A 230,686-nucleotide genomic window follows, 5' to 3' on the forward strand; every position below is an offset into this window, starting at 1 on the left:
TTATTATATACCTTGACGCTGTTTAGTCCACTTTCGAAACTCGGGTCTCGATAAATCATTCGACCTGTACTCTTACTGTCGACCTGAGCTTTAACAGTGAAGTTAATTGCATCAGGTGTAATCTTTTGCTCCGCAGTACTTACTCGATTTCCAAGAGCATTAACTTCTGTGCGTTCTGCTTTTTGTGAAATAGATTGTGTATTTGCATCTACTGTAATAGCTAGATTAGTGACAGAAGATTGAACGGCGTTGATACTATCCTTAATATCGTGAACACTAGGCTTCCATTCTGTGCCTTTATTACCTTTTTCAAGCTGAAAATCTGCAAAATGAGTTCCTAAATCAATTCCGTATATATGAGGTAAATCACTTGTATATCCACTCCTAACTTTAAATGTTACATAATAACGAGTAGGAGTTGTAGTTATATCTATAGAGTTACTTGTGTAGTTAGAACCCCCAGCATAATTTCTAAAATTAATATTGTCAATTCCACTTTCTGTAAAAGCATCAAAAGACCATGTATAATATTCGTCAGATATTAAGCCAAGAGTTTGTTGAATACGCAAAGTCTGACCTTCTATATTTTTACGTTTCCAAATTTTACCCCCAATAGTAACATTTGTCAACATGTTGTAATCTGTACTGTAAAAAAATGAATTCTTCCAGTTATTTCCTCCACCACCTGAGTTAGCAATGTTTTGCCCCCCAATCTGAATAGCATCTATCTTATTAGTTACCTGTAGGTTAATACGCCCCTCAGCGTTGCTAATTTCTGCTTGTGTTTCGGATTTGTTATAGACATTACTACCCGATGTTGCTATAAGAGTACCGTGTACATGCGCTTCTTCTAAGTATGCTCGTTTTCCATAAAAACCGAAATCTGCTAGTGTACCGAAAATAGGGCTTACAATCCCTGCAAGATTACCCATACGGGTGCGTACGCTGTTCGCTCTGTCCGTCCACATGCCATAAACTGTATCGATAAAAGGCGCACCTGAATCACTGGCAGTAATGTATACTATCCCTTTACGATTATTATCTGTAAAGTTGTCGATTCGGACAATATGATCTCCTTCAGAAGGAATAGACGAACCTTGTAGTATCGATAACGTAAAACTTGACGATGTAGTCGACAAAACGCGACCAACAAAAAGCTTCGCCCCCTGACCATTCCAAACCTGACATTTCACTACATCATCAAACCTGAAAGGATTACCGACAGCACCATCATCAGTATCAAATGAGCATACATAGTTGCTACCTGTCTTTGTCACTCCTGTAATCTCAATACCATCAGATACGATGATAGCTCCATTGGTTGACTTCAGCTCATTTACAACAAGAGAATAAAAGTTTGCTTCGCCTCTTACAAAAAGATCATCAACCTCTAATACATATTTACCATTTGCGTCTTTTACGATTCTATAGCCATTGCCTGACCAACCACTTTGGAAAGCAGGAGAAGAAACTCCTTCAAATTTTGGGCTATCCCCTGGGCGAACAGGCTGCGTTAAATAATTAGGTTGCGCTAACCCGTTCCACAAAATAGAATTATCCGCTAGATCTGCTCTTAAAGCACGTTTCGCTAAGTCAGAAGTATTTGCGTGATTTGCTGTAAGGGAGTGAGTAGCTAAGTCTGCAGTATTCGCATGTCCAGCCGTATCAGCTGTTGCAGCATGAGTAGCGATATCAGCACGGCCGGCTCTTTCGGCATAACCTGCTTTTTCTGCGTAAATAGAAGTGCCGCCCGAAGAACCACCTCCACCACTAGAAGAACCAGAGCTGTTAGAACTAGAATTGATTTTTGTCAAACTATTAGGCCCAAAATCAAAACCTCCATTAGGTAAGTTAACAGATTGCAACTGTACAAATGTGCCATTGAAAGAATGGTCTTTTAAGGAGACATCACCACTTTTAAGCCCCCATTTTAACCCTGCATAATCTTCAAAATCATATATATTATGTAGACTTAAAGGATAAGCAGAAATTTCACCATCCAACATTCTTTTTGGAGTAAAATACCGCCTTTGAATAGATCTTGCTAACGTAAGACCCAAAGCGCCTAGTTGCATTCCACCGCTTCTAGTTAGCCATTTATCACAAACAACTCCTTCAACTTTAACAACAGATAGATGATCTTCATTATCCTCATCTCCTACTACAATAGTAATATCATCTAACGTATCGAAATAATCTTCTATTTGTCTATACTCGTATAATCTACCAATACCCTTTGTTTGTCCAGAAATTCTAGATAATTTGATGTCAGCAATAGCAATACTAGGGTAAAAATTCAAATCAGGATTACCGCCTGAATCTGCAAATTGATTCTCAAACGAGGTGTATTTTTGTAACCTAATATCAGGATTCGGCAACTCCTCATTAAAAACTACGTTAGCCTCCGAGTTCCATATATCAACGTCTAATGCATAAAAATTGTAATCGCTCGCTCGCCCCTCTTTTTTTGAATACCACGTTGTCTCAGTTGCGCTACCTATTACCGTAAATACTAAAAAACCGTCTACAGGAACATTGTCTGATTTAATATTTATTTCAGACCAACCAACCCACGATCCATACTCGCTAGATATAGGTTTTTTTATCGTATTAGACTTGTAGTAATAGGCGATATTGCTATCAAGTGGCTTTTTAACCCATTGCCCTGTTTGATCGCTTGGTAAATGCATAACGCCGCCATTAAAGGATATATCTCCTTCAACACCTTTGTTTACTAAATAATAGACCTCGCTAGAGTTATTCTTATTAATAAGCTTTATTTCAAAAGCTACATATTGCGCTGCATTTGCATATGTTGCAGCATCATACCAATGCTGAGTAAAATCATGCCATAGATTTATATAAAGGGTGTCATCTTTTTCAAGATTCATTCCTTTTTGCATAAGTCCGTTATTCCACTTAAACTTCTGATTACTCCCCCCTGTCATTATAAGTTGATCGGCCAAAGGTGGATAAGGAGGCAGAACCTTTTTTGCAATAGTTAGAGCGGATGCTGCCTTTCTCTCCCAGAAGTCAGGAGTGTATGTGTTGGGGTTATTTACAAGTGTGGGAAATAAAAAATTTCCATTCTGTAAAAAGTTCGCTAAATCATCACCTTCAGCTTTAAATCTGTACTCATACCCTACCGATACACTTTTTAATGTTTTATCAATATACCTTGTGTTGCCGTCTTTGCGATTAAAAATTTTATCAATTTCGCAAGGTATCACAACAACATTTGATTGAGGGACTCGGTCTATAAAGCTGCCATTATAATCATATCTAAAGAAGTCGTCTTCTATTCTATGTATATCTACAGCACTTATAATCCATTGTCCATAGTTTTGACTAACTATAAAATCAAAAGATAACGCTAAGTCGTTTAAGACATCCCACGCACTCCTAGTGCCTTTAGTAAAATCCCAATAATTGTACTTTTTCTTTGTTTCTTCATCTGGCTTACCTGTAGGATCTACCCAGATTCTAGCATCTATTTTAGATACAGATAAAACGTCTTGGTTTCGATTAGAAGTTGCCTCAAAAAACAAGTATGATATTTCCCTGTTTAAATCTCCCACGTCGGATGTTAAAGGAGCAGGAGAAAGTCTAATGCCTACACCGCCACCCGCATCTACGTCACTCCTGTCGACTTCTAGTATTTCGGATGTAAAAACAGATCCTTTTGCATCATCCTCAAAGGTCCAAGTGAAATAATTACCTACTTTAACCAAGCTAGTACTTAAAGAATTGAAAGATTGGCTATAAATCCATTCGTCACCTATTGGTATAACAGCCATCGCATCTTTAAACTCACCTGTCGGAACTACAGGAAGCCTATCTACAAGCGTGACAATATCAAGTTCAAGACCTGTCTTTTTGAGACATTCTTTTATATAAAATAGAAGGCTTTTTTCAAATGAACCATCGGTCGCTCCAAAGTTTTGATTTGCGGAATCAACAAACTTTAAATCTTTTAGACGTGTTAAACCATCGAAAGCATTAATATCTAAGTATCGTAGATTGTTTGTATCTACCTCCCCAAAGCTCTCAGGAGTTAAAAAGCCTATCCAGTCTACCTCTCCATTTACTAAATGCACTACTTGGTAATCTGAATCGTTAGCTGTGATCAGATCGTCCATCCCAAAAGTATTAGTACCTATAAGCTGTATTTCTCCCATTGTAGGATAAATGCCACCTATCAAGTTCTCTTCGCTATTTAGAATAGACTTTTTGAAAGGAATAGGGCCCGCATCAACACTTGTTGATGCGCCACCGTAGTTTTTCTTCCTTATAGATAATCTAGCATTATCGCCTGTATCATTTATGCAATAATCATGAAAATAAATTTCCCTATACATCACTTACCCTCTCCCAAACTTCTTTTCAAACCTCACAGCACGACTAACAGCAAACTTTGTAGTTGTATTACGCTGCTCACCCTTAACATTAACATCTAAAGACAACCTACTTTGCCCGCTTGTAGATGATGGCTTAAAGTTACTATTATTTTTAGCAATTCGAGGCGTAAAATCAGAAACAGAAGGAACATTTCCATTATGCAACTCCTTTAGATTATCTACACCTATTCTTTTGGTAGCTGCCGCACTAAATACAAACTCCTGACCGTGCACAACACCTGCTACCTTTTCTTTTCCAACATTACCAGTATAACCTCCCGAAGAGAATCCTAGAACTCCACCCAATAGATTTAAACCTCCACCAGTAAAAATACTTCCGAATATTTTAACCGCAGCCAATCTCATCAACTCACTTATAATAGAGGTCACCATGTTTTTAAAAACCTGAGTCATTCCTTCTCCAAAAGACTTGCCTTCAACTAACATTGTGGCAAAAGAATCACCAATGCCCTTTGTTAAGTTTTCAAAAGCGCCATGAAGTGCAATAACCTTATCTTTGCTGTCTAGTAAAACACCTTGTGTTGACTTGTATTGTTCTAATGTAATAGCTCCTGATAAATACTTTCTTTCATTCTCTTCTAAAAGAATATTTGTTTGCTCCAGTGATCTGTTAAATAAATTTCGGGTATCGACCATTTCTAAGCGAGTCTTTTGCTCTCTTTTATACAGATCTTCCATTTTATCGAAGTATTCCTCCTGAAGTTTATCTCTTCGATTGTCGCCATCAACATTTACAACACCAATAGCAACTTGAGATCTTAAACTTTTTTCTAAATCATTAGCAAGCTTCTTATACTCTGCATTAAGGAGTCTTAAATTTCTTTGAGCTGATGTTTCGTCAAACTTTCTAGCAAAAACTAAATCTATGTTTATAGAGTCAGATAATATTTTCCGATTAGAGTCAGCTATTTTTGTCGCCATCTTTTTAGCGTCTTCTTCTCTCTTTTTTATAGACTTCTTAATCATAGCATCTACAGCTATAATAGTTTCAGCCTGCTTGTTTATTTCAAGCTTCTTTATTGTTTCTGTCGATGTGCCAACATTTTCAACTGCTTCAATAGCCTGTCTTTTCCAGTTATCATATTTTTGATTGATTGCCTCTAGTGTTTTTTGTATTCCTGTGAGCTCCTGTTTATTTAAGCTATTATTAGAGTCAATTAATATTTTCGCTAGTTTCTCCCTAGAAATTTTTAACTTTTTTACATCGTTTTCTGAACTTCCGATACCAAGTGATTTTTGAGAAAGAGAATAAGCATCAAGGTTCTTCTTAGCTACTTTAATAGATTCCGTTATTTTATTCCATTCTTCACTTCCTTTTTTATCTAATGTCAAGCTATCTCTGCTTTTTTGAAGACTTTTTATCTGACTCTCCCAATATTCTTTGTTTTTAACAATACTCTTGTTAGCTTTTTCCGAAGCTTCGTTTACACCTTCATAAAATGTCAATACCCTTTTTTGTTCCTTAGATAAGTCTACTATACCAGTTCCTCTTAATTCTACTGCAATATCATAAGACCTACCTCCTGCCTCTGTCGCCAATCTTCTGTAAAAATCTATCTGGTCAGATATATATTTTTTTTCTTTAGGATCATTGGTAACATGCGAGGTGTATCTATCTAAAATACTTTGATATGCTTTTGATTTTTCGTCCAGTTTCTTAAATTCCGATTGTAAACTGTTTAGAGTAGTTTCATTCTGCATACGCCTCCATTCCAAGAGATCTTTAGTCATCCCCTGTAGCTTTTCCCTATTTATTGATATTGCGTCGCCATATCTACCCCACTCTAATACAGCCTCAGGCATTAACTCACCTATTTCTCTAACCTTATTATTTAATTCATTCTGCTCTTCTTTAGTAAGGTTTGCTTTACTTTTTAAATTGTCGTATTCCTGGGTTAGCAATACAACATTTCTATATGTTTTATGAAACTGATCTTCTGTTCTTGCGTACTCTCCCCTAAGTGAAAATGTAGAGTCTTCATTACTATTTATAATTTTTAACAATGAAGCTAAGCCCCCAGTAACCTCTTTAAAGAATCCTGTGGCAACATCTGACTTAAACAACATATCCCATTCTGTTTTAAGTCTAGCTACAGAAGCTTGGAGAGATTCTACCCTCTCTACCTTATCATTTGAAAACGCTATGTCTAATTGTTTAGCAAATTTTGGCAAAAACTCCTCAGACATAAGTTGCCCAGAAGAAACGAGTTTATTTAGCTCCATTTCACTCATGTTCATAGCTTTTGCAGCTAAAGAAAAAGCTCCTGGCAATCTATCACCCAACTGCCTACGCAATTCTTCCATAGATACTGTGCCCTTAGATATCATTTGAGATAGAGCCAAGAAAGTACCTTTAACCTCATCGGTTGACAGCTTCATTTTTGCACCGGCATTAGCTACAGATTCAAATATATCCCTAGATTGTTCTGAAGTAATATTTGAGTATTGCACCGCTCCTTGCCACATCTTAAAGGACTCAGCCATTGATATAAACTCAATACCTAATCGATCAGATGACAAACGGAGGAAAGCCAAGTTGTTGCCAAACTCTTTTGTACTTCCACTTATTCGCTGTATGGCATATTCAAGAGCGTCCAGTTTTAGGTTTGTACTAAATGATTTTTGAACTCCTTGTTGAGCCGCTGCAGCCAGACCTATAACAGTTGTAAATTGTCCTATAACAGGAATAACACCAAGTAAACCACTCCTGTAGTGACCTACATTTCTTTGATGATTCCCTAGTGTGGCATCGAACTCTTTAAGCTTTTGATTTAATTTTGAATATTCAACTATTTGCGCTTTTATAGCTGGATTTGTCGAATCAAAACCACCTTTAGCCTCCCTAATAGCTCTACCTAGTGCAGTAAGTCGTTGTTGCGCCTCTCTGTACGATCCTGTTGCCGCCTTTGTTTCTTGAGCATTTTTCCTTTTATCAAGAGTTATTTGAGCTATCTCTTTCCTAAGAGCTGCAGCCGCTGTCTTTTCTGCCTCTGTTGCTTTTCTTTGATTTTCTGTAGCTGTTTTTGCATCTTGTGTTGCGACCTTAGAGTCATTTAAGGCTTTGGTTTTTTCCCTAATTTGATTTGTTAAGTCTTGACCAACTTTTTTAAGCCTCTCAATTTCTTCTTTGTACTTCTGTACCTCTACTCTTGATCGTTCTATGATAGCTTTATTATCACCAAAGCTTTTCATATACTCGTCTAGCGATATGCCCCCTAAAGCGCTTTTGATATTACTAGCTATATCCTTAGTTGTCTTTCCTAAACTCGCAAATTTGGCTTCTATCTTAGAAAGATCACGATTACCAACTGTTACAAAGTCTTCTATGCTCTTCTCACCCTGCTTTAAGCCTGATGATAGCTTTTCTAACCTCGCCCTTACCTCTACACTTAAAACTGCATCTGCCGCCATATCCTACCCTCCTATTGTGTCATTAATCAAGGATAAAGCAATATTCCGCTTTTCCTCGCTCCATGATTTAACGTCTACTGTATTTGTTTTTATCTCCTCTTCTCCTATAGGCCACCAAGATTCCATTGTCTGCCCCTTCATGTCGCATTGGCTGCTCACTATAAACCAAGAAAGGAGTCTAAGCTTCTTTTTCTGCTCAGTCTCCTTTCTTAAAAATCCAGAATACATTAATCCAAATTCAACAGGAGTGAGCCTATAGTATTCACTAGGCCTCAATCCCATTTGGCCAAAAGCTATTTCTTTAATTTCTGTGTACGACGTGTTTTCGTCTCCTTTTTTTTTACCTTTTCGAGATCTTCCGAAACTCCTTCGACTATATCTACAGCTTTATCTATTACCTCAAAAAGCTTAGACCCTGCTTTACTTTTGTCAAACGAATCTAGCACGTCTTTGATATTTGAATCAACACTATCAGGACTAAAGAAATGATCTTCTAATTTTCGCATAACATCGGAGTAGCTTAAAATTGGAGAAATACAATCAATAGCACATTGATTTAAATACCCTGCCCACACAACGTCAGCAGCATACTTGTTTGTCCCCATATAATCAGCCACAAGCTTCTGCATTTCCTCAAAAGCTACCATTCCGAAATAAAGGGGGATTATCTCACCCCCTATTTTTAAATCAATTCTCATACCTTATCTAAGATTATGGTGTAGGCTCTTCATCCATTGGCTCCCCTACTCCTTGAAGTGTTACGCTGAACGTAAAGGCTTCATTGTTACCCTGAGTTTCGTTATAGGAAGAAATCCATGCTTCACCATAACGAACATAACTACCTCCTACCTTAGCGATTTTAACAGGAAATGTTTTGCCGGACTTGAATAACTCAAATAGCTTATCAAAGCTCGCCTCCGAAGCTTGCAACTGACTATCTATAGCCATACCATCACCGCTCATAGTCCAAGAAGCATTGCCCGCTATTGATGCACCCCATGCGCCTGAGCACTTACTTGATGTATCAATAGAATCACGTGACCCCTCAAAACCATTAGTTGTAAGACACGCCAGTGTCAACCATTCAGGAGTTGGAGTCCCGTCCTTAATAAATAATAGGTAATCTTTCCCATTCTCAAATCTCTCTGCCATCTCTACCTTATTTTATTGTTAAAACTAAATCTGATTTATTTCATGTCTGAACGTTAATATTTTTGTTATTATACGCTCCGTTGTTTCGTCTACTACTGTTTTTGCCATCGTTAATTTTGTATTCCATATATGGAAATTGGGAGTAACAATAAGAGTGTCTCCCGACTCAGGAATAAGCCTTGCTAGAACTAAGTTTGAAATGTCTTCGCTCTTCTTTTTTGTTCCATAGCCAAGCTTAAACTTTGTGACTATATTTAAGCTTATAGCATGGTCTGTAGCAAAACCACACTTAGCGCTAGTGTCCGTAAACGTCTGTCCAGACACTACGATATAAGTCATTGAATCATCGTCGAACGGCTTTATTTCGTCATGAGAAATAATAAGCTCATTGTCCAACTTCAACCCTTCTAAAGCCATTATGTAACCAACTCTTATTTCGTAACTAGCGTCTTTCATTACCCCTTTCTCAAAACCTCTCTAACTCTGTAAACAAAAGGGCTAGTGTTCTTTACCCAAGCAGGATTTAGAAAACTATGAACCTTTGTTGTTCCTTTACCATTTATAAAATACTTCCTAGCTGCATCTTGCCACTCCTTAGGAAGTGTAGGTACGTATGATGCTGCATAAAGACCAGTACCGAACTCCAAATAAACAGGCATGTTTCGCATCATGCCCGACCCCGGCATTGCGTTTACTTTAACACTATAACCATAGCCGTTTTTATCTGATACTATCTCACCGTTAATAAGGCCATCGATCATTGGCGGAGCATTCATTTTTGCATCAAACTCAACACCTCTACCAGTATCTCGAACAACATCCCTAACGCCATTGCGGTAAGTCTTAACCTTATCCCGAAGCATCTTTTGAACGTTTGCCAAGCCTGTTATCGCCATTACTGCACCTTTACGATTATTTCAATGTACTTACCTTGTAACTCTACGTTGTCTATATTCTCAATAGTGGTCTTTTTACCCCTAATTTCAACCTGCATAGCGTTGTTTAACTCTTTATCATCACGATAGCGAATAAGAACCGAGTAAACCTTTTTTAAACTATCTTGGAAGGTTTCCGCTACCCTTGTGCCTTTTATTTCTTTAACCCAAGCCCAAGTGTCCCAATACAGCGTTTCTTTGGTTGTTGTTCCACCTCCTAGATCTCGCACTACTTCGTTTTTGTATATTGAAATTCTTTCTCGCCTTCTCCCTGCTCCTACATTTAAAGCCATAGATTTTTATTATATGGTTTAACAAGGTTCTTTGTCGCATTGGATAATGTAGTAGAACTAAGCACTTGATTATTTCCGTTTATAACTAGGTTCTCTCTATTATCGTAATCGGTTAACACTTGCTTAAGTACTGCTATCTTTAAATCCTTTGGCAAAGGCTCAAATCCTGCTTTATAAGTGACGAAGTAGCCTCCATAATGGCTTAACTTTATTTTGAAAGTAACAGCACTGTTATACGGTATAGCGTTGCCTTCTTCGTCTGTTACCGACTCTATCTCCCTGACAGGCGAACGAGGTAACCAAAGAGTGTCTTTTGTATCAGAATATACCTTGATACGCTTTTCAATCAAAGAGATATTAGCCCACATTTCAATATGGGTGCGAGCGGATGTGATAAGCTCATTTAATAAGTCGTCATCACCCGTATAATCAGCATCAATACGACAATAAACCTTAGCTTCCTCTAGGCTTACTGGCTCTGGTCCTATTTCCTCTAATATCTCTATGTTTAGCATTCTACTTTGTTTTTGTAGCTGTCTTTAACTCTTTTGTCTTAACAGGCGCTTTAGCTTCTTTAACATCTGTAGGTTCCGACAAAACCTCAACCCATCCTTTAGCAATGTATCGCTTTGCCTTTTGTTCGTTTGATTCCTCAAACACTTCACCTGGATGATAAAAACCACCGCAATTGCATGTGGGCTTTTTGCTGATCAGCACTTTTGCTTTTAATTTATACGCCATACCGATCGCCTCCTCTTTCTTTACACAGTTTTTCCATTCGTTTCTCAAAAGATGATTTTTCAACTTTAACATCTGTAACTTTGTCACTATTGATAAGCTTCATAAAATCATCATAACAAACAGTTATAGGTGTAGACTCAATCATTTGATTTTTATCTCCTACAGAAAGCTCACTTACAATAGTAATATTCACTGATACAGGCTTAATTGATACCTCGATAGTGGATGCTTTGATTATACTGTCTTTTAATCCCATAATTCAATATTTTGTAGCAGTTGGATGAATCGAACATCCAACTTGTACCATACTGCTAATGCTATTTAATGAAGCCTTTTGCTTTAAGGTTATCAACCTGCAATACGCCTACCTTTATCTTTACACCCTCTTTAACATAAGGATGATCTTTTGTAGCCGTAACCTCTACTCTTTTAGTAGTATCAACTACTTTACTTTCTTTTTTATCAGACATTTTATGTAATATTAAATTTCTTACTCAATTAACTTTTATAAAGTGTAGGGTTTTACCCCTATACTTTATGGTGTTGCTACAATAGCAGCTTTAACGTTGGCAAACGTATCCTGAACGAAAGCGTTTCTATCGTGACGCTTTACGTACGAGTGTAAGAATCGCTCTAATACAACAGTTCTTAAGTTTCTACGCAAATCGTCGTTTTCAGTTCCGATTTCCATAGTGTAGTCGTCAACAGGACGAACGATAAACTTCGTAAAGTCACCTACAATAGCTTCTCCTGGGGATAGCTCATCACTAATGACAAGTCTAACGTTGCCGATCAAAGTGCCGTCTTTGGTGTTAAACAAAGGCAAGATGTAATGCCCGTCAGATCCTTTTTCTAGAGTCATGTTTAAGTGATCAATAGAAGGGACTAACGCAATGTTAGGGTGATGGCCCGTCTGTGACACTTGCAATGCCATAGCTGCTAACGCATCGTAGTTATTAGGGTCTTTCACCGATAATCCAGTCACGTTAAACGCCGCTGTAAACTTTGATAGCCCATCAATCTCTTTTGGAGTTGTAGCAGAGTCTCCGCTGATAAGCTTTTTGTCTACTTCATCTTCAATTGCTTGAATACCATCAGTACGCAATTCTGCTTCAAACTGTTCAACGAACTTTAGGGTCTCAGTAGTAACTTTAAAAACTACTGTTACTTTTTTTACCTTTGATTCATCATCTACAAACTCGAATGATCTAACAGGCTTTAACGCTCCCTCTGCTGTAAATTCAGCCGTACCCTCTTCGTTTACCTTAGACACGTAAGTAATCAACCCCGCGTTTGTAGCCTGAGTGTTTACCAACTCGGATATTCTAGGGTTTACGCGAGGTGCACGGTTAATTGTCTTGTCTACCTCCGTACGGTATAAACTGGGCGCATTACCAGATACAGTTGCTGTTGTCATTGGAGACGAAACAGCTTTGATCTTGAATTTTTGACCTTTGGTAGAAGTTGACGATTCGGCAATAGCTTTGAATGCCTCTTCGTTTTCCTTTAACTCGTCAGACAATGACTTTTCCTTAACCGTAACGCCTCCGCCTTGCTCAACTTTAACAGTAAGCTGATCCAAATGCTTTTGCATTTCTTTTGCATCTTCCTCAGACTGCTTAAGCTTACCTTCTAACTCTGTCGCTTTCTGCTCCGCTGCTTCGGCTTTTTCTTTAGCAAGCTTTACAGCTGCTTCGTTCGCATCCAATTTGGTCCCGAACCCTTTTACTTTTTCTGCTACTTCGTTTTCTTCCATCTCACTTATCCTTTTCTCTTGTGAAAATTCTGTTATAAAAAGTTCAATACTGCTTTAGTGTAGACAGCCGGCTTTTCTTTCTCCGAAGTGTCATCTGACGGCTTAAGAGAGTCATAAAGTGACTTGATACGTTCGCTTAATTGAATAAATGTTTCGTCTGTGTATTTACCATTACGCATTGCTTTTTCAAGCATGGCAACAGTAGCAAAGATGTCCTCTGCTGACTTAATTCCTGTTACAGGAGTATTGGAGTTTGCGCCCCAAAATTGAAGACTAGAGCCTTCTAATAATATGTTTTCATAAATGTAGTTAGCATCAGATTTGTGCTGCTCGTTTAAAGTGATGTAGCCGTGTGAATGCTCTGTGATAATACCATCCTCAACCATTAATAAGAAGTCACGCCCCGCATTGTGTCTGCCTGCCTTAGATTCATAGTACAACCCAAAGTCATCCTCTTTCAAATCAAGTATGACCGCTATAGCGTTTTTCTTGTTGTGGTCTAATAAATGTTTAATTCTTGGCCTAGCTGATTTTGGGCCATTCTCACGAATAGATTTAGCAAATGCCCCTTTAACAATAATATCGCCATCACTATCTTTTGAGCCAAAATGAGCGAAGTAGCCCGTAACAATCCCTTGTTTTACGTCTACATCCTTAAATCCTTGACTAATTCCTTTGGTTAACATACCCTGCATAATCCACCTCACTTAATAGAAAATGGGCGAAATAGAAACCTCAACACATGATCAACAGCACTTTTCTATTTCGCCCAATCTCTTTTTGTCATAACCCTGACCACAAATCGTCCTACAATCTACCGCTAAGATAATTAGCTAAAATTACATTTGCAAACTTTTGCTAAAATATTTAGCTTTTATTTATTTCATCTTCTATTTTTGGCTTATTGTCCACTCTCATAGATTGTTGACTTTGCTTTAACAACTCAGCACTCACAATCTTAATATTAGTAGGGTGCAGCATCATGTCAGCTATAGGATCTTTAAACACATCCCAACCTATAACACTTCTAAATTCATTTGTAGAGAAGTGTCCAGAGCCATAAACCTCACGCATCAATTTAACATCAGGCTGCAGCTCTGGATAAAAAGCATTATCCGCCTCAAGCATGTATTTTCTTCCATCTCCTTTAGTAAACATAGGGATTAACCAATGGTTCAGTCCTTCTGTTATATCGTTATGTTGTGGCATCACAACCTGAGTAACTAAGGCCTTGTATGCCCCTTCTTGGTTATCATACTTAGCACCATCTTTAATACCTAATAAAATAGGATCTACGTTGAATAACGAACATGTCTTTTTTAAATCCTCTTGATCTGCTTCGATTAACTTCATATCCGCAACGCTATCACCTATGTTATGCACTTTAACAGATGCGCTTGTAGCTTGGATGTTCATGTAGTTTTCTGGACCCTGCAGCTTTTCTTTGATACGATCGTTTAACGTATCGAGTTGCTCTTGTGTCATTACCTCTTCGTCCCCCGTTGGTTGCTCAGCACTAACAAGGTATGCACGCCCACCATTGATGTAAGCACGTGTTTGCGCCTTTTGATTTGCCTTTTCTCTATTTAGGATATTCCTACCAACCTCTATTGGCGCAATAGCATGAAGTCCGGCACCTGCATAATTATATAATGGATTCCATTTTTTGATGTGCAAAACACGATGTGGTTCAATCTCCAATGGCTTGCCGTCAAAATAGAAAATGTAATGTTTTATAGGATTACGAAAATCATTTGAGTATATCGGCTCTACCAAATGAGGGGGCAAAGAATACAATGCGACTGGCTTACCAGCATTCTTTCCAATGCTTGGAATATCCGCATAAATCATACACTCCCCTAGTGTATTATAAAAGCCTCCTATATCCTCTAAGAACTGCATTCTTGTCTGATAGCTGTTAGGCCTATTGAGTAAATCCAACAAAGGGTGCGTCTCCACCTCTTGAAGAGCCTTTACTTTGTATTCATTGGCCTGCTTGATAAATTCAGCCTTTTGCCTGTAGTTTAGGTAATATGCTGCCTTTTGTTCATTTGTGACCTCATATAGTAGCCAAGGGCAAGGTTTAAACTTATCAATAATTATACGAACGATAGGAAAGACATAAGTAGAGCTGAACATTGCCTCCTCTAATAATCCACCTTTACCGCCTTTAAGCAAATCAACAATATCCTTACCTATACTCACAACAGGAGTAAACACACCATATCCGCTAGGTGTATAGCTTTTCTTTTTAAATAATCTTCCCCACATTCCCATACTGCACTTATTATTTTAGTTGTTATATATTTCTCTCTTCTTCTTAGCGTACTGGGGGTAAACAGCGTATCTAATAGCGTCAATAGCGTGATTAAATGCATCGACAGGTATTTTACTTTTCTTGTCATGCCACACGTAATTATTGAACTCCTTCCCTAACTCCACGCTAGAAGGATCTACAATTATTTCGTTAAAATCCTGCAATACCGCTATTCCTGCTGTAATACTACCTTGTCCTTTAATAGTAGCTTTAATGTTGTTACCCAACCCTTTTAATTCTGATATCAATCTAGGTTCTGCGCTATCAGCGTATATAAGACCACTCCTTGCAGCGTCGCTATTAGCCTCGTATATCTCGCTTGTCTTAAGTTTAGGCTTGTATAGATGTAATTTAACATACAACCTCTTCCGCTTCTTATCTATTGATGTTTGAACCAAAGTTGTAGGATCAGTACTGAATCCAAAGTCTTGCCCCCATACAGATGGAGCAACCTCTTCAAACTCTCCATATCTCCAGTTGGTGAATATCACCCCCTCAGCCTTATCAAGCCAACCGCCTAAAACAACGTGTTTGTAATAGCGATAAAGTTTTACCTTTCGAGGATGGGTTACTTCAAGTTTTAATATTTCATCTTCTGTTTTATCTTTTAGATCCTCATAACATAACCTTGACTCTTCAAAGTCTGCAAGTAGGTTTTCGGCTATATGCTCCTTTTGCATATCCAGGTAGCTAGAGTGAATATAAAGCACGTTACCAACTATGCCGTTAAACCCCTCGGGCACCCCTCTTTCTTCGAAAAACTCTTTGTATATCCAATGCTCCTTTGTTGTAGGGTTTAGGATTATTACGTTTAGGTTTCGCTTTTCAGCCCTAATTGATTTCTTTATTTTATCCCAACCGCTATAGTCAGGCATTTCCTCTGCTTCATCTAGTACGAAAACAGAAAACCCCTTCAATGATTTTAAAGAGGCTGTTTGATTGCCAGAACTAGTTTTAATACCCTTGAATGCTATCTTAGCCTTTTCGTTACCTTCATCATCTAACGCAATAACCCTGTCTTTTAACACATCGAAAGAAGACTCACAGTTAAGCAAATCAATTTTTTCCTTAAACTCTGGTACAATCGAATCTTGGGTAGCGGTTAACGTGTATCTAGTGTAAAGAACAGACCTAGCCCAATCTTTGGCCATAACACACGTAGCGGTACCAACAGCAAAAGACTTTTGACTATTTCTACCGCCTGTAACAATAGCTGTATCGACTACATAGAGAGGGTCATCTTCATCCGTAACCTCAGGCCATCTAAATAGCGATTCGTACTTATCACTTATCGTTAGTTCTTCCTCCGCTACTTCCATCCCCTACACTCCCTTTACTAAACTTGATTGTTGTTGTTCTTGGCGACATTGTGCCATCCGTTGACTTATGGTCCACCTCTTGTTTATCTTTCCAATTCTCAGGGCTACGGTTCTTTGTCCAATATTGTTGGTTTCGGAAATCACCAGGCAAGAACTCTTCTAGCGTAACAACTTGGACTGTCTCTCTTTCGACTCTTTGCCCTTTCTCATTGTAAGAAACCTCTTTAACCTTGAAAGCTTGCTGCTTTGGAACTATCCTGTCTCTAGCTCCATTAAACAAGGATTCAGCAACTTCCATATCAGCTACACGCTTGCCCGCACGTATGGACTCTAAAAACCCCTCTTTACTTTTCTTCCAATTGTTTATTGTTGCTTCACAAACAAGAAAAAAATCTGCTAAATCCTTATCAGTAGCACCAAGCAAACATAGCTTATAAGCCTGTTCTGTAAACTCTTCTTTAAAATCAGAAGGCCTACCTCCTACATCTATTTCTTTATCCTCTTCACTCATTGTAAACCTCCTGACTTAAACTGAAACTCTCTTACAACACAAATGGAGCAGGCTGGATAACATACTCCTTAAGCACTAAGCCTTCATCACTTCCATTACTCAAGCCTTCAATAGCTTTTCTGACATCCTTATAGTTACCAACAACAAGGATATTGTAGTCAGATGCATATCTTATAATAGTATGCTCTCCATCTTCTTTAGCATGAGGGTCCAGACCTTTACAAATCGACACAATACTATTAGTGCCATAAAAACTAGTTGTAGAATCAGATTCATGTTCTACGGTGAAAAATTTAATCATGTGTTATGTATTTAAATCAAACTAACATTTTTATCAAAAATAAGCTAAAACATTTTATCAACAAAACAAAGACTAAAATATATAGCAAAAGAAAGCCCCAACATCGGGCGACGTGGGGCTAACTAACTAACCAATTATAAACCTAAATTATGAAAAGACTATTTTAAATAAATGTATTAATTTCTACTCTAACTGTAATGTTGTCGTGTAAGATATTTTCTCCATCATACTCAAACACTTTCATCGTAAAATCTTTTTCATCACGCCCTATCAAGTGAGGAGCTTTTTTGCATATCTCGTCAATACAATTCTGCTTTATTATTCTTAAAGCACCATCATCATCCGCAAGGCACCTTGGAACAACTGACCTTGCAGCGTAATATCCTAATGTTATTATGTTGCTCACACACAAATATACTAACTTATTTAGCTAAAACAAGTCTTCATTTAATTTATCAATTACATCTCTCTGCACTTGGTCTATTATGGACCAATCAGGCCTTATGTATGTGTCAGTAATTCGATTATCTGCGCTTACATGATTAAGAGCCAACCCTACATCATCTTTGCTCGCTCTACAGTCGTTTCGGGCTATTGTAGCAAAGCTATGACGAGCGTAGTACGATGAAATACTTTCTTTCATTTCCATTTTTTGAGATATCCTCCTTAGCCCCCTGTTACAGGCCTCTACTAGAATAGCAGAACTAGACCACCTACTTCTAACGGAAATAAACCAACGAACGTACGGAATTGCTTCTTTGGGTATAGATACACTTATAAAGCCATTATCCATCCTTATATCCTCAACCTTCGATCTATTATATTCAAGCCTCTCGACTTCCTCGTGTAAATTGTTGTATAGGTCAACTATATTTATGCCACACAAGTAGAATGATAACATGAAAATATTTTTCCCGACAATCTCTCCAAAAATAGTAGGTTGATAGTCTCTAATAAATCTCACATCCTCAATACTAAGGCTTCTTTTTTTTGTGATCTGCATTTTTGGGACCGGCACATTTGAAAAAGGATTTCCTGGAATACGGATTACCCCAAGTTCTTCATCGTTGTACTTTTCCTTACATAAATCGTAAAGTTTTTTAAATCTAAAATAAACAGTATGGATGGAGTTATTTGATGCCACTCCTCCAGACATCACCGCTTCTTGCGCTGTACTTCGCCCCATGCTTCTTGTAATTGAACGAGGCTTCTTTACATACTCTAAAAACGCACGAATGTACTTAGACGTTATCTCAGGCACATATAAGGGCTTTCCGTTTTGAAAATCTTTCAAATGGTTGATGGTTGTGCGATAGGTTCCCATCGTATTTTTTTTAAGATTTTTAGACATTTCCACAAAACATTCATCCATAAATTCAATGAAATCTATGTCCCTTCCGTCTGATATAAGTAGCTCTCTGATTTGTGAAGCGGTCATACTCTCAGCCCTAATACCAAGTCTAGATATTTTATCCTGCAACAACAAAATATCAGAATAAAGATAATCAAGGATAAACTTCTGTTTTATAGTCCTATCTTTGTTTAAGCTACTTTCTGATATTACATGAGATGTTTTTATGTACACAGAAGACCGCCGATGAGATAGTCTGTAAACGACAAGCCAGGTGCCGTCTTTTCGACGATTGTTTTGTAAAATAGTAGGTGTTATTGATGCCATAGGTTTTCATAAAACATTCATAAAACATTTGCTCATAAACATACGAAAAAAGCTCGTATATTTGCTAATATATTTAGTTTTCATTTTTTCAAACACGCTCACAATGCATTTAAACGCTATTAACAAGGATTTTAACAACTTTGCTGTAATTTTTGATATGGACGGAGTAATCTGCCATACAAATCCACATCATGCCATAGCCTTTGCACAGTTTTTCGATCGCTACCAAATTACATACAATGATAGAGAATTTGAACAGCACATGTACGGTAAACATAATAGTTATATTATGTCACACTTCTTTAAAAGACCTATTCAAGGTGAAGAACTAAAGAAACTTGAAGAAGAAAAAGAAGCACTATTTCGAGAAACATATAAGGATAAGGTAGAAACGATTCCGGGGTATTTAAGTTTTCTCCAACAACTCAAAGAATTGAATTTCAAGACCGCTGTTGCTACATCTGCACCGGCAGCAAATATGCACTTGATTGTAAACGCCTTAAATATCGCAGACAAAATGGAATCACTATTAGCTAGTGAAGATGTAAATTTACATAAACCTCATGCAGAAGTTTATTTAAAATCAGCACAGAACATAATGGTTCCCCCAAGCCAATGTCTAGTTTTTGAGGATTCTTTTTCAGGAATAACAGCCGGACTTAATGCAGGTATGAAGGTTGTTGGAGTATTAAGTTCACATACAAAAAAACAACTTCCCCCATGCTCTTTTTATATCGAAGACTATAGGCAAATAGACACTGAAAAAGTAATAGCATTGCTAAAAAGTTAAATTGCAGGAAGCCTTTCAACTAATAAATTCACCACTAGGATTTCTTATATATATCCTTTGTGCTATCTTAATTGGCATGTCAAAAGGAGGAATACAAAATATAGGCGTACTTGCATTGCCTTTATTTGCATTCCTATTTGGCACAAAACATTCAACAGGTGTCATTCTAATCTTGCTCTGTTTTGCGGATATCGTAGCAATCATCTATTTTAGAAAAGTATTTCTATGGAAAGAGGTAAAAAAGCTTCTACCAACTGCTTTCATAGGAATTATTGGAGGTGTTCTACTGGGGAGATATATTAATGATAGCATTTTCAAAACTATTATCGGAACATCAATACTACTAGGTATATTTTCTATGTTCTGGCTCCAAAACACGACTGAAAAGATACATAACAAAATAATAGAAAACAGGTGGTATTCTCCCCTCTTTGGGGTTATACTAGGCTTTACAACAATGATAGGCAATGCAGCTGGTCCAACATTATCGGTCTATATGCTGTCAAAAAAACTCAATAAAATAACTTTTGCCGCTACATCAGCGTGGTTTATCATGATTTTAAACCTTAGTAAAGTCCCTCTACAAGCTTTCCTTTGGAAAAACCTAAGTTTAGCGGGTCTATACCTTAACTTACTGGCTCTTCCCTTTGTTGTTCTAGGCGTATACATAGGGATTCGTCTTTTAAAAATCTTAAGTGAATCTAAATTTCATACAGCTATTACTTGGCTAGTTATATTCTCAGCACTCTTATTAATTGTAGTATAGAAAAAAGACTAAAACAGAATAAAAAAACGGAGTGCAATTTAAATTATATATTAATATAGTTAAAAAAAGTTAAAAAAATTCATCCACATACTATTACAGCACTAACCTACGTTCTAAAGATATAATTTCATAATTTAGGTTAATAATTGGTTTGGTAAAATCCTGAAGCACCCCGCTTCAGGATTTTTTTAATCGACTTATTCAACGGTACGTCTTAGCTTACAAACATGTAATAAAAAATAAAAAAACAGTTTATCTTTACGTATTCATATTTACAATAGACAAAGTCCTTAATAATATTTCATTTTTATGAAAAGAACATTTTTTTATGTAATGACATCTTTTCTTTGCTTAAATAAAATAGTGTCCGCTCAAGAATACTTATCACCTGAAGAAGAGCCTGCCGCATTTGCTCTCTCATAAGTGCATAACCTATGGAACCTAGAAATCGAAGATACCGCCTTGTGATCTTTACTAACAATGCCTATATACGCTCTAACCCCTGACTTAGCTATCAAATAGTCGATTCCTTACCTATTGGCTCTATTGTTAATATACGAAGTGAAGCGTATAACGGCGATATCATAAAAGGTTTTTTAGCCCCCTGGAGACAAATCAACCACGAAAAAGATGGTCAACTTAAAAAAGGATTTATTTGGGAAGGGTTATTAGCTCTCGGTATACAAAAGGACAAAGAATAAAATCAATATATTTATGGTTTTGAACGTTTTGTGACTGCAAAAAACAATCACGACCAAGATAAACATATTGAAGCAATCAAACTGCTAGATAAAAAATGGAAAGCTAATCAGCCTCAATACTTTTGACCATATAGACTACGGACAAACTTACCAAACAAGCGAATTCCTATCAAACATGGGCTTAAATAAGCTAAAAAACATCATGCAGATAGAATTTCAGAGCTAAGCGTGCGGCGTGCCTAACTATTATTACTATACCGTCTGGAACGACACAGTGCTGATTGATATTCCAAATCGCTATAAAGTTGGAGACGCAGGCATATTTTATTACATAGAATCTTTTTTATTCCCATCTGAACATAAAGAAAACCAAATATATTGTATAAATTTTTTTTTATCCATTAACACATTTTTTTGTGCTATAAATCGCAAAATGAAGAATATTCTCTATAGACATATTCACTTATTATTTTTTTTTGTATTTTAGCAACTTAAAGGAAATGATGCCTTCCTAAATAAACCGCTCTAAAAAGCTGATGGCGTCTACAATTTTAAATAGGTTGGAAAAATAAATATTCCAACAATTATTTTATTTGTAGACAAAACAACATGATATATTCCAATATTAAAGCGATACAGCAAAATCACCTTAAGCTTTTAAAACCGTTTTACATATCAATTTCTTCAGGCAGAAAAAACACTACATATCCAACTTACGATCAAGAACAAATCAAGGTTAGCGCACTCACGAACTAAGTAAGGGATATTCATGCTGTTTATTAGAAAAATAACTCGAATAATTATTCACTTATAAAACATCAATAAAAAAACAAACACCAACAACTTCAAAATAATATATACAATAACAGAAATTAACCTTTACATAATACAAGATAAATATTCCATACAACGACTAAAGATTAAATAGAGACTGCGAGCTCACTAAAGAGTTTCATAAAATGAATACATTAATGACAAAAAAAAGAATAAAAATATTCATTTCCGAATTACCGCGCTTATCGATCGCTCTAACACTCATAGCTATAACAGTGGGTTTAATCATTGCTTTCTTTCTATGGTGCTTAGATTTTGTAATTCACCAGAGATTTTTACACCCCTATTTATTATATCTTCTTCCGTTGGCAGGTGTATTTATTTACTTCCTATACCAACAAGCAGGAAAGTCGATCGAAAAAGGAAACGACTTAATTATTGCTGAAATATACAAGCCAAATCAAGGCATCCCTAAGCGCATGGGCTTACTCGTGTTAGTTACTACACTAATCACACATCTTTTCGGCGGATCGGCAGGGCGTGAAGGTACAGCCGTCCAAATAGGTTCCAGTATTGCGTATTTTTTTGGACAATGGTTCAAGATAGATAGTAGAACAACGCTTATTTCGGGCGTGGCTGCCGGATTTGGAGCCGTATTCGGCACACCTTTCGCTGGTGCAGTATTTGCAGTAGAAATACTCCAAATAAGAAGGACTAATTACAAAACATTTTTACCGGCAATTATCGCTGCTTTAGTTGCGGATAAAACAGTAAAAACTTTACAAATTCCACACACATCTTATTCAATCGACTATCATAAACCCTACGCTATTAATTTTATTCAGAAGTATTTCTATGTAGAACCAAGCTTAGTTTTTAAGATAATTATAGCATCTATTTTCTTTGGCCTTGCTGCCTTTTTCTTTTCCTTCTTAACAAAACATATTAAATCATTAGCACAAAAAATCATCAAAAAAAAGTGGTTAATACCAGCGATTGGAGGCGTGATTATTATAGTTTTGACAATTGTAAATGGTAAACCGGACTACTTAAGTCTTGGAGTTGACCCTGAGTACCAAGGAGCTACTACAGTGCAATCCGCCTTCCAAGAAAACGGCGCCAACACATGGAGTTGGTTCTGGAAAACACTATATACAGGAGTTACAATCGGAACAGGCTTTAAGGGAGGAGAAGTAACGCCTCTATTTTACATCGGAGCCACCCTCGGTAATACGCTATCTTTTTTCCTTAATGCACCAGTAAGCTTATTTGCAGCCTTAGGCTTTATTGCTGTATTTTCAGGAGCTACTAATACACCATTAGCGTCCTCAATAATGGGAGCTGAAATATTTGGAACAGAACACATTACACTCTACCTCATAGCCTGTTACATAGCTTACCTATTCAGTGGTCATCAAAGTATTTATGGTGCTCAGCTTATATATAAGAAGAAAAGAATTTACTTACTATGCAATCAAATATGGAATACAATAAAAAAAATATTTTGAAAAACCACTTATACGTTATAACAGGCGGACCCTCAGTCGGAAAAACAAGCCTCATAGAAGAATTAAAAAAACGTTCATTTAATACTGTTGAAGAAGACGCCAGAAGACTCATAAAAGAGGAAATTCAAACAATGGGAGATGCAATATCTTGGAAAAATAAAGAGAGCTATGCGAGGAAAATGTTGACCAGATCAATAAATACCTATCAAACGATTCAAAAAAGTAAAACCAATGAACTCATCTTTTTCGATCGGGGCATTTTAGATAGTCTATGTTATATCGAAATGGAAAACCTAAATATTACCTGCCCTATAAATGAAGAGCAGATAGGAATACTCTACCATAAAGAAGTATTTATTTTACCACCATGAAAACACATATACACAACTGATAATGAGCAAAAACAAGACTGGGACACCTATCTATTTACCTATAAGAAAATGGTAAAAACCTATAAAAAGTACGGTTATAAATTAATCCATGTGCCTACGGAATCTATTACAGTAAGAGTAGATTTTATACTTCAGAACCTCGGTCTGAAGGTATAATCTTATTCAAACTTCTTTCATTACAAAAGTACTCTTCACAGTAGTTAAAGGAACGATATCTAGTAAATTATCAACCATAAACTCTTGATAGCATTTTATATCTTCAGAAGCTATTTTTAATATAAAATCAAAATCACCAGAAACCTGATAACACTCCAATACCTCTTCAAAAGAAATTGCTTTATCAATAAACTTCTGTAAATCCTCCTTATTATGATCCTTAAGCTGCACATGTGTAAAAGCTAATAAGCCCCTTCCTATCTTATTATAATCTATAACAGCCACGTAACCTTTTATAAAGCCATGTTCTTCTAATTTTTTAATTCTTTTAAATATGGGCGTTGCTGTTTTATTCAACAACACACCAATCTCCTTATTAGTTAAGCGTGCATTTTTGCGCAAAAGATTTAATATTGCTAAGTCCACCTCATCTAGAACCATATGTAAATATTTATATTTCTACAATACTTGTAAAACCAAAAAAAAGAAAAAACAATCTACAAATCGACCTTTACTTAAAAAAAAGATTCATTTTTACTTTAATTTGATAAGTATTTTTATTTTGCAGACATTTGCCTTTTAATTATAGTCCATTAGTGTTTTGAGTTTATGATAATGTTGCTACATACTGTCTTGGATAAATCGGTGATCATCGGTATATCTGTATCACAAAAATATATGGTATTTTTAAGGTAGAACAATTATCCTCTCCCCTAACATATAAACAAAAAATTACTTGATGATAAAGTTGTAATAAAATAGCACATCGCTCACGCAACAAATTAATAAAGAATATTTTCACACAATAAAAAAGCAAGACCAACAATCAATAAAAGAGACAACAGAACTAAATACACACGATTTGTCTCTGGGATTACCACTATTTTACACATATGCAAACAATTACAACTTTTAAACAATACGCTTCAATAACTGCTGTTGGTGGTTATGTTCCGGAAGGTCGCAGAACAAATTCGGATTTAGAAAAAGTCTGTGAAACCTCTGATGAATGGATCGTAAAGCGTACTGGCATAAAAGAACGTCGAATTCTAGGAGAAGATTTAGCTACCTCAGATATGGCTGTAATGGCTATCCTAAATTTAGTAGATACTTATAATAAAAAATTAGAAGATATAGATGCGCTAATCGTCGCGACCTCTACCCCCGATATGTTAATGCCCGCTACAGCAAATATAATTACGAAAAAATTAGGCCTTAAAAATGTATGGGCATTTGATATGAATGCGGCATGTTCTGGTTTTTTATATGCGCTCGACATGGGAGCTTCACTTGTTGAAACCAATAGATACAAAAACGTTTTGGTCGTCGGAGCAGATAATATCAGTGCCTTTGTCAATATGGAAGACCGATCCACAAATATTCTATTTGGTGATGGAGCAGGTGTAGTATGGCTAGAACCATCTGAAGAAGTAGGTATTGTAGATGCCTTCATGCAAAGCAACGGAGAAGGTCAACAGTTTCTAAATATTGAGGCAGGAGGCTCCCTATACCCGACGCATCATAGCGATGTTGACAATCCTCAAAAATTCATCAAACAAGATGGCAAAATTGTTTTCAAACAAGCAGTTCAATCGATGAGTGATGCTTGCATCCAATTATTAAAAAACAACAATTTAACTATAAATGATGTAAACTGGCTTGTTCCACATCAAGCAAATAAAAGAATTATTGATGCTGTGGGTAAGGCTATTCATATAGCCGAAGAAAAAACATTAAGCAACATCGAATACCTAGGAAACACGATCGCTGCAACCATTCCACTTTGTATATGGGAAAATATCAAACGTCTTAACAAAGGTGACATAGTAATGCTTACAGCTTTTGGTGCTGGCTTTTCCTGGGGAGCAAGCTTATTGCGTTGGGCCATCTAAAAAAGTAAAAAAGCCTTTTCTTTTAAAAAAGAAGAGGCTTTTTTAAAACATAATAAACATCTGTAAACATACTCAATACAGATATGGTGTCATATACTTAACAATAAACTACTCCTATCCGCAATTACACCTCCCCTTAAAATCTCACACCAGCAGCCCTCCACTTTTAACATAACTTAATCAAATAACAACTATTATAACATTACAAACAATAGGATTCTCAAAATATACATTACTATTCAGCATACTTTTCGACACTTTTAGACAGCAACAAATAACATACAGAAATAACCAATATAAGAACCAGTTTTATAAAATTTATCAAGACTTTCAATAATAATTATTTGTATACCTGATCTTAATAAATTACAAAAAAGTCAGGCTACTGAAAAAATTAAAATAAGATCTTTTAAATAAAAAAAACAGCTTGATTCAAAGTAATAAAACATAATAATTATTGTAAAAAATCAGGCAAAAAAAAGCCAGTCAACAAAGAACAACTCCCGTATTAGTTAACAAATTTGCTTTTAACAGCAGAAATTAGTATCTTTGCCTTGTTGAAGGAAAAAACCGGGTATATTTCATACCTGTATAATCATCATTCAAATAAGCATTTTATTAGTCTTTTTTCCTTTCTTTTAGAGCATTAAAAACGCTCCCTTTTAGAGATTTTATTCTCTTCTAATTTCTCTTTTATTGAGAATATCTACGAATCAACAGATTCGAATTAAAACAAAATTACGAACGCCCACTTTCAATAATATGTGGGTATAAATAAGTATTATATGACAACATTTAAAATTGGTATTATTGGGGCAGGTCCTAGTGGACTAGCTATGTTAAGAGCTTTCGAATCAGAACAAAAAAAAGGCAACCCAATCCCAGAAATAAAGTGTTATGAAAAACAGGCCAATTGGGGCGGGATGTGGAACTACACATGGAGAACAGGAGTTGGTAAATACGGAGAACCTATACACGGAAGTATGTACAAATACCTATGGTCTAACGGACCAAAAGAATGTCTTGAATTTGCAGACTATACTTTCACAGAACATTTTGGACAGCCTATATCCTCATACCCACCAAGAGAAGTACTTTTCGATTATATACAGGGCCGCATTAAACAAAGTAATGCAAGAGATTACATACAATTCAATACAGTAGCACGCTGGGTTGACTACATCCCTGAAACTCAACAATTCCGTGTTGTATTCGACAACCTAGTTGAGAATGAAACCTTTGAGGAAATATTCGATTATCTAGTTGTTGGAACAGGACATTTTTCGACGCCCAACATGCCGTATTTCAAAGGAATATCAGATTTCCCTGGAGCGGTAATGCATGCACATGACTTTAGAGGGGCAGATCAATTCGTCAATCAGCGATTACTTTTAATCGGTAGTAGCTATTCTGCTGAGGATATTGCGGTGCAGTGTTACAAACATGGCGCATCTGAAATTACTATTTCATATAGATCTAACCCTATTGGCTCAAAATGGCCTAAAGGAATTAAAGAAAAACCATTGATTACACATTTTGAAGGAAATATCGCTCATTTTAAAGATGGTACTTCCGAAGAATATGATGCCGTAGTTATGTGTACCGGCTATCAACATAAATTTCCTTTTCTACCTGACGAACTACGTTTAAAAACAAAAAACTGTCTATATCCTGACAACCTCTACAAAGGTGTTGTATATCAGGAAAATGAAAAACTGATATTCTTAGGTATGCAAGACCAGTATTATACGTTTAATATGTTCGACGCCCAAGCTTGGTTTGCCAGGGATTATATGTTGGGACGAATAGAATTACCAAACAAAGAGGAGCGTCGTAAAGATATAAACAAATGGTTAAAAGGAGAGGCAAATACCACATCCGGTGAAGACCATGTTGATTTCCAGACAGACTACATTAAAGATTTAATGTCTTATACTGATTACCCTCCATTTGACCTAGATAAAGTAGCATCCATGTTTAAAAGCTGGCTAAATGATAAAGAAGAAAACATTCTAGGTTATCGTGATAAAGTTTATACTTCTGTAATGGACAATACTAAAGCTGAAAAGCATCATACAAAGTGGATGGAAGAACTCGATGATAGCTTAGAACGCTACTTAGAGGATGAAGTCATAGATGAAGAGCAACTAAGCAAAGTAAACTATTACTAAAACATTCAAATGACACTACAAAAACTCTTTAGGACAACACTAAAGAGTTTTTTTTTTTGCCACAGATTAAGATAGGGATAAAAAACACTATGCATGAAGTTACGATAGGACGCAGCTGCTGCCTGACCTGTCAAACGATCTGTAAGCTCATTATTAGACAACCAAAAATCAGATACAATAAAAATCTGCCTAGCTAAGCCCCTCCATACAAAATCAGGCAGATCATCCCGAAAAATACCCTTATCTATAAATGCCATAAAAATCTCCAAAAGCTGTATTTTTTGTCTTTCAACAAGCTCAGTATAAAGAGTTAAAATAGCAGGTACCCAATTACTTAATTCCACAAAATGAAGAAACACAAATTTATACTTAGTTATCAATCCAAAAGAAGAGTTAAATACTTCATTCATACTTGACAAGTCATGTAATGTCATCTGCCTCATGTACGAAAGCAATTCATCATACTCTTTAGCCATCTTTTCAAACAAAGCTATAATGATATCTTCTGTATGCTTGAAATGATAATGCAGATTTCCTACACTTATTCCCAAACGGTTTGCGATTGTGCGTGTGGTCACCACACGTAGCCCCTCCTCATTATAACAATCCAAAGCAGCCTGTAAAATTTTGTCTTTTGTTTGCATAATCAAAATTAGAACAATTGCTCTAATTAAAGAATAAATTGTTTAATTTTGTTTTTAATAGAAAAAGATAAATAAGATATGTCTACAAAAAAACAGAGTTGGTTGATAAGAAATTTCAAAGAAATAAAAGATACAATAGCCCCTATCTATCCAAATGACTCTAAATTCACAAAATTTCGTAAAGAAGCAGGTTTTGCCATGTTTCTAGTTTTATTATCATGCGCTACAATAGGAATTTTAATCGCCGTTTCTTTTGCTCATTAGCAAAAGACTTCTTCGATCCTTTTACTATATTCTATATATACAGTTGGTTTCTTATTCGTAGTTTTCGTCAAGCAGAGATACCGATACCAATTTTAAACAACTGGCTTACAGACTTTGTTTTTGTACCACTACTTGCACACTTTTCCCTTACTCTTTCTTATTACCTAGGATTGAATCCTAAAAAAATATCCTACCCCCTCTACCAATTGGTTATTATATCTATTTATACCTCAATTGTTTTTGAATGGCTTGCCCCTATGTATTCAAATTATAATACTGCCGATTGGATAGATGTTATTATGTACTTTGCTGGTGGGCTTTTTTATTTTCACATACATCAACCATATAGCCTGAGAAGACTTGGTCACTATCTACAATAATACAAATACATAAAGTCATCACCCTTTTATCTATCTTTAACCCATCATTTATTTCAATAAATCTACGAATGAAAAAAAATATATTTTCTTTATTATTCTTCGCTTTTATAATAATTGCTCCTTTTAATGCAAGCGCACAATTGATGATTGCTAAAGAATTATTCTCGAAAGCTGATTCTTTAAGAGGCACGCTTAATCCTTACCGTACATGCTATGATATTAAATATTATCATTTAGATGTTGAAGTAGATATTGATAATCGCTTTATTAAAGGAAGTAACCTTTTCAAATTTAAAGCTGTCGAAGATTTTAACACCTTACAATTTGATCTATTTGAAAATCTTGCTATTGAACGAGTTGTTTATCAAAATCAAGACCTAGAATTTAAACGCGAATACAATGCTGTATTTGTAGAATTTCCAGACATCATAGAGAAAAGTAAAATAGATTCATTTATTGTATATTATTCAGGAAACCCTATTTCTGCTACCAGAGCTCCTTGGGACGGTGGATTTGATTGGAAAACCGATAGCAAGGGAAAACCATGGGTAGCAACAGCCTGCCAAGGATTAGGAGCAAGTGTATGGTGGCCTAACAAAGATCACCAATCGGATGAGGTAGATAGTATGCTCATATCAATCACTGTCCCCCAAGACTTAATGAATGTTTCTAATGGACGCCTTATAAAAACAGAAAAGCTAGCAAATAATAAAGTGAAATATCATTGGAAAGTAGTCAATCCAATTAACAACTATAATGTAGCAATAAATATTGGCGATTATGCTCATCAACAAGAGGTTTATCATGGAGAAAATGGACCTTTAACAATTGATTATTATGTATTAAAAGAAAACATAAACAAAGTAGAACATCTTCGCAAAAATGCGAAAGAGACACTCGCCGCTTTCGAACATTGGTTTGGTCCTTACCCTTTTTACGAAGATGGTTACAAATTAATTGAAACAGCACATCTCGGAATGGAACACCAAAGCGCAGTCGCATATGGAAATAAATTTCAAAACGGGTATCTTGGACGAGATGGTTCAAATACTGGCTGGGGACTTAAATGGGATTTTATAATTGTTCATGAGTCCGGGCATGAGTGGTTTGGAAATAACATAACTTCTAAAGATTTAGCAGACATGTGGATACATGAAAGTTTCACCAATTACTCCGAATCATTATTTATTGACTATCACTATGGAAAATCAGCAGGCCAAGAGTATATATATGGAAATCGAAAAGGTATTCTTAATAACAGCCCCTTACAGGGACCATTTGGCGTAAACAAAGAAGGATCCTCTGACATGTATCTAAAAGGTGGGGTTTTCTTAAATATGTTACGAACTATCATCAATGATGATGAAAAATGGCGTTATATTCTAAGAAAAATGAACGCAACCTTCTACCATAAAACTGTTGATTATAATGATATTATTCAATTCATAAATCAAGAAAGTGATACTGACCTTAGTTCCGTTTTCGAACAATATGTAAAACATAAAAGTCTTCCAATGCTTGAGGTCAAAAAAACAAAAAATGGAGCTATTCAAGCTCGCTGGATTGCCGAAGCTGAAAACTTCATCATGCCTATACATTTAGGTGTAAAAGGTCAACCTCTAAAGCGCTATACAATCAACAATAAAATGCAAACACTCCCCCTAAAAATAGAAGATTTTGAAGAAATAGACATAGATTTATTTAATTATTACATAGGAGTTCTGAAGTAATAAATAACCTACAGAGACACGTGAACGTGAACACAGTAAGCTTGCACCAAACAAAGAAAAATAACCTGTTTTTTTCATCACTAACTGATGGATAAAACCATTTATTTTACTTAGGTTTGTATTTCATTTAAAAACAAGACAACACATCACCAAATGGGGTTATTCAACTGGTTTACGCAAGAAATTGCTATTGATTTGGGTACTGCTAACACCCTAATTATTCATAATGATAAAGTAGTAGTTGACGAACCTTCTATTGTTGCTTTTGACCGCACGACAAATAAAGTAATTGCTATCGGACGTCAGGCAATGCAGATGGAAGGTAAGACACATGACAATATAAGAACGGTAAGACCACTGCGCGATGGTGTAATAGCTGATTTTACTGCAGCCGAACATCTAATTCGTGGAATGGTTAGACTAGTAAACAAAGGAAAATCTTGGTTTTTCCCATCTTTACGCATGGTTGTTTGTATACCATCTGGCATTACAGAGGTAGAAAAACGTGCCGTTAGAGATTCTGCAGAAATTGCTGGGGCTAAAGAAGTCTATCTTATACATGAACCTATGGCTGCTGCTGTAGGAATAGGTATAGATGTAGAAGAACCAGTTGGTAACATGATTATAGATATCGGTGGTGGAACAACTGAAATTGCTGTAATAGCATTATCAGGTATAGTCTGTGATCAATCCATTCGTGTTGCTGGAGATAATTTTGACTCCGATATTATTCAATATATCCGCCGCCAACATAATATTATGATCGGCGAACGAACAGCTGAAAAAATTAAAATAGAGGTAGGGGCTGCACTCCCTGAATTGCATGATGCTCCCGAAGACTTTGCTGTACAGGGACGAGATTTAATGACAGGCATTCCTAAACAAATTACAGTATCCTACACAGAAATTGCACACTGTTTAGATAAATCAATTTCTAAAATCGAGGAGGCTATACTGAAAGCTTTAGAAATTACGCCTCCTGAGCTATCTGCTGATATCTACCAAACAGGAATTTACCTCACAGGGGGAGGCGCACTACTACGTGGCCTAGATAAACGTATTCAAGCAAAAACAAAACTACCCGTACACATCGCAGAAGACCCGCTTCGTGCCGTGGTAAGAGGTACTGGAATTGCTTTAAAAAATACAGGTAGATTTAAATTTTTAATGCAATAAACTTAATAAAGAAATGTTGCGCGATATAAATCCGATTTTTTTCAACATTATATCGCGCATCCACTTATAAAGATTACGGACAAAAAACATGAAAAACCTTTGGCTCTTTCTTATAAGATATAATGCGATCTTTTGGTTTATCTTGTTTTTTAGCATTTCTATCTTTTTAGTCATCCGTAATAACAACTATCAAAAGTCCTCATTCGTCAACTCATCGAACATTATTGTAGGCTCTTTCTACGAAAAAACCAACTCTTGGAAAAGCTACCTAATGCTAAATGAAACTAATGAAGCACTAGCACAAGAAAATGTGTTGCTACGCCAAAGAATTCAAGCTTTGGTTGAAAAGAACAACTTACTAGATAGTATCAATATCAAAGATAGTATAGACTATACACGGTATAGCTTTATTATAGCGAAGGTCGCAAACAATAGTATCCACAGAAAAAACAATTACCTAACTTTAGATAAGGGAGCGCTGGATGGTGTAGAAAGTGGTATGGGCGTAATTACATCCAACGGTATTGTAGGCATTGTGCTTAATACTTCAGATCATTTTAGCTCTGTACAGTCTCTTTTGCATCCTGACAGCAAAATATCCGTAACGCTCGACAGCTCATTAGTCTTTGGTTCTTTGGTTTGGGGCAATAATATAGACTCCCGCTTTGCTATGGTCCGAGACATCCCCAATCATGTACATGTACAAAAAGGCGAAAAAGTTTTTACCTCTGGCTATTCTCTTTTTCCTTCTGGCATCTATGTTGGAGAAGTTATAGAAACAGGAATTACATCAGGTGAAAGTTTTCTAGACTTAAAGATCAAATTATCTACAGACTTCAATAACTTGCACCACGTTTATATTGTAAAAGACCTATTTGTGGAAGAAAAAGAAGATCTTGAGCAACTAAATTTCGGCAATGGGTAGAGTATTCATTAATAATGTTATTCGTTTCATAATAGTATTACTAATACAAATAATACTATTTAAAAACATAGGCTACTACAATATTGCAGCTGCATTTCCTTACATTTTTTTCATCCTCTTTTTACCAATTGGGCTCCCTAATTTCCTGCTATTCCTGATCGCATTCTTAACAGGATTGTCAATAGATGCTTTTTACGATAGTATAGGAGTACACGCTTGTGCATGTATTGCTCTTGCACTTTTTAGAATACTATACCACAAAATAACATTAGAAATGGATATAAAAGACTCCTATAATACCCCTTCATTATCAGAAATGGGGTTTAAGTGGTTTCTTCCCTATGTTCTTTTAGGTACACTGACCCATCATTTCACCCTTTTTTTAGTAGAGTCTTTTTCTTTTACAAACATTTTACACGTCTTATTCAGTATCGTAATAAGTAGTATCTTTACATCATTAGTAATTTTATTAATGGCTTTACTCGTTTATCGGAAAAAGTCACGCATTGGGAACATTTAAAACAGGAACTTAACGTTCATGAATAGTTTTTTCGCACGTAAATATGTAATACAGGGGATTTTCATCGCTGTGACCTTAATAATCATAGCGAGACTTTTTTATATTCAAATTATAGACGATTCTTACCTACTTTCAGCGAATAACAATGTTCTTCGCAAAGTTGTTGTCTACCCTGCCCGTGGTGTAGTATTTGACAGAAATGGAGAAGTATTAGTTCAAAATGAACCCGTATACGACTTACTTGTTACCCCTATAGAAGCAAAAGATATAGATACGGTATTATTATGCAATCTTATTGATATTGATGTAAAGGGATATGAGTCAAGGATGAAGAAAGCCCGTTCACACTCCCCTTATCGCGCTTCTATTTTCGAAAAACAACTATCTGCAACAACTTACGCAAAGCTACAAGAACATCTATATAAGCTGAGAGGCTTTTATGTACAAAATCGAACCGTCAGAAGTTATCCAGACAGTATTGCTCCTCAACTTCTAGGCTATATTCAGGAGGTAAATGATAAAAACATTGAGGATTCTAAAGGTTTTTATAGACCAGGTGATTATATCGGGGCAAGTGGTATAGAACGCTCTTATGAACATTTGCTCAGAGGTCAACGTGGAGTTAAAAATCAAATGGTTGATGCTCTTAACAGACCCCAAGGCATATTTATGGAAGGAAAGTACGACACCCTGGCCATCTCGGGAGAGGGTCTTATAGCTACATTAGATTTAAAGCTCCAACGGCTTGGAGAAGAATTAATGAAAGGTAAAATGGGTTCGATTGTAGCGATAGAACCATCAACTGGTGAAATATTAAGCTTCGTAAGTGCTCCTTCCTATGATCCCAACATGATGGTAGGTCGCCAGCGAGGTAATAATTACATGAAATTACTAGATGATCAGACCAAACCCATGTTTATACGTCCTATTCAGGCATCTTACCCCCCAGGATCAATATTTAAAGTCGTAGCTGCACTTACTGCGCAACAAGCCGGAGTCATTGATGAGCATACAGTCTTCAATTGCCCAGGCGGTTATAGTTATGGTGGGGGACGTGGGTTTATGCGCTGTGCAGGAGGTGTCCATGGCTCAATGAGTCTCATTAGGTCTATTCAAACGTCCTGCAATACTTATTATGGTCATGCTTACGCTAGAATGATCGATTCACGTGGAATGCCTAGACCACAAGCTTATGATTTATGGCGTGATGCAATGTTAAAATTTGGTTTAGGCATAAAGTTAGGAATTGATCTTCCAGGAGAGCAACCTGGATTAATAGCAACATCCGAATATCATACAAAAAGATACGGAAATGACAAATGGACATCTAGCTTCAACATATCGCAATCTATCGGTCAGGGCGCTTTAGGGATCACTCCTTTACAAATGGCCAATATAGTTGCAATTGTTGCTAATAGAGGCTTTTATTACAGACCACATCTAGTAAAAGGCATAGGAGAAGATCGCAAAGTCAAACCTGAGTTTACTGAAAAAATAAGTGCTGGAGTTGATGCGAAATATTATGAGCCAGTAATTGAAGGAATGAGCCGTGCAGTATCACAAGGAACCGCACGTAGCGTAAGGATTCCAGATGTAGAAATGTGCGCAAAAACTGGAACAGTACAAAACCCACATGGTGAAAACCATGCAGTATTTTTCGCCTTTGCACCAAGAGAAAACCCTAAAATAGCAATAGCAGTTTTTGTTGAAAATGCTGGCTATGGAGGTACATGGGCTGGGCCAATTGCTAGCATGATGATTGAAAAATATCTTAAAGATACTATTACACTTCCTAAATATATACAAGATCGTATTTATAATGCGAATTTCTTACCAAAACCCAAACCTACAGAAGTAAAACAGGAAGACACTAAAAACAAGCAACAAGATAAAAAAGTAAACACACAAGCTCATGTGGCTACAAATGAAAAAAAAGAGTATTATGTACACCACAGTCAAATAAGAAAATATTATGAATAAGCTTGGTGAAAACTCATTCTTCGGTCGTATAGACTGGTTAATGGTCTTTGTATGGCTTGCCTTATGCATTATCGGTTGGTTTAATATTCATGCAGCAGTATACGACGCTGCACAACCTGGATTATTTAATCTGGCGACAAATTATGGCAAACAATCTCTGTATATATTCACGGCTCTAATTATTGGTTTTTCTATTTTAATTATTGATGAAAAATTTTTTATTTCTTCAGCTCCTATTATATATTTTATTGTTATCCTACTTCTAATAGCTGTACTAATTGTCGGAAGAAATGTTGGAGGAAATCAAGCCTGGATACCTATCGGTAGCTTTCGTTTACAACCCTCTGAATTTGGAAAACTAGCGACTTGCCTTTTATTAGCTTTTTATCTAAGTAGTCAAACCAATAAGAATCCCGATTTAAAAACGTTAGCTATAGCATCTTTAATAATTCTTTTTCCTGTCGCCTTAGTGATGCTACAACCAGACACAGGTTCAGCATTAGCATTTTTCGCTCTTATTTTTGTACTTTATAGAGAAGGTTATGTTGGCACAAATCTACTCTTACTTGGAGGTTTAGCAATCATTCTCTTTGTCTTATCTTTACTTTTTAATCAATGGGCTATTATAGGGACAATAGCTATAATAAGTATACTCTTCGGCTATTTACTGCGAAAAAAAAGAAAATATTTGATCAATATTGGAATCGTATTTATAGCCTCGTCAATTTATGTCCTTTGTGTAGATTTTGCATACGAACATATCTTACAATCGCACCAGAGAAACCGTATTGATATTATCCTGGGTAAGATGGATGACCCAAGAGGACAAGGCTATAATTTAAATCAATCAAAAATCGCTATCGGATCAGGTCAGCTCTTTGGTAAAGGCTACTTGCAAGGAACGCAAACAAAATACAACTTCGTACCTGAACAAAGTACAGACTTTATTTTCTGCACTATAGGTGAAGAGTGGGGCTTTATCGGTAGTGTAATCCTTGTTGGGCTCTATTTATTATTATTATTACGACTTCTACACATCGCCGAACGTCAACGAACAGCCTTTGCAAGAATATATGCCTATGGTGTAGCATCCATACTATTTTTTCATTTTTTTATAAATATCGGCATGACCATAGGTATTGTCCCGGTCATTGGTATTCCACTTCCCTTTATCAGCTACGGAGGTTCATCTTTATGGAGTTTCACTATATTACTTTTCATATTATTACGATTCGATTCTCGACGAAAAGGTCTTAATGGCTAAATTCAAGCAAACAATAACGTGCACACCTCTTTTAAATTCTATTCAACACATAACGGATCGCATTATCCATTACCTCTTGTGGATTTTCACAAAACGTATCATGAATTCTACTGGCTAAAATTACATTTATAGAGATGGCTCTATGTCCCAACATATTTGCCATCGCATAGATACCCGCAGTTTCCATTTCTAAATTAGTTATACTACGTTTACCGACTTTTAAACTGTTAGCTTTAGCAATCAATTCGGGATATTGATTAATTGATCGTAAAGTTCGTCCCTGTGGACCATAAAAGCCTGGCGCTGTCATCGTAATACCTTTTGGTAAATCAACAGCAAATTGACGCAAAAGATTTTTCGAAGCTTTCCCGACATATGGGGCAAATGTTAATCCCTCAAAATGACGCTTAACAGCTCTTTTAATTTTTTTTTCTTTAAGATTATAGTCCTTAACATAAAACTGCATTAATGCATCAAATCCTACCGCATATTCACTAGCCAACATCGTCCCAATTTTTATATCACCTTGAATTGATCCTGACGTTCCGATCCGAATAATATCAAGTCGAGTTAAATCTTCTTTAAGCATGCGGGTAGAGAAATCAATATTTACCAAGGCATCGATTTCGTTAAAAACAATATCAATATTATCTGTTCCTATACCGGTAGATATAACAGACACACGCTTACCTCGTAAAATCCCAGTATGCGTAACAAACTCTCTCCTTCCCTTTTTCACCTCAATATTATCAAAATATTTCGATATAGCGGGAACTCTATCCGGATCACCAACAAAAATAATAGTCGTTGCTAAATCTTCCGGCAACAGGTTTAAATGGTAAACACTACCATCACCATTAAGAATAAGCTCTGCATCTGAAATCATAATGTAGTTAAATAAGTATACCTGATCTCCTCCATCTTATCAAGCCGCCCAATTACTTGGTTAACTTGCATTTTTCGAACCTCGACATCAATAAAACAAGTATTATCAAATTGTTGTTTTAAAATAGATAAGTTTTCTTCTTTTATCAAGCGCATCACATCATTCATCTGTACATAATCAAATTCAATCCGATAAACGTCATTAACAGTCTTCTCTACAATTTCAGCATTATCTAATGCTTCTTGTGTAGCTATTTTGTATGCATTAATAAGACCTGGAACACCTAATAGCGTCCCACCAAAATATCGCACAACAATCACAATAACATTCGTAATATCACGTGACAACAGTACATTTAAAATTGGTCTACCTGCTGTTCCTGACGGTTCTCCATCATCATTAACTCTAAATATTGTCCGATCAGGAGTCAATCTATAAGCCCAACAATAATGCCTGGCCTTTGGGTGTAATGCTTTTAAATCTGCTATTTGATCTTTTAAGTAGCTTTCATCTTTAAAAGGATAAGCATAAGCTATGAACTTGCTCCCTTTATCTCTAAACAAGCCTTCAGACGGTTTTTCTATTGTTAAAAATGTATCTTCAAATAAACTCACAAATATGTAATTAAGAAAATGGCTATAATAGCCAAAATTAACCCAAATTGATTGATTTTACTAAGCTTTTCTTTAAACAGAAATATCCCTATGAGACCACCCAACACAATTACACCAATATTCATACTCAGAAAAACAATTGATGGATTATCTGGCAGTGAGCGGTGAGCCTTCATGTAAAGAAAAATATTTCCGAAATTAAATACCCCCATTAGTAAACCCCAAATTATTGTCTTTATCATTATCCTATTTTTTAAAACAAAAAACTGATACAACAAAATCACAAACGATACAAGCATGGCCAAAAGAAACACAATAAACATAGAGGTAATATAGGGTACTGCTTCATACTGCGCAATCTGTTTGAACAAAACATCTATTATGCCCATTCCACCAAACACCATTAACGGATACAAACCAACATACTTAGTCCGTCCTGTCCTTTTTTGTTTCCAATCAATTGAACAGAAAACTGCTGTTAAGCCTACTAAGAGCCCTAAAAGCTTACTGCTCTGTAAATTTTCCTGAAATAAAAAATAAGATGCTAATAATGGTATAAAAATAGACATACGCTGTGCAACATCAGTTTTCACAATACCACTATGCCGAATTGATAAAGCAATCAATAGAAAAAGAGTAGGTAATAAAATAGCTAAAGGAGCATACAAATAGTATGGATAATCATTTATATTAATAAAATAAAAATCTGATCCCCAAAAATAATATGTTAGAAGAACCGTTATTGGATAATTCAATAATACCATTTGCTGCACATCTATTTGCCTTTTCTGAGCCAGCTTTATGATTACACTAACAATAACACTACAACACACACTAAAAAAAACGTACAACATATATAACCTCATTATTTTGAACAATAGTACAAAAAGCTCCTGTTATAACAAGGTTTAAGCTATTTATTTTCCATCTCATTTGAATAAAACGACTAAAAATGACGTAATAATCAGTAAAAAAACAAGGAAAAACCATGATGAAATCAACAATAAAAACACAACAAAATCAACGTAAAAACAACAACAAAAACGACAAATAACTACACTTAAAAATACAAAAACCTAAAAACAAGGTAATTAACAAACTAAATAAAAGAAAAACAAAACGAAATAAGCCCCAAAAAACAACCAAAAAAAACACACAAAATCACATGATATTTAATATTTTTTTAAAAACATTTTGCATATATAAATAATACTCTTACTTTTGGAGTGTAGAAAATACGACATGATAAAACAAACAATATATTTTTTCTTTGGTTACTTTTATTTTAGCAATAAAAGCAGGGATTAATATGTTTGTAATTAGATAAACAAAAAAGGTCCCAACTATAAATTGGGACCTTTTTTGTTAAACGGCATTTTAAAAGGACAAATCAAAGAAATGAAAACAAAAATCGCTATTCAAGGCGTTAGAGCCTCCTTCCACGAAGAAGCTGCTTTAAAGTATTTCGGAGAAGATATTGAAACTATTGAGTGTGACTCTTTCAAAAAAACATGCGAAATATTAAAACAAGGCAAAGCAGACTATGTAGTTATGGCTATTGAAAACTCTATTGCAGGAAGTATTTTGCCAAACTATAATTTATTACGTGACTATCGTTTTCATATCGTAGGTGAGGTACATTTAAATATACAACAAAACCTTCTAGTTCTTCCTGGCGTTAAACTTTCCGATATAAAATTTGTGGAGTCACATCCTATTGCTATCCGCCAATGTGACGAATTCCTAAGTGATTACCCCGAATGGATAGTAAAAGAAGGTATGGACACCGCAGCCTGTGCAAAAGGAATTGCAGAGAATAAACTAACCAATACAGCTGCTGTAGCAAGCTTATTAGCAGCAAAGCTATATGGATTAGAAGTATTAGAAAGACGCATAGAAACCAATAAAAAGAATGCAACACGTTTTCTGATACTAGCCAATGAGGTTATTGAAGTTAAAAATGCAAACAAAGCTTCTCTATCATTTCAGACAGGAAATACTGTCGGTGCACTTGCAACTATACTACAATGCTTTGCTGAGCAAAATGTCAACCTCAGTAAAATACAATCTATGCCAGTTGTTGGCAGAAGAAATGAATATGACTTCTATGTAGATGTAGAGTGGAAAAAACAAAGCGATTATGACGCTGCTATCCGTAAAGTACTTAAACACTCTGTAAACTTCAACATTATGGGAGAGTATATAAAAAACGAAAGAGTGTAAAATTAAAAAAACTCAAGTTGAATATAGTCACAAAAGAATTATAATTGATAACAAGAAATAATAAAATAAAATGAAAAACATCCTAAACATCACTCCTTTAAGCTCCTGGATCAATACAGGAGATCAACCTTTAATTATCTCTGGTCCTTGTAGTGCAGAAACAGAAGAACAAGTTCTATCTACCGCACATTTATTAGCAAATACAGGTAAAGTACATGTTTTACGTGCAGGTATTTGGAAACCACGGACACGTCCTGGAGAATTTGAAGGAATAGGAAGCATTGGATTAGAATGGCTTAAAAAAGCTAAACAAGAAACAGGTCTATTAACAGCTACAGAGGTCGCAACAGCTAAACATGTTGAAGAAGCATTAACGGCAGGAATTGATATCTTATGGATTGGTGCACGTTCTACGGCAAACCCCTTTACTGTACAAGAAATTGCGGATGCTTTAGTTGGTGTTGATATCCCTGTATTTGTTAAAAACCCAATCAACCCAGACTTTGCTCTATGGCTAGGAGCATTAGAGCGTATCAATCGTGCGGGAATTACTAAATTAGGTGCTATACACCGAGGATTCTCCTCTTTTGAAAAAACAGCTTTCAGAAATGAGCCGATGTGGGATATAGCTATTCAGTTAAAATCAGCTTGTCCAGATCTACCGATTATCAATGATCCAAGCCATATTTGTGGTAATAGAGAACTTATCCCTTATATTTCACAAAAAGCAATGGATATGGATCTACAAGGCTTGATTATTGAATCTCACATTGACCCGTCTGTTGCGTGGACAGATGCAAAGCAACAAATTACACCGGCCGCACTTGCAGAAATGTTAGACAACCTTGCTGTGCGTCGCCCTGCTTCGGATAACCCTATATTTGAAGACCAATTAGCAGATCTTCGTAAACAAATTGATAAATTAGACGATACCATTATCCAGCAAATTGGAGAACGTATGAAAATAGCCGAAAAAATAGGCGAATACAAAAGAGACAACAACGTTACAATACTACAAGTAAACCGTTGGGATGAAATTGTTGAAAAAAGATTACAACTTGCTAGAGCTCTTCGTTTAAGCGATGACTTTGCGTCAAAATACTTAGAACTTTTACATAACGAATCTATTAGAAAACAAAACGAAATAATGAATACTAAACCTGTTGCGGAGGCGTAATGAAGATAGAACACATCAAGCTATCTCATGCAACAAAAAAGATAAATGGTACGGTTCAACTTACTGGTTCTAAATCAGAAAGTAACCGTGCTCTTATCATTCAAGCTTTAAGTCATGGAATAGTTAATATTGAAAACCTTTCAGACGCTGCTGATACAGAAATAATGACAGCATCCTTGCAACTAGCACAGCAGAACCCTAAAGACACTATAAAAACTATAGATATAGGTCCAGCTGGAACTGCCATGCGCTTCCTAACATCCTTTCTTACTTTGGCTGAGGGAAAGTTCATACTAACAGGTACTGAACGTATGCAACAACGCCCCATAGGTATCTTGGTAGAAGCCTTATCTAGTTTAGGAGCAAATATTAGTTACCAGAATAAAGAAGGCTATCCACCAATAAAAGTGGAGGGAGGATTCCAACAAATTAAATCAGAAGTTTTAGTACAAGGAAATATTAGTAGTCAATATATTTCTTCCCTGCTTCTTATCGCATCCTCTTTAGAAAAAGGTTTAAAGATAAACATTCAAGGAGAATTAACTTCTCGTCCTTATGTCACGATGACATTGGACATGCTTAAAGAAGCTGGAGTAACACACAAATGGTCAGAAAACGCAATACAAATAGACGCACAAAATTTTAAGCATACTACTATTTTTGTAGAACCTGATTGGAGCGCGGCTTCTTATTGGTACTCAATCGTAGCACTTTCTGACAAGGGCGAGATTTTACTACCTGGTTTAAAAGAAAAAAGCTTACAAGGAGACAGCGCTATCATAGAAATAATGAGTCACTTCGGTGTAAAGAGTCATTTCTCTAAAGAAGGTTTACATATCAAAAAAACAGAGGCCATTTCTGATAAAACCCTTTTCGATTTTAAAGAATGTCCTGATTTAGCGCAAACAATCGTAGCCTTAACTGCAGCTCTCAAACGTGATATTTCTATAACAGGTGTAGAAACACTAAAGATTAAAGAAACAGATCGACTAAATGCTTTAAAAATCGAAATAGCAAAGTTCGGTGCTGAATTAATAACTGAAGGAGACATCTACCATGTAAAAACGGATAAAGTATACAAGCCAGATACATTGACATTCGACACTTACGAAGATCATAGAATGGCTATGGCCTTCGCTCCTCTCGCTTTAATTTTTAATGAAGTTAATATTAATGAACCTGAAGTAGTTAATAAATCATACCCAGCGTTTTGGGATCATTTACAACAACACGGTTTTCAGATCGAGAAGTAAAAGAACGATAAATCCAGCATTAATATAAATGAGAACATATTTAATGCTGGACTTTTATTAACAACAATAAAGCGTACATCTTACTAGAAAAACATAAATCTTGAAACCACTTTCTATTCAGGAACAATTCAAGGAAACGACAAAAAGTAATGCATAAATCACTATAAAGACGCTATGTCTTACTTTCAATTCGGTATATTTACAATATTTTTATAGAACTATGGCTGGAAATACATTTGGCAAACTTTTTACAATAACGACATTCGGTGAGTCACACGGTAAAGCTATTGGCGTTATTATTGACGGCTGCCCTCCAAATATTGAAATAAACGAAGAGTTTATCCAAAGCGAATTAGACAAGCGCCGACCGGGACAATCAAAAATTACAACGCAACGAAAAGAAAGTGATACTGCACAAATCCTCTCAGGAGTTTTTGAAGGAAAATCTACAGGCACGCCTATTTCTATTCTAATCCCAAATGAAGACCAACGCTCAAAAGACTATTCACATATAGCTGATAAGTACCGCCCCTCACACGCGGACTATACTTATCAACAAAAATATGGTATTAGAGATTATAGAGGAGGAGGACGCTCATCTGCCCGAGAAACAGCTGCCCGGGTAGCTGCAGGTGCAGTCGCTAAACTATTTTTAAAACAAAAAGGAATAGATATTTTCGCTCACGTTTCATCAGTTGGAACTATTAACTCGCCTAATTTAGACACTACTGATCTTAATCGGCTAACTGAAGTAAGAGAATCAAACATTGCCCGTTGTGCCGACCCGGCTACTGCTAATGAAATGATCACGCTTATTGATAATGTTAGAAAGGCAGGAGATACAATAGGTGGGAAAATTTCTACCATCGTTCGAAACGTACCTGTCGGACTTGGCGAACCGGTTTTCGATAAGCTACATGCCGATTTAGCTAAGGCAATGCTTAGCATAAATGCCGTACATGGTTTTGAATATGGTTCAGGATTCAGTGGCTCAGAAATGAGAGGATCAGAACATAACGATATCTTTCTGAAAGTAAATAATGAAGTAAGAACAGTCACAAATTATTCAGGAGGTATACAAGGTGGCATCTCCAACGGTATGGATATTATGTTTCGCACAGCTTTTAAACCTGTTGCTACCATCATGCGTGATCAACAAACGCTCAATCAAGAAGGAGAAGAAACAACAATATCTGGCAAAGGCCGTCACGATCCCTGTGTAGTGTCGAGAGCGGTTATCATTGTAGAAGCTATGACAGCCTTAGTATTGGCAGACCAAATGCTACGTTTTCAGGCCTATACAAAAGCTAATACGCAATAAAATTCAACTGCCAATAGATAATATAAATGAATACCCTAAGCTCAAAAGAGTTTAGGGTATTCATTTACATTATAATCACTCATCATCGCATAAACGGTCTCAACAACATCATCAGCCGATGGTTTAGCAAAGTAATCTCCATCCGAACCATAAGGAGGTCTATGTGCTTGAGCAGACAAGGTTCGCGGCTCACTATCTAACAAATAATAACCTCTCTGTTTTTCCAATACCTCACGCATTATAAATGCACTTGCACCTCCGGGAAAATCTTCATCAACAACAAGTAATTTATTTGTCTTACCTAATGAGTCTACGCAAAGTTGCTTTTTATCAAAAGGTTGTAGACACTGTATATCTATAATTTCTATAGATATACCCATACGTTCCAACTCAATAGCAGCTTCTTGCACAACTCGTAAAGTTGAACCGTAAGACACAACAGTCATATCTTGTCCTTGACGGATTAATTCAGCTTCACCAATAGGAACTGTAAATTCTCCCACATTATCAGGCATTCTTTCCTTCAACCTATAACCGTTCAAACATTCAACAACCACTGCCGGCTCATCACTTCGAAGAAGAGTATTATACATACCCGCAGCTTGAGTCATATTTCTAGGAACACAAATATGCAAACCACGTAGTGATCCCAACAAAACAGTCATTGGCGAACCAGAGTGCCAAACTCCTTCTAGTCTATGTCCACGAGTCCTTATAATTACGGGGGCCTTCTGAGTTCCTTTCGTTCGGTAACTCAAACTTGCTAAATCATCACTAATAACCGGCAAAGCGTAGATAAGATAATCTAAATACTGAATTTCAGCAATTGGTTTCAACCCTCGCAATGCTAATCCTATTCCTTTCCCCACAATAACCGACTCCCTAATGCCGGTATCAAAAATACGCTCTTTTCCAAATTTATCCTGCAAACCCGCAAATCCCTGATTAACATCTCCTATTTTGCCCACATCTTCACCAAACGCAAAAATACGTTCATCCCTAATAAAATTAGCTTCAAAACAAGCATTTAAAATCTCTCGACCATCTACCTGTTTTGCTTGTTCAGTATAAATTACATCGACCATTTGGGCACTGCCAGCACTATCTAACGATGATGTAAAAAGCTTATCATTATAACGCTCTTCGTTCTTTTGTATCTTAGTCTTATACCAAGACAATAAATTATCTTTTTCTACGGATTGTACTCCCCTAAGCTCCCTGATAGCTCTCCGTACATTTCCATAAATTTCCTTTAGAGAAGGTTCCGCTAAAGATTGCAATGTTTTCAACGGCAAATCAATTGCTACATGTTCAATCCTAGACAATACAGCTATAGCTTCTTTAAGATCTACATTCAAAGTACTATTATAGTCACTCCATGCCCTCCTTTGTTCTTTACGAACAAACTCTTGTGCATCTTTTTCAATGATAGCTAGCTGTTCTGCAGAAGCAATACCTGATGAAAGAATCCACTCTTTCATTTTTAAGTTACAATCATGTGTACTTTCCCACTCTAAACGCTCTTTAGACTTATAACGTTCATGAGATCCAGAAGTAGAGTGTCCCTGAGGCTGAGTCATTTCAGTCACGTGTATCAGGCAAGTAATGTGATCCTCTCGAGCGTACTTTACTGCAAGTTCATAAACCTCACACAAAGCTGGATAGTCCCAGCCCTTTACTTTAAAAATTTCTATTCCATTCCCTCCATTCTCACGCTGAAACCCCTTCATTGCTTCCGAGATATCTCCCTTAGCAGTTTGCACTTCATTGGGTACAGATATTCCATAACCATCATCCCATATAGACAATACAACGGGCACTTGCTTAACAGCCATGGCATTTACTGACTCCCAAAATACGCCTTCTGAAGTAGCAGCATTCCCTATCGTACAAAAGACAACTTCATCTCCATTATTAGAAAAATAATTCAAATAAGCTAAATCCGAATTATTTCTGTATATTTTAGAAGCCAATCCTAGCCCCACTGTTCTAGCCATCTGCCCACCTGTAGTCGAAATATCAGAAGCCGAGTTTTTTTGTAACATTTGGTTTAACCACTGTCCTTTCTCATCAACTAAATGCGTAGAAAAGTGACAAGGCATTTGTCGCCCAGCAGATGATACATCCGCTTTTATATCAGGATTTGCGTACAACTGTGAAAAAAAACTATAAACATCAGATATACCTGTAGCAAACGCTAGAGTTTGATCACGGTAATATCCCGAACGCCAATCACCGTCTTTAAAAACTTTTGATAGTGCAATTTGAGCCAACTCTTTCCCGTCACCAAAAATCCCAAACTTTCCTTTACCCGTTAAGACCTCCCTTCTCCCCAACAGACTTACAGCACGGCTTTCTACAGCTTGTTTATAATCGTTTAAAATGATCTCTCGAAAGTCGTCAAAGCTTATTTTTGACGTGTCAAAATCATTGTTTGTTTTCATGGTAATAGTAGACATATCTAACCTATGGTTTCAGCAAAAGTACTAAAATATACGTTTTAATCCCAATTCCTAGAATTATTGTTGCCCCCCTACGTTATTCTCAAAAGAAATTTTTCTTTACAGCAATTATAGTTACTTTTAGAGTCTTTTAATACAGCAAACGATTCTTTATTTTTCTATTGCCTTGCATAAAATTAATTAGATTGTTACTGTTTTTAATGAATGACTTAATAAATAAGAGATAAAATAGTCTTATGAAGGCAAATGAGTTTTTAGGCGATTTAGAAAACACCGTTATTATCAACAAATTAATGGAAACCCCTTTCCATGAACGCACCGAAATTTGGCGTGACAATTTTTTAGCATCTATAGCCACATGCAATTTAAAATTAGCTAAAAATGAAGTTGTCATGAGTGATGACGGCTTTCCATATATACAGTTGCAAACTGTTCAAACTGAGGAAAAGTTTCGATCATACGCTATCATACACCAACTAGACACCCTTTTAAATCAAGGTTTCGGTATTGTTATCAACCCCCAAAATGACAAACCAGATTGGGTCTTTTCCTATGGCGACCTAGTAAACCTAAAATTAAACGGCGAGTTTTATACATACAAAAGTGTATTTTCAAACATCAATGAATATTCTAGTATAGGAAAAGATGAAGAAATATTAGTAGGACAACCATCGGAAACCATATTTCCCTCTTACTTACGTCATCAAATACGCGATTTTTTACACTACTCAGGTCTTCGAAATGCTAAGATCATGCTCATCGCCCGCAACTATACGGACGAGGAAAAAGCCAGTCAAGACCTGGTTTTTAATATTATGCCTACTCAATTTGCAACAGAACATGAGTTCAACACAATTATGAACACCCTACAATGGATGCTGCCAAAACATTATTCTTTTTTTGGCGTAGACGAATTAAGTATAGAAAATGGATTTCAACTTATATAAAAAATGAAAATTTTCAACCTTACCACCCTATTAATAGCATTCCTACTTATCTTCAATGCCTGCCAGCCGAAAGAAAATCAAGAAGAAGAATGGAAACCTTTATTTAATGGAACTGACATTAACGACTGGATAGTAAAAATAAACGGTCACGAAGTTGGCGATAACTACGCCTCAACTTTTCGGGTTAAGGATAGCATCATACAAGTTAATTACGACAGTTATGACAATTTTAACGAGCGGTTTGGACACTTATATTACCAAACCCCATACTCCTATTATCATCTCAAATTAGAATATAGATTTATAGGCGAATTACATCCTGGGGCACCATCCTATACACTACGTAACAGCGGTGTTATGTTTCACTCTCAAGATCCAAACAAAATGCTAATTAATCAAGATTGGCCAATATCAGTCGAGATGCAATTTCTTGGTGGCTTAAGTGATGGTAAGCCTCGCCCTACTGGTAATATGTGTTCACCAGGCACACATATCGTCTATCAAGGTCAACTTTTAGAAACACACTGTATTAACTCAACCTCCAAGACATACGACGGTGACCAGTGGGTTAAAGCAGAACTTATAGTATTGGGAGATTCGTTAATTACGCATATCATAGAAGGTGACACTGTTTTACAATACAACAAACCACAAATCGGAGGGAACGTTGTTAACAACTATGCAGTTGAAGAAAAAATAGATGGAAAACCTTTAAAAGAAGGTTATATCGCTCTTCAAAGTGAGGGACAACCTGTTGAGTTTAGAAATATATATCTAAAAGACTTATCAAAACACTACAAAAAAGACTAATTTTTATATTTTATATTTCATTATAACAATCAATGTATTTATTCAACATCCGTGTATACGGTATTTTAATAAACGAAAAAAAAGAAGTCTTAATCAGTGATGAAAAAACACTCAATGTCTCATTCACTAAATTTCCCGGCGGAGGCTTAGAATATGGAGAAGGACTTATAGACGCATTAAAAAGAGAGTTCATGGAAGAGTGTCAACTCGATATTCAAATCGAAAAACATATTTATACAACAGACTTCTACGAAAAATCAAGCTTCAATGAAAGTCAAATAATATCAATTTACTACCAAGTAAGCTCATCCGAACCATTAATTTTCGAAAGAAAATCCGAACCGTTTTCTTTTGCTGAAATAACACCAAATGAAAAAATTGAAGCCTTTAGATTTGTACATCTAGACGAATTACAAGAACAAGATCTAACATTCAAAACAGATAAAGTAGCGTGGGCAACTTTTAAAAAGAATTTAAAATGATTTTTGATGCGTTTAAAAACGCATCAAAAATTTTTTAACACATAAGTTAAAACTACTATAAAAACAATACAGCCTATAATAAGCCATTTATTCCTTCTTCCATCCGTATGAGATTCATAGCTTTTAAACTTATAATCTCGCTTAAACTTATTCATATCCATACGCTATATTTTTTAAAATAAGTAATTTTCACTTTTATAACCCAACCTTTTAATAAAAAGATGCATGCTAACATCAATTTACATAAATACATTTAATAAAAAAACTACTCATGATGATAAGGCTCTCCTCGCATGATTGTAAAAGCTCGATAAACCTGTTCAACTATAAACAATCGGATCATTTGATGTGAAAATGTCATCTTCGACAATGACAACAGACCGGCAGCCCGTTTATATACAGACTCAGCGAAACCATAAGGTCCACCTACCACAAACACCAACCTATTTGTAGATTGCAACATCTTTTGCTCTATAAATTCAGAAAAACCTACAGAAGAGTAAGCCGTTCCACGCTCATCAAGCAAGATCAAAGTATCCGTGTTTAGCACTTGCTTCAAAAGCAGCTCTCCTTCCTTTAACTTTTGCTGTTCCTGTGTTAAGTTTTTATTATTTTTTAAATCAGAAATAATTTTAATTTCAAAATTAATATAATGTTTTAAACGTTTGGCATAGTTATCGATAGCATCTACCATTAACTTATCATCTGTTTTACCTATGCACACTAAAATAATCTTCATATTTAATATTAAACAAAAAATTAGCTCTAAAAATATATTTACAAGATAAATATCTATATTTATAGAATTATTTTCACTCAAATTTACATTAATAAAATCACAAAGAAAATGAAGTTACTTAAAAATGTAATCTGCGCAGGCTTGCTACTTGCAAGCACCTCAATTTTCGCACAGGAAGAAAATGGGAAAACTTGGACAATTAAAGGTGAAAACACATTTCTCATCAACCAAAGCTCCTTCTCTAACTGGTCGGCAGGAGGTGTCAACTCCTTTGCGGGAAACCTGATACTAAATTACGATTTTAACTACAAAAAAGACAAATGGAGCTGGGATAATAAAGTTTTAGCTGCTTATGGTCAAACATTCCAAAAAGAAACCGATTGGAGAAAAAATGATGACAGAATCGTTTTAAACAGCTTATTGGGCTATCAAGCCAAAGAACACTGGCTCTACACCTTCTACACAAACTTTAATTCACAGTTTGCCAATGGTTATAATTATGCAGATGGAGGAAAAAAGAAAACCTCTGGTGCATTTGCTCCTGCATACTTAAGTTTTGGCCCCGGTATGGCGTATAAAAAATCAGACAATTTCCGGGTAAACATCTCCCCGGCAGCAGCACGTTTTGTTTTTGTATCTGATGAAGACTTACGTCAAGGCTTTGGTGTAGATTTAGACAAAAGCTCGCGTTTCGAATTCGGTGCATCTCTAGATGCTTATTACAAAGTAGATATTATGGAGAATATATCTTTTGAAAACATCTTAAAGTTATACTCAAACTACAAAGACAAACCCAAAAATGTAGACATAGATTATACCGCAAATATATTTATGAAAGTCAATAAATTTGTCAATGTAAATGCTGGAGTACAACTAATCTATGATGACGACACATTAATACCAACAATGAATAACGGTGTTGCCGGAAATAAAAAAGCACTACAAGTTAGACAAATACTAGGTGCAGGGGTTACTTATAAATTTTAAACGCCCTCATTCTAACTAAAAACTGGAAACTAGGCTGGGATAAACCCAGTCTAGTTTATTTTCTCTATATCTTACATTCCCGCCCCACCTTCCCTTTCTTCCACAACAATTTTTTGAAACACAAGAAAAACAACACGTTTTGTCTAGTCACAAAAATCAAACTAAAAAACAGTTTAAGTAAAGTTATTTACCCTATAAAACAATCAATAGAAAAAAACAAAAGACAAAACGAACGTACTTAAGCAAATTAAATAGAATGTAACAATATCATTGTTATATATAAGTTTAGCACAAAAAAAACAAGAATAAACGTATAAAATAAAAGCCTGGAATAATCGGGCGACCTTCCAGGCTTTAAAATATAACCTCTTTTAAGAGGTAATCAACCTAAACCTGAAACAAATGTAATGCATTTATTCCACATAAGGCAAGTATTTAACCACTTTTTAATTAAAAAAAACAAAAAAAAAGGACAACCACCTGATTATCAGAAAGAAAAATAAAATATTTTACAAACCCAGAAGATAAGATAATCCGTGTCTAACAGAGAAAACTAATAATAAACAAACATAGTGTATATTTAACACTATTCCAAAATTATTTATGATTTTCACTAACAAACAAAAATAAAAGACAAGAAAAGCTAACAACCAGCTAAAATAAGACGGTCTTTTATTCAGAATTTTTATTAATTAATAGAATTTATTTTTTTACAAAAATGCTAACGTCATCGTTAGAGTACTAAATACATAATAATTACCAAACACATAATCTCACCTTTCTTCGTTTTGGATTTTGACATATACTTTATACTTTTATAATATGTTTACAGGAATCATAGAAACTTTAGGAGAAATACAACATATAGAATCAGATGGAGGTAATATTCATTATTACATCAAATCATCTATATCAAAAGATTTAAAAATTGACCAGAGTGTGTCCCACGATGGTGTATGTCTCACTGTCGTTGGAATCAATGAAGATATACATCAAGTTACTGCCATACAGGAAACATTGATCAAATCAAATCTCGGGAATTTAAAAAAAGGGGATATTGTTAATTTAGAACGATGTACCCCAGCTAATGGGCGTTTTGACGGACATATTGTACAAGGCCATGTTGATCAAACCGCTACATGTGTTAACATAAAGGATCAAGAAGGTAGCTACGTATTTACTTTTGAATACACTCCTAAACACAACAATATTACAGTAGAAAAAGGCTCTATAACTGTAAATGGGATAAGCTTAACAGTTATTGATTCGGAGCCAAACAGATTTTCCGTTGCCATTATACCATATACACTAGAACACACAAACTTATCAAAAATCCGAATAAAAGATATCGTAAATATTGAATTCGATATCGTGGGGAAATATGTCGCAAAAATAATGTCTATGCGTGATTAAAATAGCCATTATTTATAACAATCTTTTTTACTCTAAATATTGTCCTTGTCGAATAAGCAATGCACGATATTTGTTAAAAACGCTAGATTTAGACACAAATCCCAAATATTTATTCTCATCATCAACAACAGGTAAGATCCAAACATCATCTCTATTCATCTTAGCCATTACAATCTCCATATTCTCGCCTTCATTAATAATATCATTGGGCTTCTGAGCTAACTGGTCAAATGTTTTATCAGCACCTTCCTCCTCCCCTAATAAAATAGAAAATAGACGCTCACTATGTATTATTCCTAACAGCTCTCCTTTAGAGTCTACAATAGGAAAAATATTACGTTTAGATTGTATAATATCTTTTTTTCTATCAACAGGAGTCTCATTTGGGCGTAAAACAATGAAATTTGTCTCCAAGACATACCGAAGCTTCATCATGCTTAAAACAGTACGATCTTTATCCTCATAAGACAATAAGTCACCACTTTCAGCTAACACTCTCGTATATATAGAATGTTTCAAAACCGTACGGTTAATTAAATATGAAATAGAGGTAACTAACATTAACGGAACAATTAATGTATAACCACCTGTTATTTCTGCAATTAAAAATAGTCCTGTCAATGGTGCGTGCATAATTCCCGCAAGCGCTCCTGCCATTCCTGCCATTACAAAGTTTGGAACATTAAGCTGAATAAAACCAACCTGATTCATTCCATATGCAAAAGCAAAACCAATAAGCCCCCCCATTACCAAACTTGGACCAAAAACCCCACCATTACCACCTCCGTTTAAAGTAAATAAAGCAGCCAAAGACTTGGCAAACAATGTCAAAACAGTATAACAAACAACAACTCCCGCCATATGCCTATAATCAGAAAAAAGACTATTCTTTACTATAGAGTCAAAGCGACCATCTAATATTTGTTGTATTGTTAAATATCCCTCACCATATAAGGCTGGAAATATAAAAATCATCAATCCTAATGCGCCGCCACTAAGCCAAACCCGATTATAAGGATTATTAATTTTACTGAACCACACCTTTACAACACGACTGACACTAGCAAAATAAATCGTATAGACTCCAACGACAACAGCCAATAACAGATAATAAAATAGAGCTTCCATTTCCCAGCCGGTCGTAGCAGTATGAAAAAGAGGTTCACTGTAAAATACTTTCGATACTATTGATGCTAAAGCTGCAGAAATCAGCAAAGGAATAAATGCCGGGATAGAAAATTCAGTTAGTAAAATTTCGACAGCAAAAACAACTCCACCTATCGGACTATTAAATGCACCTGCAATACCGGCCGCCGCACCGCACGCCAATAATAAAGTAATCTCTTTATATTGCAATCCAAAAAATCGACCGATATTTGAGCCTATTGCTGATCCACTATAAGCAATAGGAGCTTCTAAACCGCTTGACCCCCCAAAACCTACTGTCACAGCACTTGTTATTATCTGCGAATAAACATTATGTACTGGTATACGACTTGACTTTCGAGAGATAGCATAAATAATCGGTGTAATACCATGCTCAAATCTTTTTCCTTTTAAAAATTTACGAACATATAAAACACTTAATAAAATACCTATCAAAGGAAAAAAAAGATAGATTGAATATTTATATTGCCAATCAACATCATTTTGAATAGCAGATGCTATAAAATGTGTTAATAACTTCAAAAAAGCTGCCGCTATACCACCTATTACCCCGACAATTACCGCTAAAAAAACAATGAAATTTTTATTAGAAATTTTCTGCATACGCCAGCGATGCAATCGATCCAGTTTTTTGCGAAAAGAAAACATTCCTATTCTTATATATTATCTATTGTTACACTTCAAAACCCATAACCTCTTTCTTGCGCTTCGTCTTGAAACGCTCAGGAACAACATTTAGGATCTCTTCTTTAAACGCCGTGACAGCTTGCTTTTTAACGAAATTTTGTGTGGTTATAAGACTTATCTCTCTCACAGGCTCTGGTGACCGAAAATAACGCACATGATTCAATTGGTCTTCATCAAACCCTAACACACACATTTCTGGAAGAATCGTCACCCCCGTATTAACATCAACCATACGTCTTAAGGTTTCTAAGCTTCCTGTATAATATTCAAATCCTCCCTCTGCTGCCTGATTGTGTTTAAAATGACATAAATTTAACACCTGCCCACGCATACAGTGTCCTTCATTTAAAAGCCACAATTTCTCATTTGCTATATCTTCTACCGAAACCATTCTTTTTTGATACAGAGGTATTTTATCAGAAATATAAGCAACAAAAGTCTCATAATAAAGAACTTGATCACTAATACCTGTCTCTTGTAGCGGTGTAGATAATATACCACAATCTAAATGCCCCATCTTTAATTCCTTCAGAATACGCTCTGTTGTATATTCCCATATCTGAAGTCTAAGCTTTGGATATTTACGCATCATTTCTATCAAAAGGTTTGGCAACAAATAAGGTGCCACAGTGGGTATTACTCCTACTTTAAGCTCGCCGGACACCTCTCCTTTTTCTTCTAACAGCAATTCCCCAATTTTTCTACTTTCTGTAAGTATCGTCCGTGCCTGTCTTATTATCTTTTCCCCAATTTCTGTCGGCACTACAGGCTGCCTGCTTCTATCAAAAATCTTTGTCCCTATCGCTTCTTCTAACTTCTGAATCTGCATACTTAATGTAGGTTGTGTTACACAACAATGTTCCGCAGCAGCCACAAAACTACGATAAGTATCCACGGCTATCACATATTCTAATTGAACAAGAGTCATTTTATAAATTTTAACTATACAAAAGTACAAAAATTATCATTGAAACCATTTTAAATGGTCCACCAGTCATATGAAAGGAAATATCACCTACCCCACTCGATGGACTAAAGTCCAAAAAACACCTTAAACAATAATATGCAAAGAAAAGTCTGTCACACTCTATTTATACAAAAAAATAAACGGTTTTTCTTCGCTTTGCTTAGCAAAGCAAAATGTTTTACTAACTTTGAGTATAGTAAAAAGAATGATTATGATAAAACCAGCAATTAGAAAAGCTTTATTATGTAGTATTCTACTTGGCTTTAGTGTATTTAATTTTTCAGCAGCCATACCTGATGAAGGTATGTTTCCACTTAGTGAATTAAATAGAGCAGGGCTAAAAAAAGCAGGACTAAAAATATCTGAAAAGGATATATATAATCCGGGACACATCGGACTAGTGGATGCTTTGGTCCGAGTTGGAGGTTGCTCAGGATCATTTGTTTCCTCATCAGGCTTATTAATCACCAATCATCATTGCGCTTTTAGTGCTGTACAACTAGCTAGTTCTCCTGAATTCAACTATTTAAAAAATGGTTTTGTCGCCAACTCTACAGAACAGGAAATTGAAGCACAAGGGCTCACTATACGCATAACAGAATCCTATAAAGATGTATCCGAAGAGATACTAAAGGCGGTCACCTCTATTACAGACCCTATTGAGCGTATAAATATCATCAATCAAAAAAGAGTAGAAATAGCACGACAAGCTGAATTGGATAACCCCAATATAAAAGCCGAAGTCTCCGAGATGTTTATTGGTAAAAGCTATGTACTATTTCGCTATAAAACAATCGAAGACGTACGATTAGTGTACGTACCACGTCAGGATATTGGCGAGTTTGGAGGAGAAACAGATAATTGGGTGTGGCCACGTCACACGGGAGACTTCTCCTTTCTACGTGCCTACGTAGCGCCAGATGGTAGCTCCGCAAAATATGCAAAAGAAAACGTACCATACACACCTAAAAAACACCTAACTGTTAACCCTAAAGGTGTAGAAGAAAATGATTTTGTCTTTATCCTAGGCTATCCTGGTCGAACATTTAGACATCGCCCAGCTCAATATATGGATTACCAACAAAGGTTCCTTTTACCCTACACATCTGATTTATATGATTTCCAGAACCAACAGATGTCAATAGCCAGTAAAGACAATGTTGCAACTGAACTAGCATTAGCAACACGCATCAAACGAAATGCCAATGTTATGAAAAATTATAGAGGTAAATTAAAAGGACTTCATAACTTAAGCCTAGTAGAAGCTAAAGAAAATGAAGATAGAGCTCTTACTCAGTTTATAAACAGTAAAAGTCATCTTAAAGAAAAATATGGCACCCTAATGAATGACATAGATGAACATTATAAACAAGTTTTTGAAGTCGCTAATAAAGAACTGTGGTTTAACAATTTCTATAGTTCAGTATCTTTAATGCGTGTTGCACATACGATAAACAGTTTCAAAGACGCTCTTTTAAAGCAAAATGGTGAAAAAATACAACAAGAATTCTTCGCCATGAATGTCGAACAAGTCAAAAGGCAACTTGATGAAATATACGCTAGCTATAACCTTCAAGTCGACATAAATATCGGACAGCGTATGTATGAGGATGCCTTAAATTTTACGGGGGCCAATAAACTAAACTATTTCAATAATAAAATAGTAGCTACCCCACAAAATGCTGAAAACTTTGTAGCGACAGCCTACGAAAAATCAAAATTAAGTAATCAAAACACACTATATACACAAGTCTTAAAAGATTTTCAATCACTAAAATCATACAATGACGAAATTCTCATCGCACAGAAAGAAATTGATGAAGAAATGCAACTTTTCAATAAAGAGCAAAAGCGTAGAGAAGGTGTACTAAACAGATTAATGGGCGATTACGTAGCGGTAAAAGAACTATATCAAGATAAAAACTTTGTTCCTGACGCAAACTCCACTCTTCGTCTAACATTCGGAAACATCAAAGGATACAATCCTGTTGATGCTACTTACATGAAACCTTTTACCACAGTAAAAGGTATTCTTGAAAAAGGAAATTCTGACAACGAAGAGTTTTCTTACCCTGAAAGCATAAAAAATGCTTGGTTAGCTAAAAACTTCGGGGCATATGCGAAAAAAGACTTAAATGATGTCCCTGTTAATATCTTGTATAACATGGATACGACAGGAGGCAATTCAGGCTCTCCAATAATGAACGCACATGGTGAACTTATCGGAGTAAATTTCGACCGGTCCTACGATGCTACAATAAATGACTTTGCATGGAATGAAGATTATAGCCGTTCTATTGGTGTCGATATCCGATACGTATTATGGATTGCAGATAAGATTGATGACGCACAGTTTATTTTAAAAGAAATGGGCATAAAAAAATAAAACTAAAGCTGTTTTTAAGATAAAGGGATTGCATTAAATAGCAATCCCTTTTATATTCGTTACCCTACTATCTCACAGGTGAATAAACCAAAACCTACTTAATAAGTTCCCCATGCTGGCGGTTCTACCTTTAACAGATGCTTTACAAAGAAATCTCGTCTTTTTTTCTCTCCAAAATCTCCTCCGGATGAATGTCCCATCCCCGGCACCATAATCATCTCATGGTCCTTATTATTTTTTATCAATGCATCTACTAGTTGATAAGTCGAAGCAGGATCGACATTATCATCGAGTTCCCCCACAATCAGCAATAACTTTCCTTCCAAGTTGCCTGCATGCTCGACATTTGAACAGGCAGCATATTGAGGCCCTATTGGCCAGCCCATCCATTGCTCGTTCCACCATATCTTATCCATTCTATTGTCATGGCATCCACAAGAAGAAACCGCAACCTTATAAAATTCGGGGTGAAACAGAAGTGCTCCTGTCGACGACTGTCCACCTGCAGAAGTCCCATATATACCCACTCTACTCACATCCATATAATTATATATCTCTGCAGCTTTTTTTATCCAAGCTATACGATCCGGAAATCCCGCATCTTTCAAATTTTTCCAAGCTACATCGTGAAATGCTTTCGAGCGATTTGAAGTTCCCATTCCATCAATCTGCACAACTATAAACCCTAGTTCTGCAAGCTCATACATACCTGAAGGGTTCGCATAAAAACTTTTGGGCACAAACGAATCATGTGGTCCTGCATAAATGTATTCAACAACAGGATAAACCTTTCTTTCATCAAAATTACGAGGTCGAATAATGATTCCCCAAATATCTGTTTCCCCATCACGCCCCTTTGCTGAAAACACTTCAGGCGCTCGCCAACCTTCAGCAATTAACTCTTCAATATTTCCTTGCTCCAGTTCCATCCTTACCTGTCCAGTTAATCCATCTCTAAGAACAGCCCTAGGAGGCGCATTCACAGTAGAATATACGTCAACAAAATAACGATAGTCTTTACTAAAATAGCCCCGATGGTTAGCGGGTTCAGGAGTCAGTTCTTTTAATCCCTGACCATCAAACCCAATACGATAATAACGTATCAGGTAAGGGTCTTCGTCAGGCTTCATTCCACTTGCTGTAAATAAAATCATTTTAGCATCTTCATCCACATGCAATACACTTCTTACAGGCCAATCTCCTTTAGTAATCTGTTGCTTCACCTCTCCATTATCTTTATTTATTAAGTACAGATGATTCCAACCGTCACGTTCAGATGCCCAAACTATACTTTTATTATCGTTCAAATCTTTTCTAAAACGCTTACCGCTATAATGTATAAATGTTGAACTTTCTTCTTGAACAATAACTCTTGTCTGCCCGCTCTCAGCATGCAGCTCCATAATACTATAGACTTGGTGCCCACGTTTATTAAATTCGAAGGTAATAGCATCTGGGTTTGCATTCCAAGCTATCCTTGTTAATGCAAACTGATTATCAACGAGCTCTTTATTTACAGGATGTACGACACCAGCTTCAACATGGATTATAGCAGGATAATACTGTGGTAAAGCATCTCCAGGCTTAACATAATCACGGTGGATTAACCTGGGCTGTAGCTGATCTTTTGGTGAAGATTCTAAAAGTGTCAACTGCCTTACTTCTGCTTTACGAACTTTCATTACGGCCAGTTTCTTAGAGTCATTGGACCACTCCATAAAAGCAGCATAATACTCTCCTGGACTGCCATCAAAAGTAAGTTGCTTTTCAGAAGCTGCATTGTCCACTTCATTGACATAAATATTATTATTCTTTAAAAATGCACGATATTTATTATTGGGAGACAAAACAGCCTCACCTTTACTATCATCTGCACGGCTTCCCCAATAACGTCCACCTTTCTCGGCCTCTACATTTTTCACTTCGTATTCGCGAAGCGCTAAGTTTTCATTATTCCATCTATATACGCTCTCTTTATATGTAAGTTCAAATTCATTGAAATTCAAAACCTCCCATTTGGAATTTTGAAGATTGATCGAGACCTCTTCCTTCATGAAAGTTGACAACTGACTTTCTATAGCCCTCAAAGCGATTTTTACTTTTTGTTTTGTCACCACATTCACAACAAAAAAATCCACATCTCCATTACGCTTCCTTATCCCATAAAACAATATGCTTCCATCCTCCGACCATAGAATTTGCTCTGGCACTTCATAAACTTTTCCGCTCCATTGTTTAATTTCAGCAGCCCGTTTATAATCTTCAACTTTTCCTTGAGCATACATTAGGAATGAATAACAAAAAAGTAAAAAGATAAATGCTAATCTTTTCATACCTCTAATTTTTATAAACTATATCCGATTGTAAATTAATAAATTCTAAAATAAGCATATTATGTAGAATACAACCAAAAAGCCAATAAAATCACAGTACTATATATGTATAAAAAAGAATAGAAACACTCGAACTTCCTAATGAAATATTATAAACACACTAAATAACTTTTTACGTCACAAAATATTTACTATAAAAAACAAACTAAAAATTAACTATCACACCTTATTTTTAAACTATAGAATGTATACTTGCAGACATTTTAATACAAAAACTAGTTTATGAAAAAAATCACATTGTTTTTAATCGCATTGGGAATGACAAGTCTAACCCAAGCACAGGATAACACTGGTCTACAATTAGGTGCACATGTAGGTATCCCTGTTGGGGACGCTTCTAATGCGGTAACTTTTAACTTTGGTGCCGACGTCTCTTACTTGTTTAATGTGGCTCCAACCCTCCAAGCAGGTATAACTTCAGGATATAGTCATTATCTTGGAAAAAATCTGGATATAGGAGGCGGATTAGGTTCTTTAAAAGCACCGGACGCAGGTATTGTACCTATTGCTGCAACAGGTAAATATAGTTTCGACCCTCGATTTTTCTTTGCTGCAGATTTAGGTTATGCCGTATTTGTCAATAAAGATTCAGATGGTGGAGGTTTTTACTACCAGCCCAAAATAGGTTATACAGCCACAAAGTTTGATTTATATGCAGGCTATAAGGGTATTTCAAATGGAGGAACGCTTAGTACTATTAATTTAGGTATTAATTTTAAATTCTAACAAACAGAAAGGTCTTTCTTAAATGAGAGACCTTTCGATTTTAGGTACCAGATAATACTACACTACTTATCCATTATTTCATCAAATAAAACGCTCGGCAGAGTATTACGCGACAATACCTGGATGGAATTATATATCAAACGCTTGTAAAAACAGATTAAACCAATCCGATCTCTTTACAATAAGCTACTAACTGCTCATTTTTTGTAAAAGCCAGAACCTCCTTCATCAGATTCAGACGTTTTTCAATGCTGCTTAAACTGGATGGTTTTATATCATTTTGCTGCAAGTAAAATGGCATCTCCTTTTGAGATATTCCTTCACAAAGTAATTTCACAACATGCAAATCAAACACAGTAAACTCATGTGAATTTCTTTCCTGAACTGTATTTCTGATATCAGGCGATTTATATATCTTATTATTATAAGCTGCCCGTAAAGCCTCTTTAAGATATTGACCATCGCGTCGAGCCTTGCGCACATACCCATTAAGCATATTGTTCTGGAACAAATCGTCGATCTCTTTAGAACCACCACGCGCAGACAAAATAACCACCTTAATTTGTGGTTGTATTGTTTTTACTGCCTTCACAAGTTCTAGACCATTTTTTATGGTTTGCACTGTATCGTCATCCTCAAATTCAATATCCGTAATCAACAGATCATAAGGATCTTCATCCCGCATAGAGTTTTTAACCCATTTAAAGGCATCATCACAGTAATAAACATATTCCGCAGTCTGCACACCCAGTTCTTGTAATGTCTTCTGTACAGAGATATTCGCTATCTCATGATCTTCGGCAATGAGTACTTTTTTAAACATAAAAATATTATTTTATAAAAGTGGAACATGCACTTCTATCTTCAATCCTTTCCTATCTAACTCCTCCACAAAAATAATTCTACCACCAATGTTTTCGATACGGGAAACCGTATTCATAAGACCGTTTCCATGTGCCACCTTATCTGTCATTCCCACACCATTATCGCTATAATACACCTTCAAATAGTTTTGATCTTCCTCAAAACGCACAACAACATGAGTAGCCCTACTGTGTTTTACCATATTCACCATCAACTCTTGCAATACCTTTAAAAGCTCTTCCTTTGAGGCAATAGCAACCCTATCCCATAGGTTTTTCTCATTACCCGCAATAAGTACAAGTCGATAGTCATTCGCAAAAGACCTTAGTAAAGAAGCTATTTGCTCGTTATAAGGTAATTCAACTTTAGACACAAAATCTTCATACGAGATATCTCTAGACTTATTGTACATATCTTCCAATTGATCTAAAATTTGATTTCGCTCAAAAATAGTATCGGGTCTATGTTCAATTTCAATCATCAAACGATAAATGCCGTTGGCAACCACATCATGAACCTTTTGAGATATTTTCAGTTGGTTAGCTTTAATCTGATTTTGTGCCTGAAGTTCAAAACGTTGCTTACGACGCCTATAGAAAATAAACACAAAAACAATAAGCATAACCCCAACAATAGCTATACCTGCAGTCCAAAACTTTTGTAATGTAAGCCTGTAGGTCTTTTCTGCATTCTCACTCTTGAGCTGAATATTATGACTTTTGTTCTTTTCAACCTCATAACGAATGACAGCAAATTGATTCTTGGCAGCGGCTCTCACATTTTGCAAGCTATCTGATAATGTCTTATATAATCCAAAGTAATATTTACTTTCAATTGCCGGACTTAGTTCCACGAGCTTATTTAAAGCATAAACTTGATCATCATCGCTTTTTAACTTTTTCGAAGTTTCATACATTTTATCCGCATACCACAAGGCTGAATCGGGCTTGTTCTCAGAATAATAGTCCATTAAATGCCCATAGCTAGCATTCATCCCCCATAAATCATTCATATCTTTTCGAATTTCAAGAGCTTGCAAAAGCTCATTACTAGCTACATAAGTAGAATCTTTCAACCATTTTGCCCTCGCTAAGTTTGAAACAACACGAGCATATTCTAAATCATTGTCTTTAACTTGTTCATAAATGTCCTCGTATATATCAATAGCTTTATCGTATTCTTTTCGGTTTTGATAAACAATTGCTGTATTATTCTGGTAAATGTTTTTATACAAAGAATCTGTAGAAAATTGCAGTGCAAGCTTAAAGAACTTTAAAGCATTCTCATAATCATTGAGATTTAGCGTAGCAACCCCCAAATTATTATAATTACTGCTTAAATAGCTGTAATGTCCTTGTTCATTTTCATTCAAATAATCTATAGCTTCTAAAGCAGTCTCCTGCGCTCCAAAAAGATCACCAGCATCTTTTTGTATAATAGCCATATTGATCAAACAGTTGGCAATATTCAAACTATCATTATTTTCAAAAAACAAATCTTTAGCCTTACTAAAAGAATAAAAAGCACTATCATTTACTTTCCGACTAAAAAAATCGTAAGCCTCATGATAATGTGAATTACCTAAGTTAATAGCTTTTTTCTCTTCTTGTTCCCTACATGCAATAAAAAGAAAAAGTAAAAAAAGTAAATTTAATCGCACCAATTTTTTTTCTAAACATAATAATTTTCGTTTAGTCAATCAATACGAAAATGCAAAGAAAAGTAGCTTTTACTACTTTTCCTTGCTGTACTAGTTACTTTTTAGGAGGAATAGGAGGGATCGGCGGAGGTGGCGGAGGAGTACTCGTTTCACCACCTATAGCACCTCTACTCTGAACCACTGGAGGATTTTTATCATTTTGTGTAGCCTTATCAGCACTACCAAACAAAAGGGCTAAAATTAAATACCACATACTTAAAAAAATTAAAAGTCAAAAACCAAATAGCTCAGCATGCTCCGTGCACACTATGCCAGCATTGTTTTTCAGAAGGCCTTCTGATTTTTTGGGAAGTATTGAACCCCTGTTATTGTATTTAATTATTGCTTCCCATACCAAAAATCAAATACAACAACTCAGCTCTTTTGTGAAATAACCGTATAACTAATCGATCATCTGCTTATAGTTATAGCGGAAATGTCAAGACAAACATAAATCGCATTCAAAACAAAAAAGTACATGTTTCCAATTTTTCCATTTTTTCCAACAAAAAACATTTTAATTCAAAATATATAGAATGTTTATTCTCATTATTTAAAATAAAATTCCGAATAACATATTTTAAATTACGGTTTCCCGTAAAACCACCGCATAGAAGTAATTTATTTTTGTTTAATGTTTGACAATTTTCAAGAAGCAGTAAGACAAGCCTATATTTTTTTAAAATCAAATAATAAGCTTCATTTTGACAGTGAAATTCCTTCAACAGGTATCTTAAAAAAATGGTGTATATCAATATATAAAAAAGGATTATCACGAGAGGATGAACAGGTATTTGATCTTTTTTTTGATCGATTAGACAAAAATGAATGTCTTGAACGACTTATAAAAAAAACAGACCCTGATAAATTCCGGCCTTTACGAAATTTTATTTCAGGCGCCACAAAATCTAACCCAGACGAAAAGCTAGTAAAGCTTCTGTCTGTACTTATTGATTTCAAGCCTAGACCCTATCACCCCTCCCAATGGAAAAACACAGAGAAGCCTATGTATATCTCTACTTCTCCACCAGTAGTTACAAATAATAAGTTTTCAGCTACAAAAACTGAACTACCTAAAAGAAATAAGTTCAATTGGCTTAGTGTTTTTAGATTTATAACCATTAATCTATTAATCGGTTTAGCTTTTTATCCCAAAATAAAAAACTGCAGTTGTTTTATAGAACAATACTACATCGCTATAGAATGCAATGAAAACACAAAATCTTCTTTAGTAATAGATCCCGAGAAATCCCAAATAACAACTCTTTATCCATCAACAACAGACTCCACAACCAAGCACGAAAAGAAAAAAAAATGGTATTGGAAAGCAAATACGGAAGAAAATAAAACACCAAACTTCAAACCTCTCTATTTCACATTATCTATCAAAATAGAAATATAGAACCATTTGATAAACTAAAACGTTATGACATCCAAACTTACAGTTCACCGGAATACTACCCTTGATAAAATAACCAAGTTCTTTTTGTCCTCCGATAAAAAGAACGTAGTCTGCCCATACAAAGAAAAAAGTTAATATTGCCAATATATACACTTAAAAAAAGACAATTTACAAGGCTTAGTTGTAGCTTAAGTAGAAACCTTATTTCGGATGTGTCTTTTCAAAATACAATCAAACGAGCTGTAAAAAACAAAACTATTATAATGTGTTTCTTTGACATAAATACTAGAGAAGATTATTAAAATAATATAACATGGAAGTCCTAATTCATCCGCGCTAACAAATGCCATAAAAAAGTCGAAAGTTTTCACTTTCGACTAAAATAAACGATTAATATACCATTGTTATACTTAGAGCGTACTAACTATAACAACATATTCTGAAGCAATTAAAATTAAATCAGCTTTTATAAATATTCATAACGTCCTGAAAAACGACTTCGTTGGGCAGCTTCCATAAATTTAAAAATCTCTAGAGTTTCCTCAGGCTGAACGGGCACCACTCCGGTATCGAAAAAGTCAAGAATCTCCTTAACTAAAGGGCCATAACCATCAAAAGGCCCAATAGGTACTATACCCGTTTCGCCAAAGACAGTGCCCGCAATATTATTGGCACCTGTCCGAATACCACGCACAGAGCCAATACGACCATCTTTCCAATACCCCGTAACAAGCTCTTGCCCTTCAGAAAACGTTCTTATTACTTTCTCACAACCGGTTCCCATCACCGTATAAAGCATTTCTACTCCATGAATCATGTACCAGGCCAAGTCAATATGATGAGGTTCAAGCTCAGCATAAGTATAGACGTCTGCTCCCAAAACTTTCCCAACAGATCCTTCCTTTACTTGTAAAACATGAGCATCATAACGCAAAGAAGAACTGGAAAACAAAGGTACTTTATTATCCGCTGCCAATTTAAAAATAGCCTCTACATTTTTCAGATCCTGCCCCATAGGTTTATCAATAAACAAAGGCTTTTTCGCTTTAATGACCTCCTTGGCCTGCTCTAAATGCACACGACCATCATTAGACTCCAATAGCACATAATCAACCTCTTTTAGCAGAACAGTTATACTATCTACAATCCTAACTCCCATACCTTCCATTGCTTTGATGATATTAGGCTTCATCTGTAGTGCGGATGGAATATCTTTACTACCATGAGGATAAGCTGCGACTACACGATAACCACGGTCAGACAACTTGCCTTCATTAATATCCTTAGTAAACATCTCGCTATGCGAGGTATCCAAACCAATAACACCTATTTTCTTGACCTTACCTTTGATGCCCTGAGCTGTAATTTCATTGTGTAAGAGCAACCCTCCCCCAACAAGAGAGAGTTGCGTAATAAATTTTCTTCTACTATTCATTTTTACTTTCTTTTAGGCATAGCAGGTAGTGTAAAACCATTATGATAAGTATGATTAATCCATTCCTTGGCCACACCCTGTGCGTTTACCTTCTGAAACTGCCTATTAAATCGAGGATCACCATCCACTACTTCAAACTCATCAACAGATACAATCTGGATTTCATCATTTGCTGTAATATTTGTAAATTCCATCTTTTCTCCATCCCACAGTAAATCTCTATGCAACGCCTGCAAACGCACGGCTAAAACCCCCATCACAACCATTTCATTAAACGGACCGGAAAAACTAAAATTAGAGCTAGCTTCTGTACGATTTGTTTTCGACTCCTTTGCCGCACGTATCCAATCCTGTTCATGGGCATTAGTGTTCCAAATGTCACCATTACCACCAGGTACACGAGGTATCCATGGTTTAGGCTTCTCAAAATGATTCATATTTTCAACCGGCAATAAAGTCGGATTCATTCCATAACATCCCGTCATGATCTTGCCTTTTTTACCAACAAAAATGATCCCACCGTTCTCGTCACCCATCATCATACCTGGAGCTAGCTCTGCCGGACGGTCAGGAAGCAAACCACCATCATACCAATGAACAGTAACTTCTGGCATATTAACATTTCTGACTTTTGGACGGGCCGGAAATGTATATTTTACCACCTCTGCATGTGGCGGCGAGTAGAGATTGCTCAAAGTAGAACTACCGTTGACCTTAGTCGGATATTTTAAATTTAAAGCCCAATACACAGGATCCATAATATGGCAAGCCATATCGCCTAAAGCACCTGTACCAAAATCCCACCAACCACGCCAGTTCCAAGGCGTATAAACTGGATTATAATCACGTCTTTCGGCAGGACCTAAAAACAGATCCCAGTCTAAGGTATCAGGAATAGGAACACCTTGCTTTGGTTTCATTAAACCTTGCGGCCAAATAGGTCGGTCGGTCCAACAATGTACTTCATATACCTCCCCGATAGCATCCGATTGTATCCATTCTGCAATCTCTCGACACCAGTCAAAAGAATTTCCTTGATTACCCATCTGTGTAGCAACACCATAATCTTTAGCAAGCTCTGTCAATAAACGCGATTCATAAACAGAATGTGACAATGGCTTCTGGGTATAACAGTGCTTTCCTAAAGTAATAGCATGAGCCGTAACACCTGCATGCGTATGATCAGGCGTTGCAACCATAACCGCATCAATACTATCTTTCATCTCATCAAACATAACGCGCCAATCTTTAAACTTCTCAGCCCGAGGATAATCATTAAATGTTTTTTGAGCATAACGCCAATCAACGTCACAAAGCGCTACAATATTTTCAGTATTCATATTAGCCAAATTTCTTCTACCCATCCCACCTACACCAATACCGGCAATATTTAATTTGTCACTTGGCGCAACATGGCCAAACTTCTTGCCTAAAACTGTATTCGACACAATCGAAAAACCAGTAATCAGAGCCGTGTTTTTTATAAAATCTCTTCTTGAATTCTTCATTTCTATAAATAATTATCATGTTGTATTAATATGCCATTAGAGCGGTCGATCTCCACCTGAGGGATAGGAAAGGGCCAGCTTTTATCACTAACGTCACGACCTTTATCAGCAAAACCGTAAGTTGAATAGAAAGCTTTCATTGTACTGACGTATATTCCCCAACGTACTAAATCATACAACCTAAAACCTTCTAACGCCAACTCATATCGACGTTCCTTTTTTATAGCTAATAAAACGTCATCAACAGCTTTTACTGCATATTTATTAATAAACTCGTTTTCACTAACCTCGGATAGATCACTCGCAAACTTCCGAAAAACAGCAGGTTCATCTTTCTTTTTAGTAGTCACAAAAGCGCGCCTACGTACTTGGTTAAGTCGATCTAAAGCTATACTAATATTTCCTCCTGTTTTAACAGTGGCTTCGGCATTAATTAATAAAACCTCAGCGTATCTTATCCAGTAAGGTTGCCAATTACTCCGCTGCAAATCATTATTCTGACGATATTGTTGAGGTACAAAAGCTTTCCGACTATGTTGCAAATTAAAATCATTAAAATAACCTTTATAATTATGCACCTCATTAGTACCATTAGACGCAAGAAAGATATCCTCATGACTGATTATTGTCAACATTTTGCGAGGATCAGCCTTATCAAAACTAGCAGCTAAATCACGGGTTGGGGTATTGCCCCCCCATCCACCAACATTATTACGTCCAACATTCATAATTGCAAAAGCGTCCCCTCCCATTCCAAATGCAGGGTCATAATTACGAAGAACACCAAAAATAGACTCTTTAGAAAAAGGCCCCACTTTATAATCACCTCGAAACAAGTCATTAAAATCAGGCAAAAGACTCAAGTTACTATTCATAATAATATCCTCTGTTGCTACTCTTGCTAATTCATAATCAACTTTTGAATCGCCTTTCATCTGCATCTGCTCCATTAATCCTGCAAAAAATAAGGCAGCACGAGCTTTTATAGTCAAAGCAGCATCTTTAGACGCTCGCCCAGCCTCAGACGCAGTCGACATGCTTGACAACCTAGGCAAATGTGGCGAAGAGATAGCAGCATCCAAATCAGCATAAATCTGTATTCGTAGCTCTTCAATTGTAGCTTTCGCTTTACGGACAGAAGGATCTTCAACATTCGTAATTAAAGGCACTTCCTTAAATACAGTCACTAAATCCAAATAATACCAAGCACGTAAAAACTTAACCTCAGCAATATAGCGCGCTAAAGTTTCGGATGATACCTTAACACCATTCTCTACTAAATTAGCACCTTCTTTCTCATACCCCGCTAAAGCCTGATTACATTTACCTATACCCCTATAACGATTAGACCAAGTTTCATTAATAAGTGCATTGGAACTAAGCGGACGTCCCCTCCCAACTTCAGTAGTTTGCGGTCTATCACCAGGATCGGAGCCTCCTGCATCTGCATTATCTACACTTTCGTCCATAATAGCGACCTTATTTACAGTATAACCCCAGCCGTCAGCCATCGGTTGATAACAAGATGTTAGCATCTTTAAACCTGCACCATCCGTTTTAAAAAACTCTTCCTCATTTAATATCCCATAGGGATCTCTATTTAGATAATCCTCTTTACAGGAGAGTACCCCTAATACCACACCTGCAAAAACGATAATTAATTTACTGAACCTCATGATTAAAAACTTAAATTAACACCAAACATCCATGATTTTGCTACAGGGTAATAACCTTGATCTACTCCCATACTAAGGGGCGAACTACTCCCTATTTCAGGGTCAAGACCTTTATATTTCGTAAATGTAAAAAGGTTGTAGCCGCTGATCCAAAAGCGTAAATTCTGAACCTCACGCAATAAACTATTAGGAAGAGTATACCCCAATTGTATCGACTTAATGCGTAAGTACGAACCATCCTCTACCAGCCAGTCTGAAATCTGTAAATTCCCTTCATTAGATGAACTAATTTTAAACTGACTATTACTAGGGTTAGTAGGTGACCAAGCCTCTGACATTAACTCTTTAGGTGCATTATACCAACCAACCCCAGACTTCATATCAATTTTAGCGATATTCATAATATCATTACCAATAGTACCCTGCCCCAAAATTCTCAAATCAAAATTTTTATATGTAGCACCTATGTTTAAACCATAAGTCAGATCAGGAAAAGGATCGCCAATATTTGTGCGGTCATTACTATTAATAACACCATCTTTATTAACATCAACAAAACGTAAGTCCCCAGGAACGGCTCCAGATTGTATGTAGGTATCTACTTCACTTTGACTCTGAAAAACACCATTGGTCTTAAAACCGTAATAATAACCTATCGGCATGCCCTCTTCGGTTAAAGTCGTTGTATAACTGATCCACCCCCCACCAGGTATGGGCTCGCCCCCGCCCAAAGAGAGAACTTTATTCTTGAGTGTAGCCGCATTAGCGGCAATAGAGTAACCAAAATCACCTATTTTATCGCTATATCTTAAGGCAAATTCAAATCCCTGGTTTTCTACCTTCCCAGCATTACTCCAAGGACTATTATTGTATCCTAAATAAGTCGGCAAAGGCACATTCAATAACATACCATCTGTAGTCTTCCTATAATAATCAAGGGTAAAGTCAAGCTTCCTTTCAAAAAAAGATAAATCTAATCCCACATCCATCTGCTCAGTCCGCTCCCACTTAATCATTGAGTTACCTATACTATTACTACCTCCTCCCAATTGAGGAACATATTGACCGAAATAATAATAACCTTGATTACCTGAATAAGTTGTTAAATAAGCTCCACGACCTATATTCTGGTTGCCTATACTACCCCAGCTCATTCTCAACTTACCACTAGAAAGCCAATTAAAGCTCTCCATAAAATCTTCTTCACTGAAGTTCCAGCCCGCCGAAATAGAAGGAAAAGCCCCCCACTTCTTATCTTTACCAAAATTAGAGGAACCATCATAACGGAAATTAGCAGTAATCATATATCTATCCTTATAGGAATAAAAAACTCGGGAAAAATAAGAATTCAACGCACTTTCCCATTTGGATCCCGAAGCTTGCGGATTAATTGTAGCTGCATCAATGATCCATTGGCTGGGTGAATTCGAAACAAGTCCTTGTTTAGAAGCTCCTGATGCTTCACTCTTCCATTCTTCTGCCGATGTACCCACCAAAGCTGTTACATAATGATCATACCATTTTTTATCAAAATTCAACACATTTTCCCATACATAATAGTCGGTCTTAGAATTAGATACACCGACAGTTGCATCAGAATTAAATTGATTTCCATTCAAATAATATTTTGGCATAAACGAATTGGAAATACCTGTCGCTAAATCAACACCTATATTACTTCGAAAACGTAACCAATCGGTGAACTTAACATCAACACTTCCCCCTCCTTTAATAGCTTTTCCCTTCCAACGGTTATTTTTATAAATCTCAGTCTGAGCAACAGGATTCTCTTTATTTGTCATCAAAATAGGACTATAAAAAGACCATGGATTATTAACATCTACCCTATCTAAGAAAAGACCATCTCTTAAAAAATCAGGTATGTCCACCAAATTATTACGAAAAACAGGTGAAATAGGATCTGCAGCAAAAGCGATAAAAGCAGTATTGAAACCTGGGCTGCCTTCCAAGACATTACCACGACCTTCTGACACAACCCCAATATTAGCAGAAAACTTTAACCACGAACGCAAATTATGTTCAATATTTGTGCGAAACGAGATACGATCATAATCAGATCCTTGGATAATACCCTCTTGGTCAAGATAACTTAAGCTCGTACGGTACGAAAGATTACGCATGCCACCGGATATCGCGATATCATAATTCTGAATAACAGCATCTTTTTGATTGATTTCCTTCCACCAGTTTGTACCTTCGATAGAACCGGTATTCGACTGTAAAAACTTGAGAACTTCTTGCTTATTCGCCTCCGTAAAAAAAGCAGGTAATCCAGCATTAGTATTTGCTAAATTTTTATAATCCATAAACTCGGATGCATTCATCATATCATAAGTTTTAACAGGGTTTTGCAAACCTACATAAGTATCAAAACTAATTAGATTACTCAGTTCATCCCCCGACTGTGGCCCTTTTTGAGTCGTAACCATAATAACACCATTAGCAGCTCTTGAACCATAGATAGCTGTAGCAGATGCATCTTTTAAAACCTCCATGGAAAGAATATCATTAGGATTAAGCCAGCCAATATCACTTTGCGGCAAACCATCAACCACATACAATGGATTATTATCATTAACAGTTCCGATCCCTCTGATACGTACTGCTGGCGGTGTACCTGGGCTACCTCCCGTCGAAGTAATCTGCACACCAGCAGCTTGCCCCTGCAAAGCTTCCGTAGCATTGCGCACTGGCATACTTTTTAATGCCTTTCCACTAATTTGCTCAACTGAACCGGTTAAATCACGCTTACGCTGTGTGCCATACCCAACAACTACCACCTCATCTAAACCTTTAACAGATTCATCTAAAACTATAGTATGAGCATCATACGTTTCCACCTTGTACTGAAGCGGCAAATAACCTATAATAGAAAAATTCAAAATTTGATTTATCGACACATTAGCAAGAGTAAAAAAGCCATTTTCATCCGTAGAAGTTGCTATGGAAGACCCCTCCAAAACAATTGTAACTCCCGATAAGGGTTCTCCTTGCGAATTTATAACCGTACCCTTAACATTTTGCTGCTGCAGCTGCTCTTGATGTTGCTTTTCTCCATTATGAATAGTAGAAGATGGCTTTTTATCTTTTATAAAAATTGTCTTATCCCGAATCTCAAAAGTAAGTCCTAAAGGATCAAAACATTTTGTTAATACAAATTGCATATCCTTATTATCAACTTCGATGTTAATCGCATCAATACTGTTTAATAATTTCTGATTAACTAAGTAGTCGTAACCAGTTTGTTTCTGAATGTGAGTCATTAACTCTTTTAGGTTTGCATTTTTAAGCCTTAAAGATATCTTTTGGCCATAGCCTAAGGCATACGCATGCATAAAGCCTAAGGTTAGTATCAACATCAATGCGATACTGATTCTTTTTTTATACATAGTATTAGTTTATATTTAGTCATGTTATTTACAAATGGTTTATTAAAAAAGTAAGCTTAGTCCATAATAATTACCCTCCCTTCTTTAATACTAAAGTTATTATTGGATATAATTTCAAGCTGTTTTAATATATCTGATAGTTTTTTAGCCCTCGACAGCACACCGGTATACCGATCTTTATTTAAACTCCTATTATCAATACCATCTACGGCATACCATCGGCTTAATTCATTTAGAATTTCCATAATAGTTAGATCGGAAAATCGATACACATCAGAACGCCAAGAAATAACATCCTGAAGATTAACCGTTGCAACGGTCAAATCTCCATCAGCATTTCCAATTGCCTGTTCACCTGGCACTATTTTAAGGTCATTAATATTAGTTTTTAAGCGTACACTGCCTGAAAATAACGTTGTCTCTGAAAAATCAAATTCGGGATATGATCTTAAATTAAATGTTGTCCCTAAAACCTCTACTTCATTATGTTTGGTCTTTACAATGAATGGCTGATCGGGATTATGGTTAACGTCGAAAAAAGCTTCACCAACAACCTCCACAACTCGTCTATCTGCATCAAATCGAGAGGGAAAAATCAAAGACGAAGAACTACTTAGCCAAACAGAAGTGCCATCTTCTAACACAACATAAGCTTTATCTCCCTTATTGGTCCAAAACTTATGTTGAGAACCAATAGAGGCGAATGATGCTAACGACTCCAACCGAACACCTCCATCTCCTAAAAATTGATACCGAATACTATCGCGCTCGAGAAAACCATTCCCATGTTCTTTAATTGCAATAGTTTCTCCATCTGCAAAACTCAGATACCCTCCTTTACTCTCTAAAATGGCTATATCACTTGTATCAAAATTTTGACTTATCGGTTCATTTAAAACCGTATCTAGGCTAATTGTATCTTTAAAACCCTCTGGTTTAAACAAAAGAAATAATAATATTATAGCACTGGCCACCATAGCATAATACCACTTTCGAATATGCACGACCTTCTTCCCTTGGCCTCTAATACGTTCTTTAATCTGTGATAATACCGCGTCTTCGTCAAAGCTTACATGTTCAAAATCCCATCTTTCTTCATTTGCAGTAAACACTTCTAACAAATCGTCAATACTTTCATAATCAGACTCAACAATCCAGTTAGATAACTCTTCGTATTCTGTCTGAGAAATAGATTTCGCTAAATATTGTTGAAAAAGATAATAAATTCTATTTTTACTATACATTCTTTGGTTCTACTATTATGGTTATTTATAGTAAGAACGCCGCTGCCTAGGGGATAGGACTAGATCAAATCAAAAATAAATTCGCAACCCAAAAATATCACAATTCCTAAGAACTGATTTTCTTGTAAATAAACGCGTAAACTCTTTAAAGCTGCAACCATATGGTTTTTAACTGTGTTAGGTGAAATAGAAAGCTTAGCAGCTATCTCTTGATGTGAAAGTCCCTCGAAACGACTCAAATTAAAGACCTCTTTCTGGGTAGGCGTTAATTTATTCAATGCTTTCTCTAAATTGCTTTTCAGATCATTAAACGCAATCTCTTCTTCTACCGAACTACATGATTCATTAATTAAATTCCAGTGATGTTGCTTATGGATCTCATAACGCATCATTGAGCGGAGCTTAGTTAGTGACTTTTGTTTGGTAATAATATATAATAAAAGCCAGATATCTTTTTCTTCATTAATACTCTCCCGATTATCCCAAAGATGTAGAAAAATTTCTTGTACAACATCCTCACTCCAAGCTTTATCTTTTAATATATAAATAGCAAGAGAAAAAACTCTTCTACTATATTTTTCATATAAAATCGTGAGGGATTTCTCATCAGATTTCTTAAGTTTGAGAATAATATCTTTTTCAGAAGGCTTGACACTGATCATTTCACATAGCTTAGGAAACCAAATTTAACAATTATTTCTATTTACACATAGAACCCAATAAAAACTATATAAACTGAACAAACGGTAATCAACAATTTACAACTACCCGCCCCACAAACTTACGTCAAATATGAGCGTAACCAACCTATTCTCTCCTTAATGATAACCTGGATCAGTGAAAATATTGATAACTTAAATATAAAACTTGTCCTATGCACAGGAGACCTTGGTGAACAGAATGAAAAGATCAACCCAGATGATAAGACAAGCAGCCAATCGAGTCGAGAACAATCGGCAACTAAGGTAACTCACAAAAAAGTATAAGGATCATACAGCAATACTATTAACACATTCGTACCTTAATTCGCAAAATGAACAAATTGTTCAAGATGGCTATAAACTACAAGGCCCCAACTACGGGGCTAGCATATTTCAAAAACTTGTACAACCTTCTAACAACAAAGAGATTGTTTTTTCAGGTCACATTGGTGTGCCTTACTTTATAACCTTTCCCATTCCTCTAGATTCTGGCCATACAGAACTAAATCCATATTGCTCGTAAAGTCGATAAGCTTCACCATCAGCAATTAGATTCACATAACAAGAGGCCGGTAGATTATCCACTATAAACTCTTCTATCTTCCCCATAATAAGTTTACCTAAACCTTGCCCCTGATGATCTGGCAATACACATATATCAACAACCTGACAATGGCAAGCTCCATCACCTACTAATCTTCCCATCCCAACAACATCATTTTCACTTAAGACCAATACACAGCAAAGTGAGTTTCTTATACCAATTTCCGCTGCTTCTGCTGATTTCGGAGACAAACCACATGCTACGCGAAGATGCCTATACACATCTGGCTCAATTAACTGATAAACAACCCTATAATTCATCATCAACAATTATAAAAAATATGAAGTATTATTCTGCCAACTGATTTTTTCTTGATTTCCGCATTTTTATGAACAATAATAACACAGAAAAAAATAAACAAACAGCACAAATAATAGAAAGAATAATTAAAGGCCGGTAAGTATGATATAAGTCAGCTTGCTGCACAAATAACATTCTATAAATTCGTAAATAATGAGTAGTAGGAATTGCATCAGCAATCCATTGCACCCAACTAGGCATCAAACTAGATGGCCACGTGAAACCACTCAAAATAAAAGCTGGAGTTGCAACAACCATCAATATTTCTGTGGCTTTAAGTTGAGAAGGAATAGCAATGCTCACTAAAATACCGATCAAAGAAGCTGCCAAAATAAATACAAAAGTACACAGTATAAACCACCAAAAATCGGTATGTAAAGGCACTTTATAATAAAAACTCATAAGCCAATAAAACACCAAAATACCAACGGACATCAATAAGTAAGGTAATACTTTAACTAAAATAAGACCAAACGGATTGGACATTCGGCTTACTAATTCTCCAAATGTATTTTTCTCAAATTCAGTAGAAAATGACAGGGCCAAACCCAATAACAATACTTGCTGCAAAACAGTAATCAGCACACCCGGTAACATAAAGTAGAGATAATTGCCACTTCGAATATTCTGTCTAACAATTGTCGTCTTAAACGGTTCAAATTGCTGCGAAGCAATATATTCAGGCACTCCTTTTTTCATTTGTGATTGTATAAGCACACCCGCCTTCATAGTTGTTGCTACGATATTAACAGCCATCATAGCTGTATTTGAAGTTAAAGTATTCGCACCATCAACAAATATCGTAATTTCAGGTAAACGGCTCTGCTGAACATCAGCTGAAAAGTTACGAGGGATATGTACAATTGTCGTAGCCTCATGATCAATAGCGACATCTTTAGAGTTAAATAAAGAAGGTAATATACGGGCAATATGCACACTTTCATTGTCATTCAACATATCAATGAAAGTTTCGCTCATGGGGCCGCTATCCTCATTTACAACAACGATAGGCATCTCCACAACTTTGCCTTTCTGATAAACACTACCAATTAATACGGCATAAAGCACTGGAGCTCCCAAAAAAAGCATCATCAATACTTTATTGTCGAAAAAAAGCTTAAACTCTCGCCCTAATAATCCTAAAAATTTTCTCACTGTATAAAGTTTGAAATCATTATAATACTTTCACTCTTAACCTCATTACTATTAAGGTCAATCAATTTTTAAAATAGCCAGAGTTTTTGTCAACAAGCTATTCGCATTTTCATTATCTTTTGGTATAATTTTAACCTCAAAAACGGCTAACTGATTTTCATAGTCTGGATAAGCTGTAGCTATATTAGCGTAAGAGTTAAGTGCTTTAATAGCTACCACCCTTCCCTGTACTTGTCTATTATCTAAATAAGGTAAACTTACAGTAACTTCATCTCCTTTTTTTAATCTACCAACTTTATCCTCTGGCAAAGTAAAGCGAAAAAAAGTCGAATTTTGTACTGATCCATTAATAATCGGATACCCCGCCATAGCCAGTTCTCCAATTTTTAAATTTATACTCTCGACCTCCATCAATTGAGGAGCAATCAAATATTTCTCCTGTGCTGCGATTTGCACTTCAGAGACAGCCCCTTGCGCACGTTCCTTCTGCCCCAATGCCATAACCTGCTGTTCATAACGCGCACCATTACTCACCTCTTCTATTTCAGCCTTTGCAGCTAAGTACTGATTTTTTGCTCCTTGGTATTTAGCATAGGTCTCGTCAAAATTTTGCTGCGAAATCAAACTATCTTTCAACAAATTCTCTAATCGGTCAATCGATTTTTTAGCAAACTCATACTGTTCTTTTAATCCGGCGACTTTAGCCTGAAGCTGTACTAATTGCCCAGCTGTTGCTCCTTTTAAAGCCATATTATACTGTGCATCTGCAGACTGTAATGCGCCTAATGCTTGTTCTTTTTTTGCATCTAACTCCGGGATATCTAACACAGCTAACGTATCTCCCGCTTGTACAATATCTCCCTCTTGCACAAGAATACGCTCTATCTTTCCAGGAACTTTAGTAACCACTGTGATTTGATCACGCTCCACCTTACCTTCAAAAGTAGTGTTTACCACTTCTTGTCCACAAGAAACAAACAACAAAACAACTCCTAATATATAAATACCTTTCATCTTAATTATTTATCGTATATAACAACCTACCCGATGTATGTAGCAATTCTATAGCAGCCGAACGCTGCTGAATAACATTACTATAATATGCTAAATTAACCTTATACCAATCATTTTCAGAAGCTAAAAACTCAGTAATATCAATTAATCCTGCTGCATATTGACGTGACGCAATATCCAAATTATTCTCTGCAACCTTTAATTGCTGATCACCGACCTTAATTTTTTGATTATTTGTATCATATTGTATCTTATTCTTACTCAACAGCAAACTCAATTTCTCCTCAGCTTCATTTTTTTTAGTATCGTTTATTAATTGCTCGATTCTAACCTGTTGAATTTTATTTTTCCTCTCCCCTCCTGTGAAGATATCCCATTTAACTCCAACACCTAACAGCAGATTTGGCCTCAATTTCAACGAGTTTGACTTCATATCTATATCTCCCACTAATGGCTTGTCTTTCAATGTCAAATTACTATTAAACATATTAAAATAACTTGCTGAGCCAAAGGCAAAAACAGTAGGCAAATAGCTTCCCTGTTCTTTCTTGTAAAGGTACTCATAAGCTTTGCCTGAAGCGTCCAAAGCCTTAAGTTCTGCGCGTTCCGATACATCTAACGGCATATCATCAATCAGAATAGGCAAAAGCTCATAAACTATCTGTTCTAATTCAGCTAAAGAAACACCCGTATCTTGTCGAATCTTTTCAAGTAACAAAATACGATTCCCCTGTAATTCAATCTTTTTTTCCTCAAGCTCCAAAATAGCCAACTTCAATTTATCACGGTCATAAGGTATTGCCAACCCATTATCTATTGCTTTATTAACTTTTAGTTGTTCTTTAAGCAATCTTTTTTCCGAATCAACAATTAACTTATCAACCTGACCTAATAACATCACTTGATCGAAGCTTGTTATTACCTCTTTCGCAATAGTCTCTTTACTCGCATCCACTAATAAGCGCTGGGCGTTCGTTTTTTCCTGTAAAGCCTTTTCACCATTCGGTATTTGTAAGCCAGTAAAAATAGCCTGACGTACAGAAACCCCAGCCCGAAGAAATTGTGAACTCATCTTAAAATCAGACACCCCCTCAAACAAAGCCATATTTAAAATAGGAATATCTAATGTTGGCAAATCTAAACCTCCAGTAGCATTCATATAACCATAAACACCAGTAGCAGATACATGTGGAAGTTTATTTGAACGAACTCCTTCCGCCTCTAACACACTTTTATCGACATCAAGAGATTTAAGCTTTAATGTATTATTATTATGAAAAGATTGCTGAATAACCCCTTTTATCTGGGGATCAATAATCTCTTGCGCCAAAACACTATCCCCAAATAAAACAACAGCTAAAGCCAGAAAAAACCAACTCCTATTTTTACTCACCATTATTACCTTTTTATTAAGCAAACAAATATCGCCTTAATTAGATTTACTTTTTTTCAGATATCTTAAAAAAATAAGTAATATACATTTCATGCGATTATACGACAAAAAAACTATTTTTTAGCATACAAAACAATTGTACAAGTTAAAAATAGCAAAACTAAAGTTTCATAAAGAAAAATATATGACTTTTAATGAAGGATTAATGCCATTCATTTTGATTGAATATTCTAAAGCGATAAAAAATTTCAATATTTATTATTTTCGCTGACTGCGAATGACACTCAAAGTCTGTTGCGACACGCCCAAATAAGAAGCGATATCACCTAAAGGAGCGCGAAGTAGAATATCAGGGTTACTTCTCAATAATTGATGATAACGCTCCTGAGCACTTTCAAATTGCAAAGCGTGCAAACGAGAAGAAAAAGCAACTAAAGACTCCAATAAGATAGACTGTATAAGTTTATTAACTGCAATCGAATCTGCAGCAAGTTCTTCAATTAGAGAATAGGGAATAATTCTAATAATAGAATCCTCTACAGCTTCTATCCCATAAATTGAAGCGTTATTATAAAACACACTTTCTGAGGTTGCTAAAAAACGTTTTTCTCCGAAAAAGAAATGTGTTATATCTCTTCCTCCCTTATAATAAAACAAACGTACCAACCCACTTTCAACAAAAAAAACATTTTTCGAATAATGACCTGTCTCCAGTACGATCTGCTTACGAGTAAATTTCTTAGTACTAGTCGCCATGTCAAACTGTTGCAGAACAGTATCATCTAAGCCAAAATTTGCTTTTAGATAGGGTATCAGTTGCATACAGCTAAATTAACTTATTTTCAGCAATTATTTCTCCTCAACCAACAAAACCATGGAAAGAGATCTTACCATCATTCATAATGTTTTTGTATTTTTGATGAGCATTAACTCATTACAAACAATAAAACACAATGCCATATCCCATCCCAGCAATTCAAAAAACAGCTCCCAAAGCCTTTGACCGATTAATTACTATTCTAGACACCCTGCGCATAGCCTGTCCCTGGGATCGAAAACAAACGATGGAATCCTTGAGACACTTAACTATCGAAGAAATGTACGAGTTAACTGATGCTATTCTAGAAAAAGACTATAAGGAAATAAAAAATGAACTCGGCGATGTAATGATGCATCTTCTGTTTTATGCAAAAATAGCAGATGAGGAACAACAATTTAACATAGTCGACGTACTTAATGCAGTATGTGACAAACTGATCACCAGGCACCCACATATTTATGCCGAAGCGCAAGCTCAAACTGATGAACAGGTCAAAACCAACTGGGAAACTATAAAGTTAAAAGAAGGCAAAAAATCGGTGCTGGAAGGTGTTCCCAAAGGTCTACCTGCTTTAGTAAAAGCTTATCGTATACAGGATAAAGTTAGAGGCGTAGGTTTTGACTGGAAGGACAAGGGGGAAGTATGGAAAAAAGTAGAAGAAGAACTAAATGAGTTTAAAAACGAGTTTAATCTGGAAGATAGAGACCAAATTGATCATAACAATGCGGAGGCCGAATTTGGAGATTTACTATTTTCGTTAATTAACTATGCCCGACATTTAGGCATCAATCCTGAAAATGCATTAGAACGCACAAACAAGAAATTCATCAAACGCTTTTCATATATAGAACAAAGAGCAGCTGAAAAAAACGTAACATTACAGGATATGACTTTAGAGGAGATGGATCGTTATTGGAACGATGCAAAAAAACATAACTTATAACTAAGTTATATATAAAATTATAATTGATTATAACAGATAAACAAAGGGTTTTATACTTCTTTATTTAGCCCAACTAAAATCCAACCTGTATATTTATTTAGCAATAAAATTGTAATTTAGCACCATGAAGGAAACTGTTGTGAGCGGTATTAGAAGTACCGGGAAATTACACTTAGGAAATTACTACGGAGCACTGAGCAACTTTGTTAAAATGCAAAACGACTACAATTGCTTCTTTTTTATAGCTGATTTGCATTCCCTAACCACCCACCCTACTCCTGGCGATTTAAGCCGTACGGTAAGACAAGTAGTTATGGAATACTTAGCAGCAGGAATAGATCCTGAAAAATCTACAATTTATATTCAATCAGATGTACCTGAGGTAGCCGAGCTTTACCTGTACATGAATATGAATGCCTATCTCGGAGAGCTAGAGCGTGCTGCAGCATTCAAGGACAAAGTCAGAGACAACCCCGACAACGTGAATGCTGGTTTAGTTACCTATCCCGTATTAATGGCCTGTGATATCTTAATACACCATGCTACTAAAGTGCCCGTAGGTAAAGACCAGGAACAACACCTCGAAATGACACGTACATTTGGAAATCGCTTTAATAGGCTATATAATGTTGACTATTTTAAAGAAGCATTTGCTTTTTCATATAGTGATAAATTAGTCAAAATTCCCGGATTAGATGGGAATGGAAAAATGGGTAAATCAAATGGTGACGCAAGCTGTATATATTTGAGTGACACGCCGGAGGTTATCCGCAAAAAAGTGATGCGTGCTGTTTCTGACTCCGGTCCGACAGAAATGAATCAACCAAAACCCGAATCTATTCAAAATCTATTTGATTTGATGTCTATCGTATCAACACCTGATACAGTAGAGCATTTCAATGAATTATATAATAAATGTGAAATTAGATACGGTGATTTTAAAAAACAATTAGCCGAAGATATGGTACTAGCAACAGAACCAGTGCGCTCTCGTATTGAAGCAATCTCTGCTGATGAAGAATATGTTCAAAAAGTTATACGCATAGGGGCTGAAAAAGCAGGAGAAAGTGCCAGAAAAACACTAAAGGAAGTACGCGAAATTATTGGAATAAAAAAGCTATATTAAGAAAGCAGACTTAAAACAAAAACATTTTACTTATCTATTTAAATTTTCGCACAAATGCATATAGCCATTGTAGGTAATATTGGAGCAGGAAAAACCACTTTAACAGAGCTCTTGGCACGTCATTTAAACTTTGAACCACAGTATGAAGCGGTAGAAAACAATCCCTACCTAGAAGACTTCTACGCGGACATGAAGCGCTGGGCATTTAACTTACAGATATTCTTCCTAAACAGTAGATTTAGACATATTGTGGATCTACAGAGTAGAGATATCAATATGATTCAAGATAGAACTATCTATGAGGATGCTTATATTTTTGCTGAAAATCTATACGACATGGGGCTAATGAGCGCTCGTGATTTCGAGAACTACAGCAATATTTTCCAAAGTATAGTGCATTATATAAAGCCTCCTGATCTATTAATCTATCTTAAAGCTTCTGTTCCTACTTTAGTCAATAACATACAAAAAAGAGGGCGTGACTACGAGTCGGCAATACGTTTAGACTACCTTTCAAAATTAAACGATAAATACGATAAGTGGATAAATAATTATACGGAAGGCAAACTTCTCGTTCTAGACAAGGATAACTTAGATTTCACAAACAACCCAGAAGATCTTGGCCATATTATTGAAAAAGTAGAAGCTAAAATGTTTGGGCTATTTTAAATTATTACATTTTCTATCGTTGTATTTTAAATATAACGATAGAAAATGTTGTAACCTTACAAACAACCTCTTCGTCCTTTTATTTTATTGATCTAACCTTTACCCTTCTTTCAAGCACGAAATAATACTACACGACTTTTCGTTTACAGGATTCATTATAAACACCCTTCAACTAAAAGACAAATAAAATCGAGATTAACGATTAAAAAGTAAACGATGCCCGGTTCCAACCTCACAGATTTCCCCATCTTCATAAGCAATATTACCTGACACAATAGTAAATATTATACTGGAAGAAAATGTATGCCCTTCAAATGGCGACCAGCCACATTTCGATAGTATATTCTCTTTGGTCACTGTATATGGTTTGTTCAGATCAACCAAAACCAAATCGGCCCAATATCCTTCGCGTACAAAGCCCCTATTCTCTATCTGAAACAATATCGACGTATTATGAGCCGTTTTCTCCACCAGTTGTTCCAAAGTTAGCTTCCCCTGCTTATATAGATCGAGTAATGCTTGAAGCGCATGCTGGACTAAAGGGCCCCCAGATGGAGCTTTCGAATAGACTTGTTCCTTTTCAGCTAATGTATGTGGCGCATGATCCGTCGCTATTACATCAATATGTCCATCAAGAACAGCGTCTAAAATAGCATCTCTATCTGCACTTGTTTTTACTGCCGGATTCCATTTTATAAAATTCCCCTTAGTTTCGTAATCCTCGTCTGAAAACCACATATGATGTACACAAGCCTCTGCAGTAATTTTCTTGTCAGACAACGGAATAGAGTTGTCAAAAAGTGTAGTTTCTTTAGCACTGGAAATATGTAATATATGCAAACGGGCTCCATGCTTTTTAGCCAGCTTAACCGCCTTAGAGGAGGAAAGAAAACAAGCCTCTGTGGAACGTATAATTGGGTGCATTGCAATATTTAAATTTTCCTCTCCAAATTCAGCAATTGCTTTTTGCGTGTTGTTACGAATCGTTTCTTCATCCTCACAATGAACAGCAATGAGAGTAGGCGCATGTTCAAAAATCTGTTCTAAAGTCTGTTCATTATCAACCAACATATTACCTGTAGAAGACCCCATAAAAACTTTGATTCCACAAACATCTCTAGGATTAGTTTTTAAGACCTCTTTCAGATTATCATTACCTGCCCCCATATAAAAAGAGTAGTTAGCCAAAGATCTATCTGCAGCAATATCGTATTTATCTTGTAAAAGACCTTGAGTCAGGGTATTGGGAACTGTATTAGGCATTTCCATAAAAGAAGTAGTTCCTCCTGCAACTGCCGCCCTACTCTCATGCCAAATATCTGCCTTATAGGTGAGTCCCGGCTCTCTAAAATGCACCTGATCATCAATTAAGCCTGGAAACAAGTGTAAACCCTCAGCATTAATTATTCGGTCAGCGGGCATCCTGATATCTCTTGCTATTTTTTCAATACGGCCCTGACTAATATACACATCCGTAATTATTGTTTGACCTTCATTAACAAGTGTAGCTGATTTTATAAGAATAGATGACATGGTATGATGATTATTTACTTAACAAAGATAAAAAACTAAATCTTTAATAATATGAAACAACACTATTTAAAACCTTCAAAAATTAAGACCAATTTTAACAAGACTTTTAAAACACTTAAATAGTAATCTGTGCAAGGTGTTTAAAAAGTAAGTATACTAACTTTTTAAATAGAAAAAGCCCGCTATCGGGAGATAACGAGCTTCTCTATTAACCAATTATAAACTTAAATTATGAGAACACAAATCTAATAATTTTATAACAATAACGCAATATAGTTTTGTCAATCATTTACTATCTATCCACCTCTCCTAGCACAATATCTATCGATCCCAGAATAGAAATGAGATCTGAAATAAGCTGTCCCTTGCCTATTTCAGGAAGAACAGAAAGATTATTAAAACTTGGCCCTCTGGATTTTACACGCCTTGGAATATCAGATCGTTCCTGCGTAACGAAGTGAAAGCCTAACTCCCCTTTGGGGTTTTCTGCCCTAATGTAATATTCTTGTGGCTTAATATTAATTCTTTTAGGAACCAAAGCGCGAGGGTCAAAATCAGGCATTCTTTTAAAATCCGACAGTAATCTATCTAAACATTGCTCAATGATATGTACCGATTCTTTGACTTCATCCACCCGCACCTTATACCGGTCCCAACAATCACCTACAGCCCCCATCTCTCCCTTCCCAATTGGAATATCAAATTCTATTTCAGGATAAACCGAGTAGGCATCAATACGTCTCAAGTCCCATTTAATACCAGACGCACGCAACATTGGACCGCTACAGCCATAATTAATTGCCACATCGGCTGGTAACACACCTATATTAGCAGTTCGAGATATAAAAATCTGATTTGTTGACAATAAATCATCTAACTCGACAAGCTTTGGTTTAAAATAACTTATAAAGTCACGGCAACGATCCTCAAAACCTACAGGTAAATCATAAAACAATCCACCTATCCAAATATAATTATACAACATCCGTGAACCAGAAGCCCATTCCAGCATATTCATAATATGCTCCCGATCTCTAAAACACCACATAAATGGTGTGAACGCTCCAATATCAATACCATACGTACCTATAGCTATTAAGTGTGAAGCAATCCGATTTAACTCACAAACCAAAACACGAATGTATTCAATACGCTTAGGTATTTCTTTGTCTATACCAAGCATGCGCTCTACACCCATTACGAAAGCATGGCTATTATTCATGGAAGACAAGTAGTCTAGACGATCTGTAAAAGGTATTGTTTTCGTATAACTCATAGACTCTGCATGTTTATCAAAACAACGATGCAAATAGCCTAAGTGAGGAATAATATCCTTTACCAGCTCTCCATCAGTAATCAATTCTAGACGAAGAACCCCATGCGTAGAGGGATGCTGAGGTCCCATATTAATTACCATTTCTTGCGGACTTACAGCAGCAATTCTTTTCTTGTAATTTTCGTACCCTTGATTATACGTTAACATTTTTTTTATTTAATAGCTATCCCATGATAAGACTCTGGATCCTTATAATCTTTACGTAAAGGATATCCCTGCCAATCGTCTGGTAATAATATTCTTCGCAAATCAGGGTGATTACTAAAAAACACACCCATTAAATCAAATGCTTCACGTTCATGCCAATCAGCTGTACGCCACACCTGAGCAACTGATGGAACCTGAGGCAGTCCATCCGGATTACGGTCGTTAAACAACTCTACTTTGAGCACTAGTTGCCTCTGATAAGGGATTGAAGTAAGATGATAAACAATTTCGAATTTCGCTTCCGGATAATAATCTACAGCAGATATATTCGAAAGAAAGTCAAAATACAACCCTTCAGTATCACGAAGGTGCAAACATAAATCCAAAAGAAAATCAGCTTTAACAATTAAGATAGGCTGTAAATGCTGGGTTTCTATTCGCTCAACAACTCCCTCTCCAAATTTTTCATGGATTTTCTCAACAATATCATTCAACATATTACCTAAGGTGCTATTCTGTTAATAATCCAGTCTTCATTCTCTAAAGTATAAACCAAGCGATCGTGTAAACGGCTACTTCTCCCTTGCCAGAACTCTACACGAACAGGTTTTACCTGATATCCGCCCCAATAAGAAGGCCGGGGAATTTCTTCTACCCCCTCATATTCTTTAGTCACCTGAGCAACACGATTTTCTAAAACTTCTCTGCTAACAAGCTTTGAACTTTGAGATGAAGCAATTGCACCTATTCTACTGCCCCTGGGTCGGCTTCCAAAATACTCATCTGACTCCTCCGCAGGGAGCTTTTCCACCATTCCTTCTAATCGCACTTGTCGCTGTAACTCTGCCCAGAAAAAAAGTAAGCTCACTTTATTATTAACCAAGAGCTCCTTCCCCTTGTTACTTTCATAATTTGTAAAAAAACTAAAACCACTGGGTTTAATGTCTTTTAATAACACAATCCGAGATACAGGAAAACCATCATTATTAATAGTAGATAATGCCATGGCATTGGGTTCTAGCACCTCCGCCATTAGGGCTTGTTTAAACCAGTCGTGAAACTGTACTATAGGATCAGCCACTACGTCAGCTTCAGTTAAGCTAAATCTCGAGTACTCATCACGAATCGAAGCGATCTCTTTATGGGTTATAGACATAATAAAACATTAATTAAGACAAAAATAGACAAAAAATAACCGTTTAATATTCACAGATAACAAAACTTGTTATATTGTCTTCAATATAGTATATTAAAAGTAACTTTATATTTTAACACGAACAACAGCATGTTTAATACTTTCAAACCTCGCAAAGGAAGTCTTCTTTTATCTGAGCCCTTCATGCTCGATCATAATTTTGAACGCTCAGTTATTCTTCTGTGTGAGCATGACAAAAACAATGAAACATTTGGCTTAGTCTTAAACAATAAATCCAACATCAATGTTTGTGACGTTTTACCAAACTTTGAACGTAAAGACTTCCCTATATATATAGGAGGACCGGTAAGTGTAGATAGTCTCTTTTTTTTACATAATAAAGGAGATCAAATTGAGGATAGTAAAGAACTAATAGAAAATATATACTTTGGCGGAAACTTAGACCAAACGCTATTTCTTATCAAAGAAAACATCTTACAGCCACAGGATATTAAATTTTTTATAGGCTATGCTGGCTGGGCAGCAGGACAGCTAGAAGTAGAGTTAGAGCAAAATAGTTGGGCAGTCCACAACAAATTTCCGACAGATATATTACTGCTTAATGACGGAGAAGATCTTTGGAAACAAGCACTGATAAGCCTAGGGCCTAAATATGCGCATGTAGCCAATTTCCCGAGAAGCCCACATCTCAACTAAGAAAAAAAACACTATAAACAAAAATTCCATAAATGCTATTAGAGAACAAAATCGTGTCATAATTAAAAGATTTTTTGCAATAAACTCTCTACTTACCAATGTTTATAATTATTTTAGCATAAACTTGTAAAAGTTAACAGCTGAACTCAATTCGCTAAAATTTTAAATGGATTAGGAGGTCCCACCATGTTTATCAACGAAATCTTAGTAAAAGGCCATTATGATTTAAAATCAAGTGACACAATTACTTACGCACTTGATAAAATGTCCGAATTACATACCGCACAACTTCCAGTTGTAGATGAGAAGGATTTTTTAGGAATTATTACAGAAAATCACTTATTATCAGCACACGAGCCTGAAAAAACAGTCGGCTCGCTCATGATTTCTTTACAATTTCTATATTTGAAAGCTGAACAACATATTTACGAAGCACTTCAATATATCAGCGCCTATCAATTAGAGATACTTCCTATAGTAGACAAAAACAATTATTACCTGGGAATAATTACCCTTAATGATCTTGTTAACCAACTGAATATAACCTTAGGGAATAATGTTTCGGGGGCAATCATTATACTTGAACTTGAACAAAAAGACATTTCTTTTGCTCAAATTGCCCACATAATAGAGTCCGAAGATATTAAAATACTTAACATGTCTGCGAATGACATCCCTGATAGCACAAAGACATTGCTTACTATTAAAGTAAACAAACAAAACATAGCCTCACTGATTGCCTCATTATGGAGATATAATTATATAGTCAAAGCTACATTTGACGATGTAAAACAAGATTCTGAAATACAAGAACGCTATGACATACTGATGAATTACCTCAACATATAAGGAATCGGCTAATTTTTTAGCATCTTTGTCTATGTTATTGTAAACAAAATTAACGCATGAAAAAAAGAACCATAGCGATATATGGACGTGAGTTTAACCCATCAGTAATCCCTTATGTACAACAGTTGTTTAGCTATTTGAAAGACAAAGAAGTTGCTATATATATACATGCTGATTTCTATAAGTTTCTCCAAACAAAAATTAAGTGTGCAGACGATTTATTACTGTATTACAATTATCGCGACCTTCCAGAAAACACTCTTTTTTTTTTAAGTTTAGGTGGTGATGGCACAATGCTTTCCGCAGTCTCACAAGTTAGGGATTCCAACATCCCTATAGCAGGGATTAACTTTGGACGCTTAGGCTTTTTAGCATCCATCCATAAAACAGAAATTGCCACTGCACTCGATGCCATATTCGACAATAATTACAAACTACAAACAAGAGAGCTACTTCAAGTAACAGGTCACGATCAACATATTTTTGGCGAAGAAAATTTCGCACTCAATGATATAACAATATTTAGACACGGCTCTTCCCCGATGATTACGATTAATGTAACCCTAGATGGAGAACTACTTAACTCATATTGGGCCGATGGCATTATTATAGCCACACCAACCGGATCCACGGCATATTCATTAAGCTGTGGAGGTCCCATCATTATGCCCGGAAGTGGAAATTTTGTGATCACCCCAATTGCACCCCACAACTTAAATGTACGTCCTATTATTATTTCCGCTGACAGTAGATTGGAGTTAGAAATTGAAAGTCGCGAAGAACAATATATAGTAAGCTGCGATTCAAAAACAGAAACCTTATCTACAAACACAAAACTTAAAATTGAAAGAGCACCTTTTAACATCAACCTGATACGATTAGAAACAGTCAGCTATTTCAGTACATTGAGGGAAAAATTACTATGGGGTTTAGATGTACGCAACTACTAACAACCGTTATTTAACAACAATTAATACTTTTATATTACCGTAAACAACTATCTTTACAACAAAAAATCTGAAATTGAAACATTTCATTTGCATTATTATTTGTACAGCTTTTTTTTTCAATAAAACTGTTCTTGCACAGCAATGGGAAGTAGGTGCCCATGCCGGCATAACTGGTTTTATGGGAGATATTAACCCAAGCAATCCTTTGTATTTCAAAAGTGGAACTGGTGGTATAAACACCACTTACAACCTAAACCCAACATGGGGCTTTCAACTTTCTTACAATTACATACACCTACACGCCTCTGATTTTGACGATAAAAACGCCTATAGAAACGCACGCGGTCAAAGCTTTAGCAACAAAGTAAATGAAGTATCCTTACGGGCAAATTTCAACTTTTTCAGGTTCATTGCAGGCCGAGAATTAAATAGGTATACGCCTTATATTTTTGCTGGCTTAGCAGGGATCACACATAACCCCTATGTCAAATTTAAAGATGGTGAAACAATAAAACTCGCAGACTTACAACTACAACAAAATAACAACATAAGTAAAACAGCTTTAGCTATCCCTTTCGGGATCGGCTTTAAGTATAATATAAAAGGTCCATGGTCACTTGGGGCAGAATTAGGTTATAGAACAGCATTCAACAATGATCTTGATAATATATCAAGTAATTACCCCAATAAAGATCAAGCAGAGGGAGTTAGAGGAAATCTAGAAACTAATACTCCCCCGAATCCTCCTCCAGGTTTAACCTCTCAAGAATGGTTCGCTATTGCTTTTCCCACTGGTGAAAACCCAGCTGATTATTATGGGAAACCAAGAGGTGACGGAGGCAAAAGGGACGGTTATATGACAGCTGGCATAACATTGACTTTTACATTTATCAGCCCACGCTGCTATTGGTGGAATTAAATCCATTTTTAAGTATTTGAAAAATGAATTTCAAGGAAAAATTAAATAAAGAAAACTTACCCAGTCACATCGCTATTATTATGGATGGCAATGGTCGATGGGCAAAAGGAATAGGTAAATTAAGAATATTCGGTCATAAAAATGGGGTATCTGCAGTCCGTGAAGCTATGGAAGGATGCGTAGAAATAGGTGTAAAACATCTTACGCTTTATGCCTTCTCATCAGAAAATTGGAATCGCCCTAAACTGGAAGTAAAAGCCCTCATGGAACTACTGGTTAATACACTAACCAAAGAGACTGCCACATTCATGAAAAATGGTATTCGCTTAAATACCATAGGGAAAATTACAGATCTCCCCACACATTGCCAGGCTAAACTGAAAGACACCATAGCGCTCACCGCTAATAATAGCAAATGCGTACTTACCCTAGCATTAAGCTATGGATCAAGAACGGAAATAGTAGACGCCACAAAATCAATAATACAACAAGTACAAGATGGAACATTAAAAATCGAAGATATAAGCGAGCAAACGATTAGTAATAATTTGTCTACGGCCGATTTACCCGACCCTGATCTCATGATAAGAACCAGCGGGGAGCAAAGAATAAGCAACTATTTACTCTACCAAATGGCATATACAGAGTTTTGCTTTCTAGACATTATGTGGCCCGAATTCAAACGAGAGCATCTTTTTGAAGCAATTTATAACTATCAACATCGAGAAAGAAGATTTGGCAAAACAAGCGAACAATTGTAATATTTATTTTACCTTTGCTCAATCAGTTAAAGACCTAGCAATTAGGTTCTGTCGCAAGAATTTTCTTTTAACAAAAATTAACAAGAGATTGGTGTACTTTAGCACCGAGAAAACAGAATAAATGAAGCATATAATAAAGCTATTAACACTAACTATACTTTTGGGAGCGCAGCAACTGTCTGCTCAGGTTAGAGGAAATAATCCTATTAATTTAAACGACCCAAACGAAATAAGCTACTTAGACCCCAAGAATTATATCATTGGTGACGTCCGCGTTTCAGGAACTCAGTACTTAGATAATGACGTGTTAATTACGATTTCAAAATTAGTCGTGGGTCAATATATTGAGGTGCCAAGTGAAGTCACTGCTAATGTTATTAAAACATTAATGGCACAAAATTTATTTGATGATGTCCAATTATATGCTACCCGCATAGAGGATGAAAAAATCTATCTCGAAATACGCGTTCAAGAACGCCCCCGTTTAACACGTATTGATATTAACGGTCTTAAAAAGGGAGAAACAGAGGAGATTCGTAAAAGATTAAACACAAGTACGGGAAAAATTGTCAACGATAATCTTATTAAAACGACAGAAGCAACGGTTCAAAAGTTTTTGCGCGAAAAATCTTTTCTTTACCCTGATATAAAAATAAAAACAGAAAAAGATAGCGCTCAGGCTAATAATGAAATTGTATTAGTTGATGTAAACAAAAACAAAAAAATCAAAGTTCACAAAGTACATTTTGATGGAAATGAAAAATTTTCAGAGAAAAAACTTACGAAATACATGAAAGGTATAAAACCTCAGAAATGGACCCGTATTTTTGGCCCTGGAAAATTTAAAGACGACAAATATAAAGAAGCTAAAGAAAACCTAATCGCTAAATTACAAGACCAAGGCTATCGTGATGCTGAAATACTCTCAGATAGTGTAGTAAAGTACAGCGATAAACGTGTCGATATATATGTCAATATTTACGAAGGCCCACGCTATTATCTTGGTAATATAGAGTGGTCAGGAAACTCTAAATATACAGACTCTGTTTTAAACATTATCCTAGGCATGGAAAAGGGAGATGTTTATAGTGAAGAAAAACTAAACACCAAACTATCTGGTCCAACAAGAGCAAGTGATGAACTAAGTGCTGTATATCAAAACGATGGTTATTTAACTTTCACTGTTCAGCCCATCATTAAAAGAATTTATAATGACACAATTGATGTTGAAATTGTATTAAATGAAGGTAAACAATTCACGATTAATAATGTGATTATTAAAGGAAATGATGTTACTAACGACCGTGTCTTATTAAGATCCATATACACGAAACCTGGTCAAAAGTTCTCCCGGGAGCTATTAATGCGAAGTGTGCGTGAAATATCCCAACTTGGGATGTTTGATGAACAAAAAATAAACCCAAGCCCAACAAACCTGAATTATGAAGAAGGAACAACAGATTTAGAGTACACCGTTGCAGAAAAACCTTCTGATCAGGTAGAGCTTTCAGGAGGTTATGGAGCTGGACAGGTTATCGGAACTTTAGGGCTAACATTCAACAACTTTTCGACAAGTAACTTCTTCAAAAAAGATGCATGGAAGCCCCTACCACGTGGTGATGGTCAAAAACTAAGTATACGGGGACAAACATCAGGAAAACGCTATCAATCTTATAGTTTCTCCTTTTCTGAACCATGGCTAGGTGGTAAAAAACCAATCTACTTTGGCTTAAGCGCTTATACATCAAGTTCATCATACGGTGGTTTCAACTACTATACAGGCCAACAAATGGTGAAAGATTCCGAGCTAAACCGTATTTGGATGACGGGGGTTACTGCAACTTTAGGTAAACGCTTACAATGGCCTGACAACTATTTTCAGGTGAATACATCGTTATCGTTCCAGCGTTATAAATTACAGAATTATGCTGGTTATTTCTCTTTTGACAACGGAACAGCTTATAATATTAATATAACACAGGAAATAAGTAGAAACTCAGTTGATGCTCCTATATACCCAACATCCGGTTCTCACCTGCGCTTTTCGGTTCAATTAACTCCACCATACTCATCTTGGAATAATATCAACTATGAGACAGATCCTGAACATGTAAAACAAAAATGGACTGAATATCACAAATGGAAATTTGATAGTCAATGGTATACTAAAATTGCGGGCAAGTTAGTCTTAAAAACACAAGCACAGTTTGGGTATTTAGGCAACTATACACAGCGCACACCTACTTCAACGTTTGAACGTTTTAAATTAGGTGGGGACGGTATGCAAGGTTTCGATTATTTACAAGGTTCAGAGATTATTGCTATGCGTGGTTATTATAGCGGTGCAATTATTCCAGAATCGACGCCAAATGGCTATGAAATGCGGGCAACAAGATCAGGTAGCCCTATCTATGCTAAATATCAAGTAGAATTACGTCACCCTGTTATGCTAAACGAACAAGCAACCCTATTCGTCATGGCTTTTGCTGAAGCTGGTAATACTTGGAATAAATTTGATGAAGTAAACCCATTCAAAATGCGTCGTTCGGCCGGTTTTGGAGCACGTATATTCCTGCCAATTTTTGGAATGCTAGGAATAGACTACGGTCACGCATTTGACCCAATCCCTGGATTACGTTCTAGCGACTGGAAACAGAGCTTCACATTCAGTATTATGCAAAATATGGGTGGTTTTTAAACTTAATGGAATAATAATTGTCATAATAAAAAGAATAAAATAATTAAACCGTTCCGTCTTACTTAATATAAGATAGAACCTAATAAGTAGTAGAGATCATGAAAAAAATAGTATTTATCTTCGCTTTTGTAGCCTTTTCCGTTACCGCAGCTTTTTCACAACGCTTCGCTTATGTAGACTCTGATTACATCTTAAAACATATTCCTGAATATGTTTCTGCTCAAAAGCACTTGGATGATTTAGCAACAAACTGGCAAGAAGAAGTGGATAAACAATACGGTGAAATTGAAAAACTGTATAAAGCTTATCAAAATGATCAAGTTTTATTAAATGATGATATGAGACGTCGTCGTGAAGATGAGATTGTTAATAAAGAAAAACAAGTCAAAGAATTTCAAAGACAGAAATTTGGATATGAAGGCGACCTATACAAAGAACGTATCCGTTTAGTAAAACCAGTGCAGGATCGTGTTGCTAAAGCAATTCAAGATATTGCTAATAATCAAGGATTAGATCTTATATTGGATAAAACAAGTGAAGTAACATTTCTATTCGCTAACCCGAAATTAGATAAAAGTAATGATATCATTACAAAACTTGGTTTTAAACCCGATCCGGAATTGGGTAAATAATTCTAATTATACTAAATTTGCAAATTAATTATTAACATTATATTATTACAAAACAGTGTACACTAGCAGAAGATGTGTGCAAAAAGTTTAAAATTAGAAGGATGAGAAATTTATTTAGAAATGTAGCTGTAGCGGCAGTTGTTTTTTTAAGCGCTCAATATGCTAGTGCTCAGCAAAAAATCGGACATGTTAATGCCGATGATGTTTTCCAGCTGACAGCAGAGTTCAAAGCAGCAAATGAGCAATTGAAAACATTAAATGATACGAAGACAAAAGAACTTCAGGATATGTTTCAAATGTTTCAACAAAAACAGAATGAAGCAAATGAGAAATTGAGAAATCGTAGTGAGGCAAACAGAGAGGCAGTAGATGCAGAATTACAAACTTTAGGTCAAGAACTTCAAGATATGGAGCAGCGCATGCAAGAAAATCAGCGTATAGCTCAAGAAGAAGTTGGCAAAAAACAACAAGAACTATTAAGCCCTATTCAAACAAAAGTAATGACAGCAATTAATGCCGTTGCTAAAGAAAAAGGATTTGCTTATGTATTAGATACATCAAACGGAAACGTTTTATACTTTGATGGTGGTGAAGATATTACAGCAGACGTTAAAACAAAGCTGAATATTAAAGAATAATATCTTTTTTACATAAAATAAAAGAGCCGTAATATATAATATACTACGGCTCTTTTATTTTATGTAAAATTCTTCTTCATTATACTATTAATGAAGGCCTCTTAATCTACTCTTTTATGATAGCGTTGAGCAATAATCGTAACAATAAGTATTTGAAAGGCATGAAATATCATTAGTGGAAGAAAAAGTAGACCAGCATTAGGCGAATTAACAAAAAGAAATTTACCAAAAACAGAACCATGGGTTAACGACTTTTTAGAGCCACAAAACAAAACAGTAATCTGATCTTCTATATCAAATCTAAAAACATATTTAACCAAAAGAAATAAGAGACCATAGATCACAAAAAATAAAACAATCGAACCTATCAGCACTAAAATTAAATAATTAGCATCTACCGTATTAAATACTCCACTCACAAAAGACTCGGCAAAGCTTCCGTAGACAATCAATAAAATAACAACTTTATCAAATAAGCTGATATTTTTCGAGTTACGCAGAGCCCAACTACCATAGAATTTCTGTAAAATCATCCCTAAAAACACAGGAATAATGATCTCACGGATTAAACCCCAATACACATCTTTAAAAACATTTAATTCACCAAACTCCAAAAAGAACTGCATCCACAAAGGTGTAATAACAATACCTATTAGCCCCGATATACTAGCATTGAAAATAGCAGACGGAATATTCCCCCGGGCTATAGAAACCATGACAACGGAAGATGAGACCGTAGATGGTAATGCTGCCAAAAACAAAAAGGAAAGCCAAAAGCTATGCTGTATATCACTCTGAACGAGTGGGTAAAAAGGAAGAACTAGCAAAGGGAATAAGACAAAGGTTGCAAACTGTATTAATACATGCACCTTCCAGTTTTTTAAGCTTTGTTTAATTTGGCCAAAACTTAATTTTAGACCATAGAAGAAAAAAATAAGCGAGACCCCAATTGTAGTAATCCAAGAAAAATAAATTCCTTCTCCGGCGGTATACAATTCAGGGAAAAAATACCCTATAGCGATCGACACACATAAGGCAATAATAAAACCATCCAATTTAATTTTCATAGAGAATTAATTTTCAAACAAAGGACAAACCTACACATTTGTTATTCCCCCACAAACTCACCACCCCTCTTAAATTTTAAACTATCATGAATATTACAGTTCGTTCCAGTAAACAATTCTTGAAAAAACGTAAATTCGATATATTTTCAATTTTTCGACATTTTTTTTCATTTATTATTAATTTATAAGAGTAATAAATGAAGAGTATATAATATATTTGTACTATCATGAGTAAGACATCGTATTTATCAAACAGGATTAATAATTTATCCGAGTCGGCAACGTTAAAAATGACTCAACTTGGTCGCGAATTAGCCGCAAAAGGCGTAAATGTAATCAGCTTAAGTGTTGGCGAGCCAGACTTCAATACACCTGACAATGTAAAAGAAGCAGCAAAAATAGCGTTAGATGAAAATTTTACGCGATATTCTCCTGTATCTGGCTATCCAGAGTTACGTAAAGCTATAGTAGATAAGTTAAAAAGAGAGAATGGTCTTGATTACGAACCTTCACAAATAGTTGTATCGACAGGTGCTAAACAATCCCTTTCCAATATTATATTAACATTAATTAATCCTGGAGACGAGGTCATCATACCAACACCTTATTGGGTATCGTACTCAGAGATGGTTACATTAGCAGAAGGAAAGTCAGTGTTTATCAATACAGACTTGAGTACAAATTTTAAAATAACCCCAGAACAATTAGAAGCTGCGATCACACCGCGAACAAAACTGTTCATGTTTTCTTCCCCCTGTAACCCGACTGGCTCTGTATATAGCAAAGAGGAATTAGAAGGGCTTGCAAAAGTATTCGAAAAATATCCGGACATTTTCATCCTCTCCGATGAAATATATGAACATATTAACTTTGTTGATCAACATGAATCAATAGCACAATTTGCCAGCATTAAAGATCAAGTCATTATTATTAATGGCTTTTCAAAAGCTTATGCTATGACAGGTTGGCGACTAGGTTATATTGCCGCAAACAAAGAAATTGCAGCGGCTAATGACAAGCTACAGGGACAAACTACATCAGGTACATGCTCGATTTCTCAACGCGCAGGTATAGTAGCCTATCAAGATGGTTTGGAAAGTGTCACGAAGATGAAAGAAGCATTTTTACGTCGTCGTCAGCTTGTTTATGACCTCTTGAACGATATTCCAGGTATCAAAACGAACTTACCTGAAGGTGCTTTCTACTTCTTCCCCGAAATCAGCTCTTTCTTTGGGAAAAAAGACCAAAATGGTAATACAATTACAAACTCTTCTGATTTAGCATTGTATCTTTTAAATGTGGGTCATATAGCAACTGTAGGTGGAGATTCATTTGGTAATGACAATTATATACGACTTTCATACGCTGCCTCAGATGAGAACTTAAAAGAAGCATTAAGACGCATGAAAGAAGCACTAGCTAAACTTTCTTAAGAAGTATAATTTCAACCTCATATAAAAATGGCTTTTCGATTAAATCGAAAAGCCATTTTTATAATTTTCACATTACAATAAATCAAAAAAAACTCTACAATTAGCTTCTTATAGCCTCAACTGGATCCATTTTAGCGGCATTTAATGCAGGAACAATACCTGCAATTAAACCGATAGCCGTAGATAGGATAGTCGTTATAACGACCATTTTTACACTTACTATAATAGTCATGTCTGCCAGCATTTGAACAAGTTGTGCCAAACCAAAGACTACACCTAGCCCAACAGCACCACCTATAAGACACAGCAATACACTTTCAATCAAAAACTGGCTTAAAATAAAAAATTGTTTTGCTCCGAGGGCCTTTTGTATCCCGATTAACGCAGTACGCTCTTTTACACTAACAAACATAATATTAGCTATACCGAAACCACCTACCAAAATGGAAAAAATACCTATACAAAACCCTGCCAAATTAACAACTACAAATAATTGATCCAACTGCGCCGTTATTAAGGTCGTTTTATTAATAGAAAAATCAGCCTCTCTTTGTGGAGACAGCCTTCTAACCGAACGCATAATACCAGTCAATTCACTCTCAGCCTCTTCCAAAGAATAACCAGACTTAACATCAACAAGGATGCTTGGTCCATAATTTTCATAATTAACAATATTACGCGCTAAAGTAAAGGGAATAAAAGCCATATCATCGTTAGAAGTATTTATGAGCATACCAGCCCCCTCCTTCTTCAACACACCTACCACCAATACTTTTCGTCCTAACAAAGAAATATACTTCCCCACAGGACTCTCCTTAGGGAACAATCCTTCGGCCACCGTAGCGCCTAATATTGTCACTGGCCCTGCCGAACGCGATTCCTGCTCAGAAAAATAACGACCATCGACAATTTCCAAATTTAAAACTTGGGCAATATTATGGGTATTTGCAGAAACAGTAACATTTGAAGCTGAATTGTTCCCATATTTAGCAGTAGAATTAGAAATATCAATTTGAAAGGCGACCTCCGAAGCAGTGGTCATGCGTTTATTGACAGCTTCATAGTCTTCATATTTTGGTTCAGGTCTGTTAACATATTTCCACCAAGGAAAGTCTGGTCCACCGTCCCAAGGCCATTTTTGAATAAACAATGTCCGACTACCAATTTTACGTACAGATTCTTCTAAGTTGTTTCTCAAGGTATCAACAGCCGAAAAAACACTAATAATGGTCATAATACCAATACTAACACCTAAAAGCGACAAAAAAGTACGTGTACGATTATCTCTTAGTGCAGATAACGCAAACAAACAACTTTCCTTAATCAGTGAAAAAAGTAAAAACATAAATTACTGTTAAAAATAGGCAAAAACCAAATAGCATACAATAATAATAGTTCATTATTTCTAAGCCCTATAAAAAACAAATACAACACTATTGACCAAGCTGTTGAGCATAAATATATTCTTTCTACCATATACTTAAATAAGGTAAATGAATGTCTACGTGTCTTCTTACTGAAGATGAATTATTTCAGACGAATAGTATGTTATATTTTAAAATTATAACATACTACTTAATCAAAATAAGACTCTATTATATAAAAAGTAGTCTATTAATATATAATAGTAAAAGATAATTAACAGTTATAAAACACTATTGATTAAAGAGTAAGGCATTTTTTCAGATAAGTGTTTTATTCTTTTTAAAAAGCATTTACTCAATAAACTACATAATGTACTATTCCAAAAAAATCCATTTCTATTTATTCTATATCATTCTCTTTTATAAAGCAATACATTACTTTATTTAAGAAAGTATAGGACTTAGCTTTCCATACAATGACAAAATCTTGTGTCTATATTATGTTCATCAATTTATCATAAACTTTATTACGGTTATGTAATATGTCCAAGTCAGCATATCAAGTATGTTGAGCAGCTTCTATATTCGGATAGTATCCGAAAGAAGTTACGTGACAAAATTTGTATTTTCAGGGTAAAAAGACATTTTTGTTTCACAATCAAAACAATAACTTAGGTTAGCGAGCAGTTTTCACTTTTGCGAACCAATTAAAACACCTATACTATAAAAAGATTAAAAGCCTATATGCTTGAGAATTATTCTATTTGTGAACGTCAGATAGTGTTCTAAAAAAACCATTTTGATATTTATTATTCGTATCTTTGTAATCCTTTTTACTGCCCTTATAGAGCAAATTTTTAATTAGGGGAAATAGAACGAAAACATAGCGAAGAATAAAATGAAATTATCACAGTTTAAATTCAATTTACCAGAATCATTGTTGGCATCTGAACCATCTGAACAAAGAGATGAGTCCCGCCTTATGGTTTTACATCGTGATTCAGGAAAAATAGAACATAAAATCTTCAAAGATGTCTTAGATTATTTTGATGATCAAGACGTCATGATATTAAACAACACTAAAGTATTTCCTGCACGCATGTATGGAAATAAGGAAAAAACAGGTGCTACAATTGAAGTGTTTCTACTAAGAGAATTAAACAAAGAATTACGTTTATGGGATGTACTTGTTGACCCTGCCCGTAAAATTCGTGTTGGTAATAAACTTTACTTTGGTGATGACGATTTGCTAGTTGCAGAAGTAGTAGATAACACAACTTCACGTGGTCGTACAATTCGTTTCTTATTTGATGGTACAGATGAAGAGTTTCGTCGTAATATCGAAATCCTTGGTGAAACTCCTCTTCCTAAATACATTAAACGTAAAGCTACTCCAGAAGATAAATTCCGTTACCAAACAATTTATGCTAAAAATGAAGGAGCTGTCGCTGCACCAACTGCAGGTCTACACTTTTCTCGTGAATTAATGAAGCGGTTAGAACTTAAAGGCATTGACTTTGCAGAAGTTACATTACATGTAGGGTTAGGTACATTCCGAACAGTAGAAGTAGAAGACTTGACTAAACATAAAATGGACTCAGAACAATTTATTATTGGTCAAGATGCTGCAAATAGAGTAAACAAAGCCATTGATGATAAGAAACGTGTTTGTGCTGTAGGTACAACATCTATGCGCGCAATAGAGTCTGCTGTTTCAGCAGACAAGCATTTAAAAGCTGCTAATGACTGGACAAGTAAATTTATTTACCCTCCTTATGAATTTAGTATTGCAAACTCGATGATAACTAACTTCCACACACCGGAATCAACACTTCTTGTGATGATCGCAGCTTTTGCAGGCTACGAAAATGTAATGAATGCATATGAGGTTGCAGTAAAAGAAAAATATAGATTTTATTCGTATGGAGATGCCATGTTAATTATATAACTGCTGAACAAATAGTAAATAAAAAAGCAGGCCATAAAGTCTGCTTTTTTATTTACTATTTGTTTATAAAATATCGATCGATTTACTAGTTCTGACAATTATCTATTAATATTAACACTGTAAAAGAACACACAAAATAAGTCCAAAAAAAATAGAATAGCCATGAGCTATTAAAATTATTATGATACTAAATCAATTTTCGAAACATAGCAATATCCTTCCTCTCCTTCTTCAGTACGCAATAACCACCAGTCAGCATTTGCTTTACACAGTACATTAACAACCTGGTCTACTCCTATTGTAGTTACTATTGGCAAATTGACTCCAGGCCCTTTATAAAGTCTCAAATTTTTCTCTTCTGTATTAAGCATTGCCTTTCTTCCTAATTCATTTGGATTGACCCGTACATTTAATAACAAATCATCTGCTAAAAAATTAGGTTCAAGCTGACTGTACAAATCCCATAATTTGGTTTTATCTTCTCCAGATTTTGCTATACCTTCTATTAAAAGTTTTCCATCCACTTCTTCAACAATTAACTTATCAATTGATAAAGCAACAGCTGTCTCTTGTAATATCTTATATTTTGTATAAAGTGTCATCTTGTGATATTTCTCCCTGTTCAGAATTCGTATAAATATTCTCTATTTAAAAATACGCAGTATGCATATGATCCGAATATTAATAACAAATAATCCTAACATTTGTTTCAGACCGGCTACTTTACCCTTATATGTCAAATTATCTCTAGAACAACCTGGTCTTTTCCATTAAAGTTAATAAGTGCATTTACTGAGGCCCCAAGCAATAACCGACCAATTGGTGAAAATGAAGAGATTACCATGACAGATTTATCTTCGATAAGTGTACGTCCTAAACTAACCGCAATAAAATAAGAAGCCATATCAGTTCTTACTAAAGACCCTAACTGTACAGTATCACTAATAGAATTAACATCTAAACGCTGTAATATACTTAAATCACGTTTAGCTTTATCCAATTGTTCATGATAGCGATTAAGGTCTTGCTGTATCATTTCTCGAGATGTTTCGAACTTATCACCAGCACTACTTTTCGTATCACTTTCAATAGATTCCTGCGCTTGGTTTATACCTTTAAAAACCTCCTCAATCTTCTGTTCGACATCTGCTATACATTGGTTTAATAGTACCAATTTAAAATTTTCACTCATAAATATATAACGAGGGACATTAAAAATCTTCTCCATATAAAAAGCGTCAAACACATGTTTGACGCTTTTTATATGGAGAAGAAATATTCTTCTATTTTTTCAAAGACTCTTTTAGATCTTTCGCTTTATTACCAATATCATCGGCAAGGTCTTTTGCCTTATCTCCGGTTTTATCAATCGCTTTATCTATAGCTTCCCCTGTAGATTTTGCTGCATTCTCAGTTGATTCTTTAGCCTTCTCTGCTCCATCTTCGATTTTATCGCCAATATTTTTCGCTTCTCCTTTTACCTTGTCCCAAGCGTTATTAGCTTCATCTAAAGCTTTACGTGCATCTTCTTCAGCTTTTTTATCCCCATCCTTTATAGCTTTATCTAAATCAGCCTGTGCTTTTTCAATTTTTGCCTTAGCCTCACTTAATTTCTTATCAGCCTCGGCCTTAAAATCATTAGCATTTTCTTCAATTGAACCTATAGCATCATCCAAGTGCTCTCCCGCAGTTTTCTCAGTCTGTCCATCATTTTTTTCAGAAGCACCATTATTACACGCTGCGAACAAAAAAACACCCGCAGTAACAGCTATTAATACTTTTTTTCTCATGTTTTCTAAGTTTTGTTAACTATTAAATGAACTTTAACACGTATATTAACAATTACTATACCAAAAAACAACAATACATTAACTGTAAATAGTTCCTTTAGCAGCCTCTAAGGTATTTTTTAACAAACCTACAATAGTCATTAATCCTACACCTCCTGGGACAGGTGTAATCCAAGATGCTTTCGCAGCTACATTCTCGAAGTCAACATCGCCATACAGTTTAAATCCAGATTTTGTTTCTGTTGATGTCTCTCTATTAATCCCGACATCAATAACTATTGCGCCTTCCTTCACCATATCTTCCGTCACAAAATTCTTTTTACCGATAGCTGCAACTATAATATCTGCTTCCAATACTTCCGCCGGTAAATTTTCTGTACGACTATGTGTTAATGTTACCGTACAGTTACCCGGATTACTATTTCGTGCAAGAAGAATACTCATCGGAGAGCCTACGATATTGCTACGACCAATAACCACAGCTTTCTTTCCCGCTGTATCAATCTTATAATGTTCCAGCATCAACATTATACCATACGGAGTAGCAGGTATAAAACAGGGCAAATTACGCTGCATACGCCCTAAATTGATGGGGTGAAAACCATCCACATCCTTTTTGTAATCTATAGCTTCCGTAACTTTATCGGGATCTATGTGTTTAGGTAAAGGTAATTGAACAATTAAACCATCAACCGTAGCATCTTCATTGATTTCCTTAATCTTAGCAATCAGCTCAATCTCAGATACACTCTCATCATAACGGATATTTGTAGATTCAAACCCTACTAATTCACAATTACGCATTTTACTTGCTACATACGTTTCACTACCACCATCATTACCAACCAATATAGCTACCAAATGAGGTTTACGTCCTGATTTTGCAGCGAACTCAGCTGCTTCAAGTTTAATGTCTTCTTTTATTTTCGCGGAAACTAACTTTCCATCCAATAGATTCATAAATAAATTGTTTTTCAATTGTAATATGTATATCCAGATTGCTTTCTTTTACTGTATGTCCCCACGGCCTTAAAATCTGTATATGCTTATTTTTTAGTCAAAGCACCTATATAGTCAGTCACCACTCCTAGATTCCCAATCGGATCTTGGTTCACACATCTATTAATCTAACTTTAATACTGCCATAAATGCAGATTGAGGAATCTCAACGTTACCTACTGAACGCATACGTTTCTTTCCTTTTTTCTGTTTTTCTAGAAGCTTTCTCTTACGGGATATATCACCTCCATAACACTTTGCCGTAACATCTTTCCGCAAAGCTGATATTGTTTCTCTAGCTATAATTTTAGCTCCAATAGATGCTTGTATACGTATTTCAAATTGCTGTCTTGGTAAAAGCTCTTTCAATTTTTCACATATTTTTTTACCAAACTCATAAGCATTACTACGGTGAATTAATGAAGACAAAGCATCAACCATTTCATCATTTAGTCTAATATCCAATTTAACTAAATCTGATTGTCTATAACCTATTTGTTGATAATCAAATGAAGCATATCCTTTAGAAATTGTTTTTAACTTATCATAGAAATCAAAAACAATTTCTCCCATTGGCATTTCAAAGATTAACTCTACTCGATCAGATGTTAGATAAGACTGATTAATAATAGTTCCCCTCTTTTGAATACACAAAGACATAACCGGTCCTACAAAATCCGACTTCGTTATGATATTAGCTTTTATATATGGTTCTTCAATAAACTCCAGCTTGCTCGGATCCGGCAAATCGGATGGGTTATGTACAATAACTTCTTCAGTATTTTTACTCAAATAAGCTTTATAAGAAACGTTAGGAACTGTTGTAATTACGGTCATATTAAATTCCCGTTCTAAACGTTCCTGAATGATTTCCATATGGAGCATTCCTAAAAATCCACAACGAAAACCAAAGCCTAAAGCAGCGGAAGATTCTGGTTCAAAGACCAAAGATGCATCATTTAGTTGCAAGCGATGCATAGATTCACGTAACTCTTCATAATCTTCTGTGTCCACTGGATAAATACCTGCAAACACCATAGGCTTCACCTCTTCAAACCCTTTGATAGCTTCTGTACAAGCACGCTCTCTATGCGTAATTGTATCTCCAACTTTTACTTCTCTAGCCTCTTTAATACCCGAAATAATATACCCTACATCCCCTGTCTTAATCACATCCTTTGGGGCTTGATTAAGCTTTAGTGTACCAATCTCATCCGCAAAGTATTCTTTTCCCGTATGTACAAATTTAACTCGATCACCCTTTCTTATCTCTCCGTTTTCAACTTTAAAATAAGCCATAATACCACGGAATGAATTAAAAACAGAATCAAAAATAAGAGCTTGTAATGGTGCATCCGGGTCTCCGACAGGAGCTGGTACTCGATCGATAATCGCACTTAAAATATCCAATACTCCCATTCCTGTTTTTCCAGATGCAGGAATAATATCTTCTCGTTTACCGCCAATTAACTCAATAATCTGATCCTTAACCTCCTCAGGCATAGCGCCAGGAAGATCCATCTTATTTAGAATAGGAATAATTTCAAGATCATGCTCTAATGCTAGGTACAAATTAGAGATTGTCTGAGCTTGAATCCCCTGCGATGCATCAACAATCAAAAGCGCTCCCTCACAGGCAGCAATAGATCGAGAAACCTCATAAGAAAAGTCAACGTGCCCTGGAGTATCGATTAGGTTCAGAATATAATTCTGTCCATCTCTCACATACTCCATTTGAATGGCGTGTGACTTAATAGTAATACCACGTTCTCTCTCCAAATCCATACTATCCAACAACTGAGCTTGCGCTTCACGCTGAGTTATAGTGTTCGTATATTCCAGCAATCTATCCGCCAACGTGCTTTTACCGTGGTCAATATGCGCTATAATACAAAAATTACGTATATGCTTCATACAGGTTTTTATCCAATAAATACAAAGGGCAAATATAATTTTTTTAGAGCAGATAACAGCAGGGAAATTGTCATTGCTACGAAATTACAACAGAAATTGACAGGTTACAGTCAAATGTCTTTAAAAAAGGGCACGAAACAACAAATACATACAACAAAAAAATCCCTTCGTTTTTTACAAACAAAGGGATTTCATATAAAACTATTTAAAAAAAAACTATTTTTTCGCCACTAGGGAAATATTAAAGTTAATTTCTTTAGAGATTAAATCGTCTTCTTTTCCAGCATAATTAACACCCCAATCACCACGAACAATATTAAAATTAGCTGTAATATTTGCTTTGCTATCTGTCAATTCAACAGCTTTAGCATCAAAAGAAATATTTTTTGTTATTCCCTTAATAGTTAAGTTTCCAGACACTTTAGCGTCTCCTTCTTCTGCACCTTTTTCTACGCCTGTAATTTCAAACTTCGCTTCTGGATTATTTGCAACATCAAAAAAGTCCTCACTTTTCAAATGTCCATCTAACTTTTCTTTCCACTCTCCCTCCAAGTCGGTAGAACTAATTGAGTTCATATCCAAGACAAAAGTACCTCCTGTAACCTTTCCTCCATCTACAACAAGAGCTCCCTCTTTAATTGTAATCGTTCCTTCATGAGCTCCAGTTACTTTAGTTCCTTTCCATTGTACCGTTGACTCAGCAGCATCAACAACAAAAGTCTCTCCTACTGCTTCTACAACATGCTCAACTATTTCATTTGTTTCAGCCTTTTTTCCTTCCGGATTACCTGCACAAGACGCTAACAAAAAAGCAGCTGTCACCGCTATTAAGAATTGTTTTTTCATATGTTTTTATTTTGTTTGTTTATTATTATGTTCGGTATTAAAGCCAATACGACTACACTTTTGCTAAAAGTCTATCCCTTAAGCATAAATACATGTTACAACACATTTCAAACAAAAATAATGCAATAAACCAGTTAAAAAGATTAACAATTAAAATTTAACAATTTAAAGACACAAATTTAATGTGAAGGCTGACTATCAATACGTTTTATATTGGCACCTAGTGCTTTTAAACGTTCTTCTATATGTTGATAGCCTCGTTCAATTTGTTCGATATTATAGATAACAGACTTCCCTTGTGCTGACAAAGCTGCTATTAGCAATGAAACGCCTGCTCTAATATCCGGAGAAGTCATTTCTATACCTCTCAATTTTGTTGTTTTATTCAAACCTATAACCGTAGCACGATGCGGATCACAAAGAATAATCTGAGCACCCATATCGATTAATTTGTCAACAAAGAACAAGCGGCTTTCAAACATTTTCTGATGAATAAGAACATTCCCTTTTGCTTGAATTGCAGTCACTAATACAATACTCAACAAATCTGGTGTGAAGCCAGGCCACGGAGCGTCTGATACAGTAAGAATCGACCCATCAATAAATGTTTCAATCTCATATGATTCCTGTGATGGGATAAAAATATCGTCTCCTTTTAATTCAAATTTAATTCCAAGCTTTGAAAACACTGTAGGAATGATACCCAACTCTTCAAAACAAACATTCTTGATAGTAATTTCTGAACCCGTCATTGCTGCCAAACCAATAAACGACCCAATCTCAATCATATCCGGCAACATGCGATGGGATGTTCCTCCTAACTTATCAACTCCTTCAATAGATAATAGGTTTGACCCAATGCCTGATATTTTAGCCCCCATCCGATTCAACATTTTACAAAGTTGTTGTAAATAAGGTTCACATGCGGCATTGTATATAGTTGTAACTCCTTTTGCCAAAACCGCTGCCATAACAATATTAGCAGTTCCGGTCACGGATGCTTCATCCATTAATATATAAGCCCCCGTTAAAGCAGTAGCGTCTACATTAAAAAAATTATTCTCTGCATCATAGATAAATTTAGCTCCTAACTTCTCAAAGCCTAGAAAATGAGTATCTAATCTTCTACGTCCGATTTTATCTCCTCCAGGTTTAGGAATTGCAGCTGTTCCAAAACGAGCCAATAAAGGACCTACAATCATGATCGAACCACGTAATCCTCCACCTTTAACCTTGAATTCATCTGATTTAAAATAATCAATATTTACATTTTTTGCTTCAAACTCATAAGTGTCTCCATCTAATCTATTAACAGTCACACCTAAAGCTTTTAACAAATCGATCAATCTATTAACATCTTTAATATCCGGAATATTAGAAATCGTCATTTTCTGATCTGTTAACAAAACAGCTGACAATATTTGTAGTGCTTCATTTTTAGCCCCTTGCGGTACAATTTCACCCTTTAACTTCTTTCCTCCAATAATTTCAAATGCGTTCATATCTTCTTATGAAATGTAATTAACATATTAAAACAAAAGAGCAACTATAAACTTTTACAGCTATACAGTTGCCCTTCTTCAATTCTACCTAAGCAAAATAATTCTATCTTTTAAAGCTTCCTTTTTTCTGTGTAAAAGTTTTTCTTCCAGAATTCTGCTTTCTATTATTATTCGTATTATTATTATTTTTTTGATGCGCTGGAGCTGCAGTCCCTTTACTTCGATTTCCAGGAGGCGGTGTTTTAAAGTCTAATTTAGTCAATACAGTATCTGCTGGCAACAATAAAACGTTTCCGGACAGTTCTGCCAAATCCTGAATAATATGATCATCCTGTACAAAATCTTTATTCCAAGTTACATAAGCCATCTTCATAAAATTAGCAATCGATATAGCCATTTTATGTCTATTATCAGCACTTGGCATAGCTACTGCTTTTTCTATCATACGCTCTACTGTATACCCGTAGTGTTTAAACCTTATCCTATGTTGAGGATAAGACAATAATTGCGGCTTATGATGAATTTCTGCGCGATCAGGTATCGGATAAGGAGAGTCAACGTCAATCTTAAAGTCAGAAATAATGTGGAGATGATCCCATAATTTATGTTTAAAGTCGGCAACATCACGTAAATGTGGGTTAAGTACCCCCATCATATCGATTACCACTTGTGCATATTTGTTGCGTTCTTCTTTCGTTGGAAGAGAGCATATATAGTCAACCATATTTTGCACATTTCTGCCGTATTCTGCCAAAATCAACTTTGGTCTTGTACTATTATAATCAAACGTCATCATTTTCAAAGTTATATATATAAGGCACTTATAGCACCAACTTTTTTCTTGATCAAAACCTCAACCTATTTAAGCTGATCTTCACTATTTAAATCAACTATACTATTCTGAGTTTTGCAAATTTAAGCAACAATTGTTTCTGTCCCAACTCTTTGAAGAAAATAGTTGCTTTTATATCTCCTTTTCCTCCTTCTAGACTAACAACCTTACCAAAACCAAAGCGTTCGTGCTCTACCTCCATCCCTACTTGTAAGCTCGAAGTATCTGATGGCGCAAACCCTTCTGTAGGCACGTGTGCCTTAGGTAAAATAGAAGTCGTTTTCATCACCCGTGGTTTTGGCTTCGAGAAGGTATCAGCTTCTTTTTGCTTCCAAGCTACACGTTCTCCCTGAAAACTCCCAGCAGCTGAGGCACGACGTTCTTGAAAATCGAGCGCTAAATAAGAAGGGTCTAGCTCATCCAAAAAACGACTTGGCTCACAATTATTCAATGTTCCCCAACGGTAACGAGAAGTCGCATAAGATAAATGTAACTTTTTCTCTGCTCTTGTAACAGCAACATAAAAAAGTCGACGTTCTTCTTCTAACTCCGACCTTGAATTTAGTGCCAATTGTGATGGAAAAAGATTTTCCTCTAATCCAACTATAAAAACATTTCTAAACTCCAATCCTTTCGATGAATGAATTGTCATCAAAGAAACAGTATCCGCATTAGGATCCTTGTCATTATCATCATTCGTCAATAAAGCAATATCCTGCATAAAAACATCTAGCCCTTTCTCTTCAATATCTTCTCGTTCAGAAAACTCTTTGATACCATTCAAAAGTTCTTGTATATTTTCATAACGTGCCAACCCCTCTACAGATTTATCTTCATACAGATCTTTTAATATACCTGAATGCTGTGCTATATGCATTGCGGTGTCAAAAGCTGAACTGCTTTTAGCCATTGCTTGAAAACTTTGAATCATTAGTCCAAAATTTCCAACAGCTCCAGAACTACGTCCATCAAGAAACATCTGCGCATTAACCACTACATCCCACAGACGATATTGATGCTGATCGGCTGTTACCATTATTTTATCTAATGTAGTGTCCCCAATCCCCCTCCTAGGGTAATTAATAACACGTTTTAATGCTTCTTCATCATTTGGGTTAAACGTAAGTCGAAAATAGGCTATTAAATCTTTAATCTCCTTTCGTTGATAAAAAGAAGTTCCTCCATATATTTTATAAGGTACATTCATTTTTCTCAACGCCTCTTCCATTGCCCTCGATTGTGCATTTGTCCGATACAGAATTGCAAAATCTTTATACTTTAAAGCGTGCAACATCTGATCTTCGACAATTGTTTCAGCTACTATTTTACCCTCTTCATTATCTGAAAAAGCTCGTTTCACCTTAATTTTATCACCATCTTCATTTTCAGAAAACACATTCTTCTCCAATTGATTTTTATTCTTTTCAATTACAGAGTTTGCAGCATTTACAATCGTTTTAGTGGATCTATAATTTTGTTCTAACTTGAACACCTTTACATCGGGATAATCTTTTTGAAAATTCAATATATTTTGAATATTCGCACCCCTGAATGCATAAATACTCTGCGCATCGTCGCCGACAACACAGATATTCTCATTAACCGCTGCTAAACGCTTAACAATAAGGTATTGTGAGAAGTTTGTATCCTGATACTCATCAACCATCAAATACTTAAACTGATGTTGATATTTATGTAGAATATCAGGGAATTTATTTAGCAATACATTTGTTTTAAACAGAAGATCATCAAAATCCATAGCGCCTGCTCTATAACAACGCTGTGCATATGTCAAATAAATTTGACCAAGCTGCCCCCTGCCATTAGAAATATCCTCCGCCATCAATGCTTCATTTTTATTATACTCTTGCGGCGATATTAAGTTATTCTTAGCAGAAGAGATACGTCCATATACATGATTTACGTTATAAAGTTTATCATCAAGATTCATCTCCTTTAATATTGCACGTAACAAGCTTTTCGTATCGTCCGTATCATAAATGGTGAAGTTCTTAGGGTATCCAATAAGTTCTGCTTCTACCCGTAGGATACGCGCAAAAACAGAGTGAAATGTACCCATCCATATATTTTTCGCTTCTTGGCCAACCACACTCATAATACGCTCACGCATTTCTTTGGCTGCCTTGTTTGTAAACGTAAGCACCAAAATATTAAAAGGATCGACTCCTTTTTGTATAAGATGTGCCACACGATAGGTAATTACTCTTGTCTTTCCAGAACCGGCTCCTGCAACAATCATGACCGGACCTTTTATTTGCTCGACAGCCGAGCGTTGAGAGGGATTTAATCCTGCTAAATAATCCAATTTTTTCTCCTAAATTTTATGTATTTCAACTACAAAACTATCGTAAAAGTAGTCAAAAAAAACGACTGTGTAAATCGTAAATATGTAAGGTTAACTAACTTCTAAAGCTAAGACCTTGAGAGTGCTCAACTTAACTTTAACACCGATAAACTTATACTAAAAAGGTGCATCATCAGGCATATCGTTCATGCGTGATGGCATAGTTATCCCCCCGCCTCCATCAAAACCGCCAAAACTATCCGAAGGCCCCATGGCTGAAGTAAAACTATCAGGTGCTCCAAATGGATCTCCCCCCATACCTCCAAAGTCTTCTTCCAAATCAACGAACTTCACATACTTACCAATGAAACGCAATGGTACAATGCCTGTTTCGCCATTACGATGCTTCGCAATAATAACCTCTCCTACACCAGCTGTAGGTCTTCCTTCCTCATCCTCCGTCAACCCGTAATATTCCGGGCGATATAAGAAAAGTACCATATCAGCATCCTGTTCAATAGAACCTGATTCACGCAAATCGGACAACATAGGCCGTTTACTATTGCCTGGACGGGATTCAACAGCACGACTTAACTGCGATAAGGCTAATACAGGTATATTTAACTCTTTTGCGACTGACTTTAGTGCTCGAGAAATACTACCGATTTCCTGCTCTCTATTCCCTCCTTTACCGTCTGCTTTACCGTGCATTAACTGCAGATAATCCACAATAACCATCTGTATATCATGCTGTGCTTTCAGACGCCTACATTTTGCCCGGAACTCAAAAACGTTTAAAGCAGGCGTATCATCAATGATCAAAGGGGCTTCTGTAAGCCTTCCTATTCGTGAGTGCAACTGTTGCCATTCATGATCAGCCAAATTTCCTTTTTTCAGTTTTTCTTGTTCTATTTCTGTTTCTCCGGCTATCAAACGATTAACTAATTGAACCGACGACATCTCTAAAGAGAAGACAACAACAGCTCGTTGATGATCGACTGCTGCATTACGAGCGACTGATAATACAAAAGCAGTTTTTCCCATCGCAGGACGAGCTGCAATAATAACCAAGTCTGAAGGTTGCCATCCTGAGGTCATCCGATCGAGCGAAGTTAAACCTGATGGAATACCGGTCAATCCATCAGTTTTATCACGCAACATTTCTAAATTACTAATCGCCTCACGCATAATATCATCCATTTTACGCGAATCACGGCGTAAGTTATTTTGGGCAATATCAAATAAAGATTTTTCAGCATGATCAAGTAACTCGAAAATATCGCTTGTCTCGTCATATGAACTGTTTATAATTTCTGTAGATACTTTTATTAATTCGCGCTGAATATATTTCTGCGAAATAATACGCGAATGATATTCAATATTTGCAGCAGAAACTACACGATCGGTCAACTGTGTTATATAATAAGCCCCTCCCACTACTTCTAAAGCCCCCATCTTTCGTAACTCTGCTGTAACTGTTAATAAATCTATAGGCGAGGTTTGTTGGAATAGATTAAATATTGCCTGATAAATTTTCTGATGCGATTCTTTGTAAAACGAATCGGGCTTTAATATATCAATAACCTCACTTAACGCATTTTTTTCTAGCATTAGAGCTCCTAAAACAGCCTCCTCCAAATCCACAGCCTGGGGAGGTAGTTTCCCCAACCCGCTCACTAAGTTATTGAGACTAGTCCTTTTTTTAGAAAAGTTCGCCCTGTTTGTAGAGCTATTTGAATATTCGTTATCTCCCGCCATTATGAGTAAGGTTCTCCGTTTTTTTTAATTACGCTAATAATACTACCCCGTCAAATTAAAGACGGGTAACAAAAATATAAAAAAAATACCTGAACATTTCAACATTTTGTGAACATATATTTTTCGTATGCAAAACAACAACCGACCGCCCACTACCTTAACGCAATAAACATTCCACGTTATCAACATGAAATGTTGATAACATGTTAACACCCAAAAAACCGCGCTAATTATCAAGTATTTACTAAATTGTGAATAACTCTTAGCTATGTTAACAAACTAATACACGCATAAAAAAATCAACAAAAAAGGCCGCAATAAGACTTCTCTCTCATATACAATCACTTACAAAAACAACACTAAAAATGAATACTATTAGATTCATTTTTAGTATTGTTTTCCAATATTGTATCTTTGCTTTATGGCAAACGAGAGTTCGACACTAAAACCTTATAAATCCGACGACGGAGGCAAAAAGGAACAAGTTGCAGATATGTTTAATAACATATCCAAAACATACGATGTACTTAATCGAATGATGACCTTGGGTATTGACACAATATGGCGTAAAAAAGCCATTCGTTCTTTAAAAGACCTTCATCCTGAACTTATACTTGATGTCGCTACTGGAACAGGTGATTTCGCACTAGAAACCATGCGAATCTTACAACCAAAAAAAATAATCGGTATAGACATATCCGCAGGGATGCTCGAAGTAGCACGTGAAAAAATATTAAAAAAAGAATTAGAGAATCGTATTAGCGTCGAACTCGGAGACTCAGAAAGTCTTCAATTCGCTGACAATACATTTGACGCCGTAACTGTTGCCTTTGGTGTAAGAAACTTTGAAAATTTAGAAAAAGGTTTAGCTGATATACGACGGGTTTTAAAACCAGGTGGTCGCGCTGTTATCTTAGAGCTATCAAACCCTACTATGTTTCCTATAAAACAATTTTATCATTTCTGGTTCCACAAAATGACCCCAGCTATGGGAAAGTTAATTTCTAAAGACTCTAGTGCTTATTCATATCTTCCCGAATCTGTAGCGAAATTTCCTGATGGAGAACGTTTCGCTTTCATTACGAAAAAGGTTGGGTTCGAAAAAACAAAGGTACGCCCACAAACATTTGGCTTCTGCACTATTTATGAATGTACTAAATGAAAAAGATATACCTAAGTATTCTTCTAATCATTGCCTTATCCTTTAATGTCAAGGGACAACGAGGTTTATCACTACCGTTCTCCTCTTTCTATGATGAAAATGCTTGGTTGTCCTTAGGGCTACAGTACAACTATGTAAACTCAACCTTTAAAGTTGGTTTAAAGGAAGGATGGGGAAATATGGGGACCACTAATCTTCCAAATACAAATCAACTATACATTAGAGAATTCAACTCAATCACTTCTGCATCCAGTCACGGCATGTCTGTAGGCTTACCTATTGAAATACGGTTTACAGATAATCTTTCAAGCACATTTCAACCCACCTTCACTTTTATAAATAGTGTTGCTATAAACTACGAAGGCGATCTTAACGCAGCTAATATCACTAATAACCCCGAGCAAATTCAATTACGTACATTAACCAGAAGAATGCGCCATGTGGAGGGAGATGAAAATGGAACCAACTTCAACTCTTTTGAATTCCCTTTAAATATCCGCTTCCGTTCGGATGAAAAAATATTAAAAAACAAATTCAATCGATATAGAGGTTATATCACCGCAGGGGCTCGCTACATAAGATGGGCTGGTATAGTTGGTGAATATAATGGTTGGTTAGAAAGTGGAAATCCAGCAGATTTTCCGCAAGCTTTAGTTTTTAAACCAGGGTATTTCGCTTGGGACGCCGGTATAGGGGTAGAAATATTCTTCCCTTATTTTCGAATGTCTCCTGAGATCAAATTCAGTCAAAGTTTTGGCGACGTGCTTGACCATAAACATCAGCTCGCGCAAAATAATGATTTTATGGCCCCTTTAGAAAAAACATTCATTAGAAATATACAATTCAGTTTAATTTTTCAATAATGAGAACAGTACTTATAACAGGCGCAAGTTCAGGCATAGGAGAAGCATGTGCTGAATTATTAGCTTCAGAAAATAAATATAGATTACTTCTCTGTGCAAGACGCACCTCGAAACTTTTAGAGTTAAAAGAGAAGATAATTAAGAATTATCCTGATTGCGATATACATGTATTCACATTAGATGTTCGTGACCAAATAAAAGTAAAAGAAGCCTTTCAAGAGCTCCCCCACACTTGGCAGCATATCGATGTACTCATTAATAACGCAGGTCTAAGTCAAGGTTTAGATCTCATACAAGAAGCGTCAATTGACGACTGGGATAGAATGATTGACACCAACCTCAAAGGGCTTCTTTATGTAACAAAACATTGCTTACCTTATATGGAAAATAGCAAAAATGCCCATATCATAAACTTAGGCTCTATAGCAGGAAAAGAAGTATATCTACGCGGAAATGTTTATTGCGCAACTAAACATGCTGTGGATGCTTTAAATAAAGCAATGCGTATAGATCTATTAGAAAAAGGAATAAAAGTTAGTTCAGTAAACCCTGGTATGGTTGAAACAGAATTTTCAGAAGTCAGATTCAAAGGAGATAAAAACCGAGCTAAAGAGGTATACAAAGACCTTGTTCCCCTATCCGCTATCGACATTGCTGAAATCATAGCTTTTATACTCTCCCGGCCAGCACATGTAAACATTAATGATTTGTTGGTTATGCCAACAGCTCAAGCAACTGGGACAATTGTTAAAAGAGAGAAAGAATAGACTTTCACCATATATAAAAGGGATTAAAGACCCCTAAATAATAATACAACATTATATAATTAAAATAACATGTCACTAGAACAGCGCATAAACGAAGATATTAAGGCAGCTATGATTGCCAAAGACACGACTCGCTTACGAGGCTTACGTGCTATAAAAGCAGCTATTTTATTAGCAAACACCGAAAAAGGACAATCGGAGGGAGTTTCTCCAGATACAGAAATAAAAGTTTTACAAAAGCTGGTTAAACAGCGAAAAGAGTCTGCAGAAATTTACAAAAATCAAAACCGAGAAGACTTGTATCAAATTGAGGTAGATGAACAAAATATTATTGAGGAATATCTCCCTAAACAACTTGATAGATCCGCTGTGGAAGACATAATAAAAGAAATTATAAATAATACAGGTGCTTCTTCCATAAAAGACATGGGGAAAGTCATGTCTGCAGCAAATCAAAAACTTGCAGGTCAAGCCGATGGCCGAACAATCTCAGAACTTGTTAAAACTTTATTGGGTTAATACAAATAATAAAGGAGGCTTTTAGCCTCCTTTATTATTTCACTAAACGCCCAATTTTATGCTTGTCGCGTTCATATGTTATCATATGTCTTTCCTTCTTCGCAGGATATATATCGTCTATAACAATCATTATACCCGTTTCTTCCACTTCACCAAACTCATCATTCATAGCAGTCCCAAACGTATACATTGTTGGTGAAAGGTTCATATAAGTATTAATTAATGGAGGGATATTCTCACCTAACTCACGAATTTTCTTGTTCAATTCTTTATATCCCTCTTTATATTCTAAACCATCAAACATACCTCTAAAAGAAGATATATCGGTTTTATATCCTATTTTCAAGCTCTTAAGAGGCACAGCTAAACCTTCTCTGTCAGGGAAATAATGCTCCATAAAATACATCAACAGATCTCTTGCCACGGCATTATAATGCGGGTACATCGTAACTTTACCAAAAAGATATTTAATCTCAGGATTTAACATTACCAATGCACCTAAACCATCCCATAAATTATCTAATGAAAATAAACCTTTTCTGTTATCAATAGCTGGTTGAAAGCGGGGTTGTACCCACGACCTCCCAAGCTCTAATGTATAAGGCATATACTCATCCTTAAATTTATCAGAGAACTCAAAATAATGCGCTGTTGATAAATGTACTTCGCCATTTTGACCAAGAGCATCAGAACATTTAATAACACGATACCCTGCGATAATCTCTTCTTCCTCGGGATTCCATGCGATAAGCTGACTATAATTGAACTCACATGTATCATTTTCGTCAATATCTAAAGGCAGCCCTGTACCACCTCCCGCTCCTCGAAAAGTCAGCTCTCTTAATCGGCCAATTTCTCGCATGATATTCGGTGCCGAATGGTAATTAATAAGGTAAACCTCATTTTTCCCATTATTTGTATAACGTACAAAAGCCTCTTCAGTTAACTCGGCTTTGATTAAGTCTCTATCCACTGGTGCAATTATCTCTTGCATATATTATATTTTATCCCCCATGCTGTATACTGTACTTTTCACCTCATTCGCCCATTCGTATTCAGTTTTTGAACTATCAAAATGATGATAAGGTATTCGTTCTCCTATACTAATAACTACACGTTGATTCCTCTGTGAAAACATTTCATCTGGCAAGTACAACATCTCAATATTAGCCTTCAAACCTAATTTAGCTCTGATTTTAGCTAAATTATAGAAAAAATTGGAATTTTCACCATCGATATAAACAGGAATAATATCACGTTTATACTTTTTTGACTTATTAATGAAACTTTTTTTCCACTCTAAATCCGCGACCTTTCCTTTAATTTTTCGTGACACCAAACCTGCCGGAAAAATCAATAAAGCATTATCACTAGCATAGGCTTTATCAATAGCCATTATCGCACTTTTAGCTTGACTTCCTACTTTATTTACAGGAACAAAAAGAGGTTCCAGATTACGAATACTTAATAAAATATCATTAACCAAAAACTTTACATCTCTTCTGTAACGTCCAATTGCATGCATTATTGCAATCCCATCCAAGCCTCCTAAAGGATGATTAGATGCAAATATCACATTATCAGTATATGGTATACGGTCTTCCCCCTTTACAACGACTTCAATTCCTAATTCATCAATAAGAGCATCAACAAAATCCAGTCCGTATAACTCTCTAAATTTGGTCATGATATAATTAATCTCTTCCTCGTGAATGATACGTTTTAGATAATTAATTAAAAATCCTGGAATCCATTTAGCCAACTTGGGGCTTTTTGCATGTATGATGTTTCTAACTTGAATAAACTTGAAGTTATCTTCTTCAGTCATCTTATTTCTAGTATAGCGCTAAATTAAATTTAAATCAGTTGCAAAAGTACGGAAAATAAACAGTAAAACACTGGAAGTTGTCCATCAGCTCATGAAGCTTCAATAATACACTCAAAAATAATATGTAATACACATATCAATTTCAAATAAGGTGTTCTTTCGAATTCCCTAGATAATGCCAACTCACCTCTTTAACTCCTTTAGTTTTCGTCAGCTCTGTCAAAACACTTTCCAATAACTTCTCTTGCTTGCCTACTATTGACAGTTTCACTTTGACTAAAACTTTACCTGCTTCATCGGGGGAAACTTGCCTACCTATAGAACGTAATAATAATTGATCAGACTTATCTAAATAATCGACTAAAAAAGAGCGTACACCCAACTCATGCTTTTCAGTACATACAATATCTAAAATATAGAAAGACTCTTCGGATTTTACAACTTTGTATGATTTGATACGCCCCATCCAATCTCCTAAAGGGCGCATCACTAGATGTACAGAAACAATAGCCCCACTAACAATAAGAGCTTCAGGAAACAATCCTAAACCACACAATGATCCAACCGCCGCGGAACACCAGATAGTAGCAGCAGTATTTAACCCTTGTATATTAAAACCGTCTTTCATAATAACTCCCGCCCCCAAAAATCCTATACCTGTTACTATTTGAGCAGCAATCCTACTAGGGTCACCTCCATCATTTCCATAAATATAAACCGCAAGTAACATATATGCTGTCGCTCCTACAGAAACTAGTGTATTGGTTCTTAAGCCTGCACTTTTCTGTCTCCATTGTCTCTCAGCACCAATAACGGCTCCCAACAAAAAAGAAACAATGATTCTCATTACAAAATCAGATGTTTCTAAAAAAGTAGTTTCTATATCTATTATTTTATCCATTTATCGTTATAATTCAGCGAAATGTAATCAAATTATGCTTTATTATAAAATCAAAACAGCTTATTTAAATAACTAAATGAACAACAATTAAAATACAATTACAAAAACTGCATTTTTCTAAAAAAAGACTGTCTATAAATTTAGTACTATTGATGTCTAACTACTTTTTTCGGCTTGCCTATCTCCTACCGACTTATCTTCAGCTACCCCCGCCTTCCAATAAGAATAAGCGTAAAAATCATCCTTATTCCAGCCTAACTCTGTTCTGAAATAGGCTCTAATTTCTCGCACCGCTCTGTACTCACAAGCTACATAAGCAAAATGTGTGTTGTTTTCTGGCAACACCACCTTTCGAACCGTAGCAGCTAACTCGCTGCCCTCTTCGGGCTGTGGGTTGAATAACCACTGTATTTTAAAGCCTTCGTGCTTTACTTCGGGATGCACATCTTCCAGGGTAGCGACCTCGATAATACAATATCCTTTCGCAGTTTTCGGCAGCCCTTCTAAGATACTCACCAAAACAGGGATGGCAGTAGCATCGCCTACTAAAAGATACTGATCAACAGCAGGACAAAGTTCCGAGGTTCCAAGCTTCATAGCTACGCCTAGTTGATCGCCTGTTACAGCGTTTCGTGCCCAGCTTGAAGCCGGTCCCACATCGCCATGATCGACAAAATCAATGGTTATTTCATTGCGCGCTACATCAATCGCTCGGTGTGTGTACGTACGGACGATTGGCTTCACCGACTCGTCTGGTGCCACCCATTCGCCCAACGCCTCATCATACTTAGCAAAGGCCACGTCCTTCACCCCTGCTGGCGGAATAAAAATCTTATTATTAACACCAATCGTACAATTCGCAAAATCTTGTGTTCCCTCACCATGTAAACGCACACGAACATAATGTGGCGTTATGTATTCTTTATCGACAAGCGTAAAAACATGCTGTCCTACTTTCATTTTTGACATATAAAATTCTTTTTAAACATTAAAACAAAGCGACCACATCATCTAACATCAGATCGACTGATAGCAAGCCACCGCCCGAAATAAACCACACATTAGGATCTAAATAGAATATTTTACCATTCTTAAACGCTTTCGTCTGTTGCAACAAAGGATTTTCGATTTCAGCCTTATTGGACACCTTATCTAATACAACGGCGTTACGATCAATAATAAAAAGGTAGTCGGGGTTTGCTTCAGCGAGCAACTCGTTGGAAATACGCTGCCCATGTACCGATTCATCATTAAACTCCATAACAGGCTTCATACCGAGCACATCGTGAATAAAGCCAAAGCGTGAGCCTTTACCAAAGGCACTAAAACGGCCATTATTATAAATCAGAAACAGTGCTTTGTTCTCATCCTTACTGAATCGTGCTTGTGCATCGGTCATCTTTTTCTCCAGTACCTTCAACTTTTCTACTGCTTCATCCTCCCGATCGACAATCTGCGCGACGATCATCGTATTTCGCTTGAACGAAGGTATATAGTCTTTACTATCTGTACCTACAAAAATAGTAGGTGCAATCTCAGTCAACTCCTCATAAAATCGTTCTTGCCGGGTCGATATCAAAATGACTTCAGGATTTAGTGCTGATATAGCTTCAAAGTCGGGTTTGATAACCGAACCTACGTCGGCAATATTGTCATCATCTTTCAATTCTGATAAATATTCAGGCATATATTTCTTCGGAATACCCACCGGTTTCACACCTAATATATGCATGGTTTCTAATGCACCAATATCCAGCACCACGATGCGAGACGGTTTTTCAGCCACTTCTGTCGATCCGAGCTTATGCTCAATTGTCATTGTTTCACCTGTTATCTCTTTGTTTTCTGCCCCCGTTTGGCAACCTTGCATCAGCAAGAGTAACACAACAAACGACAGCGCCAACTTATTTTTAATACTCATTTTTTATAAATTGAAATAATTACATATTTTCTTACAATTCTTCTCCACTATATCAAACTCAATCTCAAACACATCACGCAGTACACCAGCTTGTATCACTTCGTCGACGTGTCCGCTGTGTTTCAATTCGCCATCCTTTAAGACCATGATATGATCGGAATATTGCGCTGCGAAATTGATCTCATGGATAACAATAATCACCGTTTTCCCCATTTCATCAACCAAGCGTCTCAACATCTTCATCACTTGTACTGAATGTTTCATATCCAAGTTATTCAAGGGTTCATCCAATAGGATATACTCGGTGTCTTGCGCAATAATCATCGCTATAAAGGCACGTTGTTTTTGTCCTCCGCTCAGCTCGTCGATATAGGCGTCCTGCATATCTTCCATATTTGCAAAAGCGATGGCTTCGTCCACCTTCTGCCAATCGGCAGCTTGCAATCGCCCTTTGGCGTAAGGGAAACGCCCCATTGCAACTAAATCTCTCACCTTCAAGCGCAGCTCGGTGTGGTTGGATTGTTTTAGGATAGAGAGTTGTTTAGCTAGATCGGCAGTCTTATACTTTTTCACCTCCATATCACGAAACAGCATTTCGCCACTATCTTCCTGCAACAACCGGCTCATAATAGAAAGCAAGGTACTTTTGCCTGCTCCATTAGGGCCTATCAAGGATGTGATGCGCCCATGTGGAACAGCTCCCGACACTTGCTTCAAAACCTGCTTATTGCCGTAGGTTTTTGTTATATTTCTAAATATTAACTGATACTCTTCCTTGTTTTCCATAATAAAAACATAAAATAAACCCCACCAATAAAGTTGATGATGATGCTAACGGTTGTCGAGAACCCAAATATATGTTCGACAAAGAACTGCCCCAGCAGCAAGGATAAACAAGCAATTAAACTGCTTGCTAGGACCATAAAACGATGTTTGCGCGAGCTAAACAATTCGTAGGTGAGGTTGGCTACCAATATACCGAGAAAGGTAATAGGACCCACCAAAGCCGTAGATATCGAAACTAACAAGGAGATGACCAACATAAAACGGCGGATCAAGCCCCGATAGTTTACCCCAAGATTGATCGCATGATCGCGCCCCAAAGCAATGACGTCAAGGTATTTCAGATACGGAATCACATAAATCAAAGTCAACAGTAGCGTAATACTGGCTATAGCCAATAATTTGGTATTCATCTTAGCAAAAGACACGAACATAAAATTCTGCACAATGGAGAATTCGTTGGGGTCAATCAGTACGTGCAAAAACTGGCTCATGGTCTGAAACAATGCGCCCATGACCATACCTGTCAATAACAGGTAGAACATATTCTTCTGATTCTTACCAAACATCAACATGTACATGAATAAGGAGAAGCCCAACATCAGCACGATGGAGTAAAGGAAATTTTGCTGTTGCGAAATAACCTTAAAAGTCTGGTCGCCATATACGAAAACCAAAAGTGTTTGGAAGAGGATATAGATCGATTCGTACCCCATGATAGAGGGGGTTAGGATACGATTGTTGGTGATAGTTTGGAAAATGACGGACGAAATCGCCACGCTCATCCCTACCACCAACATGGTCGAAAGCCTTATGGCTCTTTTGCTCAACACATAGTCTATATTACCGCTGACATTATAGCCCATAAACAGCACTATAACGACAAGGAGCAACCCCACGAGGATTAAAAACTTTGTCTGCTCTCTCATCGACTACGTTTCATTATGAATAACAAAAACAACAAACCACCAACAACGCCTACAGTCATACCGATAGGTATCTCGTAGGGATGCACCAACAGGCGTCCAAAGATATCGCATATCAACAGGAAGACAGCACCTGCCAAGGCTGTCCAAGGCAGTGCTCGGCGCAAATTATCGCCGACCCATATACTGACCATATTGGGTATAATAAGTCCTAAAAAAGGAATAGCTCCCACCGTAACGACTGAGGCACTTACAATAAGCGCTATGCAGAGCAGACCTAAGCTCACAATTGTCGCATATGAAACGCCTAGGCTTTTTGCAAAGCTTTCGCCCATTCCTGCTATGGTGAACCGATCGGCGTAAAAATACATTAACAATACAGCTGGAAGAATGATGTAGATTGCTTCGTATTGCCCCTGCATAACGGATGAAAAATCGCCCAATAACCATTCCTGTGTGTTTTGCACAATATTATTCTTATAAGCAAAAAAGGTAGAAACAGCGCTCAGTATACTACCGAACATGATACCGACTAAGGGCACAAAAACGGTGTTCCGTAGTTTTATCTTGCTTATAAAAAGTATAAAAACAGAACTCATCACGAAGGTAAATAACAATGCAAACAGCATTTTCACCAGCATTGATGCATGCGGAAATAGCAGTAATGCAAATAGGATACCCATCTTAGCTGCTTCCAAAGCACCCGAAGTAGTGGGCGACACAAATTTATTTTGCGACAGTTGCTGCATCACAAAGCCCGCCACACTTAATCCTGCACCTATTAGGAGTAAGGCTAGTGTGCGTGGCAAACGGCTGATGAGAAATACCAACAACTTATCGCCATCGGTAAATAACTCGCCAAATCGTATATCCTTAACCCCTGTAAACAAAGAAACCCACACGAGCAGTAGGATCACAATAAAGCTAAGTATAGCTACAATAAAATTCTTCTCTCTATCTATCAAAACAATCTCTTCTCTCCTGTAAATATGTTTTTTAGACCTGAACAAAATAGAGCTGCCAGCCGAAGGAAGGCAGTAATACCTCCTTCGAATGACAACTCCCTTGACTAAATAAATGCAAAATAATCACTAATTAATACGGGTCACCGTATCGCCGTTTGTATCCACCACAACAGGCTGTCCCTCTACCGGGCGCCCTCCTTTTGCTTTGTTTATGACATAAGCCTCGCCATTCTTATTGACTTTGACATGGTTCGGATGCGATCCCGTTGGCAAATCAGCTAAAACTTCATAGCTTGTGGCGTCAATAACTGTCGTTGTGCCGGTTTGACGATTGGCCGAATACAAACGATTTTTAACCGCATCATAAGCCACACCAATAGCACCTGCACCTGTAGCAATACTTTTGATCAATTTACCCTCTTTATCCAACACGGTTAAAGTACCTGACTTCTGGTTTGTCACGAAGAGACGATCGCCATCACTAACAATATTAATCGGCGACTCGCCCCCCGATGGGAAGCTTTTCTCTACTTTTTTCGTATTTACATCAATCACCGCTACTGCATTCTCGCCCATATTGGTCACGTAGATCTTGTCTGTGGATCCTGCGAATGTCATTCCTGTGGTTGTTTTTCCTGTATTCGGAATCAGGTGTGAGAATGTATGTGTTTTCCCATCAATCACCCAAATCGAGCTCGGTTCTCCCACATCGCTAATATAAACCAAGTTTTTATCTTCATCAACAATCACCTCACGTGTGTGTGATTTTTCGCCACCATGTGTAATCGTTGCTAAAAGCTTACCTGTCTTTAAATCAACCGCACTAACTGAGTTTGTACGCGTATTCGTTGTATAAACTACCTGCGTTTTATTGTTGATACCAATACCGTAAGGTGGGTTTTTGGTCAAACTGATGCTATCCAAAACAGCTAAACTTTGTGGATCTATCTTATATAAAGCGCCTCCCGGATTTGTTCTTGAGCCAGCACCAGTGACATATAAATGTCCATCTTGGCTAAAAACAGCCTCGTAAACACCACGACCTGCGGCGGACGAGCCGACCACTTCTTGAGCCGAAGCTCCTGTATATCCTAATACAGCCAAGCCTAACAATGCGAAAGCAAGTTTGCTCTTTTTTTTACTGTTTGAATACAATTTCTCAACCATCATATAAGTAAATGTTTAATTAAAACTATTACGCTTCAACCCACCACGGGTAAAAGCGAGAAAAAGCCTTCTGCCAATAGAGTGCTCCGTGCTTCCCTACTGGGTCAATATCTATTTTTAGTTCCGCAACAGTATGCTTACGGAACTGTTCTGTAAAATCAAGCATATCTTGCACCATATTATTTCCTTGCAGTCCGACGTTTTTTCTGATCTCTTTTCCACCTGCATAAAAATAATAGCGTTGTAGGTCGATAAACTGTTTCTTCTGTGAACCCACTCCGGTTAGAGTAGCGAACAACTGCTCTCTACCCGTCCAAATAGATGGCGAAAATACAGCCAGTGTACCAAAAACATCAGGGTATAATAATCCTGCGTATAAACTCAACAGGCCCCCCAACGAACTACCGCCCATTGCTGTAAATGCAGTATCGCTTAAAGTCCTATATTTACGATCAACATAAGGCTTTAATTCGACTACAATATCAGCCAAATAATCCCTTCCTTTTGGTTCGGCGACGCCATCTTTCGGAAATAGCAAATATTCGTTCTCCCGATCGGCATAGGTATCAGGATGTGCCACAGCAACAACAATAGCCTCTGCGGTTGCTTCGTCAATGGTTTCATCAACACGCCACTCAATCGGCCCTGAGCGCCCCACAGCAGTCAGTTCGTCAAACAGATTCTGTCCGTCGTGCATATATATAACCGGATAACGTTTGTCCGAATTTTTATAATCAGCAGGTAGATAAACCCACACCCTACGATGCTGGTTTAAACGAGGAAAGAAAAAAGCCTCGTCCATAAGTTGCACTTGCGAGCTAGCCGTGCTCTCGGGAAATTCATCCCGCCATGCTTCGACCAACAAAGTAACTTCCATATCCCGATCGACATGAACTTCAAAAGGGACAGACAAATCACCATTACGATCCGCTTGCACTGTTTTCCAATCGCCTCGCGTTAGCTTTAATTCCAAGTCACCTTCACAAACATTTTCTAACTCAATATGGAGTTTTTCGCCAGTAACCGGCAGCAGCCCAACAAAATCACGGTTAGGAGACCAAGCGTTAAAGTTGCCAGCCAAGAAACACGGACTACCTACAAAACTTAAGCAGTTATTTACAACCTGAACCTTAACCTTATGTTTTTTACTATGCTCCATATCATATACTAACTATCCTACTCACAAGAATTCTGTTCTAACGAACCGCTAATTTAGATAGATTATAAATAACCTGCAAGAATTATCTGTAATTAATCTAAATAACCATATATTTGCAGCAGAATACGTAGAGAAGAGCAAAACGATGACATTAACAAGACACATTTGCATATATATCCTCACACTTATAAGCACACAGATTGCCTTTGCGCAACAATATAGTGCTATAAGAGGAAGCGTACGCAGCACCGATAACCAACCGATAAGGGACGCCAGCATTCGCTTAGATAATCAAACCACGAAAACTTTACCCGATGGTAGTTTCTTATTTGAAAATGTACCTACTGGACACTACACTATCAGCGTCAGTAGTTTAGGCTATGCAAACCTAGAGCAGAAAATAAGTAAAAATGCAGGCGAGACACTTTTTATCCCCATAACTCTTCTAACGGAGGCGCATTATCTCGAGAGCATCGAGGTGACGGGAAAAACCGAACTACAACTCGCCAAAGAGCAACCTATACGCCCTATTATCATTGATACACGTGCGGCAGTAACACAAGCCACCAACTTGAGTGAGCTGATGAACCGGAGTGCAGGTGTACGCATCCGCCAGAGTGGTGCCGTGGGAGGCAACCCCGAAACCTCTATCAACGGATTTCAAGGCAAGGCTGTGAAATATTTTAAAGATGGTATACCACTGGATTATTTGGGCGATGGTTACAATCTTTCGTCTATGCCGCTAGAAATTTTAAACCGCATTGAAGTATATAAAGGTGTTTTGCCTGTATTCTTAGGTGCCGATGCCCTGGGAGGCGCAGTGAACCTCGTAACTGAAAAAAGAAACTCGCCGCAGCTTCATCTGAATTACGAGATCGGATCTTTCAACACACATCGCGTGGGCTTGATCGGCTCGAACCAATCAGCCGACCAAAAATGGGCTTACGGGGCTGAACTTTTCTTCAACCACTCGGATAATGACTACAAGGCTTTGGTCGGCATCCCCGATCCAGAGACAAAAAACTTAGTCAAGCAGCGAGTGCCCTTATTTCATAACGCTTTTCGTAGTTATTTTGGAGAAGGATATATCAGCATGCAAAATCGCAGTTGGGCCGACGAACTACGCTTTGCGGTAACAGCATTTTCTATTAATAAAGAGCAACAGCACCCTGCCCTGATGACAGAAGCATACGGCGCTGTACGCGCCACGCAAAACACGATAGCACCGAGCCTCCGCTATAAAAAGACAATTATGGACGGCCGATTGGCTTTTGACCAATTTATATCTTACAACAACTTAGAATCACAGCGTATTGACACTTTGATGGGGTCGTATGATTGGTACGGTAATTTTACTCCAAAATCTAGTCGGGGCGAATCACGTCTACCTTCACAATCAAAGGTAAATGAAAAACAAATTGTAGCCCGAAGCGGTATCAATTACCAACTTAATGGCTCGACAAAACTTAACTTAAATTATGTTTTTACCGATGCCAAACGCAAAGGAGAAGATCCTTATGGCGCACGGTTTGACGGCACGGATATAGATGTGTTGAGTATAGAGTCATCCTATCAAAAACACGTATTGGGTTTAGGCTTTGATAAGTATTTCTTAAAGGAGCGTTTACACAACCAAACGATAGCCAAGTTTTATCACTATCGTGCGGCAGGGTTGAATAATACGTGGTTTTCGACAACAGTCACCGACAAAGACAAGCGTAAAGAGTCGGGCAGTTATTGGGGTATAGCCGAAGCTTTAAAATATAAGCTTGACCACAATTCAAGCCTACGCCTATCGGCAGAATACACGTATAGAATGCCCGAACGCGAAGAGCTTTTCGGAAATAACGTATTTGTTGTACCCAACTTTGAGCTCAGCCCTGAAAAGAGCACCAACTTGTCGCTAGGCTATCAAAGCAGGTATTTCGACAAGTTAGCCGTTGAAGTAAACGGATTCTACAGGCACACAAAAGGATTAATTTTGCTCGTGCCTATTCAGGCACCTAATGCCCAATATCAAAACCAAGAAAACGTCAGAGGTTTTGGTTTTGACCTTGACCTGAGTTATCAGCTAGCACGAAACTACCGCATCAACGCCAACGCTACTTGGCAAGATTTACGTATATTCGGCATAACAGCAGCCCAGGATGCTTGGAAAAACGATGCGCGGCTGCGAAACACACCTTATTTCTTCGCTAATGCGGGTTTGCAAGCCGACTATCATTTGTTTTCTAAAAACGATCTGTTGAACGTTTTTATAAACTATAACTTTCTTCGTGAGTTTTATTTAGAAACGATTCCGAAAGCTGCCGAAGCAGGTGGCTTCTTAGGTCTATCGGGTAGCGCCAATCTGAACTCTGATTTGGTTATTCCCGATCAACATATGCTACACGCTGGCTTTACTTACAAACTGCCTTCTGGACGGGTTAATATTGGTGCAGAGGTGCGCAACCTACTCGATAAAGATTTATTCGACTACTACCGCATACAGCGTCCAGGTCGCAGCTTTCACCTTAAATTAAGTTATAACATACTATAAAATAACGATCATGAATATTTCAAAATTAAAAACAGGACTCTTTGCTCTGGGTTTAGGTTTAACGTTTACTGCCTGTAGCAACAAGGATACTCCACAACCTGAACCAACAGAAACAACAAAAGACAAGTATGTGTTAATCACAATGTCGGATAACAACTTAAACAAACCAGGATTTGCAACTGCATTTGATGAACTACCCAATGGCAATATCGTCAATAATTCTTCCGAAAGTACTCAAGGTCTGGGCTTTGGCGGCTGGAGACCGTATGGCAACTGGCTATTTAAAATGTTCAAGACAAGTGACAATTCATTAGGAATAGAAAGATTAGACGTTGCTCTAAACGGTAAAATTAGTTCTGGCGGCTTTATTTCCACAGACAAGACAAACGGGTCAGGCAACTTTGTTATCGTAGATGACAATAAGGGCTTTTATTGGGATGGAAGCAAACCGACAGAAATACAAATATTTAATCCAACTAAACTAGAAAGATCAAGTAGCATAGATTTTACAGATGTAATCAACAAAATAGGTAAAGATGAAGAAAACATTAAGTTTCGTGCAATTGGTCAGAAATTCTTAGCGGTAAAAGATGGTAAGTTATTCGCTAATATTACTTATGCCACAACAGATGGAACACAAAAAGGCTTTTGGGATGACTTTTATCCCGATGTGTATATTGCTGTAATAGATATTGCAACAGGAAAACATGAAAAAACTATAAAAATTGAAGACACTGGTGCTATCGCTTATGTAAACGACAACCAAATGTATGATTTTGATAGCAATGGCGACCTGTATATCGTGACGCAAGGCACATCCGAAAAGGGTACAGGAGGTAATTCAAAAATATCACGTATCAAAGCCAAGGAAACAGAGATCGACAAAGACTGGAGCTTGAATATGGATGACATCCAAGTAGGCGGAAAATTTGTATCGGTATTTGCAAAAGATGGCAAAATAATAACCGTTATCCCGAACACAGCATTAACAGGAGGCCCAACAGGTAACATCAACTTTAGTAATATTTGGGAATTCTACAGTATTGATATCGCTACTAAAAAACGTACTAAAATTGAAGGTGTGCCAATCACAACAAACCCAGGAGCAGCTATGGCAGCTATTGAGATAGACGGCAAGATATTACTACGTGTTAACACCGAGAAAGGTGTAGAAAATGGCTATTACGAGTTGAATAAAGAAGGTACGAGCGCTAAGCAACTTTTCCAAGTTACGGCAGGCGGCTCGGTATCGGGGTTATATAAAATAAAAGTCACTAATTAAGCGAGTATATTCCTCAGAAAACAATATATTTTTCAATAAAGAAGCGGTTTATGAAAACCGCTTCTTTATTGAAAAATTATAATAATATTATTAAAATATACTTACCTTTTATCACTAGTAAATATTATTCATTCCCCATCAACTGCAACTTATCATCTATAGCATTCCAAAGCTCGACACGAACTTCTAAAGCTCTTAAAGCTACTTCTTCCACCTCTTTCCATTTGTTTTCATCATTACCGACCAGCTCTAAAATCATCTTCATTGCTAAAGGTCCGTGCTCGTCTCCATCCAATTCTATATGTCTCTGAAAATAATAGATAAATTTCGATAGCTTTCCTTCAGGCAATCTATCTTTTAATGAGGTCAAAATACTCGAGAACATATCCGGGATCAAGTTTTCTCTTCCAAATGTAAAGGCTGCTGCAATTTTATGCGGTTGTCCTTCTTCAATAATGGCAAAGGTAAATTTCAAAAATTGCCTAACCCGCTCATCTAAATAAATAGTATCTAATACTTCATATAAGTCATCCCCATGTTTCAGTCGATCAACAAGATTACAGATTGGATTTATTTCCGCTCCCAACTCTTGCATCGCTTCTAAATACATTTCAAAATGACTTAGGTGTCTGCCATCGATAAACTCATCCGACTCTTCTGCCAATACAATTTCATTTATTAAATGACGAATATCAGACGAATAACTGGGGATCCATGGTGTTTTAACACACGTAAGTTCATATTGTAATGCTTTTAAAAGTGACATAAAGTCCCATACAGCATAGACATGAAATTCAGTAAAAACACAGAGCCCTTCAATATTACAAATTCTTTTATAGGCAGAGTGCCTCAAAAGAATATTGCGTTGCGATTCAATTCGTTTATTTATCTTTTCTATTTTATTCATAGGGCAAAAGTAGAACATTATGAATAAAATAGAAAAAATACAGTATTGGCTAGTTTAAACTAGTGACTTTTGCTTTCTAATATCTTCTAACAAAGCTTCTAGTTGATCTTTAGCATATATTTTAAAAGCTCCTGCTTCCAACATAGACTCCCTTTCCATATCATCCGAAGATGAAGTAAATCCATATACTTTAATGTCCGGATACCTTTTCATCAACTTTCTTGTGGTAGCAATACCATTTAAATAAGGCATATGAATATCAACAATACCAATTTCAGGAATTAACGCATTATTTTCAAGAGAGTTCAAAAGCTCCTGTCCATTTTTTTCCATAGAAAGAAAATCGAAATCAGGATAAGACTTTGTTAAGCTTCTCAGAACAAAATGGTTAATTTCAGAATCATCTACAAAAACAACTTTTACATGTTTTCTTTCGACCATAATAGTTATATTTTTAGTGGTTAGCCAATAGCTAAAATAATATTTTCCTTGAAATAATAAAACAAACACAGCTTTTTTATTTTTTCAAGCTAATTTTATTCTAAATAGTAAGCTATGCATCTCTTAAACTTTCTTACACCAAAAATCGAAAGTCATGAATAAGTGTTATTGGATATCTTGGTTTTTTAAAATGACATGCAACAAAGTAAATAACATGGAAAGGGTAATATTTCACCAAAACTAGCAGAAACAGTTTTTGGTAGAATATTACCCTGCTTAAGATATATCTTATTAAGATTAAAAGATCTGAAATAAGTCTTTAAATTCGATCTCGCTTATTTTTATGTTTTTTAATATTATTTCTTTTGATTGCTATGCGGCCCTGTTAGCCTCCCCTACAATCTTATTGCTATTTTTTTCTCCAAATAATAGCATCTGTTTTTCTAAGACGACCCTTAACTCTTTTAAAAATAGGTTAAATATAAAGTCGTTTATATAGACCTGATGATTAAACTATTATCCGTTATTTTTTATAACACATTCGTTTTCTCTACTTTCATATATCAAATGTGTTTTCATAGTACACTATCTCAAGTAAGTCTTAACCATTAAATGCTTTTTTAAGCAATTCTAAGCTTTTAGGAACAGCTGTATCGGGGTTTTCATGCCCTTCCATTTCTAAAGACACATAGCCTTTGAACCCCTGTTCACGAGCTATTTTACCCAAACGTTGGTAGTCTAAATCCAAATCATAGTAAACCCCTCCACCGTAGTAGGTTTTTGCTTGAATGATATTAGCATATTTCACCAATCGTTCAAACTGTGGGTAGGGGTCTCCAACATAATTGCCCGTATCTAAATTTAATCCCATAGAGGGATTATCCTTCAAAGCCATATAAATGCGTTCTAAATAATCAATATTGGACGATAACCCCCAATGGTTTTCGATAGCTAAGATTACACCTTCTCTTTCTGCATCTATCAAACACTCAGCAAGACCATCTATACACCATTTTATCGCATCTTCATCTGTATAGCCTGGCAATGGTGTTTCCTTACCTGTCTGATAATAATCAGGAGCCGATCGACCTGTCCCCCAGCTTCCGGTATTCATACGAATACATGGGATCCCCATCTGTACAGCAAGTTGAATACATCTTTTAGTATGTTCAATATCTTTTTTTCTAGCTTCCAGGTCAGGCTTGACAAAGCTTTGATGGATAGATAGCATGGGGAGTGCTAAGCCTGCATCAAAAGCCAAACGTTTTAGTTTATTCATATAGGTCTTTTCTTCACTTTCCATCTGTCGGTGCAATATTTCCACTCCATCAAACCCAAGTTTAGAAGCATTGTCAATGACTTTTTCAATCGGATATTTTATTTTATCAAAGTGCCAATAAGAATAGCTTGATACGGCAAATCGTATAGGTGGTGTGTATTTGTTCTGAACAGATTTTTCAGGTTTTTGACTTGCTAACAAAGTTTCAGCTCCCATAGAAGCCAGCCCCAATAACGCTGTCCCTTTTAACCATCCGCGTCTTGATAATTTAGTCTTTTCCATACAATTGATCATTTTTATAGTTTATAATGAAGTTACTCTACTCATTACTCGTAAAGTATTATCGCGAAAACGAAACCAGCCCCAATTATTTTTAATATACTGCTAAACTAGATTTCTGTTCATATCCAAATATAATAATTTAAAAAAGTTTTAATTGCTCATTAGCAGAGCCTGGCAATCTTTTATTACCAAACTTAATCTCAAAAGTCTCATAATTTTCGGGAAATTCTAATTGATTTACTTTTAAAAATATGCTCTCGCAAAAAAACTCAAAATCCACAACTTTCAGCTCGGCCATTGATCTTATTTTTGAAATATTATCAACAGAAAACTTTTCTTCTAAAAACAAATAAAGATCATACCGATTCATATCAACCTTTAATCTACTTAATATAGAATTAATTTTTCTAATTTTTTCTAGTAAATAGGCTCTTGACTGACTTGTAGGAATAAAAGCAAGTTTACCAGTAGATTCAAAAAAAGCATAATCGTCAAAATAAACATATTGGGAAGAATCATGGCTAAATACTTTCAAAAGCTCTTCCTTGAACAAGTCTACCATATGATCTTGTAAAAAAAAGTCACAAACTTTAAGCTCTAGTTCATTATGTAAATTATCTACCTTCATTTCGAGACTATCTAACAAAGCCTTTCTTAGTCCATTAACTTGTTCTAGAGCATCCTTACAGAGTTTAAAAGAAATAGAAATCAATATTTCAGCCATACAACATGTATTATAATTTTACTAACAAGATAACAAATTATAATGTTTATAAGTACGCTTAAGAAACGTCCTATTTAATTGTTTTTGTCGAAAATCTGTATTTTTCTTTTAAACGCTATGCTAATAAAAAAGGAGCTTTAAAGCTCCTTTTTTAAATATCTAACAAATTATAATGTTTTTGTTTTTTAACAAAACTTTTTATCAATGTATCTAGCTATTATCCGATATTACCTCAGTTCATTTACAGTATATGTAATAATTTTATTATGAAGCGAGTCTCGTTTATTTTTTGAAAACAAAGAATCTAATTGTATTTCATAAACAAAACCTTTTTGCATACTCTCAAAGTCTAAAAAAACTTCATTACCTTTAATAAGAATGTCCTGTACCTTGACTTTATGTAAATCTATCTGTTCTGAGCCATATTTTTCATGATAATGATACCTATATCTCTTAACTTGAACTAATGAATCAAGATTAACATTCCTAATTTTTTCGGTAAAAGTAAGTTTAAAACCCTTACTAAGTAAAGAAACATCTTTAACATCAAACATCCTACGTTTTGAGAAGGATATTTTCTGAATTCCCCGGTCCCCTAGCCAACCATGATCAGATTGACCTACCCAAAGACTACCATCAGGTCCAAAAGCCAAACGATTATTCCCCTTTCTTAACCCTTCTCCATCAATAAATGGTGTTACAGCTCCTTGTATAATTCCATTCACTTCTTCCGGTATAACCCGCACCAAGCGCTCTTGATTCATTTCTCCTACAATAAATTGTCCTTCAAAATCTTTTAAATAATCGTTATTTTTAATTAATACTGGCTGTGTTGGGGAATTTGCAATAACATTATGTGGAAATATAATCATAGGTTTCTTTCGCAAAGAATCTAGTACATCGACAGAAAGTTCAAATGGGTTCCCTTGATTCCATCCCTCAGTCCATATTAAACTTGCAGGTTGTCCATAAAACCCTCCTTTTTCAACATAGTACAATGGGCTTGAAGCGACCCAGTCACCTTGATTATCTGTAACGTATAGCCTGTCCTTACTATCTATAAGTAAACCGTTAGGGGATCTAAATCCCGATGCATATGGAATAACTTGTCCTTGTTTAGTTAGTTGTATAACCCAGCCCCTATAAGGAACGACTGAAAACATTCCCCCTCTCTTACTCTTACCATCCATGTTTAATTTCCCCCGAACAATTTTAGAAATTCCTCCTCCCGAAGAAGATGCATTCAACGCTATATACAAGTTACCTTTACTATCTCGGACAGGTCCATAAGTAAATTCATGATAATTCCCAGTCAATCCGTAACCATCATAAACAGTCTCAAAATAATCTGCCGTTCCATCTCCATCTGTATCTTTAACTCTAGTTAATTCAGGCAGTTGCATAACCAGTACCGAAGTAGAATCTTCGACTAAAATGCCTAATGGCTCATGTAAACCTCGTGCAAAAAGTTTCCATTCCTTACTTTCAGGATTATAAATCATAATTTCGCCCCTCATAAAAGAGGCAACTAACTTACCATCTGGCATAAAATCAAGTGCTCCCACTTCTGCAGTAAGGCCATCAGGCATTTCCACATCTTCAATAGTATAAGGGGACAAATATGATAAGTTTTCCACATCATTCTTACATGATACAAATAGGAACACAACAATCAAATATAAATATCTCATTTTTCAAGCTTTAGTAAAACAGAAAAACTTTGTGCATCTTCTGCCTTCATTTCAATTTTATTGCCAACGAGTTTTTTGCCTTTATAAAAATATTCAACCTTTGGTGTAGCTGTATAATTAAAATATACATTCTGTTCTAACCCTAGAATTCGAAACTCTCTTAATAGAGCTTGTCCGTGCTCTACATCTTTAATAGTTTCATATATATCTACATCATCAAGTGTATAATGAAGTTCTAAATATCCCCCTTTAACAATCTTATAACCTTTAAAAGCGACTTTGTTCTTTACATTATTTCCTATAATTTCTATCGGAACTTGAACCTTTTCATTATAAAAAACATTTCCTAATATTTTAGATCTTGCATCTTTATGCCCTTTCCATATGTCTGTATTGTCCACAAAATCACCTTCCCATACAAGCACCAATTTACAACTACTAGCATCCCAACAATAAGACAATCTATGAGGTAAGTGCATTATAATGGCAGCTGGGCTCACCCCTTCTATATAAGTTCGGTAATAATAAGGAGGTTTTAGTGAAAAAGGATGAGCTACAGTTGCAGTCTTTTCAACAGTTCTTCTACTTTCAGGAATATTCCCATCAATTGTTATATCAGGCATTGATGCCTGATTACTCACATACATAGCTCCGTACATAATCGTTCCATGTCCAGGAACGGTACAGACATAAGGATATATACCTTCTTTATCAGGAGCAACAAACTCTAATATTTTACTTTCTTTGCCTTGTAAAATAGGCAAAGCCCATAATACATCTTCTGTTGCGGGGTTATAATTCTTATTATGCCCATCACTTCCCAACCTATTTGCTTTTGCAACAACACGTTCGCGACTACCTGGTAATAAAATCAATAAATTATGATCCATATCATCGGTATTGGTAAACGAAATTTTCACTTTCTGCTTTGGTTTCACATGAAATCTCACTTTATCAAATTGCAAACCTGGCAGAACGCTTAATTCTATTGTAGCTTTATTTTCATTAGATTGCGAAAACAAAAAACTAGTGTTAATACAGCAGGCACACAGTATAAGAAAAAAAACCTTCCACTCATTGATTTTCAAAACATTTTGAAAAAATATTTTAAGCGGTCTCTTATCCAGAAGAATCATAATTAATGATTTAAATTAACACTATTTCTTAAAAAATTGTTGATAATAAGACGACGTATCAAAGATCCCTCCGCTAGATGCGTAAAAATCATCATCAAGTTCAAAAACCCCTTGTTTGACTTTTGTCCATTCTGCTCCTGACATAGGATGTTTTCCAAACATATCGTCCCAATTAATATAATTCATATCTCCGTTAGTTTCCATCATCCCCATACCTAATTGAGGAAATGGCGCAATACTTCCTGCGATGTTTTTGTTCCAATCAATTAAAATGGGGTTCACTGTCAAATCTGCACATAAACAAGGAATACCATGATCATTCGCCACCTTAGCAATTTGAGCTGTTAAACTTAAAGTTTTTGCTATCCCTTTCAATACAAAAGCGCTATAACCAAGTTTTATCTTTCGCATAGCGTCTTCCACTGTATGTATGCTTTCATCCGCTGCAATCATCACCCCAATGTCTGAAACATCTTCGTTGTTTGATTCTACAAAAGGCTCTTCATACAGTAAAATATGCTCAAATGCACCTATTTTTTTCGCATGATCCAAGTATCTATTTAAACGTTCTTTCGTATCATACCGGGCATTGGCATCCATAGTATAATAAACTTTGCCATTCAGAGTCTGCGAAGTCCTTACTCCTTTTAAAACATTATGAACCTCGGTAAGTCTCTTACAATCCTTTACTAACATTTCTTCCTGACTACCAGGTGCACCAGTTTTGAATTTAAATATAAAGTAACCATTGTCCGCCGCTTTCTCAATGTCTTCAATTTTCATATCATAAGGTATCTGGTACATAATAGCTACCTTTTGATTTTTATAGGAAAAAGTATCTTTATACTTTTCGGGAAATAGATCATAAAAAGTCGACAGTTTGTTTTCTTTTGCGTACAACATCCACAATGCGTTATCAACACTCACACAAGCATTATACACAAAATTAATATTGAGATCAGACCTATTTGTAATCTGTTTAGCTTTGTGGTATAATTCTGGTATAATTAACTCCAATGTATCCATGGGGTTTGTGATTTTCATCTTTGACAATATCGCTAATGCTTGATTTGTTAAAGCAAACATAATAGCGTTACCGTTGGCTTCAGTATGTTCTTCAAAAATATTGGGATCTCCATATAAAACACTTTGAGTCCCTAAACCAATACTATGCATCCCCGTCTCACTACTTAACATCACAGCTACCTGCCATAATTCTGTAAGGTACCCACCTTTCAGACCTAAAGGAATCCTTAACTTCTCTCTCTCAAAATCACTATCAAATTTTCTAATTCTAATTTCTATTTCTTCTTCCATGTCTGTTTCAAAAAAAGATTCTTTATGACCAACAACATTTATAAACCCATAAACTAAAGCACTACTTTTTATAAATTTCCTTCTATTCATAATTAGATTCATACAACTACCTAGTAAATACAAACTTTCCTAAACCTAACAACGAAAATTCACAAAATATTTAGCGAATCACTTAAGATAATACAAAGTAGATAAAACATATTTTCACCTCATTAAAATATATACCACGTTAATTCTTCAACCACTTTTGAAAGAATTTCACTCCTGGTTCAACAATAGCTTCATGACCACCTTCATGCATAATCATCTCAATTCTATCTTCTATTCCAAGCTTTTTATAATGTTGGGCTGCACGTTCATACTCTTCCATCACTTGTGGCCAGTAGGCTATTTGATCTTTTTTACCGTGTTGTATCTGTAGGGGACGTGGTGCAATCAAAGACACAACATCATCATCTCTAAACTCATCCAGCCAGCCAGTCATATATACATAATCTTCTTTAGTGCCAATAAAACTGGTATATCTTTTATCAGGAACAATCATTTTATTCAATCTTTCGTTAAACCAAGCTGAAACAATTGATGCTTTAATACGTGGTTCAAGCGGTGTCCAAAACATAGTAGCCATTCCGCCCAAAGATATTCCCCACATACCAACTCGCTCGGAGTCAATACGTGGATCTTGGAGTGCTAAATCAAGAAGAAACTGCATCCTAACAAGCTCAACGCCCGGTATACTGGTTTTAGCAAGCCTTGCATACCTTTCAATATTATTCCGTCGCTCTATGGAACGTAAATTTAACGGAGATAATACTGCAAAACCGGCTTCAACTAAAGCTTTTGCATAAGCGTGATAATTCTTCCCATTCTCAAATGGGGTTTCCGATCCGCTACCAATACCATGTTGCGCTATAATTATAGGCACTGGTTTTTCTTTAGACGCCCCATTGGGAAGTGCCAACATTCCTTCTGCATAAATTCCACCTAACGGGATACGAATCCATTCTCCCTCAACGCCATTAACGACATAGGGGGTGCGCTCAGGCGATCCACTTTGTTTTAATAGAGGTGGTTTAATGACCTCTTCCCACCTACGCCTATTAGCTTCAACACTTCTTAAAAAACTTCCAATATTTGTGTAGTCTCTATTCCATTTTATTGATGCACGTTCTTTATATCCATTGATAATCTCATTTGTGAAGTAATCTGACAGCTGCTTTTCATACCGATCTATTCGTTTATCGTCTTCTTCCTGAGTAAGTGTTTTTTCCTGAGCTAAAAGAACTACACTAAAACTAAACAAAGCAATAAAAGTTAAGCAATATCCTTTGGTGAATAAGCTAGTAAGTTGATTTCCTTTCATATTTGTATAATCATTCTTTTTTTGTATTCTATCGAATATTCATCTGCAATAAGATTGCTGTATTTCATACTTGCTCTAAAAAATGTTCTTTATAACCAACAACATTTAAAAGCCCATAAATTAAAACACTACTTTTACAAATTTATTTCTCTTCATTATATACTATATTCCTACAACTTCATTTAATAGTAGCTAGTTTCAAATAGTTGAAGTACAAAATATTCAAGGTTTGTTAAAATGATTTATTTACTGATAATCTATATCAGTAAATAAATCATTTTCCTCACACAATCATCATTTTTTCCAACCAGGATTTTGCGTTAGCTTATTGTTCAACACAATTTGACTTTCAGGAATGCAGTCTAAATAATCTCTATCTAATTGAAATCCGTAACCTGAAGGAATTGCCTTTTGATATGGATCCATAAAGCCTTCTTGATCTTCATAAAAAGGGTTCTTTGCTATTTGACTTGCCAAAAAGCCTTTTGGTCGCTTACCTACAATCAACTCTTTCGCCGCTGCCCAACGTGCGATATCATTCCAACGAAACCCCTCTCCTAAAAGTTCAATTCTACGCTCTCTTCTAATTTCATTTATAAGAGGAGATAGAGTTGGAAAATGCCAGTTAGGATCTATTGCTATTGAAGCAATATCAATATTAGGCATACCAACACGCTCCCGTAATAGCTTAATAGTTTTATCAACATCAGCCTGTACGATAGACCCTAGCTCAGCTTTTGCTTCAACATAATTCAATAAAACTTCTGCATAGCGAAACAAAATAGATGGAGTTTCTTCATATTGTTGTACATGATAAATCACCTGAGGATCATACCCTTTCTGGAGAATATATCCGGTAGGAGCATTATGATCTGCGTTACTATTTAACTTTGAATACACGATAGACCAATTATCAGTGCCAGCATTCGCATATACCTTCCATATCTGATCGGGAGATGCTACAGTTTGCCTAAAACGTAAATCTCGATTTTCCATTTCTGCAGTAATGTTAGTATACCCCTGAAACAATGTATTTCCAGCAATAGACTTTCCATCAATACATAAATAATCGTCAATGGCACTTTTTGCTACAGATTTTCCCAATGGTAGAGACATTCGAAAATTACGATCATTAGTAAAACTACCATCGCCTCGTGACAAGTTATTATCATATTTTCGCCAGAACATAACTTCACTATTTGCTGAGTAGTCTCTTTGAATAAATAAGTTCTTATAGTCTATTTCAGGATTTCCCGTATTATAAATCGAGTACAGTCCTGACTCCATAATCTTACCTGCCGCCTCTACTGCTTTAGTCAAGTATTTGTTTGGGTCTGCATTTTGAACAGCAAACTCAGTCCCTTTATGATATTTTTGCCAAGTTCCTTCATATAATGCTACACGGCTTTGCATTAATAATGCTATCCATTTATTAACCCTTTCGTACCCATTAGTTCTCTCTCCTGACAAATACATTGCAGCTGTATCCAAGCATGCAATAATACGATCAGCAACAATATCTCGGGATGTCCGCTCATTATATAATTCGGGCGAACTCGTACCTAAATCAATATCTAACCATTGTATATCGCCATAACTTTTCAAAAGATTAAAATAAGCCACTGCTTTAAAATAATAAGCTTCTCCTACATACTGCTTATAACTATCAAAGGGGTGTAAGTCCTCAATTTTTTTATAGTGTGTCATAAAATAATTCACACTTCTAATATTTCCAAACCCTATACTTCCAGTAGTAATAATAGGTCGAGTTCCTTGTAAGCGAACATTAGGCGTAGCTCCTACTAAGTCATCACTATCATAATCATTACCATGGTTAGCATATTTTGGAAAAAAAGTCGCATTATAAAACTGATTCACATACGTCTCTAAATGTTCAGGTTTCTCAAAAAACATCTCTGATGCCACCTGATCCAAAGGAGGCCGTTCCAAAAAGCTATCATTACAAGCTGCTAACAAACACAATGAGATAAAGCCTATAAATATTTTTAAAGTTTTCATAACCATCATTAATTTAATGTAATATTAACACCAAAAGAAAAAACCTTACTCATTGGATAAATCACACCATTTGTAAGATATCCTCCTTCTCGACTATCTGAAGCCATAGCAGTTTCCGGATCAAATACTTTATCCAATCCTGAAAACGTCAATAGATTTTCTCCCGAAAAATATACTCTCGCCTTACTAAAAATATTTTTTGTTACTGATTGTGGAATGGTATAACCTATCTGCAAGTTTTTCAAGCGTATATACCCTGCATTTTGCAAATAGCGATCTTGCACCTGCCTATTCTTATTCGTCTCTGGAGTAAAATAGGGTTTTGGTAAATAAGCGTCTGTATTGGGGCCTAATATATTTGTTTCATCAGCTGGGCGCCAATAGTCTAATGCAGGAGAATGTCTATAAAGACCTGATGATGCCCACGCTCCTGTCGTACCCCAGAATAGCGGAGAACTTGCTTCTGGGTAGAACTCCCTTTTCAAAATGCCTTGCCAAAACATATTAAAATCTATACCTTTCCAACTGGCGCCTAAATTTATACCAACATTATAACGTGGACTTTTATTCCCGATTACTTTTAAGTCTCCCCGTTCACTCAAAGTCCGACTTCCTTCATCAATAGTACCATCACCACTTAAGTCTTTATACTGAATATCTCCTGGTCTCCAATCTTTATGATATCTAGATTGGTCAGCCATATTTTTCGCTTGTTCTGCAGTTTGAATGATGCCCTCGGTTTCAAACCCCCAAATTTCACCATATTTTTTTCCTGCATACCAAGTATCAAATCTTTCTGTAAGATTTAAATATCTTGTAATTGTTGTTCTACTATCTCCGAGAGCTAACTTCACATTGTAATTAAACTCTGACCCTATCTTATCATTCCATCCCAGTACTAGCTCAAACCCTTTTGTCGACAAATCAGCATTATTTGTTACAGGTGTACCTGTTCCTAATAAAAATGGCAAGTCATATGCTGCTCCTAACATATCGTAGGTTCTTCTGTCATACCAATCAAAACTTAGATCTAAACGAGAGTTTAACAACCTAGTTTCTACACCGAAATTCAATGTTGTTATTGTCTCCCAAGTTATATCATCACTAATTAAAGCAGGAACATTAGCATATTGCGGACGTTTATTTCCCATAATCCAGGGACCTTCTCCTACAATCCCCAATTTATCATAGAATAAATGGTTGGCTATATTCTGATTTCCTAAAGACCCGTACGAAACTCGCACCTTAAAGTATTCTAAATAAGGAGAAATAGGTTTCCAAAAATCCTCTTTTGAAACGGTGTATCCAACGGATGCAGAAGGGAAAAAACCGAATCTTTTTTCTTTTGGAAAGCGAGAGGAACCGCTATACCTTCCACTTAGTTCAACTAAATATTTCTCATCATAGTTATAGTTTAAGCGCCCAAAAACACCACGATTAGACCAATCGGCCATATTGTCTGTAGCAATCACCCCTCCTAATGATGTTTTAATAGAGGGATAATTATCTACCACAGGAGACGTCCCAGTGGCAGATAAGCCTGTTGTTAATGCTTCCTCTTGCTCATAACCAGCCATTACATTAAAGTAATGTTTATCCAATTGCTGCTCATAAGAAGATACTAAGTTTAAAATTTTATAAACATATTCTGAATAAGCAGATGTATAGACTGACTCTGGCTTACCGATATTTCCCAAAGAACCATCGCCTAACTCCACCATTACTGGCTTAGGATTTGCACTAGCTTTAGTATTTCTAATATTATAATTATAATTAAACACTGTTTTCCAGCCTTTAACCGGTTCCAATTCTGCACCAATATTTGCTAAAAAATCACTTCTTTTACTTTTATCTCTTCCTGAATCCTCCAACAAACGTACTAGTGGACTTTGTACAGTACCGTTAATATTATAATGAGGCATCATTGGCGCAAACATTAACATTTCTCTAAAGGTATGCTCTCGTCCTACAGTAGTCTCTCCCATAGGGTAGTCTGTATCAGATTGAGCCCATTTTAAACTTGAATTTATACGTAACCAATCTGTAACTTCTGTTGAAAGATTCGATAATAAATTATATCTTCTATAATGGTCATGACCAAATGCGTATGTACCATTTTGCTTAGTATACCCTGCTGACAAAAAATATTGAGTCTTTGCTGAACCTCCTGAGACATTAATGTTATGTTTATGACTGATTGAGTTATTTCCCATTAACAAATGAGGCCAGTCATTATTAGCATTACCATTTCTTCGTCCTGCCCAAATATTATCTATTGGATTATCAGGGTCGTACTCATATGGAAATGTCCCATCTAAGTACCCTTTTATCCGTTCCATCTGTTCATCACTATAAACTGGAGCTAAGCCAGCATTAGCATTTGCCTGATTATAAACAGTTGCCCAGGTGTAAGAATCAATAAAATGAGGTAGACGAAGAAGAGAGTTTAAAGAAAAATTATTTGAATAACTAACTTGCGTATTGTCAGACTGCTTTCCTTTTTTTGTTGTAATAAGAACTACACCATACGGCGCACGAGACCCATATACTGCAGCAGCAGAAGCATCTTTAAGTACGGATACACTCTCTACGGTTTCTGGGTCCACACTATTAATATCTACTTCAACACCATCAACCAATACTAAAGGCGAACTATTGCCATTCAATGAGCCAACACCTCTTATATTCCACCCACTTGCAGCCCCAGGCTCACCTCCACGCATTCCCATATTGATATTCATATTAGGAGAAGCTCCTTTTATTAGATCTGATACATTAGCTGACGGCCGATTAGTTAATGCCTCTCCAGACACAACATCAACGGCAGCAGTCATATGTGATCTTTTTTGTGTACCATAACCTACAACTACAACTTCATCTAAAGTCGCTTCGTCCTGTTCTAAAACAATATCGAATGATAGTGTGTTTCCAATAGCTATTTTTTGACTCTTATAACCAACATAGCTGATGGAAAGAAAATCAGAGTTTTTTAAATCTGAATTAGAAAAATTAAAAACTCCCTTTTCGTTAGTAGTTTGGCTCACTTGTATTCTTTCTACCCTAATAGTAGCTCCCACAATTGGTTCTCCATTTGAATTTTTTACTATTCCCCCTATAGACTTTTGAATTTCTAGGTCTTTATAAAACCCTAACTTTTCCTGCTTAGAAAATGGGGAAGCCTTAACATTACCTCCTACTACACATGCAAATAAGCTTATCCCCATAACCTTTAATAAAGAATGCAATCGGCTACGACTCCGGGCTCTTTCCAGAAATGGTAAAGAAACATGAACTTTTCTTTTTATCATAATTAGTTTATTTTATGTTACTCAATTTTTTATCTATTTAGCTATCACAATACTATTTATTAAAGTTTGTAACGCTACTATTATCAGTAACTCATCATACTTACGCTTATTAAACACTTTCGTTAACGTAAACGATCTAAAAGAATACATACAGAATAAATAATAAGAAAATCTATTCCGTACCATTTCTATTCATCATTTAAAAGTCGAATACTTAACTAAAAACTGCACAAGACAACTCGTTTACGTTACCGAAAAAAGTCTTGTACTACTTAATTAAAAGTTAGACATTTAAAAATAAGTCCTGCTACTATCGATTTATAATATTTGCAATATAATATACTTTTTTTATTATTTAAAATAAAAGCAAAATTATTTTATGTATTAGCTGCTAATTCCTGGTTCTTAAATACAACCTTTGAAATAACCAAGTACAACAAAAATAAACAGTTCTTCTCTTCGCAGTTTATTTTATACTATCTCCTCTCTAACAAAAATTCGGTTACAAAATCATTATCATTTAGCCATGGATAATCACGCTCTATTCGGTTCAATTCATCAAACTGACCTAGAGATAATATTTCCTCGGGATTTAAACACCAAATTCCTTTCATTAGTCCTTGACGTCTCAAAACTTCATGAATTCCTGGTATACAACCCTTAAAATCATTTGCGACATCAAATATAATAGCATTAGCGTCCGTTGTTTGATTGGCTAAAATCTGTAATTCACGCCATTTTTCTATTGTCGGCTTTTCTTTAAAACTTTTTACTTCTCTTATCAGCTCTACGGCTTTCCTAGTCCACACAGCCCAATGTCCTAAAAGTCCTCCTTTAAATTGTACTTCTTCTTGCTTCCCATTTACATCAAACCTATACACTGCCAATAAATCATTTATAATATTGTCATCATTACCAGTATACAATGCGATGTCTTCTTTCCTAGATGAATATGCGATTGCTCTTACAACATCGAGTGTCTGATACCTATTAAAAGATGCACACTTTATAGCCTCAACATTCTTAATTTCGACAAACTTAGTCCAAAAATCGTAACTAAAAACACGACCTCCAACAGAAGGTTGTAAATAAAACCCAAATACAGGAATCACCTGAGCAACTGCTTCTGTCCGTTCAAGAATTTCTTCCTCTGTCGCATTATGCAATCCTCCCATACTTAACAATCCCATATCATAACCATATGATACGGCTATTTTAGCTTCTTCTATAGCTTGTTCTATTGGTCCACATATACCAGCTATTTTTAAGAAAGGTCTCTCCAGTTTTTTCTCTGCTATAACATTAGCCGTTACTTCTAAAACTTTTTCAAATAAATTATGTTGCGGATCCCTAATCTCAAACTGTGTCGAATGAACTCCCACTGCAACACCACCAGCTCCACTAGCTATATAATATTCAGTTAATAATCGCTGATTATCTTCATCAAAATGTCTGTGTTCATCCAAACACAAAGGATGAGCAGGAAGGACTATACCTTCCATTAAATATGCCTTTAACTTTTTATCCAACATTTGCATTAAAACTTCCCCTTTCTTTCTTGAAAACTAGTATTCTTTCCAAATTCATCTCCATTATTCAATATCCACTGAGCAGTAATTTCTATAACATCCATAATTGTCACTTTCGGATAGCCGAATATTTTATGACATTCCGAAGCATTATTTAATAATGCTGTACTTTCTGGCTCCCCTTCAAAAATTGGTTTTATTCCCATTTTTTCTCCTAGCCTTTCAGCTATCCACTTCACCGATAAAATCTCAGGTCCGGTAACATTCAAAACCTTTGCGGGGCTTTCTACATGCAGCAAACTCCTTATAGCAATTTCATTAGCGTCATGTTGCCAAATAACATTTACATTATTTGTCTGTAGATTTACACTCTCTCCTCTAAATACTTTTTTTCCGATTTCATGCACAACTCCATACCTAAAATCCACAGCGTAGTTTAATCGATATAATAATATGGGAGTTTGATTCTTCTTACTGAAATAGGTAAATATTCTTTCTCTTCCCAAAGTACTTTGGGCATATTCCCCGATTGGTTCAGGGGCGGTATGTTCATCCACTCCCCCCGATGTAACATTCACAAAAGGCAATACGTTACCGGAAGACAAGGCAACAATACGTGATGCTTTAAATTTTTCCGCTATACGACCAGGCAAATAAGTATTCATAGCCCAAGTGAAATCTTCATTTCCAACAGCACCAAACTTAAACCCTGCTAAATAAATGATATTTTTCACCTCAGGTAAACTTTGCAGATCTTCCTCATCCAACAAATCACACACAATAGTTTCGACTCCAATATTTTGCAAATATTTCTTTCCATCTTTATTAGAAAAGCGGGAAACACCATAAACTTTACGTGAAACATTAAGTTCTTTCAAACCATCTATTAAAAGCTTAGCCATACTTGGCCCCATTTTCCCTCCTATTCCCAAAAACATAAAATCACCATCTAGACGGGCAAGATCTCTTAAAAAAACATCAGAGGGTTGCGTATATTGCTTCTCCAACTCTACTAATAATTTATTCTTCATTTTATTTTAAAAACATATCGTAAACATTCGCTACCATTAACACAATTATCACCGTTAAGCCCAGAGCTCCTCCCCACTTATAAAAGTTACTATTAACATATTCTCCCATTACCTTTTTACTATTAGCAATCCAAAAGATAGACACGCCTATAAAAGGCACTAAAAAAATAGTTACACTTTGTGCTAACACAATCAATTCCAAAGGAAGTTTGCCGAAAGAAATTGCAACAATACATCCCAAAATCATAACAATAGATATTAAAACTTTCGTTTTCTTAGAATCCATACTACTCCCCAAACCTAATGCATCACTCAATAGAACCCCTCCTACTGTAGCATTTCCAACCAAAGAAGAAAAGGAAGCTCCAAATAATCCTACAAAAAACAACGAACTTGCATATTTTCCAAAAAGAGGTTCCAAGGCTTTCCCCATTTCAGCAGCACCATTTACGTGAATATTCTTTGGAAATAAAACTGCGGCGGCACAAACTAAAACAGATGCACTCATAAAACCCAACAAAACTACTCCCGTAAACGCTCCCCGTTCCGAGTTTTTGATACTCATACCTTCATTACCAGTTTTCTTTCGTTCTTGAATAAGATAAGTTTGATAAAACGCTCCAACAAGAGAAAAACAAGAAGCAGTAAAAGCTATAATTAACCCTACAGATCCGTCTGGAATGGATGGGATAAACCCTTTAAAGAGTAATAGAAAATTTATTTCCGCCAAAAACAAGGTCGCTATAAAACAACCCAACATCAGTAATACTAAAGTAATCATCAACTTCTCCATTACTTTATAAAATGAAGGAAAGAACAATAATGCAATTCCTAAAACAGTAAATAAAATAATCCATATATCCATTGATGTATTCGTAGCTTCCGCTATTGCAATTCCTACCCCTATGCTATTACCCGCCTGAAAAGAAGTTGCTACAAAAAAAATACCTACTCCTATCATTACACCTATTGTCTTATTAAAATGCTCCTTAATCAACGTTAATAAAGACTTGTTGTGAATTACGCCTATACGCGAACACATAGACGTATAAATCCCCATGAAAAATAATGCGACTATCACTATCCACATTAAAGAATATTCGTAATCTGCCCCCATTTTAGAAGTGATAGTCATTTTACTTGGCCCAAAAACAACTGCAGCAGTAATAACGCCTGGCCCTAAAATATTTAAGATTTTCTTCATAGTTTCTAATTGATTTTCATTCTCATTTTATTAACATCTACGGTATCAATAACACTGTAATTATTACCGAGTCCTGTCCTGATATAATTAGAGATAGCTGTTATTTCACTATTCGACAAAAAACTAAAAGAAGGCATTTCTTGATCGTATACATCTCCATTTACTTCAATTGGGCCTTTTAGACCTTTCAAAACAACCTCTAAAAACTTGTTTTTACTTTCTACTGTAGCTGTTTGAACAAGTGGTGGAAAATATTTTCGAACTCCCATTCCATCATCTTTATGACAGGATGCACAATAAGATTTGTAAAGAACTTTTCCATTACTCTTATTCTCTATTATATCCTCTTCTGCAGACATAAAATTATCTGGTTTAAAATCAATAACAGACAGCTTTAATATTCTATCATCATTATGCTTAGGAAAACCTTTCTGCGGATTCCAATCCCGATTACTTGTTGCTATATATATATTACCTTTTTTATCGGATGTGACAGATCGAATGCGTCCATAATAATCTTTTAAATAAACCTTCTCATCGATAATGTTAGTTTGTTCTTCATTCAACTTTAACACCCTAAAACTTTGTGTTTTCAATGTAACTAAGAGAAGACTATTATCCCACTCAGGCAACAAAGAATTACGATAATATTTCATTCCTGCTGGAGCTATAACAGGTGTCCAAGCCTTGATAGGCTCGGTCATATTTCTTCTTCTTGCTATTTCAATTTCATGAGGTTTATCATGATACCCTTCTATCTCTCTCCAACCATAATTATGCAAAGGCTGAATATAATTTACTTCATCCTCAATTGCATCTCCATGCTCTGAGGCCATTATTTTCCCATTTGAGGTTACCGTTAACCCTTGAATATTCCTAAAGCCCCATGCATAAACATAAGAATTCGTTAATGGATTGTCTTTAGGTATACTGCCGTCATCTTTCATTCGTAAAATCTTACCATTTAATGTTGTTGAATCCTGCGAATCTGTTAACGACAATGCATCTCCAGTTGCCCAATATAAATACCCTTCCAAATCAAATGTTAATCTCGATCCATTATGCCCCAAAGCACCTGGTATACGCAATAATACATCAGATTGTACTACTTTTCTTTTTTCCAACTTAAGCTTCACCAATTCACTATAATATTTTCCTTCTTCCTCAGTCGTATAACAAGCGTATAAATAAGGCTTATTTCTAAAATTAGGATGAATAGCTAGCCCTAATAGTCCCATAGTTCGTTTATGAAATACATTAGGCACTCTATAAATTAGATTTTTAGTATTAGTTTTTAAATCCAACTCAAATATACTGCCTTTGATTTCTGTAAAAAAAATCGAATTACTTCCCTCATTATACTGTATATCCCATGGCACGTCCAAGCTATCTTGAATTTCACTGATCCCGATATACGATTTATCAGAAACTTTTATAAAATCTATATATTTCTCTTTATTGTCATGCTCACAACCAATTAGAAGGGCCAATGGTATCAGAATCAATAATACTCTTATTATACTCATATTACTTTAAAATAATCGGTTATAAAATCATAAACTGCCATAATTTGGCTTGGATGATTCGCATGTGCTACATCAGCTAGTACATACTTTCTCCTTTCTGAAACTATCGTATTATACGCTGCATAAATCGTAGTTGCTGGGGTTACATCGTCAATTAAGCCCCAAGTCATAAAAACCGGTACCTTAATAGCTTTTACAAAATTTACCACATCATAATAAGGTATCACCTGTTCCCTGGAAGCATATACCCACTCATCTGTAATATTCTTAAGTGGTTGAGGCCATCCTGAAGGTTCATCAAACATGGAACCATTCGTTTGACATAGAGCCGGGCAGTAAACAGCGACCGCTTTTATTCTCTCGTCTAAACCTGTTACTATCAAACTCAATGCTCCCCCTTGAGAAGACCCACTAACAACTATTTTTTCACTATCTACCTCGTCTAAAGTCTCTAAAAAATCCAAAGCTCGTACACATCCTTTAATAACTCGATTGAAATAATAAGTATCTTTTGACTGTAAATTAAAATAAGGATATCCATTCAAAGCCCCTTTAGCTAATGCACTATACAAACCTGGGTCTGAATTTATAGGAATACCATGCACACCTAACTGTAGAGTAATAATATTTGCCTCCGCAAATTTCATATTTGCACTATAAGGTCTAACTCCAGCACCTGGATAAATGACCACAACAGGCATTTTTGTATTTTTATCGCTTTGCTTAGGTATAGTTAGAACTCCATAAAAACGAGATCCATCTTTATCAACTACATAGTTAACGTAATACACGTCGACCGTTTCAGAAGACAAATCCACAGCTTGTATTATCTTTGAATCTAAAGCAACCTCTTGTATACCCTCCAATTGTCTCTTCCAAAATGAAGCAAAGTCAATAGGATAAATAGTTGTTCTACGTAAATTATCAGAATCAATTACAGCGCCTATTTCTTTAATAATCACTTCAGAATCTATCTCTATACTAGCTTTTATACGTAAAACTTGAGCTAAATCAGTTGGAAGAATATTAACTATAGTCCTTTTATTAAAAATATAACCTTCCAAAACTTTCCCATCATTTTCTCCTTCCTTCCCATACATCAACTTATATTGTTTCCCTTTTAATACAGAAAATGCCGTCTCATCTGCTATTATTTCTACAGTAATACTATCATGCAACTTATACTCATTTTTACCACCCGCCAATCTCAGGTCAAATGTAATCTGACTATAACAAAAATTATAAAAAACGCAAGACAAGAATAATATACTAAGCTTTTTCATATGTCTATAATTACTTCATGAGCTATCACGCTCGGTTTATCTTTTATCTGATTAGTTTATTGTCAAATAATCAGAAAGGTTTTCCATCTTATTATTACTCATCCTTGCGCCTCCTTTACGATATAAATATTTCAATAATATTTTTCATATCAGTAAAAAAACACATTTGAACTTCTTCTCTTCAACATTTAAAATGTTGATAATAAAACGTATTAATGTTTTAAAACAGCAGAAGAAAATCATTGCGTAAACGTTACCGTAAATTCTTGTTTTTTTATTAGAATCACATTAATTTTCAAAAAAAAGAATTGATCTTTACTTAGATTTATATCGTCTTAAATCGCATTACTTCTTAAGACTGCTTTTAACAATACAATTATAAATATAAAAAATAGTTTTTACTAATTTTTATCTAATTTTCGTAAAATAAATAATTTTCTATAGTTAATATGTCTATCGGCATAGATTTTATATCTGCCGGTTTTTCCTTTAACAAAAAGTAATTATACAAGTATTCTATCGCCAAATACCCCTGCTTATCAGGCCTTTGACAAATTAAAAAATCGACTACTCCTTTTGCTAAATAATCAACATTCGATGGCAAAAAATCGAATCCAATAATATGAGGTTTTACAAAGTCAGGTCTTTCATGAAAAAATTGCCCAACTACTGACACCCTTGAATTGGTTACAAATATTAAATCGGGCACTATTTCCTCAACAAGATTACTTAATTCTCTCGATACATCATTATAATCGTTATGATGTATATCTCTTAGAACAATATCAAAATTCCGACCCAAATTCTCCAGATATTTCGTGTAACCTTCAATTTTGGTATTTAAATATTTATAGTTCTGTAAACCTTTACCCACATTTAAAATTAAAAGTTTTGATTCATCTTGAACAAGATAAGAAGTCAAATTTCCTGCTAAACGTCCAGTGCTATATAAGTCTGGCCCTACATATCCTAAAGATGATGAGTTGGGTATATCTGAATTAATAAAAATAGTCTGTAAGCCATTTTGCTTACACCTATCAACAAAGCATCTTGTTTCCTCTATAAATATTGGCGCTACTACAACTGCATTAAATTTCGTTTCAAACACGGTATCCGCTGCCTTATTAAATGTACTAACATCTTCCTGATCATACAAAAAAACATCTATATTTATACCAAACGAACTAAATTCATCAATTCCTTTATTAATTCCTGTTAAACATAACTCCCAGTATCCAGTTTGTTGGGAAGTTCGAGGAATTAATACAGCAATGCTAAGATTATTCTTTACAGAAAGCGACCTTGCGTACATGTTAGGTCGATAATTATTTTCTTTAATTATTTTTTGGATCTTTTCTCTCGTTACATCGGATACATCTTTCCTATTATTCAAAACCCGATCTACTGTGGCAATGGAAACATTGGCTAGTTTAGCAATATCTTTGATACCGAACTTTTTCTTCTCACTCATATAATTTTAACAACAAAAATAAAGATAGTGGACAGAACTAAAGTAGTAAAATAATCTAACATTTACCGATGCGACTTTATTTCGAAGAAATATATAAAAATAAAAAAGGAGCTTTACAGCTCCTTTTAAAATATCTAACAAATTGATAGCGGTTTAAAACTCTATTTTACGGTATCAATAACTGCTTTAAAAGCATCTGGATTGTTCATAGCTAAATCAGCTAAAACCTTACGGTTTAAACCGATATTATTTGCATGTAACTTACCAATCAACTGTGAATAAGAAATTCCGTGTTGACGGGCTCCAGCGTTAATACGTTGAATCCATAAAGCTCTAAACTCGCGTTTTTTAGTTTTACGGTCGCGATAAGCGTATAGTAAACCTTTTTCTACTGAATTTTTAGCAATGGTGTAAACCTTGCTTCTTGATCCGAAATAACCTTTAGCTAATTTCAGGATTCTTTTTCTTCTTCTTCTCGAAGCTACTGCGTTAACCGAACGTGGCATAATTATAAAAATTTAATTTGGTATAAGGCGTTACGTTTTTCAGTAATCTTACAACCTGATACCCGGTCAAAAAATGTATTAAAATAAAACTTATTTGCCTATACAAAGCATACGTTTAACGTTGCCCATATCTGCTTCATGAACGTAAGCTGTTTGTGTCAAATTACGTTTTTGTTTTGTAGTTTTCTTAGTTAAGATGTGGCTTTTAAAAGCACTTTTTCTTGCAATTTTACCTGTTCCAGTAAGCTTAAAACGTTTTTTAGCACTGGAATTGGTTTTTACTTTTGCCATAATAATTATTATTTTTTATCAACTTGTTAGACTCTTTATTTCTTCGCTGTTTTTGGCGCTAAAGTCAAAAACATACGTTTCCCTTCCAGTTTCGGTAAAAGCTCAACCTTTCCATAATCTTCCAAAGCCTGTGCAAATCTCAAGAGCAAAATCTCTCCTTGTTCTTTAAAAACAATCGCACGACCTTTGAAATGTACGTAAGCACGAACTTTCTCTCCATTTTCCAGAAACTTAATGGCATGCTTTAATTTAAAATCAAAGTCATGATCACTGGTATTAGGTCCAAAACGGATTTCCTTAATAACAGTTTGTTTTGCATTAGCCTTGATTTCTTTCTGTTTCTTCTTTTGTTCGTAAATAAACTTGCTATAATCAGTAATTTTACAAACAGGAGGAACTGCATTTGGCGAAATCTCCACTAAGTCAAGCCCTAATTCGTCAGCAAGTTCTATTGCTTTACGAGTCGGGTAAACACCTTGTTCTACATTATCGCCTACCAATCGTACCTCTGGTACACGGATAAATTCGTTAATGCGATGATCTGGTTCTTTCTTTCTCATTGGTGGTCTACCACCACCACTTCTACTTAATGCCAAATATTTAAAAATTAAACGGTTATTTCTTTAATTAATAATTCCTTAAATGCTCCCGAGTCCATCGACCCTAAATCTACTGATCCGTGTTTACGAACAGAAACCATGCCACTTTCCACCTCCTTTTCTCCTACAATCAACATATATGGTATTTTCTTGACTTCTGCATCACGAATTTTACGACCAACCTTTTCATCTCTTAGGTCAATCAGTCCGCGAATATCGGAATTATTTAGGGATTCCAAAAGATTTTTCGCATATTCTTCGTATTTCTCCGAAACGGGAAGCACTATAAATTGCTCAGGTGCAAGCCATAACGGAAACTGCCCTGCACAATGCTCTATTAAAACTGCTACAAAACGTTCTAATGAGCCGAACGGAGCACGGTGTATCATTACTGGACGATGCTTCTGATTATCGCTACCTGTATACTCTAGTTCAAAACGTTCGGGCAAATTATAATCTACCTGAATTGTTCCTAATTGCCATTTACGCCCCAAAGCATCTTTTACCATAAAATCTAACTTTGGTCCATAAAAAGCAGCTTCACCATATTCGACAACAGTTTTCAATCCTTTTTCTGAGGCTGCCTCAATGATTGATTTTTCCGCTAAGTCCCAATTTTCATCACTACCTATATATTTTGTTCTGTTATCAGGATCCCGCAAGGACACTTGTGCTGTATAATCGTCAAAGCCTAAAGCTCCGAATACATACAAAACAAGATCAATTACTTTTTTAAACTCTTCTTTAACCTGATCAGGTCTACAAAATAAATGAGCGTCGTCTTGTGTAAACCCGCGTACACGAGTCAATCCGTGCAACTCACCTGATTGCTCATAACGATATACTGTTCCAAACTCTGCAAAACGCACCGGTAAGTCTTTATATGAACGAGGTTTTGTTTTATAAATTTCACAATGATGCGGACAGTTCATGGGTTTCAAGAAAAACTCTTCTCCCTCCACAGGCGTACGTATGGGCTGAAAAGCATCTTCTCCATATTTTTCATAATGCCCTGAAGTCACATATAACTGCTTATGTCCAATATGAGGAGTTACTACTGGCTCATAACCTGCTTTCAATTGCGCTCTTTGCAGAAAATCCATTAGCTTTTGTCTTAAAGCCGCACCTTTGGGTAGCCATAAAGGTAAGCCCATTCCTACTTTTTCCGAAAATGCAAAAAGTTCTAATTCACGCCCCAATTTACGGTGATCGCGTTTTTTAGCTTCTTCAATCATCTTCAAATACTCGGTCAGTTCCGAAGCTTTTGGAAAAGTAACCCCATAAATACGAGTCAACTGTTTACGTGTCTCATCTCCTCTCCAGTAAGCACCTGCGACATTCATCAATTTTATCGCCTTAATCGTCCCTGTATGTGGAATATGTGGTCCCCGACACAAATCGGTAAAATCACCTTGCGAATAGAAAGTAATTGTTCCGTCGTCTAAATCTTTAATCAGATCAAGCTTATACTCATCTCCTTTTTCTGTAAAATAAGCCAATGCTTCCGCTTTAGATACATCACGACGTTCAAAAACCTCCTTTTTCTTAGCAAGTTCCAACATTTTATCTTCGATTTGTTTAAAATCGTCCGAAGAAAAATCTCGGTCACCAAAATCCACATCATAATAAAACCCTGTTTCTATGGCCGGTCCTATACCGAACTTTACTCCTGGATAAAGAATTTCTAATGCTTCTGCAAGTAAATGTGCAGAAGAGTGCCAATATGTTGCTTTACCCTTCTCATCATTCCATGTCAACAACTTGACCTTAGCATCTTCTTCAATAGCTCGGGAAGCATCCCAAACTTCACCATTAACCTCGGCTGCTAATACATTTCTAGCTAATCCTTCCGAAATAGAAAGAGCAATCTGCATAGCAGTTGTTCCTTTTTCATACTGACGCACAGAGCCGTCAGGCAACATAATATTAATCATCTACGACTATGATTTTTAATTTATTAATGAACTTAAGAGCAACCTTACAACGTGTACAATTACATTGATTCAAATCAGTTTGCCCTAAAAAAATGATTTTCACAAAAGTACATAAATTCCTTCGTATAAACTAATACTTAGCAGAGTAGCCTACTCTTATACTAGACAATGTCCTACGATTTTAACGAATTTCATAGCTTCTTCATGAAAAATTTATTCTTTTAAGAAAACACCTGCTATACAACAAAAAAACACTCTCATAAAGCCATACATCCCACGGAAAGTATAGTAATTCAGGTAAAATATTATACATTTGTTAAAACCAATTCTATAAATGACGAACGAAATAATACTTTCAGACGAGCAATTACTCTGTTTATTACAACAAGGGGATGAGCCTGCGTTTACTGAAATCTATACACGTTACAGTCGAAAACTTCTTGCCATAGCCTTCAATTACGCACGAGATCCTGATCTTGCGGAAGAAATTGTTCAAGACATTTTTTTAAGTCTTTGGGAAAGACGCCTATCTTTAAAAATAGACTCACTTGAAGCTTATCTCGCTACAGCGGTCAAGTTTGCCATATTCAGACAAATATATACGCAAAAAAAGAGATTAGAATTAGCAAAAAACCATTATAAAGTACAAACTGCTATTTTAGATGAGGACAAAATATATGCGAAATTTTTAGACGAATACATACAAGGCATTGCAGAAACATTACCAGAAAAATGCCGTCTTGTTTTTCAGTACAGTCGGAACATGCATCTTAATAATAAAGAAATTGCCGAAAAAATGAATATTTCTGAGAAGACAGTAGAGTCTCATATGACAAAGGCACTAAAAACAATACGAAATAACCTTTCCAACTCCGGCACAATCATCACGCTGACTTACAGCTTTTTAGAGAAATTTATAAAATAAATTAAAATTAGACTCAGGGTTAGGTCCTTCTCAATGTACTTTAATAGTAACATTGCAGAAAACCATGGATAAACAACACATAGCCGAATTAATAGAAAAACATCTTGATGGTACCGCTAGCCCAGCTGAATATCAACAACTACTGGACTGGTACCGTTCTGTGGAGCATACAGAAATCCATTGGCCTGAAACTGAAAAACAATTTGATATTCGTGTTGACCGCATCCTTACAAATATCTTATCCCAGGATAGACATAAAAAAGCCCCACATCTTTTTCAAAGAAAATCTTTTTTAATACCTACAATTTCAATCGCTGCTGCTGCAATATTGGTTTTACTACTCGTAACCAATCTATTTAATAAAGATCAAATTAAAGACACAGTTTTAGCGGAGGCCACAACAATAATCCTCCCAGGAGGGAATAAAGCAATCCTGACTCTTAGTGACGGCTCTGTAATTGATTTGACAGACTCTCTTCACAGCTATAATAACAATCGGGAAGATGGTCTTAAAATATATACTAATCAAGGTGAACTTACTTTCAACAGCAGCGACTACTCTACTTTATCTTCAAATAATTTAAATACACTTAGTACGCCAAGAGGCGGTCAATATATGGTCAATTTACCTGATGGCAGTAAAGTGTGGCTCAATGCCGAAAGTTCGCTTTCTTTTCCCAATACATTTAATCCGAACGAACGCAGAGTTACCCTTAATGGAGAAGCCTATTTTGATATTGCAAAAAATAAAAAAGCACCTTTTATTGTCAGTGTTGATGATATGCAGATAGAAGTTCTAGGAACAAAATTTAATGTAGATGCCTACAAAGACTCCCCACGTATTTCCACCACCTTAGTGGAAGGAAGTGTGAAAGTCAGTCAAGGTATGCAGAACATTGTTTTAGAACCCAACCAACAAAGCTCTTGGGATAAAAGAAGTAAAAAATTCAGTATTCAAGACATCGATACAAAACTCTCAACAGCATGGAAAAACGGCTACTTTATCTTTGAAAACACCAATATAAAAACTATTATGTCTCAATTGTCACGCTGGTACGATATTGAGGTTGAATACTTGGGAGACATCTCTAAAAAAGAATATACAGGAAGCATCTTAAAAAGAAGCACTATTCAAGAAGTATTAAATATGCTTGAGCTAACGGGAACTATCGAATTCAAGATCACAGGAAGGAGGGTTAGTGTTATGCCATAATTTGTCATAATTTAAAATAGATCCCAAAAAAAATATCAGAGTGCGGACACACCCTGACATTTTATTTTTGCCTGGTATCTAATCAAATAACCTATGTACTAACATTTATTATTAATTAAAAGACCAAACATTCAAATGTATGAAAATTTATTTATGTAAGGATATCTCGAGATCCTTTCGACAAACTTTGCTTGTTATGAAGCTAACTATAACCTTAATTTTAGGCGCCTTTCTTCATGTAAGTGCAACCGGGTTTGCCCAAAACATCACGTTGAAGGCTTCCAATGCTTCTTTAGAATTCGTACTAAAAAAGATAAGCACCCAAAGCAGTCACGATTTTCTTTTTAGCTCTTCTATGCTAAAGGACGCCCATCATTTAAACATAGATATAAAAAACATGCCTTTAAAGGATGCCTTAGAACTATGTTTTACCAATCAGCCACTCACGTTTACTCTTTCTAATAAGACAGTAATTGTCAAAAGAAAAACTGATGTGGAGCTCATTTCGCAAACAAGAACAGTAACAGGGGTTGTTTTAAACGACAATGGGACACCTATTGCTGGCGTAAGCGTACGTTTAAAAAACAAATCAACAACGACACTAACCGATAACTCAGGTCGCTACTCTATAGATATTTTAGGTCCGAATGCCACCTTATTATTCAGCTACCTAGGTTATTCCTCACAAGAAATAAACGTCGACAACAAAAACCAAATCAATGTCACACTTTTAGAAACGCAACAAGAACTAGATAATGTTGTTGTCACAGCTTTGGGTATAAAGCGACAGCGCCGAGCACTAGGCTATGCTGTTTCGGAAGTCACCAATGACGAAATTACTGGATTTGGAGAACCAAATGCCATTTCCGCTATGGCCGGAAAAGTTGCAGGTGTTAATATCTCAACCACTACGGCTGGTGCCACGGGCTCTAGCCGTGTTGTAATCCGTGGTATACGCGAGCTACAAGGGAGCAACCAACCCCTATATATTATTGACGGAATACCCGCTGTAAACGGCAATATAGGCAGCGCGGATCAATGGGGAGGGTTTGACTTAGGGGATGGAATGGCTGACATCAATCCCAATGATATTGAATCAATATCTGTACTTAAAGGAGCCTCAGCAGCCGTCCTATATGGTTCTCGTGCTCTGAATGGTGTTATTTTAATAACCACCAAAAGTGGACAGGGTAAAAAAGGCTTAGGTATCGAATTCAACAGTTCTTTAACGACCGATCAGATTTCAACAAAATTAGATGAAGTTCAAAAACTTTACGGACAGGGCACAAACGGTCTTCTTCCCCGCAATGTCGTAGAAGCGGGTAATATAGCAAGTAACTGGGGACCTCGCTACACTGATGCAGAAACTATCATTCAAAGAAACGGTGTTGAGCGACCATACAATTATATTAACAATAACATTCAAGACTTTTTCCGTACTGGTATAACTGCAATGAATACCTTATCACTGACAGGAGGCAACAAAGATCACAACTTACGTTTTTCCTACTCGAATGTAGATAATAAAGATATTATTCCCGGTAGCGGTTATGATCGGAACAACTTTTCTTTCAAGGGACAGAGCAAAATTGCCGAGGGCTTAACACTTGATGTTAAAGGCTCTCTTATGCTTGAAAACGTAGACAACCGTCCTGCCCTTACTGATGATGTGAACAACATTGGAAATGGGCTTATCGGTATTGCCGGCAACTTTGATCAATCATGGCTGCAGGACTACGCCAACGCTGATGGAACATACATCAACTATACTGGCAACCAATACCGTGCAAATCCCTACTGGACATTAAACAGAACAAACAATCTAAGCAAAAAAACAAGAACCGGCGGCTCTGCAAGCTTAAACTATGTTCTAGATGAAAACTGGTCAGCCACAGCAAGCGTGGGTACAGATTTTTACGCTTTTAAATTCAGTAATTTCTACGACCTATACACCCCTACTAAAGATGGTGGTCAATTACAATTGAACGATTTAAATGTTCGCGAAGATAATTTCCAAGGGTTAATCAATTACAACAAAGAAATCAACTCATCCTTTAAGATTGCTGCAATGTTGGGAGCCAATTTAATGAAGTTCAATCGCGACCAAACAATCATTAACGGAACAGAGATTATCGTTCCCGGCAAAGAACTGATCACCAATTTTAAACAAACACAAATCATCCCTAGCAATCCTAGAAAAGAAATACAGTCTATATTCGGAAACGTAGAGTTAGGTTACAACAATTACTTGTTTTTAAACTTACAAGCAAGAAATGATAAGTCATCTACTTTACCTAAAGGAAAAAACTCATATTTCTATCCTGCCGCTGATTTAAGTTTTATCATAACCGATGCATTTGACATTCAATCTAACATTTTCAACTATGGTAAAATACGTTCTTCTTACGGACAGGTAGGTAGCGATACAGATCCCTACAAAACCAGTTTCCTATACTCGTTGACGGGGCAATCTATGAATGGCTTGCCCATGGGAGAAGTACTTGGTGATATCATTCCAAATGCCAACCTAAAACCTCAGCGCAAGAACTCTTTTGAAATCGGCGCCGATTTAAGCTTTTTTAATAATAGAGTAGGTTTAGATTTCACATACTACAATGAACTCACTAAAGATGTACTCATCGATATTCCTATTCCAGAAACAACGGGCTATAAATTTGCCTCTTTAAACGCTGCTAAATTAAAAAACAAAGGAGTAGAGCTCCTCTTACGGACAACTCCTGTTTTACTTGATAACGGTTTCAAATGGGATTTATCATTCAATTTTTCTAAAAACCACAATACTATAATTGACATATACGAAGGGTTAGAAGCTTACACAGTAGCTCAGGCACGTTGGGCAGGTGCTACTATCATTGCAGAAAAAGGAAAACCTTTCGGCACAATTTTAGGCAATGATTTCCTACGTGATGAGCAAGGTAGAAAAATCCACGGTAGTGATGGTATGCCTCTTTACACCGACAATCCCGTAGCGATAGGCAGTAGCTTACCGAATTGGACTGGGGGTTTAACGAATAGCTTCCAATACAAAGGCATAGAATTTAGAGCTGTTGTCGATATCCGAAAAGGAGGAAGTCTGTACTCAATGACCAACATGATGATGTATGACAATGGTTCTCACCTCGCAACAACCGAAGGCCGTGATTCTTGGAACGAATACCATAAAGAGCGAAGAGCTGCTGAAGAAGCCGGCCGACCTGCAGATGATGTTAAACAAAATGGCCGAGGTTACATCGGTGATGGTGTAAATGAAAATGGAGAGGTCAACGACGTAGCAGTTAGTCCATCTACCTACTGGAAATATGTCGCTGAAAATATTCCACATCCTTTTATTTACGAATCAAGTTATGTCAAACTTCGTGATATCGGCATCAGCTATACACTACCTCAATCTTTGATCAAGACACTTCCCGTACAAGCCGTTTCCTTCGGAGTTATCGGAAGAAACTTGTGGATTATTCATAAGAAGGTTCCGAATATCGACCCGGAGTCCAACTATAATAACGGCAATGGCCAAGGTTTTGAATACGGTTCTTTGCCGGGGCGCAAAAGTATAGGTTTTAATTTAAAAGTGAGTTTTTAAGCATTCACCATCAAATCATTATGATACAATAATGCAGGTGTTAATCGGTAGCACAAGCTACACAAACGTTTAACTATTTAAATAAAAGACATTCTTATGAACATATTAAAATATTTACCACTGATTGCATTTGTGTTTGCTTTTCAAAGCTGCACAAAAGACCTTCAGTCTCTCAATGATAACCCGGCCGGTTTCGCCGAGTTAGACCCAAGTTATCAATTTACAAAGGTGCAGACCGGCTTAGCCGGAGATCGCGAAGATGTCTGGCGCTATGACCTTCTCGTAGCTTCTCCTATGGTCCAACATCTTGCCGGTGCCTGGGGTGTTCAAGCTGGCGGCATGTACCAAATCATGGAAAAAGCATACTGGACCGGCCACTGGGAAGCTACTTACCCACGCGAACTAAAAAACATACAGGATATCGTCGACAAGACCGCAGATGTTCCCGAGCAAGCAAATATCCATGCTGCAGCACGTATCTTGCGCGTATTTATTTTCGCTAAACTAACCGATCTTTACGGCGACATCCCCTACTCTGAAGCCATAAAAGGCTTCACCGAAGGAAAATTTCTTCCTAAATATGATAAACAAGAGGATATTTATATGGATTTCTTCAAAGAACTTGAAGAAGCCGTTACTTCTTTCGATGAAACAGCAGGCCCCTTCAATGGTGACATTTTTTTCAATGGTAATGTTGCACAGTGGAAAAAGTTTGGCAACTCTTTACGTTTACGTTTAGGTTTTAGAATAGTAAATGTCAATCCTTCGGAATCCAAAAAACAAGTAGAGGCTGCCATAGCAGGAGGTGTCATGACGAGCAACGCCGACATCGCCATGACAAAGCACATGGCGCTCAGCTATTCGGATGGTGAATTACGTGGTAACGGGCGTTCGCAAGTTTTCAAGCTAGACGTCGTATCCAGTAATTTCAGATTAGTAAACACACTTGTCGATTTCATGAGTTCTCGTAAAGACCCCCGCTTAAATATTTATAGCAGGGCATATTATGGTGTAGGAATTATCGGCGTTTCACGTGACATACAAGACATCACCCATTTAATCGAACCTCTAGGTATGAAACCAGGCGGTCTACCCTGGGTAGAAGCCGTAAACTACGGTATCTTGAAAGACAGCGATGACCAGCCTATCATCAACCCTGCGGATGGAAATCCTTATAATGTCGACTTCATGACAAGCTTACGTCAGCCTAGCGAATATGTTTCAGCACTAGACGCTCCGAGTTTTCATTTCACATATGCAGAAGTAGAACTTTTAAAAGCCGAAGCTGCTCTAAGAGGTTGGGCCGGTCTATCTGACGCTAAAACACATTTCAACAAAGGGCTAGAAGCCAGTTGCGATATGATGAGTCTATATCCTGGCGCCCCTGCAATACCAGCAGCTGCCATCAATGAATTGAAAGCGAGCTACAGCCCTTTTCCTACAGGTTTTGAAGCAGCTATGGATGCAATCCATGGTCAAATGTGGGTTAACTTCTTCCTTAACGGTGTAGAAGCATACTCAAACTACAGAAGAACAGGATATCCTTCACAATTAATTCCGTTTAAATCCTTAGCGTGGTACACCAGTGAAACAGATGGCGTTATGCCCAAACGTTTCTTTTACCCTACAGCTGAGTTTATCCAGAACAAAACAAGCTACCAAGAGGCAATTGATCGTTTAGGTGGTAAAGACGACTGGTTGAAACCAGTATGGTGGGATACTAATAACTAATAATAATAATAATACAACTATGAGAACAGCCAACGTTATTCTAGTCTTATACAAGGTTATTGCGTTATGCGCTATCAGCTTACTGTATATTTCTTGTTCAAAAGAAGAACAACAACAGACTGACGTTGCTGCTGTTCAAATTTTCAACGACCCCAGCTCAGCTCTTGTAGCTCGGGTTGTTGTTTCTCTAAATACATCTAGAACCATTAAAATTAGTTGTTACAATGAAAACAAACAACTGGTATACAACAACGTATCTTTTAACAAGCAAACACACAATGTTTCACTTCTACAGCTCAAAGAAAAAACCAACTATTACATAGAAGTAGCTGTCCTCGACGAAAAGTCAGAATTCAGCACTATAGAAAAAGTCAATTTTACGACAGCTGCGATACCTTCTTGGGTAACTGATTTCTACTCCCCTGATCTTAATAAAATAAATGATCCTTTAAATGGCTACTATCTTTTTGCCAACATGAAAAGTCCCGGATGCATTTACATGATTAACTCCAAAGGCGAAATAGTATGGTATAAAACAACAGAAGCCGTTGTTAAAAGTGTACACGCCACTCCTAAAGGAAGTGTTTTAGCCATACTCGATCAAAATGGAACAAATTTCGGGGATGGAAATATCGTTTTAGAAACCTCTTTAGCCGGCGACACTCTCTTTCATTTAGAATATGGTAAAAAGGGATTTGACAAATGGGTACACCACGATCTAGCGATCAACCCGCAAGGAAATATTATTGCCGTTACCAACACCTTTCAAGGCGGTTTTCCCGGTGATGGTTTAGTGGAGTGGAGCAGTTCGGGCAATAAAGTCTGGGAATGGTCTACTTTTGATGTACAGCATGAAATTGATCCAAACATTCAAGAACAACCTTGGGTTAATTCTGTATTCATAGATCACGATGGCCATTATCTTCTCTCGTTACGTGCACTTGATCAGGTATGGAAAGTACATTCTTCCAGTGGTAAAGTACTTTGGAAACTGGGCAAAAACGGCAATATCAAAATGGATCAACCTATCCATTTCCTGCGCCAACATTACGCCCACCGTAATCATCAAGGTGAGCTCATGCTATTCGATAATGGCAGTGATGAACGTCCTTATTCCCGAGTGCTTTCTTACACTATTAATGAAGAAAACCTTACCGGCAGTATAAGCTCCATCACCGATTTACCCAAAGACAACTATTCGCCAATCATGGGCAGTGCTTTTTTACTCCCCGACAATAATATACTTACGGCAAGCTCATCCAGCCTTACAGCTTTAAAATTAGATCCACTGGGCAACACCTTATTCAAGCTAAAATTTAAAAGCCCTATTTACCGTATCGAGTACATTCCATCTTCTATATTCATAAAGTAGCCAAAACATACTCCATTAATCAAAAACCGACAGAATAAGCCAAAGCCATATTTCGCCCATATATCCTTTACCCGAGGTTGCAGCACCTCCTCGCTCCCTCTTCTTTTTCAATAATGTTCCGTACCTTTGTGACCTAAATAAATAAAATGTCAAATCAGGTTCCTGCAGACGGCAGCATGCTTCCACTCATGGAAGAGTTTTATACTATACAAGGCGAAGGTTATCACACAGGCAAAGCCGCTTATTTTATCCGATTGGGCGGATGCGATGTAGGCTGTCATTGGTGCGATGTCAAAGAAAGTTGGGACGCCGATTTACACCCTTTAACACCTGCAGACACCATTATTAAAAACGCCCAAAAACACCCTGCAAAAACGGTCGTTATTACTGGGGGCGAACCCCTGCTTTACAACTTAGACTACCTTACTGCTGGTCTTCAAAAAGCAGGCATACAAACCTTTATAGAAACCTCTGGAGCTTACCCACTATCAGGTCATTGGGACTGGATATGCTTATCTCCTAAAAAGTTCAAAGCCCCACAAAAAAGTGTATTACAAGCTGCCGGCGAACTTAAAGTTATTGTCTTTAATAAAAGTGACTTTAAATGGGCTGAAGAGCATGCCCTGCATGTAAGTTCGCACTGTAAACTCTATTTACAGCCCGAATGGTCAAAATCTGCTGAAATGACTCCTTTAATTATTGACTATGTAAAGGAAAACCCGAAGTGGGATATCTCGCTTCAAACACATAAGTACCTCAACATTCCCTAGATATAGCAAAATAAGGTAGACTTTTTCATTACTTTTGATTTGATACTACTTTTTTCCAGCTATGATCTATATACAAACATATGTATTGTTTCTTCTTTTCTGCGTATCTTCAGTTTATGCCCAAAAGGCATCATCTAACAAACGTGCGCAATCTTCTTTTTTAGAAGCATCTAAAGCCCTGCAACAACACAACTACAGCAAAGCCGAAAGCCTGTTACTACAAGCAACCGTGCAAGACCCAACATTTGCAACAGCCTATCAACAACTTGCCGATATTTATAGAAAAAATGAACGCTACCAGGAAGCTGTAAAAACTTACCTACTTGTTCTACAGAATGACTCTAACCTTACGCCGCTAACCCATTTTGGTTTGGGAGAAGCCCTACTTTTCACAGGAAGCTATCTCCAAGCCCAACAACAACTTAACTCCTATAAGCGCAAAACCCGTTTATCAGGCAAGAGCCTCCAACTGGTTGATAAATATTTAGCAGACTGCGCCTTCAGCTTGCAACAGCAGAACCAAGCCTCCCTGTTACGGCTCACTCTGCTGCCCAATAGCATTAACACCGAACATGAAGAATATTTCCCAAAGCTGACTGCCGACAACAAAACCATTGTCTTCACAAGAAAAGAAAACAATCAAGAAAACTTTTACGAAAGCCAACTGCTTGGTGAAAATGAATGGTCAGAAGCCGTACAGCTGGACGGTCAAATAAACTCTACACATTACAACGAAGGGGCACATTGCATTTCTCCTGATGGTAAATACCTATTCTTCACAGGTTGCAATTGGCCCAATGGGCTAGGCAGTTGCGACATTTATGTCTCAAAAAAGGAAAACGGCAAATGGCAGACTCCCCATAATCTGGGAGCTCCTATAAACAGCCGCGGCTGGGAATCACAACCGGCTATTTCTGCCGATGGAAGAACACTCTACTTTGTAAGTAACAAACCGGGGGGCTACGGTGGCTACGACATCTACAAATCTCTTCTCTTGCCGGATGGGCAATGGTCAGCCCCACAAAACTTAGGTCCGCAGATCAACACAGCCTTTGACGAAAGCGCTCCTTATATACACGCCGATGGACAAACCCTTTACTTTGCCTCCAACGGTTGGCCTGGCTATGGACAAAAAGACATCTATAGTTCCAAAATAGATAGTCTTGGCAACTGGGGCATTCCCAAAAACCTCGGCCAACCTATCAACAACTTCCTCAACCAAACCTCCTTTCATATCAGTATGAATGGTAAAATCGGGCATCTATCCAGCCAAGACAGTACAGGCCGCATGAAAATATTCAGTTTTGAAATGCCCAAAGATTCTCGTCCAACGCCTGTTGCTTACATACTTGGCACGATTAAGGACAAAAACACAGAGCAGGCTTTAGACGCCACCATATCAGTAACCGCTGTTGATAAAGACTCCATCATTTTTCAAGATGAAAGTGATTACGCAGACGGAACTTTTCTTGCCGTTTTACCTATAGGCTACACTTATGCTGTTCATATTCAGCGAGAAGGTTACCTTTTCGAGTCACAACAGTATGCCTTAAACAACCCTAAGCACACCGACGAACAGTTTGAAAGCACCATCTTCTTAAAGCCTATTACTTTGGGCGCTGGCAGTACATTAAACAACATCTACTTCGACGTCAACAAATACGAGCTATTATCAAGTTCACAAGCCGACCTCTCTGCACTAATCTCTTTTTTAAATATTAATAAGGGATTGACTATTGAAATAGAAGGTCATACCGACAATACCGGAGATACAGACCATAATATGCAACTCTCCGAAAAACGAGCTCTGTCCGTTAAAGATTATTTAATACAGCAGGGTATCAAAGCCCACCGTATATCTGCCAAGGGCTACGGCTCTTCAGCTCCTGTAGCTACCAACGAAACAGAAAAAGGCCGTCAACTTAATCGTCGAACAGCCTTCAAGATTTTAAAAATGCAATAAAATTATTAAAGATTCTGCTTTTTCAACTCTTCCACAGCATATGCAGCAGCTCTTGCCGTTAAGGCCATAAATGTCAGCGAAGGGTTCTGTGTACCGGTCGAAGTCATGCAGGCCCCATCTGTTACGAAAACATTCGGGCAGCTATGCAATTGGTTCCACTTATTCAAGAGTGAAGTTTTCGGATCATTTCCCATCCTTACACCGCCCATCTCATGGATATCCAACCCTGGATTTTGCCCACTGCGGTGCTGCCAAATATTCTTAACTCCGGCTGCTTCCAGCATCTCAGCGCCTTGATTCAGGAAATCCTCTCTTGATTTCTCATCATTTTCATCATAGCCCACAGCTATACGAAGTAGCGGTACATCATATTGATCTTTCTCTGCGCTACTCAGCCCCACATAGTTTTCCTCTTTTGGTATTGTCTCTCCTTGCATCATCATCCCTACATGCCATGCCCCTACCTCAGTAAGTGCATCTTTAAATGTACCGCCCAACGTATCGGCAGGTACATTATCTCCCCTCCCTCTATAAGCACCAAAAAACGAAGCATAACCCCTCAGAAAATCCATTTCCTGTTTCTTTACATTTCTAAAATTCGGTATAATAGGCTGTGTCGGTCTGCGTCCATAATAATATTTATCCTCATATCCTTCAAAAGTTCCTCCCAGCGTCCCTGTATAATTATGGAAAGCTACATATTTACCCAACAGTCCATTATCATTTCCCAGTCCATTTGGAAAACGATCTGAAGTCGAGTTCAATAATATCTGATTGGATGCCAATGTCGAAGCATTTAAGAAAATTATTCTCGCATAATATTCGGTCATCTCCTTTGTTTCCGCATCAATCACCCGCACTCCCTTTGCTTTCCCCTGTTGCTCATCATAAATAATTGAATGCACAACAGACTGTGGTCTCAAAGTCATATTCCCTGTTTTCTCTGCCCAGGGCAAAGTCGATGCATTTGAACTAAAATAACCGCCGAAAGGACAGCCCCTCTGGCATAAAGAACGTGCCTGGCACTTCATCCGCCCTTGCTGAATATGGATTTCTTTAGGTTCTGTAATATGCGCACAGCGTCCTGCTATAACTTGCCTATCTTGGTATTTTTCCTGTATTTTTCGTTGAATTTCCCGTTCTACACTATTCATCTCAAATGCCGGCAGGAACTCACCGTCGGGCATCGCTGCATTTCCGTCTTTATTTCCCGATACACCGATAAACTTCTCTACATGGCTATACCAAGGTGCTATATCTTTATAACGGATTGGCCAGTCCACAGCAAAGCCATCCCTTTCAGGCCCCTCAAAATCAAAGTCGCTCCAGCGTTGTACTTGCCGAGCCCATAACAAAGACTTTCCCCCTACATTATACCCTCTGATCCAGTCAAAAGGTTTTTCTTGAATATAAGGCTGCTCCTTATCTTTTGTAAAGAAATGCATAGCATCCTCTTTAAACGCATAACAGCGCGAGGCTATTGGATTCTCTCGAATCATCTCCAAAGACAATTGTCCCCTATGCTCAAAATCCCAGGGTCCTAAATTTGCTGTCGGATAATCCTTAATGTGCTTCACATCTTTTCCCCGTTCCAAAACCAATGTTTTCAGTCCCCTTTCGCACAATTCTTTCGCAGCCCAGCCACCGGCTATTCCCGAGCCGATAACAATGGCATCATAATTAGGTTGGTCAGCCATATATTATTTTTTAAACAGAAACAAATGTGCCATTTTTCACCGACTCATCACAAGCTAATGCAATCTTCAAACTATTCAAGGCATCCTGCATTGACTTAGAGAGGTCCATATCTTCTTGAATGGCTTTCAAAAAGAAAGCCTGTTCCCTATCGCAAAGCTCCTGATGATTAGGTTCATCATCCAGGTTAATCCACTCGTCTTCTTTTACAAACTCATTTTTTTCATCAATATCTGCATAGTGCACTCTTAACGACTCTGTTTGCGTATGTGCTTCTACCGAATCTGATTTGCCACTGCTTCCTGCATCCTGCGCCACTATAGACACGGAACCTTTTGGCCCGATCACATCTTTTACAAAAAATGCTGTTTCACTAATCATTGGCCCCCAGCCAGCTTCATACCACCCTACCGAACCATCGTCAAAACGTATCTGCAATTGCCCATAATTATAATTATCTGCTGGTATATCCTCCGTCAAACGGGCACCTATCGCCGACACCTGCGTTGGTTTTGCATCTGTCATCTGGCACATCACATCAATATAGTGCACACCACAATCCACGATAGGACTTAAGCTCTTCATCAAATTACGGTGTACATCCCACATATAGCCTCTGCTCTGCTGGTTTAAGTTCATTCTAAAAACTAAAGGGCTTCCCAAAGTTCGTCCCATTTCTATAAACTTAATCCAAGAAGGGTGATGCCTTAAAATATAGCCTATTACCAATTTTTTACCTGCATTATTTGCTGCATCTATCACACGTTGTGCCCCCTCTACAGTATCTGCTAAAGGTTTCTCTACGAAAACATGTGCCCCGCTCTGAAATGCTTTTATGGCATAATCTTCATGTGTATCGGGGTAAGTCGATATACAAACCGCATCAGGTTTCGATTTAGCCAATGCGTCCTCATACACTTCAAATGTTGGATAGCTGGCTCCCAATTTTTCATTCAACTTATGCTTACTATCTCCCCTAGATACCAACCCCACTATTTCAAAACCTTCCAAATGATGATAAGCCGTAGCATGAGAAGCTCCCATGTTTCCGCAACCCACCACCAATACCTTAATATTTTTCATTTCTTACGTAAACTTATAATGCCCAGGACGCGCTATAGGCTGCTCATCCAATTTCATATCCCAACTATAATCCTCAATCGCAGGCCCTACTTTTTCGGTTGAGTTTATAATCTCTTCATGCGAGATTGTTTTTCCTGAATAGGCAGACAGACGTCCCCATATGGCCAACAACGTTGAATTTGTCATAAAGTCATCGTTTAGTACTTTTCCTTCTCGAATAGCCTTAAACAATTCATCGTGCTGTGTCTGGTACATATTATTCAGACGTTTAGTATTCTTCCAAGGATCTTTACCAAAAATATCATAACTGCTATTTATCGATACATCAGCATAACCTTCCATTCCCATTACCTCGACCGAATTCCTTGAAGTTGTACCGTTCTGTTGTCTTCCAAAATGGAATCCTCTAAACCCGTTATCATATACATACTCGACAGCAAAATGATCATAAACATTTCCAAATTTATTCCATGGCCTGCTTTGCCTTCCACCTGTTGCAGTCACTTTAGTAGGCACAATGTCGCCCAATATCCACGACATATAGTCAATACTATGCACCGTTTGTTCCACAATCAAATCGCCCGAGTAGCGTTGCTGATAGACCCAATTTCTTAATTGATACTCCACATCGTTCCATTCTGGTTTCCTATCCTTATAACTAAGCTCGCCGCCGTGTCTAAAAGTAGAAATCGCTTTAATCTCTCCTACCGATCCGCTTTTGATACGCTCTACAAAATCCCTATTCGGGAAAGAATAACGAAAACAAAACCCACTTACAATACATAATTTTTTCTCTTTCGCCAATTTCACTGCTGCTTCCACCTCATGTACCCCCGGTATATCTACTGCCACAGGTTTCTCACAAAACACGTGTTTTCCTTCTTTTACTGCTAAGGTGATATGTGCAGGTCTAAAACTTGGGGGTGTACACAATAATACGACGTCAACATCAGATTTTATCAGTTTTTCATAAGCATCAAACCCCACATATGAACTTTTTTCGGTCACTTCTATACGATTACCATACTTTTCTTTTAAAGCCGACAGTGTATCGCCTAGATTATCGGCAAACACATCTGCCAATGCAGTCACTACTACCCCAGGGTCGGCGTCCAAGGCCTGAAATACGGCTCCTGTCCCTCTTCCTCCACAGCCTATCAATCCTACTCGAATTTTACGGTTATTCAAATCTCCTGTATTTGCCATAGCACCGCTGCTCATTGCAGCTGCTCCTAAAACTAAACTACTGTTTTTTATAAAATTACGTCGGTTGATCATAATGTGTCTTTCTGGTTTTAGCTTATTGCTTATTAACTGTTTTTAAAATTAAATTATTGAAAACAACATCTATTTTCAATGCCAAATTAATAATAACCAGCATATTTTGCAAAATCGCTTCAAAGAAGTTACACCAATTATTGTTTTATCATAAAATCCTCCTTTCAAACCCCACACTACCCTATATTTTTTCCTTTAACATTCTATTATTTTATCTATCTTGCTTTATGGACAGTACTATTTTTTACGAAGGGCAAGTTTTATGGTCCCAACTGGACCCCAACATGCACCTTAGACACTCTGCCTATGCAGACCTCTGCGCACAGGCCCGCAGCAATATGCTCAAACAGTTGGGGCTCTCATTGCATGAATTTGCACAACACCATATTGGCCCTATCCTTTTTCGCGAAGAACTCATTTATAAACGGGAAATCGGTATTGATGAAAACGTACAAGTAAAAATCGAGCTCACCAAATTCAATCTTAGCAACGCCCGTTTTTCATTCCGTCATGAAATAATCAAAGAAAACGGGGTACAGGCCGCAGTTGTAAATGTTGATGGCGCATGGCTGGATCTACAAAAGCGAAAATTGACAAATATTCCTGCTGAATGGTACAACTATATACATAAAGCTCCAAAATCAGCAGATTATACCGAAATACAAGAATAACCAACAATCTCCTCACTGATACCCATTAAAAGTTGGGCTAAGGAATAATAACGTAGAGAGGCAGCCTCGTTGCTCGAGCAATAATACTATAAAAAAGAAAGGCAGGCATATTCAAGAAGATAGTGCCCTGCCTTTCTCAACGTATTACTTTTTTAATGCCACCTCATAGAGGTCTTTTCTTCTATCTTTTAATATCTTCACCGTTCCGTATTCATGCAGATCACGCAGCGCGTAAAGATCGACATCAGCTATCAGCACCATCTCGGTATTCGGCGTAGCTTCCGCTTTGATTCCGTTATTTGGAAAAGCAAAATCAGATGGTGTAAATACTGCTGACTGCGAATACTGTATATCCATATTGTTTACACGGGGTAAATTACCCACACATCCTGCTATAGCTACATAGCATTCATTTTCAATTGCCCTTGCCTGTGCACATGTGCGCACCCGTAAGTAACCGTTCTGGGTATCGGTCATATAAGGCACCATAAGCAATTGCAAACCCTGATCAGCCATAATACGTGTCACTTCTGGAAATTCCACGTCATAGCAAATCAACAAACCTACTTTACCACAATCTGTATCAAACACCTGAATTTTATCGCCGCCTATCATCCCATAATACTTAAACTCATTCGGTGTGATATGTATTTTTTTATGCACATCAATTTTCCCACTTCTGTGGCATAAATACGAAGCATTGTACAGGTTATTCCGTTCTACGACAGGCATAGAGCCTGCTACAATATTCACATTATACGAGACCGCATAATGCTGCATCTTCTTCACAATTTCGTCGGTCAGTTCAGCCAACTTTTTCATTGCAGCTCTTTCGGGCAAATGATTATATGGGCTCATTAGCGGCGTATTAAAAAACTCTGGAAAGAGCATAAAATCTGCACCATAATCACTCACCGCATCCACAAAAAACTCCACTTGATCGTAAAACTCATCCAGATCTTTAAACAGCCGCATCTGCCACTGCACCAAACCTAAACGAATAGTCTGCTTGGTTTGCGAGTTGGACTTAGCATCCGGGTCATAATAAATATTATCCCATTCCAACAAAGTCGCATACTCATTAGACTGCTTATCCTCGGGCAGGTAGTTTTTTAATATTTTATTCACGTGAAAATCATTCGACAATTGAAAAGTAAGCGTAGGGTCAAATATCTCCTTACGTTTCACTTTTTCGATATAGGTACGGGGTGTCATCTGATCGGCATAATTATGGTAATTCGGAATTCTGCCTCCCGCCACAATTCCCTTCAAATTCATCTCTTCACAGAGCTCCTTACGTGCATCATAAAGTCTCCTTCCTAAGCGTAAAGAACGATATTCGGGGTGCACAAACACTTCAATACCATAAAGTGTATCTCCGTCGTCATCGTGCTTAGAGAACTTTCCGTCGTCTATAATTTCGTAATACTTACGTTGGATATTTGTCTTTTTTGAATCCAATATCAAAGATAGCGCACACGCTACCACCTTGCCGTTCATCTCTACGCAAATCTGCCCTTCTGGAAAAAGCTCAACTAAATCCTCAATATTCTCCCTCGTCCATACTTCGCCTGTTTTTCCACCATAAGCTTCTTCCATCGATTTTTTTAAATCTTTGTAATCTTTGCTCGTTAAGTTTCTTACCTGTATATCCATAGTCTATCTTCAAGTTCTCTTAAAATTGCAAGGAAAAATTCAATTTACATAGTAAAAAACAAACTGTTTTTCCTCTCTCGCTCACAATGTTAAAAAAATAAAAGCAAAAAAGGCTATCTGATATCAGATAACCTTTTCCCCAATCTTTTCTACTACGCTTCCCTACCTACGCTTCTCCTGTAGGTCCGAAATTTAAGGGCATTGTAGGTTCGTTCGTTTTGATTGGGCCACTCTGCGCCTCAAATCTATTTACATTATCTTGCAAAGCTCCCAATAGCCGCTTTGCATGTTCGGGTGTCAATATAATACGCGACTTCACCTTTGCCTTCGGTATCCCCGGCATAATGCGTATAAAATCCAACACAAACTCCGAGTTAGAATGTGTGATGATTGCTAGGTTACTATAAACCCCTTCAGCCATTTCCTCACTCAATTCGATACTCAACTCGTTATTATCCAAATTTTCCTCGTTATTTTTTTTTAAATCCATAAAATTCACATCCATTACACAAATACTATTATATCTTAATTTTTCATCAACTACTCTACTTTGTAAAGCTTCTAAAATCCTGTCCGTTTTCTATTTTTAATAAAGCTTCATAAATCAAACGGATTACGTTGTCCACATCTTCCTTATGTACCATTTCTACCGTTGTATGCATATAACGCAAAGGCAATGATATCAAAGCTGATGGCACGCCACCATTAGAATAAGCAAAAGCATCGGTATCTGTCCCTGTCCAGCGGGAAGAAGCCTGTCTTTGAAAAGGTATTTCGTTTTCTTTGGCCACCTCCATCAATAGACGGTTGAAATTTATTTGTACAGCTGGCGCATAAGATAATACCGGTCCGGCTCCGCAACTCAAATCACCCTGTGTTATTTTGTTTATCATTGGTGTCTGTGTATCGTGTGTAACATCCGTTACGATTGCCAGATTCGGTTTAATATGGTGCGCTATCATCTCTGCTCCGCGCAAACCAATCTCTTCCTGCACCGAGTTTACGATATATAAACCAAAAGGCAAATTTTTATTATTCTCTTTCAATAAACGTGCTACCTCGGCAATCATAAAGCCGCCTGCACGGTTATCTAGTGCACGCCCTACATAATAGCGGTCGTTTAACACCATAAACTCATCTTCGTATGTCACCACGCACCCCACATGAATCCCCATCTCCTCAACTTCCTCCTTAGAGGTTGCTCCACAATCTAAAAATATATTTTTCAGCGTAGGTGTTTCTTCTTTTTCTCCCGAGCGTGTATGAATAGCCGGCCACCCAAAAACAGCCTTCACCATCCCTTTATCCGTATGTATATTCACCCGTTTAGAAGGCGCTATCTGATGATCCGACCCACCATTGCGAATAACATAAATCAACCCATCTTTTGTAATATAGTTTACAAACCACGATATCTCATCTGCATGAGCTTCAATAACCACCTTATAAGGAGCCTCGGGATTTATAATCCCTACTGCTGTACCGTAATTATCAATATAGGTATCATCCACGTATGGAGCTAGATAATCCAGCCACATTCGCTGCCCCTGCCACTCAAACCCAGTCGGTGAGGGATTGTTTATATATTTCTCGAAAAATGCCAACGATTCACCTGTCACTACAGGGATATGTTTTTTTTCACTCTTTTCTTTCATATTAACGTTATTCTCATTCCAGTATTAGCTAGCAAATTAAACATTTTTGCTTTCTTTTCAAATTTAGAAACATTGTTTAATCCGTATGTGTATAATTATCCGTCTTTTATTTTTCCTATCTCCCAATAGATATCATAAATACTTCTTGGCTTATGCAGCACCTCTTTATTACTGTTTACATTTTTCAGCTGCAACCATAAACCAACTAACCAGATCTATCGAATACAGAAGATTTCGCCTGATCAATATTTGATGGAATATGGAGTTTTTAAAAGATTACCTTATATTTACCCAACAAATTCGCAACATGCAAACAATCATCAACGCCATACACTGGAATATCGATCCGATACTTTTTGAAATCGGATCATTCGGTCTCCGCTATTATGCCCTCTGTTTTTTAGCTGCTTTTGCAGTATCCTATGCTATCATGTTGAAGATTTTCAAACAGGAAGGCAAATCGCAGGAACTTCTAGATCAATTAAGTATCTACATTTTCTTGGGCACGCTTATAGGTGCCCGTTTGGGTCATTGTCTATTTTACGAGTTTGACTACTATAGCAAACACCCTTTAGAAATGATACTTCCGTTCCGTATCGTAAACGGGAGCTTCGAATTAACGGGTTTTCAGGGATTAGCCAGTCACGGTGGCGCTATCGGTATCCTCACTGCGCTATGGATGTTCTGCCGTAAAACTAAAACTGATTTTATGTGGATAGCTGATCGCTTGGTACTGGTTGTACCATTAGCGGGCGCTTTTGTCCGTCTGGGCAACTTCTTTAACTCTGAAATCATCGGTTTACCATCCACATTGCCGTGGGCTGTAGTTTTTGAAAAAATAGACAGCATACCCCGGCATCCGGCCCAATTGTATGAAGCCCTTGCTTATGTAGGTATATTTTTCATTTTATGGGCTGTTTTCAAAAAAGGCTTACCTAAACAAGGATATCTACTTGGGCTTTTCTTCATATTGCTCTTTAGTGCGCGTTTTTTCTTAGAGTTTTTCAAAGAAAATCAAGAAGAGTTTGAGCAGGGCATGCAATTTAATATGGGGCAGCTACTCAGTATCCCCTTTATAGCTATAGGTTTATACCTCATGTTCAGAAAAACGAACGAGCCCAACAAAATAAAAAAATAAAACTGAACCCACCCCTAACAAGGTGGGTTTTTAGATTCTCCACAAAAATATACATGATAAAAACAACAACAAATAGAAGAGTTATACTCATCATTTTAGGGCTTCTTTCTGCTATAGGCCCTTTTACTATAGACATGTACCTGCCTGCCTTTCAAACGGTAGCTGATGACTTCAACACCAGCATGGACAAAGTGCAGCTTACTTTAACAAGCTATTTCATCGGAATCGCCGTAGGGCAATTAATATATGGTCCACTGCTTGACAAATATGGTCGAAAAAAACCGTTACTGGCGGGCCTTCTTATTTATATTGCCGCTACTTTTTTATGTATACTCACTCAGGATATCGAGCATATGATTGCCTATCGATTTCTCCAGGCACTTGGTAGTTGTGCAGGCATGGTCGCTGCCCGGGCTATGATTCAAGATTACTATGAGCCTCGTGAAGCTGCCCGCGTATTTAGCTTATTAATGCTCATTATTGCTATTTCACCTATCTTGGCACCTAGCGCAGGAGCCTTCTTACTCAACCACTTGGACTGGCATTATATTTTTGTATCCTTATTCGTTATCGGATCCGCAATTTTAATAGTCACGTTTTTTTTCCTCCCCGAATCGTATCCCGGCAATCGGAAGATGTCGCTCAAACCACATGCTATTTTAGCAAATTTCTGGGAGGTATTCACCAACCGTAAGTTTTTAACCTATTGTCTTGTGGGCTCGGTGGCATCGTCGGGTTTGTATGCCTACCTAGCGGGCTCTTCCTTTGTTATGCAGCAATATTTTGGCCTAAGTCAAAGCCAATATGGTCTGGCTTTTGCTTTTGTAGCCTCTGCTATGGTCGTTGCTACACAAGTCAACCGTGCGTTATTAAAAAAATGGAGCAGTCCCCAGATCAGCCGTATTGCCAATATGTGGCAAGCTTTAATTGGTGTTATGATGATCATCTGCCTGCTCACTGATACGTTAACGCTACCTGTACTACTAGCCTTAGTATTCGGCTACCTGCTGGGACACGGTTTTATTTTCCCCAATACATCAGCCATGGCTTTATCACCTTTCAAAGCACTAGCGGGAAGCGCTTCTGCCTTACTGGGCTGTATACAAATGGCTATCGGAGCACTTACTTCAGGACTTGTCAGTTTCTTTCATAACGGCAGCTTATACCCTATGCTATTTGTTATGGCCGGTGCGGCAATCTTGTCTTTGTTTGTCCATATTTTTGCCAGCAAATCTGTTGATTAAAATATTTTCTAAAGAACACTTGCTTAGTGTATAAATTACACTTATATTTGTAGCATCATAATTTAGGTTTATAATTGGTTAGCAAAGGTTTTCATTCTCCCCGTTTGAAAACCTTTCTTTTTTGAATTTAATTCTAAGTCATCATTTAATAACCCTAGCTTAGGTTACTATAAAACAAAGCCCTCTTTTCACATTCTGTTTAATTGTTACAATTCTACAGCTACTATATTCTCTCTTTTTGTACATGAAGTTCTCGTTCTAAAGAGCTACAAGGCATTTTCCATTATAAAAGCACAAATTCTTTTTAAAAATTTTAATAAGTATTTTGATGTTAAGAAATTATCACCATATCTTTACGCTTTCTTTAATATTAATTATAATCTTAAGTTCCAACAGCATTGAAACAAGCAATCGTCAAATCTTTCTATCTTGGAGGTACGCAATCTATTGCGGACTTAGCCCGCAATATTGGGAAAAGCATACCTAGTGTAACACGTGCAATCCAAGAACTTGTGACTAGTAAAGTGCTCAACGAGGAAGGCTATGCACCATCTACAGGAGGAAGGCGTGCTATACAATTTAAACTCAACGCTAAATACAATCCTCATTTTATAGCTGTTGCTATAGATCAATATAGTATACACACAGCTCTATTTGATATCAATAACACTGCGGTTATCCCACCAATTATGCGTGACAATCGCCTTAATAGTCCTGAAGCATTCCAAAGCATAATAAATGCTATACAAAATATACTTGATCATCCGGACTGCGACAAATCCCGTATAGGAGCTATCGGTATTACTATTCCCGGTTTTGTAGATTCACATTTACAAATTAACGATTCGTTCCGAATAGACGATCCCTTATATAACCTGCCTGCCAGTTTAAAAAAGATATTTGACATACCCATTTTTATCGAAAATGATTCTAGTGCCATCGCTATAGCCGAAAGTACGTTTGGGGCAGCCCGTAACACTCCTAATGCACTCATCATTAACTTCAATTGGGGTGTAGGTCTTGGCATTATTGTCGAGAACAAACTTTTCAAAGGTCATAATGGTTTTGCGGGCGAATTTAGCCATATCCCATTATCTCAATTCAACAAACTATGTTCTTGCGGCAAACGAGGCTGTCTCGAAGTCGAGGCTTCATTAATTACTGCCATTGACTATGTTGAAAATAAGATTCAAGAAGGTGAAAGCTCTATCTTGAGCACCGAAGTGAACAAAGAAATTCTCCATACTGGCAATGCACTCATCAAAGCCGCCTTTCGAGGCGACCCATTGGCCATAAACGCAATCAATAAATCGGCTTATATGCTAGGTAAAGGTATCGCTACTTTAATTCACATTCTAAACCCTGAAAAAATCATTATCAGCGGCAGGGGCTCTGAGTTGGGCGACATTATTTTTCCGCAGATTCAGTCTGCTGTACATGAATTTGCTATTCCCCGACTTGCAGCCCAAACCGAAATAAAAATATCACAATTGCCTCACGACATTCAATTATTAGGCTCTATGTGCTCTGTAATCGATAAATACAATTGGAACTAATTTTTAACATAACAAACTATAATCTTTAAAACATGATCACAATTTACTCAAGAACATGCTGCATTCTACTGACGCTGGTCTTTAGTGTACAGATGCTCTTTGCGCAGCAAACTGTAACAGGGATTATCTCTGACGCTAACGGCACTCTGCCGGGTGTCACAGTTACCATCAAAGGCAGCTCTAAAGCTACTCAATCAGACCTTCAAGGTCGTTATAGTATAGAAACTTCTGCTGGCCAGACACTTCGTTTTTCCATTATCGGCTATACCGCCCAAGAAGTTTTAGTCGGTCAGTCTAATACACTAAATGTCACATTGGAAAGTGAGAACGAAAGCCTAGGTGAAGTTGTTGTCACAGCTATGGGTATTAAAAGAGAGAAAAAATCACTGGGATACTCTTTTCAGGAAGTTAAGAACACGGATCTAGTAGAGGCTCGCGAAAACAACTTAGCAAATGCCCTTACGGGCAAGGTATCGGGTCTTCAGGTTATTAAAGGATCCAACGGACCGGCTTCATCCTCAAAAATTGTACTCCGTGGTTTCACTTCCATTACTGGAGATAATCAGCCTTTAATTGTTGTTGACGGTGTTCCTATGGAAAACTTTTCTGGTGCAGCCAATAATGACTTCTGGAACCCTACTCCCGACATGGGAAGCGGTTTAGGCGATTTAAATCCTGAAGATATCGAGAATATGTCTGTACTCAAAGGCGGAGCAGCTTCTGCTCTCTATGGCTCGAGAGCTTCTAATGGCGTTATTCTAATAACAACCAAATCGGGCAAAAAACAAGATGGGGCGGGTATTACCTACTCGGCTACTATAGGTTTAGAAAATCTTTTCATCACTCCTAAATTACAAAATGAATTTTCACAAGGTAGCGATGGTAAATATTCGGCTACTTCTGCCAATAGCTGGGGAGAGAAAATCACCGGTCAATCGGTAGAGGCCTGGGACAAAACCAGTAGACCGTTAAGAACATACAACAATATCGACAATTTTTTCAAAACGGGTGTTAACACAACGCATCACGTTGCGTTCCAGCAGCTGGTTGGCGAGCATACTAACATCTATACTTCTGCGACCTATTTACACGACGACAGCAAAACTCCTGGTGTAAAACTTGATAGACTTAACCTTATCACTAAGGCTTCTTCTAAATTTGGTAAAGATAATAGATGGTCAACCGACGTTAAAGTTCAATACATGAACAATACAGCCCACAATCGTGCTGTAGGTGGTGCTAATGCTGGCAACTACTACTCAACAGTGCTACTACTACCTCGCACGGTCGACATTACCGATTTTAAAGCAGGTATGAATGAACTGGGCGTAAACCAGACCTGGTATACCCCGGGTAACGGTGTTAACCCTTATTGGGCTACTCATAACAGACTTAACCATGATGCCAGAGACCGTTTTTTACTAAATGCCAGTGTTAAATATCAATTTAACGACTGGTTGGATGCTGATGTAAGAGCCGGGTCGGATCTTTACACCACAAAATTCGATGACCGTACGTACACGGGATCATCCATGCAAAACAATTACGGCACAGGTATCGACAATTTTTATGAAAATAACTTTATAGCCAGTGTTAATGCCCGCAAGGATAATTTAATCGGAAAGTGGAGTGCATCAGCCTCTGTGTTTGGCCAGATCATGAAACAAAAATTCAAATCCATCAGTGCAGGTACTGGCGAACTGGAAGTACCTAACCTATTCAGTTTAGGGAACGCAGTCGGCAATCCATCTATTACCGAGAGCTTTAGAAACCAACAAATCAATTCATTATTTGCTACGGGTGAGATCAATTACGACAATTTTTGGTTTATTAACTTAACTGCACGTAACGATTGGTCTTCGACTTTAATTAAAGAAAACAGATCTTTTTTCTATCCTTCTGTCAGCACCTCTTTAGTCATTACAGATATGATCAATAAAACAGGTGGCGAAAACCCATCTTGGTTAAATTTTGCTAAAGTGCGTGCTTCTTACGCCGAAACCGGAAATAGTCTAGCTCCTTATAAACTCTACAATGTTTATAACATAAACAAAGACCCTAACGGCAACACGGTGGGTAGTAAAGGGAAAATAAAATACAACCCGCAGGTTGTCAGCGAACTTTTAAAATCTTTTGAAGTAGGTTTTGACGTTCGTTTATTCAATCGTCTAAATGTAGATTTTGCTTACTACAAGTCTAATGCTACTAATCAATTGATCGAGATCCCTCTGAACAGTCTTTCAGGCTATCAAAGCTTTATGGCTAATGCGGGAGACATACAGAACAAAGGTTTTGAGATTATGCTAGGCGCCAACATTCTTAAGAACCCAGATAAATTCATGTGGGATATGAATGTAAACTTTTCTAGGAACATCAACGAAATCATCAAGCTTCTCCCTGAAGAAGAAGTATACTACACCCCGCTAGGTGGTTTCGACAATGTTAAAGTACAAGCATACACGGGCCAAAAATACGGTGCTATTTACGGTAGTAAATTTAACAGGGTTGAAGACAAAGAAAGTAAACATTACGGTCAAATGATCTTAAATGGCAATGGCCTTCCTACCGCAGCGCGAGACAAAGATGGTAAAACAGATTTTTACTTAGGCAATCAAAGTGCTGCTGCACTTCTGGGTATAACGAACTCCTTTGCTTACAAAAATTTCGGTCTTTCTTTCTTAATTGATGCCCGTCTAGGCGGTGAATTTTTTGCAGGCACGAATCTAGCCTTACAAAAAGCAGGGCTATCCTCTGAAACTGTTGTTAATGGCGAACGCGAAGACTTCATTGTCAGCGGAGTCGTTAGCGATGGAAAGGGTGGCTATACCGAGAACACTCAAAAAGTCACACATCAGCAATATTGGAATCAGGTTACTACAGAGAGTGGCAACTTAGGTATCACCGAGCAGAATATTTATGATGCTACAAATATCCGTTTAAGAAATATACAATTCAGCTATTCTCTACCAAAATCTGTGCTTGGCAAGTCTGTTGTTAAAAATGCAAGATTTTCTTTATCCGCCAACAACGTTTGGATGATCAAAAGCCATGCAAATGGTATAGACCCAGAGTCTGTATTTGCTATTAGCACAAATGCCGTTGGCTTTGAATATTTAGCAGTACCTACTTCCCGTTCTTACTTTTTAAATATTTCGTTAGGCTTTTAAAATTGATTCTTAGTATTATGCAATACCCATGTTTCCTTCAACCCAAAGATGCATGATTATTCCATATCGCTATTAAAAAGATTATACACATATGAAAAATAAATTATCAAAATTCACTATAGCCCTTGCTTTGGCAGCTTCAATATCGGCTTGTTCGAAATTTGAAGATATCAATACCGACCCTAACGCAGCGAGCAGCGAGCAGGTTCAGGTTGAATATTTCTTAAACAATTCTATTATCGGTGCCCAACAGAATCCTGATGTAGCCGAGCGTTCTTTTGTTTTATACTGGAAAACAGCCGGACATCAACACTTGTATTACGTCAATGACTTCGCATTAAATGTAGGTTCATACAATTCCGATTGGACAAACGCCTATTGGTCGTCCTCTTCGAGCTGGCTAAACCATGTTAATACGGCTATACAAATTGCAGAAGAAAAAGCGGCTAACGGCACTGCCAAAGTTTATAATAATAATCTTATTCAGGTTTCACGTATCTGGAGAGCCTACTTAATGAGCGAATTATCCGATATATTCGGGCCTATTCCCATAGATGCATTTCAGGGTGTTAACCCTAAATTCAATACAACCGAAGAAGTTTATCATTTTCTTTTAGCCGAACTTAAAGATGCTGTTTCTAAAATCGATGAATCGGTTGCACGCACCGATAAGTTAGAAAAGTTAGACCCTGCGTACTCCTACAATTGGGAGAAGTGGGTGCGCTACGGCAACTCTATGCGCCTGCGCTTAGCCATGCGTATTGCTGAGGTTGACCCGGGCACAGCACAAACCGAATTTGAAGATGCTGCAAAAGGAAAATTAATCACGACAGCCGACCATACCTTCAAAGTAGCTGAAAAATCTGGATGGGACGACCTATCCGGTGTTATGAGCCGCGAGTGGAACGAACAACAGCTATCCGCTACCTTAAACAATCTGTACTTGGGCTTAGGGGGTATCAAATCCAAAGATCAGCTTCCTGATTCTTTACACAGCGCTATCAAACCAGCTAATTATATGGGGCGTCGCTTTTTAGACCACTATTCGGTCAAAACGAACGACCCTTCCGCAGGTTTCTTTTTTGATGGTTTGCCACACAGTATAGACCCGCGGGCTTATGAAACGTTCTACATACCGGGCGATTTTAAACGTACAAACAAAAAAGGAAAAACCATTTGGTCAAACTTCCCTTCCAACGAAACGACCCCTACAATTACAGAGGTAACATTGGCTAAAAATGGTGCTAGCAATAAAGAAGTAAAATTGGATACGAAATTTACCTGGAGCACAATGGCAAATGGTGATTTTGGAGCTAAAGGCACAACAAACCCGATCCGATCCAAAGCAGGTGTCGGTAAAATACCTGCTTTAGCACACGAATATAGATCGAGCGACAATAAAAGAATATTCTTTGCCGACTGGGAAACGTATTTTTTATTGGCTGAAGGAGCTGTACGTGGCTGGAATGTAGGCACGAGTGCTCAGGCTGCCTACGAAAATGGCATCAAAGCTAATTTCGAGCATTTAGGCGTCTCGCAATATTTATCGGCGTACCTTAACTCTCAAGATTACAACCGTGCAGGTACCTCCGTGAAATTCACACATACGGCAGAACCTTCTTCGACTTACACCATGGATTATGTTGATGGCTACACCGGTACTGCAGGTACTGTCAGTGTCAAATATCCAGACAACACAATTTATAAAGGCGGGAAAGTGAAGAATGATTTATTAACTAAAATCATTACACAGAAATTTATTGCCAATACGCCTTGGCTTCCACTCGAAACTTGGAGCGACCACAGACGCTTGGGGTTACCTTTCTTCGAAAACCCAGCGGTTGAGAATCCGCTTACAAACATGCCGGATATTTCGAGCAGTAACTACATGACGAATCAGGTCAGTTTCTTCCCTCAACGAATTAAGTATCCATCCAATTTCGAAAGTGCAGATCAGAAGGGATATAACCAAGCTGTAAGCCTTCTTGGCGGCAACGACAATGTGCTAACACCTCTTTGGTGGGCAAAAAAGTAACTCTTAAATTTATTTTTTTTTATACAGCAAGCCGCCTCACCATATTCGTGAGGCGACTTTTTTATGAGCAGTTCTCATCTATTAGCATAATCGTATTTTTATACTCCTATTTAAAGATTCTGCATCAGCACGACTTCCTCTCACAGCAGTACTTTATCCATTTACATTTGCCCGTAGAGAGACTATGTGACCAAATCGTATATATTTTTTTTAAACTTTCAAAAACATTTGCTTAGTGTACAAATTACACTTATATTTGTGGTATCATAATTTAGGTTTATAATTGGTTAGCAAAGGTTTTCATTCTCCCCGTTTGAAAACCTTTCTTTTTTAGCTCAAAATGCCTATTCACCTCCCCTATTCAACCCTTTATTCATCCTGCTTTTTACGTTTATGGAGCTGTTCGCTGAGGAGGTAAGACACTACTGTGCCCATCACTGCCATAAGCAAAGTGTGCAGCACATCGCCCAAAGCAAAGTTTGCCCATATCGAACATAGGCTGCCGCCCAGCGTGCCCGACATCACCTGATTATTCGTGTTCATCGCCCTGCTCCTTTCCTTTAGTGGTATTATCGGTGACGGCTTCGAGCACCCCGAGCGCCAAAGCCACATAGCGTGCCGCTTGCATTATTTTAATAGGCAATTTTATAGGCGCCAGCAGCACAACCTGCACCGCTTCGCGCATTTTTCTGATAATTTTATTCATTTTCTTAATTTTTAATCTGTTGTTTATAAACTGAACGTTTTGCTTAATAATGAGCGGCTGGCTTTTTACAAACCTCGCCGGCCGCTCATCAGCTTGCGGTGCTAAACCGACCTGAAAGGCTACTGAATGTGTAAAAACACTTCCTGTCCGCTATCCCACAGGCTATACACCAAGGCTTTGAGCTCGGCCAGGGCTTTTCGGCTTTCTGTGCCTTTGCCCTCCCCTGTCAGTGTTGTCACAGGAGCAATACAGCCCAAGAGCTCTTTCAGCGCATCGTTTGCTGCGTGTATAAGAATAGCCTCCCGCTGCAATACATGGGGTATGCCGATCTGCACGCCATGCTTGGGGTAAGTACGCTCCATCAGCTTGTATCTCCCTGTAGAGATACAACTTAGCCTGCGCATATTATTGCGCCATGGCAGCTCGATGGTGTGACAAATCTTTTGCCCTTGATAACTGATAGTTCCATTGGTTCCCCCTTCTCCGTAAGTCCGCCGGAGAAAAAGAGTTGCTTGATTTTTCAATTTTTTGTTTTTTTAAGCTAAAGGCCCGAAGGCCTTTTAGCTACTTATTCTCTACGTTGAAGTCGATTTATCTTCGCCATAACGAACAATAACAATCGTGATGTTTCCTGGCGTATCGATTAAGGTGAATCGATACATGGTGCTTTCATAATCGGGATTTTCTACTGTGGTGGTGTATTTCCAGTCCAACCCATCTCCATCTTTATCGATTGCCAGCCCCGACTCGATCACGGTATCACTATCGTCGACGATCTCCAATGTGATCTGCGTGACCTGCAATATATCTTTAACGAGGAAGGTAATTTCTTGCCCAACGAGCCCTGTATAACCCTGATCTCGCAATCGTCGAATCTGTGGAGGATTGAAATAATCTTTAAAAGCCACGTTATAGGCTGTCTGGTTTACATTTGCCTTTGCTTTATAGCGTGCTTTTAAGACATCGTCTCTAATGGATTTTTTAGCATAGAGCGAAGCGTCAAGAAATCTATCTTGCACGGCGAGCTGATCTTTGGTATAGGGCTTGCCGTCGGGTCTTTTCTTTGCCGTTCTTGCAATGATTGTCTGATCACCCTTTTGGCGGAACACAAGCATTTTACCGATTTTGCCAGAGGTTCCCTGCATAACGACATTGTCTACTGATTTTGCCATTTTTTTTAAATTTAATATTGTTTATAATTCTGTTTACGTAAGTCCTCTTTCGGGGCGCCTTCCGACTGGCTTACACAACAAAGGTTTGAACAAAAAATAACAAAACAATGGCTACAGCCCCCCTACGGACGTTTACGAATGCTTACGAACGATTATGAAGGAATATGAATAAAAAAAGAATTTCTTATCTAGCGTCAATATCAGGAGAGGTACTTTTAATTTGCAGACTCATTGCTGGGTACACCTAGACTCATCCCTGTATAAGAGCTTGGGTGATTCCTGTGCATAGAAGGCGCATAGGAAGGCTACTTGTTGGGAGGAGCTAGGGTTGTCCTTGGGTGGAGCTAGGCTTATCCCTGGGTGGAGCTAGGCTTATCCCTGGGTGGAGCTAGGCTTATCCCTGGGTGGAGCTAGGGTTGTCCTATATTCGCCGATGTATAAAAAACGACCAACCCGTACCTCCCATCGGCACTATTGCCGAGCAATTTTGTATTGACAAAGACTATTTAGCCCGAAGATACCGCTCATTGCAAGGCAGCACACTATTGGAGTATATTAACAGGGTTAAGCAAGAACGTGCGTTAGAGCTGCTAGAGCAAAAAATAGCTATAAAAGATATTGCTCACCGCCTGGGCTACAGCGACCTATCGTCTTTCAGCAGGGCTTTTAAAGCTGCACACGGCCTATCGCCCAGCCAATACCTATTGTCTTTAAAACTATAAGAGCTGGCTAAAAGTTATAAAGTCGGAAAATGTCAAGTCGAAAGTCGTTTTGAGGCTAACACGTGGGCATAGATTGTATGTAATTTTGGTGTATAATCTTCACGGTGAAGATTAAAAAAACTTACTTTATAACAGATGTTATGAGAACTATCAAATCAGTGAAGGCATCACTCTTCACTTTAATCTTTGCTTTCTTAGCAATCGGGCTGATTGCTAATACAAGCGTGATGAACAAAGAAAAAGCAGTAAAGGAAACTGCAAAAACAGTCGTTTTGGAAACTTGGTATTTTACAGGGGGAGAGAGCGATGACCCTACAGATCCCAGTAATTATACAGACGATCCTAACCAAGCACCTTTATGCAATGAAGACGTGGAGGTCATTTGTCAAATCTCAGCACCTAGGAATGGCACATTACCAGACATGACCCATCCTATATCTGGAAAGCCTGGTGAGACTGTTGCTACGCAAATTCTTGAAGCTCAAGATGAGCTTAATGACCCTAACGCTATACCGCAAACAAACGATACGGTCAAAGAGTTTCGTTCAAAGTAGACTTATGGAGCGCATATAATATGCGCTCCATTGTCCTTTAAATAGGGTTTTGCTCATATTTATACAACTCCAAAACCGGGTATGGAATCGGATAAACATATTGTACAGCATTGGGTTCAAGCTGAAACCTTTGAACCTCACTCCCAGTATCTATTTCTCTCACTAGAGTCTGTGCAAAACGAGGATCTTTATTCAGTCTTCTCAAGTCGGGCCACCTTAACCCTCTTTTTATCAACTGCTTCCTTCTCTCTTTCAAGACCACAACCAGTGCTTCCTCCTCATTACTAGCTCGATAGGGAACAAACATCCCTTTCTTCCACCTCGTTTCGATCAGCCTATTTAACAATGATAGCCCTGTGTTTAGCTCTCCTAAACGCACTTCACACTCTGCCCGTATCAGATACAACTCGTCCGTGGCAATACCTGCAAAAAAGCTTCCTGCTTTTCCTGCATAGTAGCCTTTAAAAATAATGTCATTTATATTATTACTATTAAAGAAGATCTGTTTTCGTAAATCATTTTCATCGTACAAATCAAATAATCCTGCAGGAATACGTGCTCGCGATTCCGACAAGAGTAACCCATTAGAGGTTGCCCCATAATAAACAACCTCTTCATGAAAAATTTCGAAAGGCAATTTTGCTGACACATTTACTAAGTTATAATCGAGCAGCTTGTCATATCTTTTTAACGCTTCAGCTGCCATTTGATTCGCCTCATCGTACTTCTCCATAGATAAAAACACCCGTGCTAACGCCCCATATGCTGCCGTTTTAGTAGGCTGCGTCTTATAAACCGTGTTTTCAGGCAATTGTTCGATAGCTTTTTTCATTCCGTCTACAATTAACCTATAAGCCTCTTCGACTGAAGATCTATCATAAGTTTCGTTCATATCTGAGCTGACTCTTAGTGGCAAACCTAGATCTTTATGACTTGTTCTTTCATCATAGGGCAAGCAAAACACCTGCGCAAGGTACCAGTAGGCCAAAGCCCTGACAAAATACGCTTCGCCTTCAAGTATCTTTTTCTCGGATGCAGGTCCCTCAACACCCCTTTCTAATGCTTCCAAAACCATATTCGAAATCATAATAACTCGATAAGGCAAGCCCCAACTAGACATATCAATTCTTTCCTCCTCTCGTTGCCAAGAGTAAATGAGCTGTTCAGATTGAGGCCTGCTAACCAAAGTAGTGTAGGGTATATAGTAATCGTCACTTCCCATTTCTGCTAAGGCAGGATAGTATCTATTAATTTCCGTTTCATGATCCAACATTGCCCTTAAATCTTTTACAGTTTCTGGCACAGCCAATACACTACTCCCTTTTTTGTCTAAAAAATCAGAGCAAGAGAAAAAACAGATTGATAACATGATGATGAACCCATATTTTAGCAAAAAAATACATTTATTATTTCTCATAATTTTACAATTAAAAACTACAGTTTACCCCCAAGCTAAACCTCCGAGATGGAGACATATTATTATAGTCGGGGTCTATACCTGCTTTATTTGCTGTCCATAACAAACCCACATTATTAACAGCTGCGTAGATCGAAAGATTAATATTTTTACTTCCCACCTTAGGTTCAAGTCTATACGTTATATTTATATCCTGCAAACGTATTAAATCTCCCTTTTCGATATTAGCCTCTGAGTAAGCGTAAAAGCTGTCCCTTGCACTATTTGCAGGATATATTAAAGAGGGCACGGTAGTGTGCAGCTCATCTCCTGGATTTTGCCACCTTTTTTCAAAATCTTTATGCCCTCCCCATGCGTTGAACAAATCGCCGTAAAGAATAGTCGGTTTCTGAAAGTAATGACCAAACTTAAAACTGATCAAAAAAGACAGTTCCAATCGATTCCATGAAAGGGCCTGCCTAAAAGAACCGTGGTAAGGCGGGAGCCCAGTTCCGTAATACGTTACATTATGCAAAGAATCTCTGTTCATTTGCAAATAATTGGTCGATACCTCCCCATCTAACCTTCCCAAAGGACTACCATTTTCAGGATCTAACCCTTCGAATGGAAGTGCAAAAACAGGATAAAGCTGTTTTCCTTCTGCAATCTGAAAGTTTCTCCCCGCATTCGCCACATATATATTTGCTCGGGCGCTGGTTCCTTGCTACCCCTAATTTTATGGCTGTTCATTAAGCCATAGCTCCGGGTATTGATACCGCCCAATGGCACGATATATTTTATATTATCTCCATCAATTTGTGTGAACTGATTGATCAAACTGCGCGTATAAAATGAAGACTCTTTATTCAGCGCTTCTGCTTCATTACGATAGGTCTGATAATTATACAGAGCAGCTATTTTCAACCAGCTTAGGGGTGAATATTCTAAATTAAGCTGCGCCTCAATTTGTTGCCTACTGTTATGTGCTAAATTATGCCCTACATCATCTAGCGGTGCATAATGCCAATCCAACAACCGCCCCTGCCCCACTGTATCTACAAAATTTGTGTTGTAATGGGCCGGTATCGTTAGGTTGCTACCCATATCATCGCGTAATGCAGCATAAGGATAAAGATTTGACTTCCCCCCACCCGGAGAGTAATTATGATCAATTAAATTACGATAAGACTTTCCCTCTGTATTTATAAGCCCAAAGCGGGTAGAAACCTCAAGTTTGTCACTGGGTTTCAAAATATGCTGGAGGTTTAAAGATAAATTATCAGTAGATGAGCCCACCCTTTGCCCGCGCCCTCCATTATAGGACACGGACATCCTATACTTGGAATATGCTGTACCATTAGAGATACTTACATTATGTTGTTGCAAACTTTCATTTTGATAGATATATTTTAAGAGCTCATCCCGAAAATCAATTTTTCTAAAATCTACTATCTTTTTTTCCACGTCCTCTTGACTTAACAAGCCATTTTGCTGTTTAAAAAGCATATCTACTACTGGCGAGAAAATATTGAGCCTCGAATTTGCACTATTGTATGCCGAGTTGTAAAACCCCTCTTCGAAAAGCATTTGCTCTACATCTATAAAATCCGATGAATTCAAATAAGGCATGTCTTTGATCCGGCTTTTTTCACGCAGGGTATAATTGCTTACGAAACCAACCTGCAGCTTATCTGCTGGTTTTTTAAGGTTAATAACGATGACGCCATTACCAGCACGCGAACCCCATATTGAGCTTGCGGCAGCATCCTTGAGAAAGGTAACAGACTCAACATCATTTGGGTTAATGTCTTCAATTTCGCCCTCATAAGGAAAGTTGTCAACAACTATTAGGGGCCCACGAAGACCATCTGATAACGTATTAATACCACGAATATTGATTTCGGCTTTACCTTTACGATTATCGTACTGAAGGCCGGGCACATGCCCCTCTAACTTATCTAAAATATTGGATGATACTCTTTGCTCTAAAATTTCGGTGCCCAACTGTTCAAAACTACCTGTAGCCCTTTCTTTTGCTATGACTTGATATCCTGTGCTAACGACCTCGACAAGATCGATCTCATTTATTAACGCGTGCATCACAACATGAAGATCTTGCAATTTTCCAGCAAAGGACATCTCCTTTTTGACATAGCCCATGTGCTCGAACAACAAATAGCCTTTAGAGCTTTCGACAAAAAATTCAAATCGACCTTTTACATCTGTATAAACAGTTTTATCTTCAATTTTATAACTAATCTTTACACCAGAAACAGGCCGATTTAAACTATCAGTCACTACACCTGAAACCAAGTTTTGAGCGAAAAGGAAATTACAGCAACAAATATGCAGCATGACAAATAATACGAACTTTCTCATTTGCTCATAATAAAAGGTGCAACATAATTCGGGTCTAGCAGGTTACGGTAAGTTCTAAGCTGCAACCTACCTTGATAGGTTATCCATACATAATGTGGATATGAACTATATGGAAAAAATTGCATGAGATAATCATCTTCTATAATACTCTCAAAATCATATATTTGAAATTTATCAAAGTAACCTTTATGATAAAGCGAGTCCAAACTGTAGTAGTTGTCTCGTGTTTTTACGCTATTTACCATTATAACAACCAGATCATCCTTATACTTGTCTGTATACGTTTTAATATCTTTTTGATGAACCAAACAAACTGCACAACCTGACGAATAAAAGTCTAAGACTATCATCTTTCCTTTATGCTCTTCTAAAGTTTTACGCACCGTATCTCCATTTATATAAAAAAGATGTTCTTTTGTCCAAAACTCTTCAGGAACCTTATGTCCAATTGAAATTTCAGAAACTTTAGAGCCCGTCGCCCCGCCATTGCGGGGCTCCTGAGCCTGTGCTTCCACGACGGAAGCGAAACTAAACAGCACACAAAATATCGTTAATAGCACCCCAGCTGATCTTCTACTCTCACTGTGAACAATACGAAGCAGTCTCTCTTTTATAAATCCTCTTTCCCTATTATCTCTTCCCAAATCACAGCCAGTTGTCCCGCTGGCGCGGGACTTCTGAACATTACAACTAAACTGATAATAAATCGCGCTGAGAGACAGCAACAAACATTGAAAGCTATTTAGAAAAGTCTTTAATTTTCTTTGTATTCTAAAGGTTCGCCGTTGCTCCACATCAGGCAAAGCACTGCCACCCTCGTAAAAATGTTTCATTTTTCAAGATTTTAAATTGATTACGTGTGTACTAATAGAAGTGAGGTTGGGAAATATGATCGATCAATATCCAGCCAAACTCAACCCTTAGACTTAGCCACACGGTTAAAAAAATAATTGATTCTTAAATAAAGGAAGTTCCTGCGTATGGGAATTATTAGAATGACACCGGTTTATAATTGGAACACCCTTTTTAAGATAATAGTCTACCAAACTATACCAAAGCTACTCTGGCGGGCAAAAAATGTTTTGTAATAACTGTTTTTTCATAACTCACTTTATATTCAGTGAGTCTCGTAAGCTAGAGAAGCTATAGCAAGCCCTACCCTTCGCACTACTAGCTTCCGACGGCGTTGGAACGAATAAAACGATAGGGCCCATGCGCTATAGGTATATCAAATATATACAAAATATCTGCATGGGCATTAAACTATCGCCTCGTCCAATTGAAAGTCGGAATTCGTAGTCGAGACTCTTTTAGTCAAATGCCAGTCTATCTCCCCGTAGAAATAGACTTTATTAACAAATATAGTAAACATCATCAAGTAGTACATATTTGTATCGAATAAATAATTTCTTCTTCCCAATTTTTGGGATATGAATATGGGGTACTCAAAAATTGAATTGGAGATCATTAATATTTCTCTAGGCTTAACTATTAAACTTGCGAGGCTAGAAGCAAATCATTCTCAGCTTGAACTAGGCAATCTTTGCGATGCAGACAATACAGCTGTCGGCCGAATTGAAAGAGCAGAACACGTTAGTAGCTGGGAAAATATATACAAAGTAAGTCAAACGTTGGGACTCGATTTTTGTTCTTTATTTTTATTACCATCGGAAAAAACACTTTTGCAGATTTTGAATGATTGCTTACAATTAGAAACCAAACTCACAGATAAAAAAAGAGCATACTATACCAATATGGGATCTAGAATTCGTGATTTATATACACAAAGAAAAGACTAACCAAGTTCATGCTACTCTATAGAGGAGAGCTAAAAGAAACACCCTTATAATACCACTATAATCCTTGTTATACATGGATTATCAAAATATCAGAGGTCTCAATAAGTACTCCGACTGAAACAAGAGGAAGACAGCGAAACAACATAAAAAAAGCCGTCCCCAATTTACTTCAGGACGGCTTATAAATATAACATTTATTATCTAGAGGTTTTCTACCTCTTCTATAGAAAGGCCTGTGCCCTTAGCAATATCTGCAATAGGTAGACCCATTTTCTTAAACTCTAAAGCTATGGCAATGGCTTCTTCTTTCTTACCCTTTTCCATTCCAGTCTTAATTCCTTTTTCTATTCCAGTCTTAATTCCTTTTTCTATTCCAGTCTGGATTCCGGCTTGGATTCCGACTTGGATCCCTTCCTTTTTTGCCTTATCTAATAAATATTCTCGAGTGCCCATACTAATACTCCTTCCTATTTTGTCTTCTATTTCTGATTCAAACCTAAAAAACACATCTCATAAAATGGTTTTTTAGCTCTCCTCCTCCTATAAAACTATTATTTAGAGGAAACATACTCAAAACCTGTTGGTTATCAAAATTAACATAATATGTTAAAAAATCGTACAAACCCTGTCGCGTCTTCTTTTCCATCTTACGCTTCATCATCTCATCATAAAGATCGTGCTTGATGTCTTTAAGCTGCTCGTCTGTTATGTTTTTATGTAATATAGCCAGTAAAGCCGTTAATACGACTACCGAAAATGGATTGCTATTGCCGCGAAGATCGGCCTCGTCCTGATCCAAGATTTTATAGCTATTGAAATCGTACCGAATCTTGGTAGACATAAACTCACGTATATACACCTTGGGACGATAGCTCTTATTACTATCTGCAAGAATAGCGATTGCTGTAACTGGCACCTTATATCGATCGTATATCTTATAGTAGTATTGAAACATACGCTCAGCTAGATCGCCCTTTCCCTTGCTACTCTGCACCTCAATATGACAAAGCACATATTGCTCACCACCATGTTTAAGGTGAACCTTAACAAGCTTGTCAACAAAGCGTACCCCAGCCCCATTGGCCTGCGGAGGGAATAGCGTTTCAAATTCCTTATCTAGATAATCGAAAGGTTTGCTCAGATCAAACTCAGTATCCGCATTCGGAAACATAAAATGCAAAAAATGGGTAAAGGTCTGCTCCAATATAGATTTCCAAAGAAGATCATCGACCCGCCTTACTCTTTTACTCATAACTGTTTATCAAATGGTTACTAAGCAAAGATAGTAAACAAATAGCTGTAAAGCTAATTATTTTAGCTTTCATTTTTAAAGCACTACTTATTCTAGTGGAAATGGGCGACGGGAAAAAAAAACAAAGGAAGCTAAAAAGTAAGAGGGAATATGAGCGGTGACAACGGCGAACGGCCTATCATAGGCTTGGCACTGCCCTCGATAAAGAGCTGGAGGCATAAAAAAGCACCTAGGATTAAATTCTAAGTGCTTTATTAATATAAAAAATGCTATGAAGAATCTATTTATGCTTCTGTAAAGTAAGGCTTAACCTGTTCTTCTGTTAAGCTAAGTTTCTTGCATACGTCAACTATCGAATAACCTAATTCTTTAAGTAACTCGATTTTGCCTTCAATTTTACCCTTCTCAATACCGGTCCTTATGCCAGTCTTAATTCCTTTTTCTCTTTCCTGTTTTTTGATTGTTTCTATTACACCCATTTCGATTGTGCCTCCTGTCACTTGATAAATGTATTGATCAAAATTACTATTTAAATCCTTATCTCGTATAAAAAGAAAGTTTTTTAAAAACACTAAAAAGCTCATTATAAGATCTTTACTATATTTATTGATCTCGATTAGCGCACGCGCTATCGTACTGCGTTGCTCCGACAGTTCCTCTTCAGGAATCTTATTTTCTTGCAAAGCTTTCTGGCAAAAAAATACAATATAGGCAAAAATATTGTCCATGCCAAGTAGTTCGTCTTCGTGATGATCAAAGATCTGGTAGCTTAGATAATGGAAATAAACACGCGTACGATATCCCTCATAGCTATATTGGTCGGGGCGCGATTGTTTGCACTCGCCTGTAAATACAGCGATAGTCTCCACAGGGACCCCGTACCGATCGAAAAGCCGATAGTAGTACTGAAAAACTCGCTGAGCGAAGTTGCCATTATTACTCCCCTCGATTTCCGTGTGTAACAATATCCATTTCTCGGTACCGTCTTTCAGAAACACCTTAACTAAAAGATCGGCTATACGCTTACCCTTCTTGCGGCCACGCTCGGGTGTAATCTCCAGCAGTTCTTTATCCATAAAGGTTAGTCCACGATCCAGATCAAAGATATCATCTGCACCTTCATACATAAATCGTAGAAAATCTGGAAAGTTCTCTTCAAAAATAGCCTTAAGAAGCTCATCACTCTTCTTAGGAGGCTTTAATCGCACATTCACACTCATAACTGTTTATCAAATGGTTACTAAGTAAAGATAGTAAACAAACAGCTAAAAAGCTAATTATTTTAGCTTTTATTTTTAAACCACTACTTATTCTAGTGGAAATGGACGAGGGAGAAAGAAACCAAAAGAAGCTAAAAAGTAAGAGGGAATAGGAGCGATAGCAATGACAAACGCTATATCGACAGATCTAGTATTTTCTGCAGAAAGTAAGAAAGAAAAAAGCACCTAGGATTAAGTCCTAAGTGCTTTTCAATCTTATCGAATAGCTTAACTGTTGGGTAATATCTACCTCTATAGCTATCGTTAAAGCTACCTGTACTTTATGATACGGAAGCCATTATATGTGGTAATATTGCCAGCACTTGTAGGAGCGTGTTGATCCCTGACAGCAGAACGAGTTAACGAACTAGTGCTCTTAAATGAGCCGCCTCTAAGCGTATGCCCAGCATTTTCTTCTACCGGATCGACAATCGCTGTTTGGGGCGTATTGCTTTGTGATGGATAGTTTCCATTAGGCAGACAATACTCTGCTACGTTTCCGTGCATATCATACAGACCCCAAGGATTAGCAGCTAACAGCCCTACCTTTTTGCTATACGAACCTGTTAAACCATACCAGACATAAGAATTAAGGTCGTTTGGATCCTTACCAAAAGACCAGACGGTCGTTGTACCAGCTCGACAGGCATACTCCCACTGCGCCTCGGTGGGGAGCTCTCCCCCGGCCCAATGGGCATAAGCCTTTGCTGCCTTAAAATTTATGATGGTGACAGGCATGTCTATATGCTCATTCTTGACTTGCCATTTTCCATCCGTGTAGTTGAAAAAGGGATAGCCACCATTTCCAACAGGTTGTAAAAGAGTTATGCGCTCCCCACTGAAAGGTAAATAAACAAACTTATAAGCATCAGGCTGAGCCGAAACTGCATTTAAAAACTGTGCATACTCCTCTACTGTAACTGCATATTTACTCATATAAAAACCTTTAGTAAGCCGCACCCAGTGCTGTGGTTTTTCATTTTTTAGCGCATTTACATCACTTTCAGGGCTCCCCATTTGAAAGATGCCGGGCTCGACCCAGACTGCCTGCCACAAACCATCAAGAGCCGGCTGTGTGATATGGTGCGCAGTGCCGGTAGTTAGTGTAAGCTTCGTATCCTGGGCACGCACAAAGGTTTGGTTCCCTTGGCTAAAAACAAGCCTATTCGATTTTGCCGAAAGATCTTGCGCAGGAAGCAGCGCACGATAAGTAAATGTTGTATTGTAGTTGGCATCGCCGGCTTGCTCGACCCTGTACATTTTTATATTGGACAGGTAGGACTCTGTACCGGTAGCAGCCTGATCATTCAGACTATAGCTTGCACGACTCTTGATACCGGCTAAACTAACAACCATGTCTTTATCTGGGTTTTGTGACTTCCCTGCGTTAGCACCAACATTCACTTGGACCATGCTCATCAGGTGGCTAAAATTTAACGGAACGGTGCTACCTTTAGCTACAGCCAAACTTTTAGCAACCATCAGATCGCTCTTCTGGAAGTTGGCCCAGGTGCTTTGATCGCTCTGTACTTCAAACTTGGAATTGCCGCCCGCTGCAGCACTGCTGTAAGGATAATAGGCATAAAAATCATATAGCCCACCTTCTGCCGGCCAATTAACATTGCCAGACCAGCCCTGCCCATCGAAGATGATCTGTACATTACGATAAGTAGCGTTACTGCTGGATAAGGCTTCTCCGGCAGGGACGATAAATAAACCAACAGTATCCCCCGCACTAAAGCTACTCGTAAAATCGCTCGCTAAAACAGGTGGCACTATAGCTACTGCCCCATCCTTTAGCCCCTTGCCGCTACTTGTAGCCAGTTTTTGAGTTGAAGATAAACGTTTCTCCTGATTGATGGCTATTTTGAAGCTGATATTCCCCTGCGTTTTTTCAACCACTTCTATATCTTTTGTACAGGAAAAAAGAGATAAAAGCATAAACATAATGCTAAGAGTGCGTATTAAATTTTTAAAAATATTCATTTTCGTATTACTGATTTAAGCTCTTATTATGCTTAGTTAATTACTATTCGAAAGCCATATTGATCGGTAACACCTGTCGAACTTACACTATCAGAGCCAACACGAGCAGCAGATGGATGTGCGGAATTAGGTGCAGAGGGACCACTGCGCCGCACACTTTCTGTTGTTTCCCCATCGCCTGGCCCAATACCAACAATTGGCGAAGTCTCTGATGTAGATTCAGTAGGATAATCTCCGGCCGAAAAACAATATTCAGTCACCATCGCATGCATATCGTGAAGCCCCCAGGCGTTAGGTAACTTAGTGCCCACATCGTTGTTGTAACCTGTAGTCACAACATACTTATCCATTTCGCTAAGATCATCGCCAAAAGACCAACGTGTAGTGGTACCTGCACGACAGGCGTACTCCCACTGTCTTTCGGTAGGCAAAGTACCACCTGCCCACTTAGCGTAGGCTAACGCTCCAAAAAAAGTAATCGCCCTCATAGGATAATTCTCTGTACTATCAGGCGGCGCCCACCTTCCATCCTGAAGATCGAACAATTTATGATATCCATTAGCCACAGCCTGCACTTTCTTTCCATCCAATACCACCATGATATATGATTTCAAAAAACCACCAAGAGAAGTCTCTGTATCATTAAGAAAATCAGCATATTGTTGCTGAGTGATTAGGTTTTTACTCATCAGGAAGCTTTTGTCGATACGTACCCAGTGCTGGGGCCTTTCTTTGGCTTTACCCCATATATCACCTTCAGGACTCCCCATTTGAAAGGTGCCCGGAGGAATCTGCACAAACTCAATATCACTAGGCTTGGTTCCTGTCGCAACACCTCCATCACCCCATGTCTTGATGGCCAAACGTTCTACCTTAATTTTTTTAGGTTGAAACGTAATCGCATATTGGTACTCCTGCCCAGGCTGGAAAGTATCGGTGTTTGACAGATTGTAACTCCAGGTTAGCCCGCCAAGCTTAAACTCCAATATACGCCCAGCCATAGCATCCGGCTGGGAAGGTAACAGAATAGCCTCACGTGCATGGCCTACAAATAGATCCTTAACCACAGTATGCGCAGAAAAAGAACCAGTAAGCAGGTCGAAGTCGGACCGGGTGTGAAACCCTTTAAGGTTGACCTGGACTTGCGCCAGTTCTTGTGCAGAAATGCCTTGCCCGGCTTGCAATAAAAATTTTATTTTCGAAAGCTTATGCTTAAAAGTAAGATTGACTGCACCACTGGTTTTATTGACTGCAGCGTTATTATTGCTGTATAAAAAATCGATTTTAGAAAGGTCGCTCTGATCGCTGATATCAAGGGGCAGTATATGACCTGCTAGCCCACTCTTGTAGGGCGCATAAGCAAGCAGACTGACATCGCCCGACGGCGGGTAATAAATAGGGTTAGCTACCGGATTGATACCAGTAGCGGTATATGTATACTCGTGGTTGCTCTCGAGTATATTGTTGGCATTAGGCACCCCACTGATGGTCATAAATAGTCCGAAGGAGCGCGAGGCGCCCGAGGACTGCCCTACATTTGCCTGTAAGCCGCCTTTGCCCACAGAGCTCAATGAAAGCTTAGTGCCGGACGCTAGACGCTGATAATCGTCTTCTTGCTTACAGCCCCAAATAAGCAAGAGCAACAAAGCAAACAAGCTATAAAGAATAGGCCTGTTTAAAAAGTCGGTGCTAGATGGATATTTCATAGGTATTTAATTTCGCTGTTTACTATTTTTTTAAGCTTTGCTTTAATTAGCGATACCGGTTCTACTGACGGTCGTCCAATCTTGAATGGTAATCTTATCTAAGGTAACCTCTGTTTTGTTGATGGTAATGCTGTAGTTATACTGTTTGCCCGCCTCAAAACTTTCGTTAGCTCCGCTTTTCCAAACGTAGGTGTCTGTACCAATAGTAAAATTGAAACTAACAGCACCAGCACTGGTAAAGTCGGCTGGTAGTATAATAGCCTCGTATTTACGGCCCTCTTGCTGAACAAAAGGAACGATAACCGCTGGAGCAGAAGATTGCCCAAGCTGGCCAGTGGTTAGATCAAGATTATTTTTAGTGTACATCCCCGCTATTTGTACGGCCATTTTTTTCCAAGAGAGATCTTCAGAATCTAGGCCTTCCCCAGCAACTGTACCGATAACGAGCTTTGCTAATTTATGATCGAATACTAAAGGAACATCAAGCCCCGTAGTTTTGCTAAAGCCAGCATTAGAGTTATTGGACTTTGCCCAAAGCACATCGATAGCGGCAAGGTTGTGTTGCTTGGAAACGTCAATTGGAAATGCAGATTCTAAGCTGGCATCATTTGTATAAGGATAATAAGCCAGAAAATCGACTTTGGTGTCCGAAACAGGATAATATATTTCATGGCCAGCGACAGGGCTAAAAGCGGTGCCATCATAGCTATATTGCCTATTCTCGTGCTGTTCGGTAATATTTGTCGTATTATGATCGACCATAAAGATACCTATGTCATCTAGATTAGACCATGTTGTAGACAAACCTCCACCGGTGTTGGTAGTGGCTTGTAAATTGGCGATTTTCCCCTTAAATTTAAGCGTCAGATCTTCCTCTGTAGTACTGTCCTTTGCACAGGAGCAGGCCAAAAGACAAAGTGCGGCTAAGGAACCTAACCATCTTCTATTCATAATTGCTGTTTGTTTCATCTTTTTCACGATTTTTTATAACTAAATAGTTTGTTTTTCTGTTGATCGACAGGTCGCTTCAAGCTTTGTCATAACACACTCCCCGAGAGGATTTTTCTTTTTACTGCGCTGTCCCGCTTTCATTTACCTCCACCCAATCATTAATGATTGCCGTAAAGCCTGCCTCAGTGGGTGTTTCTATAGCTGCTTTCAAGCGTAAAGGCAAATGTTTATTACTGTTAAAATCTTTTAACTCGGCACTTAGATCAGCCCTTACACTTAGCGGCAGGGGGGTGCCTTTTTTGAAACTGATATCCCCTTGAATAAGCTGGGAAGCCCCCACGACTCCTAATAAGCGTATACTTGCCATCCAGGTGCCATTGGGTTGCTTAATAAAGCTTAAAGGAACTTCTGTGCTGCTTGCTAACGGCTTATTATGTTTCAAATCCCACCCCGTAGTAAGACCTGTAAGCGCTACCTGAATTTTTTCGATCTGCGACGCACTGCTGCCCATAGGTTCTAAAACCAGGTCTAGCTGCCGAACCTGCTGCTGCATTTGAGCGGTTATAAATTGTACGGCATCATTTTCATAAGTGATGGAATCGAAACGAGAGAAAAACCAATCCAAATGGAGGGGGAATTTGCCCTGATCAAGCACAGCTGTAACTACCCCTTGCTTGACTTGAAGAAAGGGACTGGAGCTATGCACCAATATATCATATTGGCCCGGCAAAAGTGCAGGCAAACGGGTGGTATCGTTTTGAAACGTCAAGGTCTGCCCTGCTATATGTAAGACACGCTCGTTGGGAATAGGAACATTTTCGCCCCGAGAAGACCAGTCGGTTATTAAACTGATATCTGCTTTGTCGACCAACTCAATACGCGAACAACCAACGAATGTTAGGCTTAATAACATCAGGATTAAAGCATCATATTTTTTCATTTTTTTGAATAGCATCTTAATCGTTAGTTTATTTTTCTAGAAAACCTTATCGAAAGGGCGGTAGGCCCCCAATAGTTAGCATTTTCTTTGCTGTATATGCGGTAAAAATCACCGTTTTCCTGCTGGTAAGACTCGCGCTTGGAGATTTTCAGGTAGCCTAGCGTAAGGCCAATATCTATTAAAAGATTTTTACCTGCAAAGTATTGCTTGCCTATAGCCAAGCCACCACCTACATAGCGTCCTTGCTCCCTAGACATATTATATTCGCCCATGCTATATTGCAAACCGATGTATGTACTATATTGATGGTTAATATATGTTCTTATCTGTGGAGAGATATTCCAAAAATTGTGGTAGTTGGCCATCCCTTTACGTTTAAAATTCCAGTGGGAATAGGCCCCGTCAACGATAAACTCGAAGCGATCCGTGCTTTTGTAAGACAGCCCTAAGCTGGGAACTGCCAGCAACCAGGTAGGCAGATTGCTGCGGACTGAAAGACTACCAGGCGAGAAATGATCAGGCTCGGCCGGCACACTTTCTTGAGCATATCCCTTTATAGAAAAGAATAGTAATAGAAAAAAAATATATGATTTAAACATCCGCAATACTTGTTTTAAAATAATAACATAGGAAACAAACCTAATTGATTTTAATAGCGGAAACGAATTTTGGGGGTGGACAAGGGGGGGACATTCTTAAAAAAAGTGTTTAGACAAACTCAAACGCCGTAAAATGATAGCGTTTGTAACGATGCTAAAATAGCTTTGACAGTAGTTTTTCACAATATTTGAAACTTACCCCCTATTAAAAAAATAAACCGGTCGCTCGAAGGGTTATATAATCATACCTATAATTTGTACTATATTCTGCTAACGGGAATACAGCTTAGAACAATATCGCCCAAGCAAGACGATAGAAACTTTAGACCCTTCCAGAAAGCTATCTAAGGGTGCAATCATTTAAAGTATCAGGTTGAAATGCTTCCACGGACGCAGTGCGGACAGGGGTGGAATTAATTATTTATGCTTTATTGATACTATATAAATAAGTGTTTTGGACAGATTACTCCAGGTAAAGTCTTGACCTGACCATAAACTCATTCTTCTTAAAAAAGGTTTCCATCCTTAACTTTGAATCGCTTAATTGATATTTATAGGAGACGGTCTGTTGATTGATTTTTAAGTGTATAGAATCCTTAGATATGGTATATGTCCCATTGGCTTCACGTGATTTAAAAGAGCCGTCCGCTAAGAACTCGACTGTTTCGTTTTTAACAGAGTCCAACCTATTCTTAGCCCCATCATATGCAGTATAATCTGGATTAAAATATGTTATCTCCTCGGCAACGAGTCGCCACTTTTTATAGATGGGATTGTGTTGCGTATTAAATGACAAAAAAGCCATGCTTAATACTATAATCATAAAGCCGAGTAGTCTCATAATAACAAATTTAATATTTTTTATTGTTGGTAATAACAAATATTAAATTTATCACTCCATTTTCTCTGGCTGGATCAGGTTGAGGATATAATGAAAACTATTTTATTCCCTTATGTTATGCCTCTTATTATAATACCTAGTTTCTCGGGCAACAAAAGCGTCTTCACGTACCTTGTTTCGATAAGCAATATCATTGATCCATCGGGCCAAAGTACGATCCATTTTGCTGAGATGATATTTGAGACATAACGGGCATAGATAAGCAGAAAATTTAAAACCACTTGCCCTTACTTCTTTTTCAGCATTGATTTCTTCAGCTCGTTTCCTCGCAATTTTTCGGTTCTCAAAAGCTACTTTCACACATTTTGTACTTCTTTCATTCATAATCGCAGCACTATTAAACACACTAGCTAAATTTGATGAATACAACCCTAATATATCAATAAAAAACTGCAATTCAGCTATTTAATAAATTAAAAAACAGTGTTCGATCGTTTTAAAAGCTAAAAAAGTGTATTAAAAACTTTTGAAAGAACAGCCAAACAAAACATATCGTATAAATTAAAGACCAATACGTATATTAGTAATATGAAAAGAATTGTGATGCTACTTACACTATTGCTGTTTATTTCAGGATGCAGCAAAGAACATAGTGCAACAGATGAAAATGAAACCAAAGCATTAATTGAAAAGGTTTGGGAGTATGCAAATATCAACCCGAACGGCTTTACATTAAACTTGGAAACGATGAAACCTATAAAGTATGGCATCAGTGTAGCATATTTAGAAACGCAAGATAGTTTCGATAAAGAAGGGTTAGAAATAGTAATAAACCATGCGGTACGAAACAATAAAATTGTTGGTGGCTGGCTTAATGAGGATAACAAGCTTTATTACTTCGATTCGGTAAAAATATTCAAAAACAGCGACTTAGACGAAGCGATTACATTTGCAAAACAAAATAAGCAGCTCGCGATATTTGACTTAACGAATTTGAAAGAGATAAGAATAGAGCCTTAAGTATTTGGCTTGGAAACGATAATATCATGAGCATAAAAATACTTACTTTACAGCAAAAAAATTCGATAGCTAATTATAAACGTATGGGTATTACTATTAGCATCCTGGATAATGGAAAAGTAGAAGTATGCCAAAACGAACTAATTAACAACTATATTCTTAACCAAGAACAATTGAAAGAAAGAGGTAAGGAAATATTTCCAGATGCAGAGCTATTGCCCGTCACCCATGTGCCAGAAATAGAAAAAATAGATGCTGAGTGGATCCGCAACAAGATGAAAGAGTTTGGTATTGAATTAACAGATATCAGCAAACAACTGGCTATAGACAAAAAGCTAATAGCTCTAATGCTCAATGGCAGCGAGCAATTGAATAACAGTTTAAAGGCTGCGTTGTATTTTTACTTTATGACGTATGAACTAAACAGAGATTTTAGAGCAGCTGGAACTGACATGAAGAAAACTCGATAAAAGAAGCATCTTAATCTGTATACTCTTAATGCGTTATATCTTATCTTTGCAGATATTTTAATATCGGCTTATAGTGATTAACGTAAATAATATCTCCGTATCATTTGGAGGAACTACACTCTTTAGTGATGTATCTTTCTCTATCAATGAAAATGATAAAATCGCCCTTATGGGGAAGAATGGTGCTGGCAAATCTACTTTGTTAAAAATTATTGCAGGAGTGGGAAAAGCAACCACAGGCAATGTGTCAGGACCTAAAGACGCTGTTATAGCCTATCTACCGCAGCACTTGCTAACCCAAGATAACATGACGGTATTTGAAGAAACCTCTAAAGCTTTTGATGAGGTGTACCAGATGCGTGACGAATTGGAAAAGCTGAACGAACAACTGAATGTGCGCACGGACTACGAAACAGACGATTACATGAAGTTGATTGAGCGCGTTTCTGAACTTAGTGAGAAATTTTATTCTATTGAGGAGATAAACTATGATGCAGAGGTGGAAAAAGTACTCAAAGGACTGGGATTTGAACGTTCAGATTTTACACGTCAGACATCCGAGTTTTCAGGCGGGTGGCGGATGCGTATCGAGCTAGCTAAAATTTTATTGAAAAAGCCGGATCTCATTTTACTAGATGAGCCGACGAACCATATGGATATTGAGAGTATTCAATGGCTGGAAGACTTTTTAGTAAACTCGGCTAAAGCCGTTATTGTGATATCTCATGATAGAGCTTTTGTTGACAATATCACCAACCGTACAATCGAAGTTACGATGGGGCGTATATACGATTATAAAGCAAAATACAGCCATTATCTGGAATTGCGAAAAGAACGCCGTATGCATCAATTAAAAGCTTATGAGGAACAGCAACGTTTTATAGCGGACAATCAAGAGTTTATTGAGCGCTTTAGGGGGACTTATTCAAAGACTTTGCAAGTACAGTCGCGGGTTAAAATGTTGGAGAAGCTAGAAATCATTGAAATCGATGAGGTTGACACTTCTGCACTACGGCTAAAATTTCCGCCTTCGCCACGCTCAGGGCAATATCCTGTGATTGTGGAGGATCTAACAAAGGTATACGGCGAACATGTGGTTTTTGAAAAAGCTGCCATGGTGATTGAGCGCGGAGAAAAAGTGGCATTTGTAGGCAAGAACGGAGAAGGAAAATCGACCATGATTAAGGCGATTATGGGCGAGATTGATTATGAAGGGTCGTTAAAAATAGGCCATAATGCAAAAATAGGCTACTTTGCGCAAAACCAAGCGGCTTTATTGGACGAGGAATTAACCGTATTTGAAACTATTGACCAAATTGCAGTAGGTGATGTGCGCGTAAAAATAAAGGATATGCTAGGTGCCTTTATGTTTAGCGGTGATGATACAACTAAAAAAGTAAAGGTTTTATCGGGCGGTGAAAAAACCAGACTTGCTATGATTAAACTTCTGTTAGAGCCAGTTAATGTATTAATTCTGGATGAACCAACCAATCATTTGGACATGAAAACGAAAGATATCATCAAAGAAGCTTTACAGGATTTTGACGGCACGCTGATCTTGGTATCGCACGACCGCGATTTCTTAGACGGCTTAGCAAAAAAAGTATTTGAATTTGGGAATAAACGTGTTCGTGAACATTTTGAAGATATAAAGGGCTTTTTGGAGTACAAAAAAATGAACAGTTTAAAGGATATAGAACGTTAGGTCTAATTCCCGATCACCATATCCAGTTGACCACTGATCAGCCTTATTGATACAGTGGTCAAACTTTATTTAAGAAGACCAACGGATTAAGAACCGAGCTCTGCTTTTTGTTTATGAGAAAAAAACAAAACAGCGAACCCTAAGAGTGGTAATAGGCTGATAATAGTGTAGGTATAATTTATACCGTAAAGATCGGCTAAAACACCTAAACACGCTGCACCCAAGCCGCTCATTCCCATAGCAAAACCATAAAACAATCCGGATATTGCCCCTATTTTATGTGGCATAAGCTGTTGCGCATAAACTAATATAGGCGAAAATGACAGAGATAATATGAAACCGCAGGCTATTAGTAGAAATACTGTTGCCCAAAGATCTACATAGGGCAAAAGTAAGGCTAAGGGTATACTTCCCAGTACAGACAAACGTATTACTGCTATTTTGCTCCATCGATCTGCAAGCATACCGCCGAGCAATGTGGCTACGGCAGTGGCAAAAAGAAAATAAAAAAGTAGCAGCTGAGACTTGCCTTCGGCAAGCCCAAATGTTCTTATAGCATAGAACTGAAAATAATTGGTGATACCGGCAGAAAAAAAATATTTGGAAAATATCAAAATAAGAAGAATGATGATGTTTCTGCGTACTTGCAAAGTATCAGTTTTCCTTTCAGCCTCTACTTGGTTTGACAAAGTAGTTACAGTAGATTTTAACATCTTTTGCCGCCATAGGCCGACATGTATTAATAGTATTTTCACAGCACATGTGAGTAGTAAAACCCAAAGTATATAGCGCTGACCATTGGGCACAATAAGGAAAACCGCCAATAATGGCGCACAGGCCAAACCGGCATAACCGCCCAACTGAAAGATGGATTGGGATAGATTGAGTCGGCCTCCAGAAGATAGATTTGCAACTCTTGACGACTCCGGGTGAAAAATAGAAGCAGCTGTACCGATACAGATAACCGCAACAAGAACCCACAGATAACTATCGGCATAAGCCAAAATAATTATACCAAAACTAGATAGACACATCGAAAAAAATTGTGAAAATGATTGTGGATATTTGTCTGTAAAATTGCCAACAAACGGCTGAAGAACAGAAGCAGACAATTGAGCACATAAAGTTATTAGCCCTATCTGGCTAAGCGACAAATTATACATTCTTTCCAACTGCGGGTAGATGGCCGGAGCAATAGCCTGTGTAAGATCATTAATAAAGTGCGCTATAGTAATAATTACTAGTATTATATAGTGATTATTGAGCCGTTTTTCGGGAATAGAAGATATAGACCGACTAATTGCTGTATTTAGATTGCCCATTCAAATAAAATGCTTAGTATTATATGTTGAACAGGCTAAAATAATGGTAATTTAAAGTAGCAAGCTGGTACAGTTTGCTTTATATTATTAGGCCAGTGACATAGTTGGCGTTCACAGATTTTCGTACGGACTTATTATTGTAGAGACTGTATAGATAGGATGGTAAGCAACAAGAGCTTTGACAAAAAAAGACCTATTTTTATCCAATAGGTCTTTTATCGTCTTATTTTATCTCAAAGAGCTGATGCTCGGATGGCGCTCTTAGCTTATCCATCAAGCCTTCTAATTCTTTCACTTTTCTTGTATTAGAGGAGCTCTTATCATTTTTTTCGCCTTTATCTTTGGCTAGATTATAAAGCTCGGTTTTTTGAGGTTTACCATCTTTATAAAAACGGATGCCTTTCCAGTCTCCTTGACGAACGGCTTGCTTGAAACCACCTTCGCTAAATTCCCAGTACAATGTGCGATCCGTTTTCTGTTTACCATAAAACAAGTCTTCTTTAAAAGATACACCGTCAATATGAGCGGGTGGCTGCACGCCTGCAAGATCTGCAAAAGTAGGCAGCAGATCCCAAAAAGTACCTACATAAGCACTCTCGCCTCCTGCTTTGATATGACCAGGCCAATAGGCAATGAGAGGTGTACGTATACCGCCCTCATAAAGATCCCGTTTTACGCCACGCATGCCTCCTGTACTTTCAAAAACTTCCATAATATCATCCATCGTCCGCCCCCCTTCTTTATGTGTCCCGTTGTCACTAGTAAATATAACAAGCGTATTTTCCTCGAGCCCCAGTTCCTGCAACTTACTCATAATCCAGCCTGTATAATCGTCCATACTGCTGACCATGGCAGCATAAGCAGCTTTAGGATAAGGTTGTGCACCATAATGTAAGCCTGCTGGCTGTGCTTTTTCGGGAGAGAACACACTGCTACCATCAGCGTTTAAATAAGGTTGCATATAACGCTTGGGTACTGTAAGCTCTGCGTGGGGCACTGTAAAAGAGACGTACAAAAAGAAGGGATTAGCTTTATTTTCTTCAATAAAACGGACTGCTTCTTTAGCAAACAATTCATTTACATAAACGTCTTCGGCAATGCCTATTTTTTCGCTTTTGCCATTATTCAAGACCCAAACAGAATCGGGCTTTTGAAAATGCCCTTCAATATGATGTAGAAAACCGGTAAAGAAATCCCAGCTCTTATTTTCAGGCGCTCCTGTACTACCTTCAAGACCTAAGCCCCATTTACCAACCATACCATTGGTATAACCGGCCTGCTTGAGCACTTCTGGAATAATGACATCTTGCGGCCGTAACGCCACCTCGCCATTGCCACGAATATAAACTTGACCGGTATGCTGACCGGTCATTAAACTTGCACGTGAAGGAGCACAAACAGTACTGCCTGCATAAAATTGTGTGTAACGTTTACCCTTATCGGCCATTCTGTCCAAAACAGGTGTTTTGATAAGTTTCTGGCCATAGCTTCCCAAATCGCCGTACCCCATGTCGTCTGCCAGAATAAAAATAATGTTAGGTTTTTCACTCTTTTGCTGCGCTTCTGAATTAAAGATTATTCCAAACATAGCCCAAGAGTAGATAACATATTTTAAAAATTTCATGCTGTATAAATTTTATTAAAGTGTTTTTGATTGTTCTCAAAGGTAAGACTTATCTCAATATTTGAACAGTAACGATTCCGTGTATTTTAAGCGCGCTGTATATGAGATATAGATCAAAACAACTCTTCTTCTTTATAGTCTTTTGGGCTCATTCCTGTTTGTTTTTTGAAAAACTTGCTAAAAGTAAAAGGGTCTTTAAAATTCAGCAGCTCGGCAACACTACCTATAGTAGTTAAACGATTTTTTAATAAAATTTTCGCTTCGATCAACAGTACTTGATGAATAATATCCTTAGGTATTATGCCCATAGTTTTTTTTATCACCTTGCTAAGATGTTTTCGACTTATAAATAGTTTATCAGCATAGAACTGCACATCATGGTGTATATTATAATGCGATTGCACTAAAAGGTAGAAATTTGTTGTTATTGTCTCTTCACGGGAAGTTGCTATAGTTTTACTGTTTGATTGTCTAAAAAATTCTTCAATCGTGTACATTATTAATGAAAACAAATGCCAGATCATTTCATTTGCATAAAAAACATCGTTGCGCGCATCATTTAGAAAAGCTAATTCAGCTATAGCAGACTGTAATTTTCGGTAAAATATCCTCTCATTTTTAATTATATATGAAGGATGTGTGGAGAAACTTTTTATGATATCATTTGATCGATAATTGAAACCCGCATCACTGATCATTTGGATATTAAAACAAAGATATTTTGCACTAAAATCCTTTGACACAAAATGTACTTTAAATACTTCTCCAGGCACAACGAAGAGTATATCATTTTTCTTTATCTCATACCGGTAGTCACCAACACTATAATAAGATTCGCCCGCTTCAACTAACATAAGACCAAAAAACTCCGTTTTATAAACGTGATCTATTATTACGTCATTTTGTGCATAGCTTTCTTCAAAAAGCACAACATTCTGATTTCTAATAGGAAATGTATTCGCTTCCAGCAAATCAGAAAATTTCAATAATGTGGTAGAACTAGGCTCCATTAAACAAAAATAAGATTATTTTGTCATCATAGTTCTTTTACCCCAGCGCCATAAGATGCATGAATAATACTTGCAATAGCTTTCTTCGCAAAGTTGATAAACTGGCCAGTCAACTGAGCATCAGGCATGAAAACACTTTCCTCTTCACCTAGATAACTATATTTTGCTTCTACAATTAAAGATTGATAGACATCAGGGATTTTATTCAATAACCAGTTGGCAGCATCTTCCTTAGAAGCAATATCTCCGGTAGAAACACTGTACCAAATCCTCGCGATAGTCAAAATAATATTTCTTTCGTCGCCAAGCCAGTCTGATTCGCAACACCATAATGATAATGTATTGTACAAAGCATATTTAAAATCATGATCAGGGATAGGGTCAAAAAGATCAACTACAGGCTTTCCTACAATTGGGATACTTGATAAAGCAAGCTTTCGGAGCAGTATGGTTAAGTCTATATCTACCATAGGGGGCTCAAAAACATTGTTTAAAATATCACTTCTTAACCATTCGCCAAACTGTAACTCTCGCCGAGCGGGATGACGCCAAGGTACTATATCTTTATAATTGACCACAGTAACTTCAAGCGCTCGAAGGTTTACGTTGGTACCAGGCATAGCTGAACAATATAAAAGGTCATGCATAAGCCTTTTGCGCGCAGCATTATCTACCGGAGTACGAACAGTTACAAACAAATCAAGATCGCTGTAGGGTTTCAACCCACCATCTAATGCAGAGCCGTATAAGTGAATGGCCATTACGGATTCGGCAAGATATGCAACAATTAAATCGCAAGCTTTAATAATTTGCTCATTATCAGCTGGACTCATTCCTAAATCAATAATACGCTTATTTAACTCCATATACTTTTAATATACACTTTCGATACTACCCCTCACCCTAAAGCTGCAATATAAAAAAAGTAGTTTTGTTACTCAACTTTTTAGAAGATCGAAATAACTAAGCAGTAAAACTATAGTCTAGTATCCACACAAAATAAAAAGCCGTCCTCTATTACAGAAGACGGCTACGTAAACTAATTATAACCTAACTAATAATTATTTATCGTAAAGAGTTGATCCATTCTGCAATTTTCAATGCGTCAGCCTTAGGCACTTGAGGCATAGGCGGCATAATCGTCGGATAATCCGGCCAGTTTTGTGGCTGTGGATTATAAATCAACTGAACAATTTTCTCGTTCGTGTATTTCCTTTTCGCTACATCTTTGTATGATGGGCCGATCTGTTTTTTATCGGCCGAATGACAAGCTGTACAGGTGTGCTTAAGTAAAAGCCCTTCAACCTCCTTATAAGTGGGTGCTTTTTTAACTGCTGTAGTAGTACTGACAGTTTTTGCAGTTTCAGCAACAGTAGTTTTCTTTACAGCTGCGCTTTTTGTTGTCTTAGCGACTTTAACTTCTTCTTTTACTTCTTCTACAACGGGAATGTCTGCCGAGTTATACGTACTAAGCTCATTGATCGATAACTTAGCTCCTGAAGGAATCTGATTCAAGGTGTAGTAAGCAATCGGGTGCAATAAATTATGTTTTGACTGTTCAGACATTACACCAATAAGTGTCAGGTTATGTATATAATGCTGCTTAAGATCATCGGTCACAACTCGTACTTTTAAACCATCAGATGAAACCTTAACGCCTTTAATTTTTGCTTCTGCATTGTTTACCGGTGGGCTACCATAGACAGAGTTATATTTATAGGTAAAAGTAGTCAGCGAGTATGATGCCAGATCTTCTGCAGACTTTTTGTCCACAGGCTTAGTAAATTCGATTTCAAAACCATCCGGCATAGCTTTTACCGTTTTCATTTCAAAAGGAACTTTATCCTCCACATAAATTAAGCGCTCAAGTCCTTCATTGGCATCACCGGCGGATCCCCAGCCCCTATTCGTTTCACCAATAAACAAAGACCCGTCTTTCGCCCAATCCATCCGTAAAATACCTGAACGAAAACCACTACGGAATGCAATAGCTGCTCCTTGGTATTCGCCGTTGACTTTTTCCATCATAACACGGGAAATCATACTCATCCCCTGGTCAGCTACCAAGATTTGGCCAGCAAAAGGCCCAAAGTGCCCCTCGGGAATAACAATAGGTTCTGCAGATGAGATGCCCAAAATACCATGCGGAAGCCACACTGCTGGCAATTGCAGTTGAGGGATTACCGCTTTAGCATCAGCCATTGTCTTGAAATCCTCATCGACTATATTTTCAGGTTTTACAGCCCTTCCCTCTGCATTGCGGATTCGGCGTTCGTCTATAAAATCAAACAATGCATTCTGTTTCAATTTTATGGGAGAGTCCGGATGATCAGTCCAGACCAAACCAGCAGGATGTCCTACGAATGAACCTTTAGGAAGTTCCCATAACCCTCCAGAGCCGATCCAATCGCCTTGATTTTCTGTGTAGAAAAACTCACCGTTCAACATACCTATCCCAGCCGGAGAACGCATACCAGTAGACCAGGGCATCATGCGGCCATCTTCAAAAATCTCGAGAGCCCATCCACGCCAAGGCACCCTACTTTCGCCACGCCACCACTCTTCATCGCCAAAAGCGACATTCGTAGTCACTAAAAATGATCCGTTCTTAGTGATTTTAGGACCAAAGCTATATTCATGATAATGACCAGATAATGGCCAAGCATAGACTGTCTCGTATACATCAGCTACGCCATCATGATCGGTATCTACAAGTTTTGTCAGTTCACCACGCTGCGCTGTGTATAAAGCTCCATCTTTATAGGCTAAACCCAAAGCCTCATGTAAACCCGACGCAAACTTGCGAAAATAAGGTCTGTTACTTGTAGGATTTTCTACAATATAGACGTCACCACGACGGGTTGCTAATGCTAAATTTCCGTTGGGAAGAGTTACTAGGCCTCCTATTTCCAATAATGCTGATTCTGGAGCAGGAATTTTAACTATTTTCAAATAATCCTCTTCTTTGGGAGCTTCTTGAGCAACTATAGAAGTTGTCGCCAATACACTACCGACAAGTAGACTAAATAATTTTATATTAAATACTTTTTTCATTCTCTTTTTCGTAACGATATTATAATATGATCGTGTAATATACCCGTGGTTCAAGCTTAACCAATAATTGCTGCTTACCATTATTCTCTCTTACTATTGCTTTACTCTTTTTAGCAAGGTCAAGCTGTAGATAATAAGCCTTGTCGCCAACGATATATTCATTTTTACCAACTTCCTTTATAAGATTATCTTCTGCAACCAGCACATACAAATCATCTTCACCGGATAATCCATCCGCTACTATTTCTCTACCTAACTTTGTTCCTCCGTCTAATATATCCGTACGGTCTGAAATCTTTTTACCATGAAGCTCATACTTAAAAGTAGGAATACGCTCGACATTAACGGTATATCCCTTTGTACGAAAACCTGTGCCCGCAGTATCGGAAGGCCATTCAGCATGATCGTTTGCTAAGCGCGCTACCTGTAGCTTATTAGCACTAAAGACTTGAACAGTACCTAGTGGCCTAGAAGTTCCATTTCCACGATTGTCCCACATAGGAGTAGCATCTAAAAAGCCTCCGCGCCATGCCTGAACTAATAATCCATGATCAAGATCATAGGTATAATGGAGTCCTGCAGGATTACCCACTGAAACCGCATGAACTATTTTAGGTGCACCCGCTACATCCATAAAACTTCTTAAAATAGGGCTTTGTACAGCATCAACCCAAATCGGATCAGCCGAACGCCATCCTTCTTTAGTTTCACGGCTAGGGTTTTCTGTTATTACTATGTTTTTATAGGCAACAGCACCATGGTCTCCCTGTATTCTTAGTGAAGCAGTTGCAACTTCATTTTCGCTAACAGCTCCGGGTGTAGGCTTAGTGAGCTCTACATTCTCCTGGACTAAAACACCATTTAAAAACACACTTAGGATACGTGCATTTTCTATCTTGTGTCCTGCCCCGTCAAAACGTGGTGCCTGAAACGAGATTTTAAGATGCTGCCAAAGACCGGGAGCTTTACTGACATTAAAGCGAGGCGCACTTAAACCATAAATACCACCATTGCTCCCTGCACTGATAGCTTTTGCTTGCCAAGAGTCTTCCAATTGCACTTCATAACGGCCTTGTAAATAAATGCCTGAATTCCCTCCACTTACCATAAGATAATCCAGCTCAATATCCATATCTCCAAACTCTTGTGCGGTAAAAAGATCTTCGCCTAGGTTTTTCTTAGTAGGAAGGTTAGCTATAATACCGATACCAGGCTTTACAGTAATATTTCCAACTGTGCGGTAGTCAGCGTTTGCGTCACCCGCCTCTGTCCAACTCTTGCTAGGGGATTTAAAATGATGGAGCTTGTCCAGTTTGATGGGCTCTTTATTGGAAGCCAAAGAATAACTTGCTGTAAAAGATCCCGACAGGGCAACAAGTAGAAACTTGATTAATAATAATTGTTTTTTAGACATTGTCTTGTAATATATAATCGATAATTTTTGAATTTTTCATTAAACCATAAGCTAAACAACTTATTACATACTGTATTATTAGCAATATTTTTTTTTGATATCTTAAAGCATATGCATTCTAGACACTCTATAAAATGTACTTAAGTAGAAGTTCCTAATATATTTTTAAATAAACGGTTTAGGCTTATTAGTATATTGGGTGTAAATATATTGACTCTAAATTATATTAGAGACTATATCACAAAAATGATATAGTCTCTGATTTTGTTTTATTAATTATACCCTGGATTCTGTTTCAGATTAGGGTTATTATCAATCTGATTACGTGGAATTGCAAACAATTCGCGATTTACATCTGTAGATGCTTTATGATCCCACCAAGTGCCATTAATAAAGTCGCCAAAACGTATTAAATCCGTACGTCGCTTGCCTTCGAATACAAATTCTCTACCTCTTTCTGCCAAAAGCTCTTTCAATGTTAGTGTCGCAGTAGAGTACTTTGCAGCCTGCCAATCTGCCTTGGCAAAAGCGCGCTCACGAGATTCATTAATTAAGTCTACTGCTTCTGCTGTTGCTACTCCGCCATTTTTACGCATAAGCGCCTCTGCTTTATTAAAGTAAATTTCAGTCAGGCGATAAATGATATAATCATTTTCGAGATAGTTAGGATCATCTAATGTTCCTGACTTGTATTTATGGAATCGAGCTCCTGAATTTTCTTCACCTTCTGTCATGGATCCCTGTGAGGTTAAATCACCCTCACTTTCTCTTCGGATAGTATTCACGTAAGCAAATGGTTTACCATCCCACTCTTCTGTGCCTAGGATAGGAGTCGTAGTACCATACTTATATTGTGGACCGAATAAAAACCAATCTTTTTTACGAAGATCATTTTCTACATAAGCATCAAAAGCACTTGGGATGACAACTAAAGCATTCCACCCTCCATAGGCTACTTTTAAAACATCTTTCATATTGTCATAGCCCATAAAAAAGCCACCCCAACCAAACTCAAATCCGCCTTTTTTACTAAACTGAAACTGAAATAAGGATTCTTTATGAAAATCATTCGTATTTGCAAAAGCAGAATTAATATCAGGACTAAGCTGAGGAGCTCCATCGATGCCCCCACCTTTACCCGAGATAATATTATCGCATGCTGTGATACAATCGTCCCATCTTGCTGTGCCGGTCCATTTTTCGGCATTCAAATACAATTCGGCAAGCATAGCGTAAGCGGATGCTTTTGACACCTGCCCTATAGTTTCGCGGCTTGTGAGCGGCAACTGATCGATATTACTGTTGATTTCATTTTCTATAAATTTAAAAACTTCTTCACGTGATACCGTTTCGGGATTCAACGGCTCACTAGTCCTTGTTACAATAGGCACATTACCCCACATATCCATTATTTTCAGGTAGTGAAATGCACGCAGCACCTTTAGCTGCGCCAATACTTCAACACCTTCATTTTCTGTCATTCCTATTTTAGCAAGATCTAATGCCGCTATATCTTGAATAGCATTATTGACGTATCCTACACCTTCCCACATGCCTTGCCAGGCATTACGAAGACGAGATTCATTACTTGTCCAGGTATGGTAGTGAAGGCGGATATGGTCACCAGAGTCATATCCATGTTTCCCTTTTTGCGGCCAAGCCAATTGATCAGCCGACAGCTCAGAGTGGTAATAGTAACCACTACCACCCGTGGGGGCCAACCAAGACTGCATATGTGTATAAGGCCGAAGGGCCGCCTGCATAACCTCTAGTTTATTATTATAAAAACCATCGATCTTTAATTTAGTATATACCTTCTCATCTAAATCTGTACAGCTGACAGACATTCCACCTATTAAAACAGATGCTATGAGCCCCAATACTAATTTATTATATCTTTTCATTTGTATCTCTTTTAATTAAAACCCAACATTTAAACCAATAGTCCATGACCTTGTTCTTGGATAGAAAGCCCGGCTATCTATACCCGCATCAAAACCTGTATCTTGCAATTCAGGATCTAAGCCTTTATAACTCGTAATCGTGGCTAGATTGCGTGCAGAAGCGTACACATATAGGTTTCTTACATAGTTGTTTTGCATTTTAAAGTTGTAACCAAAAGTTATGTTATCCAACTTCAAAAACGAACCATTCTCTAAATAATAATCAGAATACTGTGGATCATCATTAATGTCTTTATTTCTATCAAAAGCACTCTCAAAGACGTTATTCGGCAGCCATTTTTGATTGCCAAAGAACATATCAGCTGTGTTTAAAATATCGTATTTAAACTTGCCTCTGAAAAACACGGTTAAATCAAAACCTTTGTACGCAAACCTATTGGATAAAGATGCCTGAAATTTAGGTACGCCATTACCAATATAAGTTAAATCATTTTCATTGATTTCTGAAGCCCTTCCTGTTGAGCCATCGGCTTTATAAAACAGCCACTTGCCATCATCGGTGAAACCTGCAAACCTTTTTCCATAGAACGACCCGATCTCCCCACCTTCTTCTAGACGAATAGCATCGCCCAAATTTCCAGGAGCGGGAAGTCCCCCAAATGTCATCCAACTACTTTTAAAACGCTCACTAGACATTTTGGTTAGTTTATTTTTCTGGTAATTACCTGTAAAATCGACACTCCACTGGAAATCATCGCGCTGCATTGCAACAGCCGAGAGCTGTAATTCCACTCCTTTATTGGATACTTCACCCACATTGTACCATATTAAGTTTTTCACAAAAGATGGCTGTTGTGCGGTATATTCATTTAGTAAGTCCTTTGTTTTTCTGTTATATACATCAACACTACCTGTAATACGGTTATTCAAAAGCCCAAAATCAAGACCGATATTTAATTCGGCTTTTTGCTCCCATTTCACATAAGGATTGGGATTAGATGATGGTCCGTAAGTTTGATAATAATCTCCATTTTGTGGATAAACACCACCGGTAGATAACAAAATCAAAGATGTGTAATTAGGAAACCCTTGATTACCGGTAACACCATAGCCGACTCTTAATTTCAGATCGTTTACCACATCTTTATTGGTAAAGAATTCCTCGTTGGTAATATTCCATCCTGCAGAAACAGCAGGGAAGCTTCCCCATTTGTTATTATCCCCAAAACGTGTCGACCCTTCGCGACGAAGTATGGCTGTTAAGAAATAACGAGAGTCGTAGGTATAATTAACACGTCCGAAAAATGATATTAACTTGTTCTCTTCTTTAAAAGACACTAATTCTGGTCTAGGCAGTTTATCGTTAGACACAGCTGTACCGGCCCCCATATTCCAATCGAGAAAAGCATCTGTGGTAAAACCACTGTTAGACATACTAAACCGTTCTGCAGTAGAGTATTGGTAACTATAGCCCAATAAACCGGTGATCTCATGCTTATCTGCAAATTTCTGCTTATAATCTGCCGTAATCTCGAATGTCTTACTTTCATGCAATTCATTTCCTTTATACGCATAGGCAGTGCCTAAGTAGTTGGAATTAGGTCGCTGATCCCAATCTTTTATAGAACGGTACTTACGCGTATTCCAATTGTCGCGAACATAAGATCCAAATGCAGAAATACTTAAAGGCTCTATTACTTGCAGTTTTAAACGAGCATCTCCCGAAAATGTCTGCTGATTAGCTTCATCAATTCTATTTGCCAGACGGCTCATTGGATTGAAATTATTATAACCCTGCGTCTCATAAAAAGATCCGTCGCCTTCATATATAGGAGCTGTAGGGTTACGTTGTATTGCCTGTTCAAAATATTCGGTTTTACCCCCTAACGAATCTGCCTTACTAAAGTTAGCTGCAATATTCGTAGAGAAAGTAAGTTTATCATTTAAGCCAGTTTGGGTAAAACTTAAACGACCACCAAATTGCTCTCTTCCATTTTGCTTAGCAATACCTTCTGCATCTTGATAGTTTAAAGAAGCTCTGTAGGTCGACTTCTCACTACCTCCACTTGCGCTGAAGTTATGAAACTGCGAAAAGTTATTTTTATTAATAAGCTCATTATAAAGATCTGTAGAATGGCCCAAATCTAAAGTTGGTTTATTCTGTCCTTCGACTACTAGTTTTCTGAATTGATCTGCAGACAACATAGAAGGTCTTTTTGCAACCGACTCCATTTGTCCATAAGTTTGATAATCGAAAACAGATGTACCAGCTTTCCCTTTTTTGGTCGTGATTAAAATAACCCCACCATTTCCTCGAGTTCCATAAATAGCAGCAGCAGACCCATCTTTCAATACATCAATAGACTCAATATCGCCTTGTTTTATGAGGTCTAAACTCCCCCCAGGTATACCATCGATAACAATTAAGGGTTCATTCCCACCTTTCATAGAAGCCATACCACGCAATTGAATACTAGAGCCTGAGTTAGGATTACTGCCTTGTGTGCGCGTAATATTTAAGCCGGCAACTTTCCCCTGTACCAGATCCATGGGACTTCGCATACCACCTTGGTTAAAATCTTTTTCCTTGACTGATGCAACAGCTGAGGTGATCTCACTTTTTTTCTGCGAGCCATAGCCCACTACCACTACCTCATCTAACGATGAGCTGTCTGCTGTTAAAGCAATGCTTAATGACGCGCTGGACACGGTAATCTCTCGAGAAGTATAACCAATATAGGAAACGATTACTGTTTCACCTATACCTGCCTGTATTTGAAAACGTCCACTTGCATCTGTTTGTGTTGCTGTTTTACTTCCTTTCAAAGAAACAGTAACACCAACTAGCGGTTCTCCTGTTTGTGCATCTTGAACAATACCAGACACGGATTGCAAAAAATTAGACACAGAGACGTGCTTGGTCGTGGAGCTTACTGCTCCTGCAGCATACACTGCGCTAGCTCCGTTACTAAGCAAAGCTAATGGTATAAGTAACCACGTACTTTTCTTAGATTTAAAATTGATAAAATTTCCCATAAGTAATTAGTTAGTTTTTATACATAAAATTAGTTTTGATAAAAAATTAGCTTGTTAACTAATAAAGTAACATTCACAACGATGAAATGTTTACAAATTCAGATTTGTAGACCTACATCATTATTTGAATTGTTAGTAATAAGAGTGACTGAGGTCAATACAACTACACCTCCAAAACTTTTTTTGATAGTTAAACAACTATAAAGAAAGAGGCGGCTGATTTTTAGGATATAGATGTATGAAATTGTTTGTTTGTTTAGTTTGAATTAGTGTCATCATTGATTAAAGGTAATTTGAAATACTACAAATAATTAGTAATTCGAAGATACGGGTACTTCATAAACCAACTTGTTAACCAGATGTTATTCACTTGTTAATGGATTGTTAACAGTGAGATAAAAAACTAAGAGACAGGCACTCTAAAGATAAATCCAACTTTATAGACGGTCTCCAATTGAACATTGCGAGAGTAGTTGAGCAATTTGCGTATTCTGGACACAAATACGTCCAAACTTCTTCCTAAAAAATAATCACTTTCGCCCCAAACAGCTAGTAAAATATCCTCCCGTTTGAGAACACGATTTGCGTTTAGAGCGAAATATTTCCAAACTTCAAATTCTCTTTCTGTTAGATTTACTTGCTGTTTATTTGAGAATGTTAACATCATTTGGTCTTGAAGTAACCGAATATCACCAATGACTAAATCAGAGGAACGGCGAATTTGTTGACGATTAATAATATTATGGATTCTCCATGAGAGTTCTTCTACGTCAAATGGTTTTGTAACATAATCTTCTCCTCCCAACTTCAATCCTTTGATTTTACTATCTTTATTATCTCGAGCAGTTAAAAAAATAAATCTTTGCTGTGGATTTGACAATAACACTTTTTTAACCAATTCGAAACCGTCCATATCGGGCATTTGGATATCCACTAATAAAAGACTAAAGTTATCTCGCCCTAAAGTAGACAAAGCTTCTAAAGCACTTCTACTCCAAGTGATATCAAACCCTGATGAACGCAAATAAAATGCTGTTTGCTCTCCTAGGTCCAAATCATCTTCTATTAAAAGAATCTTGTTGTTCATAACGTACTTTATTTATATTCTGACATCGTAATAGTAACAGTAGTCCCCTGATTCACTTTAGATTTTACATCTATTTTCCAATTGTGTGTAACAACCAACTGTCTAACATAGTAAAGCCCTAAACCAATACCACCTCTATTTTTGACAGATTTTCCTTGATAGAAGCGATCGAAAACATAATTTAAATCTTCTCCAGCGATACCTATCCCATTATCAGTCACAGATAAGGACAATTTACCATGTATTTCCTTTAAATCGACATGTACATTAATTATATCTGAATCATTGTACTTTACTGCATTTTGAACCAAATTAATTAAAACCGTTGTGAAAAGAAATAAATTGTATTTCACATACAAATCCTGAATAGGCAAATGAGATTGAATGTAAACGTTCTTATTTTGTTGATATTTTAAACGCAAATCATTTAATACAGTCTCTAAATCCTGAACAATAGGTTGTTCGGTTTTTTTAATTTTACCCGGATCAAACATGCTCACGTATATTACCTGATCTATCAAATTATTTAAACGATCCGACTGTCTTTCTATGATCGACAAACCCGTGTTTATATTATCCATTCCTTCTTGATCTCTAACCTCGCGACGAAGGTTTTTAACACAGACTTTTATGGTCGAGATTGGCGTTTTATATTCATGTGTAATACTATTTACAAAATCACTAATAATTTCATTTAGTTTTTTTTGTTTTATCCAATTGTTGAATGTAACAAAATAAACAAATAACATTAGTAAAATACTTACACCAGAAAGACATAAAAGCGGTAGAATTCCGACCAAGGTGTGCCATATGGCACGTTCCTGTTGAATATAAAGTGCAAAACCGAACCTATAAGTATATGGCAAAGCATTTGATACTGTAATGGTGGAGACCAGACTTGGAGGGCGAACAATATGTGGATTCCCAGATAGTAAAGTATTTTCAAATGTTTGATCGGGCTTATAGCCAAAAGTCACATATTCTTTTCCATCAAATGTCAATAGAAATGTATGAATCAACAGTGAATGCTCAATAGTATCGCTTTCTAGCCCAAGGTCATAAAAAATACGAGCAAGTAAAGAATCAATTGTATTATCTTGTTTAAGGGCTACAACGATGTCTCGATAAAGACTACTGGAGGTTGCATAAAATGCAGGTCTGTTGACCGTATGCAATATTTCTAGCTCCTTTAATACCTCTACAGACAATATACTATCAATTATATTTTGACCACCAGGAAATAATTTATCATTAATAATAGCCTTTTCGTACGCTTGCTTTATACGTTCTTTTTCGACTCGAAAGAGTTCTGCATTTTTTACCTCATAGGCATCCGAAATAAGCTTATAGTGCAGACCTAATAAAATAACAAAACATAAGCTGGCCGTAACCTTAAGCATAGTGGTGGACAATAAACGATCTTTGGCTCTTCTTAGCATTAAATGATTAGTGTGTATTTTTTCAAACCTAAAAAAAATGTATTATATTTACGAACACTGCCTAATTAAAAGCCGAACCATTAACAATCTATTAACAACATCTAGGCATATATTCTTACGTTTTTTTCTGATTTTGCAGAAATTGACTTTGATTACAACAAGGAGATTATCAAAAGAATTATACTATATTAATTATACCAATTTATGAGTACATTTCAGATTATTGAATCTAATGAACACTACGATGCGATAGTTGTAGGTTCGGGTGCTGGTGGTGGTATGGCTGGTTATATACTTGCTAATGCTGGCTTAAAAGTACTTATGTTAGAAGCAGGACCTTTTTACGACCCTGCAATCGATGCATTGCAATTACGTTGGCCGTGGGAGTCGCCAAGAAGAGGTGCTAGCACCACACGCCCTTTTGGAGATTTTGATGCGGCTTATGGAGGATGGGAACTAGATGGAGAACCTTACAGTAGAGCGGATGGCACTGAGTTTGAATGGTTCAGGGCTAGAATGTTAGGAGGAAGAACAAACCATTGGGGCAGAATCTCTTTACGAATGGGTCCGGATGACTTTCAACCCAAAGATGCTGTTACAGAAGCATGGCCAATTACGTATGATGAAGTGAAGCCTTTTTATGACCGTATAGATCGTATGATAGGTATTTATGGCACCGTAGAAGGCATACCTAATGAACCTGACGGGATATTTTTAAGACCTCCAAAACCACGACTTAATGAACTTTATATCCGAAAAGGAGGTGAAAAAGCAGGTGTACCTGTAATTGCAGGACGAGGCTCGGTACTTACAGAAGCATTACCTGGAGTTAAAGATAGAGGCACGTGTTTCTATTGTGGGCAATGTGGCCGTGCATGTAAGGTTTATGGAGATTTTTCATCATCATCCTGTCTGGTTATTCCGGCTATGAAAACAGGCAACCTAAAGGTTATTGACAATGCAATGGTGCGTGAAGTACTGACAAATGATGAAGGCTTAGCTATTGGCGTTTCATATGTTAACACCAAAGATCTACAGGAATATAGTGTGAAAGCAAAAAAAGTTATCCTGGGAGCTAGCGCTTGCGAAAGTGCAAGATTAATGCTTAATTCAAAATCAACAGCACACCCGAGTGGTATAGGCAATAGTTCAGGTTTGGTAGGGAAATACTTACATGACTCGACTGGGGCTGGAGTAGGTGGTTTTCTTCCTCAACTATTAGATAGAAAAAGATATAACGAAGATGGTGTAGGGAGTGTCCATATTTACTCACCTTGGTGGTTAGATAATAAAAACCTTGACTTCCCACGTGGCTATCACATCGAATATGGTGGCGGAATGCGCATGCCTTCTTATGGTATCTTTGGAGGAACAGCAGAACTCGGAGACAAAATACCGGGAAAAGACGGTAAACCCATGGGAGAACCTGGATATGGAAGCCGACTAAAGGAGCAATATAGACGTTTTTACGGTGCAAACGTGGGGATGGCAGGTCGAGGAACAGCTATAGCAAGAGAAGATAATTATTGTGAAATCGACCCGAACAAAGTAGATAAATTTGGCATTCCTGTATTACGCTTCCATTATAAATGGGCAAATGAGGAAATTCTCCAAGCTAAACATATGCAAGAAACATTTCAATCTATTATGCATGAGATGGGAGCCGTAGTTACTTCAAAAATACATGGAGCTGATACGCTATATGGCTTAGAGGCTCCTGGTAAAATTATTCATGAGGGCGGAACTACCCGAATGGGAAATGATCCTAAAAAATCAGTACTAAACAAATGGGGACAGGCACACGACTGCAAGAACTTATATGTAGTCGATGCAGGGCCATTTGTACAACAAGGAGATAAGAATCTTACATGGACAATTTTAGCTCTTTCGATGCGTACAGCTGAATATATTTTACAGGAAGATAAAAAACTAAATAACTAACCCATGAATAGAAGAGAATCACTAAAAGCGCTTAGCTTACTAGCTGCAGGAACAGGTATTCTGGCAAAATCCTGTGGTCCTGAAAAACAGAAAAACAATATAAACAAAAGTGCAAATATAGGAGATAAACTGCCAGGCGTTCAAGACTTTGAACATGAACGCAACATTGCATTAAAGGAAGAGCAGTTTTTTTCAGAACATGAGATGGCTACAATTACAGTCCTAGTTGATTATATTATTCCAAAAGACGACTTCTCTGGCAGTGCTTCTGAAGCAGGCGTTCCTGACTTTATAGAATTTATTGTTAAAGATATACCTGATTATAAAACACCTATGCGTGGTGGATTAAAATGGATTGATATTCGCTGTCAAAAGAAGTTTGGCAAAGTTTTCGTTAATTGTAAGGATAACCAGCAGATAGCCCTTTTGGATGAAATAGCGTTTCCCTCTAAAAGCCATCCTGAAGTAGAGCAAGGTGTGAATTTTTTCAAAACATTAAGAAATTTAACAGCATCTGGCTTTTATACATCAAAAATTGGCATAGATGATCTTGGATATGTGGGGAATAAACCGGGAGTTTGGTCAGGTGTACCAGAAGATGTATTAAAAGAGCACGGCTTTAGTACTAATGAAGGCTAATCTGTAAAAAACGTACTTATTTTGGAGCGATTGCCTTTTATCTTGAAGTCGAATCGGCTTTACTTATAAACCGATTCAACTTCAATTTCAAACCAGATATAGGGCTTTTTCAATTATTTCTTTTACCTGTAAAAGTTCCTACACGGTGCAAACCTTCATGTGCCGCCAAACCATTAGGATTACAGCCCAATTTACCTTCGGGGACCTCCATGCCTAAACGTTCATAAAAACGTACCCAATACGTATCAGGCAAGCCCGTATCTGGATTTATAAACGTCATAGGCTCTAATTCAAATAGATTGACATGTCTATAAGATTGCTCTACAAAATCTGAACAGTAATAAGAGCTATCATTAACTACATACGATAGATTATAAGGCTTACCTAACATGTTCTTTGCACGATTAATTGCTTCAGGAACCGAATATTGTAAAGTATCATGCACCCTATAGATGACAAAGGACGTTTTATCAGTATAATCTTTTTTAAGTAGACTATCTAAAGGTTCACGGATAGAGCCACGAAAGGCACTCGCATGTAATGCATAGATAGTTCCGCCGTCGACTTCAAGCATGCCCACATGATCAAATGCTGCTTCTTCGTTTTGTTGTGTAACTCTATTAATAGCGCCAGAAAGCCCCATGCGTTGGTTTACGACAAAAAACATATCTCCAGACTGTATAGAAACACCTTGATATTCAATAGGGCTCTGAGCAAAAGCGGCTAATACATTATAAAATACAAAAACGAATAATAGTAAGTTTCTCATAGTCCACAAAGATAGAATGAATTTTAAATAAAATCGGCCAAGGACTCACCAACTAGGAAGTAATGCTATATTAATTTTTCAACAATAAGTGTAAATCAATGTTAAAAATCACACAATTTACAACCTACACACTAGAACTATGCACTCAAAAAGCTTTGAACTCCTAGACTATAGCTATTCAGTCCGAAACCACAGATTACACCTGTACAGTGTGCAGCTAAATAAGAATGATGGCGGAATGATTCGCGCTTATGAACATTCGAAATATGAACTTCTACGACGGGAGTATCAATTGCAGAAATTGCATCTCCTATAGCTACTGAGGTATGTGTATATGCTCCTGCATTGAGCACGATTCCATCATAAGAAAACCCTACCTCATGTATTTTATCTATAATTTCACCTTCATGATTACTCTGAAAATATTCTAAGTTTACATGATTATAGTTTTCTTTTAGCGTTTCAAAGAATTTAACAAAACTTTGATTACCGTATATACTAGGCTCACGAACCCCAAGCAAATTAAGGTTTGGCCCATTAATTATTATAATTTTCTTCATCGACATACACTTATTTTTCTAAATATAGTTATTGCACTACATATCTGCATAAAAGTTTCGGAATGAAGAACGCAGCCCGAAAGTAATAATACCAGATTTCTGGGTAGCTGCATTCTCAACCTTATTATAACGTTGCGTATACCCCAATTCGAGACGTAAATTATATTTTGGATTTAAAACATAGGCAGCTTTAGCATCCGCATAATATAGGTCATTTTTAATACCTTGACCTATATAATTGCCGTACACATTAGGTGCTATCCGGTAGGATTGAAAAATATCTCCGCCCATATTTGTTCCATCACTTGGATCTGTTCCATAACGGCTATACATCCCCTGTAGTGAAAAGTCAAAACGTTGCCATGAATAATTGGCTATCAATAAAAATTCTTTAAAATTAGCTCCCCGAGGGTGTGCTAAAGGCTCGCCATGATTACTATAATTAGAACCAGAACTAAAGTGTTGGTAAGTATAAGGTCTAACAACATTAAACTCAGCCAAAAAATTTAAGTTTTTCACTTTAAACATATCAAAGCCTCGAACACCTAGCTGTGTTCCCCATTTATTGTGCATATAACCGTTTCCTGCAAAGAATTCTTTTGCTGTAAACTCACCTAACAAGAACTGTCCATATGCTGTTAAATTGTTCAACACCTTATACTTTGCATTCAGTCCCAAAAACATCTTATCAGGTGATGATGAATTATTGGACTCTACCGGACGTAGGAAAATAGCGGGGTTTAAATAGTTAAAATCAAATCCACGCTTGCCGGCCTCATCCTGGTTCGCCCAAACAACTGCTTGAAAAAAACCTACCGAAAGACGATTAGTGGCGTTATAATCTAAATATTGAAAGGCACCCCATTTTGCCCCATCACCATACCGATCAGCATTTCCCAAAGAATCTACTCTTGGATTCCGAGGGTCGTTCATATATGCCCAAATAGATGTATACTGTACATTACCGATCGTACCCGTTAATTTCAATTGGGTATAATTAGAAGAAAAGTCTGATAATAGTAAAGAACGGTAACCGTCACCGATATGATTTTTATCATAGGCTATTGTTGCCTGAAAATACTTACTAAAATCGTAGGTTAGATTTGCCGTTGCATACATCCAATCTTTTTCATTACTGGTTTTATTTTTAGTGGTCCCCTGCCCTGGTACTACTTTACTCCCATCAATATAATCTGTAAGATAATCAGCAAAAACTCCTTGATTTTCATAAAAGCTTGTGTAAAAACTCAATTTATCATTTACTGTCAATCCCATTTGAATACCCCGAGTATTTAGCCACGTTTTGCGCTTATCTGCCCCCATTAGATCTTTACCTATTAGAAAATCAGGCATAACGTCCAAATAAAAAGTGTGATCCTCTTTATTTACCTCCAACAAGTGTTCGTTAAATATTTTACGCATAAACCAATTTTCCGAACTTGTAGGGTTTAAAGCCTGAATGGAATCTAACTTATGAACAAGTTCACCACGAAGTAAACTTGGCTTGGAAGCTGTATGATACCGAGTCTGTGGAGAGTACAAAGTTTCACTCAACTTTTGAGTTTGCTGAAAAGAATAAGGAACATTCTTAATCTGAGCATAACTATGTTCTATATTAAAAAACACAAAGAAAATAAGGAATAGAGAAAAGTAATTACGCTTCATAGAAATGTGTCTGAGATAATTCATTACATACTGTAAAACCTTCACATGAAGATTGTCCGCACAAAGGTAATAAAATGTTTATATCATTTTAATATAGCTTTTTTAAATATAAAAATCTAGCACTCTAGATGTAAAGTTACTGGGCTATCATGATATGCAAGGATATTATTATATACCCCCTCATTTCAACAGCAACGCAAAATGATCTAGAGACATAGCAATTAACATTCGCACATAAAAAATAGTTTATTTATTTTTATACTTTAAATAACTTAAGAAAGATCATCTTTGTTGAAGTAATGGAATAAAAAGACATGGCAAGTAATAAAAAGATAGGTCCAATCGGCATTTTCGACTCAGGTTTTGGTGGGTTAACGATTTTCAAAGAGATAAAAAAAACATTGCCACAATATGATTATATCTATTTGGGTGACAACGCACGCATACCCTACGGGCCCCGATCTTTTGACACAGTGTATAGATTCACAAAAGAATGTGTATTCAAACTTTTTGAACTTGGATGTAACCTTGTTATTTTAGCTTGCAATACAGCTTCTGCTAAAGCCCTACGTACTATACAGCAAAACGATCTTCCTGAGGGGAAAAAAGTACTAGGCATTATTAGGCCAACAACGGAAGCTATCAATCTTTTTACAAAAAATAATAAGATAGGCATTTTAGCCACACAAGGCACAGTCTTTTCAAACTCCTACAAACTAGAAATAAACAAATTTCATCCCGAAATAGAAGTTTACCAACAGGCATGTCCATTGTGGGTGCCATTAGTTGAAAATAACGAGATTGACACTCCTGCAGCAGATTACCTGGTCAAAAAGGATATAGATGCTCTTCTTAGGTTGGAACCTGAAATCGACACAATCGTATTAGCCTGTACACATTACCCCTTGCTACTTCCTGTCATAAAAAAATTCACTCCTAAAAATATTTCTCTATTTTCTCAAGGAAAATTAATAGCAGACAGCTTAACAGAATACCTTACAAGGCACCCTGAAATTGAAGAAAAATGTTTAAAAAATGGTGTATCAACATTTTATACTACTGACGATGCAACAGACTTTGAAAAAAAAGCAACCGTGTATTTTGGAGAGGAGTTAAAGGCTTGGCACATTGATGTTAATAATAAATAAAAAAAACTCTTCTCATGGATGGGAAAAGTTTTTTATTTATTTCTATTTAATATGGTTATGAAAAATCGAGCGTATCAAAATCCTCAATTGTCGACAGTTTAATTAGTTTTCTTTTTTTCAATTTTGTCCAGTTTTCTTTGAAAGCCTCTTTTTCTGGATCTTCACTAAGATTTTCTTTGGTAAGTTTCTTTTTCGTCAAAAAATTAATACTTACTTCACTACTTATAGTGGGTCCGTTACTATTACTTTCATCATAACTAATCAATTGAAAATCAAGACCTCTCAGCTTAAAAGCATAAGTAGAATAGCCGTAACGTCCATGAGCAAAGTGAATAAATAATTTACCTTCTTCTACACTTACAGACATTTCTGGCGAATAATAAACACCTCCATCTTTGTTTTCTGAAGAAAAACATGAATAATTTTTAACGATAGGAACATATGTCCCCTTGTTATTCAAAACAACAATTATTCCTTGACGGTTTCGATCTATACGATTGCCGTCTTCATTTTTAAAGATATTATTTTGATCTGTGTTTTTTACAATAAGGAGGTAATCATCCAGTCCATTATTATTTATATCTCCTTTGATTGTCTCAGTAATGACATATCCTTTTGGTAAAAGATCTTTAAAACTTTCATTATTATCAACCTGTGCATATATTCTCGTTGCAGAAATTAAAAATAAAAAAAGCAATATTTTCTTCATAATGTAGAATATTTATAAATAAAACAGACAAATAGCTTACTTAAATATTTATGCACTCAGAGCGATAGCATAGAGTTTCATCTGCTTCACCATGGATAACAAGCCATTGGCACGTGTAGGTGAAAGGTGCTCTTTTAACCCGATTTTATCAATAAAATATAAGTCTGCTGAAGCAATCTCTTTAGGGGTATGACCTGAAAGGACCTTCACCATTAAACTAACCAGCCCTTTTGTGATAATAGCATCACTATCGGCGGTAAAATCAATCTTACCTTCATTCATATTAGGATATAACCATACACGTGATTGACAACCCTTGATAATATACTCTTCGGTTTTATAACTGTCATGGATTAATGGTAACTCTTTACCCAACTGAATGATGTATTCATATTTTTCCATCCAATCTGTGTAAAAAGCAAAATCTTCTATTAATTCGTCTTGTTTTTCGTTAATCGTCATTTTTATTCTATTTTGCTATCATTCGTTCGTCAGCTATTAAAGAAGCATATCCGCAGCTCTATTTAAACCAGCAACCAAAACATCCACATCTTCTTTTGTGTTATACACAGCTAATGAAGCCCGCACTGTTCCAGGTATACCAAACTGATCCATGACAGGTTGAGCACAATGGTGTCCTGTACGTACAGCTATGCCCAGTTTATCTAATATAACGCCTATATCATAGGGATGTGTTCCGTCGATAAGGAAAGAAATCACAGATGATTTTTCTTTTGCAGTACCTATAAAACGAATAGATTTAACTTTTGACAACTCTTGAATAGCATAAGCTAATAATTCATCTTCATGACGCTTAATAGCTTCCAAACCTAGCTCATTAATATAATCTATCGCATTTGCCAATGCTATACCCGCCTCTATATTAGGAGTACCGGCCTCAAATTTAAAAGGCAGTTCATTATAAGTTGTTTTCTCTAAAGTGACCTCTTTAATCATATCCCCCCCACCTTGATAAGGAGGCATGTTATTTAAAAAATTCTCTTTCCCATACAATACCCCCACACCTGTCGGTCCGTACATTTTATGCCCTGAAAAAGCAAAAAAATCAACATTTAACTCCTGTACATCAACTTTCAAATGCTGCACAGCCTGAGCTCCGTCTAGTAGCACAGGCACTTCATGCTGATGCGCAATAGCAATCATTTCTTTAACAGGATTAATCGTCCCTAGCGCATTAGAAACATACGTAAAACTGACCAATTTTGTTCGTTCAGAAAAAAGAGTTTTATAAGTTTCCACATCAAGATCACCTTCTGCAGTCATGGGAATAATGCGCAATTTACACCCTTTTTCATCACACAACATCTGCCAAGGCACAATATTCGAATGATGTTCCATAGCAGAAATAATAATCTCATCGTCTTTACCTATGAAAGCACGTCCGTAACAAGAAGCAATTATATTAATAGACTCTGTTGTACCTTTCGTAATGATAACTTCATGTTCGTGCTCTGCATTGATAAATTCCTTGACCTTACGCCTAGTCACTTCAAATGCATCTGTGGATATTTGACTTAAGTAATGAACGCCACGATGAACATTACTATTCATCTCTTCATAATAATGTATTATTGCATCAATAACCTGTTTAGGTTTTTGTGTGGTTGCTCCGTTATCTAAATAAACTAATGGTTTACCATTTACTTCCCGTTTTAATATTGGAAAATCGGATCTAACTTTATTTATATCTATTTTTTTCAATTCTGTACTTCCCATAATGATATACAAAGTTAACATATATAGCTCTAAATTAGGTCAACACAATGTATATTCTTTTTGTATTAAATAGAAAAACTAAAATTTAATTTCGTGATTTCTCGACAATAAAAACCATTTTTTTACAAAGCTAATTAACTATATTTGTATTAGTTATGCAAGATTTACCACTAAATATCCCCGAAGGATCAAGAAAAGAAGTTATGACCTACCTCGAGCCTTTCATGTTAAATGAGATGAACGAGTACTTAAAA

The 230,686-nt window shown here is 37.0% G+C and carries 197 protein-coding genes and 1 riboswitch (1 of these 198 cut by a window edge); of the genes, 67 read left to right on the forward strand and 130 right to left on the reverse strand.

The genetic code is table 11. From position 1 onward, the window contains the following. The 20 genes from ORI89_RS07470 to ORI89_RS07565 form a co-directional block, all read right to left on the reverse strand. On the reverse strand, positions 1–4,358 hold a 4,358-nt coding region (locus tag ORI89_RS07470), incomplete at its 3' end, for a hypothetical protein (protein ID WP_268229834.1). 3 nt (positions 4,359–4,361) lie between these two features. Next, positions 4,362–7,829: a tape measure protein gene (locus tag ORI89_RS07475; RefSeq protein ID WP_268229835.1), complete on the reverse strand. Its 3,468-nt coding sequence runs from the start codon at positions 7,827–7,829 to the stop codon at positions 4,362–4,364. Positions 7,830–7,832: 3 nt separating this feature from the next. Beyond that, complete coding sequence (locus tag ORI89_RS07480; RefSeq protein WP_268229836.1) at positions 7,833–8,111, reverse strand: hypothetical protein; 279 nt, start codon at positions 8,109–8,111, stop codon at positions 7,833–7,835. Positions 8,112–8,122: 11 nt separating this feature from the next. Further along, a complete protein-coding gene (locus ORI89_RS07485; protein WP_268229837.1) occupies positions 8,123–8,527 on the reverse strand; it encodes a hypothetical protein in 405 nt (134 codons plus the stop codon). A gap of 13 nt (positions 8,528–8,540) precedes the next feature. After that, entirely contained in the window at positions 8,541–8,981 is a 441-nt protein-coding gene (locus ORI89_RS07490) for a phage major tail protein, TP901-1 family (RefSeq protein WP_268229838.1), read from the reverse strand. Positions 8,982–9,005: 24 nt separating this feature from the next. After that, positions 9,006–9,437, reverse strand: a complete 432-nt coding sequence (locus ORI89_RS07495; protein ID WP_268229839.1) for a hypothetical protein — start codon at positions 9,435–9,437, stop codon at positions 9,006–9,008. Continuing rightward, positions 9,437–9,877, reverse strand: a complete 441-nt coding sequence (locus tag ORI89_RS07500) for a hypothetical protein (protein WP_268229840.1) — start codon at positions 9,875–9,877, stop codon at positions 9,437–9,439. The genes ORI89_RS07495 and ORI89_RS07500 overlap by 1 nt, the downstream gene beginning before the upstream one ends. Beyond that, complete coding sequence (locus ORI89_RS07505) at positions 9,877–10,209, reverse strand: phage head closure protein (RefSeq protein ID WP_268229841.1); 333 nt, start codon at positions 10,207–10,209, stop codon at positions 9,877–9,879. Before ORI89_RS07505 ends, ORI89_RS07500 begins: the two co-directional genes overlap by 1 nt. Continuing rightward, positions 10,200–10,724, reverse strand: a complete 525-nt coding sequence (locus ORI89_RS07510) for a head-tail connector protein (protein ID WP_268229842.1) — start codon at positions 10,722–10,724, stop codon at positions 10,200–10,202. The genes ORI89_RS07505 and ORI89_RS07510 overlap by 10 nt, the downstream gene beginning before the upstream one ends. Position 10,725: 1 nt before the next feature. Beyond that, entirely contained in the window at positions 10,726–10,950 is a 225-nt protein-coding gene (locus ORI89_RS07515) for a hypothetical protein (RefSeq protein WP_268229843.1), read from the reverse strand. Further along, complete coding sequence (locus tag ORI89_RS07520) at positions 10,940–11,206, reverse strand: hypothetical protein (RefSeq protein ID WP_268229844.1); 267 nt, start codon at positions 11,204–11,206, stop codon at positions 10,940–10,942. Before ORI89_RS07520 ends, ORI89_RS07515 begins: the two co-directional genes overlap by 11 nt. A gap of 61 nt (positions 11,207–11,267) precedes the next feature. Next, positions 11,268–11,420: a hypothetical protein gene (locus ORI89_RS07525; protein WP_268229845.1), complete on the reverse strand. Its 153-nt coding sequence runs from the start codon at positions 11,418–11,420 to the stop codon at positions 11,268–11,270. Positions 11,421–11,485: 65 nt separating this feature from the next. Then, positions 11,486–12,706, reverse strand: coding sequence for a phage major capsid protein (locus ORI89_RS07530; RefSeq protein WP_268229846.1), 1,221 nt, complete (start codon positions 12,704–12,706; stop codon positions 11,486–11,488). Between the two features lie 32 nt (positions 12,707–12,738). Then, positions 12,739–13,401, reverse strand: coding sequence for an HK97 family phage prohead protease (locus ORI89_RS07535; protein WP_268229847.1), 663 nt, complete (start codon positions 13,399–13,401; stop codon positions 12,739–12,741). A 172-nt stretch (positions 13,402–13,573) separates the two neighbouring features. Then, positions 13,574–14,983, reverse strand: coding sequence for a phage portal protein (locus ORI89_RS07540; RefSeq protein ID WP_268229848.1), 1,410 nt, complete (start codon positions 14,981–14,983; stop codon positions 13,574–13,576). 15 nt (positions 14,984–14,998) lie between these two features. Next, positions 14,999–16,342, reverse strand: a complete 1,344-nt coding sequence (locus ORI89_RS07545) for a PBSX family phage terminase large subunit (protein ID WP_268229849.1) — start codon at positions 16,340–16,342, stop codon at positions 14,999–15,001. Then, on the reverse strand, positions 16,308–16,853 hold the full coding sequence (locus ORI89_RS07550; RefSeq protein WP_268229850.1) for a hypothetical protein: 546 nt from the start codon (positions 16,851–16,853) through the stop codon (positions 16,308–16,310). The genes ORI89_RS07545 and ORI89_RS07550 overlap by 35 nt, the downstream gene beginning before the upstream one ends. Before the next feature lie 31 nt (positions 16,854–16,884). Next, entirely contained in the window at positions 16,885–17,154 is a 270-nt protein-coding gene (locus ORI89_RS07555) for a hypothetical protein (RefSeq protein WP_268229851.1), read from the reverse strand. 163 nt (positions 17,155–17,317) lie between these two features. Further along, positions 17,318–17,560 carry a hypothetical protein gene (locus ORI89_RS07560; RefSeq protein WP_268229852.1) on the reverse strand — a complete coding sequence of 81 codons (243 nt, stop codon included), beginning with the start codon at positions 17,558–17,560 and terminating at the stop codon, positions 17,318–17,320. A 24-nt stretch (positions 17,561–17,584) separates the two neighbouring features. Then, on the reverse strand, positions 17,585–18,832 hold the full coding sequence (locus ORI89_RS07565; protein ID WP_268229853.1) for a tyrosine-type recombinase/integrase: 1,248 nt from the start codon (positions 18,830–18,832) through the stop codon (positions 17,585–17,587). A gap of 103 nt (positions 18,833–18,935) precedes the next feature. On the opposite strand from ORI89_RS07565, the gene ORI89_RS07570 reads away from it, so the two are divergent. The 4 genes from ORI89_RS07570 to ORI89_RS07585 all read left to right on the forward strand — a co-directional run bounded on the left by ORI89_RS07570 (position 18,936) and on the right by ORI89_RS07585 (position 23,742). Further along, positions 18,936–19,622 carry an HAD family hydrolase gene (locus tag ORI89_RS07570; protein WP_268229854.1) on the forward strand — a complete coding sequence of 229 codons (687 nt, stop codon included), beginning with the start codon at positions 18,936–18,938 and terminating at the stop codon, positions 19,620–19,622. A gap of 1 nt (position 19,623) precedes the next feature. Then, on the forward strand, positions 19,624–20,388 hold the full coding sequence (locus tag ORI89_RS07575) for a sulfite exporter TauE/SafE family protein (RefSeq protein WP_268229855.1): 765 nt from the start codon (positions 19,624–19,626) through the stop codon (positions 20,386–20,388). Positions 20,389–21,576: 1,188 nt separating this feature from the next. Further along, positions 21,577–21,642: riboswitch (Fluoride riboswitch) on the forward strand. A gap of 418 nt (positions 21,643–22,060) precedes the next feature. Beyond that, positions 22,061–23,371: a chloride channel protein gene (locus ORI89_RS07580; protein ID WP_268229856.1), complete on the forward strand. Its 1,311-nt coding sequence runs from the start codon at positions 22,061–22,063 to the stop codon at positions 23,369–23,371. Further along, positions 23,344–23,742 carry an AAA family ATPase gene (locus tag ORI89_RS07585; protein WP_268229857.1) on the forward strand — a complete coding sequence of 133 codons (399 nt, stop codon included), beginning with the start codon at positions 23,344–23,346 and terminating at the stop codon, positions 23,740–23,742. The genes ORI89_RS07580 and ORI89_RS07585 overlap by 28 nt, the downstream gene beginning before the upstream one ends. 183 nt (positions 23,743–23,925) lie before the next feature. On the opposite strand, the gene ORI89_RS07590 is transcribed toward ORI89_RS07585, so the two are convergent. Next, positions 23,926–24,360 (reverse strand): Lrp/AsnC family transcriptional regulator, encoded by a 435-nt coding sequence (locus ORI89_RS07590; RefSeq protein ID WP_268229858.1) that lies wholly within the window; start codon positions 24,358–24,360, stop codon positions 23,926–23,928. A 452-nt stretch (positions 24,361–24,812) separates the two neighbouring features. On the opposite strand from ORI89_RS07590, the gene ORI89_RS07595 reads away from it, so the two are divergent. After that, positions 24,813–25,811 carry a beta-ketoacyl-ACP synthase III gene (locus tag ORI89_RS07595; RefSeq protein WP_268229859.1) on the forward strand — a complete coding sequence of 333 codons (999 nt, stop codon included), beginning with the start codon at positions 24,813–24,815 and terminating at the stop codon, positions 25,809–25,811. 785 nt (positions 25,812–26,596) lie between these two features. Next, complete coding sequence (locus ORI89_RS07600) at positions 26,597–27,982, forward strand: NAD(P)-binding domain-containing protein (RefSeq protein WP_268229860.1); 1,386 nt, start codon at positions 26,597–26,599, stop codon at positions 27,980–27,982. A gap of 5 nt (positions 27,983–27,987) precedes the next feature. Here ORI89_RS07600 and ORI89_RS07605 read toward each other — a convergent pair whose 3' ends face one another. Beyond that, positions 27,988–28,626 (reverse strand): TetR/AcrR family transcriptional regulator, encoded by a 639-nt coding sequence (locus ORI89_RS07605; protein ID WP_268229861.1) that lies wholly within the window; start codon positions 28,624–28,626, stop codon positions 27,988–27,990. Between the two features lie 78 nt (positions 28,627–28,704). On the opposite strand from ORI89_RS07605, the gene ORI89_RS07610 reads away from it, so the two are divergent. The 7 genes from ORI89_RS07610 to rodA all read left to right on the forward strand — a co-directional run bounded on the left by ORI89_RS07610 (position 28,705) and on the right by rodA (position 36,865). Then, positions 28,705–28,890 (forward strand): hypothetical protein, encoded by a 186-nt coding sequence (locus ORI89_RS07610; RefSeq protein WP_268229862.1) that lies wholly within the window; start codon positions 28,705–28,707, stop codon positions 28,888–28,890. A 448-nt stretch (positions 28,891–29,338) separates the two neighbouring features. After that, on the forward strand, positions 29,339–31,000 hold the full coding sequence (locus tag ORI89_RS07615; RefSeq protein ID WP_268229863.1) for a M1 family metallopeptidase: 1,662 nt from the start codon (positions 29,339–29,341) through the stop codon (positions 30,998–31,000). Positions 31,001–31,153: 153 nt separating this feature from the next. Beyond that, positions 31,154–32,176 carry a rod shape-determining protein gene (locus tag ORI89_RS07620; RefSeq protein WP_268229864.1) on the forward strand — a complete coding sequence of 341 codons (1,023 nt, stop codon included), beginning with the start codon at positions 31,154–31,156 and terminating at the stop codon, positions 32,174–32,176. A gap of 88 nt (positions 32,177–32,264) precedes the next feature. Beyond that, on the forward strand, positions 32,265–33,101 hold the full coding sequence (mreC, locus tag ORI89_RS07625) for a rod shape-determining protein MreC (protein ID WP_268229865.1): 837 nt from the start codon (positions 32,265–32,267) through the stop codon (positions 33,099–33,101). Next, positions 33,094–33,621, forward strand: a complete 528-nt coding sequence (locus ORI89_RS07630; protein ID WP_268229866.1) for a rod shape-determining protein MreD — start codon at positions 33,094–33,096, stop codon at positions 33,619–33,621. Before mreC ends, ORI89_RS07630 begins: the two co-directional genes overlap by 8 nt. Positions 33,622–33,639: 18 nt before the next feature. Continuing rightward, positions 33,640–35,601, forward strand: coding sequence for a penicillin-binding protein 2 (gene mrdA / locus ORI89_RS07635; RefSeq protein ID WP_268229867.1), 1,962 nt, complete (start codon positions 33,640–33,642; stop codon positions 35,599–35,601). Next, entirely contained in the window at positions 35,594–36,865 is a 1,272-nt protein-coding gene (gene rodA / locus ORI89_RS07640) for a rod shape-determining protein RodA (protein ID WP_268229868.1), read from the forward strand. Before mrdA ends, rodA begins: the two co-directional genes overlap by 8 nt. Before the next feature lie 31 nt (positions 36,866–36,896). On the opposite strand, the gene ORI89_RS07645 is transcribed toward rodA, so the two are convergent. The 3 genes from ORI89_RS07645 to ORI89_RS07655 are packed head-to-tail and all read right to left on the reverse strand — an operon-like array spanning position 36,897 to position 39,219. Beyond that, positions 36,897–37,751, reverse strand: coding sequence for a nucleoside phosphorylase (locus ORI89_RS07645; protein ID WP_268229869.1), 855 nt, complete (start codon positions 37,749–37,751; stop codon positions 36,897–36,899). Continuing rightward, on the reverse strand, positions 37,748–38,365 hold the full coding sequence (locus ORI89_RS07650; protein ID WP_268229870.1) for an IMPACT family protein: 618 nt from the start codon (positions 38,363–38,365) through the stop codon (positions 37,748–37,750). Before ORI89_RS07650 ends, ORI89_RS07645 begins: the two co-directional genes overlap by 4 nt. Further along, the gene (locus ORI89_RS07655) at positions 38,362–39,219 is read right to left on the reverse strand and encodes an EamA/RhaT family transporter (protein ID WP_268229871.1); all 858 of its coding nucleotides are present in this window, start codon (positions 39,217–39,219) and stop codon (positions 38,362–38,364) included. The genes ORI89_RS07650 and ORI89_RS07655 overlap by 4 nt, the downstream gene beginning before the upstream one ends. A gap of 544 nt (positions 39,220–39,763) precedes the next feature. Between ORI89_RS07655 and ORI89_RS07660 the strand changes: the two genes are divergently transcribed. From ORI89_RS07660 to aroC, 4 genes are all read left to right on the forward strand, one after another. Beyond that, complete coding sequence (locus tag ORI89_RS07660) at positions 39,764–40,588, forward strand: prephenate dehydratase (protein WP_268229872.1); 825 nt, start codon at positions 39,764–39,766, stop codon at positions 40,586–40,588. Positions 40,589–40,658: 70 nt separating this feature from the next. Further along, positions 40,659–41,765, forward strand: coding sequence for a chorismate mutase (locus ORI89_RS07665; RefSeq protein WP_268229873.1), 1,107 nt, complete (start codon positions 40,659–40,661; stop codon positions 41,763–41,765). After that, positions 41,765–43,018 carry a 3-phosphoshikimate 1-carboxyvinyltransferase gene (gene aroA / locus ORI89_RS07670; RefSeq protein ID WP_268229874.1) on the forward strand — a complete coding sequence of 418 codons (1,254 nt, stop codon included), beginning with the start codon at positions 41,765–41,767 and terminating at the stop codon, positions 43,016–43,018. The genes ORI89_RS07665 and aroA overlap by 1 nt, the downstream gene beginning before the upstream one ends. Before the next feature lie 220 nt (positions 43,019–43,238). Continuing rightward, positions 43,239–44,339 (forward strand): chorismate synthase, encoded by a 1,101-nt coding sequence (aroC, locus tag ORI89_RS07675; RefSeq protein WP_268229875.1) that lies wholly within the window; start codon positions 43,239–43,241, stop codon positions 44,337–44,339. Between the two features lie 41 nt (positions 44,340–44,380). On the opposite strand, the gene ORI89_RS07680 is transcribed toward aroC, so the two are convergent. Further along, positions 44,381–46,798 (reverse strand): alpha-ketoacid dehydrogenase subunit alpha/beta, encoded by a 2,418-nt coding sequence (locus ORI89_RS07680; protein ID WP_442800875.1) that lies wholly within the window; start codon positions 46,796–46,798, stop codon positions 44,381–44,383. Positions 46,799–47,037: 239 nt separating this feature from the next. Between ORI89_RS07680 and ORI89_RS07685 the strand changes: the two genes are divergently transcribed. From ORI89_RS07685 to ORI89_RS07695, 3 genes are read left to right on the forward strand one after another with little or no spacing between them, the layout of a single operon-like run. Next, the gene (locus tag ORI89_RS07685) at positions 47,038–47,748 is read left to right on the forward strand and encodes a hypothetical protein (RefSeq protein WP_268229877.1); all 711 of its coding nucleotides are present in this window, start codon (positions 47,038–47,040) and stop codon (positions 47,746–47,748) included. Positions 47,749–47,751: 3 nt separating this feature from the next. After that, positions 47,752–48,558, forward strand: coding sequence for a 3-keto-disaccharide hydrolase (locus tag ORI89_RS07690; protein ID WP_268229878.1), 807 nt, complete (start codon positions 47,752–47,754; stop codon positions 48,556–48,558). Between the two features lie 32 nt (positions 48,559–48,590). Next, a complete protein-coding gene (locus ORI89_RS07695) occupies positions 48,591–49,040 on the forward strand; it encodes an NUDIX hydrolase (protein ID WP_268229879.1) in 450 nt (149 codons plus the stop codon). A gap of 265 nt (positions 49,041–49,305) precedes the next feature. Here ORI89_RS07695 and rlmH read toward each other — a convergent pair whose 3' ends face one another. Then, entirely contained in the window at positions 49,306–49,779 is a 474-nt protein-coding gene (gene rlmH, locus ORI89_RS07700) for a 23S rRNA (pseudouridine(1915)-N(3))-methyltransferase RlmH (protein ID WP_268229880.1), read from the reverse strand. A 108-nt stretch (positions 49,780–49,887) separates the two neighbouring features. Here rlmH and ORI89_RS07705 point away from each other — a divergent pair, with 108 nt between their 5' ends. Next, positions 49,888–50,766, forward strand: coding sequence for a DUF3078 domain-containing protein (locus ORI89_RS07705; protein WP_268229881.1), 879 nt, complete (start codon positions 49,888–49,890; stop codon positions 50,764–50,766). Positions 50,767–51,588: 822 nt separating this feature from the next. After that, a complete protein-coding gene (locus ORI89_RS07710; RefSeq protein ID WP_268229882.1) occupies positions 51,589–52,179 on the forward strand; it encodes a riboflavin synthase in 591 nt (196 codons plus the stop codon). 27 nt (positions 52,180–52,206) lie between these two features. Here ORI89_RS07710 and ORI89_RS07715 read toward each other — a convergent pair whose 3' ends face one another. Together ORI89_RS07715 and ORI89_RS07720 are read right to left on the reverse strand one after the other, a co-directional pair. Next, positions 52,207–53,949, reverse strand: a complete 1,743-nt coding sequence (locus ORI89_RS07715; protein ID WP_268229883.1) for a chloride channel protein — start codon at positions 53,947–53,949, stop codon at positions 52,207–52,209. 70 nt (positions 53,950–54,019) lie between these two features. Next, positions 54,020–54,961, reverse strand: a complete 942-nt coding sequence (locus tag ORI89_RS07720) for a hydrogen peroxide-inducible genes activator (RefSeq protein ID WP_268229884.1) — start codon at positions 54,959–54,961, stop codon at positions 54,020–54,022. 250 nt (positions 54,962–55,211) lie between these two features. On the opposite strand from ORI89_RS07720, the gene ORI89_RS07725 reads away from it, so the two are divergent. Further along, entirely contained in the window at positions 55,212–57,386 is a 2,175-nt protein-coding gene (locus tag ORI89_RS07725; protein ID WP_268229885.1) for a S46 family peptidase, read from the forward strand. 98 nt (positions 57,387–57,484) lie between these two features. Here the strand turns inward: ORI89_RS07725 and ORI89_RS07730 are convergent, their stop codons facing one another. Further along, positions 57,485–59,719, reverse strand: a complete 2,235-nt coding sequence (locus tag ORI89_RS07730; protein WP_268229886.1) for a S9 family peptidase — start codon at positions 59,717–59,719, stop codon at positions 57,485–57,487. 282 nt (positions 59,720–60,001) lie between these two features. Here ORI89_RS07730 and ORI89_RS07735 point away from each other — a divergent pair, with 282 nt between their 5' ends. Further along, a complete protein-coding gene (locus ORI89_RS07735) occupies positions 60,002–60,505 on the forward strand; it encodes a hypothetical protein (protein ID WP_268229887.1) in 504 nt (167 codons plus the stop codon). A gap of 157 nt (positions 60,506–60,662) precedes the next feature. Here ORI89_RS07735 and ORI89_RS07740 read toward each other — a convergent pair whose 3' ends face one another. The 3 genes from ORI89_RS07740 to ORI89_RS07750 all read right to left on the reverse strand — a co-directional run bounded on the left by ORI89_RS07740 (position 60,663) and on the right by ORI89_RS07750 (position 63,282). Then, on the reverse strand, positions 60,663–61,328 hold the full coding sequence (locus ORI89_RS07740) for a response regulator (RefSeq protein WP_268229888.1): 666 nt from the start codon (positions 61,326–61,328) through the stop codon (positions 60,663–60,665). Positions 61,329–61,340: 12 nt separating this feature from the next. Next, positions 61,341–63,029, reverse strand: coding sequence for a tetratricopeptide repeat-containing sensor histidine kinase (locus tag ORI89_RS07745; protein WP_268229889.1), 1,689 nt, complete (start codon positions 63,027–63,029; stop codon positions 61,341–61,343). 94 nt (positions 63,030–63,123) lie between these two features. After that, complete coding sequence (locus ORI89_RS07750) at positions 63,124–63,282, reverse strand: hypothetical protein (protein ID WP_268229890.1); 159 nt, start codon at positions 63,280–63,282, stop codon at positions 63,124–63,126. Between the two features lie 420 nt (positions 63,283–63,702). Here ORI89_RS07750 and ORI89_RS07755 point away from each other — a divergent pair, with 420 nt between their 5' ends. Further along, complete coding sequence (locus tag ORI89_RS07755) at positions 63,703–64,470, forward strand: hypothetical protein (RefSeq protein WP_268229891.1); 768 nt, start codon at positions 63,703–63,705, stop codon at positions 64,468–64,470. Positions 64,471–64,936: 466 nt separating this feature from the next. Here ORI89_RS07755 and ORI89_RS07760 read toward each other — a convergent pair whose 3' ends face one another. The 11 genes from ORI89_RS07760 to ORI89_RS07810 form a co-directional block, all read right to left on the reverse strand. Then, positions 64,937–65,905: a Gfo/Idh/MocA family protein gene (locus tag ORI89_RS07760; protein WP_268229892.1), complete on the reverse strand. Its 969-nt coding sequence runs from the start codon at positions 65,903–65,905 to the stop codon at positions 64,937–64,939. 2 nt (positions 65,906–65,907) lie between these two features. Further along, entirely contained in the window at positions 65,908–67,413 is a 1,506-nt protein-coding gene (locus ORI89_RS07765; protein WP_268229893.1) for a Gfo/Idh/MocA family protein, read from the reverse strand. 2 nt (positions 67,414–67,415) lie between these two features. Beyond that, positions 67,416–69,089, reverse strand: coding sequence for a RagB/SusD family nutrient uptake outer membrane protein (locus ORI89_RS07770; protein ID WP_268229894.1), 1,674 nt, complete (start codon positions 69,087–69,089; stop codon positions 67,416–67,418). Between the two features lie 2 nt (positions 69,090–69,091). Then, on the reverse strand, positions 69,092–72,499 hold the full coding sequence (locus ORI89_RS07775) for a SusC/RagA family TonB-linked outer membrane protein (RefSeq protein WP_268229895.1): 3,408 nt from the start codon (positions 72,497–72,499) through the stop codon (positions 69,092–69,094). Positions 72,500–72,555: 56 nt separating this feature from the next. Then, positions 72,556–73,743: a FecR family protein gene (locus ORI89_RS07780; RefSeq protein ID WP_268229896.1), complete on the reverse strand. Its 1,188-nt coding sequence runs from the start codon at positions 73,741–73,743 to the stop codon at positions 72,556–72,558. A 59-nt stretch (positions 73,744–73,802) separates the two neighbouring features. Next, positions 73,803–74,405, reverse strand: coding sequence for an RNA polymerase sigma factor (locus tag ORI89_RS07785; RefSeq protein WP_268229897.1), 603 nt, complete (start codon positions 74,403–74,405; stop codon positions 73,803–73,805). A 495-nt stretch (positions 74,406–74,900) separates the two neighbouring features. Then, complete coding sequence (locus tag ORI89_RS07790; RefSeq protein ID WP_268229898.1) at positions 74,901–75,311, reverse strand: GNAT family N-acetyltransferase; 411 nt, start codon at positions 75,309–75,311, stop codon at positions 74,901–74,903. A gap of 25 nt (positions 75,312–75,336) precedes the next feature. After that, entirely contained in the window at positions 75,337–76,503 is a 1,167-nt protein-coding gene (locus ORI89_RS07795) for an ABC transporter permease (protein WP_268229899.1), read from the reverse strand. A gap of 57 nt (positions 76,504–76,560) precedes the next feature. Then, the gene (locus ORI89_RS07800) at positions 76,561–77,517 is read right to left on the reverse strand and encodes an HlyD family secretion protein (protein WP_268229900.1); all 957 of its coding nucleotides are present in this window, start codon (positions 77,515–77,517) and stop codon (positions 76,561–76,563) included. A 1-nt stretch (position 77,518) separates the two neighbouring features. After that, positions 77,519–78,913, reverse strand: a complete 1,395-nt coding sequence (locus ORI89_RS07805) for a TolC family protein (RefSeq protein ID WP_268229901.1) — start codon at positions 78,911–78,913, stop codon at positions 77,519–77,521. A gap of 255 nt (positions 78,914–79,168) precedes the next feature. After that, the gene (locus tag ORI89_RS07810; protein WP_268229902.1) at positions 79,169–79,732 is read right to left on the reverse strand and encodes a Crp/Fnr family transcriptional regulator; all 564 of its coding nucleotides are present in this window, start codon (positions 79,730–79,732) and stop codon (positions 79,169–79,171) included. A gap of 131 nt (positions 79,733–79,863) precedes the next feature. On the opposite strand from ORI89_RS07810, the gene mazG reads away from it, so the two are divergent. From mazG to ORI89_RS07825, 3 genes are all read left to right on the forward strand, one after another. Then, positions 79,864–80,673 (forward strand): nucleoside triphosphate pyrophosphohydrolase, encoded by an 810-nt coding sequence (gene mazG / locus ORI89_RS07815; RefSeq protein ID WP_268229903.1) that lies wholly within the window; start codon positions 79,864–79,866, stop codon positions 80,671–80,673. Between the two features lie 124 nt (positions 80,674–80,797). Then, positions 80,798–81,799, forward strand: a complete 1,002-nt coding sequence (gene trpS / locus ORI89_RS07820) for a tryptophan--tRNA ligase (protein ID WP_268229904.1) — start codon at positions 80,798–80,800, stop codon at positions 81,797–81,799. Positions 81,800–81,853: 54 nt separating this feature from the next. Continuing rightward, positions 81,854–82,468, forward strand: a complete 615-nt coding sequence (locus tag ORI89_RS07825) for a deoxynucleoside kinase (protein WP_268229905.1) — start codon at positions 81,854–81,856, stop codon at positions 82,466–82,468. Positions 82,469–82,663: 195 nt separating this feature from the next. On the opposite strand, the gene ORI89_RS07830 is transcribed toward ORI89_RS07825, so the two are convergent. The 4 genes from ORI89_RS07830 to pdxH all read right to left on the reverse strand — a co-directional run bounded on the left by ORI89_RS07830 (position 82,664) and on the right by pdxH (position 86,640). After that, the gene (locus tag ORI89_RS07830; protein WP_268229906.1) at positions 82,664–84,001 is read right to left on the reverse strand and encodes a dihydroorotase; all 1,338 of its coding nucleotides are present in this window, start codon (positions 83,999–84,001) and stop codon (positions 82,664–82,666) included. A gap of 292 nt (positions 84,002–84,293) precedes the next feature. Continuing rightward, positions 84,294–85,484 (reverse strand): NADH-quinone oxidoreductase subunit D, encoded by a 1,191-nt coding sequence (locus ORI89_RS07835; RefSeq protein WP_268229907.1) that lies wholly within the window; start codon positions 85,482–85,484, stop codon positions 84,294–84,296. Positions 85,485–85,489: 5 nt separating this feature from the next. Beyond that, positions 85,490–85,981: an NADH-quinone oxidoreductase subunit C gene (locus ORI89_RS07840; protein WP_268229908.1), complete on the reverse strand. Its 492-nt coding sequence runs from the start codon at positions 85,979–85,981 to the stop codon at positions 85,490–85,492. Positions 85,982–85,986: 5 nt separating this feature from the next. Then, positions 85,987–86,640, reverse strand: a complete 654-nt coding sequence (gene pdxH, locus ORI89_RS07845; RefSeq protein WP_268229909.1) for a pyridoxamine 5'-phosphate oxidase — start codon at positions 86,638–86,640, stop codon at positions 85,987–85,989. Between the two features lie 129 nt (positions 86,641–86,769). Between pdxH and ORI89_RS07850 the strand changes: the two genes are divergently transcribed. The 8 genes from ORI89_RS07850 (at position 86,770) to ORI89_RS07885 (ending at position 94,783) form a co-directional block, all read left to right on the forward strand. Next, a complete protein-coding gene (locus tag ORI89_RS07850) occupies positions 86,770–87,336 on the forward strand; it encodes a YqgE/AlgH family protein (RefSeq protein ID WP_268229910.1) in 567 nt (188 codons plus the stop codon). Between the two features lie 186 nt (positions 87,337–87,522). Beyond that, complete coding sequence (locus ORI89_RS07855; protein ID WP_268229911.1) at positions 87,523–88,185, forward strand: CBS domain-containing protein; 663 nt, start codon at positions 87,523–87,525, stop codon at positions 88,183–88,185. A gap of 56 nt (positions 88,186–88,241) precedes the next feature. Then, on the forward strand, positions 88,242–89,135 hold the full coding sequence (locus ORI89_RS07860) for an NAD kinase (RefSeq protein ID WP_268229912.1): 894 nt from the start codon (positions 88,242–88,244) through the stop codon (positions 89,133–89,135). 73 nt (positions 89,136–89,208) lie between these two features. Then, complete coding sequence (gene porG / locus ORI89_RS07865; protein ID WP_268229913.1) at positions 89,209–90,054, forward strand: type IX secretion system protein PorG; 846 nt, start codon at positions 89,209–89,211, stop codon at positions 90,052–90,054. Positions 90,055–90,077: 23 nt separating this feature from the next. Next, entirely contained in the window at positions 90,078–90,815 is a 738-nt protein-coding gene (locus ORI89_RS07870) for an isoprenyl transferase (RefSeq protein WP_268229914.1), read from the forward strand. A 121-nt stretch (positions 90,816–90,936) separates the two neighbouring features. Next, the gene (gene bamA / locus ORI89_RS07875; RefSeq protein ID WP_268229915.1) at positions 90,937–93,513 is read left to right on the forward strand and encodes an outer membrane protein assembly factor BamA; all 2,577 of its coding nucleotides are present in this window, start codon (positions 90,937–90,939) and stop codon (positions 93,511–93,513) included. Between the two features lie 98 nt (positions 93,514–93,611). Continuing rightward, a complete protein-coding gene (locus ORI89_RS07880; RefSeq protein WP_268229916.1) occupies positions 93,612–94,145 on the forward strand; it encodes an OmpH family outer membrane protein in 534 nt (177 codons plus the stop codon). A 101-nt stretch (positions 94,146–94,246) separates the two neighbouring features. Next, positions 94,247–94,783, forward strand: a complete 537-nt coding sequence (locus tag ORI89_RS07885) for an OmpH family outer membrane protein (protein ID WP_268229917.1) — start codon at positions 94,247–94,249, stop codon at positions 94,781–94,783. Between the two features lie 101 nt (positions 94,784–94,884). Here ORI89_RS07885 and ORI89_RS07890 read toward each other — a convergent pair whose 3' ends face one another. After that, entirely contained in the window at positions 94,885–95,850 is a 966-nt protein-coding gene (locus tag ORI89_RS07890; protein ID WP_268229918.1) for a bile acid:sodium symporter family protein, read from the reverse strand. 227 nt (positions 95,851–96,077) lie between these two features. Here ORI89_RS07890 and ORI89_RS07895 point away from each other — a divergent pair, with 227 nt between their 5' ends. Next, positions 96,078–97,283, forward strand: coding sequence for a pyridoxal phosphate-dependent aminotransferase (locus ORI89_RS07895; protein ID WP_442800876.1), 1,206 nt, complete (start codon positions 96,078–96,080; stop codon positions 97,281–97,283). A gap of 100 nt (positions 97,284–97,383) precedes the next feature. Here the strand turns inward: ORI89_RS07895 and ORI89_RS07900 are convergent, their stop codons facing one another. Continuing rightward, complete coding sequence (locus ORI89_RS07900) at positions 97,384–98,628, reverse strand: ABC transporter permease (RefSeq protein WP_268229919.1); 1,245 nt, start codon at positions 98,626–98,628, stop codon at positions 97,384–97,386. A gap of 917 nt (positions 98,629–99,545) precedes the next feature. Between ORI89_RS07900 and queA the strand changes: the two genes are divergently transcribed. Further along, on the forward strand, positions 99,546–100,595 hold the full coding sequence (gene queA, locus ORI89_RS07905) for a tRNA preQ1(34) S-adenosylmethionine ribosyltransferase-isomerase QueA (RefSeq protein WP_268229920.1): 1,050 nt from the start codon (positions 99,546–99,548) through the stop codon (positions 100,593–100,595). Between the two features lie 179 nt (positions 100,596–100,774). Here queA and ORI89_RS07910 read toward each other — a convergent pair whose 3' ends face one another. The 10 genes from ORI89_RS07910 to dnaB all read right to left on the reverse strand — a co-directional run bounded on the left by ORI89_RS07910 (position 100,775) and on the right by dnaB (position 112,541). Beyond that, positions 100,775–101,197 carry an SH3 domain-containing protein gene (locus ORI89_RS07910; RefSeq protein WP_268229921.1) on the reverse strand — a complete coding sequence of 141 codons (423 nt, stop codon included), beginning with the start codon at positions 101,195–101,197 and terminating at the stop codon, positions 100,775–100,777. Between the two features lie 134 nt (positions 101,198–101,331). Further along, a complete protein-coding gene (locus ORI89_RS07915) occupies positions 101,332–101,823 on the reverse strand; it encodes a hypothetical protein (RefSeq protein ID WP_268229922.1) in 492 nt (163 codons plus the stop codon). A gap of 55 nt (positions 101,824–101,878) precedes the next feature. After that, positions 101,879–102,385: a hypothetical protein gene (locus ORI89_RS07920; RefSeq protein ID WP_268229923.1), complete on the reverse strand. Its 507-nt coding sequence runs from the start codon at positions 102,383–102,385 to the stop codon at positions 101,879–101,881. A 78-nt stretch (positions 102,386–102,463) separates the two neighbouring features. Further along, positions 102,464–103,345: a bifunctional 5,10-methylenetetrahydrofolate dehydrogenase/5,10-methenyltetrahydrofolate cyclohydrolase gene (locus ORI89_RS07925; RefSeq protein ID WP_268229924.1), complete on the reverse strand. Its 882-nt coding sequence runs from the start codon at positions 103,343–103,345 to the stop codon at positions 102,464–102,466. Positions 103,346–103,507: 162 nt separating this feature from the next. Then, on the reverse strand, positions 103,508–105,298 hold the full coding sequence (lepA, locus tag ORI89_RS07930; protein ID WP_268229925.1) for a translation elongation factor 4: 1,791 nt from the start codon (positions 105,296–105,298) through the stop codon (positions 103,508–103,510). Positions 105,299–105,514: 216 nt separating this feature from the next. Next, positions 105,515–106,144 (reverse strand): YceI family protein, encoded by a 630-nt coding sequence (locus tag ORI89_RS07935; RefSeq protein ID WP_268229926.1) that lies wholly within the window; start codon positions 106,142–106,144, stop codon positions 105,515–105,517. Between the two features lie 179 nt (positions 106,145–106,323). After that, positions 106,324–107,646, reverse strand: coding sequence for a UDP-N-acetylglucosamine 1-carboxyvinyltransferase (murA, locus tag ORI89_RS07940; protein WP_268229927.1), 1,323 nt, complete (start codon positions 107,644–107,646; stop codon positions 106,324–106,326). Positions 107,647–107,749: 103 nt separating this feature from the next. After that, entirely contained in the window at positions 107,750–108,442 is a 693-nt protein-coding gene (locus ORI89_RS07945) for a DUF4290 domain-containing protein (protein WP_442800877.1), read from the reverse strand. A 94-nt stretch (positions 108,443–108,536) separates the two neighbouring features. Continuing rightward, positions 108,537–110,804, reverse strand: coding sequence for an ATP-dependent helicase (locus tag ORI89_RS07950; RefSeq protein ID WP_268229928.1), 2,268 nt, complete (start codon positions 110,802–110,804; stop codon positions 108,537–108,539). 156 nt (positions 110,805–110,960) lie between these two features. Continuing rightward, positions 110,961–112,541 (reverse strand): replicative DNA helicase, encoded by a 1,581-nt coding sequence (gene dnaB / locus ORI89_RS07955; RefSeq protein WP_268229929.1) that lies wholly within the window; start codon positions 112,539–112,541, stop codon positions 110,961–110,963. Between the two features lie 421 nt (positions 112,542–112,962). Here dnaB and ubiE point away from each other — a divergent pair, with 421 nt between their 5' ends. The 4 genes from ubiE to ORI89_RS07975 all read left to right on the forward strand — a co-directional run bounded on the left by ubiE (position 112,963) and on the right by ORI89_RS07975 (position 115,852). Then, entirely contained in the window at positions 112,963–113,703 is a 741-nt protein-coding gene (ubiE, locus tag ORI89_RS07960) for a bifunctional demethylmenaquinone methyltransferase/2-methoxy-6-polyprenyl-1,4-benzoquinol methylase UbiE (protein ID WP_268229930.1), read from the forward strand. Beyond that, entirely contained in the window at positions 113,700–114,566 is an 867-nt protein-coding gene (locus ORI89_RS07965) for a PorT (RefSeq protein WP_268229931.1), read from the forward strand. Before ubiE ends, ORI89_RS07965 begins: the two co-directional genes overlap by 4 nt. Continuing rightward, on the forward strand, positions 114,566–115,333 hold the full coding sequence (locus ORI89_RS07970) for an SDR family NAD(P)-dependent oxidoreductase (RefSeq protein ID WP_268229932.1): 768 nt from the start codon (positions 114,566–114,568) through the stop codon (positions 115,331–115,333). Before ORI89_RS07965 ends, ORI89_RS07970 begins: the two co-directional genes overlap by 1 nt. Before the next feature lie 69 nt (positions 115,334–115,402). Then, positions 115,403–115,852, forward strand: a complete 450-nt coding sequence (locus ORI89_RS07975; RefSeq protein WP_268229933.1) for a GatB/YqeY domain-containing protein — start codon at positions 115,403–115,405, stop codon at positions 115,850–115,852. Positions 115,853–115,886: 34 nt separating this feature from the next. On the opposite strand, the gene ORI89_RS07980 is transcribed toward ORI89_RS07975, so the two are convergent. From ORI89_RS07980 to ORI89_RS08025, 10 genes are all read right to left on the reverse strand, one after another. Then, entirely contained in the window at positions 115,887–116,846 is a 960-nt protein-coding gene (locus ORI89_RS07980) for a GNAT family N-acetyltransferase (RefSeq protein WP_268229934.1), read from the reverse strand. A gap of 3 nt (positions 116,847–116,849) precedes the next feature. After that, on the reverse strand, positions 116,850–117,680 hold the full coding sequence (locus ORI89_RS07985) for a 1-acyl-sn-glycerol-3-phosphate acyltransferase (RefSeq protein WP_268229935.1): 831 nt from the start codon (positions 117,678–117,680) through the stop codon (positions 116,850–116,852). Between the two features lie 142 nt (positions 117,681–117,822). Then, positions 117,823–118,581, reverse strand: coding sequence for an MgtC/SapB family protein (locus ORI89_RS07990; protein ID WP_268229936.1), 759 nt, complete (start codon positions 118,579–118,581; stop codon positions 117,823–117,825). Positions 118,582–118,737: 156 nt separating this feature from the next. Continuing rightward, positions 118,738–119,550, reverse strand: a complete 813-nt coding sequence (locus ORI89_RS07995) for a siderophore-interacting protein (protein WP_268229937.1) — start codon at positions 119,548–119,550, stop codon at positions 118,738–118,740. Positions 119,551–119,569: 19 nt separating this feature from the next. Then, positions 119,570–120,502, reverse strand: coding sequence for a siderophore ABC transporter substrate-binding protein (locus ORI89_RS08000; protein WP_268229938.1), 933 nt, complete (start codon positions 120,500–120,502; stop codon positions 119,570–119,572). 3 nt (positions 120,503–120,505) lie between these two features. Beyond that, on the reverse strand, positions 120,506–121,288 hold the full coding sequence (locus ORI89_RS08005; RefSeq protein ID WP_268229939.1) for an iron ABC transporter ATP-binding protein: 783 nt from the start codon (positions 121,286–121,288) through the stop codon (positions 120,506–120,508). Further along, complete coding sequence (locus ORI89_RS08010; RefSeq protein WP_326494306.1) at positions 121,261–122,214, reverse strand: iron chelate uptake ABC transporter family permease subunit; 954 nt, start codon at positions 122,212–122,214, stop codon at positions 121,261–121,263. The genes ORI89_RS08005 and ORI89_RS08010 overlap by 28 nt, the downstream gene beginning before the upstream one ends. After that, positions 122,211–123,176, reverse strand: coding sequence for an ABC transporter permease (locus ORI89_RS08015; protein ID WP_268229940.1), 966 nt, complete (start codon positions 123,174–123,176; stop codon positions 122,211–122,213). The genes ORI89_RS08010 and ORI89_RS08015 overlap by 4 nt, the downstream gene beginning before the upstream one ends. Positions 123,177–123,302: 126 nt before the next feature. Further along, entirely contained in the window at positions 123,303–124,346 is a 1,044-nt protein-coding gene (locus ORI89_RS08020; protein WP_268229941.1) for a YncE family protein, read from the reverse strand. Between the two features lie 25 nt (positions 124,347–124,371). Continuing rightward, on the reverse strand, positions 124,372–125,502 hold the full coding sequence (locus tag ORI89_RS08025) for an alpha/beta hydrolase (RefSeq protein ID WP_268229942.1): 1,131 nt from the start codon (positions 125,500–125,502) through the stop codon (positions 124,372–124,374). Between the two features lie 145 nt (positions 125,503–125,647). Between ORI89_RS08025 and ORI89_RS08030 the strand changes: the two genes are divergently transcribed. Next, positions 125,648–128,041, forward strand: a complete 2,394-nt coding sequence (locus ORI89_RS08030; RefSeq protein WP_268229943.1) for a TonB-dependent receptor plug domain-containing protein — start codon at positions 125,648–125,650, stop codon at positions 128,039–128,041. A gap of 10 nt (positions 128,042–128,051) precedes the next feature. Continuing rightward, complete coding sequence (locus tag ORI89_RS08035) at positions 128,052–129,323, forward strand: hypothetical protein (protein WP_268229944.1); 1,272 nt, start codon at positions 128,052–128,054, stop codon at positions 129,321–129,323. Positions 129,324–129,447: 124 nt separating this feature from the next. Here ORI89_RS08035 and ORI89_RS08040 read toward each other — a convergent pair whose 3' ends face one another. The 20 genes from ORI89_RS08040 to thrS all read right to left on the reverse strand — a co-directional run bounded on the left by ORI89_RS08040 (position 129,448) and on the right by thrS (position 155,164). Beyond that, a complete protein-coding gene (locus tag ORI89_RS08040) occupies positions 129,448–130,230 on the reverse strand; it encodes a DUF3050 domain-containing protein (protein ID WP_268229945.1) in 783 nt (260 codons plus the stop codon). A gap of 54 nt (positions 130,231–130,284) precedes the next feature. Further along, positions 130,285–130,671, reverse strand: coding sequence for a response regulator (locus ORI89_RS08045; RefSeq protein ID WP_268229946.1), 387 nt, complete (start codon positions 130,669–130,671; stop codon positions 130,285–130,287). Positions 130,672–131,272: 601 nt separating this feature from the next. Beyond that, positions 131,273–132,232, reverse strand: a complete 960-nt coding sequence (locus ORI89_RS08050) for a sugar phosphate isomerase/epimerase family protein (protein WP_268229947.1) — start codon at positions 132,230–132,232, stop codon at positions 131,273–131,275. A gap of 139 nt (positions 132,233–132,371) precedes the next feature. Continuing rightward, a complete protein-coding gene (locus ORI89_RS08055) occupies positions 132,372–132,956 on the reverse strand; it encodes a hypothetical protein (protein ID WP_268229948.1) in 585 nt (194 codons plus the stop codon). 227 nt (positions 132,957–133,183) lie between these two features. Continuing rightward, a complete protein-coding gene (locus ORI89_RS08060) occupies positions 133,184–134,647 on the reverse strand; it encodes a PQQ-dependent sugar dehydrogenase (RefSeq protein WP_268229949.1) in 1,464 nt (487 codons plus the stop codon). After that, on the reverse strand, positions 134,644–135,669 hold the full coding sequence (locus tag ORI89_RS08065) for a plastocyanin/azurin family copper-binding protein (protein WP_268229950.1): 1,026 nt from the start codon (positions 135,667–135,669) through the stop codon (positions 134,644–134,646). Before ORI89_RS08065 ends, ORI89_RS08060 begins: the two co-directional genes overlap by 4 nt. A gap of 135 nt (positions 135,670–135,804) precedes the next feature. Next, entirely contained in the window at positions 135,805–137,190 is a 1,386-nt protein-coding gene (locus ORI89_RS08070; protein ID WP_268229951.1) for a mandelate racemase/muconate lactonizing enzyme family protein, read from the reverse strand. Between the two features lie 139 nt (positions 137,191–137,329). Then, the gene (locus tag ORI89_RS08075; protein ID WP_268229952.1) at positions 137,330–138,463 is read right to left on the reverse strand and encodes a dienelactone hydrolase family protein; all 1,134 of its coding nucleotides are present in this window, start codon (positions 138,461–138,463) and stop codon (positions 137,330–137,332) included. Between the two features lie 294 nt (positions 138,464–138,757). Further along, entirely contained in the window at positions 138,758–140,482 is a 1,725-nt protein-coding gene (locus tag ORI89_RS08080) for a RagB/SusD family nutrient uptake outer membrane protein (protein ID WP_268229953.1), read from the reverse strand. 8 nt (positions 140,483–140,490) lie between these two features. Next, complete coding sequence (locus ORI89_RS08085; protein WP_268229954.1) at positions 140,491–143,790, reverse strand: SusC/RagA family TonB-linked outer membrane protein; 3,300 nt, start codon at positions 143,788–143,790, stop codon at positions 140,491–140,493. Positions 143,791–144,266: 476 nt separating this feature from the next. Further along, positions 144,267–145,292 carry a dihydrodipicolinate synthase family protein gene (locus ORI89_RS08090; RefSeq protein WP_268229955.1) on the reverse strand — a complete coding sequence of 342 codons (1,026 nt, stop codon included), beginning with the start codon at positions 145,290–145,292 and terminating at the stop codon, positions 144,267–144,269. A gap of 35 nt (positions 145,293–145,327) precedes the next feature. Continuing rightward, positions 145,328–146,350: an NAD-dependent epimerase/dehydratase family protein gene (locus tag ORI89_RS08095; RefSeq protein ID WP_268229956.1), complete on the reverse strand. Its 1,023-nt coding sequence runs from the start codon at positions 146,348–146,350 to the stop codon at positions 145,328–145,330. A 1-nt stretch (position 146,351) separates the two neighbouring features. Next, positions 146,352–147,554 (reverse strand): NRAMP family divalent metal transporter, encoded by a 1,203-nt coding sequence (locus ORI89_RS08100; RefSeq protein ID WP_268229957.1) that lies wholly within the window; start codon positions 147,552–147,554, stop codon positions 146,352–146,354. 5 nt (positions 147,555–147,559) lie between these two features. Further along, a complete protein-coding gene (locus tag ORI89_RS08105; RefSeq protein WP_268229958.1) occupies positions 147,560–149,080 on the reverse strand; it encodes a PQQ-dependent sugar dehydrogenase in 1,521 nt (506 codons plus the stop codon). Further along, positions 149,077–150,363: an acetylxylan esterase gene (locus tag ORI89_RS08110; RefSeq protein ID WP_268229959.1), complete on the reverse strand. Its 1,287-nt coding sequence runs from the start codon at positions 150,361–150,363 to the stop codon at positions 149,077–149,079. Before ORI89_RS08110 ends, ORI89_RS08105 begins: the two co-directional genes overlap by 4 nt. Positions 150,364–150,775: 412 nt before the next feature. Continuing rightward, positions 150,776–151,834, reverse strand: a complete 1,059-nt coding sequence (locus ORI89_RS08115; protein WP_268229960.1) for a LacI family DNA-binding transcriptional regulator — start codon at positions 151,832–151,834, stop codon at positions 150,776–150,778. Between the two features lie 161 nt (positions 151,835–151,995). Next, positions 151,996–152,340, reverse strand: a complete 345-nt coding sequence (gene rplT / locus ORI89_RS08120) for a 50S ribosomal protein L20 (protein ID WP_268229961.1) — start codon at positions 152,338–152,340, stop codon at positions 151,996–151,998. 90 nt (positions 152,341–152,430) lie between these two features. Further along, entirely contained in the window at positions 152,431–152,631 is a 201-nt protein-coding gene (gene rpmI, locus ORI89_RS08125; RefSeq protein WP_268229962.1) for a 50S ribosomal protein L35, read from the reverse strand. A 35-nt stretch (positions 152,632–152,666) separates the two neighbouring features. Then, entirely contained in the window at positions 152,667–153,191 is a 525-nt protein-coding gene (gene infC, locus ORI89_RS08130) for a translation initiation factor IF-3 (protein WP_442800879.1), read from the reverse strand. A 47-nt stretch (positions 153,192–153,238) separates the two neighbouring features. After that, the gene (thrS, locus tag ORI89_RS08135; RefSeq protein WP_268229964.1) at positions 153,239–155,164 is read right to left on the reverse strand and encodes a threonine--tRNA ligase; all 1,926 of its coding nucleotides are present in this window, start codon (positions 155,162–155,164) and stop codon (positions 153,239–153,241) included. A 334-nt stretch (positions 155,165–155,498) separates the two neighbouring features. On the opposite strand from thrS, the gene ORI89_RS08140 reads away from it, so the two are divergent. From ORI89_RS08140 to ORI89_RS08170, 7 genes are all read left to right on the forward strand, one after another. Further along, positions 155,499–156,089 carry an RNA polymerase sigma-70 factor gene (locus ORI89_RS08140; RefSeq protein ID WP_268229965.1) on the forward strand — a complete coding sequence of 197 codons (591 nt, stop codon included), beginning with the start codon at positions 155,499–155,501 and terminating at the stop codon, positions 156,087–156,089. 64 nt (positions 156,090–156,153) lie between these two features. Continuing rightward, the gene (locus ORI89_RS08145) at positions 156,154–157,302 is read left to right on the forward strand and encodes a FecR family protein (protein ID WP_268229966.1); all 1,149 of its coding nucleotides are present in this window, start codon (positions 156,154–156,156) and stop codon (positions 157,300–157,302) included. Between the two features lie 196 nt (positions 157,303–157,498). Beyond that, complete coding sequence (locus tag ORI89_RS08150) at positions 157,499–160,903, forward strand: SusC/RagA family TonB-linked outer membrane protein (protein WP_268229967.1); 3,405 nt, start codon at positions 157,499–157,501, stop codon at positions 160,901–160,903. 96 nt (positions 160,904–160,999) lie between these two features. Next, positions 161,000–162,634, forward strand: coding sequence for a SusD/RagB family nutrient-binding outer membrane lipoprotein (locus tag ORI89_RS08155; RefSeq protein ID WP_268229968.1), 1,635 nt, complete (start codon positions 161,000–161,002; stop codon positions 162,632–162,634). 19 nt (positions 162,635–162,653) lie between these two features. Continuing rightward, positions 162,654–164,006: an aryl-sulfate sulfotransferase gene (locus ORI89_RS08160; protein WP_268229969.1), complete on the forward strand. Its 1,353-nt coding sequence runs from the start codon at positions 162,654–162,656 to the stop codon at positions 164,004–164,006. A gap of 146 nt (positions 164,007–164,152) precedes the next feature. Next, complete coding sequence (locus ORI89_RS08165; protein ID WP_268229970.1) at positions 164,153–164,776, forward strand: 7-carboxy-7-deazaguanine synthase QueE; 624 nt, start codon at positions 164,153–164,155, stop codon at positions 164,774–164,776. Positions 164,777–164,837: 61 nt separating this feature from the next. Continuing rightward, on the forward strand, positions 164,838–166,739 hold the full coding sequence (locus ORI89_RS08170) for an OmpA family protein (protein ID WP_268229971.1): 1,902 nt from the start codon (positions 164,838–164,840) through the stop codon (positions 166,737–166,739). 5 nt (positions 166,740–166,744) lie between these two features. Here ORI89_RS08170 and ORI89_RS08175 read toward each other — a convergent pair whose 3' ends face one another. From ORI89_RS08175 to ORI89_RS08185, 3 genes are read right to left on the reverse strand one after another with little or no spacing between them, the layout of a single operon-like run. After that, on the reverse strand, positions 166,745–168,436 hold the full coding sequence (locus ORI89_RS08175; RefSeq protein WP_268229972.1) for a GMC oxidoreductase: 1,692 nt from the start codon (positions 168,434–168,436) through the stop codon (positions 166,745–166,747). 10 nt (positions 168,437–168,446) lie between these two features. After that, on the reverse strand, positions 168,447–169,517 hold the full coding sequence (locus ORI89_RS08180; RefSeq protein ID WP_268229973.1) for a Gfo/Idh/MocA family protein: 1,071 nt from the start codon (positions 169,515–169,517) through the stop codon (positions 168,447–168,449). A 3-nt stretch (positions 169,518–169,520) separates the two neighbouring features. Further along, positions 169,521–170,795: a Gfo/Idh/MocA family protein gene (locus ORI89_RS08185; protein WP_268229974.1), complete on the reverse strand. Its 1,275-nt coding sequence runs from the start codon at positions 170,793–170,795 to the stop codon at positions 169,521–169,523. Between the two features lie 227 nt (positions 170,796–171,022). Here ORI89_RS08185 and ORI89_RS08190 point away from each other — a divergent pair, with 227 nt between their 5' ends. Then, positions 171,023–171,466: an acyl-CoA thioesterase gene (locus ORI89_RS08190; RefSeq protein WP_268229975.1), complete on the forward strand. Its 444-nt coding sequence runs from the start codon at positions 171,023–171,025 to the stop codon at positions 171,464–171,466. A gap of 144 nt (positions 171,467–171,610) precedes the next feature. Here ORI89_RS08190 and ORI89_RS08195 read toward each other — a convergent pair whose 3' ends face one another. The 3 genes from ORI89_RS08195 to ORI89_RS08205 form a co-directional block, all read right to left on the reverse strand. Next, complete coding sequence (locus ORI89_RS08195) at positions 171,611–173,122, reverse strand: bifunctional GNAT family N-acetyltransferase/carbon-nitrogen hydrolase family protein (protein ID WP_268229976.1); 1,512 nt, start codon at positions 173,120–173,122, stop codon at positions 171,611–171,613. A gap of 166 nt (positions 173,123–173,288) precedes the next feature. Beyond that, entirely contained in the window at positions 173,289–173,612 is a 324-nt protein-coding gene (locus tag ORI89_RS08200) for a DUF3467 domain-containing protein (protein WP_268229977.1), read from the reverse strand. Between the two features lie 55 nt (positions 173,613–173,667). Continuing rightward, complete coding sequence (locus ORI89_RS08205) at positions 173,668–174,777, reverse strand: M42 family metallopeptidase (protein ID WP_268229978.1); 1,110 nt, start codon at positions 174,775–174,777, stop codon at positions 173,668–173,670. 307 nt (positions 174,778–175,084) lie between these two features. On the opposite strand from ORI89_RS08205, the gene lgt reads away from it, so the two are divergent. From lgt to ORI89_RS08230, 5 genes are all read left to right on the forward strand, one after another. Then, positions 175,085–175,915 (forward strand): prolipoprotein diacylglyceryl transferase, encoded by an 831-nt coding sequence (gene lgt, locus ORI89_RS08210; RefSeq protein ID WP_268229979.1) that lies wholly within the window; start codon positions 175,085–175,087, stop codon positions 175,913–175,915. A gap of 53 nt (positions 175,916–175,968) precedes the next feature. After that, positions 175,969–177,159, forward strand: a complete 1,191-nt coding sequence (locus ORI89_RS08215) for a multidrug effflux MFS transporter (RefSeq protein WP_268229980.1) — start codon at positions 175,969–175,971, stop codon at positions 177,157–177,159. 398 nt (positions 177,160–177,557) lie between these two features. Further along, the gene (locus tag ORI89_RS08220) at positions 177,558–178,715 is read left to right on the forward strand and encodes an ROK family protein (RefSeq protein WP_268229981.1); all 1,158 of its coding nucleotides are present in this window, start codon (positions 177,558–177,560) and stop codon (positions 178,713–178,715) included. Between the two features lie 32 nt (positions 178,716–178,747). After that, positions 178,748–181,882: a SusC/RagA family TonB-linked outer membrane protein gene (locus tag ORI89_RS08225; RefSeq protein ID WP_268229982.1), complete on the forward strand. Its 3,135-nt coding sequence runs from the start codon at positions 178,748–178,750 to the stop codon at positions 181,880–181,882. A gap of 91 nt (positions 181,883–181,973) precedes the next feature. After that, complete coding sequence (locus ORI89_RS08230) at positions 181,974–183,917, forward strand: SusD/RagB family nutrient-binding outer membrane lipoprotein (RefSeq protein ID WP_268229983.1); 1,944 nt, start codon at positions 181,974–181,976, stop codon at positions 183,915–183,917. A gap of 369 nt (positions 183,918–184,286) precedes the next feature. Here ORI89_RS08230 and ORI89_RS08235 read toward each other — a convergent pair whose 3' ends face one another. The 4 genes from ORI89_RS08235 to ORI89_RS08250 all read right to left on the reverse strand — a co-directional run bounded on the left by ORI89_RS08235 (position 184,287) and on the right by ORI89_RS08250 (position 185,738). Beyond that, entirely contained in the window at positions 184,287–184,460 is a 174-nt protein-coding gene (locus ORI89_RS08235) for a hypothetical protein (RefSeq protein ID WP_268228893.1), read from the reverse strand. Further along, entirely contained in the window at positions 184,447–184,623 is a 177-nt protein-coding gene (locus ORI89_RS08240; protein WP_268229984.1) for a hypothetical protein, read from the reverse strand. The genes ORI89_RS08235 and ORI89_RS08240 overlap by 14 nt, the downstream gene beginning before the upstream one ends. Before the next feature lie 119 nt (positions 184,624–184,742). Continuing rightward, the gene (locus ORI89_RS08245; RefSeq protein ID WP_268229985.1) at positions 184,743–185,147 is read right to left on the reverse strand and encodes a DUF5675 family protein; all 405 of its coding nucleotides are present in this window, start codon (positions 185,145–185,147) and stop codon (positions 184,743–184,745) included. Positions 185,148–185,198: 51 nt separating this feature from the next. Next, a complete protein-coding gene (locus ORI89_RS08250; protein WP_268229986.1) occupies positions 185,199–185,738 on the reverse strand; it encodes a hypothetical protein in 540 nt (179 codons plus the stop codon). Positions 185,739–186,199: 461 nt separating this feature from the next. Here ORI89_RS08250 and ORI89_RS08255 point away from each other — a divergent pair, with 461 nt between their 5' ends. Continuing rightward, positions 186,200–186,517: a helix-turn-helix transcriptional regulator gene (locus ORI89_RS08255; protein ID WP_268229987.1), complete on the forward strand. Its 318-nt coding sequence runs from the start codon at positions 186,200–186,202 to the stop codon at positions 186,515–186,517. A 140-nt stretch (positions 186,518–186,657) separates the two neighbouring features. Further along, positions 186,658–187,071: a hypothetical protein gene (locus tag ORI89_RS08260; protein ID WP_268229988.1), complete on the forward strand. Its 414-nt coding sequence runs from the start codon at positions 186,658–186,660 to the stop codon at positions 187,069–187,071. A 37-nt stretch (positions 187,072–187,108) separates the two neighbouring features. Here ORI89_RS08260 and ORI89_RS08265 read toward each other — a convergent pair whose 3' ends face one another. From ORI89_RS08265 to ORI89_RS08280, 4 genes are read right to left on the reverse strand one after another with little or no spacing between them, the layout of a single operon-like run. Continuing rightward, positions 187,109–188,488: a RagB/SusD family nutrient uptake outer membrane protein gene (locus tag ORI89_RS08265; RefSeq protein WP_268229989.1), complete on the reverse strand. Its 1,380-nt coding sequence runs from the start codon at positions 188,486–188,488 to the stop codon at positions 187,109–187,111. Between the two features lie 10 nt (positions 188,489–188,498). After that, the gene (locus ORI89_RS08270; protein WP_268229990.1) at positions 188,499–189,161 is read right to left on the reverse strand and encodes a hypothetical protein; all 663 of its coding nucleotides are present in this window, start codon (positions 189,159–189,161) and stop codon (positions 188,499–188,501) included. Further along, on the reverse strand, positions 189,080–190,846 hold the full coding sequence (locus ORI89_RS08275; RefSeq protein WP_268229991.1) for a TonB-dependent receptor plug domain-containing protein: 1,767 nt from the start codon (positions 190,844–190,846) through the stop codon (positions 189,080–189,082). Before ORI89_RS08275 ends, ORI89_RS08270 begins: the two co-directional genes overlap by 82 nt. Next, a complete protein-coding gene (locus tag ORI89_RS08280) occupies positions 190,843–191,679 on the reverse strand; it encodes a TlpA family protein disulfide reductase (RefSeq protein ID WP_268229992.1) in 837 nt (278 codons plus the stop codon). The genes ORI89_RS08275 and ORI89_RS08280 overlap by 4 nt, the downstream gene beginning before the upstream one ends. Positions 191,680–192,282: 603 nt before the next feature. On the opposite strand from ORI89_RS08280, the gene ORI89_RS08285 reads away from it, so the two are divergent. After that, positions 192,283–192,645 (forward strand): helix-turn-helix domain-containing protein, encoded by a 363-nt coding sequence (locus ORI89_RS08285; protein ID WP_268229993.1) that lies wholly within the window; start codon positions 192,283–192,285, stop codon positions 192,643–192,645. Between the two features lie 201 nt (positions 192,646–192,846). On the opposite strand, the gene ORI89_RS08290 is transcribed toward ORI89_RS08285, so the two are convergent. From ORI89_RS08290 to ORI89_RS08335, 10 genes are all read right to left on the reverse strand, one after another. After that, on the reverse strand, positions 192,847–193,152 hold the full coding sequence (locus ORI89_RS08290; protein WP_268229994.1) for a hypothetical protein: 306 nt from the start codon (positions 193,150–193,152) through the stop codon (positions 192,847–192,849). Then, the gene (locus ORI89_RS08295) at positions 193,142–193,897 is read right to left on the reverse strand and encodes a hypothetical protein (protein ID WP_268229995.1); all 756 of its coding nucleotides are present in this window, start codon (positions 193,895–193,897) and stop codon (positions 193,142–193,144) included. Before ORI89_RS08295 ends, ORI89_RS08290 begins: the two co-directional genes overlap by 11 nt. A 284-nt stretch (positions 193,898–194,181) precedes the next feature. Continuing rightward, on the reverse strand, positions 194,182–195,117 hold the full coding sequence (locus ORI89_RS08300; protein WP_268229996.1) for a hypothetical protein: 936 nt from the start codon (positions 195,115–195,117) through the stop codon (positions 194,182–194,184). Between the two features lie 309 nt (positions 195,118–195,426). Beyond that, positions 195,427–197,142 carry an SUMF1/EgtB/PvdO family nonheme iron enzyme gene (locus ORI89_RS08305; protein WP_268229997.1) on the reverse strand — a complete coding sequence of 572 codons (1,716 nt, stop codon included), beginning with the start codon at positions 197,140–197,142 and terminating at the stop codon, positions 195,427–195,429. A gap of 32 nt (positions 197,143–197,174) precedes the next feature. Further along, a complete protein-coding gene (locus ORI89_RS08310; RefSeq protein WP_268229998.1) occupies positions 197,175–198,848 on the reverse strand; it encodes a fimbrillin family protein in 1,674 nt (557 codons plus the stop codon). A gap of 42 nt (positions 198,849–198,890) precedes the next feature. Further along, on the reverse strand, positions 198,891–199,817 hold the full coding sequence (locus ORI89_RS08315) for a fimbrillin family protein (RefSeq protein ID WP_268229999.1): 927 nt from the start codon (positions 199,815–199,817) through the stop codon (positions 198,891–198,893). Between the two features lie 100 nt (positions 199,818–199,917). Continuing rightward, on the reverse strand, positions 199,918–200,739 hold the full coding sequence (locus tag ORI89_RS08320; RefSeq protein WP_268230000.1) for a hypothetical protein: 822 nt from the start codon (positions 200,737–200,739) through the stop codon (positions 199,918–199,920). 23 nt (positions 200,740–200,762) lie between these two features. Further along, entirely contained in the window at positions 200,763–201,338 is a 576-nt protein-coding gene (locus ORI89_RS08325; RefSeq protein WP_268230001.1) for a DUF3575 domain-containing protein, read from the reverse strand. Positions 201,339–201,801: 463 nt separating this feature from the next. After that, on the reverse strand, positions 201,802–202,179 hold the full coding sequence (locus ORI89_RS08330; RefSeq protein ID WP_268230002.1) for a lipocalin family protein: 378 nt from the start codon (positions 202,177–202,179) through the stop codon (positions 201,802–201,804). Positions 202,180–202,281: 102 nt separating this feature from the next. Beyond that, the gene (locus ORI89_RS08335; RefSeq protein ID WP_268230003.1) at positions 202,282–202,563 is read right to left on the reverse strand and encodes a hypothetical protein; all 282 of its coding nucleotides are present in this window, start codon (positions 202,561–202,563) and stop codon (positions 202,282–202,284) included. A gap of 204 nt (positions 202,564–202,767) precedes the next feature. Between ORI89_RS08335 and ORI89_RS08340 the strand changes: the two genes are divergently transcribed. The 3 genes from ORI89_RS08340 to ORI89_RS08350 all read left to right on the forward strand — a co-directional run bounded on the left by ORI89_RS08340 (position 202,768) and on the right by ORI89_RS08350 (position 205,374). Next, positions 202,768–203,199, forward strand: coding sequence for a hypothetical protein (locus ORI89_RS08340; RefSeq protein ID WP_268230004.1), 432 nt, complete (start codon positions 202,768–202,770; stop codon positions 203,197–203,199). 26 nt (positions 203,200–203,225) lie between these two features. Next, on the forward strand, positions 203,226–203,669 hold the full coding sequence (locus tag ORI89_RS08345) for a hypothetical protein (RefSeq protein ID WP_268230005.1): 444 nt from the start codon (positions 203,226–203,228) through the stop codon (positions 203,667–203,669). A 73-nt stretch (positions 203,670–203,742) separates the two neighbouring features. Further along, entirely contained in the window at positions 203,743–205,374 is a 1,632-nt protein-coding gene (locus ORI89_RS08350; RefSeq protein ID WP_268230006.1) for an ABC-F family ATP-binding cassette domain-containing protein, read from the forward strand. Between the two features lie 86 nt (positions 205,375–205,460). On the opposite strand, the gene ORI89_RS08355 is transcribed toward ORI89_RS08350, so the two are convergent. From ORI89_RS08355 to ORI89_RS08400, 10 genes are all read right to left on the reverse strand, one after another. Continuing rightward, positions 205,461–206,696, reverse strand: coding sequence for an MFS transporter (locus ORI89_RS08355; RefSeq protein WP_268230007.1), 1,236 nt, complete (start codon positions 206,694–206,696; stop codon positions 205,461–205,463). A 223-nt stretch (positions 206,697–206,919) separates the two neighbouring features. Next, positions 206,920–208,320, reverse strand: coding sequence for an arylsulfatase (locus ORI89_RS08360; protein WP_268230008.1), 1,401 nt, complete (start codon positions 208,318–208,320; stop codon positions 206,920–206,922). Positions 208,321–208,433: 113 nt separating this feature from the next. After that, positions 208,434–209,330 (reverse strand): AraC family transcriptional regulator, encoded by an 897-nt coding sequence (locus ORI89_RS08365; RefSeq protein ID WP_268230009.1) that lies wholly within the window; start codon positions 209,328–209,330, stop codon positions 208,434–208,436. A 26-nt stretch (positions 209,331–209,356) separates the two neighbouring features. Then, on the reverse strand, positions 209,357–210,163 hold the full coding sequence (locus tag ORI89_RS08370; RefSeq protein ID WP_442800880.1) for an aminoglycoside adenylyltransferase family protein: 807 nt from the start codon (positions 210,161–210,163) through the stop codon (positions 209,357–209,359). 232 nt (positions 210,164–210,395) lie between these two features. After that, positions 210,396–212,384, reverse strand: a complete 1,989-nt coding sequence (locus ORI89_RS08375) for a c-type cytochrome (RefSeq protein ID WP_268230011.1) — start codon at positions 212,382–212,384, stop codon at positions 210,396–210,398. Positions 212,385–212,403: 19 nt separating this feature from the next. Continuing rightward, positions 212,404–213,798 carry a 3-keto-disaccharide hydrolase gene (locus ORI89_RS08380; protein WP_268230012.1) on the reverse strand — a complete coding sequence of 465 codons (1,395 nt, stop codon included), beginning with the start codon at positions 213,796–213,798 and terminating at the stop codon, positions 212,404–212,406. Positions 213,799–214,070: 272 nt separating this feature from the next. Further along, a complete protein-coding gene (locus tag ORI89_RS08385) occupies positions 214,071–215,702 on the reverse strand; it encodes a RagB/SusD family nutrient uptake outer membrane protein (RefSeq protein ID WP_268230013.1) in 1,632 nt (543 codons plus the stop codon). A gap of 15 nt (positions 215,703–215,717) precedes the next feature. Then, on the reverse strand, positions 215,718–218,738 hold the full coding sequence (locus tag ORI89_RS08390) for a SusC/RagA family TonB-linked outer membrane protein (RefSeq protein WP_268230014.1): 3,021 nt from the start codon (positions 218,736–218,738) through the stop codon (positions 215,718–215,720). 403 nt (positions 218,739–219,141) lie between these two features. After that, on the reverse strand, positions 219,142–219,825 hold the full coding sequence (locus ORI89_RS08395) for a response regulator transcription factor (protein ID WP_268230015.1): 684 nt from the start codon (positions 219,823–219,825) through the stop codon (positions 219,142–219,144). A gap of 8 nt (positions 219,826–219,833) precedes the next feature. After that, on the reverse strand, positions 219,834–221,264 hold the full coding sequence (locus tag ORI89_RS08400) for a sensor histidine kinase (RefSeq protein ID WP_268230016.1): 1,431 nt from the start codon (positions 221,262–221,264) through the stop codon (positions 219,834–219,836). Positions 221,265–221,468: 204 nt separating this feature from the next. On the opposite strand from ORI89_RS08400, the gene ORI89_RS08405 reads away from it, so the two are divergent. Further along, positions 221,469–223,205: a GMC oxidoreductase gene (locus ORI89_RS08405; RefSeq protein WP_268230017.1), complete on the forward strand. Its 1,737-nt coding sequence runs from the start codon at positions 221,469–221,471 to the stop codon at positions 223,203–223,205. A gap of 3 nt (positions 223,206–223,208) precedes the next feature. Further along, positions 223,209–223,844, forward strand: a complete 636-nt coding sequence (locus tag ORI89_RS08410) for a gluconate 2-dehydrogenase subunit 3 family protein (protein ID WP_268230018.1) — start codon at positions 223,209–223,211, stop codon at positions 223,842–223,844. 109 nt (positions 223,845–223,953) lie between these two features. On the opposite strand, the gene ORI89_RS08415 is transcribed toward ORI89_RS08410, so the two are convergent. The 3 genes from ORI89_RS08415 to ORI89_RS08425 all read right to left on the reverse strand — a co-directional run bounded on the left by ORI89_RS08415 (position 223,954) and on the right by ORI89_RS08425 (position 226,838). After that, entirely contained in the window at positions 223,954–224,613 is a 660-nt protein-coding gene (locus tag ORI89_RS08415; protein ID WP_268230019.1) for a YiiX/YebB-like N1pC/P60 family cysteine hydrolase, read from the reverse strand. Between the two features lie 137 nt (positions 224,614–224,750). After that, positions 224,751–225,173: a type II 3-dehydroquinate dehydratase gene (gene aroQ / locus ORI89_RS08420; protein ID WP_268230020.1), complete on the reverse strand. Its 423-nt coding sequence runs from the start codon at positions 225,171–225,173 to the stop codon at positions 224,751–224,753. A gap of 36 nt (positions 225,174–225,209) precedes the next feature. Further along, entirely contained in the window at positions 225,210–226,838 is a 1,629-nt protein-coding gene (locus ORI89_RS08425) for a gliding motility protein RemB (protein WP_268230021.1), read from the reverse strand. Positions 226,839–227,152: 314 nt separating this feature from the next. Here ORI89_RS08425 and murI point away from each other — a divergent pair, with 314 nt between their 5' ends. Beyond that, the gene (gene murI / locus ORI89_RS08430; protein WP_268230022.1) at positions 227,153–227,986 is read left to right on the forward strand and encodes a glutamate racemase; all 834 of its coding nucleotides are present in this window, start codon (positions 227,153–227,155) and stop codon (positions 227,984–227,986) included. A 55-nt stretch (positions 227,987–228,041) separates the two neighbouring features. Here the strand turns inward: murI and ORI89_RS08435 are convergent, their stop codons facing one another. Genes ORI89_RS08435 through ORI89_RS08445 form a run of 3 tightly spaced genes read right to left on the reverse strand, consistent with a single transcriptional unit; the run spans position 228,042 to position 230,432 of the window. Next, positions 228,042–228,695: a hypothetical protein gene (locus ORI89_RS08435; RefSeq protein ID WP_268230023.1), complete on the reverse strand. Its 654-nt coding sequence runs from the start codon at positions 228,693–228,695 to the stop codon at positions 228,042–228,044. Positions 228,696–228,743: 48 nt separating this feature from the next. Beyond that, positions 228,744–229,157 carry a SufE family protein gene (locus ORI89_RS08440; RefSeq protein WP_268230024.1) on the reverse strand — a complete coding sequence of 138 codons (414 nt, stop codon included), beginning with the start codon at positions 229,155–229,157 and terminating at the stop codon, positions 228,744–228,746. Between the two features lie 36 nt (positions 229,158–229,193). Then, on the reverse strand, positions 229,194–230,432 hold the full coding sequence (locus tag ORI89_RS08445; protein WP_326494307.1) for an aminotransferase class V-fold PLP-dependent enzyme: 1,239 nt from the start codon (positions 230,430–230,432) through the stop codon (positions 229,194–229,196). 155 nt (positions 230,433–230,587) lie between these two features. Between ORI89_RS08445 and ORI89_RS08450 the strand changes: the two genes are divergently transcribed. Further along, positions 230,588–230,686 carry the 5' end (the start) of an acyl-ACP desaturase gene (locus tag ORI89_RS08450; RefSeq protein WP_268230025.1) on the forward strand. The gene runs 897 nt beyond the window's last position, so 99 of the gene's 996 nt are visible here — the first part of the coding sequence; it begins with the start codon at positions 230,588–230,590; the stop codon falls past the right edge of the window.

Source organism: Sphingobacterium sp. UT-1RO-CII-1, assembly GCF_026711005.1.
Classification (GTDB): Bacteria; Bacteroidota; Bacteroidia; order Sphingobacteriales; family Sphingobacteriaceae; genus Sphingobacterium.

Bases quoted from the DNA above. Each gene is read 5' to 3' on its own strand.
- ORI89_RS07475 (WP_268229835.1), bottom strand. From the start codon at position 7,829: ATGGCGGCAGATGCAGTTTTAAGTGTAGAGGTAAGGGCGAGGTTAGAA.
- ORI89_RS07480 (WP_268229836.1), bottom strand. From the start codon at position 8,111: ATGGGATTGAGGCCTAGTGAATACTATAGGCTCACTCCTGTTGAATTT.
- ORI89_RS07485 (WP_268229837.1), bottom strand. From the start codon at position 8,527: ATGAGAATTGATTTAAAAATAGGGGGTGAGATAATCCCCCTTTATTTC.
- ORI89_RS07490 (WP_268229838.1), bottom strand. From the start codon at position 8,981: ATGGCAGAGAGATTTGAGAATGGGAAAGATTACCTATTATTTATTAAG.
- ORI89_RS07495 (WP_268229839.1), bottom strand. From the start codon at position 9,437: ATGAAAGACGCTAGTTACGAAATAAGAGTTGGTTACATAATGGCTTTA.
- ORI89_RS07500 (WP_268229840.1), bottom strand. From the start codon at position 9,877: ATGGCGATAACAGGCTTGGCAAACGTTCAAAAGATGCTTCGGGATAAG.
- ORI89_RS07505 (WP_268229841.1), bottom strand. From the start codon at position 10,209: ATGGCTTTAAATGTAGGAGCAGGGAGAAGGCGAGAAAGAATTTCAATA.
- ORI89_RS07510 (WP_268229842.1), bottom strand. From the start codon at position 10,724: ATGCTAAACATAGAGATATTAGAGGAAATAGGACCAGAGCCAGTAAGC.
- ORI89_RS07515 (WP_268229843.1), bottom strand. From the start codon at position 10,950: ATGGCGTATAAATTAAAAGCAAAAGTGCTGATCAGCAAAAAGCCCACA.
- ORI89_RS07520 (WP_268229844.1), bottom strand. From the start codon at position 11,206: ATGGGATTAAAAGACAGTATAATCAAAGCATCCACTATCGAGGTATCA.
- ORI89_RS07525 (WP_268229845.1), bottom strand. From the start codon at position 11,420: ATGTCTGATAAAAAAGAAAGTAAAGTAGTTGATACTACTAAAAGAGTA.
- ORI89_RS07530 (WP_268229846.1), bottom strand. From the start codon at position 12,706: ATGGAAGAAAACGAAGTAGCAGAAAAAGTAAAAGGGTTCGGGACCAAA.
- ORI89_RS07535 (WP_268229847.1), bottom strand. From the start codon at position 13,401: ATGCAGGGTATGTTAACCAAAGGAATTAGTCAAGGATTTAAGGATGTA.
- ORI89_RS07540 (WP_268229848.1), bottom strand. From the start codon at position 14,983: ATGGGAATGTGGGGAAGATTATTTAAAAAGAAAAGCTATACACCTAGC.
- ORI89_RS07545 (WP_268229849.1), bottom strand. From the start codon at position 16,342: ATGGAAGTAGCGGAGGAAGAACTAACGATAAGTGATAAGTACGAATCG.
- ORI89_RS07550 (WP_268229850.1), bottom strand. From the start codon at position 16,853: ATGAGTGAAGAGGATAAAGAAATAGATGTAGGAGGTAGGCCTTCTGAT.
- ORI89_RS07555 (WP_268229851.1), bottom strand. From the start codon at position 17,154: ATGATTAAATTTTTCACCGTAGAACATGAATCTGATTCTACAACTAGT.
- ORI89_RS07565 (WP_268229853.1), bottom strand. From the start codon at position 18,832: ATGGCATCAATAACACCTACTATTTTACAAAACAATCGTCGAAAAGAC.
- ORI89_RS07570 (WP_268229854.1), top strand. From the start codon at position 18,936: ATGCATTTAAACGCTATTAACAAGGATTTTAACAACTTTGCTGTAATT.
- ORI89_RS07580 (WP_268229856.1), top strand. From the start codon at position 22,061: ATGACAAAAAAAAGAATAAAAATATTCATTTCCGAATTACCGCGCTTA.
- ORI89_RS07585 (WP_268229857.1), top strand. From the start codon at position 23,344: ATGGAATACAATAAAAAAAATATTTTGAAAAACCACTTATACGTTATA.
- ORI89_RS07590 (WP_268229858.1), bottom strand. From the start codon at position 24,360: ATGGTTCTAGATGAGGTGGACTTAGCAATATTAAATCTTTTGCGCAAA.
- ORI89_RS07595 (WP_268229859.1), top strand. From the start codon at position 24,813: ATGCAAACAATTACAACTTTTAAACAATACGCTTCAATAACTGCTGTT.
- ORI89_RS07600 (WP_268229860.1), top strand. From the start codon at position 26,597: ATGACAACATTTAAAATTGGTATTATTGGGGCAGGTCCTAGTGGACTA.
- ORI89_RS07605 (WP_268229861.1), bottom strand. From the start codon at position 28,626: ATGCAAACAAAAGACAAAATTTTACAGGCTGCTTTGGATTGTTATAAT.
- ORI89_RS07610 (WP_268229862.1), top strand. From the start codon at position 28,705: ATGTCTACAAAAAAACAGAGTTGGTTGATAAGAAATTTCAAAGAAATA.
- ORI89_RS07615 (WP_268229863.1), top strand. From the start codon at position 29,339: ATGAAAAAAAATATATTTTCTTTATTATTCTTCGCTTTTATAATAATT.
- ORI89_RS07620 (WP_268229864.1), top strand. From the start codon at position 31,154: ATGGGGTTATTCAACTGGTTTACGCAAGAAATTGCTATTGATTTGGGT.
- mreC (WP_268229865.1), top strand. From the start codon at position 32,265: ATGAAAAACCTTTGGCTCTTTCTTATAAGATATAATGCGATCTTTTGG.
- ORI89_RS07630 (WP_268229866.1), top strand. From the start codon at position 33,094: ATGGGTAGAGTATTCATTAATAATGTTATTCGTTTCATAATAGTATTA.
- mrdA (WP_268229867.1), top strand. From the start codon at position 33,640: ATGAATAGTTTTTTCGCACGTAAATATGTAATACAGGGGATTTTCATC.
- rodA (WP_268229868.1), top strand. From the start codon at position 35,594: ATGAATAAGCTTGGTGAAAACTCATTCTTCGGTCGTATAGACTGGTTA.
- ORI89_RS07645 (WP_268229869.1), bottom strand. From the start codon at position 37,751: ATGATTTCAGATGCAGAGCTTATTCTTAATGGTGATGGTAGTGTTTAC.
- ORI89_RS07655 (WP_268229871.1), bottom strand. From the start codon at position 39,219: ATGTTGTACGTTTTTTTTAGTGTGTGTTGTAGTGTTATTGTTAGTGTA.
- ORI89_RS07660 (WP_268229872.1), top strand. From the start codon at position 39,764: ATGAAAACAAAAATCGCTATTCAAGGCGTTAGAGCCTCCTTCCACGAA.
- ORI89_RS07665 (WP_268229873.1), top strand. From the start codon at position 40,659: ATGAAAAACATCCTAAACATCACTCCTTTAAGCTCCTGGATCAATACA.
- aroA (WP_268229874.1), top strand. From the start codon at position 41,765: ATGAAGATAGAACACATCAAGCTATCTCATGCAACAAAAAAGATAAAT.
- aroC (WP_268229875.1), top strand. From the start codon at position 43,239: ATGGCTGGAAATACATTTGGCAAACTTTTTACAATAACGACATTCGGT.
- ORI89_RS07680 (WP_442800875.1), bottom strand. From the start codon at position 46,798: ATGTCTACTATTACCATGAAAACAAACAATGATTTTGACACGTCAAAA.
- ORI89_RS07685 (WP_268229877.1), top strand. From the start codon at position 47,038: ATGAAGGCAAATGAGTTTTTAGGCGATTTAGAAAACACCGTTATTATC.
- ORI89_RS07690 (WP_268229878.1), top strand. From the start codon at position 47,752: ATGAAAATTTTCAACCTTACCACCCTATTAATAGCATTCCTACTTATC.
- ORI89_RS07695 (WP_268229879.1), top strand. From the start codon at position 48,591: ATGTATTTATTCAACATCCGTGTATACGGTATTTTAATAAACGAAAAA.
- rlmH (WP_268229880.1), bottom strand. From the start codon at position 49,779: ATGAAGATTATTTTAGTGTGCATAGGTAAAACAGATGATAAGTTAATG.
- ORI89_RS07705 (WP_268229881.1), top strand. From the start codon at position 49,888: ATGAAGTTACTTAAAAATGTAATCTGCGCAGGCTTGCTACTTGCAAGC.
- ORI89_RS07710 (WP_268229882.1), top strand. From the start codon at position 51,589: ATGTTTACAGGAATCATAGAAACTTTAGGAGAAATACAACATATAGAA.
- ORI89_RS07715 (WP_268229883.1), bottom strand. From the start codon at position 53,949: ATGCAGAAAATTTCTAATAAAAATTTCATTGTTTTTTTAGCGGTAATT.
- ORI89_RS07720 (WP_268229884.1), bottom strand. From the start codon at position 54,961: ATGACTCTTGTTCAATTAGAATATGTGATAGCCGTGGATACTTATCGT.
- ORI89_RS07725 (WP_268229885.1), top strand. From the start codon at position 55,212: ATGATAAAACCAGCAATTAGAAAAGCTTTATTATGTAGTATTCTACTT.
- ORI89_RS07730 (WP_268229886.1), bottom strand. From the start codon at position 59,719: ATGAAAAGATTAGCATTTATCTTTTTACTTTTTTGTTATTCATTCCTA.
- ORI89_RS07735 (WP_268229887.1), top strand. From the start codon at position 60,002: ATGAAAAAAATCACATTGTTTTTAATCGCATTGGGAATGACAAGTCTA.
- ORI89_RS07740 (WP_268229888.1), bottom strand. From the start codon at position 61,328: ATGTTTAAAAAAGTACTCATTGCCGAAGATCATGAGATAGCGAATATC.
- ORI89_RS07750 (WP_268229890.1), bottom strand. From the start codon at position 63,282: ATGTGGTATTTAATTTTAGCCCTTTTGTTTGGTAGTGCTGATAAGGCT.
- ORI89_RS07755 (WP_268229891.1), top strand. From the start codon at position 63,703: ATGTTTGACAATTTTCAAGAAGCAGTAAGACAAGCCTATATTTTTTTA.
- ORI89_RS07760 (WP_268229892.1), bottom strand. From the start codon at position 65,905: ATGAATAGTAGAAGAAAATTTATTACGCAACTCTCTCTTGTTGGGGGA.
- ORI89_RS07765 (WP_268229893.1), bottom strand. From the start codon at position 67,413: ATGAAGAATTCAAGAAGAGATTTTATAAAAAACACGGCTCTGATTACT.
- ORI89_RS07770 (WP_268229894.1), bottom strand. From the start codon at position 69,089: ATGAGGTTCAGTAAATTAATTATCGTTTTTGCAGGTGTGGTATTAGGG.
- ORI89_RS07775 (WP_268229895.1), bottom strand. From the start codon at position 72,499: ATGTATAAAAAAAGAATCAGTATCGCATTGATGTTGATACTAACCTTA.
- ORI89_RS07780 (WP_268229896.1), bottom strand. From the start codon at position 73,743: ATGTATAGTAAAAATAGAATTTATTATCTTTTTCAACAATATTTAGCG.
- ORI89_RS07785 (WP_268229897.1), bottom strand. From the start codon at position 74,405: ATGATCAGTGTCAAGCCTTCTGAAAAAGATATTATTCTCAAACTTAAG.
- ORI89_RS07790 (WP_268229898.1), bottom strand. From the start codon at position 75,311: ATGATGAATTATAGGGTTGTTTATCAGTTAATTGAGCCAGATGTGTAT.
- ORI89_RS07800 (WP_268229900.1), bottom strand. From the start codon at position 77,517: ATGAAAGGTATTTATATATTAGGAGTTGTTTTGTTGTTTGTTTCTTGT.
- ORI89_RS07805 (WP_268229901.1), bottom strand. From the start codon at position 78,913: ATGGTGAGTAAAAATAGGAGTTGGTTTTTTCTGGCTTTAGCTGTTGTT.
- ORI89_RS07810 (WP_268229902.1), bottom strand. From the start codon at position 79,732: ATGCAACTGATACCCTATCTAAAAGCAAATTTTGGCTTAGATGATACT.
- mazG (WP_268229903.1), top strand. From the start codon at position 79,864: ATGCCATATCCCATCCCAGCAATTCAAAAAACAGCTCCCAAAGCCTTT.
- trpS (WP_268229904.1), top strand. From the start codon at position 80,798: ATGAAGGAAACTGTTGTGAGCGGTATTAGAAGTACCGGGAAATTACAC.
- ORI89_RS07825 (WP_268229905.1), top strand. From the start codon at position 81,854: ATGCATATAGCCATTGTAGGTAATATTGGAGCAGGAAAAACCACTTTA.
- ORI89_RS07830 (WP_268229906.1), bottom strand. From the start codon at position 84,001: ATGTCATCTATTCTTATAAAATCAGCTACACTTGTTAATGAAGGTCAA.
- ORI89_RS07835 (WP_268229907.1), bottom strand. From the start codon at position 85,484: ATGTTAACGTATAATCAAGGGTACGAAAATTACAAGAAAAGAATTGCT.
- ORI89_RS07840 (WP_268229908.1), bottom strand. From the start codon at position 85,981: ATGTTGAATGATATTGTTGAGAAAATCCATGAAAAATTTGGAGAGGGA.
- pdxH (WP_268229909.1), bottom strand. From the start codon at position 86,640: ATGTCTATAACCCATAAAGAGATCGCTTCGATTCGTGATGAGTACTCG.
- ORI89_RS07850 (WP_268229910.1), top strand. From the start codon at position 86,770: ATGTTTAATACTTTCAAACCTCGCAAAGGAAGTCTTCTTTTATCTGAG.
- ORI89_RS07855 (WP_268229911.1), top strand. From the start codon at position 87,523: ATGTTTATCAACGAAATCTTAGTAAAAGGCCATTATGATTTAAAATCA.
- ORI89_RS07860 (WP_268229912.1), top strand. From the start codon at position 88,242: ATGAAAAAAAGAACCATAGCGATATATGGACGTGAGTTTAACCCATCA.
- ORI89_RS07870 (WP_268229914.1), top strand. From the start codon at position 90,078: ATGAATTTCAAGGAAAAATTAAATAAAGAAAACTTACCCAGTCACATC.
- bamA (WP_268229915.1), top strand. From the start codon at position 90,937: ATGAAGCATATAATAAAGCTATTAACACTAACTATACTTTTGGGAGCG.
- ORI89_RS07880 (WP_268229916.1), top strand. From the start codon at position 93,612: ATGAAAAAAATAGTATTTATCTTCGCTTTTGTAGCCTTTTCCGTTACC.
- ORI89_RS07885 (WP_268229917.1), top strand. From the start codon at position 94,247: ATGAGAAATTTATTTAGAAATGTAGCTGTAGCGGCAGTTGTTTTTTTA.
- ORI89_RS07890 (WP_268229918.1), bottom strand. From the start codon at position 95,850: ATGAAAATTAAATTGGATGGTTTTATTATTGCCTTATGTGTGTCGATC.
- ORI89_RS07895 (WP_442800876.1), top strand. From the start codon at position 96,078: ATGAGTAAGACATCGTATTTATCAAACAGGATTAATAATTTATCCGAG.
- ORI89_RS07900 (WP_268229919.1), bottom strand. From the start codon at position 98,628: ATGTTTTTACTTTTTTCACTGATTAAGGAAAGTTGTTTGTTTGCGTTA.
- queA (WP_268229920.1), top strand. From the start codon at position 99,546: ATGAAATTATCACAGTTTAAATTCAATTTACCAGAATCATTGTTGGCA.
- ORI89_RS07910 (WP_268229921.1), bottom strand. From the start codon at position 101,197: ATGACACTTTATACAAAATATAAGATATTACAAGAGACAGCTGTTGCT.
- ORI89_RS07915 (WP_268229922.1), bottom strand. From the start codon at position 101,823: ATGGAGAAGATTTTTAATGTCCCTCGTTATATATTTATGAGTGAAAAT.
- ORI89_RS07920 (WP_268229923.1), bottom strand. From the start codon at position 102,385: ATGAGAAAAAAAGTATTAATAGCTGTTACTGCGGGTGTTTTTTTGTTC.
- ORI89_RS07925 (WP_268229924.1), bottom strand. From the start codon at position 103,345: ATGAATCTATTGGATGGAAAGTTAGTTTCCGCGAAAATAAAAGAAGAC.
- lepA (WP_268229925.1), bottom strand. From the start codon at position 105,298: ATGAAGCATATACGTAATTTTTGTATTATAGCGCATATTGACCACGGT.
- ORI89_RS07935 (WP_268229926.1), bottom strand. From the start codon at position 106,144: ATGAAAAAACAATTCTTAATAGCGGTGACAGCTGCTTTTTTGTTAGCG.
- murA (WP_268229927.1), bottom strand. From the start codon at position 107,646: ATGAACGCATTTGAAATTATTGGAGGAAAGAAGTTAAAGGGTGAAATT.
- ORI89_RS07945 (WP_442800877.1), bottom strand. From the start codon at position 108,442: ATGATGACGTTTGATTATAATAGTACAAGACCAAAGTTGATTTTGGCA.
- dnaB (WP_268229929.1), bottom strand. From the start codon at position 112,541: ATGGCGGGAGATAACGAATATTCAAATAGCTCTACAAACAGGGCGAAC.
- ubiE (WP_268229930.1), top strand. From the start codon at position 112,963: ATGGCAAACGAGAGTTCGACACTAAAACCTTATAAATCCGACGACGGA.
- ORI89_RS07965 (WP_268229931.1), top strand. From the start codon at position 113,700: ATGAAAAAGATATACCTAAGTATTCTTCTAATCATTGCCTTATCCTTT.
- ORI89_RS07970 (WP_268229932.1), top strand. From the start codon at position 114,566: ATGAGAACAGTACTTATAACAGGCGCAAGTTCAGGCATAGGAGAAGCA.
- ORI89_RS07975 (WP_268229933.1), top strand. From the start codon at position 115,403: ATGTCACTAGAACAGCGCATAAACGAAGATATTAAGGCAGCTATGATT.
- ORI89_RS07980 (WP_268229934.1), bottom strand. From the start codon at position 116,846: ATGCAAGAGATAATTGCACCAGTGGATAGAGACTTAATCAAAGCCGAG.
- ORI89_RS07985 (WP_268229935.1), bottom strand. From the start codon at position 117,680: ATGACTGAAGAAGATAACTTCAAGTTTATTCAAGTTAGAAACATCATA.
- ORI89_RS07990 (WP_268229936.1), bottom strand. From the start codon at position 118,581: ATGGATAAAATAATAGATATAGAAACTACTTTTTTAGAAACATCTGAT.
- ORI89_RS07995 (WP_268229937.1), bottom strand. From the start codon at position 119,550: ATGTCAAAAATGAAAGTAGGACAGCATGTTTTTACGCTTGTCGATAAA.
- ORI89_RS08000 (WP_268229938.1), bottom strand. From the start codon at position 120,502: ATGAGTATTAAAAATAAGTTGGCGCTGTCGTTTGTTGTGTTACTCTTG.
- ORI89_RS08005 (WP_268229939.1), bottom strand. From the start codon at position 121,288: ATGGAAAACAAGGAAGAGTATCAGTTAATATTTAGAAATATAACAAAA.
- ORI89_RS08010 (WP_326494306.1), bottom strand. From the start codon at position 122,214: ATGAGAGAGCAGACAAAGTTTTTAATCCTCGTGGGGTTGCTCCTTGTC.
- ORI89_RS08020 (WP_268229941.1), bottom strand. From the start codon at position 124,346: ATGATGGTTGAGAAATTGTATTCAAACAGTAAAAAAAAGAGCAAACTT.
- ORI89_RS08025 (WP_268229942.1), bottom strand. From the start codon at position 125,502: ATGGAGCATAGTAAAAAACATAAGGTTAAGGTTCAGGTTGTAAATAAC.
- ORI89_RS08030 (WP_268229943.1), top strand. From the start codon at position 125,648: ATGACATTAACAAGACACATTTGCATATATATCCTCACACTTATAAGC.
- ORI89_RS08035 (WP_268229944.1), top strand. From the start codon at position 128,052: ATGAATATTTCAAAATTAAAAACAGGACTCTTTGCTCTGGGTTTAGGT.
- ORI89_RS08040 (WP_268229945.1), bottom strand. From the start codon at position 130,230: ATGAATAAAATAGAAAAGATAAATAAACGAATTGAATCGCAACGCAAT.
- ORI89_RS08045 (WP_268229946.1), bottom strand. From the start codon at position 130,671: ATGGTCGAAAGAAAACATGTAAAAGTTGTTTTTGTAGATGATTCTGAA.
- ORI89_RS08050 (WP_268229947.1), bottom strand. From the start codon at position 132,232: ATGGAAAAGACTAAATTATCAAGACGCGGATGGTTAAAAGGGACAGCG.
- ORI89_RS08055 (WP_268229948.1), bottom strand. From the start codon at position 132,956: ATGGCTGAAATATTGATTTCTATTTCTTTTAAACTCTGTAAGGATGCT.
- ORI89_RS08060 (WP_268229949.1), bottom strand. From the start codon at position 134,647: ATGAGATATTTATATTTGATTGTTGTGTTCCTATTTGTATCATGTAAG.
- ORI89_RS08070 (WP_268229951.1), bottom strand. From the start codon at position 137,190: ATGAATAGAAGGAAATTTATAAAAAGTAGTGCTTTAGTTTATGGGTTT.
- ORI89_RS08075 (WP_268229952.1), bottom strand. From the start codon at position 138,463: ATGAAAGGAAATCAACTTACTAGCTTATTCACCAAAGGATATTGCTTA.
- ORI89_RS08080 (WP_268229953.1), bottom strand. From the start codon at position 140,482: ATGAAAACTTTAAAAATATTTATAGGCTTTATCTCATTGTGTTTGTTA.
- ORI89_RS08085 (WP_268229954.1), bottom strand. From the start codon at position 143,790: ATGATAAAAAGAAAAGTTCATGTTTCTTTACCATTTCTGGAAAGAGCC.
- ORI89_RS08090 (WP_268229955.1), bottom strand. From the start codon at position 145,292: ATGGAAGGTATAGTCCTTCCTGCTCATCCTTTGTGTTTGGATGAACAC.
- ORI89_RS08095 (WP_268229956.1), bottom strand. From the start codon at position 146,350: ATGAAGAATAAATTATTAGTAGAGTTGGAGAAGCAATATACGCAACCC.
- ORI89_RS08100 (WP_268229957.1), bottom strand. From the start codon at position 147,554: ATGAAGAAAATCTTAAATATTTTAGGGCCAGGCGTTATTACTGCTGCA.
- ORI89_RS08105 (WP_268229958.1), bottom strand. From the start codon at position 149,080: ATGAGTATAATAAGAGTATTATTGATTCTGATACCATTGGCCCTTCTA.
- ORI89_RS08110 (WP_268229959.1), bottom strand. From the start codon at position 150,363: ATGAAAAAGCTTAGTATATTATTCTTGTCTTGCGTTTTTTATAATTTT.
- ORI89_RS08115 (WP_268229960.1), bottom strand. From the start codon at position 151,834: ATGAGTGAGAAGAAAAAGTTCGGTATCAAAGATATTGCTAAACTAGCC.
- rplT (WP_268229961.1), bottom strand. From the start codon at position 152,340: ATGCCACGTTCGGTTAACGCAGTAGCTTCGAGAAGAAGAAGAAAAAGA.
- rpmI (WP_268229962.1), bottom strand. From the start codon at position 152,631: ATGGCAAAAGTAAAAACCAATTCCAGTGCTAAAAAACGTTTTAAGCTT.
- infC (WP_442800879.1), bottom strand. From the start codon at position 153,191: ATGAGAAAGAAAGAACCAGATCATCGCATTAACGAATTTATCCGTGTA.
- thrS (WP_268229964.1), bottom strand. From the start codon at position 155,164: ATGATTAATATTATGTTGCCTGACGGCTCTGTGCGTCAGTATGAAAAA.
- ORI89_RS08140 (WP_268229965.1), top strand. From the start codon at position 155,499: ATGACGAACGAAATAATACTTTCAGACGAGCAATTACTCTGTTTATTA.
- ORI89_RS08145 (WP_268229966.1), top strand. From the start codon at position 156,154: ATGGATAAACAACACATAGCCGAATTAATAGAAAAACATCTTGATGGT.
- ORI89_RS08150 (WP_268229967.1), top strand. From the start codon at position 157,499: ATGAAGCTAACTATAACCTTAATTTTAGGCGCCTTTCTTCATGTAAGT.
- ORI89_RS08155 (WP_268229968.1), top strand. From the start codon at position 161,000: ATGAACATATTAAAATATTTACCACTGATTGCATTTGTGTTTGCTTTT.
- ORI89_RS08160 (WP_268229969.1), top strand. From the start codon at position 162,654: ATGAGAACAGCCAACGTTATTCTAGTCTTATACAAGGTTATTGCGTTA.
- ORI89_RS08165 (WP_268229970.1), top strand. From the start codon at position 164,153: ATGTCAAATCAGGTTCCTGCAGACGGCAGCATGCTTCCACTCATGGAA.
- ORI89_RS08170 (WP_268229971.1), top strand. From the start codon at position 164,838: ATGATCTATATACAAACATATGTATTGTTTCTTCTTTTCTGCGTATCT.
- ORI89_RS08175 (WP_268229972.1), bottom strand. From the start codon at position 168,436: ATGGCTGACCAACCTAATTATGATGCCATTGTTATCGGCTCGGGAATA.
- ORI89_RS08180 (WP_268229973.1), bottom strand. From the start codon at position 169,517: ATGAAAAATATTAAGGTATTGGTGGTGGGTTGCGGAAACATGGGAGCT.
- ORI89_RS08185 (WP_268229974.1), bottom strand. From the start codon at position 170,795: ATGATCAACCGACGTAATTTTATAAAAAACAGTAGTTTAGTTTTAGGA.
- ORI89_RS08190 (WP_268229975.1), top strand. From the start codon at position 171,023: ATGGACAGTACTATTTTTTACGAAGGGCAAGTTTTATGGTCCCAACTG.
- ORI89_RS08195 (WP_268229976.1), bottom strand. From the start codon at position 173,122: ATGGATATACAGGTAAGAAACTTAACGAGCAAAGATTACAAAGATTTA.
- ORI89_RS08200 (WP_268229977.1), bottom strand. From the start codon at position 173,612: ATGGATTTAAAAAAAAATAACGAGGAAAATTTGGATAATAACGAGTTG.
- ORI89_RS08205 (WP_268229978.1), bottom strand. From the start codon at position 174,777: ATGAAAGAAAAGAGTGAAAAAAAACATATCCCTGTAGTGACAGGTGAA.
- lgt (WP_268229979.1), top strand. From the start codon at position 175,085: ATGCAAACAATCATCAACGCCATACACTGGAATATCGATCCGATACTT.
- ORI89_RS08215 (WP_268229980.1), top strand. From the start codon at position 175,969: ATGATAAAAACAACAACAAATAGAAGAGTTATACTCATCATTTTAGGG.
- ORI89_RS08225 (WP_268229982.1), top strand. From the start codon at position 178,748: ATGATCACAATTTACTCAAGAACATGCTGCATTCTACTGACGCTGGTC.
- ORI89_RS08230 (WP_268229983.1), top strand. From the start codon at position 181,974: ATGAAAAATAAATTATCAAAATTCACTATAGCCCTTGCTTTGGCAGCT.
- ORI89_RS08235 (WP_268228893.1), bottom strand. From the start codon at position 184,460: ATGAACACGAATAATCAGGTGATGTCGGGCACGCTGGGCGGCAGCCTA.
- ORI89_RS08240 (WP_268229984.1), bottom strand. From the start codon at position 184,623: ATGAATAAAATTATCAGAAAAATGCGCGAAGCGGTGCAGGTTGTGCTG.
- ORI89_RS08250 (WP_268229986.1), bottom strand. From the start codon at position 185,738: ATGCTTGTGTTCCGCCAAAAGGGTGATCAGACAATCATTGCAAGAACG.
- ORI89_RS08260 (WP_268229988.1), top strand. From the start codon at position 186,658: ATGAGAACTATCAAATCAGTGAAGGCATCACTCTTCACTTTAATCTTT.
- ORI89_RS08265 (WP_268229989.1), bottom strand. From the start codon at position 188,488: ATGAGAAATAATAAATGTATTTTTTTGCTAAAATATGGGTTCATCATC.
- ORI89_RS08275 (WP_268229991.1), bottom strand. From the start codon at position 190,846: ATGAGAAAGTTCGTATTATTTGTCATGCTGCATATTTGTTGCTGTAAT.
- ORI89_RS08280 (WP_268229992.1), bottom strand. From the start codon at position 191,679: ATGAAACATTTTTACGAGGGTGGCAGTGCTTTGCCTGATGTGGAGCAA.
- ORI89_RS08285 (WP_268229993.1), top strand. From the start codon at position 192,283: ATGGGGTACTCAAAAATTGAATTGGAGATCATTAATATTTCTCTAGGC.
- ORI89_RS08295 (WP_268229995.1), bottom strand. From the start codon at position 193,897: ATGAGTAAAAGAGTAAGGCGGGTCGATGATCTTCTTTGGAAATCTATA.
- ORI89_RS08300 (WP_268229996.1), bottom strand. From the start codon at position 195,117: ATGAGTGTGAATGTGCGATTAAAGCCTCCTAAGAAGAGTGATGAGCTT.
- ORI89_RS08305 (WP_268229997.1), bottom strand. From the start codon at position 197,142: ATGAATATTTTTAAAAATTTAATACGCACTCTTAGCATTATGTTTATG.
- ORI89_RS08310 (WP_268229998.1), bottom strand. From the start codon at position 198,848: ATGAAATATCCATCTAGCACCGACTTTTTAAACAGGCCTATTCTTTAT.
- ORI89_RS08315 (WP_268229999.1), bottom strand. From the start codon at position 199,817: ATGAAACAAACAGCAATTATGAATAGAAGATGGTTAGGTTCCTTAGCC.
- ORI89_RS08320 (WP_268230000.1), bottom strand. From the start codon at position 200,739: ATGAAAAAATATGATGCTTTAATCCTGATGTTATTAAGCCTAACATTC.
- ORI89_RS08325 (WP_268230001.1), bottom strand. From the start codon at position 201,338: ATGTTTAAATCATATATTTTTTTTCTATTACTATTCTTTTCTATAAAG.
- ORI89_RS08330 (WP_268230002.1), bottom strand. From the start codon at position 202,179: ATGAGACTACTCGGCTTTATGATTATAGTATTAAGCATGGCTTTTTTG.
- ORI89_RS08335 (WP_268230003.1), bottom strand. From the start codon at position 202,563: ATGAATGAAAGAAGTACAAAATGTGTGAAAGTAGCTTTTGAGAACCGA.
- ORI89_RS08340 (WP_268230004.1), top strand. From the start codon at position 202,768: ATGAAAAGAATTGTGATGCTACTTACACTATTGCTGTTTATTTCAGGA.
- ORI89_RS08345 (WP_268230005.1), top strand. From the start codon at position 203,226: ATGAGCATAAAAATACTTACTTTACAGCAAAAAAATTCGATAGCTAAT.
- ORI89_RS08355 (WP_268230007.1), bottom strand. From the start codon at position 206,696: ATGGGCAATCTAAATACAGCAATTAGTCGGTCTATATCTTCTATTCCC.
- ORI89_RS08360 (WP_268230008.1), bottom strand. From the start codon at position 208,320: ATGAAATTTTTAAAATATGTTATCTACTCTTGGGCTATGTTTGGAATA.
- ORI89_RS08365 (WP_268230009.1), bottom strand. From the start codon at position 209,330: ATGGAGCCTAGTTCTACCACATTATTGAAATTTTCTGATTTGCTGGAA.
- ORI89_RS08370 (WP_442800880.1), bottom strand. From the start codon at position 210,163: ATGAGTCCAGCTGATAATGAGCAAATTATTAAAGCTTGCGATTTAATT.
- ORI89_RS08375 (WP_268230011.1), bottom strand. From the start codon at position 212,384: ATGAAAAAAGTATTTAATATAAAATTATTTAGTCTACTTGTCGGTAGT.
- ORI89_RS08380 (WP_268230012.1), bottom strand. From the start codon at position 213,798: ATGTCTAAAAAACAATTATTATTAATCAAGTTTCTACTTGTTGCCCTG.
- ORI89_RS08385 (WP_268230013.1), bottom strand. From the start codon at position 215,702: ATGAAAAGATATAATAAATTAGTATTGGGGCTCATAGCATCTGTTTTA.
- ORI89_RS08390 (WP_268230014.1), bottom strand. From the start codon at position 218,738: ATGGGAAATTTTATCAATTTTAAATCTAAGAAAAGTACGTGGTTACTT.
- ORI89_RS08395 (WP_268230015.1), bottom strand. From the start codon at position 219,825: ATGAACAACAAGATTCTTTTAATAGAAGATGATTTGGACCTAGGAGAG.
- ORI89_RS08400 (WP_268230016.1), bottom strand. From the start codon at position 221,264: ATGCTAAGAAGAGCCAAAGATCGTTTATTGTCCACCACTATGCTTAAG.
- ORI89_RS08405 (WP_268230017.1), top strand. From the start codon at position 221,469: ATGAGTACATTTCAGATTATTGAATCTAATGAACACTACGATGCGATA.
- ORI89_RS08410 (WP_268230018.1), top strand. From the start codon at position 223,209: ATGAATAGAAGAGAATCACTAAAAGCGCTTAGCTTACTAGCTGCAGGA.
- ORI89_RS08415 (WP_268230019.1), bottom strand. From the start codon at position 224,613: ATGAGAAACTTACTATTATTCGTTTTTGTATTTTATAATGTATTAGCC.
- aroQ (WP_268230020.1), bottom strand. From the start codon at position 225,173: ATGAAGAAAATTATAATAATTAATGGGCCAAACCTTAATTTGCTTGGG.
- ORI89_RS08425 (WP_268230021.1), bottom strand. From the start codon at position 226,838: ATGAAGCGTAATTACTTTTCTCTATTCCTTATTTTCTTTGTGTTTTTT.
- murI (WP_268230022.1), top strand. From the start codon at position 227,153: ATGGCAAGTAATAAAAAGATAGGTCCAATCGGCATTTTCGACTCAGGT.
- ORI89_RS08435 (WP_268230023.1), bottom strand. From the start codon at position 228,695: ATGAAGAAAATATTGCTTTTTTTATTTTTAATTTCTGCAACGAGAATA.
- ORI89_RS08440 (WP_268230024.1), bottom strand. From the start codon at position 229,157: ATGACGATTAACGAAAAACAAGACGAATTAATAGAAGATTTTGCTTTT.
- ORI89_RS08445 (WP_326494307.1), bottom strand. From the start codon at position 230,432: ATGGGAAGTACAGAATTGAAAAAAATAGATATAAATAAAGTTAGATCC.